Raw genomic sequence first — 230686 nt, 5'->3', positions numbered from 1 at the left:
GCCAAGCACATTGTCTCTGGGCCTTGTGGTGCTGAGCTTCATGCACGACGTGCGCATCGACCTGATGGCTTATCTGTTCGGCGATCTGCTGGCGATCAGCCCGACGGATCTGGCCTGGATTCTCGGCGGCGCGGCAGCGGTGCTGGCGTTGATCATCGCGCTGTGGCGGCCATTGCTGGCGATCACCGTGCATGAAGAGCTGGCCAAGGTCGAAGGTTTGCCCGTAGCGGCGCTGCGCATGACCTTGATGCTGCTGATCGCGGTGGTTATTGCCGTGGCGATGAAGATTGTCGGTGTATTGCTCATCACTTCGCTGCTGATCATTCCGGCGGCTGCGGCACAGCGTCACGCCCGTTCGCCGGAGCAGATGGCACTGGGCGCGAGCGTGTTGGGCGTGGCCGCGGTGTGTATTGGCCTGTCCATGTCATGGTTCAAGGACACCCCCGCCGGACCCTCGATTGTGGTGTCGGCAGCAGCGTTATTTCTGCTCAGTTTTGTTCTACCCAAGCGGGCGGTGTAGACTTGCTCGTTTTTTGCGCAATTAGAGAATCGCAGGAATGAAGCCGTTTGCATCCCGTTATCTGCTGCTTGCCGCATTTTCCATCCTGTTGGGTGCCTGTCAGAGTGCGCCCACTGTTGAGGCGCCCGCGCCCGAGACACCCCCTGACGCGTTCGCACAGCTGGAGCAAAGTATCACCAGCAGTGAATTGGCGACCGCCGAAGATCAGCTGGCTGCGCTACAAGCTGCTGCGCCCACTGATATCCGCCTGGAGCAATTTCAGCGGCGTCTGGCCGAGGCTTATTTGAGCCGCAGCCAGATCGTGCTGCAAAAGGGCGACGTCAATGCTGCCGCGACGGCACTTAGCCGCGCTCGCGCGCTAATGCCCACGGCTCCGGCGCTGACCAGTGGCGTCAACGGTGCCATTGCCCACGCCCGTAAGGCCGAGCTGGACAAGGCTGAAGCTGATTTAAAAGCAGCCGAAGCCAGGCGCATCGCCAAACTGATCGATCCCACGGCAGAAAGCACGACGATTGCATTGAAAATTGGCGATATGGTGCAACTGCGTCGCCAACTGGATGCCATCGCCGCTGATACCGTGGCATTCAATTGTGATGTGGTGCTGCAAGTGCCGCGCACTGAAGACTATCCATGGCTGGCCACGTTGTTAACCAAACGGGTGAACAAGATTAATCCGGATTTCGAGCTGGACCTGCGCCGCGTGATCGAGCGCAATGAGAAGGCCCAGATCGTGCTCAAGCCTGCTCAGTTGTAAAGAACGACAAATAAGTGGGAGCGAGCTTGCTCGCGAAGGTGTATCAGCCAGTAGGTAGCCGGCGGATGTACAGATGCCTTCGCGAGCAAGCTCGCTCCCACAATACTTACAGCCTTAAGCCGGAATCGCCTTGGCCTTAGGCTCGCGAGCCCAGACCCGATGCTGGGCAATCGCGTCGAAGAACGTCTTGAACGACGCACTATCGGCAACTTCCAGCAAGCCGGCATCCAGATCCAGATGCAGCAACTTCACCAATTCCTTGGCTTCGGCGCTGAACGAGATGGCCTTGAGGTGCTTGTAGGCTTCCAGCACATAGTGCAGCGCCACGCCGTCGCCACTCAGTGCCTTGACCGAAGCAGCACCGCCCGGAATGAACACCGCGTCGAATGCCACCGAAGGCAAGCCTTCCATTGAAGCGTCCACGGCCAGAGTTGCGCCGCCAGCAGTCTTGACCGGCGCCGAGGTCGGGCCAAGCACTTTGGAATGCGCGCCTTGTGCCTCCAGTGCGGCCTTCATCGCCGCCACGGCTTTGTCGTCCACGCCGTCAGCCACCAGAATTGCCACTTTGCGCGAAACGATGTCCCCGGAAAGCAGATTGGCCTGGCTCAGCAGCGGCGATTCTTTGATGGACGTCGATTTGGCGGGCACGGTCCCGGCTTTCGGCGCTGGCAGGCCCAGGTTCGCCGCTACTCGACTGGCCAGTTCCAGATCGATGTTGGCGAGGATTTCATTCACCTGACGCGCACGGATGTGTTCGCGATCCACTTTGCCCAGCTCGAAGCTGTACGCCGCAATGATGTGCTCTTTCTCGTGGTGGCTCATGCTGTTGAAGAACAGCGTTGCCTGAGAGAAGTGATCGCCGAACGACTCGCTACGCTCGCGTACTTTGTGGGCTTCAACACGCTCGTGATACGTCTCGAAGCCGCCGTCTACCGGGCCTGCCGGGGTTTCTTTCGGCCAGCCGCCGTCAATCGAATTCGGCTCGTAACTCGCACGGCCTTTGTCGATGGTCGTGCGGTGCTGCGCATCACGTTGACCATTATGGTTCGGCGCAACCGGGCGGTTGATCGGGATTTCGTGGAAGTTCGGCCCGCCCAGGCGGCTGATCTGCGTGTCGGTGTAGGAAAACAGGCGACCTTGCAGCAGCGGATCGTTGGAGAAGTCGATACCGGGCACGATGTGGCCAGGGCAGAACGCGACTTGCTCGGTTTCCGCAAAGAAGTTGTCCGGGTTGCGGTTGAGTACCATTTTGCCCAGCGGCGTTACCGGTACCAGCTCTTCGGGGATGATTTTGGTTGGATCGAGCAGGTCGAAGTCGAACTTGTGCTCGTCTTCTTCGGCCACGATCTGCACGCCCAGCTCCCATTCCGGGTAATCACCGGTTTCAATGGATTCCCACAGGTCGCGGCGGTGGAAGTCAGTGTCCTTGCCGGCGAGTTTCTGCGCTTCGTCCCAGACCAGCGAACAGGTGCCGAACTTCGGTTTCCAGTGGAATTTGACGAAGCTCGATTTGCCGTCGGCGTTGATCATGCGGAACGTGTGCACACCAAAGCCTTGCATGGTGCGCAGGCTTTTCGGGATGGCGCGGTCGGACATGGTCCAGAGCACCATATGCGCCGATTCCGGCACCAGCGAAACAAAATCCCAGAACGTGTCGTGAGCGGAACCGCCAGTCGGGATTTCGTTATGCGGCTCAGGCTTCACGGCGTGAACGAAGTCTGGAAACTTGATCGCGTCCTGAATGAAAAACACCGGCATGTTGTTGCCGACCAGATCGTAGTTGCCTTCGCCGGTATAAAACTTGACCGAAAAACCACGCACGTCGCGCACGGTATCGCCCGAGCCGCGCGGGCCTTGTACGGTAGAGAAGCGCGCGAACACCGGGGTTTTCTTGCCCGGATCACGCAGGAATTCAGCCTTGCTCAGCGCGGAGTGATTTTCATAGGTCTGGAAATAACCGTGAGCGCCGGTACCACGGGCGTGGACGATCCGCTCCGGGATGCGCTCGTGGTCGAAGTGGGTGATCTTCTCGCGCATGATGAAATCTTCAAGCAGCGATGGACCGCGCGCGCCCACTTTCAGCGTGTTCTGGTTATCGGAAACTTTCACGCCCTGATTGGTGCGCAGGGCCTGATTGGTGGCGTCGGAGCGAAACTGTTCTAGGCTCTCGAGCTTTTCGTTGGTATTGCCCCGGTCGAGCGTGTCGGTGCCAGCCAGGTCACTTTTGGTGCTGGGTGCAATGGGTGTCTTTTTAGTAGCCATCAGGCAAAAACTCCTCGGTTCAGAATGGCCCGTATGCTCGATTCGGCAGGGCTCAAACAAGCGGAATTCCCCCGCACGGTACAGGGGGAAGTCGCGATGCTCATTTAGTGACCGGGGAGAAAATCAGCCGTTCCGTGAATTTTTCAATCTTCGGTTGGCCGGTATCGGGTAGGTCGCGTTCCAATCCCAGCGTTTTTTACGAAACCACTGATCGCCTTATGCCAAAATCGCAGGCCGCTTATGAAATAAATGCTAAATACCTCTTGGCGGACAGGCTAAAATGCGCGCCCGGCTTATCCAGCCGTTGCGAAGCAGCCCGTGTGCGTCCTGCCACTGCGCTGATTTTTTACCGCGCCCCCACAAGGTTCGCTACGTGATCGAGTTTCATAACGTCCACAAAACCTATCGGGTGGCAGGCAAGGAAATTCCGGCCCTGCACCCCACCAGCCTGCGCGTCGAAGACGGCCAGGTGTTCGGCCTCATCGGCCATTCCGGCGCCGGCAAAAGTACCTTGCTGCGCCTGATCAATCGCCTGGAAACCCCGAGCGGCGGGCAGATCATTGTTGACGACGAAGACGTTACGGCACTGGACGCCAACGGCTTGCGGCGCTTTCGTCAGCAGGTCGGGATGATCTTCCAGCACTTCAACCTGCTGGCGTCCAAGACCGTGGCCGACAACGTTGCCATGCCGCTGACGCTGGCGGGCGACATGTCCCGCAAACAGATCGACCAGCGCGTCGCAGAATTGCTGGAGCGCGTGGGCTTGTCCGATCACGCGAAGAAGTATCCGTCGCAGTTGTCAGGCGGCCAGAAACAACGCGTCGGCATCGCCCGGGCCCTGGCCACCAAGCCGAAAATCCTGCTGTGCGACGAAGCCACCAGCGCGCTGGACCCGCAAACCACGGCGTCGGTCCTGCAATTGCTGGCCGAGATCAATCGCGAGTTGAAGCTGACCATTGTCCTGATTACCCACGAGATGGATGTGATTCGTCGCGTCTGCGATCACGTGGCGGTGATGGATGCGGGTGTGATTGTCGAGCAAGGCACCGTTGCGGACGTGTTCCTGCATCCGCAGCACGTGACCACCAAGCGCTTTGTTCAGGAACACGAGCAGATCGACGAAAGCGAACAGCGCGATGACTTCGCCCACGTTGAAGGCCGCATCGTGCGCCTGACGTTCCAGGGCCAGGCCACTTACGCACCGCTGCTGGGTACCGTCGCCCGGGAAACTGGCGTCGATTACAGCATCCTCGCCGGTCGTATCGACCGCATCAAAGACACCCCTTACGGGCAACTGACGCTGGCCATCACTGGCGGCGACATGGACGCCGCGTTCGCGCGCTTCACCGCTGCGGATGTCGACATGGAGGTGCTGCGCTGATGCAAGCTTTCATCGAACTGTTTTCCAACGTCGACTGGCAGGAAATCTGGATCGCCACCGGCGATACCCTGAACATGCTCGTGGTTTCCCTGGGCTTCACGGTGCTGTTCGGCCTGCCGCTGGGCGTGCTGCTGTTCCTGACTTCGCCGCGCCAATTGCTGGAAAACAAGCCGCTGTATTCGGTGCTATCAATCGCGGTCAACCTGCTGCGCGCCTTGCCGTTCATCATTTTGCTGATTGTGATGATGCCGCTGACGCAGATCATCACCGGAACTTCCCTGGGGATCCTCGGCACTTTGCCGCCGCTGATCGCCGGAGCCACGCCGTTCTTTGCGCGACTGGTCGAGACGGCGCTGCGTGAAGTCGACAAAGGCATCATCGAAGCGACCCAGGCCATGGGCGCCACCACGCGGCAGATCATCGTCAAGGCGCTGCTGCCGGAAGCGCGCCCCGGCATTCTTGCGGCGATTACTGTGACCGCGATTGCGCTGGTGTCGTTTACTGCAATGGCCGGTGCCGTCGGCGCTGGCGGCCTGGGTGATCTGGCGATTCGCTACGGTTACCAGCGTTTCCAGAACGATGTGATGTTCGTGACGGTCGTATTGCTGTTGGTGCTGGTGCAGATCCTGCAAACCATCGGCGACAAACTGGTCGCGCACTACACACACCGATAATTGAATTGGCTGGTGATGAACCAGCAAATGCCCGCCACACGGCGCGCACTCAAGGGAGTTGATCCATGAAAAAGCTGTTGGCCGTATTTGCCGCTGTGGCCGCGTTGTCCGCGCACGCCGATGAAACCCTGACCGTCGCTGCCAGCGCCGTGCCCCACGCCGAGATTCTCGAGTTCGTGAAACCGACGTTGGCCAAAGAAGGCGTGGACTTGCAGATCAAGGTCTTCAACGACTATGTGCAGCCGAACCTGCAGGTTGCGGAAAAGCGCATGGACGCCAACTTCTTCCAGCACCAGCCGTATCTGGATGAGTTCAACAAAGGCAAGGGCACTGATCTGGTCAGCGTCGGCAAGGTTCACGTCGAACCGTTCGGCGCGTACTCCGAAAAGTACAAGTCCTTGACTGAACTGAGCGAAGGCCCCGATGGCATCAACGTTGCCATCCCTAACGACGCCACCAATGAAGGCCGTGCGCTGCTGCTGCTGGCCAAGGCTGGCCTGATCACCCTGAAGGACCCGACCAGCATCCTGGCGACGCCTAAGGACGTGCTGCAAAACCCGAAAAACCTGAAGTTCCGCGAACTGGAAGCCGCAACCTTGCCAAGGGTGCTGACTCAGGTTGACCTGGCGTTGATCAACACCAACTTTGCGCTGGCGGCCAAGCTTGATCCGACCAAGGATGCGCTGATCATCGAAGGTGCCGAATCGCCTTACGCCAACATCCTGGTGACCCGCACCGAGAACAAGGACGCCGACGCAGTCAAAAAACTCGTCGCCGCCTTGCAGAGCCCGGAAGTGAAAGCGTTCATTCTTGAGAAATACAAAGGCGCTGTGGTTCCAGCGTTCTGATTTGAATCCAGCGAGCCCGCTCCTACGGGGGCGGGGCAGCGATTGCGTTACTGGGATGTGACCAAATTAAAAACGCAATGTGGACAGAATCAATGCCCCAAGCGGATTTTCATCGGCCATAACCAGTTTTACGGCCATGATAAAACAAACCGTAATTAACATCGGCCTGATCAAATGGGCTCCAAATCGGACAGCACATCGAGCGCCCAACTGTGCTCCGACAAAAGCGGCAGCAGCCATGGTCAAGGCAATGGGCAAGATGATTGCTCCCTTCCAGGCAAAAACGGTAAGCGCACCCAGATTGCAGGACGCATTCAAGAACTTGCTGTTCGACATGGCGCGCAGGATTCCCTGGCCCATCAGCATGACGAAAGCGACCATAAAAAAAGAGCCAACGCCGGGGCCAAAGACACCGTCATAGAATCCAATCAACGGGGCAATGATCACTGTAAAAACCAGAATTGAAACTCTGGCTTTTCGTTGCACATCGTCCAGTTTTGGAGCGAGGGCGAAGTAGGTCGCCACGATGATGAGCAATATCGGAACGATGAACTCTAGCGCCATCTTTGGAAGGTAACTGATCGAAAGCGCTCCCAAGGCACCTCCAAGGAAAGACATCACAGCCATTGGCGCGCCCCGACGCCACTCAATCAGTCCTTTTCGCGCAAAGGCGACGGTGGCGGATAACGTTGCGGACGCGGCCTGGAATTTGTTCGTCGCAATTGCCGCTACCGGATCAATGCCCGCCATGAATAGTGCCGGCAAAGTAATAAGGCCACCCCCGCCCGCAATGGCATCAAAAAAACCTGCCAGAAAAGCGACAGCCGCCAGCGATAAAAGAATCGTGATGTCTATTTCAATCAAAAGCTCACCTCTGACACTTGGGATATGTTGTATTAGCCTTGTACGATAAGTGGGTCGTCGCTCAGGATTATGGGCTCGGCAAATCTGGAGTACCCAAACAGGCGAACAAGCAGACGACGATTATCCTGGATGATTTCCCGGCAATGCAGGGCACGGGAATTGTTAATGATCAGCGCAGAGGATGGCTGCAATACAAAAGCGAAGGGTGTTGCTGACTGAATGCGAGATTTGAAATTCATGAACGCTTGCTTGACCAGCGGGGTTGCGTCGGGGAGTACAGAAAACCGGTAGTTGTTATACCTTACTGAGAACTCGCCTTGCGGATCAAATTCAAGGATCGAGACGCTACTGTCCTGCTCACCCTTACCCTTCACAAAAGAATCACTTCGGGTATATCTAAATGAGGGGGAAGTCAAAGCCAGCGCATCCCTTATGCCAATTTCATCCAGAATTCTGCCTAGAGGGATTACCTGTGTTGGTTCATCAAGTGGATTCCAAAGGGCAGTGAGAATAAGGGATGATGGCGCTGGGGAGTGCAAATCCCGGGAATGAACGGAGCAGTGATAGGGTGCTTCGGTGTGAGGTCCTAAACCTGCACCTGCGTGCGAGCTCAAATTGACGGGATGGGCGGGGCCTTCATCATCACGCGGGTTTCGACCGTCCCCTTTGAAGTTAGCGACGAAACGAACTATTTTGCCGTCGTTATCCATATCAAAGGCAAAGGGCCTTTGCTGAACGAGGCATAGCAGTAATTGATTGCGGGCCGCCAGATAATTGCCACGGGAGTCGTACTCAAGTTCAGCGAGCGAGGGCAATACATCCGGGATATCGAAATCATCCGGAACCAGCATTCCCGTGAACATCAGCACAGCCAGGTGACCGTCTGCGTAGTTATCCAGATACGTTTTTTGTTTTACGCTGAGTTTTGAAACAAACAACTCAGCGTAGTGTTTCGCAATTTTCTGAACGCCAGAAACTGAGGGGCCACCCGCATCAGCCAGATGTCGGGTAAAAACATCCAGTGTTGATGCCTGATGTTCATTCAGAATGATTTCCACGACTTCTATCAGATCATCTGAGGGTGGATGCAATTTATACATTCAGCAAAAATACTCAGGCTAATAATTTGCAGGAACAGCGATGCCCACAAAAATAAGCTATTAATCCCTGGCAAATAACATACATATTTATATGCGGGTGTACCAAATCTTTATCCGTCCACCATTTTTGTAGGAGCCAACTTGCTGGCGAGGCGTTGATCCGAATATTGCCTCGCGAACAAGTTCGCTCCTAAGGTGAACGGTTATTTGCGCTGCAACAACCCTGGCAACTGCGCCACCAGCTTTTGGTTATTCAATGGCGCACGGATGAACCCGCGTTGCGTGCCGTCCGGGCCGAGCAGGGCCAGGTTGCCGCTGTGATCCACGGTGTAGTTCGGCTTGCTGGTGTCGGCGGGTATGAACGGGATGCTCACCGCGTTGGCCAGTTTCTGGATGTCCGCAACGGACGCCGTCAGGCCGATGAACTCCTTGTCGAAATACCCCAGGTATTGCTTGAGCTGCGCCGGCGTGTCGCGGTTCGGATCGACGCTGATCAGCACCACGCGCAGGTTCGCCAGGACGTCCTTGGGCAGCTCGCTCTTGATCTGCCGCAGCTGGGCGAGGGTGGTCGGGCAAATGTCCGGGCAGAAGGTGTAACCGAAAAACAGCACCGTCCACTTGTCTTTCAATTCGTTGACTACTATCGGCTGGCCATCCTGATTGGTCATTTTCAGGTCGGGCAGGCTGCGGCTTTGCGGCAGCAGGATGACTCCGGCGTCGATCAGCGCAGTCTGGTCGCCCTGGCCCTTGCCCGAGAGCACGCGGTTGACGGTCAGGCCGAGAATCAAGGCGACGATGGCTGCGAGGATAAAAACGGTCTTCTGGGTTCGAGTCATAGGGTCAACAGTAAGTAGTGGTCTACGAGCAGGGCGATGAACAGCAGGAACAAGTAGTAGATAGAGTACTTGAAGGTATTCATCGCCGCGTGCGGCCGAGCGCCACGGTACAACACCCAGGTCCATTGCAGGAAGCGCGCGCCAAGTCCCAGGGCGCAGAGCAGATACAACGGGCCACTCATCTGGATCACATACGGCAGCAGGCTGACCGCCAGCAAGATCAGCGTATAGAACACGATATGCACTTTGGTGTAGTGCTCGCCATGGGTGACCGGCAGCATCGGGATGTCGGCCTTGGCGTATTCCTCCTTGCGATGAATCGCCAGCGCCCAGAAGTGCGGCGGCGTCCAGGCGAAGATGATCAGCATCAGCAACAGCGGTTCGGCGCTGACGTGTCCGGTGACCGCGACCCAACCCAGCAAGGGCGGCGCAGCACCCGCCAGTCCGCCGATGACAATGTTCTGCGGCGTCGCGCGCTTGAGAAAACCGGTGTAGATCACCGCGTAACCCAGCAACGAGGCCAGCGTCAGCCATGCGGTCAGTTGATTGGTGAAGGCCAGCAGCAACGCCTGGCCGCTCAGCGCCAGGATCAGGGCGAAAATCAGCGCAGCGCGTGGCGACACGCGGCCTACAGCAATCGGTCGTTTATGGGTGCGGGCCATCAGCGCGTCAATCCGCCGATCCACCACATGATTGACCACCGCTGCGCCGCCGGCACAACAGGCGATGCCCAGATTGCCGAACACCAGCACCGCCCAGGGCACGCCCGCGCGCGTCGCGAGAAACATGCCCACCAGCGAAGTGATCAGCATCAGCACCACGACCTTGGGCTTGGTCAGCTCCAGATAGTCGCGCCAGAGCGCCTGGTTGTGATGGGCGCGGGTTAGTGTGGTCATGGGAGTTATGATCCCTGTGGGAGCGAGCTTGCTCGCGAAGTGGCAGGTACATTCGGCAGACTATCCGCGCTGCAAATACAGTTTTCGCAAGCAAGCTTGCTCCCACGAACTGCGTGCTCGCTGCGCCTTGGCGCTCGAGCGGACACCCGAACCCGGAAATTAATCAGCACCATACTCAGCATTAACGCCGCGCCGCCTGCGTTATGCGCCACGGCGACCGCCAGTGGCAGATGAAAAAGCACATTGCTGATGCCCAGGCCAATCTGCACTCCCAGCGCCAGCAGTAACAGCGTCGCCATGCCCTTGAAACCGGCTTTCCTGAGCTGCCACGCCAGCGCAAGCAGGGAGAACGTCACCAGCAGCGCACCGATGCGATGGGTCAGGTGAATTGCTGTGCGGGCTTCGCTGTCGAGTTTGCCGCCCAGATAATTCGGGCCGATGTGCTGCGTCAGGTGAAAGCCATTGGCGAAATCCGCCTCCGGCCACCATTGGCCCTGACACGTGGGCAGATCGGTGCAGGCCATCGCCGCATAATTGGAACTGACCCAGCCGCCCAAGGCGATTTGCACGGTCACCAGCAAGATACCGATGGCCGCCATGCGCCGCAGTCGCACCGGCAGTTGCGGCTGGATCGGAAAAGCGCCACTCAGGCGCACCGTCAGCAGAAACAGTAGGCTCAGGGTTGCGACGCCGCCCAGTAAATGCGCGGTGACCACCTGCGGCCAGAGCTTGAGGGTTACCGTCCACATGCCGAATGCCGCCTGGGCAAACACCACGCCGAGCAACACCAGCGGCAGTTTCAGTGGTTGCCCGGCGATATGCCGTCGCTGCCAGGCCTGCGCCGCCAGCAACAGAATCAGCAGCGCCAGCCCTCCGGCGAAATAGCGATGGGTCATCTCGTTCCAGCCTTTTTCGGCATGGACCGGCGTGTCCGGGTAATGCAGTTCGGCGTGGGCCAGCTGCGCCTCGCTGGCTGGCACGCTGATGAAGCCGTAACAACCTGGCCAGTCAGGGCAACCCAGCCCGGCATGGGTCAGCCGCGTGTAGGCACCGAGTAACACCACGAACAGCGCCAGCAGCGTGGCAAGCAGAGCGAGACGAAATCCGGGCTTGGTCATGACGACCCCCTATCCGATATTCGACAGTTTCAGCAGTTGGCGCAGATCGTTGAGCAAGTCTTTACCCTTCACGTCCACGTCGTAGCGAAGCACAAGGTTGCCGTGGGGATCGACGATCCAGAGTTGTGGCGCCTCGATGCCAGGCGCGGTTTTTTGATAACGCGGCAACTCCAGCGGGTAGCGCTGCAATTGCGGGTATTCCCGGGTCAGCCTGGCGGTGTAGTCGGCGTCCAGCGGTTGGGCGACGGCCAATGCGTGACTGGCGCGAGACGCGTCGCGGCCCAGGCCGATCTGAATCTGCCGGGCCAGATACACCAGGTGCTGGCATTGGGCTTCACACACCTTGGGCGCACTGACCAACAGCTGCCAGCGCGACTCGTCGGCCTGGACCCCAAGGTCGGCGCGGCTTTGACCATTGCCGATCAATTCGCCATGAAAGCTGCGGTTCTCCGGCACCCAGAACTTGAACTTGTACATGCTGGTGGCCAGGATCATCGGGCCGATGGCCACCAGCAAGACCAGAATCAGCTGCCAGCGGCCCTTGCGGCGGCTCAGCGGCGGGCGTGGCTCAGACGTGCTGGTGGGGTTCATGACCGTTCCCATGGTTGTCCTCCTTGTTATTGTTGTTCTGTTTGTTCTGTTTGTTCTTGCTCTGCGCGGTGTGCCAGCCCAGGTACACATAAAGGCCGGTTAGTGCAGTCGCCAACGCAAACCACTGCACGGCGTAGCCCTGATGTTTTTCCGGTCCCATTGCCACCAGCGGCCAGTCCAGTCGATAGGCGCCCAGTTCCGACGCCATGCGCAACTCCTGGGGAAAACCGTCGCGGCCCAGTTCCGCCCAGAGCTTGCCCGCATCCACCGCCGTGACCAGTCGCGGCCACGGCGCGTTGGCCATGTCCGCGTGCAACTGGAATGTGGCGCCGGGGGCCACGTAAACCCAGGCTTCGACATCGAGCAGCTGAATCGGCGTCTGAAACTGTGGCGGCGTGCGGCGATCAGGCCATGGCAGCCAACCACGATTGAGCAGTATCCACAGCCCGCTGGCCTGGTCCTGAAAGGGCTGCAGCAGTTCGACGCCGACCTTGCCTTCCCGAGTGCTGTTATCGAGCAACAGACTGTGTTCAGGGTCGAAGCGCCCGCGCAACTGCACACGGCGATAAGCCGGATCGGCGCTGGTTACCAACGGTTCGATCCGCACCGGTTCTGCCGCACGGCGCTCGGCGTAGTGGGCGAGCATCACGCGCTTTTCCTCGCCGCGACCCAGCTGCCAGAAACCGAGCGCGATCAGGCACGGCAGCAGGCTGAACACCACCAGCGTCGGCAGCAGCCCGGGCGCAAAACGCTTCATCGCTGCGCCCGGCCTGACTGTGCATCCCCACCTATACTCCATTGCATCGCGTTTGCTCCTGGAGTTGCCTGATGCTCAAAGCAGCGATTGTCCTGATGCTTTTCGCCACCACGGCCAGCCTGTTCAGCGGCCTGTTCTTTCTGGTCAAGGACGACAGCCATTCGACGCGTCTGGTGAAAGCACTGACCATCCGCGTCAGCCTGGCGGCCATTACCCTGGCGCTGATTACCTGGGGCTTTTACAGCGGCCGACTGGTTTCGCATGTGACGTGGTAATGGACCTTCTGCAATGACTGTTCCGCGAGAGTGGCTTTAGCCGGGAGAGCGCTCTCCCGGCTAAAGCCGGTCCTACAGCACATACACAAATACAAACAACCCGATCCATACCACGTCCACGAAGTGCCAATACCAGCTCGCCGCCTCGAAACCGAATTGATGCTCAGCATCGAAATGCCCGCGCAGGACCCTCATCAGCATCACGAACAGGATGATGGTGCCGATGGTGACGTGTGCGCCGTGAAAGCCGGTGAGCATGAAAAACGTCGCGCCGTAGATGCCCGAACCCAGGGTCAGGCCGAGTTCTTTGTAAGCGTGCACATATTCTTCGGCTTGCAAGGTCAGGAAGCTCAAGCCGAGCAGCACGGTGATCGCCAGCCAGATTTTCAACGCGCCGCGATGACCTTTTTTCAACGCGTGGTGGGCGATGGTGATGGTCACGCTGGAGCTGACCAGCAGGATCGTATTGATCAGCGGCAAGTGCCACGGGTCGATAATGCCCTTGGGCGCCGGATACAGTTTCGGGTCCGGCGTGTTGAGCATCGGCCAGGTGTATTCGAAATTCGGCCAGAGCATGTGCGCGATGGCCTTGGAGCCTTCGCCGCCCAGCCACGGACCGGACCAATAGCGGATGTAGAACAGCGCGCCGAAAAAGGCGACAAAGAACATCACCTCGGAAAATATGAACCAGCTCATGCCCCAGCGAAACGAGCGGTCCATCTGCGCGCTGTACAGGCCCGAGCGGCTTTCCTTGATGACCGTTCCGAACCAGCCAAACATCATGTAGGCGATCAGCAATCCGCCGACGAAGAAGATCAGCGGCCCATGGGATTCCGGGCGCGCGGCCTTCATGTCGTTGAACCAGGTGCCCAGGCCATACATGGTCACCAGCAACCCGACGGTTGCGATGATCGGCCATTTGCTCTGCGCCGGAACGTAGTAATGCTCATGCACTGCCATATGCTTCTCCTTGCTAACCGCCATTGTTCGCGACACGCGCAGCAGGGGGTTGGCGAGCGGTAATGTCGAACAGCGTGTAGGCCAGCGTCAGGTGTTTCACGTCCTTGGGCAGGTCGCGATCCACAATGAAACGCACCGGCATTTCGATACGCTGGCCCGGTTGCAGCACTTGCTGGGTGAAGCAAAAACATTCGGTCTTGTGGAAATAAACCGCTGCAGTGCCCGGTGAAATACTCGGCACTGCCTGGGCGGTCATGGGCTTGTCGGTGGGGTTCTGGGCAATGAACAGCATCTCGTTGACGGCGCCGGGATAAACCTCCAGCTGCTCGGCCTTGGGATAAAAACCCCAGACCATGTCCACCGCATTGGTCGACAGAAACTGCACCCGCACCCGGCGGCTTTGATCGATGACCTGCGAGCCTTCATATGCATCGCCGGTCTTGCCATTGATGCCGAACGCCTTGCACATCACGGTGTACAGCGGCACCAGTGCGAAGCCGAAGGCAAACATCACCACTACGATCAGCAGCAGGCGGGTGACGAGGCGTTTGTTCGGGCTTGGGTTGGTCATCTGGAGCAGGCTTCGGCAAGCGTGTTCATTTCACCTCCGGCGGCGTGGTGAAGGTGTGATACGGCGCAGGCGACGGGATGCTCCACTCCAGGCCTTCAGCTCCATCCCAAGGCTTGGCGGGTGCTGGTTCGCCGCCGCGAATGGTCTTGATCACGATGAACAGGAAAAAAATCTGCGTTGCGCCAAAGGTGAACGCGCCGATGGACGACACCATATTGAAGTCGGCAAATTGCAGGTTGTAGTCCGGCACCCGGCGCGGCATGCCCGCCAGACCCACGAAGTGCATCGGGAAGAACGCCATGTTCATACCGATGAAAGACAGCCAGAAGTGCAGCTTGCCCAGGGTTTCGTCGTACATGTGGCCGGTCCACTTCGGCAGCCAGTAATAGGCCGAAGCGAAAATCCCGAAAATAGCGCCAGGCACCAGCACGTAGTGGAAGTGGGCGACGACGAAGTAAGTGTCCTGATACTGGAAATCCGCAGGCGCGATAGCCAGCATCAAGCCGGAGAACCCACCGATGCTGAACAGAATCACGAACGCCACGGCAAACAGCATCGGCGTCTCGAACGTCAGCGAGCCTTGCCACATGGTGCTGACCCAATTGAATACTTTCACCCCGGTCGGCACGGCGATGAGCATGGTGGCGTACATGAAAAACAGCTCGCCCACCAATGGAATGCCCACTACAAACATGTGGTGCGCCCAGACCAGAAACGACAGGAACGCAATGCTCGCCGTGGCGTAGACCATGGAGGTGTAGCCGAACAACGGTTTGCGCGAGAACGCCGGAATGATCGAGCTGACGGCACCAAAGGCCGGCAGGATCATGATGTACACCTCGGGATGGCCGAAGAACCAGAACACATGCTGGAACAACACCGGATCGCCACCGCCCGCCGCGCTGAAGAAACTGGTGCCGAAATGAATGTCCATCAGCATCATCGTCACGCAACCGGCCAGCACCGGCATCACGGCAATCAGCAGGAACGCGGTGATCAGCCAGGTCCAGACAAACAGCGGCATTTTCATCAGGGTCATGCCGGGGGCGCGCAGGTTAAGGATCGTCGCGACCACGTTAATGGCGCCCATGATCGAACTTATTCCCATCATATGGATGGCAAATATAAAGAAGGTCACGCTTTCGGGTGCATATGTCGTGGAGAGTGGCGCGTAGAACGTCCAGCCGAAGTTCGGGCCGCCGCCAGCTGTAAACAGCGTCGAGACCAGTAGCGTGAAGGCCGCAGGCAGCAGCCAGAAGCTGAAGTTGTTCATCCTCGGCAGCGCCATGTCCGGCGCGCCGATCATCAGCGGGATCATCCAGTTGGCCAGCCCGACGAACGCGGGCATGACCGCACCGAACACCATGATCAGGCCATGCATGGTGGTCATCTGATTGAAGAACGCCGGCTCGACGATTTGCAGTCCCGGCTGAAACAGCTCGGCGCGAATCACCATGGCAAACGAACCACCCAGCAGGAACATGGTGAAGCTGAACCACAGGTACAGCGTGCCGATGTCCTTGTGATTGGTGGTCAACACCCAACGCATCAAGCCCTTGGCGGGGCCATGTGCCTGGTCATGGCCCGCGAGGCCATGGTCGTCGATGACTGCACTCATGATCTGTCTCCTGCCAGGATCTGGCTGGTGTTTTCGTTGGAGCGTGGCTTGCCAGCGAAGGCGATATTTCTGCCTGGAAAAATGTTGGGGGTGTACCGACCTCTTCGCGGGCAAGTCGGAATCGCCGCCCGCACGTTCCAACAGATTTCACCGCCGACCGTAAACTGATTCATTTCTGCGCCTGCTTCAAAGCCAGCACATCCTTGGGCGTGACCATGTCGTTGGTGTTGTTGCCCCAGGCATGGCGCTCGTAAGTCACCACGGCGGCGATATCCACTTCCGATAGCTGTTTGCCGAACGCCGCCATCGCCGTGCCCGGTCGCCCGTTGAACACCGTTTTTAAATGTTCTTCCTTCGGTCCGGTGGCCACTTTCGAACCCTTGAGCGCCGGGAACAGCGGCGGCATGCCCTGGCCCTCCGCCTGATGGCAGGCCACGCACGTGGTGTGGTAGATCTTGTCGCCCCGGGCAACGAGTTCTTCGAGGGTCCAGTCCTTGCTGGTCAGCTCCTTGAGCTTGGCGCTTTCTTCCTTGCGGCCCGCCAGCCAGGTCTCGTAATCCGCCTTGGATTTGGCCTCGACCACAATGGGCATGAAGCCGTGGTCCTTGCCGCACAGCTCAGTACATTGGCCGCGATAGATGCCGGGCTTTTCGATGCGGGTCCAGGCTTCGTTGACGAACCCCGGTATCGCGTCGCGCTTCACCGCAAAGGCTGGCACCCACCAGGAATGGATCACGTCGGCACCGGTCACCAGGAAGCGCACTTTTTCACCCACAGGCAACACCAGCGGCTCATCGACCTCCAACAGGTAATGCTCGCCTTTGTCGTCGCGGTTGTGGATCTGATTGGTCGTGGTGGTCAGGTTGCTGAAGAATTCGACGTCCTGGCCCAGGTATTTGTAGTGCCATTTCCACTGGTAGCCGGTGATCTGGATATCGATATCCGATTCACTGGAGTCGTACATCTTGATGAGGGTTTTGGTCGCCGGAATCGCCATGACCACCAGAATCAGCAGCGGCACGATGGTCCACATGATTTCGACTTTGGTGTTTTCATGAAAGTGCGCGGCCTGCTGGCCGGTGGAACGCCGATGCACAATGATCGACCAGAACATCGCGGCAAAAACGACGATACCGATCACCACACAGATCCAGAAAATGGTCATGTGCAGATCGTAAATCGCACTGCTGGTTTCGGTCGCTCCCGGCGCCATATTCACTGTCCAGGCGGCGTGCGCCTGGCCGAATATCAACCACAACAGGAGGCCCATCCAAACTGGTGGATGACGCGTCATCACGGGTTCCCCTTTTATTCTTGTTGTCCCGCAGGTTTTCACCAGCGGTCAAGCTTCAAGGGAGCGGCTGCCACGTCAACTACACCATGACCGCGTCAGACACTTTCAGTGCTGCGGCCATCAGCCAGCTTCCTTTCAATGGCGAGTATAGCCACGCGAATCAGCTACGCAACGCACTGGTAAAAACCGCCGAGTGGGCTATGAGCATTGTTAATAAGTTTGAATAAATGCGTATTTTTGTCCGAAAAGCCCTTTTTAATAGCCATTCCACATAAATGTGAATTTGTTATGACAAATGCGTCTTAGCGAACGTCTCAAGCAGGCTACCTTAAGACTTCCCCTATCAACCCCCTGGTTTTACCGCCGTCAGGAGCCTTCATGAACACCGCCGCTTTGCGCGAGCAGATTCAAAACGCCCATCAACATGAGGCCACTACTGGCCAGTTGTTGCGTCAACTGGAAACTCAATTACCGCACTTGCATCCTGCAATCCACCTTCCTGAGGTTGATGCAAAAGGGGTGTTGAATCGTTTCGTGACAGCGTACATCGATCTGGTTCCGGACCTGCTGGATGCGGCCCATGGAGTGTCTATCGAAGCGGGTATCGAAGGGCAGATAAAACCTGTACTGAAAATCGCCGAACACTTCTTCACCACGCCGCCTGCGATCATGCAGGGCCATGAAGGGCTGGACAGCCTGCTGGACGAGGCCTATCTGGCCCATCGTCTGGTGGAAGAAGTAAATGACCTGTACATCAAGCATTTCGGCCAGCCGCTGATCCCGTCCAACACCACGGTTGCCAGCGTGATCGCTCATCAGCTGATCGGCGAGACCTTCGCCAACCAACTCGACGAAGCGGTTCACCATGCTCTGGATGAAATGCTGGACGAGGACAGCTTCGCCCTGGACTCAGTGGAAGCCTATCGCGAGCGCCTGAGCAGCCCGGACACGGAAGCCGCCTGGAAGCGCTGGCCAAGCCTGTCGCGCCAGCTCGGCGTGGGTCTTGAGCTGGAGCGCAGCAAGGCTTGATCTTCATCACAGCCATTTGAAGTTGAGCGCATCCCGTAGGACTGGCTTTAGCCGGGAGGGCGGAAGGCCTGTCGACGCAACTGCTGCGAATGTACCGGCCTCCTCCCGGCTAAAGCCGGTCCTACGGGTCCTGTTTATTGGCGCCTACGACGTTTTGCTCAACCCGCCGTCGAACCAACCCCCACCGTGGTCCGCACACGGCCTTCCAGTCGGCGCTTCAACCCACGAGGTTCGATGATCAATCGCGAACCTTGCGCTGCGTTGGCGCGGCCCCATTCTTCCAGCAGTTCCAGGCATGAATGGTCGATGTAGCTCAGGTTGTTCAGCGGCACATGCAGCGTGGTGCCGTTGGGCACGTTGCCCAGTGCCTTGGTCAACGCGGGCACCTTGAGGAACGTCGCAGCGCCGACCAGACGCAATTCCATTTCACCTTCGGCATCCAGCGGGATCAGACTGATCTTCAAGCGCGACGCCTTCAGCGCCAGTTTGACCAGTGTCAGACCAAAACCCACCAGAACGCCGGTCAGCAAATCAGTAAAGATGATCGCCGCTGCGGTGGCCGCGTAAGTGAACATCGGCATGCGGCCATAACGACCCAGACCACGAAACGCCTTGAGGTCCACCAGCTTCAAGCCGGTATACACCAGAACACCCGCCAGACTCGCGACCGGAATGCTTTGCAGCACACTGGACAGCAGCAACACGAACGCCAGCAGCCACGCGCCATGAAAGATCGCCGACAAGCGCGTGCGTGCGCCGGCTTGAACGTTGGCCGAGCTGCGCACAATCACGCCAGTCATCGGCAACGCGCCCAACAATCCGCAGAGCATGTTGCCCACACCCTGGGCGCTCAGTTCCTTGTCGAAATCCGAACGCTGGCCGTCATGCATGCGATCCACGGCGGCCGCCGACAGCAGGGTTTCCGCGCTGGCAATGAACGCCACGGCGAAGGCCGCCACCAGAATCGCCGGATCGGCCAGATTCAGCAGGTCCGCAGGGCGCAGCCAATCGATGGCTTCAGCCAGATTGTCCGGCACCTGAACACGCTTGACCTGCAACGCCAGCGCCAGACTGGCCAGCGTCGCCACGCCGACGCCCAGCAAGGCGCCCGGTACGAAACGCAGGGATTGCGGCCGCCATTTATCCCACAGCCACATGATCAAAATCGTACTCAAACCGAGGATGCCGGCCTGCATGCCGGTGCCCGGCCCGATGGCCTGAACCAGCGTCGCGGGGAAGCCGATCAGGTTATCCAGGCCGGAGGGTTTGGGCCCGCCATCGAACATCACGTGAACCTGCGACAGCACGATCAGCACGCCAATCCCGGCCAGCATGCCGTAGACCACCGCTGGCGCCGTGACCCTGAACCAGCAGCCGAGCTTGAAGCGTCCGGCCAGCACTTGCAGCAGGCCTGCCAGCAACAGGATCGGGCCCAACATGGCCATCCCGTGTTCACGCACCACCTCGAACACCAATACCGCCAGGCCCGCAGCCGGACCGCTGACCTGCAACGGCGAACCCGCCAGCCAGCCCACCACCAGACCGCCAATGATGCCGGTGATCAAGCCTTTCGCCGGCGGCATGCCCGACGCAATCGCGATCCCCATGCACAGCGGCAGCGCCACCAGGAATACCACCACGGAAGCCAACAGCTCCCGTGGTAAAACAGATTTCAGTTGAGCTACACCCATGACAAGTCTCCGGGATTCTTCAGACGTGACAATGCCGTGCGGCGCGCGATGCACGCGGGCCGCCACGAACGTGTACGAGTTTTAAAAGCGCGTCGTTAGAAACGCGGTTTCGGCGTGGCCATCGGTGTTGGATGGTCGCCGTCCAGAGGCAGGAAACAATCTTGTTCGGCGTCGTAGGCTCGGATTGCACAGGTCTCGATATCGTAGACCCAGCCGTGGATGAACAGCTGTCCACTGGCCATTTTTGACGCTACAGAAGGGTGAGTACGCAAGTGCTGCAATTGGGCGATGACGTTCTCTTCGGTGAGAACATGCATGGTTTCGGTCTCGCCAGCGCAGTGGCAGTTGTCTTCGACCACGATGCGCGCGACTTCGGCGTGGCGTAACCAGGCTTTGACCGTCGGCATTTTTTCGAGGGTTTGTGGGTTGAGCACCGCGCGCATGGCACCGCAATCGGAGTGGCCGCAAACGATGATGTGGTGCACGCCCAAAGCCAGTACCGCATATTCGATGGCCGTGGAAACGCCGCCATTCATGGGGCCATAGGGCGGAACCACGTTACCGACGTTACGTGTAACGAACAGATCGCCCGGCGAGCTTTGGGTAATCAGCTCCGGGACGATGCGTGAGTCGGCGCAGGTAATGAACATCGCCCTGGGTTGCTGGGCGTTTGCGAGTTTCTTGAACAGTTCTTCCTGCTGCGGGAAGACTTCGTGCCGGAAATGCTTGAAGCCATCAACAATGTGCTTGAGCGCAACGTCGGCGGATTCGGCTTGCGGTCGTTCGTCCGCCAATGCAGCCGAAGCCTGTTTATCCATGTCGTTCATGTCTCATCCTCTTTGACGGATTGATGTGGATGGTAGCTTTGAGGCTGTCAAAGCGGCGCGGTGCACATTCCATTGTACGAGGCCGCTGACTCATTGCGTGTTACACACTAACCGCCAAAACTTAATTGAAACTTAATGCAACGCTCTAGCTCGGCACTCATGGCGATACGACATTATTTTCGCTGCCGTGGTTCAGTCGAGTTAATGACTCTACCGCCAACCCATTACAACAACGACATCTGCCCGCCCGGCGGGCAGAACGCCTCGCTGTCCAGGTTGAAACTCTCGCGTTTGTTCAGCCCAAGACGCTTGATGGCAATACTGTAGCGCTGCGCCAGAAGATCGGCAAAAGGACCTTCACCGCGCATGCGTACGCCGAAGCGGCTGTCGTAGACCTCACCGCCGCGAACCTGCCGGACCAGACTCATCACGTGCTCGGCGCGCTGTGGATAATGTGCCTTGAGCCATTCGTCGAACAGTGGCGCAACTTCCAGTGGCAAACGCAGCATCACATAGCTGGCGCTCAACGCCCCGGCGGCCTTGGCTTCGCTGAGCAGGCTTTCGAGCTCCATGTCGTTGATCATCGGAATCATCGGCGCGCACAGCACGCCCACCGGAATGCCTGCCTCGCGCATCACCCGAATCGCCCGCAAGCGGGCCTTTGGCGCTGCGGCGCGGGGTTCGAGGATGCGTTTGAGCTCATCGTCCAGCGTGGTCAGGCTGATGAAGACCGAGAGCAGCCGCTGTTTCGCCAGTTCGGCCAGCAAATCCAGGTCACGCAGAATCAGCGAGCCTTTGGTGATGATCGTCACCGGATGCCGATAGCGCAGCAGCACCTGCAGCACAGCACGGGTGATCTTGTATTCGCGTTCGATGGGCTGATACGGATCGGTATTCGCGCCCAGAGTAATCGGCGCGCATTTGTAACCCGGCTTGGAAAGCTGTTGTTCCAGCACCGCAGCGGCGTTGGTCTTGGCGATCAGTTTGGTCTCGAAATCCAGGCCCGGCGACATGTCCCAATACGCATGGCTGGGGCGCGCATAGCAATAAATGCAGCCATGCTCGCAGCCGCGATAAGGATTGATCGAGCGATCGAAGGGAATATCCGGCGAGCTGTTGCGCGTGATGATGCTCTTGGCGGTTTCGCTGGTGACCTGCGTGCCCTGGGTCATGGGCACTTCCTGATACCAGCCGTCATCTTCGGCGACCGAGCGATTCGGCGCGAAACGGTTGTGCGGATTACTGGCGGTACCGCGACCGCGAGGCGGGAAAATCAGCGACATGGGGATTTTCTCCTTTGCTGTATATACAGACAGTACAGGAGAAACCGATTATTTCTCTACCCGGCCGATAAAAGGCACAGCAGGTGGAGAACCCGTGCAGACTGTGTGAAAACGTCACGAGCGAAGGCAAGACAAGGCAAAAACAGGCGGAAAAGCGGAGTCTAGGTGTTCTAAATGAGCATTTTCCGCCTGTTTTTAACGCAGTATTGCCGAGCGCAGTAGTTTTCACACAGTCTGCGTGGGAGCGAGCTTGCTCGCGAAAATGCCAGTACATCCAATGCATCTTCCTGGCCTGAAACATCGCCTTCGCGAGCAAGCTCGCTCCCACACAAGTCCGCTCCTACAGGGAGTTGCCTTGAATCACCCCAGATCAACCGGCTTTTTCAGCTTCGGATTCGGGAAGAACTGCACACCCTGCACCTTGGGATCAGCAGGCTTGGCCGCAGGTTTATTGACCCGCGTGCCCAATTCCTTGGGAATCGACTGACCTTGGGCGTTCAGCGTATCGCTGTAGCCGCAGCCCACGCATTCACGATGGGGAACGTCGTCCTCGTTCCACATCATGAGTTTGTCGGGTTCGCTGCACGCCGGGCAGACAGCCCCGGCGATGAAGCGCTTCTTGGTAATGACTACCGGTGTATCGGTCATGCTGCCACTTCCTCACTCAGGCCACTGTGACGCAAGAGTGCGTCAATCGACGGCTCGCGTCCGCGGAAGTCGACGAACAGCACCATCGGCGCCAGCGAACCACCACGGGCCAGAATCGCTTCGCGGAAGGCGCGACCGGTTTCGGCATTGAGTACGCCATCCTCCTCAAACTTCGAGAACGCATCGGCGGACAGCACTTCAGCCCATTTATAGCTGTAGTAACCCGCTGCGTAACCGCCAGCGAAGATGTGCGCGAAGCTGTTCGGGAAGCGATTGTAGGCAGGCGGACGCATCACCGAGACTTCGTCGCGAATGCCTTCGAGTACCTGGGCCACGCTGCGGCCATCGCCATGAGTGGCGTGCAATTCGAAGTCGAACAACGAGAATTCCAGCTGGCGAACCATCATCAGGCCAGACTGGAAATTCTTCGCCGCCAGCATCTTTTGCAGCAGGTCTTGAGGCAGCGGTTCGCCGCTCTCGTAATGACCGGAAATCAGCGCGAGGCCTTCAGGCTCCCAGCACCAGTTTTCCATGAACTGGCTCGGCAACTCGACCGCATCCCACGCCACGCCATTGATGCCCGATACGCCGGCATGTTCAACGCGAGTCAGCAAGTGATGCAGGCCGTGGCCGAATTCGTGGAACAGCGTGGTGACTTCATCGTGAGTCAGCAGCGCGGGTTTGCCAGGCGAGGCGGGCGTGAAGTTGCACACCAGATTGGCCACCGGGCTTTGCAGCTGGCCTTCGGCGGTGCGGCGACGGTCGCGAGCGCCGTCCATCCAGGCACCGCCGCGCTTGTTGGCGCGAGCGTACAGATCAAAGAAGAAACGCCCGACGTGCTGGCCGTTTTCCTTGATTTCGAACAGACGAACGTCCGGATGCCAGGTATCAAAACCCTTTTGCTCGGCGATCTCGATGCCGTACAGACGCTGCACGATAGCAAACAGCCCTCCGAGTACTTTGTCGATGGGGAAGTAGGCGCGCAGGGCTTCCTGGGAAACGCTGTAACGTTGCTCACGCAGCTTCTCGCCATAAAAACCGCTGTCCCAGCTTTGCAGATCCGGGCAGCCTTGTTCGGCGGCATACGCCTTGAGCTGTTGCAGATCCTGCGCGGCAAATGGCTTGCTGCGCTTGGCCAGATCCCGCAGGAAACTCAGCACCTGATCGCTGGATTCAGCCATCTTGGTCGCCAGACTCAGCTCGGAGAAGCTGGCGAAACCCAACAGTTTGGCCAATTCCTGCCGCAAATCGAGGATCTGCTCCATCACTGGGCCGTTGTCGTTCTGGCCAGCGTTCGGCCCTTGGTCCGACGCTCGCGTGCAATACGCGGCGTAGATTTCTTCGCGCAGGGCGCGGTCTTCGGCGTAGGTCATCACCGCGTAGTAGCTCGGGAATTCCAGCGTGATCAGGAAACCTTCCAGATCCTTGGCCTTGGCGGCGGCAGCCATCTGCTGTTTGGCCGAATCGGTCAGGCCCGCCAGCGCGGATTCATCGCTGACCAGTTTGGTCCAGGCCTGCGTTGCATCCAGCAGCTGATTGGAGAACTGGCTGCCCAGCTCGGACAACTTGCTCTGCACTTCGGCATAGCGTTTTTGCTGTGCTGGCGGCAGATCGATGCCGGACAGGCGGAAATCACGCAGCGAATGTTCCAGAATGGTTTTCTGCGCCACGTCAAAACCGGCGGCTTCCGGGCTGTTGGTCAGGGCTTCGAAGGCCTGGAACAGCGCGCGGTTCTGGCCCATTTCAGTGGAATAGGCGCTCAAGGCTGGCAGGCACGATTCGTAGGCTTCGCGCAATTGGGCGCTGTTGCACACGGCGTTCAAATGGCTGACCGGACTCCAGGCGGCGCCGAGGCGGTCGTTGAGTTCGTCCATCGCCAACACCAGCCCGGCCCATGTAGGCTGCGAGCCTTGCTTGACGAGAATGTCGGCAATCGCGGCGCGGTTGTCGGCAATGATCTGTTCAATGGCAGGTTTTACATGCTCGGCACGAATCGCCGAGAAAGGTGGCAGGTCGTAGGATTGCAGAAGAGGGTTGTTCGCGCTCACGGTTTTGCACCTTGGCTGGAAGAAACACCCACGCATCTTAATTACAATCGGCGCGGTCCGCAGCTATCAGCGCCAAAGAAGGAGCCTATCGTGGCCATCCGCAGCTTTCAGAATCACACGCCAGCCCTTGGCGAACGGGCGTTTGTCGACCATTCAGCCGTGGTACTCGGCGATGTCGAGATTGGCGCCGACAGCTCTGTCTGGCCGTTGACCGTCATTCGCGGCGACATGAACCGCATCCGCATCGGCGTGCGGACCAGCGTCCAGGACGGCAGCGTGCTGCACATCACCCACGCCGGGCCGTTCAACCCGGATGGATTTCCGTTGCTGATCGGCGACGAAGTGACCATCGGCCACAAAGTCATGCTGCATGGCTGCACCGTCGGTAATCGCATCCTGATCGGCATGGGCAGCACGATCATGGACGGCGCAGTGGTCGAAGACGAAGTGATCATTGGCGCGGGCAGCCTGGTGCCGCCGGGTAAAACCCTGGAAAGCGGCTTTCTTTATGTAGGACGTCCGGTCAAACAGATGCGGGCATTGACCGAAAAAGAGATCGCCTTCTTCCCTTACAGCGCCGCCAACTACGTAAAGCTCAAGGATCTGCACCTTGCCGAAGGCTTTGATCAGCCCTGCTAGCCCGCGATATATCGACATATCGTAGGGCCGGCTTCAGCCGGGAGCAGCCTCGCGGCTAAAGCCGCTCCTACGAGGACACACGGGTAGCCCGCCTGCAACCAGATCCCGAACACCGATCGAGAGTCCTATGCATTACCAAAATATTCTGTTCGACCTTGATGGCACGCTGACCGATCCGCGCTTGGGCATTACTCGTTCGATCCAGTTCGCGCTCGGCAAACTGGGCATCGACGAACCTGACCTCACCAACCTCGAACACTTCATCGGCCCACCGTTGTTGCAGCAATTCATGCTCGCTTACCACCTCGACGAGGCCAAAGCCTGGGAAGCCGTGGGGTTCTACCGCGAGCGCTTCAAGGTCACCGGGCTTTATGAAAATCTAGTCTTCGACGGTGTATTCGAGCTGCTGGACGAGCTGGCCGACCAAGGCCGCAACCTGTTCATCGCTACGTCCAAGCCTTGGGTCTTCGCCCACGAAATCGCCCGCCATTTCGACTTCGCACGGCATTTCAAAGTGATCTACGGCAGCGAACTGGACGGCACCCGCACCGACAAAGTCGAACTGATCGCGCACCTGCTCGCCGAAGAAAACCTCGACCCCAGACAAACCCTGATGATCGGCGACCGCAAACACGACCTCATCGGCGGCCTGCGCAACGGGCTGGATGTGGCGGCGGTAGGCTATGGTTTTGGTAGCCACGAAGAGCTGCAGGCCGAATCGCCGACGTATCACTTCGCGACGCTGGCTGAGCTGCATGCGGCGTTTTTGAAGCGATAAATTAATTCCGTGGGAGCGAGCTTGCTCGCGAAGACAATTACCTGAACGCTGAAATATGCACAGGATGTCCCGGCCCTTTCGCAAGCAAGCTTGCTCCCACGGGGGCTGCCCTCAACAAGTTGGCTCCTACAGTGGCTGTGTTGCAGCAATATTCCTGTTACACCGGTCCAAGCTCCATCGAACAACAAAACCAGGAAGGAACCGATGCCGCAGTCCTGTTCCATTGACCAAGCCGTCGCGCAGGTGATTGCGCAGTTGCCGGCTCATATCCACATGGGCATTCCCTTGGGGCTCGGCAAGCCGAATCGGTTCGTCAATGCGTTGTATGAGCGGATCAGGCAGCTGCCGGACCGGCAATTGACGATCTATACCGCGCTCAGCCTTGGGCGACCTGCGGTGGGCGAGGGGTTGAAGGAGCGGTTTCTCCAGCCTTTTCTGGAGCGGGTTTTCGATGACTATCCCGAACTCGAGTATCTGGCCGATCTGCACCGTGACAGCCTGCCGCCGAACATTCGCGTGCAGCAGTTCTTCATGCAGCCGGGCAGTCTGCTCAACAGCCCACCGGCGCAGCAGGATTACATCAGCAGCAATTACAGCCATGCCGCGCGGGACATCAATGCCAATGGCCTGAATCTGGTGGCGCAACTGGTGGCCCGTGACGAGCAGCGGCCGGGCAAACTGAGCCTGAGTTGCAATCCGGACGTCACCCTCGACCTGCTGCCGATGATCGCCAAACGCCGCGCTGCCGGGGAAACCGTGCTGTTGTTGGGCCAGGTTCACGCTGACTTGCCTTATATGCCAGGCGATTCGGAACTGGCTATCGAGGACTTCGATTTCCTGCTGGAAGACGAAGAGCGCAGCACGCTGTTTTCGACGCCGAACATGCCGGTGGGCTATCAGGATCATTTCATTGGCCTGCACGCCAGCACTCTGGTACGCGACGGTGGCACTTTACAGATCGGCATCGGCGCCATGGGCGACGCCTTGACTGCCGCGTTGCTGGCCCGTCAGGCCGACAACGAAACCTATCGCGCCTTGCTTGCCGAGTTGAATCTCAGTGACTGGCAAGTCCTGATCGACCGCGAAGGTGGCGTGCTGCCGTTCGTTTCCGGGCTATATGGTTGCAGCGAAATGTTCGTCAACGGCCTGTTGGTGTTGGTCGATGCCGGGATCATTCGGCGCAAGGTTTACGCCGATGTGATGCGCCAGCGCGAGGCCAACGATGGCACGCTGGACGAAACCGCCCACACCGACGGGGTTATCGTGCATGGCGGGTTTTTCCTCGGGCCGCAGAGTTTCTATGCCCGGTTGCGCGAGTTTTCCCTGGAGCGCCTCGGGCAGTTCAACATGACGGCCATCAGTTACATCAACGAGCTGTATGGCAATGAAGAGCTCAAGCGCCTGCAGCGCCGGGACGCGCGCTTCATCAATAGCGTGTTTACCGTGACGCTGATGGGCGCGGCGGTGGCGGATCAATTGGAAGACGGGCGGGTATTGAGCGGTGTCGGTGGCCAGTACAACTTTGTCGCTCAAGCCCACGCGCTGGAAGGCGCGCGTTCGATTCTGATCCTGCGCAGCTGGCGCGAAGCGGGCGGCGAGGTCAATTCGAACATCGTCTGGGACTACGGCCACACGACTATCCCCCGGCATTTGCGGGACATCGTGGTGACGGAATATGGCATTGCGGATTTGCGCGGCAAAACCGACTCCGCGGTCATCGAAGCCATGCTCAATATCAGCGATTCACGTTTCCAGGCGGGCTTGATCGAGAAGGCGCAGAAAATCGGCAAGCTGCCCAAGGATTTCCGCCTCGACCCGCGCTTCGCGCAGAACTCCCCCGAGCGCTTGCAGGCGATTGCCGAGCAGTATTCACAGGTGTTTACCGAATATCCGCTGGGCTGCGACTTCAGTGCTGAAGAGCGCGATTTGCTCAGGGCGTTGAACTGGCTGGAGAGCAAATTCAAGCTCACCGAAATCCTCGAACTGGGCAAGGCCACATTGGACGCCCCGGAACCTTCGGTATTCCCGGCGCAACTTGAGCGCATGCAGCTTGATCAGCCGCAGGGTTTGAAGGAAGAGCTGTATCAGCGATTGTTGCTGGCGGGGTTGCAGAGCACGGCGCAATCACAATCCGTGTAGGAGGGGGCTTGTCCCCGAAGAAGGCAACCTCAATCTGCCTGGCCTGACTCATTGCCTGACCTGACGCCTTCCCGGACAAGTCCGGTCCTACCGGGCTGCGCAAAACCGGTAGGAGGGAGCGACTACAGGAAAAATGTGATCTGTGTCGCGACCAACATCACCGCCGCACCGATTCCCACCACGGCAAACAGCTGTCGCAATCGCGGCCCGGCGAGGTAGCGGGCAATCTGCCGTCCGGCGACAAGGCCGACCACCGCGCCTGCTGCAAATGGCGCGCCGACGGCCCAGTGCATCACGCCGCTCAGCGTTGCGGTGATCACGCTGCCCAGGGAAACCAGGGCAATGACCGCCAATGAAGTGGCCACCACGCTTTTCATGTCCAGGTCGGTGTAGCGCGTTAGCGCCGGGATAATCACGAAGCCGCCGCCAACCCCCAGCAATCCGGATAACAGGCCCGCCAGCATGCCGGTCAACGTCAGCGCGCGCAGACAGGGCATGGTCCAGCGCAGACGACCTTGCAGCGGATTCAGAACACAGGGCAGAAAATCCGGGCGGGTGGCCAATGGGCCGTGGCGCAATTCGCAGCTGGCTTTGCGGAAAATCCGCACGCAGGCATACATCAAAACCGTCGAGAACAGCAGCGCCAGCGGCGTGTTCGGCAACTGATGGGCAAGCCACAAACCCAGTGGCGCGATGACGATGCCGATGCTGGCGATATAACCCGCAGCGCGATAACGCACGATGCCTTCGCGCCAACCCAGAATCGCACCGACCGCCGAGGCCAGGCCGACTGCCAGCAATCCCACGGGCGCGGCTTCGACTATCGACAGGCCAAGGCCGAACACCAGCAATGGCACGGCGAGAATGCCGCCACCGGCCCCGGTCAACGCCAATATCGCGCCGATCAACGTGCCCAGGCCTGCGCCGAGCAGTTGATGTTCGTTCATTTTCCGGCCTTGAGCGGATCAAGCTTCGGGCGAGCGAGCCATTCCCGACCGCGCAACATGCCGCGCCAGTACAGCGGCGGCAGAATGCGTTCTTTCAGCCACCAGGCCAGACGCGTGGGTTTGCGGCCGTTGACCAGCCAGTCCGGGAAGCTCGGGGCCAGTTTGCCGCCATAGGTGAATTCGGCGAGGACGATCTTGCCGCGTTCCACGGTCAGCGGGCATGAACCATAGCCGTCGTATTGCGCCTGTTGCTGCAAGCGGCCCAGGGCACGCAATACGTTGTTGGCTACCACCGGCGCCTGTTTGCGGGCGGCCGCTGCGGTTTTCGCGTTGCTGGTGTTGGTCGCGTCGCCCAGGCCGTGGATATTGGCGAAACGGCGATGTTGCAGGGTTGCCGGATCGACATCGATCCAGCCTGCGGCGTCGGCCAGCGGGCTGGCGCGGATGAAGTCCGGTGCAGTCTGCGGCGGCGCCACATGCAGCATGTCGAAGATTTGCTCGACGGTTTCGCTGCTGCCATCGGCGTCGGTGCTCACGAAAGTTGCCACTTTCCGAGGGCCGTCCACGGCGATCAGCTTGTGATTGAATTGCAAGTCGATGGCGTAGCGCTCGATGTACTTCATCAAGGCCGGCACATAGTCGGCCACGCCAAACAGCACGCCGCCAGCATTGAAGAATTGGGTGTTGATCTGCCTCAGATGGCCGGTCTTCAGCCAGTGATCGCAAGACAGATACATCGCCTTTTGCGGCGCGCCCGCGCATTTGATCGGCATGGGCGGCTGGGTGAACAGCGCGCGACCCTGCTTGAGGTTTTGCACCAGCTGCCAGGTGTAAGGTGCCAGGTCGTAGCGATAATTGGAGGTGACGCCGTTTTTACCCAGGGTTTCCTGGAGGCCGGGAATCGCCGCCCAGTCGAGTTTCAGGCCGGGGCAGACGATCAGCTGTTGATAGCCGAGTATCTGCCCGGTCTGCAGCAGGACTCGATGGTGTTGCGGCTCGAACGCCGCGACGGCTTCCTTGATCCAGCGCACGCCCTTGGGAATCAACGATTCCATGCTGCGCGCAGTGGACTCAGGTTGAAAAATGCCGGCGCCGACCAGGGTCCAGCCGGGTTGATAGTAGTGGGTGTCGGCCGGATCGATGATTGCGATATCCAGCGTCGCGTCCCGAGCCAGCAGGCTCGATGCCGTAGCGATTCCCGCCGCGCCAGCGCCAACGATGAGAATTTGGTGGCGGACGTCATGTTGTTCTTGCATCGCAACAGCTCCAGAAGTGGATGCCCGGTTCAAAGGACGTTAAGCGGGATTTTCAGGTAGCTGATGCCGTTTTCTTCCGGCTCTGGAAGGTGGCCGCAACGCATGTTGATCTGTACCGAAGGCAGGATCAGCACGGGCATGTCCAGGGTTGCATCGCGGGCTTCGCGCATCTTCACGAACGCGTCTTCATCGATGCCTTCGTGGATGTGGATATTCTCGGCGCGCTGCTCGGCAACCGTGGTCATGTATCGCAGTTCGCGGCCGTTTGGCAGGTAGTCATGGCACATGAACAGTCGTGTGCTGGCCGGCAGGCTGAGGATCTTGTGAATCGAGCGATACAGCGTCCGGGCGTCGGCGCCGGGGAAGTCGCAGCGCGCGGTGCCGTAGTCGGGCATGAATAAAGTGTCGCCAACGAACGCCACGGTTTCGCCCGCCACTTCCACCAGGTACGTCATGCACGCCGGAGTGTGGCCGGGCGTGTGCATCGCCCGCGCTTCAAGCGTGCCGATCTGGAATGACATGCCGTCGCCCAGCAGCACGTCGAACTGACTGCCATCGCGGGCAAAACTGCCCGGCGCGTTGAACAGCGCACCGAACACTTTCTGCACCTGGGTGATATGGCTGCCGATAGCGATCTGCCCGTGCAGCTGGTCTTTCAGGTACGCGGCTGCGGAAAGATGATCGGCGTGGACATGGGTTTCGAGAATCCATTGCACCGAGGCTTGCAGCTCCCGAACACGGGCGATCAAGCGGTCGGCGGACTCGGTGCCGGTGCGCCCGGACTTGGGGTCGTAATCCAGCACGCTGTCGATCAGGGCGCAGTGTTTGCTGCTCAGGTCCATGACCAGATAGCTGATGGTCGAGGTATGAGGATCGAACAGTGCTTCGATGTACAAGCGCTCGCCAATGATCATTTGGTCTCCAAAACGGTTGTTGAAGCTGGCGGGTGGTGGGTTGGGTATTCCCGATACCTGCTGGCAACAAGGATTCTGGTAGGAGGGGACTCGTCCCCGAAAACGTTAGTTCAAGCGGCGTTGATTTTCGGATATCTCGTTGTCGGGCAAATTGCGTTCGGGGACAAGTCCCCTCCTACCGAGCGAATGATTTGTTTCAATCACTCGATAAACGTAACAACCCCGCCCGCCAGGGACTTCACCCGGGCCAGCGATTCGACGCGATAGCCTTGGGCGTCCAGTTCGGCGCGGCCGCCCTGAAACGACTTCTCGATCACGATGCCCAGTCCGGCGACGGTTGCGCCAGCTTGCTTGATGATCGAAATCAGCGCCTGGGATGCCTTACCGTTGGCCAGGAAGTCATCAATGATCAGCACTTTGTCGTTGCTGTTCAGATGCCGTGGCGAAATGGCGACGGTGCTTTCGGTCTGCTTGGTGAACGAATACACCGTGGCCGACAGCAGGTTTTCCGTCAGCGTCAGGGATTGATGCTTGCGGGCGAAGATCACCGGCACGCCGAGCCGCAAGCCGGTCATGATCGCCGGAGCAATACCCGAGGCCTCGATGGTGACGATCTTGGTGATGCCCGAGTCGGCGAACAGCGTGGCGAATTCATCGCCGATCAGCTGCATCAACGCAGGGTCGATCTGATGATTGAGAAACGCATCAACCTTCAACACCTGGTCGGACAATACGATGCCTTCATCGCGAATTTTCTGGTGCAGTGCTTCCACGTCGGTTCCTCGGCTGCGCGAATGTGCGCAAAAAGTAGTCAATTCTAGCGTTTGAGCATGGCACGAATATCCGCCAATGCCGTATTGCCGCGCACGGCTTTCACTTCGGTGGGTGTGTCGTCGTTGCCTTCCCAGGCCAGATCGTCCGGGGGCAATTCGTCGAGGAAGCGGCTTGGCGAGCAATCGATGATTTCGCCGTATTGCTTGCGCTTGGCGGCGAAGGTGAATGCCAGCGTCTGGCGCGCGCGGGTGATGCCCACGTAAGCCAGGCGACGCTCTTCTTCGATGGTGTCGGCTTCGATGCTGGAGCGGTGCGGGAGGATTTCCTCTTCCATGCCCATGATGAACACGTAAGGAAATTCCAGGCCCTTGGAGGCGTGCAAGGTCATCATCTGCACGCCTTCGGCGCCGTCTTCCTCTTCCTGCTGGCGTTCGAGCATGTCGCGCAAGACCAACTTGCCGATGGCCTCCTCGATGGTCATGGTGCCTTCTTCGTCTTTTTCGAGGGTGTTCTTCAACGCCTCGATCAGGAACCAGACGTTGCCCATGCGGTAATCGGCGGCCTTGTCGCTGGAGCTGTTCTGCCGCAGCCAGTTTTCATAATCGATGTCCATGACCATGCTGCGCAACGCGCCAATCGGGTCGTCCTTGGCACATTGCTCGCGCACGCGATCCATCCAGCGCTTGAAACGCTGCAAGCGGTCGGTGTAGCGGCTGTCCAGATGCTCGCCCAGCCCGATTTCGTCGGTGGCGTTGTACATCGAGATCTTGCGCTCGGTGGCGTAGTTGCCGAGTTTTTCCAGGGTCGTCGAGCCGATTTCCCGGCGCGGCACGTTGATCACGCGCAGGAAGGCGTTGTCGTCGTCCGGATTGACCAGCAAACGGAAATAGGCCATCAGGTCTTTTACTTCCTGACGTCCGAAAAAGCTGTTGCCACCTGACAGACGATACGGCACCTGATGGTGCTGGAGTTTCAGCTCGATCAGTTTCGCCTGATAGTTGCCGCGATACAGGATCGCAAAGTCGCTGTACGGCCGATCGGTGCGCAAGTGCAGGCTGAGGATTTCCACGGCCACGCGCTCGGCTTCGGCGTCTTCGTTGCGGCAGCGGATCACGCGGATTTCATCGCCGTGACCCATCTCGCTCCACAATTGCTTTTCGAAGGCGTGGGGATTGTTGGAAATCAGCACGTTGGCACAGCGCAGGATGCGGCTGGTGGAGCGGTAGTTCTGCTCCAGCATGACCACTTTCAGCGACGGATAGTCGTCCTTGAGCAGCATCAGGTTTTCCGGCCGCGCGCCGCGCCAGGCGTAGATCGACTGATCGTCGTCGCCCACTACGGTGAACTGGTTGCGCATGCCGATCAGCAACTTCACCAGCAAATACTGGCTGGCGTTAGTGTCCTGGTATTCATCGACGAGCAAGTAACGAACCTTGTTCTGCCACTTTTCAAGAATGTCGGCGTGTTCCTGGAAGAGTTTCACCGGCAGCAAAATCAGGTCGTCGAAATCCACTGCGTTGTACGCCTTGAGCGTGCGCTGATAGTGGGTGTAGACGATGGCGGCGGTCTGTTCCTTGGGGTTGCGGGCGTTGGCCAGGGCCTCGGGCGGCAGGATCAGGTCGTTTTTCCACGAACCGATCATGTTCTTGATTTCGTCGACCCCATCGTCGCCGGAATACTCTTTCTGCATGATGTCGGTCATCAGCGCTTTGACGTCAGTTTCGTCAAAGATCGAAAAGCCTGGCTTGTAGCCCAGCCGCGTGTGCTCCTTGCGGATCACGTTGAGGCCCAGGTTGTGGAAGGTGGAAACGGTCAAGCCACGGCCTTCGCCAGCGCGCAGCAAGGTGCCAACCCGCTCTTTCATCTCCCGCGCAGCCTTGTTGGTAAAGGTCATGGCGACGATGTACTGGGCACGAATGCCGCAATTCTGGATCAGATGAGCAATCTTGCGCGTAATCACACTGGTCTTGCCGGAGCCAGCGCCGGCGAGCACCAAAAGAGGGCCGCCGACGTAGTTCACGGCTTCTTGTTGCCGGGGATTGAGTCGGGACATGTCAGGGAGAGGGTCACAAGCGAAATGGGCGGGCATTTTAACAGGCTGGGACGTTTGTGCGGTCACCGTCCGCCCCCGTACTTGCACTAAATATCGCTGCGCTATCTAATCCTGTAAGGTTTGTTACATTTGCGTACCAATGCGCTGTAAAGGCGCTGGTTTGGCCCCGCGTCTTTGGGCTTTGTTGCTCGTCCTTGACGAGCCTAGGGAGCTAGCTTGTCTACGCTTTTCCAACCCGTGCGACTGTTATTGCTGGCCCGAGAGCCGGAATGGCTAGCATTGCTTCGCGTTTGCCTGGTTTCCCTCGATGGCATTGAGTTGCTGTGTGTCGCGCACTGGAATGAAGTCAGCGAGCATATTGTCGACCAGGGTAATACGGTGCTGCTGACCACACCCGCGCTGCAACCCGCGCCGGGACGCTGCAGTTTGCCTGTCGTAATGCTGCTGGAACAGGAACCGTCTGTCGGACCAGTCGGTGCTGTTGACTGGCTGGTACGCAGCAGCCTGACGACTGACACCGTGCGCCGCTGCCTGCGGCATATCCGCGAAAAAGGCTTGCTGGAAGACACGCTGCAACGCCTGGCCGAACAGGACACGATGACCGGCATCGCCAATCGCCAGGGTTTTCAGACGTTGCTGACCGCGCGTTTGCTGGAAAACGAAGGCCGCGGGCTAGCCCTCGGGCATCTTGATCTGGACAACTTTCGCCGCGCCAACGATGCCCTCGGCCATCAGGCGGGTGATCGACTGATTCTGCAGGTTGTGGCACGCCTCAAAAGCCAGCTGGAGGTTGGCGATCAGATCGCCCGCCTTGGCAGCGACGAATTTGCCTTGTTGATCGACACGCGGCGGGCACCACGCCGCGCCGAGTGGATGGCCGAGCGCATCACCGAAGCGCTGGCCGAGCCTTATTGGGTTGATGGCGAAAGCCTGCTGATCGGTTGCAGCCTGGGCATCGCCCACTCGCGTGCTCTGGCCGGCGCCGATCCGCTGATGTGGCATGCACACATCGCCATGCAACAAGCCAAGGGTGTCCAGGGCTGCACCTTTCATGTCTTCAACGAACGCATCAATCGCAACGCGCGCAGCCTAGCCGATCTGGAAAGTGAACTGCGTCGCGCGCTACGCCGTGACGAACTGGAGCTGCACTATCAACCCAGGCTTTGCCTGACCAGCGGGCGCATCGTCGGCCTGGAAGCGCTGGTGCGCTGGCGTCATAAGGAACGTGGCCTGTTGCCGCCCAGCGAATTCGTGCCGCTGGCTGAGCAAAGTGGCTTGATCGTGCCGCTGGGCTACTGGGTGATTTCCCGGGCCCTGCGCGACATGCAGGCGCTGCGCGAACTCGGCATGCCGCCGCTGCACATGGCCATCAACCTGTCGTTCCGCCAGTTTCAGGACAACCAGCTGCTGGCGACGTTGAGCCGCTTGATCGCCGACCGTGGCGTCGATGCGCAATGGCTGGAGTTCGAGCTGACTGAAACCGCCGTCATGCGCCGCAGTGATCTGGTCAAGCACACCATGGATGCGCTGGGCAAGCTGGGCGTGCGCTTTTCTCTGGATGATTTCGGCACCGGCTTTTCGTCGTTCGTGCATCTGAATAGCCTGCCCATTGCGCTGCTCAAGATCGACCGGAGTTTCGTCGCGGAAATGGAACAGCGCGAAGAGAACCGCAAGCTGGTCCACGCCATGATCAACCTGGCGCACAACCTGAGCCTGGAAGTGGTCGCCGAAGGCGTCGAGAACGTCGAGCAACTGGCCTTGTTGCGCAGTTTTGGCTGCGATCAGGTGCAGGGCTACCTCATCAGCCGCCCGCTGGCGATGCCGGATCTGGTTGAATTCCTGACCTTCGATCAAGGCGTTTCGCGGTCGTTGAGTAGTGTTTGATCAATGCAGCCAGAATAGGTAAGTAAGAGACCGGTAGGAGATCCCCCGTCGTCCAGACGCCGCGCTGTCGCGCAGCAAACGGGGGATGCGTCTAGCGTTGAAGGTGCGCGCGGGACAGAGACCGTAGCCCGCACTGGTGTGACAGCACCCGAGTAGGAGAGTGGTCCGCACGGTATCGGCGTGGAGTCATTGTCGGCACAGCTTGCTGTGACCACGTATGAGAGAGTGAATCTTTTCGCCACCGTGTACCCCGCGCGCCCCTTAATCCTGCGAGGAATTCTCATGGCGCGCAAGAACCAGCAGAAACGTTTACGAATTGTTCACGATGACTGTGCGGGCATCGATATTGGCAGTCGTGAGCATTGGGTTGGCGTCGACCCTGATCGATGCGATAACCCGGTGCGCAGTTTTTCCACCTTTACCGACGACTTGCTCGGTTTGGCCGACTGGCTCGAATCGCTAAGTATCAGCGTGGTCGCGATGGAGGCGACCGGGGTTTACTGGATTCCCCTGTTCGAAATTCTGGATGCCCGCGGATTCGACGTCTATCTGGTCAACTCCCGGGCCACACGCCAGATATCGGGCCGTAAATCTGACGTGCTGGATTGCCAGTGGATTTGGCAGCTCATGAGCTATGGCCTTCTGCGGGGGGCCTTCCGACCTTCGGACGCCATCTGCTCCATGCGTTCGATAGTGCGCCAGCGCGCCAATAAAGTTCGCGATCAGGCTCAAACGCTCAACCGTATGCAGAAGGCGTTGAGCCAGATGAATATCCAGCTCGCCAATGTGATCAGCAATATCGCGGGTGTGACGGGAATGAAAATCCTGCGCGCCATTATCGAGGGTGAGCGTAATCCACAAAAGCTGGCCGCTTTTCGAGATCGGCGCATCAAGGCTGATCACGAAACCATTGAGCGCAGTTTACGAGGCAACTGGCGCCTGGAACACCTGCATGCCCTGGCTCAGGAAGTGGCTTGCTACGACTTTCTTGAAGGGCAGATCGCTGAGTGCGACCAAGCGATCAGACAGGTGCTTGAACAATTGCCGACACTCAACGACAAGCCTCAGCCCTCGACCAAGGCGCTGCGCAGTCCGCATCGTTCTTCATCGGAGCAAGCCGGTTTGCATCAGGCTCTCTGGAAAATCATGGGAGTTGATCTGACGGCTATTCCGACCCTCGGCGTAGATACGGCCTTGGTGCTCGCCAGTGAGATCGGCCCTGACTTGTCACGTTTTCCGACATCGGGACACTTTTGTTCCTGGCTGGGTCTTGCGCCCCCGACCCGAATATCAGGCGGTAGACAGCTGCCCGGCAGTGGTCCCAAAGTCCTGAATCGAGCAGCCCAGGCGTTGAAGCAAGCCGCCTCCAATGCGCGCAATGACAAAAGCTTCATCGGTGCCAGCCATCGTTCGCGTTTGGCAAGGATGGACACCAGCTGTGCGATCAAGGCAACCGCCCACCAACTTGCCCGCTTGATCTACGCAATGCTGACCAAAGGCCAGCCTTACGTTGAACAAGGAATGGAGGCTTACGAAGCCAAGACCCAAGACAGGCAGATGCGGGCCTTGCTGCGCAAGGCCCGCAAGTTGGGATTGGAACTGGTGAAAGCTGCGTGATTTTTCTTAGTCAAAACAGTGGGTTATTTTATGTTTGATGAGAGGGGACTTGTCCCCGAAGACAATCGGCCAGACAACGGGCAAATCCCAGGCTGAGCGGCCATTTTCGGGGACAAGTCCCCTCCTGCCGAATACCGCAGCAGTTCAAGCCACCACTGCCGCACCCGCTTCGCGCCGCAATAACCGCGAAGTCTTGCGCTCGAACGCGTAGGTCAGCGCCAGCGCCGAACACAGCAAGCCGAGCGCCAGGCCCCACCACACGCCAACTGCGCCCTGATTCATATAGAAACCCAGAATCCACGCCGCAGGTGCCGCCACCAGCCAATAGCTGGCCAGCCCGATCAGGAAGGTGGTCTTGGCATCCTTGAAGCCGCGAATGGCGCCCATGGCGATGGTTTGCGTGCCATCAAGGATTTCGAACCAGGCGGCAATCGCCAGCAGTTTTACCGCCAGATCGACAATATCGGCGAACGCCGGGTCGTTGATGTCCAGGAACAGCCCAATGATCGAATGCGGCGCCAGCCAGAACAGCACGCCGAACGCCAGCATCACGCTGCCACCGAAAACAATGCCCGCACGCCCGGCGGTCCGCGCCAGCAACAGATTGCCCGCGCCGTAATGCTGACCAATGCGCATGGTCACGGCGTAGGAAATCCCCACGGGAATCATGAACGCCATGGACACCGTTTGCAGCGCGATCTGGTGCGCTGCCATCTGCGTGCTGCCCATCGCGCCCATGCAGAACGCCGCAAAGGTGAACAACCCGACTTCCACCGCGTAGGTGCCGCCGATGGGCAGGCCCAGACGCCACAACTCTTTGAGGTGACTGCGCGACAGCTGCCAGAAACCCTGAAGAATTGGATAAGGCGCGTAAGCCGGGTGCTGGCGAATGTGCAGCGCGAGGATCAGCGCCATGGCGTTGGTCACAATCGCCGTGACCAACCCTATGCCCATCAAACCCAGATGTGGCAGCCCGAACAGGCCATGAATAAAGGCGTAGTTGAGGCCGAAGTTGGCGGCGGCGCCGCCCAGGCTGATGGCCATGACCGGACCGGCTCGACCCAGCGCACTGGTGAAGCCGCGCAGTGCCATGAAAGTCAGCAAACCCGGCAGCGCCAATGGCAAGGTGATCAGGAATTGACCGGCCATGTGGACGTTGGCTTCGGTCTGGCCGAACTGGCGAAGGATCGGCTCCAGATTCCACAGCATCAGCATCGCGATCAAGGCCATGCCCCAGGCCAGCCAGACCCCGGCTTGAACCAGTTGGGCCGCGCCTTTGTTGTCGCCCGCGCCATGCCGGATTGCCACCAGCGTGCCGACCGCCGCCATGACGCCCACGCAGAAAAACGAAATGAAGTTGTAACTGGCCGCGCCCAATCCGCCACCCGCCAGCGCTTCGGGACCGAGCTGGCCCATCATCACGGTGTCGGTGAACACCATCAACATGTGCGCCATCTGCGAAGCGATCAAAGGCCCGGCCAGGCGCAGGATGATCCAGAGTTCTTTAATGGCAGGTTGTTGCATGGCGATGGTGCTCGAATTCGAAGGTATTGATGAGCGGCACATTCTCGACAGTTAGCCGAGGATGCACAAAGGGATAAATCAGATCGGTTGCATGAGTAAAACTCATCTCTGCGGATATACGCTAAAGTTAGCGTTCCCCGCAGCAGGAAAGATCTGAATGGCTCGTAGTCTCGCTCCTCTCTATGCGCTTCGTGCATTCGAAGCGGCCGCTCGACACAGCTCGTTCACCCGCGCGGCGGAAGAGTTATCCATTACTCAAAGTGCGGTCAGCCGGCACATTCGCACCCTGGAAGAGCATTTCGCCTGCCGATTGTTTCAACGCAAGGGTCGCAACCTGCAACTCACCGAAGCGGCGCGCACTTTGCTGCCCGGCGTGCGGGACGGTTTTTCGGCGCTGGAAAGGGCGTGCAGCACGTTGTTGAGCGACGAAGGCGTGCTGCGCATGAAAGCCCCGCCGACCTTGACCATGCGCTGGCTGCTGGCGCGGCTCAGCCGTTTTCGCCATTTACAGGTTGGCAACGAAGTGCAGCTGACCAGCGCCTGGGTGGAAATCGACGTGGTGGATTTCAGCCAGGAACCCTTTGATTGCGCGGTCCTGCTCAGTCGCGGGCATTTTCCGGCGGATTGGGAAGCGATTTACCTATTCCCTGAACTGCTGATCCCGGTCGGCGCACCGAGCTTGCTCGAAGAGCTGCCGTGGGACGTCGAGCGCCTGGCCGCCGCCGAACTGCTGCACCCGACGCCGGATCGTCGCGACTGGCGCACCTGGCTGGAACGCACCGGTTTGTCGGCGCAGGTCTCACTCAAAGGCGGCCAGGTCTTCGATACGCTGGAGCTGGGCATGATCGCCGCCGCCCGCGGTTATGGGGTGTCGATGGGCGATTTGCTGATGGTCGCCGAGGACGTGGCGCACGGTCGGATGAGCCTGCCGTGGCGCACCGCAGTGCACAGCGGCGAGGATTATTATCTGGTCTGGCCGCGTACGAGGCCCGGAACAGAGCGGTTGCGGCGACTGGGCGACTTTCTGCAAAGCGAAGTCCAGGCCATGGAGTTGCCGGACGTGAAAATTCTCAGGTAAGTGGTCGGCGGATTTCAGTATCGCAATCGTTTGCTAATCCGACGGATGCGCTCAAGTATTCATCTGAGTGGCCGATGTTCAAGACATGGGACTATTCGTACCAAAAAGCGTACGAAAAGCCCTAAAAATCAAACAGATAATTTGCTGAACAGTCCGGAATCCAAAGGTCCGAACTGTTCGGTCAGGAGCCCTTATGTCAAAGCCCCGCGCTCGAATTGCCTCGCAACTCGGTATAGCTCTGGCCGTTATTCTGGCGGTCGTGATCAGCGGCAGTACCGTTTTTGCTTTGCGTTCACTGGACTCTGCCAACCTCGTCATTCGTGAAGAGCATATGGGCAGTGAAGCGCGGTTGCTGGCGGATCAGCTCGCCACCTTTCATAGCACCTTGCGTGACAGCACCCAGCGCCTGGCCGGTTTGTTTGAAAAACGCTTTGCTGCCGGCCTGACTGTTCAGGCCGACAAAACCGTCACGGTGGCCGGGGTTCAGACCCCAGGCTTGTATGAGGGCGCCAATGCCTTGAACAACGACTTCACCGAAGTCGACAGCTTCCGCCAACTGACAGCCGGGGTCGCCACGGTATTCGTGCGCAGCGGCGACGACTTCATCCGGATCAGCACGTCGCTGACCAAACAGGACGGCACACGCGCCATTGGGACGCAACTGGACCACAAGAGTCCGGCTTATGACCGCTTGATCGCCGGGCAAAACTACGTCGGCAAAACCGTGTTATTCGACCGCAATTACATGACGCAGTACTCCCCGGTGCGTGACACCAGCGGCAAAGTCATTGCGGTGCTGTTTGTCGGCTTCGATTACACCGATGCGCAAAACGCTCAGTTCGAAAACCTGAAGAATTTTCGCATCGGTACAACAGGTTCCTTGGCGCTGCTGGATGATCAAGGCCGCTGGCTGGTCCCACCGGCAGGCGTGAAAGCCCCGGAACAGGCAGGCAAAACCGTTGCTGACGTCGTCAAGCAGCCGGGCAAGGGTCAGTTCTGGAACGATACCAGCCAGGATTTCTACAGTGTTGCCCAGCCGTTCAAGGACGGCCCGTGGACAGTGCTCGCCAGCATGCCGAAAGCTGAAATCAGCGCGGTGACCTGGAGCGTCGGCACGCAGCTGGCCATTGGCAGCCTGTTGGCCATGTTTATCGCAGTAGGTGCGGCAATCTGGCTGTTGCGCAGCAAACTGCAGCCGTTGTCCGATCTGGTGCGTCAGGCTGAAGCCTTGGGTGCCGGTGATTTGAGCGTGCGCCTGAATGTGTCCAGTCACGACGAAATCGGTCAGTTGGCGGGCAGCTTCAACAAGATGGGTGAAGCCTTGTCGACAATGGTTTCCCACATCCGCACGGCCGCTCAGCAAGTCAGCAGCCGCGCTCATGAGTTGTCCGGCCTGTCGGGCGGTGCGTACGAAGGTATGGAACAGCAGTCCGGCGAAATCACCAGCATGGCTGGCGCTGTCGAAGAGTTCAGCGCTACTTCCCTGAACATCGCCGACAATATGGGCAATACCGAACGTCTGGCCAGTGACAATGCCCAGCAAACCCGTATCGGTCGCGCCTCGATGCAGGAGGCGTCCTCTTCCCTTGAGCAGATTGCTTCCTCGCTCAGCAGCACCGCCACGGTTATCGATACGTTGGGGCAGCGCTCTCAGGAAATCGGCAGCATCGTTGGCGTGATCACCTCGATTGCCGATCAGACCAACTTGCTGGCTCTCAACGCGGCCATCGAAGCGGCGCGCGCCGGTGAGCAGGGCCGTGGTTTTGCGGTGGTAGCAGATGAGGTGCGCAGCCTGGCATCCAGGACGCGCAAGGCCACCGATGAAATCTCCGGCATGATCGCCAGCATCCAGCAGGAAACCGGCAATGCCATCAGTACGATGCAGCAGGGCAATGCGTTGATGCAGGAAGGTCTGTCACTCAATGCCAAGGTCGCCGCCGCGCTGGCGCAGATCGACGAGCAAAGCCGTTCCGCCGGTGAGCAGTTTGCTGCGATCACCACAGCGACCCAGGAACAAAGCAGCACCGCGACCTTGCTCAGCAGTAACCTGCAAAGCATCGCGATGGCCAATACCGAACAGCGCGAAGTGGTCTCGCATCTGGCAGTGACCGCCGAAGAACTGAATGCGTTGGCGGCGGAATTGCGCACTGAGGTTGATCGGTTTCGTTGATCAGTTAATTCTGTGGGAGCGAGCTTGCTCGCGAATAGGTAGGTATGAAACATTGCCTTCGCGAGCAAGCTCGCTCCCACAAGGATCATGTCGCCCGCGCGCTCAATGACTCGAAGGCCGATACTGCAACGCCTCCGCCACATGACTGCGGTTGATCGCCTCGACTTGTTCCAGATCAGCCAGCGTGCGCGCCACTTTCAGCAGGCGGTGGGCGGCGCGCAGTGACAGCGTCAGTCGCTCGCATGCTGTTTCCAGCCAGGCTTCATCGGCAGCAGACAACCCACAATGCTGGCGCAGGCCGGGCAAATCGAGAAATGCATTGGCGCAACCCTGGCGCCGCTGCTGACGTTCCCTGGCTTGCGCGACCCATTTGGCGGCGCTGGCGGTGTCGTCGCCTTGCTGCGGCGCAGGATTGAGCGACGTCGCTTCCCGCGCCACGGTCAGGTGCAGATCAATCCGGTCCAGCAGCGGGCCGGATAATTTGTTGCGATAACGCTGGATCTGCTCGGTAGAACAACGACAGCGCCCGGTGGGCTCGCCCAGATAGCCGCACGGACAGGGATTCATCGCCGCGACCAGCTGAAAACGCGCCGGAAAGCGCACCCGGTCCCGCGCCCGCGAAATCACGATATGGCCCGACTCTAGCGGCTCGCGAAGCACTTCCAGAACCCGACGGTCGAATTCCGGCAGCTCATCGAGAAACAGCACGCCATGATGCGCCAAGGTGATTTCCCCCGGCTGCGGGCGACTGCCGCCGCCCACTAACGCCGGGCCGGACGCCGAGTGGTGCGGCTGACGGAACGGCCGCTGCGGCCAGCTGGTCAGCGGAATCTGGCTGGCGACCGATTGAATCGCCGCGACTTCCAGCGCCTCATGTTCGTCCAACGGTGGCAGCAAACCAGGCAGACGACTGGCGAGCAGGGTTTTGCCGGTTCCGGGCGGGCCGCTGAATAAAAGGTTATGCGCGCCGGCTGCGGCGACGATCAGCGCGCGTTTGGCGGCGGTCTGGCCCTGGACTTCACTGAGGTCCGGGTAAGGTTTGCTCTGATGCAAAAGCCCGCTGGCCTGATAGGGCGCGATGGGCACCTGCCCGTTGAAATGGGCCACCAGCTCCAGCAAATGATTGGCGGCGATGACCCGCAAACCCGACGCCAGACACGCTTCTTCGGCGTTGACCGCAGGAATGATCAGCGTGCGCTCGGCAGCGCGGGCGGCCAACGCCGCTGGCAACACCCCTTGAATCGGCCGAATTGCCCCCGACAAGGCCAACTCGCCAAGGCATTCCACGTCCTGCAACGCCGTAAGCGGCACTTGCCCATTTGCCGCCAGCAAACCCAAGGCAATCGCCAGATCAAAACGCCCGCCATCCTTGGGCAGATCCGCCGGAGCGAGATTCAGCGTGATGCGCCGATCAGGAAATTTAAGCCCGGAATTCAGAATCGCACTGCGCACACGATCCTTGCTTTCCTTCACCGCGCCTTCCGGCAAACCCACCAGCGTCAGCGTGGGCAGACCATTGGCCAAGTGCGCTTCAACCGTGACAGCAGGCGCCTCTACCCCGACCTGGGCGCGGCTATGAACGATAGCGAGAGACATGGACTCTTCCTTGAGAATGCGATTTGCGCATCCTGCGCGATTGCGAAGCGTCGTGAGGGAATGAATGGATACAGGGTGTTAACGGCAGAGGAAGCCGGCAGCGTCGGGCGATAAAACGCGCGGGCCAGAAATGAGTTGGCCCCGCAGAGCGGGGCCATATTCTTACCTGAGCTCATCACCGTTTCAGAATCCCGGGAGTGGAGTTGTCAGGGCTGCCCGGCGAATATATTCGACCTTGGCGGCATGGTCAAACCTGAATCGGCCATCAAACAGGGGATAGTCAAGGCTTGCACGACTAGATGAAATATCCGTCAAACAGTTAGGAAAAGGATGAGTTCGAGGTATCCCCTGCGGTGGGTATTATCCGTGTCCTCTTCATCTTGGGGCTAATAGACCAGCGCCCAGAGAGCTCGTACAAAAGGAACAGCAGGATCGCGGCATAACGTAAAAAGGATTTTGACCGTCGATGATATGGCAGACACTGGAATCAAAGTTATCGACTCCCAGGATGGCTCGTTACTTACGCGGGCATAGGGGGCATGAGTCGATAGCCGCACAAGCCTACGTCCACAATATGAGGATCGCTGAGGCATTGGTTTCGGTATTCCATATTCTGGAAGTTGCGCTGCGCAACGGTATCCAAAAAGAAATGGCTCTTAACTATCGCCGTGAAGACTGGTATGAGGAGTGGCGTTGCTGCGGTGACGGCGCGCTTGAAAAGCTTTACGAGAAGATACGCGATGCCAAAGCGATCTTGATTCAACGACACGTTGCCGTCTCCCCGGACAATATCGTTGCAGAACTAAGCTTCGGATTCTGGACGGCTCTATTCAACAAAGCGACGACCAGGACTTTGTCAAAACCGTTGATGAAGGTCTTTTTCCATTGTCCCAAAGCTCTGCGTCAACCTGATCTGATCCGCAAGCGCCTTAACAATGGAAGAGTACTGCGCAACAGATGCTTCCATCACGAGCCCTTGCTATGGCAACCACTGTTGGTGCTGCACCGTGATATCTCGGAAATCATCCAGTGGATTGATCCGGTCTTGTTCGGTTGGATGCAAGCGCATGATCGGTTTCCACCAATACTTGCCGACTGGAAATGCTGGAAAGGTTCTCTCGTGTTCACGCCCTAATTCGCAACGACTTAAAACAGAGGGGCATAACATCAATCACGCGGCAACGGCAGCGCCGTAGTGTATTTGAGTTGTTCCATGGAAAAGCTCGACGTGATGGTCGACAGGCCTTCGGTGCTGCTGATGAGTTTTTTGTAGAAGCGGTCGTAAGCGGCCATGTCGTGGACGACCAGGCGCAGCATGTAGTCCCATTCGCCGGCCATTCGGTAGAACTCCATGACTTCCTCGAACTGCATGACGGTCTGGGCGAAGTGTTCGAGCCACTGGCTGTCGTGGCGCTGGGTTTTGAGTTGCACGAACACTGACAAGCCGAGGCCGAGCTTTTCGGCATCCAGCAGCACCACTTTGGCTTTGATGAAGCCCGCTTCTTCGAGCTTCTTCACCCGCTTCCAGCACGGGGTGGTCGAGAGGTTGACCGCTTCGGCCAGATCCTTGAGCGGCATGGACGCATCGCGCTGGAGCAGGCTCAGGATGTGTCGGTCAAAACTGTCCATTCTTCGCTACCGATGGTTTGGAGAAATATTTTCTACAGATTAGTCACTGCGGTAGGACGAAGGAAAATTCTTTTTCCGTTATATCAGTAAAATTTGCTCATTAACCCGCATTTGAGTAGAGGCATAGCAGTGATGAGCGACTGGATCCGTACGGCCATGAAAAAGATTTCCTGCGATCAACAGCGGTCGGCCGATACACACATGCTCAAGCTGGATGTTCCCGCACTCAAAGACGTGGATATCTATATCAAGGATGAGAGCACGCACCCGAGTGGCAGTTTGAAGCACCGGCTGGCGCGTTCGCTGTTCCTGCACGCCATTTGCAGCGGCAAGGTTCGTGAAGGCACGCATGTGGTCGAGGCGTCTTCGGGCAGCACGGCGGTGTCCGAGGCCTATTTCGCCAAGCTGCTGGGGCTGAGCTTTACGGCCGTTATGCCGCGCAATACGGCGAGCAAGAAAATCGAGCAGGTGGAATTGCTCGGCGGCCGCTGTCATTTCGTCGAGCGCGCCTGCGATGTGTATGCCGAGGCCGAGCGGCTGGCCAGCGCCGGCGATGGTCATTACATGGACCAGTTCACCTACGCCGAGCGCGCCACCGACTGGCGCGGCAATAACAATATTGCCGACAGCATCTTCGAGCAGTTGAGCGGCGAAGAGCATCCGGTGCCCGCCGCGATCGTGATGAGCGCCGGAACCGGTGGCACGTCGGCGACGATTGGGCGTTTCATCCGCTACAAAGGGCATGACACGCGGCTGATCGTGGTGGATCCGGAGAATTCAGTCTTCTATGAGAGCTACCGAACGGGTGATACCAGTGTGACCAGCCAGCATGGCAGCCGCATTGAAGGTATCGGCCGACCCAAGGTCGAGGCTTCGTTTCTGCCCGGTGTGATTGACGACATGTTGCAGGTGCCTGACGCCGCGAGCATCGCGACGCTGGCTTGGCTGGAACGTCTGCTCGGTAAAAAGCCCGGCGGCTCGACCGGTACCAACGTCTGGGGCGCGCTGACGGTGGCGCTGCAGATGCAGGAGCAAGGTTTGAAAGGCTCGGTCGTGACGCTGATGTGCGATAGCGGCGAGCGTTATCTGGACACCTACTACGACCCGCAATGGGTCGCGCGCACCATCGGGGACCTCGCGCCTTATACGCGCAAGCTGGAGCGTTTGTTGGTGCCGGCCAGATAGGTCAATACCGATCCGTGGGAGCGAGGCTTGCCCGCGAAGAACGATAACGGGGTGAGTCTGGTGCACCGAGGTGCCTGGTTCGCGGGCAAGCCTCGCTTGTACGGGTTCAGTGCGTGTCAGATCCATTCTTTGGCGCGGCGTTCGCTTCCATCTCCGCAACCTTGGCTTCCAGCGCTTCCAGGCGTGCCCGGGTGCGGGCGAGGACGGCCATCTGGCTGTCGAACTCTTCACGACTGACCAGATCCAGTTTGCTGAAGCCGCTTTGCAGCAGGGCCTTGAACTGGGTTTCAAATTCATTGCGCGGGATCGGCGTCTCGCCGTTGAACAAGCGCGAGGCGTGGCCGCTCAGGGCATCGAGGAAAGCTTTGGGCGCGAGCATGGTCAGGTTCCTGAATCAGATGGACGGCAGTGTAGCACGCAGCGTCTATAGTCAATCCAGGTCGGGGGATGCACGGTTATCGCGCATCGTGGCGTGCACGCGCGCACTGTAGTTGTGCGTTCCGCTCGTCTGGAAGGGGCCGGGGCTGGGCGATAGTGGGTCAATGGCCTGTATTCAATGAAAAATCACGAGATGGCAAGCTTTCTGCTTAGACGCTTATGACCCATGCACTGAAGCAGTCGCTGTGACGAAGGCAGTGCGGCAGGCGGAGCGGGGATGTGTTTCGTCAGAAGCGGTTTCTGGGGTTGGTCGGGCCTCTATTAAGGCGACCGACGCGTTACAAAGCCAGGCACTGCGCTTAGACTTGAGTCGGGTTTGTTTTCCTGGGGCAAGTCCACCAATTCGGGAGAAAGTTTCATGAAGCTAGTCACTGCAATCATTAAGCCGTTCAAGCTGGACGACGTGCGCGAGTCGCTGTCTGAAATCGGCGTGCAGGGCATCACCGTCACTGAAGTCAAAGGCTTCGGACGTCAGAAAGGCCACACCGAGCTGTATCGCGGTGCGGAATACGTAGTCGACTTCCTTCCCAAGGTGAAGATCGATGTAGCCATTGATGACAAGGATCTGGATCGGGTTATCGAGGCGATAACCAAAGCAGCCAACACCGGCAAGATTGGTGACGGCAAGATCTTCGTGGTCAATCTGGAACAGGCTATTCGCATCCGTACGGGCGAAACCGATACCGACGCAATCTAAGCCGCCAACCCCAACGCCCCAGGAGAAAACAATATGACTCTGCGTCAATTCGCAGGGCTAGGAGCCCTGTTGTCCCTCGTAACCCCTGGCCTTGCCATGGCGGCGGACGAAGTGGCAGCCCCAGTCCTCAACTCAGGCGACACCGCCTGGATGCTGACTTCGACAGCCTTGGTGCTGTTCATGACTATTCCCGGCCTCGCGCTGTTCTACGGCGGCATGGTTCGGTCGAAAAACATTCTTTCCGTGATGATGCAGTGCTTCGCTATCACTGGTTTGATCAGCATCCTGTGGGTCGTTTACGGCTACAGCATTGCGTTCGATACCACGGGTATGGAAGCCGGCGTCGTCAACTTCAATTCCTTCTTCGGTGGCATGGGTAAAGCGTTCCTCGCTGGCATCACGCCAGCCAGCATCACTGGCCCGGCTGCGTTGTTCCCTGAAGCGGTGTTCGTCACCTTTCAGATGACATTCGCCATCATCACCCCGGCGTTGATCGTCGGCGCCTTCGCAGAGCGCATGAAGTTCTCCGCGATGCTGATCTTCATGGGCATCTGGTTCACGCTGGTCTATGCGCCAATCGCGCACATGGTCTGGGGCGGCGTCGGTGGTCTGTTGTGGGACTGGGGCGTCCTGGACTTCGCAGGCGGCACCGTGGTTCACATCAACGCGGGTGTGGCTGGTCTGGTTGCCTGTCTGGTACTGGGCAAGCGTAAAGGTTTCCCGACTACCCCGATGGCTCCGCACAACCTGGGTTACACCCTGGTCGGCGCGGCAATGCTCTGGGTAGGCTGGTTCGGCTTCAACGCCGGTTCCGCTGCTGCGGCCAACGGCACTGCCGGTATGGCGATGCTGGTTACCCAGATCGCGACAGCTGCCGCTGCGCTGGGCTGGATGTTCGCCGAGTGGCTGACCCACGGTAAGCCAAGTGCCCTGGGCATCGCTTCGGGTGTGGTTGCCGGTCTGGTTGCCGTCACTCCTGCCGCAGGTACTGTTGGCCCGATGGGCGCTCTGATCATCGGTCTGGCTGCAGGCGTGATCTGCTTCTTCTGCGCCACCAGCCTCAAGCGCAAGCTCGGCTACGACGACTCCCTGGATGCCTTCGGCGTACACGGTATCGGCGGTATCGTCGGCGCGATCCTTACCGGTGTATTCGCAGCCCCTGCTCTGGGCGGCTTCGGCACCGTGACTGACATCGCGGCACAAGTCTGGATCCAGTGCAAAGGCGTCGGCTTCACGATCATCTACACCGCGATCGTGACCTTCATCATCCTCAAGGTGCTGGACGCGGTCATGGGCCTGCGCATCACCGAGGAAGAAGAAGCTGTCGGCCTCGACCTTGCGCAGCACAACGAGCGTGGCTACAACTTGTAAGTCAGCGCAAAAAAAATGCCCGGTTTGCCGGGCATTTTTTTGTCTGGCGTTTGTCGATAGAGGGCATCGCGGATGCCTTACAGGAAAGGCGGTTTATTGCGCGCTTTGCTTTTTCTACCAGCGCGTTAGAATGCGCGCCGAACGTGCGGAGAACTGTATGTGGCAACAGACCAGGATTACCCTGCGGGCCAGGCCTCGTGGGTTCCATCTGGTGACCGACGAGATACTGGCAGGCTTGCCCGAGCTGCGCGGTTGTCGAGTGGGTCTGTTGCATTTGTGGCTGCAGCATACCTCGGCTTCGTTGACCATCAACGAGAACGCCGATCCGGCTGTGCGTCGCGACTTCGAACGCTATTTCAACCGTCTGGCACCTCAGGGCGTGGACGGCTTTGAACATGACGACGAAGGACCTGACGACCTGCCAGCGCACTTCAAGGCCAGTTTGCTAGGCTGCCAGTTGACGTTGCCGGTAACGGCAGGGCGATTGGCGCTGGGCACCTGGCAAGGTGTTTATCTTGGTGAGCATCGCGATGTTGGCGGTGCTCGCAACGTCCTCGCCACCTTGCAGGGTGAGAAGGCGTGATCGCTGAGCTCAGCGCGATGTTGAATTTTTTCCGGCCGCATTCGAAAACGGGCGCAGCTGGGCTATAACTAATCTGCTTTCGCAAGTCATGAGGTAGAACATGAGCGACGACGACAACGACGATCTGGTTGACGATCTGGAAGGTGAAGAGGACGGTGAGGAGCTTGTAGCTGCTGCCGAAGACGATGGCGCTGAAGTTGATGACAGCGTCGAAGCTTCCGTCACTCCAGCCAAGGGAAAAGCCAAGGCTGCAGTCTCGGTTGATGAGCTGCCTAGCGTAGAAGCCAAAAACAAAGAGCGTGATGCTCTGGCCCGCGCTATGGAAGAGTTCCTCGCCCGAGGCGGCAAGGTTCAGGAAGTGGAAGCCAACGTGGTCGCCGATCCTCCCAAGAAGCCCGACAACAAATACGGTAGCCGCCCGATTTAAGGTGTCGGTTGCCGCTTGAAAAAAAGCCCGCTGTCGCTGCGGGTTTTTTTTGCGCGTTTATCTTGTTGGAGGCTTGCCCGCGAAATAACGATAACGCGGTGTGCCTGCGTTACCGAGGCGTCCGATTCGCGCGCAAGCCTCGCTCCAACGGGGTCAGCTCCAACGTCGCAACACATCCGGCAATTGCGTCAGGCTGCTGATTTCGGCATCCGGGGCTTTTTCGGCTTCCCAGGGTTTGCCCTGCGGGTTGTACCAGATGGCGCGCATGCCGGCCTGCTGGGCGCCTGCAATGTCATCGCCGGGGTGATCGCCGATATGCACGGCATGCGCCGGATCAGCGTTGCCGCGCTTGAGCGCTTCCAGAAACGGTGCAGGGTCAGGCTTGCCGATGCCCAGATCTTCGGCACACAGTGCGAAGGCGAAATAATCCGCCAGCCCTAATCGACGCACATCGGCATTGCCATTGGTGATGACACCCAATGTGAAGGTCTTGGCCAGAATCTCCAGCGTTGGCTGCACTTCGGGAAAAATCTGCACTTGATGCCGGCCATGCAGGAAAACCTCGAAGCTTTTGTCCGCCAGATCCTGCGCCACGTCGTGCGCGTAGCCCGCATCTTCCAGCGCATGAAACAAAACCCGACGCCGCAAGGCGCTGATGCGGTGCTTGAGCGTTGGATCGGCGTCCAGCAGGCGGGTGCGAATCTCCCACAGATGCTCGACGGGCACCGGGCCCAGTTTTGGTGCGTTGGCCGCCAGCCAGTCACGCAAGGTGGCCTCGGCGCCGACGATGGCTGGTGCGGTGTCCCACAGCGTGTCGTCGAGATCGAAGGTGATCAGCTTAATCATGGTCAGAACCTTTGCGTTTGGCCCGTGGATGGGCGCTGTCGTACACCGTCGCCAGATGCTGGAAATCCAGGTGCGTATAGATCTGCGTGGTTTTGATGTCGGCGTGGCCGAGCAGTTCTTGTACGGCGCGCAAATCCTGAGATGACTCCAGCAGATGGCTGGCAAAGGAGTGCCGCAGCATGTGCGGGTGCAGGTTCTGTCCCAGTTCGCGCTCGCCCACCAGTTTGACCCGCTTCTGAATCGCTCGTGGCCCGAGACGGCGGCCTTGCTGGCTGATGAAGACGGCGTCGTCTTCGGGATTGGCCAGGGCGCGCAGGGCAATCCAGGCGTGCAGCGCCTCGCGGGCCTTCTTGCCCACCGGCAGGACGCGGGTCTTGCTGCCTTTGCCGAGCACCTGAACCAGGCCTTCGCTGAGGTCCAGCTGCTCCATGTTCAAGCCGGTCAACTCCGACAGGCGCAGGCCCGACGAGTAAAACAGCTCCAGAATCGCCTGATCGCGATGGGCCAGGAAGTCATCTTCGATAGCGCCGTCGAGCAATTGCAGGGCGCGGTCGGTGTCCAGCGTCTTGGGCAGGCGGCGTTCACCCTTGGGCGGCGACAGGCCATTGGCCGGGTCGTGCTCACAGATACCTTCGCGATTGAGATAGTGGTAAAGCCCGCGCACGGCCGATAACAGCCGCGAAAGACTGCGCGACGACTGGCCTTGCTGGTGCTGACGGGCGATCAGGCTGCGCAGGTGTTGAATATCCAGCGACGTCCAGCTGGTGATTTTTTCTTTGTCGCAGAAGGCGAGGACTTTATTCAGGTCCCGCCTATAGGCTTCGAGGGTGTGAGGCGAGACTTGGCGCTCACTGCGCAAGTGAGTGCAGTAAGCGTCCAGCTGCCGTTCCATTAGCGGACCGAGCGCAGCGCGTGAGTGAAGCGCGGCAGCAAACGTCCCAGCACGTCGGCGATGTAGTTGAGGAACAGGGTGCCGACCGAACTCTTGTAATGCTGCGGATCACGACTGCCGATGGCCAGCACGCCATGCAGGCCCAGGTGATTCAAAGTGACGATGGCGGTTGAGCCGACTTCCTTGCTTTGCTCGGCGCCGAACAGGAATGCCAGCTCGTGTTCGCGCAACGCGCCGCACACGGTTTTGTCGCCGATCAGACCGCCGATAGCTTTCTGCGCCTCGGCAGTGGTGACCCATCGGCCGACCGGCATGGCGTTGTCGCTGAACAGGATCAGGCTGACGAAGGGCACCTGGAATTCCTGACGCAGGCTGTCTTCCACGGCAATCACGATTTCTTCGAGGCTGGTGGCGTCCATCAAGGCGAGGTTCAGGCGGCGGGTCTTGTCGAACAGGCGGTCGTTGTCCCGGGCCACATCCATGAGCTGCGACAGGCGATGGCGCATCTCGATATTGCGCTCGCGCAGCAGCTTGAGCTGGCGTTCGACCAGCGAGACGGTATCGCCGCGTTGATGCGGGATACGCATCGACACCAGCAGTTCGTCGTGCTCGGCGAAGAAATCCGGATGATCAAGCAGGAAAGCGATGATCGCCTCTGCTTCAGTGTTTGGCGCAGCGTTATCGGCAGGCGATTGGCTGGGCGTGTCGGTTGAAGTCTGAGGCTTGTCGGTCATCGCATTTGCTCACTTATAGACGAACTTGGCCTTCATAAACCCGAACAGCGGGGCCGGTCATCATGACCGGGTGACCTGGGCCGGCCCATTCGATGGACAGGCGGCCACCCGGCAGGTCGATCAGCAGCGGCGAATCCATCCAGCCCTGGCTGATGGCTGCAACGGCTGCGGCGCAGGCTCCGGTGCCGCATGCCTGGGTTTCCCCGGCACCGCGTTCCCAGACCCGCAACTGTGCGCGCTGACGATCCACGACATACAGAAAGCCGACGTTCACGCGCGCCGGAAAGCGTGGGTGATGCTCGATTTTCGGCCCGAGTGTGTGCACCGGGGCATTGTTGATGTCGTCGACGCGCAGCACCGCGTGGGGATTGCCCATCGACACCGCAGCCAGCTCGACGGTTTGTCCGTCTACATCAAGGCTGTAGCTCAAGGCCTGTTCCACGGCCTGGAACGGAATTTCTTCCGGGATCAGGCGCGGCGGCCCCATGTCGACGCTGATCTGGCCATCGTTGCGGATGTCCAGTTCGATAATCCCGCTTTTGGTCTCGACCTTGATCTGCCGCTTGGCGGTCAGGCGTTTATCCAGCACGAAGCGGGCGAAGCAGCGCGCGCCGTTGCCGCACTGCTCGACCTCGGAACCATCGGAATTGAAGATCCGGTAACGGAAATCCACATCCGGATTGGTCGGGGTTTCCACCAGCAACAGCTGATCGAAACCCACGCCGGTATGCCGGTCGCCCCATTGCTTGGCGTGCTTGGGCAAAATATGCGCGTGCTGACTCACAAGGTCCAGAACCATGAAGTCGTTGCCCAGGCCGTGCATCTTGGTAAAACGCAGCAGCATGGGTTACTCCGGCAGCAGGCTTTCGCCGGCAAACAGCTCGGCCACGGTTTCCCGGCGGCGTACTTCGAAAGCGTGCGCGCCGTCGACCAGTACTTCAGCGGTGCGGCCACGGGTGTTGTAGTTCGAGCTCATGACAAAACCGTAGGCGCCTGCCGAATGCACGGCAAGCAGATCGCCTTCAGCCAGTGCCAGTTCGCGGCCTTTGGCCAGGAAGTCACCGGTTTCGCAGATCGGGCCGACGATATCGTAGGTGCGCGGCGCAGTATCGCGCGGGCGAACCGCCGTGACGTCCATCCAGGCTTGATACAGCGCCGGGCGGATCAGGTCGTTCATCGCCGCGTCGACGATGGCGAAATCCTTGTGCTCGGTGTGCTTGAGGTACTCGACCTGGGTCAGCAGCACGCCAGCGTTGGCGACGATGAAACGGCCGGGTTCGAAGACCAGCGACAGGTCGCGACCGTCCAGGCGTTCACGCACGGCCTTGATGTAGTCCGACGCCAGCGGCGGCTCTTCGTCGCGATAACGCACGCCGAGCCCGCCGCCCAGATCGATATGACGCAAGTGGATGCCGCAATCACCGAGGCGATCAACCAGCGCGAGCAGGCGATCCAGCGCATCGATGAAAGGCTCCAGCGTGGTCAGTTGCGAGCCGATATGGCAATCGACGCCGACCACTTCCAGATTCGGCAGCTGCGCGGCGCGGATGTACACGTCTTCGGCGTCCGCAATGGCGATGCCGAACTTGTTCTCTTTCAGGCCGGTGGAAATGTACGGATGCGTGCCCGCATCGACGTCCGGATTGACGCGCAGGGAGATCGGCGCACGAACATTCAGTTCAGCCGCAATGATCTGCAGGCGCTCAAGTTCGTCGGTGGATTCGACGTTGAAGCAATGCACGCCGACTTCCAGGGCGCGCCGCATGTCATCGCGGGTCTTGCCGACGCCGGAAAACACGATCTTGTCGGCCTGACCGCCAGCGGCCAGCACACGCTCCAGTTCGCCACGGGACACGATGTCGAAACCGGCGCCCATACGCGCCAGGACATTGAGCACGCCCAGGTTGGAGTTGGCTTTGACAGCAAAACACACCAGGTGCGGCATGGCGCTCAGCGCGTCGGCAAACGCGCGATACTGCGCTTCTATATGCGCACGGGAATAGACGTAGGTCGGCGTGCCGAAACGCTCGGCAATGGCAGACAACGCTACTCCCTCCGCGAACAGCTCACCGTCGCGGTAGTTGAAGGCGTCCATGTAATTCCCTTAAAGATGCTTATGCGATTGCGACTTGGCTTGTTCGTCTGGAGATTTGGTGTCGTCAGGCAGATAAAGCGGGCCTTTTTGACCACAGGCGGCAACAAGACAGGCGACCGCGACAAGCGCAGCAAGCGAAGAGATCAGGCGCTTCATGGCGAAATCCTTTGTAAAAGCATTAATTGCGCCCGAGTATACCGGCCACCCAGCGCCTTGCCTACGTGGCGGGCTTCCCGTCCGGCGGGGGTTTGACGCGGTTGGGCCATGTTTGGGCCTGGCGTGCGGATTATTGGCGTCTACCATGCTCGTTGAGCGGGTAAGCTTTGCATTTACGTTTAAGCGACCGTATCTTGCGTCGCTGCGCCGTCAGTAGACACTTTTCGAGGTTCACGTAATGAGTTTGACCGAAGCCCGTTTTCACGATCTGGTCGATGCCACCCAGCAATCGCTGGAAGATATTTTCGACGAGAGTGGTCTGGACGTTGATCTGGAAAACTCCGCTGGCGTGCTGACCGTCAAGTTCGAAAACGGCAGCCAACTGATTTTCAGTCGCCAGGAACCCTTGCGTCAGCTTTGGCTGGCCGCGCGTTCCGGCGGTTTTCACTTCGACTACGACGAAGAAGAAAAACGTTGGGTTTGCGACTCCAGCGATGAGCTGTTGAGCGAAATGCTGGCGCGCATCACCCTTGAGCAGGCGAGCGTCGAGCTCGACTTCGACGAGATCTGATGGTGACTGATACGGCTACAACCGCACCGGTGCGTGCGCCGAAACCCTTGTTCAGCAACATCAGCCCGGCGGTGGCTTCGCCGTGCATCAACCTGTGCCGCCTGGACGAGCAGAAAGTCTGCCTCGGATGTTTTCGCCATGTCGAAGATATCCGCGAATGGCGCTCGGCCGACGACGAGCGTCGCCGGCAAATTTGCGCAGGCGCCCAGGCGCGCCGCGCATTGTCTGACCCAAATCAAGCCGCCGAAGGCTGAGGCGGGCCTGACCCGCCCGTCAGGTTGTGTATTTGTCCGTCTGTGTTAGTGTCCAGACATGCTTCATTCATCGAAGCTCGTCCTGAAACCCCGCCGAATCCGGTGGGGTTTTGTTTTATGTCGCGCAGAAATAAGGAGTCTGCCTCCATGAGCACCCCACCTTCCATCATCCTCACCCGACTCGACGTGCAGCGCCTTGAGAAATTGATCGCCGAGCAAGGCGAAAACGCGCCGGGCGTCGAGGCGCTGCAAGCCGAGTTGGACCGCGCTGATCAAGTGGTTGGCCACGATGAAGTACCTGCAGGTGTCGTGACCATGAATTCGCGCGTGCATTGCCGCGAAGAAATCAGCCACAAGGATTACCACCTGAAACTGGTCTACCCGCAGGACTCCGGCCCCGACGGCACCGTTTCCGTGCTCGCCCCGATGGGCACCGCCTTGCTGGGCCTGCAAGTCGGCCAGCACATCGACTGGCCCGCGCCGAGCGGCAAAACCCTCAAGCTCACCTTGCTGGCAGTGGAATATCAGCCGGAAGCGGCAGGCGAGTACGACCAGTAACATCGCGCCTCAAACGTCAATTCGGTAGGAGGGGACTTGTCCCCGAAGACGTCGATTCTGGTTTCCACCTTCGGCGGGATGTACCGCCCTCATTCGCGGGCAAGCCTCGCTCCTACAGGCCGGGGCTTAATCCGCGAATCGCGAATCGATCAAACCCACCCATCATTCTTCTTGCGGCCACGGGTTAGCGCGGGAATGATGAGGCCGACCAGTAATCCGGCGCCGGCGATGCTGCCGCCGTAAACCATATAGCGCATCAGCACCTGTTTGTTTTCGTCGCCAAGCTTGGCCTGGGAACTGCGCAGTTCCGACTGGCTATCGACCAGTTGCGCGTTGAGGTCCTTGGTGCGGGCTTCGAGTTCGTCGATCAATTTCTTGCGAGTGTCCAGCGTCTCCTGCATGCCTTGCACGCGGGTCTTCCAGGTGTCGTCGATGTTTTTCAACTGGCTGGTCAGGTCCACCACTTGCTGGGACAGTTCCGGCAAGCGTTCGGTAGGGCTTGGCATGCTCTGCAAGTCGCTGCTGGGAATCCATACGGTGCCGCCGCCTTCGCTGCGGACCTGGCTGTAGTCGCCTTGAGTGTTGAGCAATTCGACTTTTTGTCCGGACTTCAGGGTGCCGACAATCCGGTAGCCATCGGTTGGACCGCTGCGGACAAAGGTGTTGAGGCTGTCGCTGACCCAGCGTTCGTTGGCTTTGGCTTCTGCGGCGTGGGTTGGGCCACACAGCGCGAGCAGGCCGCCGAGCAAGCCGGCACCAACAATGGCGCGACGCGGCTGGTTCAGCAGTTGTGGGATTCGAGAGAGGAAGGCAGAAAGGTGACGAGACATAGACATTGTTATCTTCGATGAAAGGAAAAGATAAAGGCGCCGATGCACGGGCCGGTAAAGATGGGGCAACGATTGCCAGGCATATCGCTGCTACTGCTGCGGAGTTTGGCGACGGGCTGACGCACAGCTGAAGCCCGTTTGGGTTCTACGTCCGACACGCCATCCGTTTTATCCCCAAGTCACAGACAGTGGGAATGGTTTCAGGTTCATTACTGGATGCGAGGCGTGCAGGAATTCGGACTTGCGGTAGCCCTGTTGGAGCGAACTTGTGTGGGAGCGAGCTTGCTCGCGAAGGGGCCTGAAACTCCGCCTCGCCAACAAGTTGGCTCCTCGCTCCAACGAATATCCCTGCCCGCCATTGCAGCGGGCCGGGATTTATCAGCCGAACTCAGCTGTTAGGCAGCAATCGGCAAGTGATGCTCTTGATGTAGCGCGTCTCGGCGATGGCCGGGTGGACCGGGTGATCCGGGCCTTGACTGCCGCGTTCCAGCAGCTGGATGTTGCGATCCAGATGGCGGGCGCTGGTCAGCAGGATGTTTTGCAGATCATCTTCCGGCAGGTGCATCGAGCATGAAGCGCTGATCAGGATGCCGTCCTTGCTGAGCAAACGCATGGCTTGCTCGTTCAGGCGGCGATACGCGCCTTCGCCGTTCTTCATGTCCTTCTTGCGTTTGATGAACGCCGGAGGGTCAGTGATGATCACGTCGAAACGCTCTTCGCCGGCCTTCAGCTCTTTCAGTGCTTCGAACACATCGCCTTCGATGCAGGTCATTTTTTCCGCGAAACCGTTCAGCGCGGCGTTACGCTCCACGCCGTCCAGGGCGAACGAGGACGCGTCGACGCACGTCACGTCGCTGGCGCCGAACGCGGCCGCCTGGATGCCCCAGCCGCCGATGTAGCTGTACAAGTCCAGAACGCGTTTGCCTTTGACGTACGGGGCGATGCGCGCGCGGTTCATGCGGTGGTCGTAGAACCAGCCGGTTTTCTGCCCGGCCATGACCGGCGCTTCGAATTTCACGCCGTTCTCTTCCAGCGCGACCCACTCCGGAACCAGACCAAAGACGGTTTCGACATAGCGATTCAGGCCTTCGGCGTCGCGGGCAGCCGAGTCATTCTTGAACAGGATGCCGCTTGGCTTGAGTACCTGGACCAGAGCAGCAATGACGTCGTCCTTGAGGTTTTCCATGGTGGCCGAAGCCAGCTGGACAACCAGAATGTCGCCGAAACGATCAACCACCAGACCCGGCAGCAGGTCGGAGTCACCGAAGACCAGTCGATAGAACGGCTTGTCGAACAGACGCTCACGCAGCGACAGCGCGACGTTGATGCGATGCACCAGCAGCGATTTGTCCAGCGGCAACTTGATGTCGCGCGAAACCAGGCGTGCGCAGATCAGGTTGTTGGGGCTCATGGCCACGATGCCGAGCGGTTTGCCGCCAGCGGCTTCCAACAGGGCCTGGTCGCCTGCGGCAAAGCCGTTCAGCGGGGTCGCGGCTACGTCGATTTCGTTGCTGTAGACCCACAGGTGACCGGCGCGCAGGCGACGGTCGGCGTTGGCTTTGAGGCGCAAGCTAGGCAGGGACATGACGTCGCTCCGGAAAAAAGAGCGGGATTATAGCGCGTCATGCCGTTCTGGGGCCGAGATCACGGTAATTAACCGGCTAGCGGTACTGGACCTGTCGGGAATCAAACTTTGTAACGCATGAAATTCGTTCATTGAACGCAAGCTTGCCACGTTTTTTATCATTCATTTGAATGCGCTGCGCAGGTTGGACTTGAGCGTTCGAAGTGTCGGCGCTTCGAACGTGTAAAGCTTATGAATCAGTGGTTATGGAATTGGCGGCCTCAGGGGGTAGAATCCAGGTCTGCCCCCGAGTGCGTACCTATGTCCCAAGAGCTAACCCCCGAGCAAATCCAGCAGGCGTTGCAAGGCATTAGCGTGCCGCCGCAGCCGCAAATCATGGTGGATTTGCAGATGGAGCAGTACATGCCGGACCCGGATCTGGGCGTGATCTCCCGCCTGATCTCGCAGGATCCCGGATTGTCCGGGGCGCTCCTGAAAATCGTCAATTCGTCGCATTACGGGCTCACCAACAAGATCGCCTCGATCCAGCGCGCCGTGAATCTGCTGGGCAGCCGCACCGTCATCAATTTGATCAACGCCCTGTCGATCAAGGGTGAGATGTCGGACGAAACCATCGTAACGCTGAACCGTTTCTGGGATTCGGCGCAGGACGTGGCCAATACCAGCATGACGTTGGCCAAGCGCATCGGCTCGCAAACCGCGGACGAAGCCTACGCGCTGGGTCTGTTTCATGATTGTGGTATTCCGCTGATGCTCAAGCGTTTCCCCAACTATATGGACGTGCTTGAGCAAGGCTATGCCAATGCCGGCCCGGCCATGCGCGTGGTGGACACCGAAAACGAGGCGTTGAGTACCAACCATGCCGTGGTGGGGTATTTCACCGCCAAATCCTGGCGTTTGCCGGAGCATGTCAGCAACGCGATAGCCAACCATCACAATGCGCTGGCGATTTTCCAGGATGATTCCGGGCGCAATGCGCCGCTGAAGAATCTCCTGGCGGTACTGAAAATGGCCGAGCATATCTGCGCGTCCCATCGGGTGCTGGGCAATCAGAGCGAAGACCATGAATGGAATGCTATCGGGCATTTGATTCTGGATTACGTCGGTCTGTCCGATTACGATTTCGAAAACCTTAAAGAAAGCATTCGCGAACTGGCCGCACACTGACTTTGCGCTGACGGCCTTTCACCCGCGCGCCACCGAGTTGCCCATGCCTGAATTACCTGAAGTCGAAACCACCCGCCGAGGCATTGCGCCTCATCTGGAAGGTCAGCGGGTCAGCCGCGTCATTGTGCGTGATCGTCGCCTGCGCTGGCCGATCCCGGAAGACCTCGATGTGCGCTTGTCGGGTCAGAAAATCGTGCTGGTCGAGCGCCGCGCCAAATACCTGCTGATTCAGGCCGAAGTCGGCACGTTGATCAGCCATTTGGGCATGTCGGGCAATCTGCGTCTGGTTGAGGTCGGCTTGCCCGCGCTCAAGCATGAGCACGTGGATATCGAGCTGGAATCCGGGCTGGCCCTGCGCTACACCGATCCGCGCCGTTTCGGGGCGATGCTCTGGAGCCTTGATCCCCTCAACCACGAACTGTTGATCCGTCTCGGGCCGGAGCCGTTGACCGATCTGTTTGACGGCGAGCGTCTGTTCGAACGCTCCCGTGGCAAGACGATTGCCGTGAAGCCGTTCATCATGGATAACGCCGTGGTGGTGGGTGTCGGCAATATTTACGCGACCGAAGCGTTGTTCGCTGCGGGCATCGATCCGCGCCGGGAGGCCAAGAGCATTTCCAGGGCGCGGTATCTGGTGCTTGCCATGGAAATCAAGCGCATCCTGGCCCATGCCATCGAGCGTGGCGGCACGACGTTGCGCGACTTCACCGGTGGCGACGGCAAACCGGGCTACTTCCAGCAGGAACTGTTCGCTTATGGTCGCGGCGACCAACCCTGCAAGGTCTGCGGCACAACCCTGCGGGAGATCAAGCTGGGGCAGCGGGCGAGTGTGTATTGTCCGAAATGCCAGAGATGATCAGAGCTCCTGATGGTGAACGGCATTCACGGGAGCCGTAGGACTGGCTTTAGCCGGGAGAGCGAAGAATCTGCCGCCGCAAATACTCCAGCTGTGCTGGCCTTCTCCCGGCTAAAGCCGGTCCTATGTATGGACTCGCCCACACTTTCAACCTGCTTTTGAACACTGCTACCCGGTTGCATCTATGTATAAGGCCTGTTCGAGGAAGCGTTACGGCTTCTGGCCAACATTGGGTAAGCTCGCGGTATGCCGATTACGTTAAGGCCTCAAAGGGCCAGTAGGACCGCAGGCATCTATCCGCGACGGTCTGACCTGGGGTCAATGTTCTTCAGCAGCGGTTGAGGTGACTCAGCACCCCGGTGGCAGAACTCTGTTGATTAATGATTCATCGTCGCCTCCTGGCAACCTGCAGGCTGACGACGATAGGTCTGATTGTTTTGCAGCAGCACCCAGACGATGCGCAGGTTTCTATTGGCCAACCTTACGGCTGCTCCTTTTTGACCATGCTGACTTAGCCAGCGTCTTAGCCGGCGATCATCGGGATGCTCCGAATCAGGCTTCACCTGCCTTAACACGGCGTGCGCTCCTTGAATCGACAGGCTGCGAATATAGCCATCTCCGCGTCTGCAAATTCCTCCCAATCGGATTTTTTGCCCGCTGCTGTGCTGCTCGGGCACCGTGCCGAAGTAGGCAGCAAACATTCGGGCATTGGCGAAACGCTCAGGCTCAGTCTGTTTGGCCAGCAAGGCGGTGGCGATGATTGGGCCGATGCCGCGCACTGTCATCAGACGCTTTGCTGTCTCATCTTCGCGCGCTGCTGCTTCCAGACGGCCCGTCAGTACATCGATGCGCTCACCCAGATGGCTCCATTCGCCCAGCATTTCATCAATCAGCTCGCGCAACATATCCGGCAATGGCTGGATGGCATCTTCCAATATACGTGGGACATTTCGGCTGAGGGTCACCGCCCCTTGCGCCATGGCAATGCCCTGTTCCAGCAACAGCCCGCGTATCTGATTACCCATTGCAGTGCGCCGCCTTACATACCCTTGTCGAGCACGATGCAGAGCCTGCATGGCCAGTTGTGCGGTGCTTTTGACTGGCACTGGCGCAATGTTTACATCTCGTCCTGAACGCAATATCGCCAGCACATCGTTGCGATCATTTTTGGCACCGCTACGATGTTTGGCGACATGTTGCGCCGGTAAAATTCGCGCCTGATTGCCTTGTGCTTGCAACAGCCGCGCCCAAGCCTGCGCGCCAGGGCCGGTCTCCATCAGCACCGTCACGCCTGCCGGCAGTTTTTGTAAAAAGGCCACAAAGGTTTCGCGTGACTTGATCCGCTCTTCGTAAATGACCTGACCAAGGGCATCTTCCCCGGCCACCTGGAACACATTCTTGGCAAGATCTACCGCCACTGTCGAACAAGCCGACACGTCGGCTGAAGACAAGGCGTTATTTTTGGTCGTATGCTTTTTCATGGACTCGCCCTCGCTGTCGTTGGCTTCTTAAGAATGCCACCGTGGCGCTACAGACGCCTCGGCTTGGGCGAGTCCATCCAATTACGGTATGCATTTCAAATCAACACCTGCGCCCCTTGCTTAAGCCCCATCGCTGTTTATAGTGAACGGCATCCCAATCCGCTGCGCCTGAAGGACCATGCCATGAATCCGTTTCGTATTCTTGCCGCCACTCTGACGCTGCTCTTCGGATTGCAGGCGATGCCGGCGTTGGCGCAGCCGCCAGCTCAGGGCAGCGGTGATCCGGTCTACAGCATCCAGAACCCGCCCGCCTACGCCATGATCGGCGACCTGCTGATCGCTCGGCCGTTATTGATCGTCGCGACCGTCGTGGGTGCCGGGTTATTTGTCGTCGCGCTGCCGTTCACGGCAATGGGCGGCGGTATTGGCGATGCGGGCAAGGCGTTGGTCGTTGATCCGGGCAAAGCCGCGTTCGTACGCTGCCTGGGCTGCACCGGCGACGGCTACAACAAGCGCGAATAACCTGCAAGTCAGGGCGAAACTTCCCAGACCTTCGGATCGAATTGCTGCGAAACCCCCAGCCCGCGAGGATCACTCGCGGCTTCGACCTTGCCGCTGTCCTTGTGCCAGAACAGCACCTGCTGATTGCCATAGACATGCTTGATGTCCTTGAGCGTGTAGCCGCGCGCCTGCAGATCAATCATTTCCCCGGTACTGAACGCGCCCGGTTCGTGTTCGATGACGTCTGGCAGATATTGATGGTGATAACGCGGCACTGCGGGCCAGGTCGCGATGGGTTGGCCGTCCAGGTATTGCAGCATCGACAGCAACACCATGCTCGGAATTCGGCTGCCGCCGGGGGTACCGAAGGCAGTGAATTCGGTCGGACTTTCAATGAAGCTCGGGCTCATGCTCGACAGTGGCCGCTTGCCGGCCGCAATGGAGTTGGCCTGACTGCCCGCCAGCCCATAAGCATTGCTGCCTCGCGGGTCGGCGGCAAAATCGTCCATCTCATCGTTCAAGACCACGCCTGTGCCCGGCGCCGTGAAGGCCGAACCAAACGGCAGATTCACGGACAGCGTGGCCGCTACCGCGTTACCGTCGCGGTCCAGGGTTGCGAAGTGCGTCGTGTGTTCACCCTCGCGCCATAGCGGCGATGGCCGCAGGCTGCTGCTGGGCGTGGCATCGCGCGGGGAGATGCTGCTGGCCATTTGCGTCAGGTATTCCCGATCCAGCAAATGGCTGACGGGATTGGCGACAAAATCCGGATCGCCGAGCAAACCCCGATCGCGATACGCGCGGCGCAGCACTTCCACCACGTAATGGGCACGCTGCACCTTGTCGGCGTCGCGCCACGGCAATTGTCCGAGCATCGTCAGGCTCTGCGCCAGGGCAATGCCGCCAGCCGAAGGTGGTGGGGCGCTGATCAGCTCGCGTTTCTCGTCCAGCTTGAAGCGCAGCGGTTCGCGAGTGATAACCCGGTAGCGGTCCATGTCATCCAGGCACCAGATCCCGCCAGCCGCGCGCACGCCGTTGATCAGCGATTGCGCGGTCAGCCCGTTATAGAAACCTTCGCGACCACGATCCGCCAGGCGGTTCAGCGTCGCGCCCAGTTCCGGCTGCTTGATGATTTCACCCAGCGCTGGCACTTCACCGCGGCGCAGAAACAGTCGCGCGCTCTCCGGATCGTCGCGCAGGGCGGACAGACGGGCCGTGGCGCGCTGGCGATAGATCGAGTCGACGGCGAAGCCTCGGTAAGCCAGGCGAACGGCCGGTGCCATGGAGATGCTCAGCGGAAGCTTGCCGTAACGTTCGGCCAACTCCACCAGCGCGGCGGGCAAACCGGGTATCGCGGCGGCGAGCGGGCCGTTGAGCGACAGGGAAGGCTGGATTTTGCCGTCACGGCGGTACAGGTCGTAGGTGGCCTTCAGTGGCGCTTTTTCCCGGGCATCGAGAAAAATATAGCGAGGCCGTTCACCACTCTGGCGCAGCAGGAAAAACCCGCCGCCGCCCAAACCGGACCCGTAGGGTTCAACCACCGCCAATGCCGCACTGACGGCCACGGCCGCGTCGAAGGCGTTGCCGCCCGCAACCATGATTTCCCGACCGGCGGCGGTGGCTTCAGGGTGTGGGCTGGCAATGGCGGCGTGTTGTGCAGAGGGGTTCGATTCTGCGGCAAGGACAACGTGTGCGGTAAGCAAGCACAGGGCAAATAGTGCGCTCGACAAATAGTGCTGCAACTGTTGCGTTGGAATCATGCGGGGCTCGCTTTTGGTCGACAGGCTGAACAGCCCGGTTTCGGCGAGGACTCGGATGCCGGTACTACACCTTGCTGGTTAGAATCAGGTATTTGGCCATCAGCTCATCCTTGCTCTCGACGTGGGTTTCATCCAGCGGGATGCAGTCCACGGGGCAGACTTGCTGACACTGCGGCTCGTCGTAATGGCCAACACATTCGGTACACAGGCTTGGATTGATCACGTAGATCTCTTCGCCTTGAGAAATCGCCTCGTTCGGGCACTCGGGTTCGCAAACGTCGCAATTGATGCAATCGTCAGTGATGATCAGGGACATGAAGCACTCCTGCCGCGGACAGCGCCGGGGCATATGAAATCTAATGCGGCGAATTGTGCCGCATTACAAGATTCGATGCACCCTGGCGTTGCCGATAAAGAGCTTAGCGCTTGAAACGTTCGGTAAGCGCCTGGGCGACAGCCGGATGCACAAATTTGGTGATATCCCCGCCCAAAGCCGCAATTTCACGGACCAATGTGGAAGATATGAACGAATAACGCTCTGACGGGGTGAGAAACAGGCTTTCCACGTCCGGTGCCAGTTGGCGGTTCATGTTCGCCAGTTGAAACTCGTACTCGAAGTCGGAAACTGCCCGCAGGCCGCGTAGAAAAATATTCGCGTTCTGTTCCTTGGCGAAGTGGGCGAGCAACGTTGAAAAGCCCACCACCTCGACATTCGGCAGGTGTTTGGTGACCTCGCGGGCCAGCTCCACTCGCTGTTCCAAAGGGAAAAGCGGGTTTTTCTTCGGGCTGGCGGCCACGGCAATGACCACTTGGTCGAACAGGCGCGAGGCGCGTTCGACCAGATCGCCATGGCCCTTGGTAATCGGGTCGAAGGTGCCTGGATACAACACTCGGTTCATCGCGTCGTCCTGGTCGGAGTCCTTGGGGAATCGGATGGTATCGCAGCAATCCCCATGGGCCAAGTCGGCGGTGGAGATTGTTACGCGGCAAACCGTGGGAGCGAGCTTGCTCGCGAAGGCAATATTTCACGCCCCAATGATGTGTCGGACACTCGGCGGTCTTCGCGAGCAAGCTCGCTCCCACAATGATAAAACCGGGCTCCTCACCGAATAAACAACCGATACACCAACCGTTGAATCGCCTTGCCGTAGGGCGGATAGATCAGCCGGGCGGCGTTGAATCGCTGTTTGATGAACACCCCCTTGGCCTTGCTGAAGGTCAGAAACCCTTCGCGGCCATGATAATGGCCCATGCCGGAAGGGCCGACGCCGCCGAAAGGCAAGTCGTCCTGGGCAACGTGCAGCAGCGTGTCGTTCAGACACACGCCGCCAGAATGGGTTTGTTCCAGTACGCGCTGTTGTTCGGCCTTGTTGTAGCCGAAGTAATACAAGGCCAGCGGGCGAGGGCGCTGATTGATGTAGGCAAATGCCTGGTCGATGCGGTTGTACGGCACGATCGGCAGCAATGGCCCGAAGATTTCATCCTGCATGACCAGCATGTCGTCGCTGACATTGAGCAACAGGCTGAACGGCATGCGCCGGTCCTGGCCCTGATCGTATAGCGTAATTACTCTGGCGCCCTTGCGGGTGGCGTCTTCGAGGTAGCCGGTCAGGCGCGTCAGTTGTCGCTGATTGATGATTGCCGTGTAATCCGGGTTGTCGGTCAGCGTCGGATAAAACCCGAGCACCGCGTGCCGGTAAGCTTCGACGAAACCCTCGACACGATCTTCCGGTACCAGCACGTAATCCGGCGCGACACAGGTTTGCCCGGCGTTCAAAGTCTTGCCGAAGGCTATCCGTTCGGCAGCGTCCTTGAGCGGCACGTCAACGGAAACGATAGCCGGCGACTTGCCGCCCAGTTCCAGCGTCACCGGCGTGAGATTTTCGGCGGCGGCGCGCATCACCTGCCTGCCGATACTGGTCGAGCCGGTAAACAACAAGTGGTCGAACGCCAGCCTGGAAAACTCGATGCCGACCTCGGCCTCGCCCAGCACCACCGCGACCAGATCTTCCGGGAATACCTGTGCAAATAGCCGCTTGAGCAGTTCACCGGTAGCGGGCGTCGACTCGCTGAGCTTGAGCATCACCCGATTACCAGCTGCCAGCGCGCCGATCATCGGCCCTACTGCGAGAAACAGCGGGTAATTCCACGGCACGATCACCCCAACCACGCCCAGCGGCTGATACACGACCTTCGCCGACGCCGGCTGAAAGGCGATGCCAACCTTGCGCCGTGCCGGTTTCATCCATTTCTGTAGATTCTTTCGTGCGTCATCGATGCCCATCAGGCAGGGCATCAACTCGGCGAGCAGGGTTTCATCGGCGCTGCGGTGACTGAAATCGCTGCTGATCGCCGCAATCAGCGCTTCGCGCTCGGCGCTGAGCAGGTCGCGCAGGGTGTTGAGCCATTGCCGACGCTGGCCGGCGGTCGGCATGGGGTTGGCGGCGAACGCCTTGCGCTGCAGCGCGAGCAGTTCGCTGAGCGGCTGCTGCGTTGCGGGCTTCCAGGCGGGTTCGGCGGACATACGCGGCTTCCTTTATCGACGTTGTGCTTTGGTTCTAGAGTAGATGCTCTAGAAAGTCAATTTGTACCTCGGGCAAGAAAATCACCCGCCCGGCGAGGCAGCGATCGGGCAGCACTTGCGTTAACATCCGTCTCATTCCAATAACACCCGAGCGACCGAGCTGAGCATGGCCCCACGCATCAAGACCCGTGAACGCATCGTGCAGAACAGCCTTGAGCTGTTCAATCTGCAGGGCGAGCGCAGTGTGAGCACCAATCACATCGCTGCGCACATGGAGATTTCGCCGGGCAATCTGTACTACCACTTCCCCAACAAGCAGGCGATCATCGCCGAGCTGTTCAGCGAATACGAAACCTTGGTAAACACCTTTCTGCGTCCACCTGGCGGGCGTTTGCCGACGGTCGAAGACAAGCGTTATTACCTGCTGGAAATACTCGACGGCATGTGGCGCTATCGTTTCCTGCATCGGGATCTGGAGTACTTGCTCGATACCGATCCGGAGCTTGCCGACCGCTACCGTCGTTTTTCCCAGCATTGTTTGATCCAGGCCATGGCGATCTATGGCGGTTTTGTCGAGGCTGGCATTCTGGATATGGATGAGGTGCAGATCGAGTCGCTGACCCTCAACACCTGGATCATCCTGACGTCCTGGGTGCGTTTTCTCTGCACGACCCGGGAGAACAGCAGTCATCTGAACGAAAACGCCATGCGGCGCGGGGTTTACCAGGTGTTGATGCTGGAATTCGGCTATGTCACGGCTCAGGCACGTGATGAAGTGAGCGCCCTGTGTTCAGAGTTTTATGTGCCGCTGCACGAAGCATTGGCACAAACGGTGTGATTCAAGGCTTTCCAGGTTTCGATCAAATAATGAACAATTTAAGGAGCCAGTCATGTCTATCGCGCAACTGATCAGCCCACTCCAACTGGCCGAGCGCCAGGAGAAAGACGCGCTGGTGATTCTCGATTGCCGCTTCGCCCTCGAAGATCCGGAATATGGGCAGCGCAGCTACGCCGAAGGGCACATTGCCGGCGCCTGTTTTGCCGACCTGGAGCGCGATCTCAGCGGTCCGGTCAGCAAAGGCAAAACCGGTCGCCATCCGCTGCCGAATCCTCAAACGCTGGTGCAGCGTTTGCAGGTTCTGGGCGTCAACGCGGACAGCGACGTCGTCCTTTACGACGATGGTCCGGGTGCATTCGCGGCCCGCGCCTGGTGGTTGCTGGCCTGGCTGGGCAAGCGTGATGGCGTGTTCATTCTCGATGGCGGCCTGAAAGCCTGGCATGCGGCGGGCTTGCCGTTGAGTCTTGATGCACCGGATAAAAAAATCGGTCATTTCAACGGGCAGCCGGACAAGTCGTTGCTGATCGACGCCGAGCACCTGCAGGCGAAATTGGGCAACCCGGATATGACATTGATCGATGCCCGGGCCGAGGCGCGTTTCCGGGGTGAAGTCGAACCCATCGACCCGGTTGCCGGACATATTCCCGGCGCGCAGTGTGCGGCTTTCAACGAAAACCTCGGGCCGGACGGACGCTTTTTGAGTCCCGAGCAGCTCAAGCAACGCTTCGCCGCCAAGCTGCAAGGTCGCGCACCTGAGAAGCTGGTCGCCTATTGCGGCTCGGGCGTAACCGCCTGCCATAACCTGTTCGCGCTGTGCCTGGCCGGTTATCCGCTGGGCAAGTTGTACGCCGGGTCGTGGAGCGAGTGGATTACCGATCCAAAGCACGAAGTGGCGACTGGCGCCGCCTGAAACATCGGATCTGTAGGACCGGCTTTAGCCGGGAGGGCGAGACGTCTGAGGACGCAATTGCTGCGATTGAACGGGCTTGCTCCCGGCTGAAGCCGGTCCTACGGCATGTATTGCCCGCAAATAATCCGGGGTTGATTAAAACTGCCCCAACACCCAGCGCAGCAGAAAAAACACCAGCAGCCCGCCGCCAATGGTCGCCAGCAGATTGCGGCTTAGCGCGGCGATGGCAATGGAGGCCAATCCAGCCAGCAGATACGCGTTATCCAGGCTCAGCTGCCAATGCGTGCCGTCGGGCAGCAACATGCCGGGTACGACAATCGCGGTCAGGACGGCGGTCGGCACGTAATGCAGCCCTTGGCGCACCACGGGCGGGAAACGCAGATTCGGCCAGGCGAACAGGCTGTAGCGCATCAGAAACGTGATCGCCGCCATCGCCAGAATCAGCCACCAATAACTCATGAGCGAACCTCTTTGGTCGAACTTTCTGGGCCGGCCGCTGACCGCAGCCGCTCCAGAATCACCCCCACCGCAATACCGCTGAACGCCGCAGCCATCAGCCCGAGCTTGTACGGCCAGGCGTAAGTCATCAGCGCCACCGCGCCAGCGGCAATCGCGGCGGCAATTTGCGGCTGGTTGCGCAATAGCGGCACGACAATGCCGATGAAGGTGGCGAGCATAGCGAATTCCAGCCCCCAACCGGCCATGTCCGGCACAGCCTGCCCGAACAACACGCCAATCAGCGAACTGAGCACCCAACTGGCATACAACGCGCTGGCCACACCCAGCCAATACCAATGGGCCAGCGGCGTGCGGCCGTGGACGAGGTAAAAGCGTTGCACCACGGCGAAGGTTTCATCGGTGAGCCAGAACGCCAGCAACAGCCGCCAGCGTTGCGGCAACCCGCAAACCTGCGGCTGCAAGGTGGCGCTGTACAGCACGTGGCGCAGATTGACGATGAAGGTTGTCAGCAGGATAACCACCGCGCCAGCGCTGGCGCCCATCAGGCTGATCACAATGAATTGCGCGGAACCCGCGTAGACAAACATCGACATGCCAACGGCCTGCCAGAGCGACAGCCCGGCCACGCCAGCCAGCGTGCCGAAAATGATACCGAAAGGGACAATGCCGACAATCATCGGCACGCTGTCGCGAAGGCCTTGAAGATACAGTTGAGTGCGGGACATTAGGGTCCTCCTTATGTCGCGCATCTTAGCTCAGGTGCCCTGCACAGCCATCAGATTTGGAATGCTCGTTGGAGCGAGGCTTGCCCGCGAAGGCAAACTCCTGACTCTGATGTGGTGATCTTGCCGACCTCTTCGCGGGCAAGCCTCGCTCCAACAAAAGAGTGCCGGATTAGCCGTGATGCGTGGTGGTCAGCCACAACGGAATGCGCCGCTCCAGGTAATAACCGGGATTTTTCAGCGAGCCGTCCACAAACCCCACATGTCCGCCTTTGGCCTGCAGCTCGAATTGCGTACTGGACGACAGTTCATCGGCTTCGGGCAGGCTGTGCTTGAAGACGAAAGGATCGTCCTCGGCCTGAATAATCAGCGTCGGCGTGCGAATTTCTCCAAGGAAATAGCGACTCGAAGCGCGCCGGTAGTAATCCTTGGCATCGACGAAGCCGTTCAGCGGGGCGGTGACCCGGCCGTCGAAGTCCCAGAAAGTACGCATGTTTTCCAGCGAGCCCAGCGCCGCCAGCTCGGCCAGGCCTTCGCTCATGCCTTCATGCTGGAAGTGACGCTGTTTGTCGCGGATATAGGCGAGCATTTCGCGCATGAAATGCCGCTGGTAAACCTTGGAAAAGCCCATGCCAATGCGATCCGCGCACTCATCCAGGCGGAACGGCACGGACACCGCGACGGCGCCGAGCAATTCGCTGTTATGGCCCGACTCCCCAAGATATTTGAGCAATACGTTGCCGCCCAGCGAATAACCGACGGCGTACAGCGGCGCCAATGGACGCAGGGCGCGCAAATGGGCGACCACCGAAGCGAGGTCTTCGCTGGCGCCGGAGTGATAGCTGCGCGAGAGCAGATTGGGTTCGCCGGAGCAGCCGCGCCAGTTCAGCGCCACGCTGGCCCAGCCTTCCTGCGCCAGTGCCTGTTGCAACCCGGCCACATAAGGCGAATTCGACGAACCGGTCAGGCCGTGCAGCACCAGCACCAGCGGGGCATCGACTTGATGCGGGCCGTACCAGTCCAGGTCCAGGAAATCGCCATCATCGAGCCAGACCCGCTCGCGCGGTCGCTCCATCGGCTTGACCCGACGCCACAGCGGCCCCCACAAGGTTTGCAGATGCGGATTGCCCAGGCCCGAGGCCGGGACGAAGCGGTTGGCAAACGAGGAATTTGCGAGCTGAGTGATCACGGTCGTCCTCCGGCAAGTGACGTTGCTGGATAAGCGTAAGTTGCCACAAGTGGGGTTCGATGTAAGCGGGTTATTGCTGAGTGGTAGGGGTTGGCGCCTGAACAGGTTTCAACCCTGGAACGAGCTTGTGTGGGAGCGAGCTTGCTCGCGAAGAGGTCAGTACATCCACCACAGCGTCGTGGTCTGAAATATTGGCTTCGCAAGCAAGCTTGCTCCCACAAAAGTGCGGGGCGTTTCAAGTCACCCGCGCTGCCACAACGCGTAATACACCTGGCCGGCCTTTTTCTCGCGGTGCAGGCGCCAGCTACCCGGCAGGCCGGTGGTTGAAGGCGGCGTTTCGCTTTCGGTGTAGATCCAGGCGTTTTCCGCCAGCCAGCCGTGGGATTCCAGCAGGGCGCAGGCCGAGGCCAGCAGGTTCTGATGGAACGGTGGGTCGAGGAACACCACGTCGAACGGCTCTGCGGCCTGGTTTTCCAGGTGACGCAGCGAGTCGGTGTGCGACAGCTGGCCGGTCGTGCAACCCAGCATGGTCAGGTTCTGACGCAGGCTGGCGATGGCCGCCGCGCTGTTATCCAGTGCCAAACCCTCGCTCGCGCCACGGGACAGCGCTTCGAAGAACAACGCGCCGCTGCCGGTGAACACATCCAGCACGCGGGCGCCTTCAATGTGGGTCGCCAGCCAGTTGAACAGGGTTTCGCGCACCCGGTCCGGTGTCGGACGCAGGCCTGGAGCATCAGGGAAAGTCAGCTTGCGACTGCCCCATTGCCCGCCAATGATACGTAGTTGGCCCAGGCCGTTATGGCCCTTCGGGCGTGGATTGGCCATTAATGCTCCGGGACCCCAAGAGGTCGTTCTGCAGGTTTTTCGGTGGGTGGCGGCAGTGGTTTCTGCGGGACGGTCGGCCCGGCAGTGACGATCACCATCTTGTCTGCGCTCAAGTGTTTGCTCATCGCGGCCTTGACCTGCTCGACGGTGACTTCCTGCGACTGGATCATGAAGTCTTCGAGGAAGGTCAGCGGCAGGTCATAAAAGCCGATGGCGCCCAGTTGTCCAACGATAGCCGAGTTGCTGGCGGTGGACAGCGGGAAGCTGCCGGACAGCTCGCGCTTGGCGTCGTCGAGTTCTTTCTGGGTCGGGCCGTTGGCGAGGAAGTCGCGGACGATGTCCTGCACCAGTTTCAGGGTGTTTTCGCTGAGTTCGGCGCGGGTTTGCAAACCGATCATGAACGGGCCTTGGGCCTGCATCGGGGTGAAGCCCGAGGAAATGCCGTAGGTCAGGCCGCGCTTCTCACGCACTTCGGTCATCAGTCGGCTGCCGAAGCCACCACCGCCGAGTACCGAATTGCCCAGTGAAAGCGCGGCGAAGTCCGGATCGTTACGGTCGATGCCCAGCTGCGCAAGCATCAGGTGAGTCTGCTTGGATGGAAACTCGATGTGGGTTTCCCCGGCCTTGGGCTCAACAGGCGTTGGCAGTTTTGCCAGCGCCGGGCCTTTAGGCAGCGATGCCGAGACCTGCGCGGCAATGGCTTGCGCTTCGTCGCGGGACAAGTCGCCCACCAGCGCAATCACCGCGTTGCCAGCGGCGTAAGCCTTGGCGTGGAAGGCCTTGAGCTGAGCCAGAGTGATCGGCGTGATGGTCTGCGCGGTGCCTTCGCTTGGATGGCCGTAAGGGTGATCACCGTACAGCCGCTTGAATAGCTCTTTACCCGCCAGCGCGCCGGGGTTCTGCTTCTGGTATTCGAAGCTGGCCAGCAGCTGATTCTTGATCCGTGCCAGTGAATCGGCCGGGAAGGTAGGCTTGCCGACCACTTCGGAAAACAGCTTCAGCGCAGGTTCGCGCTTATCCGCTGTGCTCAGGCTGCGGACCGAAGCCACGGCCATGTCGCGATAGGCGCCGTTGCTGAAATCCGCGCCCAGACCTTCGAAACCTTCAGCGATGGCGCTGACGTCCTTGCCTTTGACGCCTTCGTTGAGCATCGCGTTGGTCAGCACGGCAATGCCGGGCGTGGCCTGATCCTGACTGCTGCCAGCGGCGAAGGTCAGGCGCAGGTCGAACATCGGCAGCTCGCGGGCTTCGACGAACAGCACTTTCGCGCCTTCGGCGGTTTTCCAGGTCTGGATGTTCAAGGCGCGGCGTGCAGGTGCCTTGCCGTCCAGCTCTTTCAGCGATTGCAGTGCAGGTTGCGCGGGCGCGTCGGTTTTGACTGCATCCTCGGCAAGCACTGTTTGTGTGGCGAAAACACTGAGTCCGGTGCTCAACAACAGACCAAACAGCGTATTACGTGGGCCGTTGCGCTCACTCATTTTGCTTTCTCCTCAGGCAGAACGTGCGCAACGCTGAGGCGCTCACGGGTGAAATAAGTGCTCGCGGCTTTCTGGATATCGGCCGGGGTGACGCTTTGCAGCGAAGCCAGCTCTTCGTCGATCAACTTCCACGACAGGCCGACGGTTTCCAGCTCGCCGATGGTGCTGGCCTGACTGGTGATGGAATCGCGTTCGTAGACCAGCCCGGCGATAACCTGCGCGCGGACTCGTTCCAGCTCTTCAGCAGAAGGCGGCTTGGTTTTCAGCTCGTTGAGCAGTTTCCAGATGCCGGCTTCCACGTTGGCCAAGGATTTTTTCTTCTGCATGTTGGGCGTGGCGCTGATCATGAACAGACTGTCGCCACGGGCGAACGCGTCGTAGTTGGACGACGCGCCGGAGACCAGTTCTTCGCCACGCTCCAGGCGCGACGGGATGCGCGCGCTGTAGCCGCCGTCGAGCAGGGCGGCGATCAGGCGCAGGGCGTTGACCGAGCGCGGGTCTTCAGCGGTGGCCAGGCTCGGCACGTTGAAGCCGTACATCAGGCTCGGCATTTGCGTCTGTACATGCAGCGTGATCAGGCGTTCGCCCGGTTCTGCCAGTTCCAGCGGTTTTTTCGAAGGCGGCACGTCACGACGCGGGATCGGACCGAAGAAGCGCTCGGCCAGGGCTTTGACTTCCTCAGGGTTTACATCACCCACTACCACCAGCGTGGCGTTGTTCGGCACATACCAGGATTCATACCAGTGGCGCAGCTCCTCGACTTTCATGCGTTCGAGGTCGGCCATCCAGCCGATGGTCGGCGTATGGTAGCCGCTGGCCGGGTAGGCCATGGCCTTGAAGCGCTCGTAGGCCTTGGCGTTCGGCTTGTCGTCGGTGCGCAGGCGGCGCTCTTCCTTGATCACTTCGATTTCGCGGCTGAACTCGTCGGCTGGCAGCTTGAGGCTGGCCATGCGGTCGGCTTCCAGTTCGAAGGCAACGCTCAGGCGGTCGCGGGCCAGGACCTGGTAATAAGCGGTGTAGTCATCGCTGGTGAACGCGTTTTCTTCGGCGCCCAGATCCCGCAGGATCAACGAGGATTCGCCTGGACCTGTTTTGGAGCTGCCTTTGAACATCATGTGTTCCAGCGCATGGGACAAACCGGTCTGGCCGGGCGTCTCGTAGCTCGAACCGACTTTGTACCAGACCTGCGAAACCACCACTGGAGCGCGGTGGTCTTCGCGCACGACCACTTTGAGGCCGTTCTCGAGCATGAATTCATGGGTAGGTTGCGGGTCGGCGGCCAATACTGTCAGGGGCAGACAAATTGTGCTGAGCAGCAGGCCTGCGGCGCGGCGGGCTAAAGCATTCATTCGTAATTTGAACCTGTAGGACGGCCCGCTTGAACTTAGCGTCGGCGGGCGCGGGGGTGTTAGGATAGCGGTCCGTGTGCTCTGCGACCATTACAATGATTCAGCAACTGTGGTGCCGGGCTGTCACGTAGCTGACCATCCCTGTAGGAGCGGATTATGCTCGGCGGGCAGCTGAACAAGCAGTCGCAAAAGTAGTCTGTTTTGCATGTCAGAATTTTCAGAGGCGCCGCTCTGGCGCGTCGCTACCTTGAGATAGCCGTCCTCCATGTTTGGTTCCAACGACGACAAGAAGAACCCAGCCCCGGCTGGCGAGAAGAAAGGCCTGTTCGGATGGCTGCGCAAGAAGCCGCAGGAAACCGTAGTCGAACAGCCACAAGACTTACCCACAGCTGCGCCTGAGCCGATTGTCGAATCGACTCCGCTGGTCGCTGAGCCGCAGTTCGTCCCGGCGGCGACGCCTGAACCTGTGCGCGAGACCTTCCACGCTGAGCCGCAGCCGGTCAATCCGCCTGCGCAGTCCCAGCCGTGGCTGACCTTGCCGGTTGCCGAAGAGTCGGTGGCGCTGATCGACGAGCTCGAGCCGCACGTCACGCCGCCAATCGCGCCGCCAGTGATTTTCCATCCGCAGCCAGTCCCGACTCCAGCGCCGCAACCAGAGCCGCGAATTGACGTGCCAATGGTCGAGCCCGAGTCGACCATCGTGCCAGAGCCAGAGCCAGAGCCAGAGCCAGAGCCAGAGCCAGTCCTGGAACCCGTTGCCGTAGCGCCGGTGATCGTCCCGGTTGTCGTTGCCCCAGAACCAGAACCCGCACCGCCAGCCGTCGTACCCGTAACCGAAGCCGCCAAGGCCGGTTTCTTTGCCCGCCTCAAGCAAGGCCTGTCGAAAACCAGCGCCAGTCTCGGCGAAGGCATGGCCAGCCTGTTTCTCGGCAAAAAAGTCATCGACGATGATTTGCTTGAAGAAATCGAAACCCGTTTGCTCACCGCCGATGTTGGCGTCGAAGCCACCGGCGTGATCATTCAAAGCCTGACGCAGAAGGTCGCGCGCAAGCAGCTGACCGATGCCGACGCGCTGTACAAATCCTTGCAGGCCGAGCTGGCTGCGCTGCTCAAACCGGTTGAACAGCCGCTGATCATCGACAGCAGCCGCCGGCCGTTCGTGATTCTGGTGGTCGGCGTCAATGGCGCGGGCAAGACCACGACCATCGGCAAACTGGCCAAGAAGCTGCAACTGGAAGGCAAGAAAGTCATGCTGGCTGCGGGGGATACCTTCCGCGCTGCGGCCGTCGAACAGTTGCAGGTCTGGGGTGAGCGCAACAATATTCCGGTCATCGCCCAACACACTGGCGCGGATTCCGCTTCGGTGATCTTCGATGCCGTGCAGGCCGCCAAGGCCCGTGGTATCGACGTGTTGATCGCTGACACCGCCGGGCGTCTGCACACCAAAGACAACCTGATGGAAGAGCTGAAAAAGGTTCGCCGGGTCATGGGCAAGCTCGACGCCGACGCGCCGCACGAAGTGCTGTTGGTACTCGACGCGGGCACTGGCCAGAACGCTATCAATCAGGCCAAACAGTTCCATCAGACCGTGACCCTGACCGGTCTGGCCCTGACCAAGCTCGACGGCACCGCCAAGGGCGGCGTGATTTTCGCGCTGGCCAAGCAGTTCGGGCTGCCGATTCGTTACATCGGCGTGGGCGAAGGCATTGATGACCTGCGCACCTTTGAAGCCGAACCCTTTGTCCAGGCTCTGTTTGCGGAGCGGGAGCGCACATGATTCGTTTCGAACAGGTCGGTAAACGCTATCCGAACGGACACGTCGGCTTGCATGAGCTGAGCTTTCGAGTACGTCGCGGTGAATTCTTGTTCGTCACCGGTCACTCCGGTGCTGGCAAAAGCACCTTGTTGCGCCTGTTGCTGGCCATGGAGCGTCCGACCACCGGCAAACTGCTGCTGGCCGGTCAGGATCTGGGCCAGATCACTACGGCGCAGATTCCATTTCTGCGTCGGCAGATTGGCGTGGTGTTCCAGAACCACCAGTTGCTGTTTGATCGCACCGTGTTCAACAACATCGCCTTGCCGTTGCAGATTCTTGGCTTGTCCAAGGCCGAGATCAACAAGCGCGTCGATTCTGCGCTGGAGCGCGTGGCGCTGTCGGACAAGACCGATTTGTACCCCGGCGACCTGTCCACCGGTCAACAGCAACGCGTCGGCATCGCCCGCGCCATCGTTCATCGCCCGGCTTTGCTGCTGGCCGACGAACCGACCGGTAATCTCGATCCACGCCTGGCGGCGGAAATCATGGGCGTGTTTGAAGATATCAACCGGCTGGGCACCAGCGTGCTGATCGCCAGTCACGACCTGGCCCTGATCGCCCGCATGCGCCATCGCATGCTGACCTTGCAGCGCGGCCGTTTGATCGGCGACGGGGAGGCTGGGGTATGAGTGCTACACGTTCGTCCAAGGTTTCCGATCGCGTCGCGCCAAAAGCGGCCGAACCGACGCCACAGAAAAAACCCAAGAAAAACAGCCACGATGACGACGGACCGGATTTCGGCACGCTGTTCAACGCCTGGCTGGAAAGCCATCGCTCCAGTCTGGCCGACAGCTTGCGTCGTCTGGGCAAGCAGCCGATTGGCAGCTTCTTTACCTGTCTGGTCATGGCGATCGCCTTGAGCCTGCCGATGGGCTTGTCGTTGCTGTTGAACAATGTCGAGCGGCTGGGCGGTTCCTGGCAGCGCGCGGCGCAGATTTCGCTGTACCTCAAGCTCGATGCCAGCGCCAGCGAAGGCGACAAGCTGCGCGATGAAATCAAGCTGATGCCGGGGGTTGCCGACGCTGAATACATCAGCCGCGAGCAGGCCTTGACCGAGTTTCAGCAGCAATCGGGTCTGGGCGAGGCGCTCAAGGAGTTGCCGGAAAACCCGTTGCCGGGCGTCGTACTGGTTACGCCGAACGAAGTCGACAAGCCTGCGCTGGAAGCACTGCGCACACGTCTGGCGGAAATGCCGAAAGTGCAGCAGGCCCAACTGGATCTGGTCTGGGTCGAGCGTCTGGCGGCAATCCTGAAACTGGGCGACCGCTTTGTGTTTGGCCTGACCGTGTTGCTGGTTCTGGCCTTGCTGCTGGTGATCGGTAACACCATTCGTCTGCACATTGAGAACCGACGCACGGAAATCGAGGTCATTAAGCTGGTTGGCGGCACCGATAGTTATGTACGGCGTCCTTTCCTTTATATGGGCGCATTGTATGGTCTCGGGGCAGGGTTTCTGTCTTGGGGGGTTCTGGCTTTTGGTCTAGACTGGCTCAACGACGCGGTTGTCGGGCTGGCCGGACTGTATGGAAGTGACTTCGCGCTGGCCGGTGTCCCGCTCGCAGATGGCCTTTCGCTCTTGCTTGGAGCGGTGCTCTTGGGGTATATCGGTGCGTGGATTGCAGTAGCACGCCATTTGAGTGAGTTGGCACCTCGGTAAATTTTTCTTCATCTATTGACGATGTAGGACCGGCTTTAGCCGGGAGCACGTGCAAACGCGTCTCTCACGGCTCTCGCGGCTAAAGCCGCTCCTGCACACCGTATTCCCAAGAGGGAGCGCGGTTTGGTTAGGGAACTTGTCTAGCGGTTCCCGGTCAATTTCGCAGTGCTGAACTGCACGAGTCATGTGTCGGAGGTATCGTTTCGTATGACCACTTCTTTGCAACCTGTCTATGCATTAGCCCCAGGCGCAAACCTGGAAGCCTATGTGCACACCGTGAACAGCATCCCTTTGCTGACGCCGGAGCAGGAGCGTGAACTGGCTGAGAGTTTGTATTATGAGCAGGATTTGGGGGCGGCTCGGCAGATGGTCCTCGCCCACCTGCGTTTTGTCGTGCATATCGCACGCAGCTATTCGGGCTACGGTCTGGCCCAGGCTGACCTGATCCAGGAAGGCAACGTTGGCCTGATGAAAGCCGTGAAACGCTTCAACCCGGAAATGGGTGTGCGTCTGGTGTCCTTCGCCGTTCACTGGATCAAGGCGGAAATCCACGAGTTCATCCTGCGCAACTGGCGCATCGTCAAGGTCGCGACTACCAAGGCGCAGCGCAAGCTGTTCTTCAATCTGCGCAGCCAGAAGAAACGTCTGGCCTGGCTGAACAATGAAGAAGTGCATCGCGTGGCGGAAAGCCTCGGTGTTGAGCCACGTGAAGTGCGCGAGATGGAAAGCCGTCTGACCGGTCACGACATGGCGTTCGACCCGGCAACTGAAGCCGACGACGACAGCGCGTTCCAGTCGCCTTCCAATTACCTGGAAGACCATCGTTACGATCCGGCGCGTCAGCTGGAGGATTCCGACTGGACCGACAATTCCACCGCCAATCTGCATCAGGCGCTGGAAGTACTGGACGACCGCAGCCGCGACATTCTCTATCAGCGCTGGCTGGCTGAAGAGAAAGCCACGCTGCATGATCTGGCGCAGAAGTACAACGTCTCCGCCGAGCGTATTCGTCAGCTGGAAAAAAGCGCGATGAACAAGCTCAAGTTGTCGATTGCTGCGTAAGCGGTAGCCGAACAAAAAAACGCCCCGAATGGGGCGTTTTTTATTGGGAAACCCGCTCGCTCTAATGCAGCATCACGCCGACACTGGAATTGGAACGCATTTCGTAGGGCCGGCTTTAGCCGGGAGGAGGCCAGTCCATTCGCTACAGTTGCGTCGTCAGAGCTCTCGCCCTCCCGGCTGAAGCCGGTCCTACGGTTCGCCTCTTTGCGGCGCGACCGGTTAAAACGTCCGGCTATGATTCAGCCCGGTCAAATAATCATCTCCGCCCAACTGGCGCACTTGCTGACGGATCCAGCTGGCACGACGCAGCACGTAGCTGCTTGGGTGGCTTGTGCTCCATTTGCGGGGGTTGGGCAGGACGGCGGCCAGATAGCTCGCCTGTTGCGTGGACAGGGCGCTGGCGTTGACGCCGAAGTGGTGCTGTGCCGCCGCCTGGGCGCCGAACACGCCTTCATCCCATTCGACACTGTTGAGGTAGACCTCAAGAATCCGCTCCTTGGACCAGAGCATCTCGATCAGCAGGGTGAACCACGCTTCCAGGCCCTTGCGCACATAGCTGCGGCCGGACCACAGGAACAGGTTCTTCGACACCTGCTGGCTCAAGGTACTCGCGCCGCGAATCGAACCGCCAAGCTCGTTATGGCTGATGGCCGCCTGAATTGCGCCGACGTCAAAACCCCAATGCTCGGCGAATTTCTGGTCTTCACCGGCAATCACGGCAATTTTCAGGTTATTGGAGATTTTATTCCAAGGCTCCCAGTCGCGCTGCAGGTCAATAGGCTGGCCGTCGAACCAGGATTCAATCTTGCGCTCGACCATCAGGGCAGTGCCGGGAGGGGGCACGAAACGGAAGATCAAAACCAGAATGACGCTGCCCGCTGCAAACCAGAGCAGGCCTTTGATGAACCGTTGCACAATTAAACGCAGCATAGAGATGGCTTGGCCGAACCCGTTGAGCGGGCCATTATACAGACCGTGCGCCTTTGGACGATTTTTGACTGGAGTTCTCGATGCTTCGTACCTTTTTAATGCTCGCCGCCTTCTTTGGTTTCACCGGCGTGGCCCTGGGCGCATTCGCTGCCCATGGCCTGAAAAACCGCTTAAGCGCTGAATACCTGGCGATTTTCCATACCGGCGTGCTCTATCAATTGGTGCATGCGCTGGCGTTACTGGGCGTGGCGTTGCTCGCGGCGCAGATTCCCGGCCGCTTGATGACCCTGGCCGGTTACTCGTTCGCCATCGGCATCCTGCTGTTTTCCGGCAGTCTTTACCTGTTGACGCTTACCGGAGTCAGCAAACTGGGCATCATCACGCCGTTTGGCGGGCTGGCGTTTTTGATCGGCTGGGCGATTCTCGGTCTGGCCGCGTGGCGTCTGGGCGGGGTTTGATTGCCGCCGCGGCAACATGAAATCTCTGACATAAAGGCACTTCGTTCAAACATAACTCCAGTCCCGCGCTATGGTAAGGATCATGCTTGAGCCTCGCGCGGCTTGAGCCGAAGCCACGGATCCAAGGTCCGATGGCTGAGTCTCATAAAAAAATCTGGAGAAAACATGAAGACCTTGTTGGTAAAAACTGCTCTCGCGGGCCTCTTGCTGAGCGCCTCTCTTCTGGCCAACGCTGCCGACGTTCCACACACCGCGTCGCCTGAGGGCGCCGAGGTTTACATCATCTCGCCCAAGGACGGCTCCACCGTTCCGGGGACGTTCAAGGTTCAGTTCGGTCTCAAAGGAATGGGCGTTGCGCCAGCAGGCGTGGATGTTCCCGATACCGGTCACCATCATTTGCTGATTGACGTGAAAGATCAGCCTGACCTCAATGCGCCGTTGCCGGTGAGCGATAACATCCGCCACTTCGGCAAGGGCCAGACCGAAACCGAGATCACCTTGCCGCCGGGTCGCCACACGCTGCAATTGATCGTCGGCGACAAGAGCCACATCCCGCTCAGCCCGTCGGTCGAGTCGAAGGCGATTACGGTTAATGTGAAGTAATTGGCTGGGCACCAGCCAATTACCGTAGGACCGGCTTTAGCCGGGAGGGAGTCAGTACACTCGCCGCAAACACTGGGTCAGGAATGAAGCTCTCCCGGCTAAAGCCGGTCCTACGGAGCGCGCCCGCTAACCCCTTCTGGCCGGTGCCATGGCTTTGTAAGCGAAGACCTGGAACTGCGCGCCGTTGAGTGTGAATTCCCCAACCTGATTCATGCCCATCTTGCGGTGCGCCTTGATCGACGGCTGGTTGTCGCCCCGGATGAACAGCACACCTTGTCGGCCGGGTTCCAGCACCAGTAAATGCTTGAACATCGCCTGCGCGAGACCGCCACCGCGTTCGGTTTCACTGACGCAGATCGGGCCGTAGATGTAGGCGTCGTCATCCAGGTAGGCAAAGGCCTGGAGCGTTTTTTCCACAACAGGGATCGGCCGCAGGCTGTTCACTGTCTGGGACGTCGTCATAAGGAAAGCAACCACTTCATCGCCGCGACAGGCGACGATTTGCGGCATGTCCGACATCATTTCTTCTATTTGCCCAGATGTCAGTTCGGCGGCGAGTGTGCCGCCTTGAGCCAATTGATTCGCGTGCTGAAGCTTTACGATTCCGGGCAGATCCGTTTTGCGCGCTGTGCGGATCACTATTCCATTTCCGGTCATGACATTTCTCCCTGGTTCACACCAAAAAAAGGAGACCCGAAGGTCTCCTTTTTTGTTGACGCTTAAAGCTTAGAACAACACGCGGCTACGGATGGTGCCTTTGATGTGTTGCAGCTTTTCCTGCGCCAGATCGGAGTACTCGGCATCGACGTCGATGACCACGTAGCCGACTTTCTCGTTGGTCTGCAGGAACTGACCGGAGATGTTGATACCGTTTTCGGCGAAGACCTTGTTGATCTCGCTCATCACACCCGGAATGTTTTCGTGGATGTGCAGCAGACGGTGTTTGCCAGGGTGAGCCGGCAGGGCAACTTCCGGGAAGTTGACCGAGGACACCGACGTACCGTTGTCGCTGTACTTGACCAGCTTCTCTGCCACTTCCAGACCGATGTTGGCCTGGGCTTCGGCAGTGGAGCCGCCGATGTGCGGGGTCAGGATCACGTTGTCCAGGCCACGCAGCGGGCTTTCGAAGATGTCGTCGTTGGAGCGAGGCTCAACCGGGAACACGTCGATGGCCGCGCCGATCAGGTGCTTGTCCTTGATCGCGTCAGCCAGGGCGTCCAGTTCAACCACGGTGCCACGCGCCGCGTTGATCAGGATGCTGCCTTTTTTCATGGCGCGGATTTCTTTCTCGCCGATCATCCACTGGGTTTCAGCGGTTTCCGGAACGTGCAGGGTCACGATGTCCGACATGCCCAGCAGTTCGGTCAGGCTCGACACCTGAGTGGCGTTACCCAACGGCAGCTTGGTCAGCGTGTCGAAGAAGTAAACCTGCATGCCAAGGCCTTCGGCCAGTACGGAAAGCTGGGTGCCGATCGAGCCGTAGCCGACGATACCGAGCTTCTTGCCACGGATTTCGAAGGAGTTGGCCGCGCTCTTGATCCAGCCGCCACGGTGGCAGGATGCATTCTTCTCAGGGATGCCGCGCAACAGCAGGATCGCTTCGGCCAGTACCAGCTCGGCAACCGAACGGGTGTTGGAGTACGGCGCGTTGAACACGGCGATACCGCGTTCGCGGGCAGCGTTCAGGTCGACCTGGTTGGTACCGATGCAGAAGCAGCCGACCGCGACCAGTTTCTTGGCGCTGTCGAACAACTCTTCAGTCAGTTGCGTGCGGGAACGGATGCCGATGAAGTGAGCGTCGGCGATCTTTTCTTTCAGTTCGGCTTCCGGCAGAGACTTGGTGTGGTAGTCGATGCTGGTGTAACCGGCTGCCTTGAGGACGTCCACAGCGGATTGATGGACGCCTTCGAGAAGAAGGAACTTGATCTTGCTCTTGTCGAGGGAAGTCTTGCTCATCTGCTTAAACCTGTGTCCCGGAGAAAAATGGCAGGAAGTGAAGCCTTCGCTTTATCGGCCCGAAAGCTCGATTAGCGGGGGGCGTATGCTAGCATAAGCACCCCGCGAAACCCCATTCCTGGACGTGAAGCGTTCTCAGGATGACCATGAATTGTTCGAGAGTTCCGTCGATGACCCATCCTGCGCTGATAGATGAGCTGAAGACCCTGGTTGAGCCTGGCAAAGTGCTGACCGATGCCGACTCCCTTGAGGCCTACGGCAAGGACTGGACCAAGCAGTACGCGCCCGCGCCTGTTGCCATCGTCTTTCCCAAGAGCATCGAGCAAGTGCAGGCCATTGTCCTGTGGGCCAATGAACACAAGGTCGCGCTGGTGCCATCTGGCGGCCGGACCGGGCTTTCCGCTGCGGCCGTGGCAGCCAATGGCGAAGTAGTGGTCTCGTTCGATTACATGAACCAGGTGCTGGAACTGAACCTCACCGAGCGCACCGCGCGTTGCCAGCCGGGGGTGATCACCAAGCAATTGCAGAACCTCGCGGAAGAAAACGGCCTGTACTATCCGGTGGATTTTGCTTCGTCAGGTTCGAGCCAGATTGGCGGCAATATCGGCACCAATGCCGGCGGGATCAAGGTCATTCGCTACGGCATGACCCGGAACTGGGTCGCGGGCCTGAAAGTTGTTACCGGCAAAGGCGACATCCTCGAACTGAACAAAGACCTGATCAAGAACGCCACCGGCTACGATCTGCGTCAGCTGTTCATCGGCGGTGAAGGCACGTTGGGTTTTGTGGTCGAGGCCACCATGCGCCTGGATCGTGCGCCGAAAAACCTCACCGCGATGGTGCTGGGAACCACCGACTTCGATTCGATCATGCCCGTGTTGCATGCCTTCCACGGCAGACTGGATCTGACGGCCTTCGAGTTCTTTTCCGACAAGGCCTTTGCCCGTGTCATGAGCCGTGGGGACGTGCCGTCGCCATTCGATACCCCGTGCCCGTTCTATGTCCTGCTGGAATTCGAAGCGACCACCGAAGACGTGGCCAACGAAGCGCTGGCGACATTCGAGCATTGCGTCGAACAAGGCTGGGTGCAGGATGGCGTGATGAGCCAGAGCGAACAGCAGCTGCAGAACCTGTGGAAGCTGCGCGAATACATCTCGGAAACCATCTCGCACTTCACGCCTTACAAGAACGACATTTCGGTTACCGTTTCGAAAGTGCCAGCGTTCCTGAGCGAAATTGACGCGATCGTCGCCGAACACTACCCGGATTTCGAAGTGCTCTGGTACGGCCACATTGGCGATGGCAACCTGCACTTGAACATCCTCAAGCCTGAGGCTCTCGACAAGAACGAGTTCTTCGTCAAGTGCGCCAAGGTCAACAAATGGGTGTTCGAGACCGTGCAGAAGTACAACGGCTCGATCTCCGCCGAGCACGGCGTGGGCATGACCAAGCGCGATTACCTGACTTACAGCCGTTCGCCGGTCGAGATCGAGTACATGAAAGCCGTCAAAGCGGTATTCGACCCGAATGGCATCATGAACCCGGGCAAAATCTTCGCTGTTTGAAGCGGCCGCTATCGATAGTGGCAACACCCAAAACGATCAGAGCCAGGAGCAGCCATGAGCTATCAGCACAAGTATGTCGACGGGACCAGCATCCACTTTCCAATGGGCAAAGTGGTGTGCATTGGCCGTAATTACGCCGAACACGCCAAGGAACTGGACAATCCGGTGCCGACCGAGCCGTTGCTGTTCATCAAGCCGGGCAGTTGCGTGGTGCCGCTGGAAGGTGGTTTCACGATTCCGGCTGATCGCGGCTCGGTGCATTACGAAGCCGAAATCGTCGTGCTGATCGGCAAACCGCTGACCAAAAGCCCGACCCGCGAAGAAGTGCTGGATGCCATTTCCGGCTTCGCTCCGGGCCTGGACCTGACTTTGCGTGATCTGCAGTCGAAGCTGAAAGAGAAAGGCCTGCCATGGGAATTGGCTAAATCGTTCGACGGCGCAGCGGTTATCGCGCCGTTCGTCCCGGCAGAAACCTATGACGACCTGACCGATATCGGTATTCGTCTGACCATCAATGGCGAAGTTCGCCAGGACGGTAACAGCAGCTCCATGCTCAACCCCATCGTGCCGATGATTCAGCACATGGCAGCGTGCTTCTCGCTGCAAGCCGGTGACCTGATCATGACCGGCACGCCCGCCGGCGTTGGTCCGTTCCAGGCCGGGGACGATCTGGTGCTTGAGCTGACCGGCCACACCCGTTTCGAAAGCAGCGTTCGGTGATTTTCGCCTGAACCTGAAAAGCCGTCTGCGATGCTGTCGCAGGCGGCTTTTTTATGTGCGATCCGCACTGATCGGTTCAATTGGCGTTTTTTTCACACTTGATCTGGATAATCCCGCCTCGGCCCTGCTCGTGGGCATTGTGCAACCAGACGCCGTATTTGCTCAGGAATGTCCTCCATGTCCACCCGCTCCCGATTGTTGAAACCCAAAGACCGCGTGTCGCGCATGCGCTGGTATGCAGGATTGCTGCTTGTTGCGGTAATCGGCTACGGCGTGGCGGTCCTGCTGCATTGGGATGATCGCGGCGTGCTGTGGATCAAGGAAGCACTGGAAAGCCCGTCCGAACGCGCCGCCAGCTTCTGGTTGCCCGACTATAAGGTCGATATCGACGCCAAGCTGCTGCCGGGCATGGAGAAGGATGAGGCTTCTGATCTGTCCTACAGCCCAGCGAGCAAAACCCTGTTTTCGGTCATGGGCAAGAACGCTTTTCTGGTCGAGCTGACGTTGAAAGGCGATGTGCTGCGCAAGATTCCGCTGGTGGGCTGGAGCAATCCTGAAGGCGTTGCGGTGCTGGAGAATGGCTTGATTGCGATCACCGATGAGCGCCAGCACCTGCTGAGTATCGTCAAGGTAACGCCGGACACCACGACGCTGAACATCGCCGAGGCCATGAAATACGACCTCGGCCCGTCGAAAGACCAGAACAAAGGTTTCGAAGGCATCGCCTGGGATCCGCGCCGCCAGCAAATCCTGCTCGGCGAAGAGCGTCCGGCGGCGATGTTTACCTGGAAAAGTGATGGCAGCGGGTTGCTTGAGGGCGACAAACAGAAACTCGAAAGCCTCGTATTGAATATGCGCAACCTGTCGGCACTCAGCATCGAGCCGCGCACCGGCCACACCCTGGCACTGTCCGCGGATTCGCACTTGCTGCTGGAACTGGACGAGAAGGGCGAGCAGGTCAGCTTCATGACCCTGCTGGGCGGCTTCAACGGCCTGAACAAAACCATTCCTCGTGCCGAGGGCGTGGCAGTCGATGAAAGCGGCACGATGTACATGGTCAGCGAGCCGAACCTGTTTTATTCGTTCAAGAAGCGTTAAACCAAGCCGTGGGAGCGGCGCTCAATTAATTTGGTGATGGCTCAAAGCTATTAAGCTTTAATTCAGTTTGGCGTGGTATTTATGCTGCCCGCCTGATCGTCGAGCCCTCTGCATGCGTCGCTTCTTCACTGCAAAAATTGTCTACCCGGTCCTGATTCTCCTGGCGTTGCTGATGTTTTTCGTGGGCCGTGAGTATCGGTTGATGGAGCGCGCCTGGTTCAATTGGCAGGTGCTGTGGCAAGCGAAAGATCTCGCGACGGTTGGGCTTGGCGACTATCGCGTGACTATCGAGGCCCAGCCCATCGTCGGGCTCGACGATGATGTTTCCGCCCTCAGCTACGATCCGGACCGCAAAAGCCTGTTCACCGTGACCAACAAGAATGCGGAGATGGTCGAGCTGAGCCTTGAGGGCCGGATTCTGCGGCGTATCGCGCTGACCGGTTTTGGCGATGCCGAAGCGGTGGAGTACATCAGTCCTGGCATTTACGTCATCAGCGATGAATACCAGCAACGGCTGATCAAGGTGCATGTGGACGATGACACGCTGTTCCTCGACGCGGCGGACGCCGAGCAACTGACCTTGGGCATCGATGCTGGCGGCAATAGCGGTTTTGAAGGCCTGGCTTACGACACCAAAGGCCAGCGCCTGTTTGTCGCCAAAGAGCGCAAGCCGGTGCAGATCATCGAAGTGCGCGGCTTCCCCAATCTCAGCACCGATACGCCGAACGTCATCGAAGTGGCCTCCAATGCGCGGCGCGATGCGGGATTGTTCGTGCGTGACTTGTCGAGCTTGCAGTTCGATGAACGCAGCGGCCATTTGCTGGCGCTGTCGGATGAGTCGCGGCAGATTCTCGAACTCGACACCGAAGGCCGCCCGATTGGCAATGTCTCGCTGAGCAGCGGCCAGATGGGCTTGCGCAAGAATGTGCCGCAAGCCGAAGGCATCGCCATGGGCGATGACGGCACGCTGTATCTGGTCAGCGAGCCGAATCTGTTTTATGTGTTCAAGAAGCAGTGAAGCCGACTTCGATCTCAATCATTGGATTGGGATGCGTCCGTAGGACCGGATTTAGCCGGGAGCTGGGACGTCCATCCGCAGCAGCATGGTCGTCGAACTGCCCTCCCGGCTGAAGCCGGTCCTACGAGATCGGTGCAGGACTTACCGAGTCAGCGTCTTTACGCCTTCGCTGGTACCCAGCAGCAGTAAATCAGCCGGACGTGCGGCGAACAGGCCGTTGGTGACCACGCCGACGATGGCGTTGATCTGGCTTTCCAGCTCGACCGGGTTGGTGATGTTCATGTTGAACACGTCGAGAATGATGTTGCCGTTGTCGGTCAGCACGCCTTCGCGATAGACCGGGTCGCCGCCCAGCTTCACCAGTTGGCGAGCGACATGGCTGCGGGCCATAGGAATGACTTCCACCGGCAGCGGGAAAGCGCCCAGCACCGGCACCAACTTGCTGGCATCGGCAATGCAGATGAAGGTCTTGGCCACGGCCGCGACGATTTTCTCGCGGGTCAACGCCGCGCCGCCGCCCTTGATCAGGTGCAGATGCTCGTCACTTTCGTCGGCGCCATCGACATAGAATTCCAGATCGCTGACGGTATTGAGCTCGTAGACCGGAATGCCATGGCCCTTGAGACGTGCCGCAGTGGCTTCGGAACTGGCGACCGCGCCATCGAAAGCGCCCTTGTGTCTGGCCAGCGCATCGATGAAACAGTTGGCTGTGGAGCCGGTGCCGACGCCGACGACGCTCTTGTCGTCCAGTTTCGGGAGGATGAAGTCCACGGCGGCCTGGGCCACAGCTTGTTTGAGTTGATCCTGGGTCATGCGGGCTCCATGGGTGTCGCTGTAGGAGCCAACGTGTTGGCGAGACGTCTGGCCTGCTTACACAGATATGACGCTTCGCGAACAGGTTCGCTCCTACATGGCTCAAAAGGGCCAGCATTATAGCGACATGCCGCCGGGAAAACCCCGTCATTCGTGTGGTCGTCCATCAGTGTGCGCGGTAGACTTCGAGACCTTGCCCTTTTTCGCCAGTGATGTTTCCCCGATGCTTGAACAGTACGTCAAGAAAATCCTCACCTCCCGCGTCTACGACGTGGCCGTGGAAACCCCGCTGCACGGCGCTCGCCAGCTGTCCGAACGCTTGGGCAATCAGGTGCTGCTCAAGCGCGAAGACTTGCAGCCGGTGTTCTCGTTCAAGATTCGCGGCGCGTACAACAAGCTGGCGCAGTTGAGCCCGGAAGAGCTCGCGCGCGGCGTGGTCACCGCGTCGGCGGGCAATCACGCGCAGGGCCTGGCGCTGGCGGCGAAAACGCTAGGCGTCGAAGCGACCATCGTCATGCCCAAGACCACCCCGGAAATCAAGGTCGAAGGCGTGCGCTCCCGCGGCGGCAAAGTAGTGCTGCACGGCGATTCGTTCCCCGAAGCGCTGGCCTATTCGCTGAAACTGGTCGAGGAAATGGGCTTCGTCTACATCCATCCGTATGACGACCCCGACACTATCGCCGGCCAAGGCACCGTGGCGATGGAAATCCTCCGTCAGCACCCGGGCCAGCTCGACGCGATTTTTGTCCCGGTGGGCGGCGGCGGGCTGATTGCCGGCATCGCGGCCTACGTGAAATACCTGCGCCCGGAGATCAAGGTGATCGGCGTCGAGCCGGACGATTCCAACTGCCTGCAACAAGCCATGGCCTACGGCGAGCGCGTGGTGTTGCAGCAGGTCGGATTGTTCGCCGATGGCGTGGCGGTGGCGCAGATCGGCAAGCACACCTTCGACATCTGCAAGGATTACGTCGACGAAGTGATCACGGTCAGCACCGACGAAATTTGCGCGGCGATCAAGGACATCTACGACGACACCCGTTCGATCACCGAACCCGCCGGCGCGCTGGGCGTCGCCGGGATCAAGAAATACGTCGAACAGTACGGCGTCAGCGGCCAGACCCTGGTGGCCATTGATTCCGGGGCCAACGTCAATTTCGACCGTCTGCGCCATGTGGCCGAACGCGCCGAACTGGGCGAAGGCCGCGAAGCCATCATCGCCGTGACCATTCCCGAGCAGCCGGGCAGCTTCAAGGCCTTCTGCGAAGCCATCGGCAAACGGCAGATCACCGAATTCAACTACCGCTACCACACCGACCGCGAGGCGCACATCTTCGTCGGCGTGCAGACCCATCCCGACACCGATCCGCGTGCGGCGTTGGTCGCCAGCCTGACTGAACAGGGTTTTCCGGTGCTGGACCTCACCGACAACGAACTGGCCAAGCTGCACATCCGGCACATGGTCGGCGGCCACTCCGAGCGGGTCAGCGATGAAGTAGTGTTCCGCTTCGAATTCCCGGAACGGCCGGGCGCGCTGTTCAACTTCCTCAACAAGCTGGGCGGCCAGTGGAATATCTCGATGTTCCACTACCGCAACCACGGCGCGGCCGATGGCCGGGTCATGGCCGGGCTGGTGGTGCCCGAAAACGAGCGGCACCTGATCCCGGCGGCACTGGCCGAGATTGGGTATCCGTATTGGGATGAGAGCGAGAATCCGGCTTATAAGCTGTTTTTGGGGTGACTCAACCCCGTAGGACCGGCTTTAGCCGCGAGAGCGCCGGTGCATCCGCTATATTTCTTGAGTCAGGAACGATGAGCTCCCGGCTAAAGCCGGTCCTACGGGTTTCATCTATTTCACTGGAGCATTCCGAAAATGGAACATTTCACCACGATCAAAATCCTCCACGTCGTCACCACCGTGCTGTTTTTGCTCAGCGCGCTGGGACTGGCTGGATTCGTCATCAAACAACGCCGCTCAGGCGATGCGAGCGTGCAAAACCGCCTGTTGCAGCGGCCGTGGTTGTTCGTCTGGCTGCTGATGGGGCTTTGTTTGCTGATCATGCCGATCAGCGGCTGGTGGCTGGTGCATTACGCTGGCTGGTCGCTGGGGCAAACCTGGTTGCTGTCGAGCAGCGTGCTCTACACCCTCGGCACGCTGAGTTGGGCATGGCTGGTGGCGCGGCTCAATCGACTGCGCACCGCAGGTGGCGGCAAGCCAGCGGTCACCCTGGGTTTGGCCATCTTCAGCGCCGTGTGCTTTATCGCCATTGCCGGGCTGATGGGTGCCAAACCGGTTTAACGCCTACGGTTGTACCTGATTGACAGGTTGGCGTGGTCAACTCCGCAAGGTAATCACCGGCCAGCCACGGCTTTCAGCTTCGGCGCGCAGTTTAGGGTCGGGATCGACGGCTACCGGGTTGGCGACTTGCTCCAGCAGCGGCAGGTCGTTCAGCGAGTCGCTGTAGAAGTAGCTGTCATCAAGATTGAAGTGGTTCTCTTCCAGCCATTTATTGAGCCGCGTCACCTTGCCTTCACGAAAGCAGGGTATATCGGTGGTGCGGCCGCTGTAGCGTCCGTCGATGACCTCACATTCGGTCGCCAGCAGGGTATCGATACCCAGCCGCGCGACGATGGGGGCCGTGACGAAACGATTGGTTGCGGTGATCACCACGAGCTTGTCGCCAGCGTCGCGATGCATGGCGATGAGTTCCATGGCTTTTGGCAGGATGATCGGTTCGATGCAGTCGCGCATGAAGTCGCGGTGCCATTCGTCCAGTTGCGCCATATCGGTGCTGCCGAGGATTTCCAGGCTGAAGTTCAGGTAATCGGTCAGATTCAAGGTTCCGGCCAGGTAATCCTGATAAAACGCATCGTTACGCGTTTTGTAGACAACAGGGTCGAGGATGCCGCGCTCGCACAGGTAATCGCCCCATGCGTGATCGCTGTCGCCGCCCAAAAGTGTGTTGTCGAGGTCGAATAAGGCCAGACGCATGCAGTTACCCGCTGAAATTGCTGAAAAAAGAGCCCAAGAATACGAGGTTTTCACAAGTCTTCACATAACCTGCTAAGCCTCGTTGCTGCTTTGATCGCCTTTGTGGAACAATGCGGCGACATGCGTTTGCGAGGTTGTTGCCGTGATCGACCCCGATGGTTTCCGTCCAAATGTCGGGATTATTCTGACAAACGATGCTGGCCAGGTCCTATGGGCTCGGCGAATCAACCAAGATGCCTGGCAGTTTCCACAAGGCGGGATCAACCCTCAGGAAACGCCGGAAGACGCGCTTTACCGTGAATTGAATGAAGAAGTCGGGCTTGAGCGCGAAGATGTGCAAATTCTTGCCTGTACACGAGGCTGGTTGCGTTATCGTCTCCCGCAACGACTGGTCAGGACGCACAGCCAACCGCTGTGTATCGGCCAAAAGCAAAAATGGTTTCTCCTGCGCCTGGTCTCCAACGAGCAGCGGGTGCGGATGGATTTGACCGGGAAACCGGAATTCGATGGCTGGCGCTGGGTCAGTTATTGGTATCCGCTGGGTCAGGTGGTGACATTCAAGCGCGAGGTGTATCGACGCGCACTCAAAGAGCTTGCCCCGCGCCTTTTATCGCGCGACTGACACGGAGTTCGACCCCGAGCCATGCTCAATACGCTGCGCAAGATCGTCCAGGAAGTTAACTCCGCCAAGGATCTAAAGGCGGCGTTGGGCATTATTGTGTTACGCGTAAAAGAGGCGATGGGCAGCCAGGTCTGCTCGGTCTACCTGCTCGACCCGGAAGCCAATCGTTTCGTATTGATGGCGACCGAGGGCTTGAACAAGCGCTCGATCGGCAAAGTCAGCATGGCGCCGAATGAGGGCCTGGTCGGTCTGGTCGGCACTCGCGAAGAGCCGCTGAACCTCGAAAACGCTGCCGATCACCCCCGTTATCGCTACTTTGCCGAAACCGGCGAGGAGCGTTTCGCCTCATTCCTTGGGGCACCGATCATTCACCACCGCCGTGTGGTGGGCGTACTGGTCATCCAGCAAAAGGAGCGCCGCCAGTTCGACGAAGGGGAAGAAGCTTTCCTCGTGACGATGAGCGCGCAGCTCGCCGGGGTTATCGCCCACGCTGAAGCCACCGGTTCGATCCGGGGCCTTGGTCGTCAGGGCAAAGGGATTCAGGAAGCGAAATTTGTCGGCGTCGCCGGTTCGCCCGGTGCTGCCGTGGGCGTGGCCGTGGTCATGCTGCCGCCTGCCGATCTGGAAGTGGTGCCGGACAAGACCGTCACTGATATCGCTGCCGAACTGGCCTTGTTTCAGACGGCCCTGGAAGGCGTGCGCGGCGATATGCGTACCTTGTCCGCCAAGCTTGCGACCCAACTGCGGCCGGAAGAGCGCGCATTGTTCGATGTTTACCTGATGATGCTCGACGATGCTTCGCTGGGCAGCGAAGTGACCAATGTCATCAAGACCGGGCAGTGGGCGCAGGGCGCCTTGCGCTCGGTGGTCAGCGAACACGTCAAACGCTTCGAATTGATGGACGACGCTTACCTGCGTGAGCGCGCGTCCGACGTCAAGGATCTGGGCCGTCGCTTGCTGGCCTACCTGCAACAGGCCCGGCAACAGACGCTGGTTTACCCCGACAACACGATTCTGGTCAGCGAAGAACTCACGCCCGCGATGTTGGGCGAAGTGCCTGAAGGCAAGCTGGTCGGCCTGATTTCGGTGCTTGGCTCCGGCAACTCCCACGTCGCGATCCTGGCCCGCGCCATGGGTATTCCGACGGTCATGGGCGTGGTCGATCTGCCGTATTCCAAGGTCGATGGCATCGAGCTGATCGTCGACGGTTATCACGGCGAAGTCTTTACCAACCCCAGCGACATCATGCGCAAGCAGTTCGCCGAGGTGGTCGAGGAAGAGCGTCAGCTCTCCCAAGGCCTGGATTCCCTGCGTGAGCTGCCTTGCGTCACGCTGGACGGGCATCGCATGCCGTTGTGGGTCAACACCGGTCTGCTCGCTGATGTGGCCCGCGCCCAGCAGCGTGGCGCCGAAGGCGTTGGTCTGTATCGCACCGAAGTGCCGTTCATGATCAACCAGCGTTTCCCGAGTGAAAAGGAACAGCTGGCGATCTACCGCGAGCAACTGGCCGCTTTCCATCCGCTGCCGGTGACCATGCGCAGCCTGGACATCGGCGGTGACAAGGCGCTGTCCTACTTCCCGATCAAGGAGGACAACCCGTTCCTCGGCTGGCGCGGCATTCGCGTCACCCTCGATCACCCGGAAATCTTCCTGGTGCAGACCCGCGCCATGCTCAAGGCCAGTGAAGGCTTGAACAACCTGCGGATTCTGCTGCCGATGATTTCCAGCACCCACGAAGTGGAAGAGGCCTTGCACCTCATTCACCGTGCGTGGGGTGAAGTCCGCGACGAAGGTACCGACGTGCCGATGCCGCCGGTGGGCGTGATGATCGAAGTGCCTGCGGCGGTTTATCAGACCCGCGATCTGGCGCGTCAGGTGGACTTCCTGTCGGTCGGCTCCAACGACCTGACCCAATATCTGCTGGCAGTGGACCGCAACAACCCACGGGTTGCCGACCTTTACGATTACTTGCACCCGGCGGTACTGCAAGCCTTGCAGAACGTCGTGCGCGACGCTCATGCCGAAGGCAAACCGGTGAGCATCTGCGGCGAGATGGCCGGCGATCCAGCGGCTGCGGTGCTGTTGATGGCGATGGGTTTTGACAGCCTGTCGATGAACGCCACCAACCTGCCGAAAGTGAAATGGATGCTGCGTCAGATCCATCTGAGCAAGGCCAAGGAACTGCTCGCGCAATTGATGACCAATGACAACCCGCAAGTCATCAGCAGCTCGCTGCAACTGGCGCTGAAAAATCTTGGCCTGTCGCGGATGATCAATCCGGGGTCGGTCAAAGGGCATTGATTCAATAACCACCGTAGGACCGGATTTATCCGGGAGGGCGATCGTTCAGGTCGAAAATGTCTGCCAGATGGGCTACTGTCTCGCGGATGAATCCGCTCCTACGGTGTTGTCATATATCCAACCCCACCTCCCCCAATCTCCCGCCATATGGCCCGAAACTGTGTTCGACGATGCGTCGGCTGCCATCGGCATTGACGATCAGCGCTGTGCTGGCGCGGGTGCCGTAGGTCGGGCTGGCGATGAAGATGCTGGAAAGCAGGGTTTCCGTCGCCAAGCTGACGCCGGTATCCGGCAAGTCCGCGAGCGGCGCGGTCTGCGCATCTTCGAGTATGCCCAGCAGCGCCGCAGGTTGAGGATTGTCCAGCTGAGCGCTCAGTGCGGCCTTGGCCTTGACCAGCTTGGGCCAAGGCGTATCCAGTCCGGCATTCGATAAGCCGTAAATGCCCTCGCTCAATTGCTGCGGTTGCGGGTCCGAACTGTTGAGGTAATGCAGCGTCTGGCCATCGCCGACCAGCAGATTGAAGCCGCCATATTCGTCCGCCCGGCCCGCCACCTCGAACAAATAATCTTCAATTGACGCCTGGCCGGTCAAAAATTGCGCAACCAATTCGCCACGGGAACGACGGCCCAAGGGCTGGTTCGGGTCGCGAATATTGGTCAGCGCCGCAAATCGACCGTCGGCGCTGATGCCCAGCCAGGTGCCGCCCGCTTCCAGGTCGCGACCTGCATAGACGTGCGGCACATCGGCCCACTGCGCCAACGGCTCGGTAGGGCGTGCATAGAATTCGTCACGATTGGCAGCGACAATCAGCGGCTGCGCGTGGGAAGGGCGCCAGGCAAAGACGATCAGACACATGCGGTACTCCTTTTTTTCACCACTCTACGCATCCACTCGGCCGACATCCATCGTGCAGGTAGAGCGCGGGACCTTGCTCCGGTAACATGCCGTTCTCATTTCGCGCGCTCGGGCAGCATTGCTGTTCAGCGCAGGTTTAAGTTTGCTGCTTTAGTGTGTTCTGATTTTGTTGCTCGCAAGGGCGTTCGAATTTTTTGAGGAGTCGCAATGCTGCCTTACCCGCAGATTGACCCGGTGGCGGTGGCCATTGGCCCGCTGCAAATTCACTGGTACGGATTGATGTATCTGGTCGGCATCGGTGGTGCGTGGCTGCTGGCATCGCGTCGTCTGAACCGCTTCGATCCGACCTGGACCAAAGAAAAACTCTCCGACATGATTTTCTGGCTGGCCATGGGCGTTATTGTCGGCGGGCGGCTGGGTTACGTGTTGTTCTACGATCTGCCCGCGTACATCGCCAATCCGCTACTGATCTTCGAAGTCTGGAAGGGCGGTATGGCGTTCCATGGCGGGTTCGTCGGCGTGATGTTGGCGGCCTGGTTTTTCGCCCGTCGCAATGGTAAATCGTTCTTCGAACTCATGGACTTCATCGCGCCGCTGGTGCCGATTGGCCTGGGCGCCGGGCGTATCGGCAACTTCATCAATGCCGAATTGTGGGGCAAACCGACTGACCTGCCATGGGCCATGGTTTTCCCGCCGTTCAGCGATCCAGCGCAACTGCCGCGTCACCCGTCGCAGCTGTATCAGTTCGCCCTGGAAGGCGTCGCGCTGTTTCTGATTCTCTATCTGTTCTCGCGCAAACCTCGCCCGACCATGGCGATTTCCGGGATGTTCGCGTTGTTTTACGGGATTTTCCGCTTTATCGTCGAGTTCGTCCGCGTTCCGGATGCGCAGCTCGGTTACCTGGCCTGGGGTTGGGTCACCATGGGTCAGATCCTCAGCCTGCCGATGATCATCGCCGGTAGCGTGCTGATCTGGCTGGCGTACCATCGCGCTGCTGGCAAGACCGCAGCGGTTTAACACTGAAACGCCGGACGCGGCTGTCCGGCGGATTCATCGATGCAGGTGATTTATGAAGCAATATCTGGAACTCGTCGCTCACGTCATCAAGAACGGGACGCTGCAAGCCAACCGCACCGGCGTGAAGACCATCAGCTTTCCCGGCGCCATGCTGCGTTATGACCTGCAGGAAGGCTTTCCGGCGATCACTACGCGGCGCATGGCCTTCAAGTCGGCGATTGGCGAGATGGTCGGCTTCCTGCGCGGCGTGAATAACGCTGCCGAATTTCGCGAGCTGGGCTGCAAGGTTTGGGATCAGAACGCCAATGAAAACGCGCAATGGCTGGACAATCCGTTCCGCAAGGGCGAAGACGATCTGGGCGAGATCTACGGCGTGCAGTGGCGCAAATGGCCCGCTTACAAGCGCATCGACCTGAGTAATCCGGCCGCCATCGAGCTGGCGCTGAGCCAGGGCTATCAGCAGATCGCCCAGTCTGAAGAGGAAGGCCAGGCTTACGTCGTGCTGTACAAGGCCATCGACCAGATTCGCCAGTGTGTCGACACGATCATCAAGGATCCTGGCAGCCGCCGGATTCTGTTCCACGGCTGGAACTGCGCGCAACTGGACGAAATGGCTTTGCCGCCGTGCCATTTGCTGTATCAGTTCCACCCGAATCAGGAGACCAGAGAAATCTCCCTGACCCTGTACATCCGCTCCAATGATCTGGGGTTGGGTACGCCGTTCAACCTGACCGAAGGCGCGGCCTTGCTGAGCCTGATCGGTCGCCTGACGGGCTACACGCCGCGCTGGTTCACGTATTTCATCGGCGATGCCCATGTCTACGAAAACCACCTGGACATGCTCAACGAGCAGCTGACCCGCGAGCCGTTCCCGATGCCGAAACTGGTGATCGCCGAGCGCGTGCCCGAGTTTGCCAGGACCGGGGTTTATCAGCCGGAGTGGCTGGAGCAGATCGAACCGTCGGACTTCACTCTGGAAGGTTACGAGCACCATCCGGCGATGACGGCGCCGATGGCGGTTTAATGCAAAGCCCGTAGGACCGGCTTTAGCCGGGAGGCCGTTATTTCTGACCCGGGAAATGCAGCGGGTGTTCTGGCCCTCTCCCGGCTAAAGCCGGTCCTACGACATACCCGCGAGGCGTCAATGCCCATGACTCCTGCCCACATGGGAGTGCTCTGACTCCGGCGTTGCCACGCCGCCATACCCGTAGGACTGGCTTTAGCCGGGAGGCCGTTATTTCTGACTCGGGAAATGCAGCGGGTGTTCTGGCCCTCTCCGGCTAAAGCCGGTCCTACGACATGCCCGCGAGGCGTCAATGCCCATGACTCCTGCCCACATGGGAGTGCTCTGACTCCGGCGTTGCCACGCCGCCGCTGACCTCCAGCCGATCCAGAATCCCGCAATGATCCGGTGCACCTTCGCTGCAACGTTCACGCAGGTCGAGCAGTTGCGTCTGCAAGGCTTGCAGGCTGGCGATGCGGGTGTTGACGTGCAGGATATGCTCGTCGATCAACGCGTTGACGCTTTCGCACTGATCCTGCGGGCTGTCGCGTAGGTTGAGCAGGCTGCGAATCTCTTCGAGGGTCATGTCCAGGCCACGGCAATTGCGGATGAACGTCAGCCGCTCCACATGCGCCTGGGTATACAGTCGGTAATTGCCTTCACTGCGCGCCGGAGGCGGCAGCAGGCCTTCGCGCTCGTAATAACGGATGGTTTCCACCTGAGCGTCGGTCAGTTTTGCCAGTTCGCCAATCTTCATCTCGTCGATCCTGATTTTGGTGCTTGACCCTATAGTGGCTACAGGGTGTTCACTTGGCAACAAGCAAGTCAAAGGACTGGACCATGAGCCAAGCGACCCCAATCGATCCGAAACACGAACATGCCGAACACGACCATTCGGCGCACGATCATGCCCATGCAGAACACAGCCACGCCAGGCACGAACACAGCTGCTGTTCGGCGGATGCAGCACCCGCTGTTGTTACGTTCAGCGATTCGCCTGCGTCCGGCGGTCGGCTGAGCAGTTTCCGAATCGAGCAGATGGATTGTCCTACCGAACAGACCTTGATCCAGAACAAACTGGGCAAGCTGGCCGGGGTGCAGAAGCTCGAATTCAACCTGATCAATCGCATGCTCGGCGTCTGGCACGAATTGCCGTCCACTGACCCGATTCGCGAAGCAATCTCGTCACTGGGCATGCAGGCCGAGCCGATTGAAGAGGGCGCCAGCGCTGAGTCGACTTCGTTGCCGCCAGCGAAAAAGCCCTGGTGGCCGCTGGCGTTGTCGGGCGTTGCAGCGCTGGCGTCGGAGGTGATTCACTTCGCTGACCTGGCGCCGAACTGGGTTGTGGCGCTGGTCGCATTGGTCGCCATTCTCAGCGGCGGGCTGACCACCTACAAAAAAGGCTGGATCGCCCTCAAGAACTTCAACCTGAACATCAACGCGCTGATGAGCATCGCCGTAACCGGCGCGGTGCTGATCGGGCAATGGCCGGAAGCGGCCATGGTGATGTTCCTGTTTACCGTGGCCGAGTTGATCGAAGCCAAATCCCTGGACCGCGCCCGCAACGCAATCGGCGGGCTGCTGCAACTGACGCCGGAAGTGGCGACGGTGCGCCAGGCGGATGGTCAGTGGCTGGAGCTGGACGCGAAAAGCATCGATCTTGGCGCCATCGTGCGGGTAAGGCCGGGCGAACGGATTGCGCTGGACGGTGAAGTGGTTTCCGGCAATTCCACCATCGATCAGGCGCCGATTACCGGTGAAAGCTTGCCGGTGGAGAAGGCTGAAGGCGATAAAGTCTTCGCCGGCACGATCAATCAGTCGGGTTCGCTGGAATACAAGGTTACGGCCGCAGCCAACAACTCGACACTGGCGCGGATCATTCATGCGGTGGAAGCCGCACAGGGTGCGCGCGCGCCGACGCAGCGTTTCGTCGACAGTTTTTCGCGCATCTATACCCCGGCTGTCTTCTTGCTGGCCTTGGCCGTGGCGATCATTCCGCCGCTGTTCATGGGCGCAGTATGGTTCGACTGGATCTACCGCGCGCTGGTGTTGCTGGTGGTGGCGTGCCCGTGTGCGCTGGTGATTTCCACGCCAGTGACGATTGTCAGCGGTCTGGCGGCTGCGGCGCGCAAAGGCATCCTGATCAAAGGCGGCGTTTATCTGGAAATGGGCCAGAAGCTTGATTATCTGGCGCTGGACAAAACCGGGACCATTACCCACGGCAAGCCGCTGCAGACCGACTATGTGCTTCTAAAGGAATCGGCAGGTGAATTGGTTCCGGCGATTGTCGCCAGTCTGGCTGGCCGTTCCGACCACCCGGTTTCCCTGGCCCTTGCCCTGGCAGCAGAAAAGAGCCTGACCTTGCATGAGGTCACCGCATTGGAAGCGTTGGCGGGTCGTGGTGTGCGCGGCGAGATCAATGGCGAGGTGTATCACCTGGGCAACCACCGTCTGGTGGAAGAGTTGGGCTTGTGTTCGCCAGAGCTGGAAGCGCAGCTTGATGCGCTGGAAAAGCAGGGCAAAAGCGTGGTGTTGCTGCTGGATAACAGCGGTCCGCTGGCGTTGTTCGCCGTGGCCGATACCGTCAAGGACAGCAGCCGCGAAGCGATTGAACAGCTGCACAAGCTGGGCGTGAAAACCCTGATGTTGACCGGCGATAACCCGCACACCGCCAAGGCGATTGCTGCACAGGTGGGCATCGATCAGGCGCAAGGCAATCTGATGCCCGCTGACAAGTTGCAGGCAATCGAGGCGCTGTACGCGCAAGGTCATCGGGTCGGCATGGTGGGCGACGGTATCAACGACGCGCCCGCGCTGGCCCGCGCCGAAATCGGTTTCGCCATGGCGGCTGCGGGTACTGATACAGCGATTGAAACCGCCGATGTTGCCCTGATGGACGACGATCTGCGCAAGATCCCGACATTCATTCAGCTGTCGCGCCGCACCTCGGCGATCTTGAAGCAGAACATCATCCTGGCGCTGGTGATCAAGGCGATCTTTCTGGTCGTCACCTTCGCTGGCATGGCGACCATGTGGATGGCGGTGTTCGCCGATATGGGCGTGAGCTTGCTGGTGGTGTTCAACGGCTTGCGTTTGCTTAAAAAATAATCAGCGAACTGTGGGAGCGAGCTTGCTCGCGAATCAATGTGTCATTCAGAGAAGTAGTGACTGATCTGACGCAATCGCGAGCAAGCTCCCACGGATTTTGAATTCAGCGTCCGTATTGAGTCTGTCCCCACTGAATCATTCCCTCCAGCAACTTCCGCAGCACCAGCCGCGTCGGCTCCGCCAGATCAGGCCGGTAATGAAACGGCACGAACTCTTCCATGTAAGTGCTCTGGGTCAGTTCCAGTTGCACCGCATGGATATTGTTGGCCGGATCGCCGTAGTGGCGGGTGATGTGGCCGCCTTTGAAACGGCCATTGAGCACATGGCTGTAATCGGTGGCGGCGGCGCAGATGGCTTCCACGCGTTGGCCCAATTCTGCATCGCAACTGGCGCCGTTGAAGGTGCCGAGGTTGAAGTCCGGCAGGCGGCCTTCAAACAGGTGTGGGATATGTCCGCGAATCGAGTGGGCATCAAACAGCAGCGCATAGCCGAACTCGTCACGCAGCCTTGCCAGCTCTTGTTCGATAGTCTGGTGGTACGGCGTCCAGATCTGCTCCAGATAACGCGCGCGCTCCTCGGCGCTCGGTTCCAGACCCTCCTTGAACAGCGGCACGCCATCGAACAGGATCGACGGGAACAACCCGGTGGTCGCGCCGGCATACAGCGGTTTGTCGTCGGACGGGCGATTCAGGTCGATAACGAAACGCGAGTATTCAGCCGCCAGGGTGCTGGCGCCCAGTTCGGCGGCGAAGTCATAGAGTTGCGGGATGTGCCAGTCGGTGTCCGGCAGGCTCAGGGCCTCATCCACAAGACCGGCTTGGACCGCAGGCGTCAGGTGCAATCCCGCGTGGGGCATGCTGATCAGCAGCGGCACGCTGCCGCGAGAAAATTTCAGAACGTTGTCCATCGGTCTCTCCTTAAATCAGGGATTCGACGCCGTGGCGCACGATGCGTTTGTCCAGATCTCCGCCCAGCCAATAGGCCAGGTCGGCTGGGCGTTCGATGTTCCATGCGACGAAATCGGCGAACTTGCCCACTTCCAGCGAGCCATGAGTGTCGCCCATGCCCAACGCTTTGGCGGCATTGATCGTGACGCCAGCGAGGGCTTCTTCGGGTGTCATGCGAAACAACGTACACGCCATGTTCAGCATCAAGCGCAGGGACAGCGCGGGAGACGTGCCGGGATTGAGGTCGCTGGCGATGGCGATATCGACGCCATGTTTGCGCAGGGCATCCATGGGCGGCAGCTGGGTTTCGCGCAGGAAGTAATAAGCGCCGGGCAGCAACACCGCAACGGTTCCGGCCGCACCCATGGCGATGGCGTCGGCTTCGGTCATGAATTCCAGATGGTCCGCCGACAACGCATGGTAGCGCGCCGCCAGACTGGAACCCGCGAGGGACGACAATTGCTCGGCGTGCAGTTTCACCGGCAAGCCCAATTGGCCAGCCGTGATGAATACCTGCTCGACCTGCGCCGGGGAAAACGCCAGGTATTCGCAAAATGCATCCACAGCATCGACCAGCCCTTCATCGGCCAATGCGGGCAGCATTTCGCTGCAGATGTGATTGATGTAATCGTCGGCGCGGTCGGTGTATTCCGGCGGCAAGGCATGAGCGGCCAGACAGGTGCTGCGCACAGTGATCGGCAAGGTGTTGCCCAGGCGACGGATGACCCGCAGCAACTTGCGTTCGTTGGCCAGATCCAGACCGTAGCCAGACTTCATCTCGACCGTGGTCACGCCATCCTTGAGCAAATGCCGCAGGCGATTTTCCGCGCTGGCGTACAGCTCGTCTTCGCTGGCCGCGCGAGTGGCGCGCACCGTGCTGGCAATGCCGCCACCGGCTGCGGCGATCTCGGCGTAGCTCACACCTTGCAGGCGCTGCTCGAATTCGCCGCTGCGATTGCCGCCGAACACGGTGTGCGTGTGGCAGTCGATCAGCCCCGGCGTGACCCACGCGCCATTGAGATCGACAACGCTGTCAAAACCCGACTCCGCTTCAACCAGATCCGCCTGCGGCCCGATCCATTCGATACACGCTCCAGAGCTCACGATGGCGGCATTCTCGATGATCGAGTATTTGCCTTGCGCCATGCTTGCCACATGGCAGTGCTTCCAGAGCGTTTTCATTCGGGTCTCCGAGGCTATCGAGTGAGGGAAGAGTTCTTCTGATTATGGATGCCGGGTTTGATCCAGGCGTTATAAGCGACCACCAGCAATACGACCCAGACCGCACCAACGATCAACGCCGCGCGGTTGTCCGGGAAGTAGCCCAGCACGCCGAAAATGAACAGCATGAAAACGATGGCCGCTGCCGGTGCGACGGGCCAGAACGGCACCGGGAATTTCAGCTGCGCGACTTCTTCGCGACTCATGGCGCGGCGCATCGCTACCTGCGTCAACAGGATCATCAGCCAGACCCACACAGTGGCGAACGTCGCCAGCGAAGCGATCAGCAGGAACACGTTTTCCGGAATCAGGTAATTGAGCAGCACGCCGCCCAGCAACGCGATGCCCATCACCAGCACGGTCATCCATGGCACGCCCTGTTTCGACAGGCGAGAAAAGCTTTTTGGCGCCTGACCCTGCCGGGAAAGGCCATACATCATGCGACCGGCGCCGAAGATATCGCTGTTGATCGCCGAAACTGCTGCGGAAATCACCACGATATTCAGCAGTGCGGCGGCCCACGGAATGCCCAGGCTGGAGAAAATCTGCACGAACGGGCTGTTGGCCTTGGTGATCTGTGACCAGGGAAACAGCGACATCAGCACGAACAGCGTCAGTACATAGAACAGCAGAATGCGCAGCGGTACGGCGTTGATGGCGCGCGGGATCGTGTGTTGCGGATCTTGCGCTTCACCCGCCGTGATGCCGATGATTTCGATGCCACCGAACGCGAACATCACCACCGCGAAACAGGCGATCAGGCCGCCGATGCCGTTGGGCATAAAGCCGCCGTGGCTCCACAGGTTGCTGACGCTGGGCACGGTTTCTGCGCCTGCCAGAGTGACGCCGAACAGCAACAGGCCGAAACCGGCAACGATCATCGCGACAATGGCGCTGACCTTGAGCAGCGAGAGCCAGAACTCGGTTTCGCCGAAGACTTTGACGTTGCACAGGTTCAGCGCGCCGATCAGGAACACGATGCTCAACACCCAGATCCAGCGCGGTACATCCGGGAACCAGAAACCCATGTAAATGCCGAAGCCAGTCACGTCGGCCAGGCAGACGATGATCATTTCAAAGGCGTAGGTCCAGCCCAGAACAAAGCCCGCCATTGGCCCCAGATACGTGCTGGCGTATTCGCTGAACGAGCCCGCCACCGGGTTGTGCACGGCCATTTCGCCCAGCGCGCGCATGACCATGAACACTGCCGCGCCGCCGATCAGGTAGGCGAGCAGCACCGCTGGCCCGGCCATCTGAATGGCCGATGCCGAACCGTAGAACAGCCCGGTGCCAATGGCCGACCCGAGGGCCATGAAGCGAATGTGACGGGCCGACAGCCCGCGTTTCAAACCTTGTTGTGACGTCATTTCCAATCCAATTCCGTTCTTTCCAGCGAACTGCCAGTTGCTCAGGGCGGCAAGGATAACCGCTTGGCGCGTTGCTCGAATCGACGTCGTGTCGGGTGTCGCCTGGCTGACATCCTGTGTCACGGATGTCTATACGTCTTGGGTCGACTGGCCTGGCCCTGTGCAGACTGTGTGGGAGCGAGCTTGCTCGCGAAGAGGGCTGTATACCCAGAGCCTATGTGTGGGCTGGAACAACGTCTTCGCGAGCAAGCTCGGCTCCCACAGGAACCAGTTCCGCCAGCACCTTTTTCAACATGACTTCACTCCTGAGCAGTTTGGCGCTGGCGGCGATGTCCGGGGCGAGCCAGCGGTCTTCGTCGTAGGCCGGGACGTGTTCGCGCAGCAGACGCCATGCGGCGTCGGTGCCGATGCCAAAACGCTGGCCCTTGAAAAACTCGAATGCCTGGGCCGCGAGCAAATACTCGATGGCGAGAATCTGCGTGGCGTTATCCAGCACCCGGTGCAATTTCAGCGCGGCGTTGGTGCCCATGCTCAGGTGATCTTCCTGCAAGCCGGAGGTCACGTAATTGTCGGTGACCGCCGGTTGCGCCAGTTGCCGATTTTCCGCGCACAGCGAAGCGGCGACGTACTGGACGATCATCATCCCGGAGTTGACCCCCGGCTGGCTGACCAGAAAGGCTGGCAAACCGCTGACCGTCGGGTTGATCATGCGATCCAGACGGCGCTCGGCGATAGAGCCCAGTTCTGCCACGGCAATTGCCAGCAAGTCTGCCGCCATCGCCACGGATTGACCGTGCGGGTTGGCCTGGGACACCACGCGATACGCTTCGGGCGTGCCCAGCAACAGCGGATTATCGGTTGCGGAATTCAGCTCGATTTCGATCTGCCGGGTTGCATGGGTCAGCTGATCGCGAGTGGCGCCATGCACCTGCGGAATCGAACGAATGCTCAGCGCGTCCTGGGTGCGAATGCCCTGGCTGTTGGCGAGCACTTCGCTGCCGTCGAGCAGGCTGCGCAGATTGCTGGCGACGATCTGCATGCCAGGATGCGGTTTAAGCGCGATGATTTCTGCATCGAACGCCTTCAGTTGGCCGCGCAGGGCTTCGAAACTCATGGCACCGACCACATCGGCCCAATGCGTCAGGCGTTGCGCGTCGGCGATGGCCAGGCAGCTCAAACCGGTCATGCATGGCGTGCCGTTGACCAGGCACAAACCGTCCTTGGCGCCGAGGACCACCGGGCTCAGGCCTTCAGCGTCCAGCGCCTGCAACGCCGGCATGACGTGGCCGCGATAGCTGACGTTGCCGACACCCAGCAACGCAATGCCGATGTGCGCCATGTGCGTGAGGTAGCCGACCGAACCCTGGGACGGAACCTGCGGGGTAATCTGCCGATTGAGCAGCGTCAGCAAGGCTTCGACCACTTGCCGATGCAGGCCGGACTTGCCCTGGCTGTAATTGATGATCGCCGCGCAGATGATCGCTCGGGTCTGTTCGTCAGGCAGCGCGGTACCGACGCCGCAGGCATGGCTGAGCAAGGTATTGCGTGACAGCTGACTCAACTGCTCGCCATGCAGCGAGACATTGCACAACGCGCCGAGCCCGGTATTCACGCCATAAGCGCGCTCGCCGCTGGCCACGATACATTCGACGATGGCTTGAGCATTGTCGATCCGCGCCCAAGCGCTGGCCGACAGGCTCAAGTGCGCGCCGTTGCGGGCTACGGCAACCACGTCCTGCCAACGCAGCGGGCCTTCGCCGATTACGATTTTTTCAACTGGCGACATCTCGAACGTCCTTACAAAGTCACCGCACGGCGCTGCACGAAACGATCAACGTAATCATCAGCAGGGGAGTGGAGGATTTCTTTAGGGGTGCCGACCTGAATCAGGCGGCCATCCTTGAGGATCGCGATCCGGTTGCCGATGCGCACGGCTTCGTCCAGATCGTGGGTGATGAACACGATGGTTTTCTTCAGGGCGCTTTGCAGTTCCAGCAACTGGTCCTGCATCTCGGCGCGGATCAACGGATCAAGGGCGCTGAAGGCTTCGTCCATCAGAATGATGTCGGTGTCCGCCGCCAGGGCTCGGGCCAGACCCACCCGCTGGCGCATGCCGCCGGAGAGCTGATGCGGGTATTTGTTCTCGTAGCCTTTGAGGCCCACGGTGCTGATCCAGTGCAGCGCGCGCTCGACGCAATGCTCTTTGCTTTCGCCGCGCACTTTCAGGCCGTAGGCGACGTTGTCCTGCACGGTCTTGTGCGGCAGCAGGCCGAAACTCTGGAACACCATGCTGATCTTGTGCCGACGGAATTGGCGCAGGGCTTCCATGTCGTAGGTCAGAATGTTCTCGCCATCGACGAGGATTTCGCCGCTGGTGGGATCGATCAGCCGATTGAAGTGGCGCACCAAGGTCGATTTGCCAGAGCCGGAAAGGCCCATGATCACGAAGATCTCGCCGCTGCCAATGGACAGTGACAGGTCATTTACGCCGACCACGCAGCCCGTCTGCGCCAGCACCTGATCCTTGCTCTGATTCTGGCGGACCATGTTCAGCGCGTCCTGGGCTCGGCTGCCGAAAATCTTGTAGACGTTCTTGACCACGATTTTATTCGGTTCAACGCTCATCATTTGTTCGCCTCATGCCGTGGGCGGCCATAGGCCTGAGTGATGCGGTCGATCACCACCGCGAGAATCACGATGGCCAGACCGGCTTCCAGCCCGCGCCCGACGTTGAGTGTCTGAATCCCTACCAGTACGTCTTCGCCCAGTCCGCGAGCGCCGATCATTGAAGCGATAACCACCATCGACAGCGCCATCATTGTCGTCTGGTTGATCCCGGCCATGATGCTCGGCAGGGCCAGCGGCAGTTGCACGCCAAACAATTGCTGCCAGCGATTGGCACCGAACGCGTTGATCGCTTCCATCACTTCGCCATCGACCTGCCGAATACCCAGATCCGTCAGGCGAATCAGCGGCGGCGCGGCGTAGATCACGGTGGCGAAAATCGCCGGAACCTTGCCCAGGCCGAACAGCATCAGGACCGGGATCAGGTACACGAAGCTGGGCATGGTCTGCATGATGTCGAGCAGCGGCATGAGGATCGAACGCAGACGATTGCTGCGTGCCGACAGAATGCCCAGCGGAATGCCGATGACCACCGAAATCAATGTGGCAACCAGCATCAGCGCCAGGGTTTGCATGAGTTTGTCCCACAACCCGACCGCGCCTACCAGAAACAGCAGGCCGACGATCACGGCAGTGGTGGTCAATTTGCGCGTCGCGTGCCAGGCAATGCCGCCGACGATGGCGAGCAACACCCACCATGGCGCGATGCGCAGCAAACCTTCGAGGCGCACGATGGCCCACAGCAGCGTGTCGGAAATGTGCCGGAACACGTCGCCATAATTGGTGACCAGCGTGTCGACCCAGTCATTGACCCAGTTGGCGATGGAGAACGTGAAGCTTTCGGGGAACATAAAGGTGGTCTCTTACTGGCGTGAAATGTGGGGAGCGAGCCCGGGTGGGAGCGACTTTGCTCGCGAAGAGGGCGTTACATCCCCAGCCTCTCTTGAGCCTTGGATATTGTCTTCGCAAGCAAGCTTGCTCCCACCGGTGCTGCGTTTGTCATTTCATTACAACGAAGCATCAACCTTCTTGGCCGCGTCTTCGCTGACCCAGTTGTGCCAGATTTCAGGATGTTCCTTGAGGAAGATCTTCGCCAGTTTCGGCGACTCGATGCGATCCTTGGTCATGCGTGCCAGGTTCTGGTTGAGCAGGTCGATAGGAATGTTGACCTTTTCCATCACCGCCACCAGTTCCGGTGCCTGCTCGTGGAAGGCTTTGGACAGGCCGACCTTGATGTCGATGGTCTTGTTCACGCCGGCTTTCTCTTCAAGACGAACCATGTCCACCTGACCCATCAACGGCGTTGGGGACCAGTAGTACGTCAGGATCGGCTCGCCACGTTTGTAGCTGGACAGAATCGCCGCATCCAGCGCCGGGCCGGTGCCTGGGCGGAAGTTGGTGTACTTGCTTTCCAGGCCGTAGCTCTTGAGCATTTCGGAGTTTTCCAGCTCGCAGGTCCAGCCGGCCGGGCAGTTGTAGAAGCGGCCTTTGTCTGGTTCTTCGGCATCTTTGAACAAAGTCGAATACTGGGCCAGATCGCTGATCGACTTGAGGTTTGGCGCCTTCGCTTCCAGCTTGCGCTTGGTATCGCCTTCAATCACATAGCGCGGCACGTACCAGCCTTCAATCGCGCCTTTGACCGGCGAACCGACACCGACGACTTTCCCGGCTTTCTCGGCCTTGTTCCAGACTTCGCTGCGGCCTACCCATTCCTCGGCGAACACCTGAATGTCATTGGTGCTCAAGGCGTTTTCCATGGTGATGGAATTACCCGGCAGGCTGTCGACTTCACAGCCGTAACCCTTGTTCAGGACAATCTGCAGCACGTCGGTCAACAGCATCGCGCTTTCCCAGTTCAGACCGGCAAACTTTACCGGCTTGCCAGACTCGCACCAGCCAGCTGCCTGGCTTGCACCGGCGGCGGTGAGCATTCCCAGGCAAAGCGTCGTGGAAAGCAGGGCCTTGTTCATTTTCATTATTGAAGCTCCGAGTCAGGAAATGGATTGGCGGTTTCCGATCAAAAACAGGCATCCGGCCTGACGCTTGGACACTTGATGGTCCTGAGCGTTGTGTCCCTGCTGGTCCTACGGGCATCCGTTTGTATCAGCTGCCAATCATCGGCAGGTTCAAGCCCTTTTCGTTGGCGCAATCAATCGCGATCTGATAACCCGCATCGGCGTGACGCATCACACCCGTCGCCGGGTCGTTATGCAGGACGCGGGCGATGCGTTCGGCGGCTTCGTCGCTGCCGTCGCAAACGATGACCATGCCCGAATGCTGGGAGAAACCCATGCCGACGCCGCCGCCGTGGTGCAGCGAAACCCAGGTCGCGCCGCTGGCGGTATTGAGCAGGGCGTTGAGCAGCGGCCAATCGGACACTGCATCTGAGCCATCCTGCATGGATTCGGTTTCACGGTTCGGGCTGGCGACCGAGCCGGAGTCCAGATGGTCGCGGCCGATCACCACCGGCGCCGACAACTCGCCGCTGCGTACCATTTCGTTGAAAGCCAGACCGAGCATGGCGCGCTGGCCCAGGCCAACCCAGCAAATCCGCGCCGGCAGACCCTGAAATGCAATGCGCTCGCGGGCCATGTTCAGCCAATTGTGCAAGTGGGCGTCATCCGGGATCAGCTCCTTGACCTTGGCGTCGGTCTTGTAGATGTCTTCCGGGTCGCCGGACAACGCCGCCCAACGGAACGGTCCTACGCCACGGCAGAACAACGGACGAATGTAGGCGGGAACAAAACCCGGGAAGTCGAAGGCGTTTTCCACGCCTTCTTCCTTCGCCATCTGACGAATGTTGTTGCCGTAGTCGAAGGTTGGAATACCCATTTTCTGGAACGCGAGCATGGCTTCGACGTGTACCGCCATGGATTGCTTGGCGGCTTTCACCACGGCAGCCGGTTCGGTTAGCGAGCGGGCGCGGTACTCGTCCCAGCTCCAGCCTTTGGGCAGATAACCATTGAGCGGGTCGTGGGCGCTGGTCTGGTCGGTGACCATGTCCGGGCGCACGCCACGACGAACCATTTCCGGGAGGATTTCGGCGGCGTTGCCACACAGCGCGATGGAGATCGCCTTGCCTTCAGCGGTGTATTTGGCGATGCGCGCGAGAGCGTCGTCCAGGTCCACGGCTTGCTCGTCGACGTAACGGGTCTTGAGACGGAAGTCGATGCGGCTCTGCTGGCATTCGATGTTCAGCGAGCTGGCGCCGGCCATGCCTGCGGCCAGCGGTTGCGCCCCGCCCATGCCGCCCAAGCCTGCGGTCAGCACCCATTTGCCCTTGAGGCTGCCGTTGTAATGCTGGCGACCGGCCTCGACGAAGGTTTCGTAAGTGCCTTGCACGATGCCCTGGCTGCCGATGTAGATCCAGCTGCCGGCGGTCATCTGGCCATACATCGCCAGGCCCTTGGCATCCAGTTCGTTGAAGTGTTCCCAGCTGGCCCAGTGCGGCACCAGATTGGAGTTGGCGATCAGCACACGGGGCGCGTTGCTGTGGGTCTTGAATACGCCGACGGGTTTGCCGGACTGAATCAGCAGGGTTTCGTCGTCATTCAGGTGGGTCAGGCTTTCGACGATCTTGTCGTAGCATTCCCAATTGCGCGCGGCGCGACCGATGCCGCCGTAAACCACCAATTCCTTGGGGTTCTCGGCAACTTCAGGGTCGAGGTTGTTCATCAACATGCGCAGCGGTGCTTCAGTCATCCAGCTTTTGGCAGTGAGCTGGGTGCCACGGGCAGCACGCACTTCGACGTCACGGTAACGGGTCCAGTGTTGGTTATTCTCGGTCACGAACGAACTCCTCAGCGATCAATCCAGCCCCGCCATCAGACGGCGAGTGGGCAATTGGGGTAAGTGCGGCGCAGGCATCGTTTGACTGTAGCAGGGGTCATTCGACGTACTTGGCTTTACTTGTACATACAAGCATATGCAATTGGAGGACCAATTCTTGTGGCAGCCGTTAAGCGAGCCACAAAAAACCGCGTAAACGCCCGTATGTCGGGCTTGTTAACGAGTCGTTGATTTGGCGAGGAGGTACAGGGAGAGGTCGACGGGATGTTACTGAAACGACGTTTTGCCTCGTTTCGGGGCGTTAGGTAACAAAACGGGGCACACTTTTGATCAGATGACTTTTACCGCGCGGCCAATGAATTGAATCGGGCCGGTGGGTTTGCCGATGGGTGAGCCGGTGGATTTTTCCAAGGTCAGCTCGAACAGCTGGTTGGGCTGCAGGGGCGGTAATTTGTCCAGTGGCACATGCAGTGTTTCACCCGGTTTGACCAAACCGAGGGAAACCGGGCCTTGCCAGCCATCGGCCTTGGTCCAGAACTCCAGCGCCTTGTCTGCCGGCACTTCGGTAATGCTGAGCGGTATCAACTGGATTTCCTGACTGTTACTGGCCTGAATCACCCAGCCGGGTGCCTTGTCTTGCGGGGCAACGAGCACCACCAGATAAGAAGGCGCATTCAGCGAGGGCCGCATGAGCAGCGTAATGCCCAGCACCAATGACGCGGCAAGACCGGCACCGGCAAGGCCGCGCCAAAGCGACAGGCTTTGCCACCAGCGCACGAGCTCGCGGCGAGACGTATCAACAGGCGCAACCAACTCGTTGACACTGCGCTCGATGCGCTCCCAAAGCCGTGGCGGCGGAGTTACCGGTTCGGCCAGGTTCGTCAGCGGCAGCAGGCGTTCTTCCCACGCTTCGACGGCAGCGCGCAACGCCGGCTCATCAGGCAGGCGGCGCTGCACTTCCCGGCGGCGCTCGGCGGACAAGGTGCCCAAGACGTATTCGCCGGCCAATTCTTCAATCGGTTCGTGGGGATCATTGCCCGGTTTGCTGCTCATCCGATGCACTCCCGTAACGCCGTAAGGCTGCGCTTGATCCAGGCTTTGACTGTGCCCAGCGGCGCGCCGATTTTTTTGGCGATTTCCTGATGCGAATAGCCGTCGACATAGGCGTGGAACACGCAATTGCGGCGCACCGGTTCCAGTTGTTCCAGGCAGAGCTCGATGCGTCCCGGATTGACTCGCCAATCGAAGCTGTCCACGGTTGCGTTCCAGCCTTCCAGAGTCGCCTGGGCTTCAAGGGTTTGCTCATCCCCATCACCCTGAACTTCACGGGCGTTGTCGCGGATCGTGTTCAAAGCCAGGTTTCGGGTGATGCTGAACAACCAGCCACGGGCCGAGCCTTTACTGGCGTCGAAGCTTGCCGCGCGGGTCCAGATCTTGATGAATGCGTCGTGCACGATGTCCTGCGCCAGCGCGCTGTCGCGCACCAGTCGTTGCGCCACGCCCAGCAATCGGGCGCTTTCCTGGGCATAAAGCCGCTCAAGCGCCTGCCGCTCGCCGCGCGCGCAGGCATCCAGTGCAGCTTCGTAATCAAAGAGGGATTCGTGTGAAGACAAGTCGATATGCCATCCGCAGAGCACCAGTGCCCCGGCCTGTTAGCCAGAGCGCCCGCGCAGGAGCATAGCCCAGTTCCCGCGCAGCACTCACTTGGATTGTTTGGATTACTTGGCGGCCCAGAAGATGTAGTCGGCCTGATATTTCACCACTTCTTTCGCGCCTTTATTGCTCGCTGCGCAAGCCGTTGCGGGCGCTACGCCACCTTTGATGGCGACACGCTGGATGTACGCAACGCCGTGCATGGCGCCTTTGCCTTCAGCCGGATTGGCCTTCACCAATTGATACGGAATGTTGCCGGCGCCAGCGGGCGCCACAGCCAATTGCGTGCCGGTCACTTTCGAGCCGTCTTTGGCTTCCCAGGTGGCAGGCGGGCCGAAGTAGGTGCCGACCTGCTTGCCACTGCGATCATTGAGCGCGGCTTTGGGGCCGACAAACGCCCATTCCAGTTCATCGGGCATGTTGGCTTTGGCGCGGCACTCATAAGTGATCTCGCCGACGCCAGTGGTTTCCAGGCTGATTTTGTGGCCGTCCGGCACACGAACGGTTTCCGGCAGATTGCTTTGAGCGAAGGCGGCAGGTGCCAGGCAAGTGAAGGCCAGGGCGGCACCGGACAGGCAGAGCAAGCGTTTTGCGTTCATGCAGGTTTCTCCAGATTGTTTATTCGCATGGCAGTCAAAACGACTGCTTATCTGTACTACCCGCGAGAAATCAATCTGGATGCAGTGATTTGAAAATTTATTTTTTGCCCGTGCTCACGCGACTGCGCAGCAGGATCACCCCGGCAATCGCGGCCAGTCCCGAACCCATCAGCACGCCGACTTTAACTTCGTCCACCAGATGCGCGGAACCCGCAAACGCCAGATTGCCGATGAACAGGCTCATGGTGAAACCGATGCCGCACAAAATCGCTACGCCATAGAGTTGCACCCAGTTGCTGCCTTCGGGCAACACCGCAAGCCCGGCACGTATCGCCAGTACGGCCGCGAGGAACACGCCGATCTGTTTGCCGACGAACAGGCCGAGGGCGACGCCCAGCGGCACAGGATCGATCAGGTTTTGCAGGGATATCCCGGACAGCGATACGCCCGCATTGGCAAAACCGAAAATCGGCACGATGGCGAACGCGACCCAGTAATGCATTTTCTCTTCGAGAAACAGCAGCGGCGAGCGCGCTTCTTCTTCGGGTTTGCCCAGCGGAATGCACAGCGCCAGCGCAACCCCGGCGAGGGTGGCGTGAACCCCCGATTGCAGGACGAAGAACCACAACAGTGCGCCCAGCAGCAAAAACGGCAGCAGGCGCCGCACCTGCAGGCGATTCATGGCGATCAATACGCCCAGGGTCACGAACGAAGCCAGCAGCATCGGCATGTTCAGGCCGGAACTGTAGAAGAAGGCAATGATCGTCACGGCGCCGAGATCGTCGAGAATCGCCAGCGCGGCGAGGAACACTTTCAGGGAGGTTGGCACGCGCTTGCCGAGCAAGGACAGCACGCCCAGGGCGAAGGCGATATCGGTGGCCGCCGGGATCGCCCAGCCGCTCATGGTTTTCGGGTTGCCCCAGTTGATGGCGATGTAGATCAGCGCCGGCACCAGCATGCCGCCCGCCGCCGCGAAACCGGGCAGGGCACGTTGCCCCCAGGTGGCGAGTCCGCCCGCCAGCACTTCGCGTTTGATTTCCAGGCCGACCATCAGAAAGAAGATCGCCATCAGCCCGTCGTTGATCCACAACTCGACGGAAAGGCCGAGCCAGACGCTGTGCAATATCGAAAAATAGCCCGCTGACAGGCCTGAGTTGGCGACGATCAGGGCGGCCAGCGCGGCGCCCATCAGGACAATGCCGCCAGCGGACTCGGAAGCCAGGAAGCTGGCAAGAATGGCGATGGCGCGTGGGGTTTCTTTGTTATTCATCGTCGTCATTGGCGGTCGTGGTTCCCCTGAAAAGTCAGCCAAGTTATCACAGGTGATTCATGACAAAGCGCCTGGCCAGGTGAATTATCGCGTCAGAGTCATACACACTGGTAGGAGACTTGTCCCCGAAGAGGCCGGGACAAGCGCTGAAGATTTCTTCGGAACACTCGACGCTTTTCCCGGACAAGTCCGGTCCTACGCAGACTGTGTGAAAACGTCACGAGCGATGACAAGACAAGGCAAAAACAGGCGAAAAAGCGGAGTCTAGGTGTTCTAAATGAGCATTTTTCGCCTGTTTTTAACGCAGTATTGTCGAGCGCAGTAGTTTTCACACAGTCTGTACGGAATGCGCGTTGAGAATTCAGATTTTGCTTAGTTCAATCAAACAGCAGCGACTGGCCTTGGGCGCGTAGAGCACCACTTCCTGCAACGCTCCGGTTTCGTTGTCCAATTGCAGGCAATCATGCTTTTCCAGCAATTGCGGCGGATGTTCACCCAGGTTCGCGGCCATTTGCTGGGCGATGCTGAACAGCAGCAGCGTGTGCGCCGAGGTGAACAGGCGTTGCGGTTGCAGGACATCGATCCACTTCAGGCTGGCGCGGTAGCGCTGAGGAGCGTAGATCAGATTGAAGTCGCGAATCGGTCCATCAAGCAGATTGCAGCTGACCTGACTGTCGCCACTGAAGGCAAACGGATCGCCGGGGATCAGTGGCTCGGTCAGCGCGCCGTCCACATCCAGCGTCATGCCCGCGCCTTGCAGCACGGTGATGATGCGCTGATAACCGGCAAACACCGAAAACCCGCCTGACGCTTCGATATCGGCAATCGACAGCCGCCAACCGAAAGCGTCCAGACCAATACCTGCATCGCGGGTGATTTCTTCGGTACTGCCGCCGCCGTTCTTCCAGGGCATGCGGGGGTAATCGGCGGCGCGCAGAACAGTCAGTCGGGTCATTTGCTGAAACGTCCTTCCAGGCGATGGCGGGAACCGGGATGAATCAGGCGCGCCGCCGTTACGGGCTGACGGCCGGACCAGGTGCGGCGGCGAATCAGCAGGCAAGGTTCGCCCGGCTCGATTTGCAGCAGCTTGCATTCGCCGGGCTCGGCCAGAATCGCCTCGACGACGTGCTCACCTTCGGTCAGCGGTGCGACTTGCGACAGATAGGCGTAGGGCGTTTGCAGGGTGAAATCCTGCTTGAGGTAATCCGGCGCGACCAGGGCGTTGACGAAACGGTCTTCGATTTGCACCGGCAGATCGTTTTCGAAATGCACGATCAACGAATGGAATACTCGCTGGCCTTCGCGCATGTCCAGGGCCAGGGCGCGTTCCGAGCCGGCTGCTTCTTCATTGAGCAGGATGACCTTGCAGCTGTGGCGATGACCGCGCGCGGCAATTTCGTCGGCAATGTTATGGACTTCGAACAACGCCGACTGGCTCTTGGGTTCAGCGACGAATGTTCCTACACCCTGCATCCGCACCAGCAGACCTTCGGCGGTCAACTCACGCAAGGCACGATTGATGGTCATTCGGCTGAAGCCCAATTGGGTGACCAGCTCGCTTTCCGACGGCACGCGGTGATGCGGCGCCCAGGTTCCATTCTGGATCTGCTGGGCGATCATGTGCTTGACTCGGGCGTATAGCGGCGCCGGACTGTCACCCATCTGGGCGGCCAGTGGAGAAATGGCAGGCGGAGTCGGCACTGGGCAATCCTTGTTTTCAATGGTCATGTCGATGCAGGTTTCGGGGGGCGTCGACCGTTACGAAAGTGTGCTCACGCTAACCACTAACCGGTCCGGCGGCAAGCTTGTCGGAGTTTACCCAGCAGGCAAACGTCTGTATATGTATATACAAATCACTTCTTTTCGGGATGCAGAGCCATGTCCGCCTTCTTTGCCGAGCGTGCATTATTACCCCGTGGTTGGGCCAACAACGTGCGTCTTGAAGTCAGCGATGGCTTTATCACGCAGGTTACGGCTGATGCCGATGCGAATGACGCCGAGCTGCTCAACGGGCCTTTGCTGGCGGGGATGCCGAATTTGCATTCCCACGCCTTTCAGCGGGCGATGGCCGGTCTGGCCGAGGTGGCGGGCAACCCAAATGACAGCTTCTGGACCTGGCGCGACCTCATGTACCGTCTGGTTGGGCAGATCAGCCCGCAGCAACTGGGCGTCATCGCCCGTCAGCTGTACATCGAGATGCTCAAGGGCGGTTACACCTCGGTGGCTGAATTCCATTATGTGCATCAGGACACCCACGGCAAACCTTACGCCGACCCCGCCGAACTCGCGTTGCAGATCAGTCAGGCCGCCAGTTCCGCCGGTATTGGCCTGACGCTGCTGCCGGTGCTGTACAGCCATTCCGGTTTTGGCGGGCAAGCACCGAACGAAGGTCAGCGGCGGTTTATCCACAGCACAGACAGCTATCTGGATTTGCAGGCGCGCTTGCAACCGCTGCTGGCAAAACAGCCCGCGCAAGCCTTGGGGCTGTGCTTTCACTCGTTGCGCGCCGTCACGCCGCAGCAGATCAGCGATGTGTTGGGCGCCAGCGACCGGCAATGCCCGGTGCATATCCACATCGCCGAGCAACAGAAAGAAGTCGATGACTGCTTGGCGTGGAGCGGGCGGCGGCCGTTGCAATGGCTGTATGAGAACGCGCCGGTGGACGAGCGCTGGTGTCTGGTTCACGCCACTCACGCGCAGCCGGATGAGGTTGCGCTGATGGCCAAAAGTGCCGCGGTGGCGGGTTTGTGCCTGACCACGGAAGCGAACCTGGGCGATGGGATTTTCCCGGCTGTTGATTACATCGCCCAAGGCGGACGCTGGGGAATTGGCTCGGACAGCCACGTTTCGCTCAGTGTCGTCGAAGAGCTGCGCTGGCTGGAGTACGGGCAACGCTTGCGTGATCAGCGCCGTAACCGGTTGTATCGCAGCGATCAACCGATGGTTGGCCGCACGTTATACGACGCAGCATTGGTCGGTGGGGCGCAGGCGTTGGGTCAGCCAATCGGCCAATTGCAGGTCGGGCAACGTGCCGACTGGCTGGTGCTGGACGGCAATGATCCGTATATCGCCACGGCGTCGGGCGACGGGATTCTCAACCGTTGGTTGTTCGCGGGTGGTGATCGGCAGATTCGCGACGTGATGGTCAACGGCCAATGGGTCGTGCGCGAAGGGCGTCATGCCGGGGAAGAGCAGAGCAATCGGGAATTTGCCCAGGTGTTGCGGGAGATGTTGGGCTAACCAATGTAGGAGCCAACTTGTTGGCGAGGCGGTGTGTCATACGCCGCTTCGCGAGCAAGTTCGCTCCCACACAAGTTCGCTCTTATTTACCGATCTTCGAATCTTCAACCCGCCAGATCAGCTTGGTCGTGTCATAACCCTGCTGCTGGGCTTTGCTCAGCAGTTCGGCCTTGGTGGCCTCCGACACGGTGGGCGTGCGTGACAGCAGCCACAGGTATTTGCGATCCGGATTGCCCACCACGGCGGTCTTGTAACCGTCGCCGATGTACAGCACCCAGTAATCGCCCTTGGCTACGCCCGGCAGCAGTCGCGAAAACCAGTTGTCAAACACCACCCACAACTTGTCGGTCTTGCCTGGAACCTGCAGCGATGCCGTTCCCGTCGCTTCTTCCCACTTGCCTTCAGCAGTCTGGCAACGGTTGGTCACGCCCACGTTGCCGTCGTCCTTGAGCGAATAATGGGCTTCGGACTGGGCACAATTGCGCTGGAAGAACATCGACAGCCGCGCCAGCTCATACCAGGTGCCCTGATATTTCTTCAGATCGACGTTATCGACGGTCTTTGGCTCCAGCGAGTCAGCCGAATGAGCAAAACCAATAGCCAGAAAGCTCGCCATGAGCACCAGGCTAAACCGCATCAATACTTTGATCATGATTTACTTCAGACCCTGACCCGAAAACAGCACCACTTTGTCGGCAGCATATTGCACGCTGATAAAGCTGGTCTTGTCGCCCCAGGTGCAGCTGGACATACCCAGCGCGCCGGAACATTCAGTCGGGCTGCCTAACAGACTCTCAACCTGGCCCTTGCCCATGCCGGCAGAAATCTTCGAATAATTTTCCTGAGTGATCTTGCTGCAAGCGGCCAGCAAAACGCAGAACGACAACAACGCGAGAGAGCGCAGAGACATGGATGAAGCTCCTGAACGGAAGGGGGCAACGTCGCAGCATCGGCCCAATGGACAAACATGCTGGCGTAATGCCGATAGCTTAGAAGAGAAAAACCGGATCTGGTTCCCTTGGTTGATGAATCGATCGGGCTTTGAACCCCCGCGATACCGTAGGACCGGATTTATCCGGGAGGGGGGCAGTGTGCCAGTGGAGATTTCTGCATTTATCACGACCTCTCGCGAATAAATTCGCTCCTGCAGATGATCGTCATCACAACGGTTCTTTCGTTAAAACCTCGACCCACGTCCCTTCAAGAACTCGATTTCCTCATCCGTCGAAGGGCGGCCGAGGATTTCGTTGCGGTGGGGGAAGCGGCCGAAGCGGGCGATGACTTGCTGGTGGCGCTCGGCATAGTCGAGGCTTTCGTTGAAGTAGTCGCGGTCGGTGGCGGGCAGGAGCGGGAGCAGTTCGGCGAAACGGGTGACGGCCTGATTCTGCGCGTCGATGTTTTCGCTGTGTTCCAGGACCAGATAGATGAAGGTGCGCTGCAGCGGGTCGAGCAACTGGTCGCGGCCGAGTTTCAAACCATGTTCGACCAGGGCCTGGGCACGGGCATCACCGGCGAAGGCTTTCGGGGTGTCGCGATGGATCATGCGCGGCAGTTGATCGAGCAACAGCACCAGCGCCAGCCAGCCGTCCGGGTTTGCCACCCATTCGTTCAGACCGCCCGCCAATGCCTTGTCGACCAGGTCACCGAAGCGAGCAAGGGCTTCGTCGTCCTGGGCTTTTTTCTTGCCGAACCACAGCTTGCCCTTGGCCTGCACCACTTCAGTGGCGGTTTCGGCACTGCCGAACCACCACTCCAGCAAGGGCAGCCAAGGGGCAATCATGATTTATTCCTTGTGGTAGGCCGTCACGCGCGCCACTTCTTCCTTGGAGCCCAGGAACACCGCTACGCGCTGGTGCAGGCCTTCAGGCTGAATGTCGAGGATACGTTGAAGGCCGTTGGTGGACGCGCCGCCCGCTTGCTCGACCAAAAACGACATCGGGTTGGCTTCGTACATCAGGCGCAGTTTGCCCGGCTTGGACGGCTCGCGGCTGTCGCGCGGGTACATGAACACGCCGCCGCGGGTCAGGATGCGATGCACATCGCCAACCATCGCGGCAACCCAGCGCATGTTGTAGTTCTTGCTCAGCGGGCCATCTTCGCCTTCCAGCAGTTCGTTCACGTAGCGCTGGACCGGGGCTTCCCAGTAACGCTGGTTGGACATGTTGATGGCGAATTCCTGAGTGGATTCCGGGATCTTGATGTCTTCGTGGGTCAGCACGAAGCTGCCCATTTCGCGGTCCAGCGTGAAGCCTTTCACGCCATCACCCAGGGTCAGCACCAGCATGGTCTGCGGGCCGTAGATCGCGTAACCGGCGGCTACCTGCTGGGTGCCTGGCTGCAGGAAAGCCTTTTCATTCAGAGGTTCGTTCTGGGTCAGGTACTCGTTCGGGCAACGCAATACCGAGAAGATCGTTCCGACTGGCGCATTGATGTCGATGTTCGACGAACCGTCCAGTGGGTCGAAAACCAGCAGGTACGCGCCCTTCGGGTATTTGCCCGGGATCTGGTAGGCATTGTCCATTTCTTCGGACGCCATGCCGGCCAGGTGACCGCCCCATTCGTTGGCTTCGAGCAGGATTTCGTTGGAGATCACGTCGAGTTTTTTCTGAACTTCGCCTTGTACGTTTTCAGTACCCATGCTGCCGAGCACGCCGCCCAGCGCGCCTTTGGAGACGGCGTGGCTGATTTCCTTGCACGCACGCGCCACTACTTCGATCAGGAAACGCAGATCGGCAGGAGTGTTGTTGCTGCGGGTCTGCTCAATCAAATAGCGACTCAGGGTAACGCGGGACATGGAGAGCTCCGAATATGGGGGATGAAAAACCCGCGCAGTTTAACGCGAGTGGGGACGTAATACTGCCCATAAGACTGGGTTAACACCCATTGAGTTCACGTGTTTGCTGAGCGTAGCTCGAAAACGCAAATATGTGAGTCCTGCAATGCTGTAGGACCGGCTTCAGCCGGGAGGGAGTTTCTCGCGGCTAAAGCCGCTCCTATGATTCGGCGGCGACTCAGGTTTTGGGCGTCGCAGCCCGCAACGTACTCAAGGCCATCCAGCCGAGGAAGATCACGCCGAAAACCAGCACTGCCCATAGCCCGACACGTTTCCAGTCAATGCTGGCGGCGGCAGGTTCCGGCGGCGCGGCAACGATGACCGGGGCGCCGGCAGGTTCGGCTTTGCCCAGGGTGTTCATTTTTTGCACGCTGTAATCGGGGATGAGCGTCGACAATGGCAGGTTGGCTGCTTTTGCCGCCGGATTGCCGATGGCCAGAGTGAACGGACCATTGCCCCGCGCCAGGAACACGACCTGGGTGGCGCGCACGGCGAAGCGCACCTGCGGCGCTTCGTTGCCCAGGCCGCCGCCACGTTCATCGACTTCCAGTTTCAGTTGGCGAACGATCTGGCCGGACAACAACAGTTCATCCTGCACCACGTCCTGCCCGTTCTGGGTCAGGCGATACAACAAGCCGCTGCTGACCGGTTGCCACGCGTCCTGATCGCTGCGCCGTCCAAACAGCGTGCCCGGCGCCAGGCTGTTGGCCTGGGCGATGTCAAATTTCAGACGCTCGACTGGCAAACCGCTGGGCAACTGCCAGACATATTCCCCCGCTTTTTCGACTTTGCCGCTCACCGGCGACGACCAGGTCAACGGCAATTCCGGACGCTCGGTGTTGGCGCTGAGCAGCTGCGCCGAGGTCAGGTTCGGCGCTGTCTGCGGTGCGTTCCACAATAAACGCAGATAACGCGCCGTGCGGCCCGGCAAAGCGACCTCGCGCTGTTCGACCAGCTCGTCAGCGAAGGAAAGACGCGCCACTTGCCCGTCACCCCAGGCCTTCCAGTGTTGCAGGTCGTTGCTGGCTTCGATGCTGAAACGCTGGAAGCCCTCGTGCTCGGTGTCCCAGTCGATGATCAGCTGTTCCAGCGGAGCCTTGATGGCGCTGGTGTCCAGCAGCCAGCCACGCAGTACTTCTTCGCCCGCCTCGATATCACTTTGCGGCTGCACTTCGATCACCGTGCCGCTGGCCGTGCGCTGTACGCGGATGCCGGGCGCGGTTTCGGTATTGTCGGCGGCGCTGTAGAGCGCAAACCACTTCACGGCGGTGGACGGCTGGTCCGCATGCTTTGTGACCGGACTTTCAGTCAGCGCGTAGGCCTGGAGCTGGCCTTCGCTGTTGAACACCCGCAAGTCGCCGAGGCTGGTCTGCCGCGAATTGAGCTGCACCGTCAGCGGCAGGTCGACACGATACCAAGGGCCTTCGCCGGTCAGCTTCAACGGTGTCTGGCTGGCAAAGTCGCTCAGGTTTTCCTGGGCGTTGACCAGCGTCGCTGCCAACAAGGCAGCGCCGAACACGACAGTTTTGAACAGCAGCTGACGACTCACGAACGCGATCCTCATGGGTTTTCCGGCTCAGGATTGAGCGCGCCTGGTTTAGCGGTTGCCGCAGTTTTCGGCGGCAGTGGTGCGAAATATCCCACCACTAATAGCAAAACGCCAACGCCGATGAACGAGACGATGCGCGCCATGCCGCCTCGGTTACTCAGTTCGACGAAGAACAGTTTGGCGACCACCACGCCGATCAACACTGCGCCGGTGATCCAGATTTCGCGTCTTGCGCGCACATGTCCGCCGATCATCAGGGTCAGCGCCATCAGCGTCCAGACGATGGACAGCCCGGCCTGCACTTGCATGGAAGCCAGCAGTTTATCGATGTCCCATGGCACGCCAGCCCAGTGGTGAGCGGTGCGCGTGACCATGGCGCTGAACAGGATGAACAGCGAGGCGCCCGCGGCGATCAGCGCGACACGTTGGGCATGGCGTTCGCTCACGCCCAGTTGCGGCAGTTGGCTGCGGGTCCAGACAAACACGCCCATCAATGCCAGCAGCAGGCCCAGTTCCAGCGGGTTGAGCAAGGGAATGTACGGCAGCGGATTGGCTGCGCCGTCACTGAAGGAGTTAGCCAGCCAGAACCAGGTCAGCATCAGCAGCGCCAACGGGGCGGCGACCCAGACGCGATACTCTTTTGGATACGCGGCAATCGGCCATGACCAGTGGCGGGATGAGGTCATTGCCAGCAAATACAGGCTTGGCAGCAGCGCCCAGCCCAGCCAGCGCCAGGCGTTGTAATGTTCGGAAAGCTGCGCCATGGTCCAGCTCAACTCCAGCGCCAGCACGCTGATCGCCAGCCAGCAACCCAACACGTGCGCCAGACTCAGGGCTTTGCCGGGCAGCATGTCCGCCAGTCGGCGCAGAGAAATCAGGTGTGCGACGAGTACCGCGAGCCAGCCGATCCAGGCCCAATGGGCGAACGGATGAGCGTTCCATAGCCAGTTGAAAAGCATCAGCACGCCACCGATGGGCGTCAGCGCCAGCGTCAGTTTCGCCAGCTCCGGCCAACGCAGACGCAGGGCGATAAGCGTCCAGAGCCCCACGCTGGCGGCCGCGAGCAGCAGCATCCAGGTCGCCAGCAGGTCATCGGGCGAGAAACGCAGCGCCGCGACAGTCAGTGACAATATCCACCAGCCGCCACCCCAGAGAATCAGCAGCGGCGACAGATATTGAGCCTTGAGCGGGCCGGATACCGTGATGCGCTGCACCAGCAGGGCGCTAAGCAAACCCGCCAGGGCGATGATCATCGGTGTCCAGAAATCGCCGTGGGCCAGGAGCGGCGAGTACCAGGCGTTCATTTCGTTGAGGAACACCAGCCCGGCGGCAGCTTGCAGCAACAACCCGAAGATCCGCGCCAGCAGCCGTTGCTGACGCAGGCCCAACCAGAATACCGCAGCGCCTTCGATGGCCCAGGCGCACGTCGTCCATTGCGCATCGAGGCCCAGCGGGATCGCCAGGGTGGCGAACACCACGCCCAGCGCCAAACAGGTTTCCACCAACAACAAGGCGCGTCCTGGCGCACGACCGGCCAGCAGTCGCGCAATGCCCATATAAAGCAGGCCCAATGCCAGAGCGCTGAAGGCTGCACCAAATTCGATGGTCTGCATGAGCGCGTATTGCAGACCGAAGCCAGCGATGGGCGTGCCGAACAGCAAAGTGCCGTCCACGTAATCACCCTGACGCCGTGACCAGCGCAGCATGGCTGCGCGGCTGTCGTCTTCCGGGGCGCAGGGCAATTCCTGAAGCTTGTGACGGGCGAACAGCAGGCCGATGGCCAGATACATCAAGAAGAACAGCAGCAAAAACGGCTCGGTGCTCCAGAACAGTTCCGGTGTGTAACCGCGCAGGCCCCACGCCAGACCGATGCCGAAGGTGCCGAAGAAACCGATCAGGTTCAGCAGGCGCCAGGCCTTGAACCAGGCGATGGCGAAAATGCCCGCATTGAGCAAGGCGAAGTAGCTGAACAGTGTGATGTGGCTGCCTTGCCCGGTGGACGAGAGGATCGGCGCCGCGAAACCACCAAGCGCCGCCGCACAGGCCAGCGCCAGAGAATTCTGGGTGATCGCCAGCATCGCGGAAAAAGCCGTCGCCGCCACCAGCAGGACAAATCCGAGGCTGGGATCGAGCAAATCATGGACTTTCATCGCGCCGAGTACCGTCAGGTACAGCACGCCGATCCCGGTGCCCTGCATCATCAGGGCAAAAGACCTGTTGCGCTGCCGCAGCCACCAACCCAGACCCAACAAGGCCAAGGCGCTGGCGGCGACTCCGGCGTAGCGGGCTTCAATCGGCACGACCATGCCTTCGGTGGCATACCGCAACAGAAACGCCAGGCCGAGAAACAGCAACACCACACCGACGCGCAGCACGGTGTTGCCGCCCAGCAGCCAGTCCCGAGCTTTTTGAATTGCTGCATCAACGGGATTAGGGCCGGTTGGTTCTGCTTTGGACTTGGCTGCAGTGGGCTCGGCGCGCGTCAAAGGCGCTGCCGGTTGTGGCCATTGGGAATGAGCTTGCGCTTCGTCCGGCAGGTCCCAGATCAACTCCGGCCCATCGGATTGCGTTGCGACGATCACGGCATCTTCGGGCAGCGGCGCAGGGGCGAGCGCCGGTTCGGCCTTGCTGAACGGGGAGGTGGGCGGGAATTCCAGGCGGGTCAGGCGTTGTTGCAGGGATTCGATGTTTTTCTGCGCTGCGTCGAGTTGCTCGCGCTGTTCTGCCGACTGCTTGCGCAGCTTGGCCAGACGCACGCTCAGCCAGGCGGCCCAGCCAAGGGCAATCGCCACGCTGCTGTTCATCCACGGATAAAACAGATCCTCGGCCAGATACCCCACCGCACCCAGCCCCACCACCAGCAAAATCCATTGCACGCCAGGACATCCTTTTCAGTCAGTAGTCGTTCAGGGACGAACGCAGCGGCGCAGTATAGCGAGGCGCGCCGGGGAATGGCGTGATGGGGTTGGCTAAGACCTCCAGGAAAGGTCACTTTTATTTGTTGGAGCAAGGCTTGCCGTAGGACCGGCTTTAGCCGGGAGGGCATTTGGCGCCCTCGCGACTAAAGTCGCTCCTACGGTTCGGGGTTGGGCCCTTAGTCCAGCGCCTTCCAGATATCACCCGCGTATTCACGGATGGTCCGGTCGGAGGAAAACCAGCCCATGCGCGCCGTGTTGAGTACGGCCGAGCGCCACCATTCCTTGGAATCGTGCCAGTGCGCTTCGACCTTGGTCTGGGCAGCCCAATACGAGTCAAAGTCGGCACAGACCAGGAAGCGGTCGTAGGCCATCAACTGGTCGATCAGGCCGACATAGCGGTTCGGATCATCCGGCGAGAACACCCCGCCACGAATCGCTTGCAGCACGTCATTGAGCCGACCGGAAGCCGCCGCTGCGGCATAGGCGCTGAAATCGCCGGTCTGCTTGTGCGCTTCGACTTCCTGAGCAGTCATGCCAAAGATGAACATGTGTTCCTGACCGATCAGCTCGCTCATTTCCACGTTGGCACCGTCCAGCGTGCCGATGGTCAGCGCGCCGTTGAGGCCGAACTTCATGTTGCTGGTGCCCGATGCTTCCAGGCCCGCCGTGGAAATCTGCTCGGAAAGGTCGGCCGCCGGAATGATGCTTTCCGCCAGGCTGACGTTGTAGTTGGGCATGAACACCACTTTGAGCAAGCCGCGTACGGTTGGATCGTTGTTCACGGTCCGCGCGATGTCGTTGGTCAGCTTGATGATCAGCTTGGCCGAGTGATAACTGGCCGCTGCCTTGCCGGCGAAGATCTTCACCCGCGGCACCCAATCGGTGCCTGGCTCAGCGCGAATGGCCTGATACAGCGCAACGGTGTGGAGCAGGTTCAACAGTTGGCGTTTGTATTCATGAATCCGCTTGACCTGCACGTCGAACATCGCCGCCGGGTTGACCACGATCCCCATGCGTTCATGGATGATCGCCGCCAGGGCGCGTTTGCTGTGCAGGCGCTGATCGGCAAATTGCTTGCGGAACGAGCTCTTGTCAGCAAAGGGTTCCAGCTCGATCAGACGCGTCTCGGCATTGTCGAGAACCTCGTCGCCAAGGGCGTCCTTGAGCATTTCGGTCAGCTTCGGGTTGGCCTGGAACAACCAACGACGGAAGGTAATGCCGTTGGTTTTGTTGTTGATGCGTTCCGGATACAGCTTGTGCAGCTCGGCGAACACGGTCTTGCGCATCAGTTGCGTGTGCAGCGCAGACACGCCGTTGACGCTGTGGGAACCGAGGAACGCGAGGTTGCCCATTCGCACGCGGCGGCCGTTGTCTTCTTCGATCAGCGATACGGCGCGCAGTACGTCGAAATCATGAATGCCCTTGGCACGCAGGGTATCGATGTGTTGCGCGTTGATCATGTAGATGATCTGCATGTGGCGCGGCAACATCCGCTCCATCAGGCCCACCGACCAGGTTTCCAGCGCCTCGGGCAGCAAGGTGTGGTTGGTGTAGGCCAGGGTGCCGACGGTGATTTTCCAGGCGGTGTCCCACGCAATGCCGTGATTGTCGATCAACTGACGCATCAGCTCGGCCACGGCGATTGACGGGTGTGTGTCGTTCATCTGGATCGCCGCATGATCGGCCAGATCCAGCAGCGTGGCGTGCATGTTCAGGTGGCGACGCAGCAAGTCCTGCAGGGACGCGGAGACGAAAAAGTACTCTTGGCGCAGACGCAATTCCTGACCGGCTTCGGTGGCGTCGTTGGGGTACAGCACGCGGGAAATACTCTCCGCACGTACGACCTCGGCGACCGCACCAAAGTGGTCGCCGGCGTTGAAACGCTCAAGGTGCAAGTCCCCCACCGCTCGGGCGCGCCACAAGCGCAGGGTATTCACACTCTTGCCGCGCCAGCCGACCACGGGCGTGTCGTAGGCGATGGCCCGCACGGTTTCCGAAGGACGCCAGACCTGATGCGGTTCGCCCGCGTCATTGAGTACGGTTTCGACACTGCCGCTGAAGCCGATGGGGTAAACCACTTCAGGGCGTTCGAATTCCCAGGGGTTACCGAAGTCGAGCCAGTTTTCCGTTTGTTCCTGCTGCCAGCCGTCGACGATCGCCTGCCGGAACAGGCCGTGTTCATAGCGAATGCCGTAGCCGTGCCCGGCAATGCCCAGCGTCGACATGCTTTCCATGAAGCACGCGGCCAGACGACCCAGGCCGCCGTTGCCCAGCGCTGCGTCCGGTTCGAGCAGACGAATGCGCTCGATGTCCACGCCCAGTTCGGTCATGGCCTCGCGAGCGATTTCCAGCAAACCGAGGTTACTCAGGCTGTCGTACAGCAGACGCCCGATGAGAAATTCCAGAGACAGGTAATAGACGCGTTTCTGTACCTTGCGGTAAATCTGCCGAGTGTGGTCCATCCAGTGTTCAACCATGTGGTCGCGAGCGGCCAGTGCCACGGCTTCGAACCAGTCATGCTCAAAGGCATGGTCGGGATCCTTGCCCACCGCATAGGTGAGTTTGGCAAGTACAGCGGCGCGGAAAGCAGCCACCTCAGCGTCACGAACGAGTGGTTCCTGAGACATCAATGCGACCTCAAGTAGTCAGACGAATGAAGGATGGGTTCTTTTGACTGTAGGGCGTGTCTCCGATTATTTCCCGAAATATCTGAAATAACCGGGCGGACATCCCCTGCTTCGACACAAGCTTGACGGTCTGGTTCGCGAACCCACGTAATTGGCAAAACGCTTGCATTGATCGTTCCAGTCGCAAGGCGGCCGTCGTTTGACAGCATGAACATTCCTCGTTTCGGGTTTATGATGCCCAACGGCAGATAGATAGAAGCCCCCGAATCGCAATTACGGAGCACCTATGCAGACCTTGTACCCGCAGATCAAACCCTACGCCCGGCACGATCTGGCCGTGGAGCAGCCGCATGTGTTGTATGTCGACGAAAGCGGGTCGCCGGAAGGTCTGCCGGTGGTCTTTATTCATGGTGGCCCCGGTGCAGGTTGCGATGCGCAGAGCCGCCGTTATTTTGACCCTAACATGTATCGCATCATCACTTTCGATCAGCGCGGTTGCGGCCGTTCGACGCCCCACGCCAGTCTGGAAAACAATACGACCTGGCATCTGGTCGAAGATCTGGAGCGGATTCGCGAGCATCTGGGTATCGACAAATGGGTGCTGTTCGGCGGTTCCTGGGGTTCGACGCTGGCGCTGGCGTATGCCCAGACCCATCCAGAACGTGTCCATGCGATGATCCTGCGCGGCATTTTCCTGGCCCGCAAGCAAGAGATCGACTGGTTCTACCAATGTGGCGCGAGCCGCATGTTCCCGGATTACTGGCAGGACTACGTGGCGCCGATCCCGCTGGATGAGCGCGGTAACTTATTGGCCGCCTTCCATAAACGCCTGACCGGCTCCGACCAGATCGCCCAGATGCACGCGGCCAAGGCCTGGTCGACCTGGGAAGGCCGCGCCGCGACCTTGCGCCCCAATCCGCAAGTGGTTGATCGCTTCTCGGAACCGCAACGGGCGCTGTCCATTGCGCGCATCGAATGCCACTACTTCACCAACCAGTCGTTCCTTGAAGAAAACCAGCTGATTCGCGACATGCCCAAGATCGCGCATCTGCCGGGCATCATCGTGCATGGCCGCTATGACGTGATCTGCCCGTTGGACAACGCCTGGGAATTGCATCAGGCGTGGCCCAACAGCGAGCTGCAAGTGATCCGCGATGCCGGCCACGCCGCTTCTGAACCGGGTATTACCGACGCTCTGGTGCGCGCCGCCGCGCAAGTCGCCCGCCGCTTGCTGGATCTGCCGCCTGAAGAGGCGTAATCCGAAATCTATCCGTAGGAGCGAACTCGGTGGGAGCGAGCTTGCTCGCGAAGGCGAAATCCCTGCCTTGCGAGAGGGTTCGGCTGTACCGGCCTCTTCGCGAGCAAGCTCGCTCCCACGACAATCAAGGAAACCGTAATGAAAGGCTTGTTACAACGCGTGCGCGGTGCCCGTGTCGAGGTGGATGGGCAGATTGTCGGGTCCATCGATCAAGGGCTGCTGGTGCTGGTCGGGGTCGAACCTCAAGACACGCAGGCCAGTGCCGATAAGCTGTTGCACAAGCTGCTCAACTACCGGGTGTTCAGCGATGCCGAGGGCAAAATGAACCTCTCGGTGCGTGATGTAGCAGGTGGATTGCTGCTGGTTTCGCAGTTCACTCTGGTTGCTGACACCAAAAGTGGCATGCGCCCAAGCTTCTCCAGGGCCGCGCCGCCGGCACTGGGCGCCGAATTGTTCGACTATTTACTGAAGCAGGCAAAAACCTCGCATGCGCAGGTTGCAGCGGGCCAATTTGGTGCAGATATGCAGGTGCATTTGGTCAATGATGGCCCAGTGACATTTTTGCTTGAGACATAAATAGCGTTTTGGCCTGTGCGGCCCGAATTTATTAGGCGATAAAGCAATAAATACTTTGCTGCACATGATGCGTTGTAACGCGCGCTACTAGATAATCGCGCGCTACGGGTATCGGCATTTGTAGGTCCGTTCGGCAAGGTCAGTAGGCTGGTTCGACACCGTTTGGGGAATCATTACGCCCTTTCGGAGTCGGAACAATGCTCGCCAACCCGGCACTTGATAGCTGGCCGTTGGTTTTTTCATCTGTTTTCGGCGAGGGTTGCTCGTGATTGTTAGTCCCTGTAATGCAGCAAAGACACCTGGCAAACGGTTGCGTAGCGCGCTGTTGGCAAGCTCGGCCCTGATCTGTCTGTTCGGCTCCACTTCCCTGTGGGCGTTCGATCTGGATGACGTAGCCGCCAAGGCAAAGGAAATGTCCGGGAAGAAGTTCGAAGCTCCAAAGAGCAATCTGCCGGCAGAGTTCCGCGACATGAAGTTCGCGGACTATCAGAAAATTCGTTTCCGTGAAGACAAGGCGGAGTGGGCGGCAGACAAGACACCGTTCAAATTGTCTTTCTACCATCAGGGCATGCATTTCGACACCCCGGTCAAAATCAACGAAGTCACGGCTACCACCGTTGAAGAAATCAAGTACGACAGCAGTCGTTTTGATTTCGGCGACGTGAAAGTCGACCCGAAAGCCACCGAAAAACTCGGCTATGCCGGTTTCCGCGTGCTTTACCCGATCAACAAAGACGACAAGCGTGACGAGATCATGACCATGCTGGGCGCGAGTTATTTCCGCGTCATCGGCAAGGATCAGGTCTACGGCCTGTCGGCGCGTGGCATGGCAATCGATACCGCCTTGCCATCGGGCGAAGAATTCCCGCGTTTCACTGAATTCTGGATTGAAAAGCCAGGCGCTGATGACAACCATCTGGTGATCTTCGCGCTGCTGGACTCGCCACGTGCGACCGGCGCCTACAAGCTGACCCTGCGCCCTGGCACCAACACGCTGGTGGACGTCGAGTCGCGCATGTTCCTGCGTGACAAGGTCACCAAGCTGGGCGTTGCGCCATTGACCAGTATGTTCCTGTTCGGTGCCAACCAGCCTTCGCGCGTGCTCAACTATCGTCGCGAGCTGCATGACTCCAGCGGTCTGTCGATTCAGGCAGCCAATGGCGAATGGATCTGGCGTCCGCTGAACAACCCTAAACACCTGTCGGTCAGCAGCTTCTCGGTGGAAAACCCGCGTGGCTTCGGTCTGTTGCAGCGTGGCCGTGAATTCAGCAGCTACGAAGACCTCGATGACCGCTACGACAAGCGTCCAAGCGCGTGGATCGAGCCAAAAGGCGATTGGGGCAAAGGCACCGTCGATCTGGTCGAGATCCCGACTGCTGACGAAACCAACGACAATATCGTTGCGTTCTGGAAGCCGGAAACTCTGCCAGCGCCTGGCGAACCGATGAACTTCAACTACCGCATGCATTGGACCATGGATGAAAAATCCATCCATTCGCCGGATCTGGGCTGGGTCAAGCAGACCCTGCGTTCGCTCGGTGACGTGAAACAGTCCAATCTGGTTCGTCAGACCGACGGCTCTGTTGCCTTCCAGGTCGATTTCGTCGGTCCGGTTCTGGCGCGCTTGCCGGAAGACAAGACCATTCGCAGCCAGGTTATTACCGATGACAACACTGATCTGGTCGAGAACAACCTGCGCTATAACCCGGTTACCAAGGGTTATCGCCTGACGCTGCGCGTGAAGGTCAAGGACACCAACAAGCCGATCGAGATGCGCGCTTATCTGCTGCGCGAGATTCCTGCCGAACCGGGCAAGGAACCTGCGCTGCTTGTTGCTGACAAAACACATGTCGGCGACGAGAAAAAACCTGCCGCTGCGCCTGCTAAAGACGCTGCGAAAGACGCGCCTAAAGAAGCACAGACTGACCTGGCCAAGGCCGCCGCCGGTACGCCTGCAGACGCTGCCAAAGCGGATGCCGCGAAGACCGAAGCAGCCAAGGCTGACGTCGCCAAGACCGACGTTGCCAAAGACAAAGACGGCAAAGAGATCCAGCAGCCTGTAACCGAAGCTGCGCCCACCCATCCGGAACCGGCCAAGACGCTGCAAGTCATGACCGAGACCTGGAGCTACCAGTTGCCAGCCGATGAGTAATTCTCTACCGGTGCCAGAGTCGCTCAGCGAATATCTGGCACATATACCGATGAGCGACGAGCAGCGGGCCGAACTGGCTTCCTGTAAATCGTTCACGGAGTTGCATGAACGTCTTTCGGCACAGCCGATTGCCGATCCAGCCGATGCCGCCCAGGCATCGGTGGGTCGTCGCCTGACGCTGACCACCGCCGACGAGCTGCAAGAAGCCGAGATGCTTGGCGTCGATGCAAGCGGGCGGGTGTGCCTGAAAGCCACACCACCGATTCGCCGGACCAAAGTCGTTCCCGAGCCATGGCGGACCAATATTCTGGTTCGCGGCTGGCGCCGACTGACGGGCCGCACCAACCCGGTCGAGCCTGTGCCGGATCGCTTGCCCAAGGCACGCTGGCGCACGGTTGGTTCCACGCGTCGGTATATCCTGCTGATCCTGATGCTGGGTCAAACCATCGTCGCCAGCTGGTACATGAAAGGCATCATGCCGTATCAAGGCTGGTCCCTGGTTTCGCTGGACGAAATCACCCACCAGACATTCGTGCAAACGGCGATGCAAGTGCTGCCGTATGCCTTGCAGACCAGCATTCTGTTGCTGTTCGGCATTCTGTTCTGTTGGGTTTCGGCGGGTTTCTGGACCGCTCTGATGGGCTTCCTCGAGTTGCTCACCGGGCGCGATAAATACCGCATCTCCGGTGCCAGCGCTGGCAATGAGCCGATTGGAAAGGGTGCTCGCACCGCGTTGGTCATGCCGATCTGCAACGAAGATGTGCCCCGGGTTTTCGCCGGCCTGCGCGCTACGTTCGAATCGGTTGCCGCCACCGGTGACCTGGATCGCTTCGATTTCTTCGTGCTCAGCGATACCAATGATTCCGACATCGCCGTGGCCGAGCAGCAAGCCTGGCTTGAGGTGTGTCGCGAAGCCAAAGGTTTCGGCAAGATCTTCTATCGTCGTCGTCGCCGTCGCGTAAAACGCAAAAGCGGCAACCTCGATGACTTCTGCCGTCGCTGGGGCGGTGACTACAAGTACATGGTCGTCCTCGACGCTGACTCGGTAATGAGCGGCGAATGCCTGACCAGTCTGGTGCGCTTGATGGAAGCCACTCCGGACGCCGGTATCATCCAGACCGCGCCACGCGCTTCGGGCATGGACACGCTTTATGCACGCATGCAGCAATTTGCTACCCGTGTGTATGGCCCGTTGTTCACCGCCGGTCTGCACTTCTGGCAGCTGGGTGAATCCCACTATTGGGGCCACAACGCGATCATCCGCATGAAGCCGTTCATCGAGCACTGCGCCTTGGCGCCGTTGCCCGGTAAAGGCGCGTTTGCCGGTGCGATTCTGTCTCACGACTTCGTCGAAGCTGCGCTGATGCGCCGTGCCGGCTGGGGCGTGTGGATTGCCTACGATTTGCCGGGCAGTTACGAAGAGTTGCCGCCGAACCTGCTGGATGAACTCAAGCGCGACCGTCGCTGGTGTCACGGCAACCTGATGAACTTCCGGCTGTTCCTGGTCAAAGGCATGCACCCGGTTCACCGGGCGGTGTTCCTGACCGGCGTGATGTCCTACTTGTCAGCGCCGTTGTGGTTCTTCTTCCTGGTGTTGTCCACAGCCTTGCTGGCGGTGAACACGCTGATGGAGCCGACCTACTTCCTCGAACCGCGTCAGCTGTATCCGTTGTGGCCACAATGGCACCCGGAAAAAGCCGTTGCCTTGTTCTCGACGACGATTGTCCTGCTGTTCCTGCCTAAACTGCTCAGTGTGATTCTGATCTGGGCCAAGGGCGCAGTCGGTTTTGGCGGCAAGTTCAAGGTCACCGCTTCGATGCTGATGGAAATGCTCTTCTCGGTGCTGCTGGCTCCGGTACGCATGTTGTTCCATACCCGCTTCGTACTGGCGGCTTTCCTGGGCTGGGCTGCGACCTGGAACTCTCCACAGCGCGACGATGACTCCACGCCATGGCTTGAGGCGGTCAAGCGTCACGGTCCGCAAACCCTGTTGGGTGCGTGCTGGGCATTGCTGGTGGCCTGGCTGAACCCAAGCTTCCTGTGGTGGCTGGCGCCGATTGTCGGTTCGTTGATGCTGTCGATCCCGGTTTCGGTGATCTCCAGCCGCACCAACCTGGGCCTGAAAGCGCGCGACGAGAAGCTGTTCCTGATTCCTGAGGAATACGCGCCGCCGCAAGAGCTGATCTCCACTGATCTGTACACCCATGAAAACCGCTGGCATGCACTGAAGCAGGGTTTCATCCGCGCAGTGGTCGATCCGCAGCAGAATGCCTTGGCCTGTGCGTTGGCGACTTCACGTCACCGCGTTGTCGAGCCTATCGAGTTCGTACGTGCCGAACGTGTGCGTCACGCCCTCAAAGCCGGTCCCGACAAGCTCGATAACCATGAGCGGCTGATGCTGTTGAGCGACCCGGTTGCCCTGGCTCGCTTGCACGAACAGGTCTGGAACGAAAGCCATCCAGAATGGCTGGCGGCCTGGAGAGCGTCCATCGAAGCGGATCCACACGCTCCGTTGTTGCCTCTCAAGCCCGTCCAGCACGAGCCTGAACCTTCGTTGGTTCATGCTTGATAGCTGAGCGGTAGAAACAAAAACGGCGCCCCGAAAAGGCGCCGTTTTTTTGTTTGAAGAACCCTGTAGGACCGGCTTTAGCCGGGAGGACAATTGTGATGCTCTCGCGACTAAAGTCGCTCCTACGGCCGGTCTTTACGCAACCCGAAACTTTGCCACCAACCCCTGCAAATGCGTGCCCAATCTGGCCAGTTCCACGCTCGACGCTGCGGTTTCGTCGCTGGCGGCTGCGGTCTGTTCGGACACGTCGCGCACGCTCAGCACGTTGCGGTTGATTTGTTCGGCCACGGTGCTTTGCTCCTCGCTGGCAGCGGCGATCTGCAAGTTCATGTCCTGAATGTTCGACACGGTTCGGGTGATCTGCTCCAGAGCGCTGCCCGCGCGGCGGCTTAGTTGCACGCTGTTGTCGGTCAGGCTGCGGCTGCTGTCCAGCGTCGTGGCGACTTGCTGGGTGCCGTTCTGCAGCGCGGCGATCAGCTCTTCGATTTCCTCGGTGGACTCCTGCGTGCGCTGCGCCAGGCTTCTGACCTCATCGGCAACCACCGCAAAGCCACGCCCGGCCTCGCCGGCCCGCGCCGCCTCGATGGCTGCGTTCAGAGCCAGCAGATTGGTTTGCTGCGAAACCGACTTGATCACGTCGAGAACGCCGCCGATCTTGTCGCTTTCCTGCTTGAGCAGGTTCATCGCCCGGGTTGAATTGGCCACCTCCTGCGCCAGTTGCTCGATCTGGCCGATGGCCTCGCCGACCACCTGATCGCCCTCGCGCGCCTGCCGGTCGGCATGTACTGCGGCCTCGGACGCTTGCTGGGCGTTGCGTGCCACTTCCTGCACCGATGCGGCCATCTGATTCATTGCGGTGGCGACCTGATCGGTTTCGTCTTTCTGGTTATTGATGCCCACGCTGGTCTGCTCGGTCACCGCCGACAATTGCTCGGCGGCGCTGGCGATTTGCGTGACCCCGTCGCCGATTCCGCCGATCAAGTCCCGCAGGCTCAACGTCATGGCCTGGATGCTCGCCTGCAATTGGCCCATCTCGTCGCTGCGCTCGACGTTCATGTCCCGGCTCAAATCACCCTGGGCGATGCGTTCGGCGGCGTTCAGGGTCTGGTGCAGTGGCGTGATGATTTGGCGGGTGATGATCCAGGCGGCGAGCAGACCCAGCAACATCGCCAGGCTTGCGACGCCGGTCAGCGTAGTGCGCGAAGTGGCAGCTTCGGCGCTGCGCTGGGCGCTTTGCAGGCTGATCAGTTCCGCAACCGAGGCGAGCATCCTGTCGCCCAGGTCTTCCAGGCGCTCCTGGGCCGCTTCGACCTTGACCTGTGCGTTCTTGAACTCCGTCAGCTGGTTGCGATAGTGCTCCAGCGGTGCCTTGGCCGGCTGCAAACCCTTGAGATTGTCATCGGATTGATCCTCGGCGATCTGCTGAACTTCCTTGAGCGCCTCGTCGATGGCGCTGAGCGCCGCCGTTTCGTAGGCTTCCAGGCCGCTGAAGGTGTAAGCCTGGACTTGATAACGAGCGGTCTGGATCTGTTGCTTGAGCTGGGAAATATTGGTGAATTCCTCCAGCCGTTCGCCGTTGTCCTGTTCCTGGCTGACCGCCTTGAGCACTTCGTTTTCAACCTGCGCGACCGCCTGCACCGCCTGTTCGGACTGTTGCTCCAGCAGGGTGCGCGACTGTTCGCGAGCCTTGTGCTCGGCACCCAGCTCGCTGAAGGTGTTTTCCATCTTGCTGACGAGCTGATTTTGTTCGGTCAGCCACTTCATGCTGCCGTCATCGTCGGTTTGCTTGCGCAGCGTTTCCAGATGAGTCTCCAGCGCATTAAGCCGGTCGACCACGTTCCTGGCGTTTTCTGCGCTGTTATTGGTACGAAACATGATCCGCTCGGCGCGCAGATCCTTGGTCATGTTGCTCAATTGGCCGGTGGCGGTCAGCGATTCCGACCAATCGATCATCTTGTCCAGGCCGTGCCAGCCCGTCAGGGTGATTGCCAGCGTCAGCAACAGCACGAGCCCGAAGCCCAGCGCCAGTTTGAGTTTGACGCTCGTATTGCCGAGCGCATGGTTGAGCCATCGAAACATGGAGAATCTCCTGCAAGTGAGCCAGACAGGCAGGTCCGAGGCGAGCCACGGCCTGCGTTGTCAGCGCATCGGCAGGCGAATCAGAAGCGCGACCTGAATAGGTCGTAGGAGATTTCCGAGAGGAAAAGCGGAGTGATCGGCGTCACGTTTTCTGGATCGCCGACCCACGGCAGGAGCTGTTTCTGTGGGAGCGAGCTTGCTCGCGAATAGGAATTCCAGTCGGCAGATTTTTCAGCGCCTGGACTATTGACTTCGCGAGCAAGCTCGCTCCCACGGTGTTTACACAACTACACCCGAAATTTGCTTACCAGCACCTGCAGATGACTTCCCAGACGCGCCAGCTCAACGCTGGAGGCGGCGGTTTCTTCGCTGGAGGCGGCGGTTTGTTCGGAAACGTCGCGCACGTTGAGGATGCTGCGATTGATTTCCTCGGCAGTCGCGCTTTGTTCTTCGGCGGCGGCGGCGATTTGCTGGTTCATCGCCTGGATCGCCGAAACGGTGCGGGTGATGTTTTCCAGCGAGTTGCCGGCGCGGCGGGTCAGATCGACGCTGCTGACGGTCAGTTCACGGCTGTTGTCCATGATGGTCGCCACTTGCTGCGTACCGCTCTGCAAGCCGGAAATCAGTTGCTCGATTTCCTCGGTGGATTTTTGCGTGCGCTGGGCCAGGCTGCGCACTTCATCGGCCACCACTGCAAATCCGCGACCCGCTTCACCGGCACGCGCGGCCTCAATGGCGGCGTTCAAGGCCAGCAGGTTGGTTTGCTGCGCCACCGACTTGATCACATCAAGGACGCTGCCGATCTTGTCGCTCTCGCGCTTGAGTTCGCTCATGGCTTCGGTGGAGTTACCCACTTCCGCAGCTAGACGCTCGATCTGGGCAATTGCTTCGTTGACCACGCGATCACCTTCGCGCGCTTGCTGATCGGCAGCCACTGCGGCCTCGGAAGCTTCCTCGGCGTTACGGGCGACTTCCTGCACCGTGGCGGTCATTTCGTGCATGGCGGTGGCGACCTGATCGGTCTCAACCTTCTGGCTGTTGACCCCGGCGCTGGTTTGCTCGGTCACGGCGGACAGTTGCTCGGCGGCACTGGCGATTTGCGTGACACCATCGCGGATGCCGCCAATCAGCTCGCGCAGGCTGACGGTCATGCGCTGAATGCTGCCCTGCAGCTTGCCCAGCTCGTCCTTGCGGTCAATAGTCAAATTGTTGCTCAGATCACCCGACGCCACGCGCTCGACAATCTGCAAGGTATGCAGCAACGGCACGACAATTTGACGGGTGATGACCCACGCCGCGATAACCCCGAACAACAGGGCTAGCACTGTCGCCAGCGTCAGCATCGACTTGGCTTGCTGGCTTTCGGTGCCACGTTTGCTGTATTGATCGGCGTTCAGCTTATCGCTGAAATCCAGCAGATCTTGGCCTTGCGCAGTCATCTTTGCCAAGGCTTCCTTGCTGGCTTGTTGGGCGTCGCGATATTGGCCGACTGCTGCTTGATAAGCCTTGAGACCGACAATGGCGGTTTGCAACTGCCCCAGATAGACCGGCGGGATGTTGCCCGCCAGGGTATTGATGCCGATCAACGCCTGGTCAATTCCCGCGTTGGCGTTCTTTTCGAACTCGGCCTTGCCGCTGTAGGTGTAACCGCGCACCTGATAGCGCGCTTGCTGGATCAGTTTGCTGACCTCAACCGCACCGTTGAATTGCAGCATGTCGTCGCCCTGCAGCAGCGACGCTTCGATTTTGTCGATCTCGGCTACAGCCTTGTCGGCTGCATCACCCATCAAGGAGCGGCTTGCTTCGCGGGACGCCATCGCCTGGGTCATCTGCGCAAACGAGCGTCGGTACTCGACCGCTGACTGAGTCTGCTGATCCAGCCACTTCTGGCTTTCCGGACTCACGACTCGAGCACGGGCGAGTTTCACTTCGCTGTCGAGCTTATCCAGTGCGGCCGTGACCCCAGCGGCAGTCTCCGCGCTGTATTGCATCTCGTAGGCCATACGTTTGACGCGCAAGTCCAGCGTTGCCTGGCTGACCTGCCCGATGGCCGCCAGCTTGTCGCCGCGATCGATCAAAGAGGTCACGCTCAGCCAGCCGGTGAGCGTGATCAATACGGTCAATAACAACACCAGGCCGAAGCCCACTGCCAGCTTGAGACTGACGCTCATGTTTCCTAGGGCTTGGGTGAACCAGCGCGGCATGGTGCAACTCCTTGAAGCGAATAATTGTAGGCGTAGTCCTACATCGGCTGTCAGAAGGGAAACTGAAGGCGCTGGTCCCTCAAATGGGGGGGACTTAGAAAAGGCGGGCGAGGAGGGCGGTGACTGCGGTTTCGACACGCAGGATTCGTTCGCCGAGCTGCACAGGCTGTAGGCCGGACTTGTTCAGCAGGTCGATTTCATAGGGGATCCAGCCGCCTTCCGGGCCTATGGCGAGTGTTACAGGTTGTTGCACCGCTCTGGGGCATGCCGGGAATTGACCGGGATGTCCTACCAGACCGAGCGTGCCCTCGACGAGTTGCGGCAGGCGGTCTTCGACAAATGGCTTGAAGCGTTTCTCGATGATGATTTCCGGCAGCACGCTGTCCCGGGCCTGTTCCAGGCCGAGGATCAACTGCTCGCGAATGGCTGCAGGCTCCAGAAACGGGGTCTGCCAGAAGCTCTTCTCGACCCGGTAGCTGTTGAGCAGGATGACTTTCGGCACGCCCATGGTCGCGACGGTCTGAAACACGCGACGCAGCATTTTCGGCCGAGGCAGGGCCAGCAGCAGGGTCAAGGGCAGTTTGGCGGGCGGGGCGCTGTCGAGGCTGACGCGCAGTTCTGCTTCTTGATCTTCCAGGCGCAGCAACTCGGCATTGCCCATCAATCCGCCAATCCGGCCGACGCGCAGCCTGTCACCCACTACAGCGCGATGTACCTCTTGCATGTGCTTGAGGCGTCGATCGCGCAGGATGGCCCGGTCAGCCGCAATGAAATCGGCGTCTTCGAGGAGCAGCAGATTCACGGCTGCGTCGCAGGCGGCTGGTCTTGCTTGTCTTCGTCGGGCTGGTCTTCAGGATGATCGCCACGTTTGGTGATCATCGAGCTGCACAGCACGCCAATTTCGAACAGCAGCCACATCGGCACCGCGAGCAGGGTCTGGGAGAAAATGTCCGGCGGCGTCAGGATCATGCCGACCACGAAGCAACCGATGACCACGTAAGGGCGGATCTTGCGCAGGTACTTCACGTCAACGATGCCGATCCACACCAGCAGCACCACGGCCACTGGAATCTCGAACGCCACGCCAAAGGCGAAGAACAGCGTCATGACGAAGTCCAGATAACTGGCGATGTCCGTCATCATCGACACGCCTTCGGGCGTCACGCTGGCGAAGAAGTGGAAAATCAGCGGGAAAACCAGGTAATAGGCGAAGGCCATGCCCGAATAAAACAGGATGATGCTCGACACCAGCAGTGGCATGGCTACCCGTTTTTCATGCTTGTACAGGCCTGGCGCGATGAACCCCCAGATTTGGTGCAGGATCACCGGCATGGCCAGGAACAATGCGACCATCATGGTCAGCTTGAACGGCGTGATGAACGGCGAGGCCACGTCGGTGGCGATCATCGTTGCGCCTTCGGGCAGGAACACCCTAAGCGGAGCCGAGACGAAGGTGTAGATCTTCTGGGTGAAGTAAAACAGGCAGCCGAAGATTACGAAGATCGCCAGGACGCAGCGCAGCAGGCGTGAACGGAGTTCTGTGAGGTGCGAGACCAGCGGCATTTGCTGGTCGTTTTCCGGAATATCGCTCATGGGGCTCGCGGGGGCAGTGACGAATCGTTGGCGGAAGGCGCGCTGGGAATCGGCGTCGGTTCGGCGTGCGGTAATGCTTCAACAGGCGTCGCTTCGGCAGGTTTTGCAGGCTCGACCGGCACGGTTTCGGCAGGCGTAGTTCCGGCAGGTGCGGCAGGACCCAGCTCGGCAGGCGTTGGCGCGGGCGGGGTCACCGGCACCGTGGAGACAACCGGCTCGACCGGCGCACTCGTTACTTCAGCAGCGGACGCAGGTGCAGCGGCAGGCGGTTGCGGCGACATGATTTTGCGCGCTTCCTGCTCCAGCGACAGAATGTGTTCGTTATGCAGCTGCCGACGGATTTCGTCGGCGCCGATTTCGCGTTCAACTTCCTGTTTGATCGCATTGAAGCTGCGTTTCAACCGGCCTACCCAGAGTCCGGCGGTGCGCGCGGCACCCGGCAGACGCTCCGGCCCCAGCACCAGCAAGGCGACGAGACCGACGAGCAGCAGTTCAGAGAAGCTGATACCAAACATTCGATACGACCTAGTCTTTGCGGATTGGCTCTTCGACTTTGTGCGCTTGCGCGTCGATCGTGTGCGGCTGGTTCAGGGGCGAACCCTGTGGCGCGGCCTGCGGTGGCTGCTGCGGCGGCACCGGCGGCGGGGTCTGATCGGCTTTTTCTTCATCGCTCATGGCTTTGCGAAAGCCCTTGATCGACTCGCCGACATCAGTGCCCAGGCCCTTGAGTTTCTTGGTGCCGAAAATCAGTACCACGACAACCAGGATGACGATCCAGTGTTTCCAGTCAAAAATACCCATGAAGCATTCCTCGTAGAAGTTTCAAATTCGAAAATTGACAATCAGTCGGCCGGGCGCGCGGCTTTTTCCGCATGGCCCGACAGGCCGAAACGGCGGTCCAGTTCATCGAGCACCGCTTGTGGATGCTGACCCAGCGCGGCAAGCATCACCATGCTGTGAAACCACAGGTCAGCGGTCTCATAGATGACATCGCTGCAATCGCCGCTGACGGCGGCGTCCTTGGCGGCAATGATCGTCTCGACCGACTCTTCGCCGACCTTTTCCAGAATCTTGTTCAGACCCTTGTGATACAGGCTGGCGACGTAAGAGCTGTCGGCAGCAGCGCCTTTGCGCGATTCCAGCACTTCGGCCAGGCGGGACAAGGTATCGGTCATGTTTCAGTGTCCTGCGTGGTAAATGGAGTCCGGATCTTTCAGCACCGGGTCCACGGTTTTCCAGCCGGCATCGTCGTAGACGCGGTAGAAACAGCTTTCGCGACCGGTATGGCAAGCGATGCCGCCGATTTGTTCGACCATCATGATGATCACGTCGGCGTCGCAGTCCAGGCGCAGCTCATGCAGTTTCTGCACATGGCCTGATTCTTCGCCTTTGCGCCAGAGTTTGCCACGTGAACGCGACCAATAGATGGCGCGATTTTCGGCGGCGGTCAGGCTCAGCGCCTCACGGTTCATCCACGCCATCATCAACACGCGTCCGGTCTTGTGATCCTGGGCAATCGCCGGCACCAGGCCGTCGCTGTCCCATTTGATTTCGTCCAGCCAGTCTTTCATATCTACTCCGGCAGCCGGGATTGGGGCCTCGGCGGGTTGAACAGTGTGCCAGCGGCCAGCGCCGCTGGCTATCGGCGCACGACCAGATACAAACCGGCAACGAGCATGATCCACGCCGGCCAGGCAGTCGGCGCGACCAGTGCGCCACCGTCTGCGGCCAGCGTCGAGGCCATGACCGCGCCGCCAGCCAGCAACCCGGCGCCCAGCAGGCGCAAGGCCCAGCCATCACCGCGCTCGCGCCATGGTGGCGGTGGATCGTTGGCGTGGGGCTGGGACATACGCTCCAGCAGGTCGCGGGTCATGTTGGCCAGATGCGGAATTTGCTCGACCTGGGATTGCAGGTTACTGAACAGGGTTTTCGGGCTGACGCGCTCGCGCATCCAGCGTTCGAGGAACGGCTGGGCGGTGCTCCACAGGTCCAGATCCGGATATAGCTGGCGACCCAGGCCTTCGATGTTCAACAGGGTTTTCTGCAGCAGCACCAGTTGCGGCTGGACTTCCATGTTGAAGCGTCGCGCGGTCTGGAACAGTCGCATCAGCACCTGGCCAAAGGAAATATCCTTGAGCGGTTTTTCGAAGATCGGCTCGCACACGGTGCGGATCGCCGCTTCGAACTCGTTGAGCTTGGTTTCAGCCGGCACCCAGCCCGAATCAATATGCAGCTGCGCCACGCGGCGGTAGTCGCGCTTGAAGAAGGCAAACAGGTTACGCGCCAGATAGTCCTGATCTTCCGGCGTCAGGCTGCCGACAATCCCGCAGTCGATGGCAATGTATTGCGGGCTCCACGGGTTGACGGTGCTGACGAAAATATTGCCGGGGTGCATGTCTGCGTGGAAAAAACTGTCGCGAAACACCTGGGTGAAGAAAATCTCCACGCCCCGTTCGGCGAGCATTTTCATGTCGGTGCGCTGATCGGCCAAGGTCGCCAGATCGGTGACCTGAATGCCGTAGATGCGCTCCATGACCAGCACTTTCGGCCGGCACCAGTCCCAATAGACTTGCGGCACGTACAACAGCTGCGAGCCTTCAAAGTTGCGGCGCAGCTGGCTGGAGTTGGCCGCTTCGCGCAGCAGGTCCAGTTCGTCGTAGATGGTTTTTTCGTAGTCAACGACCACGTCCACCGGATGCAGCAGGCGCGCATCGGCGGACATGCGCTCGGCGGTGCGGGCCAGAATGAACAGCCACGCCAGATCCTGGCCGATGATCGGCTTGAGGCCCGGACGCACCACTTTGACCACGACTTCTTCGCCGGTCTTGAGCTTGGCGGAGTGGACTTGCGCCACCGACGCCGAGGCCAGCGGCGTTACATCAAAGCGGCTGAACACTTCGCTGATCTTCGCGCCCAGCTGCTCTTCAATCAGCTTGATCGCCAGTTGCGGATCGAACGGCGGCACGCGGTCCTGCAACAGCATCAGCTCATCGGCGATGTCTTCCGGCAACAGGTCGCGGCGCGTAGACAGCAACTGGCCGAACTTGATGAAGATCGGTCCCAGATCCTGCAACGCCATGCGCAGTCGAGCGCCGCGCGGCAGCTCCGACACCTTGCGCGGAAACCAGCGCCACGGCATGACAAACCGCAGGGCGAGCATCCACCAGGGCAGGGGCAGGGCGAACAGCAAGTCATCGAGACGGTAGCGGATCACGACACGCTGGATGCGGAACAGACGGCGGACGGCAAGCAACTTCATGCGTTATCGCTGGAATTAAGGGATTGGGCGAGGCGCTCAAAGCGCGCCTCCAGGCGTTCCAGATCGAGTTTGATCTGATCGAGTTCGGCAAAACGTGCTTCGGCTTCGTGCGTACCTACCAGTGTGCGCGATTCTTCGCTCAGGTAATCCGCAAGATTCTGACTCATGCTGGCGAAGCTTTCGCTGCTCCAGCGCGCGCGGCTGCGCAGGTGATTGCCCAACAGCGTGCTGGCGACCGGGCCAAGCCAGCGTGACAGCTCGAATTCCCAGTCCAGCTCCAGGTCCTGCAGGATGCCGAACAGTTCAAGTAGCACTGAACTGTCGCCATCCAGCTCGACATCCGGGCCGTGCAACACGGCGCTCTTGTCCTGGCTCAAGGCCAGGCGCATCAGGCTTGCGGCCGGCGCACGCAGGGTGCAATCGGCCTCGACTTCCCAGTGCGCGGCGAGCAGCAGGCCTTCGTCGCTGGGCAGGATGAACAGCTGCAATGCCGGGTTACGACAGTCAACCGCGATCACCTTGCCGCTCAGCCGCTCCAGACGCGGCAATGCCGTGCTGTCCAGACGCAGCACACGGTTCAGACCGTGCTCGACACTGGCGAGCAAGCCGCGCAGCAACATCAGGGCTTGATGCCGCGATGCAGCGCGACAACGCCGGCGGTCATGTTGTGATAGGTCACGCGGTCAAAACCGGCTTCGACCATCATCGACTTCAGGGTTTCCTGATTCGGGTGCATGCGGATCGACTCCGCCAGATAGCGGTAGCTTTCCGAATCGTTGGTGACCAGCTTGCCCATCAACGGCATGAAGGCGAACGAGTAAGCGTCGTAAGCCTTGGACATCAGCTTGTTGGTCGGCTTGGAGAACTCCAGCACCAACAGGCGACCGCCCGGCTTGAGCACGCGCAGCATGGAGCGCAGCGCGTCTTCCTTGTGCGTCACGTTGCGCAGGCCGAAAGCGATGGTCACGCAGTCGAAATGGTTGTCCGGGAACGGCAGCTTTTCAGCGTCGGCCTGGACGAACTTGACGTTGCCGGCGACACCCAGATCCAGCAGGCGGTCGCGACCGACCTTGAGCATGGAGGCGTTGATATCGGCCAGCACCACTTCGCCGGTCGGGCCGACAAGGTGCGAGAATTTCTTGGTCAGGTCGCCCGTACCGCCGGCGATGTCCAGCACACGGTTGCCCGTGCGTACGCCGGAAAGCTCGATGGCGAAGCGTTTCCAGAGGCGGTGCATGCCCCCGGACAGCAGGTCGTTCATCAAGTCGTATTTGGCCGCAACGGAGTGGAAAACCTCCGCAACTTTCTCGGCCTTCTGGCTTTCCGGCACATTTTTGTAACCGAAGTGAGTCGTGGGTTCGGCATCGCTGCCTTTGCGCGGATCGTTCATATCGCGGTCACCGGAATAAAGTGCGGCCATTCTAATCGCCGGGGCTGGCTTTGTCTTGACAAGGCTCATCGACAACAGTTTCTTCGTTCGGAGCGGCTGTTATAGTTGCGCCACGATTTACCTTGCGCTGAAGGAGTCCTTTAATGGCCCGAATCACTGTTGAACGCCCGCACGCATTGGGCAAAGAAAAGGCCCGCGAGAAGGCTGAGGTGCTGGTGGAAAAGCTGGCGGAAAAATATGGCATCGCCCATGAGTGGAACGGCGACAGCGTTGAACTCAACGGCAAGGGCGCCAAAGGCACCGTTGATGTCGAGGACGCGCTGGTGCGGGTCAACCTTGAGCTGAACTTTTTCCTGTCGGCCATGAGCGGACAGATTCAGGCTGAAGTCGAGAAGCAGCTGGATAAGGCGTTGCTGGCATAGTTCGCTTCAATCCCGTAGCAGCGGCTTCAGCCGCGAGGAACGTCCTCCCGGCTAAAGCCGGTCCTACACAGTCAACGCCACCAACCTAGGGTGAGCATTCTAATTTTTCCGCCTACTTTGTGCCTATGCCCCATTCCCACGGGGATGATCCTCCAACATTTCGATCCCGAGGTGCAGCATGGCCAAAGTAAGGTTGTTGAAGAAAAAAGCCGAAGACGAACAGGACACGGCGCTTTCCGAAGTCAGACTCTATGCGCGTAAAATCTGGCTCGCCGGCCTGGGTGCTTATTCCTGGGCCGAGCAGGAAGGCAGCGAGTACATCAAAGAGCTGATCCGTACCGGCGAAGAAACCGAGAAGAAAGCCAGGCAGGTCATCGACGAAAAAGTCGAAGCAGCGAACAGCGAAATAATGGCCTTCACCGATGATGTGGCCGAAGTCGCAGACGATGTTGAAAGCCGCCTGGACAAAATCGAAAACGCCTTTGATCGGCGTGTTGCCAGTGCCCTGAATCGCATTGGCATCCCTTCCAGACATGACGTCGAGACACTCTCTGCTAAGCTCGATGGGCTGACGGCATTGCTCGAACGTGTCGTCAATAAAAAATAAGGAGAGCGGGATGGCAGGCAAGAAAAAACTCGAGAAAGAAGGCAGCTCCTGGATCGGCGGAGTCGAAAAATACTCCCGTCAAATCTGGTTGGCTGGCCTGGGTGCTTACTCCAAAGTCAGCAATGACGGCAGTAAGCTTTTTGAAACCCTCGTCAAAGATGGCGAGAAGGCCGAGAAAGAAACCAAGGCCGACGTCAACAAGCAGGTCGATGAAGTCAAGGGCAAGGCGAAGTCGCGCGTGGGTGATGTGAAAGACCTTGCGCTGGGTAAATGGAGCGAGCTGGAAGGGGCTTTCGACAAGCGCCTGAACAGTGCCATTTCCCGTCTGGGCGTGCCGAGCCGCAATGAAGTCAAGGCACTGCACAACAAGGTTGACCTGCTGACGCGGCAGATCGAAAAGCTGACCGGCGAATCGGTACCGCCGGTTACCCGTGCGTCGGCATCCCGGCCCAAAGCCACGGCCAAGCCCTTGGTCAAGGCAGCCGCCAAGACCGTCGCGAAAACCGCTGATAAAGTCGCGAGCAAAACCGCAGCGGCCAAGCCAGCGGTAAAAGCAGCGGCGGCCAAACCGGTTGCAGCGGCCAATAAAGCGGCGACGGCCACGGCCAGCAAGGCTAGAACGGTGGCAGCCAAGGCTTCCGCGCCGAAAAAGCCGGCAGCGCCTAGAAAACCAGCTGCACCGAAGACCGCAGCCGCCAAGCCGGCCGCGGCAAAACCTGCGACCACTCCGGCCGCAAGCGCTACACCGGCTGCCAGCACTCCGGCAGCCTCCCCGGCAGCGAGTTCCAACTCGACATCCTCGACATCCTCGACACCTGCCAGCCAGTCCTGATTCAAGGCTGGATAACAAAAAACCCGACCTGTGCAAGCAGGTCGGGTTTTTTTGAATCCCGTAGGAGCGGCTTCAGCCGCGAGGAACCTCACCCGCGAGCGACGTCCTCCCGGCTAAAGCCGGTCCTACAGCGAATCGTGGGCAGCAATCACGCCTCCAGATAATGCATCGCCAACTGCTGCGCGGCATCGCGCGAGGTGGGGATCAGGTGCGGCGCGACCAGCATCATGATCTGGTAGACCACCACCTCGCTCTGACCTTCGCGGCCCAGAATGCGCTGGTAATCCAGGGAGAACAGCAAGGTCATGCTGATCTGCTCCACCAGTTGCCCCAACGCCTGGGTATCGCTGACGAGCTGCCCTTCGGCTTTCAGACGCGCCAGCAGAGAAGCCAGGGTGCGTTTGATGGCATTGAGCAGATTCCGTATACCCCGTGCCAGCTTCGGCAGGCGTCCGGAGAGGTTGGACAGGTCCTGAAACAGGAACCGGTAATACGCCAGGCGCTCGACGATCAGGTGCAGGAACAGCCAGTAATCCTCTGCCGCCAGTCGCGCGTTGTCTGGTGGGTTGAGCAGCGGTGCCAGCTCAGCATGAAAGCGTTCGAACAGCTCAAGGATCACCGGCTCCTTGCCATGAAAGTGGTAATACAAATTGCCGGGGCTGATCCCCAATTCGTTGGCGATTTCCAGCGTCGAAACGTTCGGCTCGCCCTGCTCGTTGAACAGGATCAAGGCACATTCAAGTATGCGGTCGCGGGTTTTCATCCGGTCTTCTTGTTTGATTTACAGAATTTTTGGCGACCTTGTGGGAGCAAGCTTGCTTGCGAAGGCGATGTTGCAGTCCTCGAGATTTCTTCAGATTTACTGGCCACTTCGCGAGCAAGCTCGCTCCCACGATCATCACCGCACATGCACATAAGTCCCTGGCGCCGCCTCCATGGGCGGGTAATTGGCGTTGCCCAGGGTGGTCAGGGTTTCGCGCTGTGCGCCGGACCGCGCCTGGACCCACTCCAGCCAGGTTGGCCACCAACTGCCGTCATGGCTTTTGGCGTCGTAATACCAGGCGCGCGGGTCGCTGCTGAGTTTTTCATGTTCGACAAAGGTCGACTTGGGATTGCCCGGCGGATTCAGGATGCTCTGCACATGGCCGCTGTTGGACAGCAGGAAGCGTCGTTCGCCGCCCAGCAACAAGGTCGAGCGATAGACCGCGTCCCATGGCGTGATGTGATCGTTGATGCCGGCGACGTTGAAGCTGTCGACGTTCACTTTCTGCAAATCGATAGGCGTGCCGCACACTTCAAGACCGCCCGGATGAGTCAGCGGGTTGTGCTTGAAGAAGTCCAGCAAGTCGCCATGCATGGCCGCAGGCAAACGCGTGCTGTCGTTGTTCCAGTAAAGGATGTCGAACGCCGGTGGCGATTTGCCCAGCAGGTAATTGTTGATCCAGTAAGTCCAGATCAGATCGTTGGGGCGCATCCAGGCGAAGACCTTGGCCATGTCGCGGCCGTCCAGTACGCCTTGCTGATAGGAGCGACGCTTGGCCGCTTCCAGCGTCTGTTCGTCGATAAACAGCGTGGCCGGGCTTTCCATCTGGCTGTCGAGCAGGCTGACCATATAAGTCGCGCTGGAAACGCGGCGCAGCTGACGCTTGGCCTGCAAATGGCCTTGCAACGCTGCGATGGTCAGGCCACCGGCGCAGGCGCCGACCAGATTGACCTCTCGCGCACCGGTAATCGCGCGGCAGATGTTCAGGGCTTCTTCTGCCGCCTGAACGTAGCTGGAAAGCCCCCATTCCCGATGGCGCACATCCGGGTTGCGCCAACTGATGGCAAAGGTTTGCAGGCCGTTCTTGAGGCAGTACTGCACGAAGCTGTTATTCGGGCTGAGATCGAAAATGTAGAACTTGTTGATCTGCGGCGGCACGATCAGGATCGGCCGTGCGTACTGTTTTTCGCTCATGGGTTTGTACTGAATCAGCTCCAGCACTTCATTGCGAAACACCACCGAGCCAGGCGTGGTCGCCACGGTGCGGCCCACTTCGAACGCGTCTTTGCTGGTCTGGCGCGGCAGGCCATTGTTGTGCAGCAGGTCATCGAACAGATGGCTCAAGCCTTTGACCAGGCTGGTGCCGCCGGTGTTGAACAACTCCTTGATCGCCATCGGGTTAAGCAGCGTGTTGGACGGTGATACCGCATCGTTGATCAGCGCGAAAATGAAGTGCGCGCGAGCGCGGTCGTCTTTCGAGAGATCGCTGTCGTCGATCCAGTGTTTGACCTGATGCTGCCAACTCAAATAGGCCTGCAGGCCGCGTCGGTAAAGCGGGTTGAGGCTCCACGTCGGATCATTGAAGCGCGCATCGCGCGGGCTCAGCGTGTAGGGCGTTTCGCCGAGCAGGATGACGCGACTCAGTTGGCGACCCAGCGCCAGCGTGTGGCGGGCGCTGCGCAATGGATGGCGCAAACCCTGCGCGGCCATGGTCCGCAGGGTCGAAAAAAGATCCTGGCCACGCAGGCCGGTAATCGCGCTTTGCGCGTTGATGTAAGTTGCAGTGATGTCGGTGTTTTTTACGGGTTTTTCTCGCATGGGGGCAACACTCCTTCGTCGTACCATCGAACCAATACAGCTACGCAAGCCCCTGTCCGAGCGGGCTTGCGTCGTTCTGCGCCGTGCGATACTCCGTTCTTCGCGCGCAGTCAGTAAAGCGTCTTGCCAATCTTGAATCGTGAACCTTGAGTGGTGGATTAAAGACGATGAATTCAGCGCGCGCCGGGCGCAGGGTGTGGATGCATGACGGCACGCTGCCGTTCCTGTTCCAGAAACTTCATGATGATCGGGGCCACCGCTTCAGCCCGGGTGATCAAAAACAAATGACCATCATCGATTATGTGTAGCTGGGCATTGGGTATCCGCCAGGCAAGGAGTCGCATATTGATCAGCGGGATCAGCGGGTCGTCGTCACCGGCCAGCACCAGCGTCGGCTGATGGATCTTGTGCAGCCAGTGAATGCTGGTCCAGCCCATGCCCGCGAACAGCTGCCAGTAATAACCCAGCTTGCCGGACGAGCGGACCTTGGCTGCATGGTTTGCCGCCAGATGCGGATCGCGCCGAAAAGCACCGCCGTAGATTTCCGGCGCGATGCGAATCACATGGGACGGCTGGATATAACGTCGCGGGCTGGCCATCAACCACAGTACGCGGGGTTTGCCCGGCACCATGACCGCGCCCGCCGCCGTTGCCGCCAGCACCAGCTTCTTGCAGCGCTCCGGATAATCGTAGGCGAACTGCTGAGCCAGCGCGCCGCCCCATGAAACGCCGATGACATTGACCTGACCGTAATCCAGGTAATCGAGCATTCGCGCCGCCAGCTTGGCCAGGCCGGGAAAGCGATATGGCCGGCTGGGCGTCGAAGAACCGCCAACGCCCGGCACATCGAAGGCAATTACTTCCAGATCCGGGTCCAGCGCATCGACGAACGGAAACACCAACTCCAGGTTGGCACCGATGCCGTTGAAAATCAGCAAGGGTGTCAAATGAGCTTTGCCGGGGCGCACTGCGGTGCGAATGCTGTGACCATTCAAATCAATGGTGCGAAAAATAAACGGTTGCGGCATGCGCGAAAGCCCAAGTGAATTTATGAGGAGCTTGTGGGACCGGATTTATCCGGGAAGGCGACATTTCCGACGACGACACTGCGGCGGATATACGGGCCTCTTCCCGGATAAATCCGGTCCCACAACAGCCAAGGCGTCAGCTGTCAGCGCTCATGAACATAAGTACCCGGCGACGCCTCACCCGCCGGCCAGGTTTTATTGCCCAGCTGCGCCGGGGTCTTTTTCAGCTTGCCGGAACGCTCGGTCTGCCAGGTTTGCCAGTGCAGCCACCAGGAATCGGTGTGTTTGGTGCCGTTCTCTTGTCAGACCTTGGGGTCTGCGGGCATATCGGTATTGGTCATGTAGCGCGACTTGGGATTGCCCGGCGGGTTGAGAATGCTCTGTATGTGACCGCTGCTGGACAGCACGAATTCCGTCTTGCCACCAAACAACTGCGCCGACTTGTAGCAGGACAGCCACGGCGTGATGTGATCGTTGGTGCCGGCCAGGCAGAACACGTCGCTGGTGACCTGCTTGAGGTCAATCGGCGTGCCACAGACTTCCAGGGCATTGGGCCGAATCAGCGGATTGTTCTTGAACATCTCGATCAGGTCGCCATGAAACGCCGCCGGCAGACGCGTGGTGTCGTTGTTCCAGAACAGGATGTCGAATACCGGTGGTTCGTTGCCCAGCAGGTAATTGTTGACCCAGTAATTCCAGATCAGATCGTTGGGCCGCATCCAGGCGAACACCTTGGCCATGTCGCGTCCTTCCAGCACGCCCGCCTGATAGGAATGGCGCTTGGCCGACTCCAGGGTTTGCTCGTCGACAAACAGCGCCACATCGCTGTCCAGCGTGGTATCTAGGACGCTGACCAGCAACGTCAGGGCATTGACCTTCTGCTCGCCCAACGCAGCGTAATGCCCCAGCAGCGCGGTGCAGGTAATGCCGCCGGAACAGGCGCCCAGCATGTTGACGTCTTTGCTGCCGGTGATGGCCATGACCACTTCCACCGCGTCCTTGAGGGCGTCGATATACGTTGACAGGCCCCATTCGCGCTGGGCCTTGGTCGGGTTGCGCCAGCTGACGATAAACGTCTGCACCTGACTGCGCAGGCAGAAACGCGCGAGGCTTTTTTCCGGGCTCAGATCGAATACGTAGAACTTGTTGATTTGCGGTGGCACGACCAGCAGCGGCCGCTCATACACCTGCTCGGTGATCGGCTTGTACTGGATCAGTTCCAGCACGTCATTGCGATACACCACGGCACCTTCGGTGGTGCCCAGACTCTTGCCGACTTCGAAAGCGTCCATGTTGACCTGGCTCGGCATGCCGCCGTTGTGGACCAGATCCTTGGCCAGATGCGACAAACCATCGAGCACGCTTTTGCCGCCCGTTTCGAAGAAGCGTTTGACCGCAGCGGGGTTGGCGGCGCTGTTGGTGGGCGACATGGCTTCGGTCAGCAGATTGATCACAAAGTGACCACGGCTGATGTCCTGCGGTGACAGATTGCTGGAGCCGACCCATTCGTGCAGCTCCTTGCGCCAGGCCAGGTAGGTCTGCAGATAACGGCGATAAAGGGGGTTGTGGCTCCAGGCCGGGTCGAGAAAACGTCGGTCGTCGCTGTCCGGTTGCAGGGCCGATTTGCCCAGCAATACGTTTTTGAGTTCGAGGCCAAAATGCGCGACATGCTTGGCGCTGTGCCAGGGTTGCTTCAACGCCTGACGCAACACCGTCCGCGCAGTGGTGATCAAATCCTTACGGCGCAAGCCCACCACGGGATTGAGTCCCAGGGTGTGTTCAGAAGCTTGCTTTTGCAGGTCATCGTTGCTTTTGCTACTCATCTACGACGCTCCATTGTCCTGAGACGAGCGCTGACTTCCCTGTGAAAAACAGCGCCACAGGCTAGTGCCAGCACTATTGCTCGGGTTACCGATGATGGCTAAAAACACGTGTTCCAAGGGAACCGGCATCGCCACCGTCTTGCGCGTCTGAACAGCTGCGCTCCCTGCGACGGTTTACGATGCACGCCCTTTCTACTGCATGTTTTTCAATGCAGGGAACTTGCCAGAGTCATTGGTTACGCGAGATTTCAAAAATTCGCAAGCAGCGCCAGCCATTGGCCGCTGCGCGGAACATTGAAACAAAAGGAATTAGAAAGCGCGTCCTAAAACGCCCGGTGGCCAGGAGCTGCGGGCTAGAGCGATTACAGCATCAGCTTGACGATTTGCTCGGAAGGATCGCGGGATTTGCCGGCGTTTTTCAGCTCCAGCAAATAATCGTCCCAGAGGGATTCCTGGCGTTGCGCCAGTTGGTAGAGGTATTCCCAAGTGAACAATCCGCTGTCATGACCGTCATCGAAGGTCAATTTCAGTGCGTACTGACCGGCCGGTTCGACCTTGTTCAAGCCAACACCCAACTTGCCGAATTGCAGGATCGGTTTGCCATGCCCCTGAACCTCGGCAGAAGGCGAATGCACCCGCAGGAATTCAGCCGGCAGATGATATTCCTCATCGGACCCGTACTTGAGCGTCAGGGTTTTCGAGGCTTTGTGGAGCTGGATGGCGGTGGGTAGTTTGGGCATTAGAAGGCGCTCGAATCACGTGCCCGTGGGAGCGAGCTTGCTCGCGAAGAGGCAATTACAGCCGGTCAATTTCTCCGGCTGAAAAAATGCCTTCGCAAGCAAGCTTGCTCCCACAGGTATTGCCTTAAAGAATATACCGCGACAGATCTTCGTCGTTCGCCAGTTCACCCAGGTGACTGTTGACGTAGTCGGCATCGATCCGGATCAGCTCTGCACCCGGCGCGCTGGCCAGGTCACCGGCGCTGAACGACACTTCTTCGAGCAGTCGCTCAAGCAAGGTGTGCAGACGACGGGCACCGATGTTCTCGGTCTTCTCGTTCACTTGCCAGGCAATCTCGGCGATACGCTTGATGCCGTCCGGCTGGAACTCGATGTTCAGGCCTTCGGTCTTGAGCAGCGCGCAATATTGCTCGGTCAACGACGCATGAGGCTCGCTGAGGATGCGTTCGAAGTCTTGCGGCGTCAGGGCCTTGAGCTCGACGCGAATCGGCAGACGACCTTGCAGCTCGGGCACCAGGTCGCTTGGCTTGCTCAGGTGGAACGCACCGGAAGCGATGAACAGGATGTGGTCAGTCTTGACCATGCCCAATTTGGTGTTGACCGTGCAGCCTTCGATCAGCGGCAGCAAGTCGCGTTGCACTCCTTCGCGGGAAACGTCGACGCCGCCAGAGTTACCGCGCTTGGCAACCTTGTCGATTTCGTCGATGAACACGATGCCGTGCTGCTCGACAGCTTCCAGCGCCTTGGCCTTGAGTTCTTCTTCGTTGACCAGACGACCGGCCTCTTCTTCGCGCACCAGTTTCAGCGCTTCCTTGACCTTGAGCTTGCGACTCTTCTTTTTGCCCTTGCCCATGTTGGCGAACAGGCTTTGCAGCTGATTGGTCATCTCTTCCATGCCCGGCGGTGCAGAAATATCGACACCCACGGATTCGCTGATCTCGATTTCAATTTCCTTGTCGTCCAGCTGGCCTTCGCGCAGGCGCTTGCGGAACAGCTGGCGGGTGTTGGAATCGCTGGCCGGCGCGGCGTCTTCGTTGAAGCCGGCGGAACGCGCTGGCGGCAACAGGGCATCGAGAATGCGTTCTTCGGCGGCGTCTTCGGCGCGATGGCGCACCTTGACGATTTCCTGCTCGCGCAACAGCTTGATGGCGGCGTCGGCGAGGTCGCGAATGATCGACTCCACGTCGCGGCCGACATAGCCGACTTCGGTGAACTTGGTCGCTTCGACCTTGATGAACGGCGCGTTGGCCAGCTTGGCCAGGCGACGGGCGATTTCGGTCTTGCCGACACCGGTCGGACCGATCATCAGGATGTTCTTGGGCGTTACTTCAACGCGCAGCTCTTCCGGCAACTGCATCCGGCGCCAGCGATTACGCAAGGCGATGGCGACGGCGCGCTTGGCATCGTCCTGGCCGATGATATGGCGATTGAGTTCGTGGACGATTTCGCGGGGAGTCATTGACATGGTAGTTGGCGGCCCTCCAGCTGAATCAAGGTCTGCTTGGCCGCTCACGGGAGCGGCCGAGGCAGGCTCATTCAGCGAGGTCCTGCTCCTCAATGGTGATGTTGTGGTTGGTGAACACGCAGATATCGCCAGCGATATGCAATGCGGTTTCGGCGATTTCACGGGCCGAGAGTTCAGTCTTGAGCAGCAGGGCGCGTGCCGCGGCCTGTGCATAAGGACCGCCGGAACCCATGGCGATCAAGCCATCTTCGGGCTCAACGACGTCGCCGTTACCGGTGATGATCAACGAAGCGTCTTTGTTGGCAACGGCGAGCATGGCCTCAAGACGGCTGAGGGAGCGGTCGGTACGCCATTCTTTGGCGAGTTCGACGGCGGCACGCACCAGATGACCTTGGTGCTTCTCAAGCTGCCCTTCGAAGCGTTCGAAAAGAGTGAACGCATCGGCTGTGGCCCCGGCGAAACCGGCGATCACTTCACCATGGTAAAGACGACGCACTTTCTTCGCGTTGCCTTTCATGACGGTGTTGCCCAGAGAAACCTGGCCGTCGCCAGCCATGACGACTTTGCCGTGGCGGCGCACTGAAACGATGGTGGTCAAGGGGAGAGTCTCCACGCAGCGGGGCGAAAATGCCCTGTGCAAACTCATATGGGGGTGGGGAAGGGTATTTCAACCTTGAGCAAGGTTGGGGGATGAATGGTGTTGGCCGAAATCATTCCGTTTGACCAACGCATGACTGGCTGTAATGGGACGGACTCGTATTGTAGGACCGGCTTTAGCCGGGAGGACGACGGTGCGCCCGCAGCCGCTCCGTCATAAGAAAGAACGACCGCTCTCCCGGCTAAAGCCGGTCCTACACAGTATGGACAGATTCAGTGTGCCGCGTGCCCCGGCGATTACTTACTGCGCTGCTGCAACAACAGGTTACTAAACCCGCCGCCCGCCAGTTGTTTCTGGGCAACGGTCAGCTGTTCACGGTTGCTGAACGGCCCGACCAATACGCGGTACCAGGTTTCTTCCTTGACCGTACCCGATTCAACGCCAGCGGTTTGCCCCAGCAAGATGATCTGCGCGCGCACCTTGTCCGCATCTTCCTTCTTGCGGAACGAGCCCGCTTGCAGGAAGAACTGCGTAACTGCCGCAGGTTTTGCGACCGGTGGCGGCGGTGGCGGGGTCAGGCCGCTGAGTGCTGCCTGAGCACGTGCCGTATCGATTTTCGCGGCTTGCTCCGGCGAAACCGGAACCACCGGCGCGACCACCGGCGGTGGGGTTTTTTCCGGTACGGCTTCGTTGGGCACGATGACTTCCGATTCCGGCAGCAGCGTATAGAAGTCGTACTTGGGCTTCACTGGCGCAGTCGGGCTCGGCGGTGTTTTGTTCGCTTCGGCGATCTTGGCTGCTTTAGCATCAGCCTTGACCCGCTTGACGTCTTCGCCACCGGGTTCGAGCTTCATCAAAAACACCACGAACGCACCCACGCTCAGGCCAATTACCAGCCACAACCATCCAGGAATCGGCTTCTTCGCGGGTGCCTGATAACGGCTGGCGCCGCGCTTGGGAGCCGGTTTCTTCTTCGCAACTGCCAACTTACATACGCTCCAGAGTTTCCAGGCCCAAGAGATCCAGGCCTTGCTTGAGGGTGCGGCCGGTCAGGGCAGCAAGGCGCAGACGGCTTTGTTGTTGATCCGCATTGTCGGCGCTGAGGATCGGGCAGTTCTCGTAGAAGCTGGAGAACAGACCCGCCAAATCATAGATGTACGCACAGAGTACGTGAGGCGTGCCTTTTTCGGCGACGTTATTCAGGATCTCGCCGAACTGCGCCAGACGCGCCGCCAGTTCGGTTTCCTGTGGCGCCTGCAACACGATCTGGCCCTTGCTGGCGTCGAACGGCGTGCCGAGCTTGCGGAACACACCGGCGACGCGGGTGTAGGCGTAAAGCAGATACGGCGCGGTATTGCCTTCGAAGCTGAGCATCTGCTCGAAGTTGAAGCTGTAGTCGCTGGCACGGTGCTTGGACAGGTCGGCGTATTTCACCGCGCTGATGCCCACGGCCTTGGCGATGGTGCGCAATTCGTCCTCGGCCAGCTCCGGGTTCTTCTCCTTGACCAGCGCGTAGGCGCGGTCCTTGGCTTCATCGAGCAGGTCGATCAGCTTCACGGTACCACCGTCGCGGGTCTTGAACGGGCGGCCATCGGCGCCGTTCATGGTGCCGAAACCCATGTGTTCCAGTTGCATGCCGTCGTGAACAAAACCGGCCTTGCGCGCCACTTCGAACACTTGCTGGAAGTGCAGCGCCTGACGCTGATCGACGAAGTACAACGCACGATCAGCTTTCAACACCTTGCTGCGATAGCGAATCGCCGCGAGGTCGGTGGTCGCATAGAGATAACCGCCACCGGCCTTTTGCACGATCACCGGCAGCGGCGTGCCTTCGGCGGTCTTGAATTCTTCGAGGAACACGCACTGCGCGCCATTGCTTTCCACCAGCAGGCCAGTGGCCTTGAGATCCGCAACCACATTGGCCAGATCATCGTTGTAGGCACTTTCGCCCATCACGTCGGCCGGGGTCAGCTTGACGTTCAGCAGGTCATAGACTTTCTGGCAGTGGGAAAGCGAGATGTCCTTGAATTTTGTCCACAGGCTCAGGCATTCGGCGTCGCCCGCCTGCAACTTGACCACCAGGGCACGAGCGCGCTCGGCGAATTCTTCCGACTCGTCGAAGCGTTTTTTCGCCGCGCGGTAGAAGTCTTCCAGATCGGACAACTCATCGCTGGCAGCTGGCTGTTCCTGCAGATACGCCAGCAACATGCCAAATTGCGTGCCCCAGTCGCCAACGTGGTTCTGACGAATCACGGTGTCGCCGAGAAACTCAAGGACGTTGGCCACGCCATCGCCGATGATCGTCGAGCGCAAGTGGCCGACGTGCATTTCCTTGGCCAGGTTCGGCGCGGAAAGATCGACCACGGTGCGTTGGGCTGCGCTGACCTTGTGGATCGACAGCTTCGGATCGGCCAGCGCGGCATCCAGGCGCGCCGCCAAAGCCTGGGTGTTCTGGAAGAAGTTGAGGAAGCCGGGACCGGCGATTTCAACTTTGCTGACCTGCTCGTCGGCAGGCAGCGCGGCGATGAGTTTTTCCGCCAGGTCGCGCGGTTTCATGCCGGCCGGCTTGGCCAGCATCATCGCGATATTGCTGGCGAAATCGCCGTGGGTCTTGTCCTTGGCGTTTTCCACCTGAATCGCCGGCGACAGCCCTTCTGGCAAGACGCCTTCGTTGACGAGTCGGGTCAGTGCTTGTTGGATCAGCTGGCGAATGGTGTCTTTCATGATGCTCTCTTCGACCGCAAGCGCGGCAGCGCCTGGATGCGCGGGTGGAAAAACTGGGCATTATCCGTTGCCTGAGCCACCTTGCCAACCGCGATGGATGTGCGGTCTTGGACTTGTGGGAGCGAGCTTGCTCGCGAATACGGTCTTTCAGGCTCCAGATGTATCGCAGGTGCCGGCTTTTTCGCGAGCAAGCTCGCTCCCACAGAACTGCGCGGGAAGGTCAATACAAATCCACCGGATCCACATCCAGTGACCACCTGACCTGGCGTCCGCTGGGCATTTGCTCCAGCGCCAGCAGCCAGGAACTCAGCAGGCGATGCAGCGGCGCGCGGGCGCTGGCCTGCACCAGAAGTTGCGCGCGATAACGCCCGGCGCGGCGTTCCATGGGGGCCGGGACCGGGCCCAGCAGCTCGATGCCGCCCAGCTGCATGTCGATCAACAGTTGCTCGGCTTCAGCACAGGCCTCGTCGAGGAAACCTTCCGCCTGACCCGGCTTGTGCGCTTCGGCACGCAGCAGCGCCAAATGGGAAAACGGTGGCAGACCAGCGGCGCGGCGTTCGCTCAAGGCTTGCTCGGCAAAGGCGAAATAACCTTGCTCGGTGAGCTGGATCAGCAAGGGATGCTCGGCCAGATGCGTCTGGATGATCACCCGGCCCGGCTCTTCAGCGCGCCCGGCACGCCCTGCGACCTGCACGATCAATTGCGCCATGCGTTCGCTGGCGCGGAAGTCGCCGGAGAACAAGCCGCCGTCGGCATCGAGAATCGACACCAGCGTGACCCGGGGAAAGTGGTGTCCTTTGGCAAGCATCTGCGTACCCACCAGAATGCACGGCTGGCCGCGCTGAATCGTCGCGAACAACTGATTCATGGCGTCCTTGCGCGAAGTGCTGTCGCGGTCGACGCGCAACACCGGGTAATCGGGGAACAGAATTCCCAGCCGCTCCTCGGCACGTTCGGTCCCGGCGCCCACCGGGCGCAAGTCCACTTTGCCGCACGACGGGCACTGACGCGGCACGCGCTCGACGTGTCCGCAGTGATGGCAGCGCAACTCGCCGGAACGTTGATGCACCGTCATCCGCGCATCGCAACGCGGGCAACCGGACAACCAGCCGCAGTCGTGGCACAGCAAAGTCGGCGCAAAGCCGCGTCGGTTGAGGAACACCAGCACTTGCTGCCCGGCCGCCAGCGTCTGGCCGATGGCCTGCTGCATCGGACCGGAAATGCCGCTGTCCAGCGGACGGCTTTTTACATCCAGACGCAGGAATTTTGGCTGCTGCGCGCCGCCCGCCCGCTGATTGAGGCGCAACAAGCCGTAGCGACCGGTGTAGGCGTTGTGCAGGCTTTCCAGCGACGGCGTCGCGGAGCCGAGCACGATGGGAATGTTTTCCTGCCGCGCGCGCACCAGTGCCAGGTCCCGCGCGTGGTAACGCAGACCTTCCTGCTGTTTATAGGAGCCGTCGTGCTCTTCATCGATGATGATCAGGCCGGGATTCTTCATCGGCGTGAACAGCGCTGAACGGGTGCCAATAATAATGTCGGCATCGCCGTCGCGGGCGGCGAGCCAGGCGTCCAGCCGCTCCCGGTCGTTGACCGCCGAATGCACCAGGGCGATGCGTGCGTTGAAACGCTGCTCGAAACGCGCCAGGGTTTGCGGGCCGAGGTTGATCTCGGGGATCAGCACCAGCGCCTGCTTGCCGGCTTCTAGGGTTTCGCGAATCAGTTGCAGATAGACTTCGGTCTTGCCGCTGCCCGTGACGCCGGCCAGCAGGAATGCATGGAAGCTGTCAAAACCGGCGCGAATGGCTTCATACGCGGCACGTTGTTCGGTATTGAGCGGCAATTCTGGCTGGGCCAGCCAGTGTTCATGACGTGGCGCTGGCGCGTGGCTGCGCACTTCGACTTCGACCAGTTGCTTGGCCAGCAGCAGATTCAGGCTTTCTTTATTGAGCATCAATTTGCTGAGCAACTGATGCGCAACGCCGTGGGGATGCTGGGCGAGCGTGGTCAGTGCTTCGCGTTGCTTGGGTGCGCGGGCGATGCGCGGGTCGTCGACGCTCGCGCCGGAAGCCACCTGCCAGAAGCGTTCCTGACGTGATTCGGCAAGTTCACCCTGACGCAGCAACACCGGCAACGCCCAGCTCAGCGTGTCGCCGAGGCTGTGCTGGTAATACTGGGACGTCCACAAGCACAGCTTGAACAACGCGGGCGGCAGCGGCGCATGCTGGTCGAGGATAGCGATGGCCGGCTTGAGCTTTTCGGCGGGGACTTCGCTGTGATCGGTCACTTCTATAAGGATGCCGATCATTTCCCGGCGCCCGAACGGCACCCGCACGCGCATGCCGGGCATCAACGCACTGCGCAACACTCCGGCGGGGGCGCGGTAGTCGAACAGGCGACGCAATGGCGAGGGCAGGGCGAGGCGCAAAATGGCGTCGGGCACGCGGGGGGTTCCCTGTTACGGAGTATGACGGATGCGCGATCTTAGCAGACGACCGGTTTAAACGGCTGCTTGCGCGTTGCCGATTCTCTGGTAGTATCCGCAGCCTAATTACGTGCGGTATTCGACAATAGTGTTGGATGGCGGCACGCTAGCCCGAGGAAGTACCGATGAAAGCTGATATCCATCCAGTTTACGAAGCCATTGACGCTACTTGCAGCTGCGGCAATGTCATCAAAACTCGCTCCACACTTGCCAAGCCTCTGAGCCTGGACGTGTGCAACGAATGCCACCCGTTCTACACCGGTAAGCAGAAGACTCTTGACGTCGGCGGTCGTGTTGACAAGTTCAAGTCGCGCTTCGGTGCTTTCGGCGCAACCAAAGCTCCTGCTGCTGCAGAGTAAGGTTGGCCGTTCTGGGATCTCCAATGGATTTCTCCAGGCTGCTTAAAAAGGCGTCCCTCGCGGGCGCCTTTTTTATGTCTGTGATTTGGCTGTCCAGCGCTCAGGCCTTCTGCCCCGCGCCCGCTTCGCTGCCGGTTTTCCAGGTCGAACGCGTGGTCGATGGCGACACGGTGCGCCTGACCGATGGCCGCAGCGTACGCATGATCGGCTTGAATACGCCGGAGACCGGCAAGCAAGGCCAGTCCGCCGAGCCATTCGCCGAAGTCGCAAAGCGTCGGCTGCAAGCGCTGATCGCGGAAAATGACGGCCGGATCAGCCTGCAAGTGGGCGAGCAGGATAAAGACCGATACGGCCGGACGCTGGCCAATGTCTACGGGCGCAACGGCGCCAATCTTGAAGCGCAATTACTCAGCGAAGGCCTGGGTTATCTGGTGGTGGTCGCGCCCAATGTGGCGTTGGTGGGTTGCCAGCAGACCGCCGAGCGCATTGCACGGCAGGGCCGGCTTGGCCTGTGGCGTAATTCTCCGGTGCAGGCTGTGCAGCAGATCAATAAAGGTGGCTTCGCTGTGATCGCAGGGCAAGTCGTCGATGTGCAACAAAACGGCGGCGGCCTGTGGATCGAGCTGCAAGGCGAATTGGTGTTGCGCATCGCGCCTGACCTTTTGAAACAATTCGACGTTGCGGCAGTTCGCCGCATGAAAGGCCAGCAGATCGAAGCCCGCGGCTGGATCGTCGACCGCGCAAGAGGTGGCGGCCTGTCATCAGGACAGGCGCGCTGGATGATGCCGATCACTCATCCGGCCATGCTTGGGCTGTAGAGCCGGTTCGGTCCTCATCCGTTGGAGCGAGGCTTGCCCGCGAATCGGCTTACCTGGCGACATCCCTGTTGACTGCCCTGACGCCTTCGCGAGCAAGCTCGGCTCCCACAGGATCACGCTCCAACGAATGTCCAGCCTGCAAGTTGGGGTCTATTTAAGCGTAAAGTCGTAGTCCCCGCCCCCTTGACAGTAGTGACTGGTCAGTCTTGTTAGGACTTTGCATCTTGCGTATCCTCGGCGGTCCGTCTGTCCCACAGTAAAAAAAGCGGAATGCCCACATGTCTGATTTGAAAACTGCCGCGCTCGAATATCATGCCAACCCGCGTCCAGGGAAACTGAGCGTCGAACTCACCAAGCCAACCGCAACCGCTCGTGACCTGGCCCTGGCTTACAGCCCTGGCGTCGCTGAGCCTGTGCGTGAAATCGCCCGTGATCCCGAGCTGGCTTACAAATACACCGGCAAGGGCAACCTGGTAGCAGTCATTTCCGATGGCACCGCCATTCTTGGTCTGGGTAACCTCGGCCCATTGGCTTCCAAGCCAGTGATGGAAGGCAAGGGCGTTCTGTTCAAGCGTTTCGCCGGCATTGACGTGTTCGACATCGAAGTCGACTCGGAAAGCCCGCAAGCTTTCATCGATACCGTTAAACGCATCTCCATCACTTTCGGCGGCATCAACCTTGAAGACATCAAGGCCCCAGAATGCTTTGAGATCGAGAAAGCGCTGATCGAACAATGTGACATCCCGGTGTTCCACGATGACCAGCACGGCACCGCGATTGTGACGGCGGCCGGCATGATCAACGCCCTGGAAATCGTCGGCAAGAACCTGGAAGACGCGAAAATCGTCTGCCTGGGCGCTGGCGCTGCGGCCATCTCCTGCATGAAGTTGCTGGTGAGCATGGGTGCGAAAATCGAAAACATCTTCATGGTTGACCGCACCGGTGTGATCCACGCCGAGCGCAGCGACCTGAACCAGTACAAGGCGGTGTTCGCCCACGCCACTGAAAAACGCACGCTGTCCGACGCTCTCGACGGCGCCGATGTGTTCGTCGGTCTGTCCGGCCCGAATCTGCTGAGCGCTGAAAACCTCAAGCTGATGGCCAAGGACCCAATCGTGTTCGCCTGCTCGAACCCGGACCCGGAAATCTCCCCGGAACTGGCGCACGCGACCCGTGACGACGTGATCATGGCGACCGGCCGTTCGGACTACCCGAACCAGGTCAACAACGTGCTGGGCTTCCCGTTCATCTTCCGTGGTGCCCTGGACGTTCGCGCCAAGCGCATCAACGAAGAAATGAAAATCGCTGCGGCCAACGCCTTGCGTGAACTGGCCAAGCTGCCTGTGCCACAGGAAGTGTGCGACGCCTACGGTGGTATCAAGCTGGAATTCGGTCGTGAATACATCATCCCGAAACCAATGGACACCCGCCTGCTGGGCCTGATCGCCGACGCAGTAGCCAAGGCTGCCATCGAAAGCGGCGTTGCCACCCTGCCGTATCCAAAGCACTACCCGCTGACCAGTGTTGATGACGTGTTTAACGGCTAAACGCTGATTCGGAAACACAAAAAACCCTGCAGCGATGCAGGGTTTTTTGTGGGCTCAATTCCCGTAGGACCGGCTTTAGCCGGGAGGGGATATACGTGCGCTACATCTGCTTCGGCAGGAGTGACGCCCTCCCGGCTAAAGCCGGTCCTACGGTTCTCGGTTCAGAACAAATCAATCGGCGCCGACTCATCCGCTGGCAGCGGGCTGCCCGGTGCACTGCCGCCGCCCAGTTCGTTGACGCTTGGCGGCGTGTCTTCGCTTTTGAATAGCTCGAAGAACGCATTCGGCGTGCTTGGCGAAGCCGCGCGGCCGCTGATCGGATCGACTCGCAGGCTGAGGATGCCATCCGGTTCGGCCTGAACATGCGGCGGCTTGTCTTTCAACGCGGCGCTCATGTAGGTCATCCAGATCGGCAGCGCCACGGTACCGCCAAATTCATGGCGGCCCAGGCTTTCCGGTTGGTCGAAGCCGGTCCAGACGGTGGTCACGTAATCGGCGTTATAACCGGTGAACCACGCATCCTTGGATTCGTTGGTGGTACCGGTCTTGCCCGCGATGTCCGGACGATTCATTGCCAGCGCGCGACGGCCGGTGCCGCGCTTGATCACATCCTGCAACATGCTGTTGAGGATGTACGTGGTGCGACCATCGACAATGCGTTCGGCCACAGCCGGGGCTTTCGGATCGACCGGCGGCGTGGCCGGTGGCGGGCCTTCAGTCGACGAGGTGACCAGCGCCGGGCCGTTGGCGACGGCAACCACTTTGGTGTCCGGGGCAATCTTGCTGTCGACGGCCGGCACGGTTGGCGGGTTGGCGTCGAACAGCGTGGCACCGTCGCGGCTTTCGATTTTCTGGATCAGGTACGGGCTGACTTTGTAGCCGCCGTTGGCGAACGCACTCCAGCCGCTGACGATTTCCATCGGCGTCAGCGTTGCAGTACCCAGCGCCAGGGACAGGTTGCGCGGCAAGTCGTCCTTGTTGAAGCCGAAACGGGTGATGTAGTTGATCGCGGTGTCGATGCCCAGCTGTTGCAGCAGGCGAATCGAGACCAGGTTGCGCGACTTGTACAACGCTTCGCGCAGACGGATCGGACCGAGGAACGTGCCGTTGTCATTCTTCGGACGCCAGACTTTATCCAGGTATTCGTCGACGAACACGATCGGTGCGTCGTTCACCAGGCTCGATGCGGTGTAACCGTTGTCCAGCGCTGCGCTATAGAGGAAGGGCTTGAAGCTCGACCCGGGCTGGCGCTTGGCTTGCATGGCGCGGTTGTAGTTGCTTTGCTCGAAAGCGAAACCGCCCACCAGAGCGCGAATCGCGCCGTTTTGCGGATCAAGAGACACCAGCGCGCTTTGCGCTACCGGAATCTGGCTGAATTTAAGCGAGCCATTCTCCTGGCGTTGCAGGCGAACCAGATCGCCAACATGAGCTACGTCAGCTGGTTGCTTGGGATTTGCCCCCAGACTGTTGGTGTTCAGATACGGCCGCGCCCATTTCATGGTGGCCCACTCGACGGTTTCTTCTTTCTCGCCGTTGCGGGTCAAGACGCGCAGGCCGGTCTTGTCGACCTGAGTAACGATGGCCGGCTCAAGGGTGCTGATGGTGCGTTGTTTGGTCAGTTCCTGCGCCCAGGCCTCGCGAGTCATGGCCGGGAAGCGACTTTCAGGGCCGCGATAGCCGTGGCGCTGGTCGTAATCGATCAACCCTTCCTGAACCGCATTGTTGGCGTGTTCCTGAAGATCGCTCGGCACAGTAGTGGTGACGCGGAAGCCTTCGGTATAGGCTTCGCTGCCGTAACGGCCGACCATCTCGGCGCGGGCCATCTCGGCGATGTAGGGCGCGTTAACTTCAGGCGTCGGGACGTGGTAACTGGCGTTGATCGGCTCGTTGAGTGCGGTCTGATAAGCGTTCTGGTCGATCTTGCCGAGCTTGAACATGCGGCCCAGGATCCAGTCGCGACGTTCTTTGGCGCGAACCGGGTTGGCCAGCGGGTTGAAACGCGAAGGTGCCTTGGGCAAGCCGGCGATCATTGCCATCTGCGCCAGACTTACGTCGCGGATGGATTTGCCGTAATACACCTGCGCTGCCGCCTCGATCCCGTAGGCGCGGTTGCCCAGGTAGATTTTGTTGACGTAGAGTTCGAGGATTTCATCCTTGGTAAGTTGGCGCTCAATTTGCAAGGCCAGAAGAATCTCGGTGGTTTTGCGCGAGAAACTGCGTTCACTGGTCAGGAAATAGTTTTTCGCCACCTGCATGGTGATGGTACTGCCACCTGATTGAATGTGGCCGCTCTTCACCAGTTGTGAAGCGGCACGCATCAGGCTGCCAGGGTCTACGCCGTAGTGATTGGCGAAGTTGTCATCCTCGGCGGATAGCAGGGCATTGATGAAGTTGGGTGGTATTTCGGCGAAACGAATTGGAGTACGGCGCATCTCGCCAAATTCAGCAATCAATTTGCCGTCGCTGCTGTATACACGGAGCGGGATTTGCAGTTGGATACTGCGCAGCGCGTCTACCGAGGGCAGGCTTGGGCTCAGATAAAGGAATGCACCGCTCAAACCGAGCAACAGCCCGCAGAATATAGCGACGAGAGACCACCAGAAAAACTTCAGCAGGCGTATCAAGGCTTTTGGATTTCCAGATAAAAGAATGGGTTAAGCGTAGGCCGTTACAATTGAACACGCCTTGAAGCTTGGTTAAACGAAAAAAACGCTGGGCATTATAAGCATTTTTCGTCCCCGAGCGTTATTTGCGCTACTGTCAAGACTGCCGACAGTGGCTTTGGACAAAAAAATATCCGTAAGTGACGGAAACTCATAGGAATTAGGTTGTGTTCGAACTCTTCAGTAAGAAGGCCAATACCCTTCTAGGGATCGATATAAGCTCCACCTCGGTAAAACTCCTTGAGTTGAGTCGTTCCGGCACCCGGTACAAGGTCGAGTCTTACGCGGTCGAACCGCTCCCGGCCAACGCCGTGGTCGAGAAGAATATTGCCGAGCTCGAAGGCGTCGGCAATGCGTTGTCACGCGTGCTCGTCAAGGCCAAGACCAACGTCAAAGGCGTCGCCGTTGCGGTAGCCGGATCGGCGGTGATCACCAAGACTATCGAGATGGACGCCGGTCTGTCCGACGACGACATGGAAAATCAGCTCAAGCTTGAAGCTGACCAATACATTCCTTATCCGCTTGAAGAAGTCGCCATCGATTTTGAAGTTCAGGGCTATTCGGTGCGCAATCCTGAACGTGTCGAAGTTTTGCTCGCAGCCTGCCGCAAGGAAAACGTGGAAGTTCGCGAGGCCGCGCTGGCGCTGGCCGGGCTGAATGCCAAAGTCGTCGATGTCGAAGCGTACGCCCTGGAGCGAGCCTTCGGCCTGCTGTCCGCGCAGTTGGGCAATGGTCACGATCAACTGACCGTCGCCGTCGTTGATATCGGCGCAACCATGACCACCCTGAGCGTGCTGCACAACGGCCGCATCATCTATACCCGCGAACAGCTGTTCGGCGGGCGTCAGCTCACCGAGGAAATTCAGCGTCGCTACGGTCTCTCGATGGAAGAGGCCGGATTGGCGAAGAAGCAGGGCGGCCTGCCCGACGATTACAACGCCGAGGTGTTGCAGCCGTTCAAGGATGCCGTGGTTCAACAGGTGACGCGTTCGCTGCAATTTTTCTTTGCTGCCGGGCAATACAACTCCGTCGACTACATCATGCTGGCGGGCGGCACTGCGTCGATTTCCGGCCTCGACCACCTGATCCAGCAGCGCATAGGCACCCCTACGCTGGTCGCCAACCCGTTCGCCGACATGGCCCTGAGCGCCAAGGTCAACGCGGGCGCCCTGGCCAGCGATGCACCCGCCTTGATGATCGCCTGCGGTCTGGCCTTGAGGAGTTTCGACTAATGGCCCGGATCAACCTTCTCCCCTGGCGCGAACAGCTTCGCGAAGAGCGCAAGAAACGCTTCCTGACGGCATTGGCCGGCGTGCTGGTCGCGGCGGTCGGCGCACTGCTGCTGTTCGATCAGTACGTCAGCAGCGCCGTGACTCACCAGCTGGCACGCAATGCCTTCATTCAGAAGGAAATCGTCCAGCTGGACGGGCGCATCAAGGAAATCAGCGAATTGCGCGCGCGCCGCAAACAGCTGCTGGAACGCATGAAGATCATTCAGGATTTGCAGGGCAACCGGCCGATCATCGGTCGAATCTTCGATCAGATGGCGCGCACGCTGCCCGACGGCGTGTATTTCTCTGAAGTGAAAATGACTGACAAGTTGATCAGCATCAACGGCGCGGCCGAGTCCAACAACCGTGTCTCCGACCTGATGCGCAATCTCGATGCGTCCGACTGGCTGGAAGCGCCGGTCCTCAACGAGGTCAAGGCGAACGCCGACAACGCTACGGATCGGACCAACTCCTTCCAGTTGACGGTACGCCAGACCCAGCCGGCGATTGAAGGAGCCAAGCCATGAATCTTTCGGAATCCCTGGAAGGGCTGCGGCGCATTGATATCAGCGACCTGACGCTGGAAAACCTGGGCTCGTGGCCTGCTGCGGTCAAGGCCATTTCGGGCATGTTGCTGCTGGTCCTGGTGCTGGCTTTGGGTTACTTCTTTTTCATCCAGGATCTGGAAACCCAGCTCGACAGCGCCCGCGCACAGGAAGTCACGCTCAAGGATCAGTTCACCACCAAGGCCTTCCAGGCCGCGAATCTTGGGCCTTACAAGACCCAGATGACCGAGATGGAAAACACTTTCGGCGCCTTGCTGCGTCAGTTGCCAAGCGACACCGAGGTGCCGGGGCTGCTTGAAGACATCACCCGTACCGGGCTGGGCAGCGGGCTGGAGTTCGAAGAAATCAAGTTGCTGCCCGAAGAGGCTCAGCAGTTTTATATCGAGCTGCCGATACAAATCACCGTTGTCGGCGCGTATCACGATCTGGCGACTTTCGTCAGTGGCGTGGCCAGCCTGCCGCGGATTGTCACGTTGCATGATTTCGACATCAAGCCGATGGATCCCAAGAGCCCGACCATGTTGCGCATGAGTATCCTGGCCAAGACCTACCGCTATAACGATCAAGGGTTGAAGAAATGAGGGCGCCGCGACTGTTGTCCATCGGCATCGTGCTGATGAGCCTGGCGGGTTGTGAAGGGGACAGCGCCTTTACCGACCTCAGCGCTTTCATGGACGAGGCGCGCGCGCGGCCTTCGGGCACTATCGAGCCGTTGCCGAAGTTTAGTCCCTACGAAGCCTTCACCTATAACGCGGCGAATCTGCGCAGTCCGTTTCAGCCGCCGATCAAGATCGATATGATCAACCGCCCGAAAGGCTCGCGGCTGGTCAAGCCGGATGATGCGCGCCCTCGGCAGTTTCTCGAAGGTTTCAATATCGAGTCGTTCGATATGGTCGGGACCATGGCCAACGATTCCGGAACCTTCGCCCTGCTCAAAGGTGCCGGTGGTGTCCACCGCGTAAAAGTGGGGGATTATCTGGGGCGCAACAATGGCCGGATCATTTCGATCAACGAAGCACAAGTCGATGTCATTGAAATAGTTCCTGATGGAGAGGGGGCATGGTTGGAAAGGCCGCGCAGTATTTCCCTGAAAGAACGCTCATGAAATGGGCCAAGCCAAGCACGCAACAGACCCTCGTGTCAGCAGGACGGAAATTGAACATGACTAGGATTCTCTCGATTATCGGCGTGTCGCTATGGATTGCGATAACGTCGCCGATTGTCCAGGCTGCCAACCTCAAAACGCTGGATGTCGCTGCGCTGCCGGGTGACCGGGTCGAGCTCAAGCTGACGTTCGATGCTCCCGTTCCTGCCCCGCGCGGCTACACCACCGAGCAGCCGGCGCGTATTGCCCTGGATCTGCCGGGCGTGACCAGCCAGCTGGCCACCAAGACCCATGACCTGGGCACAGGCAACGCGCGCAGCGTGGTGGTCATCGAGACCAAGGATCGCACTCGCGTCATCATCAACCTCACGGCGCTGGCTCCCTACAGTTCGCGAGTCGAAGGCAACAAGCTGTTCGTCGTCATCGGTCAGGGCGCGGCGGCTGCCCAGGCATCGCAACCTTCAACCGCTCAGGGCGCGGCGCGCGTAGCGGTCCCGCCTCCTGCACCGGCCAGGCCTTACGTGCCGGTGGGCAAGGCGGTGAAGAATGTCGATTTCCAGCGTGGCGAGTTGGGTGAAGGCAATGTGGTCATCGAACTGACCGATGCCAGCATCGCCCCGGATATCCAGGAGCAGGGCGGCAAGATTCGCGTCGATTTCCCCAAGACCCAGCTGCCGGAACGGCTCCGTGTCCGCCTGGACGTCAAAGACTTCGCGACCCCGGTGCAGTTCGTCAATGCCAGTGCTTCCGGTGACAAGGCCAGCATCAGCATCGAACCGTCCGGCGCTTTCGACTACTCGGCCTACCAGACCGAAAACAAGCTGACCATCAGCGTGCGGCCGTTGACCCACGAAGACCTGGATCGGCGCAACGCGGAAAAACCGGTCTACACCGGCGAGAAGCTGTCGCTGAACTTTCAGGACATCGACGTGCGCTCGGTGCTGCAACTGATCGCGGACTTCACCAGCCTCAATCTGGTGGCCAGCGACACGGTTCAGGGCGGGATTACCCTGCGCCTGCAAAACGTGCCATGGGATCAGGCGCTGGATCTGGTGCTGAAAACCAAAGGCCTGGATAAACGCAAGATCGGCAACGTGCTGCTGGTTGCGCCCGCTGACGAAATTGCCGCGCGGGAACGCCAGGAAATGGAATCGCTCAAGCAAATCGCCGAGCTGGCGCCGCTGCGCCGCGAACTGCTGCAAGTGAATTACGCCAAGGCCGCGGACATCGCCAAGCTGTTCCAGTCGGTGACCAGCGCCGAGGCCAAGGCCGACGAGCGCGGCTCGATCACCGTCGATGATCGCACCAACAACATCATTGCCTACCAGACTCAGGATCGTCTCGACGAACTGCGCCGTATCGTTTCGCAGCTAGACATCCCGGTGCGTCAGGTGATGATCGAAGCGCGCATCGTCGAAGCGACGGTCGGTTACGACAAGGCGCTGGGCGTGCGATGGGGCGGTTCGAGTACCAACGGCAACTTCACGGCGGGCGGCGGGACAGCCCAGCCGACCACCTTGACCGGCCAAAGCACCAGCGCACCGTACGTTGACCTCGGCGCTGCCGGTGCCACTTCCGGGATCGGCATCTCGTTCCTGACCGACAACACCTTGCTCGACCTTGAGCTGAGCGCCATGGAGAAAACCGGCAACGGCGAAATCGTCTCCCAGCCCAAAGTAGTCACGTCTGACAAGGAAACCGCGAAAATCCTCAAAGGTACGGAAATCCCGTATCAGGAATCCAGCTCCAGCGGCGCGACGTCGGTATCGTTCAAGGAGGCTTCGCTGTCCCTTGAAGTGACCCCGCAGATCACTCCGGACAACCGCATCATCATGGAGGTCAAGGTCACCAAGGATGAGCCGGACTACCTCAACACCGTGCTGGGCGTACCGCCGATCAAGAAAAACGAAGTCAACGCCAAGGTGCTGGTATCCGACGGCGAGACCATCGTGATCGGTGGCGTGTTCTCCAATACGCAAAGTAAAGTTGTCGACAAGGTGCCATTTCTCGGCGATGTGCCGTATGTTGGCCGCCTTTTCCGGCGTGATGTGGTTTCCGAAGCGAAATCCGAGCTGTTGGTGTTTCTCACTCCGCGTATCATGAACAACCAGGCGATTGCGGTGAGTCGTTGATTCTGTGCGAAATTTAATTCTTGTAGGACCGATGGGGGCTGGCAAAAGCACCATCGGTCGTTTGCTGGCCAAAGAGCTGAGACTGCCGTTCAAGGATTCCGACAAGGAAATTGAACTGCGGACGGGGGCGAATATTCCCTGGATTTTCGACAAGGAAGGCGAGCCCGGCTTTCGCGACCGCGAACAGGCGATGATTGCCGAACTCTGCGACAGCGACGGGATCGTCCTGGCCACAGGCGGCGGTGCCGTCATGCGCAGCGAAAACCGTCAGGCGCTGCATGCCGGTGGGCGTGTGGTGTATCTGCACGCGTCCGTCGAACAGCAGGTCGGACGCACGGCGCGTGATCGCAATCGTCCTTTGCTGCGCACGGGCAATCCAGCCCAGGTGCTGCGCGACCTGTTGGCGATCCGTGATCCGCTGTACCGGGAAATCGCCGATGTGGTGATTGAAACCGACGAGCGGCCGCCGCGGATGGTGGTGATTGACATCCTGGCGCGCTTGGCAGAGCTTCCTCCCCGTTAAAGCGCAGACGGAAATGCGCTATCCTCGACGACCATAAAAAGCAGGGTCGTGACATGGCATTAAGCCATTTTTTACGCGGACGCCAAGATGCGTGCGCGAACACCCATTCGGTAATCAATGTGGGGACACATGCAGACACTTAAGGTCGAGCTTGGCGATCGGAGCTACCCGATTCACATTGGCGAAGGATTGCTGGATCGCCCTGAATTGCTTGCGCCGCATATCGTCGGCAGACAGGTCGCGATTGTTTCCAATGCCACCGTCGCGCCGCTTTACCTTGAGCGACTGACGCGCACCCTGGCCGGTTATAACGTGCTGCCGGTCGTGCTTCCCGATGGCGAAGCCTTCAAGAACTGGGAAACCCTGCAAACCATTTTCGACGCGCTGCTCACTGCCCGCCATGACCGCCGTACGACGGTTATCGCGCTGGGCGGCGGTGTGATCGGCGACATGGCTGGCTTTGCTGCCGCGTGCTACCAGCGCGGGGTGAATTTCATCCAGATCCCGACGACCCTGCTGTCTCAGGTGGATTCATCGGTGGGCGGCAAGACCGGCATCAACCATCCGCTGGGCAAAAACATGGTTGGCGCGTTTTATCAGCCGGGCGTGGTCCTGATCGATACGACGACGCTCAATACCTTGCCGGAGCGCGAGCTTTCGGCGGGTCTGGCGGAAGTCATCAAGTATGGCTTGATCTGCGATGAGCCGTTTCTGACCTGGCTCGAAGAAAACGTTGATCGCCTGCGCGGGCTGGATCAGGCCGCGCTGACTATCGCCATCGAACGCTCATGTGCCGCCAAGGCCCTGGTGGTCGGCGCCGATGAGCGTGAGTCCGGTGTGCGCGCTACGCTTAATCTTGGTCACACCTTCGGCCACGCGATTGAAACCCATATGGGTTACGGCGTCTGGCTGCACGGTGAAGCGGTTGCGGCAGGCACGGTCATGGCGCTGGAAATGTCTTCGCGCCTGGGCTGGATCACCACCGAGGAGCGTGACCGTGGCATTCGGCTATTCCAGCGCGCCGGTCTGCCGGTGGTGCCGCCGCAAGACATGACCGAAGACAATTTCCTCGAACATATGGCAATCGACAAAAAGGTGATCGATGGTCGCCTGCGTCTGGTGTTGCTGAGCCGGATCGGCGAAGCGGTCATCACTGACGAATATCCGAAAGAAGTATTACAGGCCACGCTGGTTGCGGATTACCGCGCTCTCGTGGATCAGCTTAGAGGTTAACGAAAAATCCATGACTAGTTTGCACGCGGACGAGGCCTTCCTCGGCCATTACCAGTTGAGTCATGACCCCTTTGCAACGCGGGTGCCTGGCTTCAAGTTTTTCCCTGCCCAGCGCAAGCCTGTACTGGGTCAGCTCCATCATCTGGCGCGTTACAGCCAGTTGCTGCTGGCGGTTACCGGTCCTCAAGGCAGCGGCAAGACCTTGCTGCGACAGGCGTTGGTGGCGAGCACCAACAAGCAATCGGTGCAGAGCGTCGTGGTTTCGGCGCGTGGCGCCAGCGATGCGGCCGGGGTTTTGCGTCAGGTCGCGCAAGCGCTCAGCGTTGCCCAGGCCGAGATGCGCGCCATCCTTGCCCAGGTCGTGCAATTGGCGTTGACCGGCCAGGAAGTCTATTTGTTGGTGGACGATGCCGAACAACTGGGCGAATCTGCACTCGAAGCATTGCTGGGTCTGGCGGCGGGCACGCCGGAAGGTCGTCCGCATGTGTTCCTGTTCGGTGAAGCTTCGCTGATTGATCGCCTGGAACAGCTGTGTGCCGATTCCGAAGTCGAGGGTGAGCGCTTTCACGTCATCGAGCTTGAGCCTTACACCGAAGACGAAACCCGGGAATACCTGGCGCAGCGGCTGGACGGTGCAGGACAAGGCATCCAGCTGTTCACGGCCGAGCAGATTACCGACATTCACGAGCACTCCAACGGTTGGCCAGGTGCTATCAACCAGGTTGCTCGAGATTCAATGATTGAAGCGATGATCGCCAGTCGTACTGCGGTCAAGCGTCCAAGTATGGGGTTCAAAATGCCGAAGAAACACGTATTGGCTCTGGGTGCGGTAGTCGTGGTGGGAGTATTGGCAGCCGTGCTGATTCCTGGTCGCGGCAACAACACCACAGCGCCAGCCAACGCGCCTGCCAATGCCCAGGCGCAACTGCCGCTGGGGCAGGGCAAGCCTGCGACACAGCAATCGAACAATGGCGCACCGGCAATCGAATTCGCCGGCAACTCGCAGCCTGTGCCGTTACCGCTGGGCGGAAACTCGCAGCCGGTCATGCGCGGTCCTCTGGCTGAAGCGGCAGGTTCGGGTGATGGCGACGATGACGGCGTGCCGGTTTCGTCGGCCGCTCAGCCGCCGACCGTTACCACCACCGCGCCGCCTGCTGGTGTAGCGGCGGGAGCTACGCCACGTTCTTCCATCGCGCCGCCTCCGGCAGCCGCGGTTGCTGCGCCTAAACCAGCGGCTCCGGTAGCCAAGCCTGCCGCAGTGCCAACGCCGCCGCCTGCGCAGGTCGCCACGGCCAAGCCAGCAGCCAAACCTGCCGCACCAGCGCCAGCCACTGCGGCTGCAAAACCGGCTGCCGGCGGCAACTGGTACAGCGGCCAGGCTCCAGGCCATTATGTCGTGCAGATTCTGGGTACCAGCTCCGAAGCCACCGCTCAGGCGTTCGTGGCCGAGCAGGGCGGCGAGTATCGCTACTTCAAGAAAACGCTGCAGGGCAAGCCGCTGTATGTGATCACTTTCGGTAACTTTTCTGATCGTGCTGCCGCCCTGGCAGCCATCAAGGTATTGCCAGCCAAGGTTCAGGCTGGTAAACCTTGGCCTCGTACTGTCGCCAGCATCCAACAGGAGCTTGGCGCAACTCGCTGAAGTCGCAGCGGCTTTATCCAGGCCGCTCACCCAGCAACCCTGTTTTAACGCTTGAGCGTGCTGCCAGTTGGCAGCGCGCCTTGTGCTGTCTGCGTTGCAGGCGCATCGTGTTTTCAGGGTGCCTCGGTCAATCTCACAAAAAAGACTTTGACTAGCACAACATCTCGCTATAAACCTTCAGAAATGCGACACGAATTTACGCCTGTTCGTCGTTAAATTTGTGACGCCTTGTGTCGGTGTGTACAATGACCTCCCTTTTGCTCCCGCTAAGCTGGCGTACGTTCAGCGCGAGAGGTAACTGGTTGAATTGAAAAGAAATTTGCCTCGAATAGAGGCAGCCTGGTGAGAAAGTGTCTATGAAAGCAGGTCTGTACCATCCAGATGAATTCAAGGATAACTGTGGTTTCGGCCTGATCGCCCATATGCAAGGCGAGCCCAGTCATCACCTGTTGCAGACGGCTATCCAAGCCCTGACCTGCATGACCCACCGTGGTGGGATCAACGCTGACGGCAAGACCGGCGACGGCTGCGGGCTGTTGATTCAGAAGCCAGACGCATTCCTGCGCGCCATTGCCAAAGAGCACTTTGGTAACGAGCTGCCGGGTCAATATTGCGTGGGCATGGTGTTCCTCAATCAGGACGACGCCAGGGCTGATGCCGCCCGCGAAAACATGAATCGCGAAATCCTCGCTGCCGGTCTGACCTTGATCGGCTGGCGTCAGGTGCCGATCGACACCAGCGTGCTGGGTCGTCTGGCTCTGGAGCGGTTGCCGAAAATCGAGCAGGTGTTCATCGGCGGTGAAGGCCTGAGCGATCAGGAAATGGCCATCAAGCTGTTCAGCGCCCGTCGCCGTTCGTCGGTGGCCAACGCTGAAGATACCGATCACTACATCTGCAGCTTTTCCCACAAGACCATCATCTATAAAGGTCTGATGATGCCGCGCGACCTGACGGCATTTTTCCCGGACCTGAGCGACGAGCGCCTGCAAACCGCGATTTGCGTGTTTCACCAGCGTTTCTCGACCAACACCTTGCCGAAATGGCCGTTGGCGCAGCCGTTCCGCTTCCTCGCCCACAACGGCGAGATCAACACGATTACCGGTAACCGCAACTGGGCTCAGGCCCGGCGCACCAAGTTCGCCAACGAACTGATGCCGGACCTCGATGAATTGGGCCCGCTGGTCAACCGCGTCGGCTCCGATTCGTCGAGCATGGACAACATGCTCGAACTGATGGTCACCGGCGGCATCGACCTGTTCCGTGGCGTACGCATGATCATTCCGCCTGCGTGGCAGAACGTCGAGACCATGGACCCCGATCTGCGGGCGTTCTATGAGTACAACTCCATGCACATGGAGCCGTGGGACGGCCCGGCTGGCGTCGTGATGACCGAAGGTCGCCACGCGGTCTGCCTGCTCGACCGTAACGGCCTGCGCCCGGCGCGCTGGGTGACCACCAAGAATGGCTACATCACCCTGGCGTCGGAAATCGGCGTGTGGGATTACAAGCCGGAAGACGTCATCGCCAAGGGCCGTGTCGGTCCAGGTCAGATCTTTGCCGTGGACACCGAAACCGGCCAGATCCTCGACACCGATGCCATCGACAACCGCTTGAAGTCGCGTCATCCGTACAAACAATGGCTGCGCAAGAACGCTTTGCGTATCCAGGCGACCATCGAAGACAACGACCATGGTTCGGCTTTCTACAATGCCGACCAGCTCAAGCAGTACATGAAGATGTACCAGGTCACTTTCGAAGAGCGCGACCAGGTATTGCGTCCGCTGGGCGAACAAGGCCAGGAAGCAGTCGGCTCCATGGGCGATGACACGCCGATGGCCGTGCTGTCGCATCGTGTGCGTTCGCCTTACGACTATTTCCGTCAGCAGTTCGCGCAGGTCACCAACCCGCCGATCGACCCGCTGCGTGAAGCCATCGTCATGTCCCTGGAAATCTGCCTCGGTGCCGAGCGCAACATTTTCCAGGAATCGCCAGAGCACGCTTCCCGCGTGATCCTCAGCTCGCCGGTCATTTCCCCGGCCAAGTGGCGTTCGCTGATGACCCTGGAGCGTCCGGGCTTCGAGCGGCAGATCATCGACCTCAACTACGACGAACACATCGGCCTCGAAGCAGCGGTGCGCAACATCGCCGATCAGGCTGAAGAAGCCGTGCGCGCCGGTCGGACCCAGATCGTCCTGACCGACCGTCATATCGCGCCGGGCAAGTTGCCGGCTCACGCTTCGCTGGCTGTAGGCGCTGTGCATCACCGCCTGACTGAAAAAGGCCTGCGCTGCGACAGCAATATCCTGGTTGAAACCGCAACGGCCCGCGATCCGCACCATTTCGCGGTGTTGATCGGTTTCGGCGCGTCGGCCGTCTATCCGTTCCTGGCCTACGAAGTGCTGGGCGACCTGATCCGTACTGGTGAAGTGCTGGGCGACCTCTACGAGGTGTTCAAGAACTACCGCAAAGGCATCACCAAAGGTCTGCTCAAGATCCTGTCGAAGATGGGTATTTCGACCATCACGTCGTACCGTGGCGCACAACTGTTCGAAGCCATCGGTCTGTCCGAAGCGGTCTGCGACCTGAGTTTCCGTGGCGTACCAAGCCGCATCAAGGGCGCACGTTTCGTCGATCTGGAAGCCGAGCAGAAAGCCCTGGCCGCCGAAGCCTGGAGCCCGCGCAAGCCGATCCAGCAAGGCGGCCTGCTCAAGTTCGTGTTCGGCGGCGAATACCACGCCTACAACCCGGACGTGGTCAGCACCCTGCAAGCTGCCGTGCAACAAGGCGACTACAGCAAGTTCAAGGAATACACCGCGCTGGTGGATAACCGTCCGGTTTCGATGATTCGCGACCTGTTCAAGGTCAAGACCCTCGAAACACCGATGTCCATCGACGAAGTGGAACCGCTGAGCGAAATCCTCAAGCGCTTCGACTCGGCAGGTATTTCCCTGGGCGCGCTGTCGCCAGAAGCTCACGAAGCGCTGGCCGAAGCCATGAACCGCTTGGGCGCGCGCTCGAACTCCGGTGAAGGCGGCGAAGATCCAGCCCGTTACGGCACGATTCGCAGCTCCAAGATCAAACAGATCGCCACCGGCCGCTTTGGCGTTACGCCTGAGTATCTGGTCAACGCCGATGTGTTGCAGATCAAGGTTGCGCAAGGCGCCAAGCCGGGTGAAGGCGGGCAACTGCCGGGCGGTAAAGTGAACGGTCTGATCGCCAAGCTGCGTTATGCAGTGCCGGGCGTGACGCTGATTTCGCCGCCGCCGCACCACGACATCTATTCCATCGAAGACTTGTCGCAGCTGATTTTCGACCTCAAGCAGGTCAACCCCGCTGCGCTGGTTTCGGTCAAGCTGGTGGCAGAAGCCGGCGTCGGGACGATTGCTGCGGGTGTGGCCAAGGCGTATGCCGACCTGATCACCATTTCCGGTTATGACGGCGGTACCGGCGCATCGCCGCTGTCGTCGATCAAATACGCGGGCGCACCGTGGGAACTCGGCCTGGCCGAAACCCACCAGACCCTGCGCGGCAACGACCTGCGCGGCAAGGTTCGGGTCCAGACTGACGGCGGCCTGAAAACCGGCCTCGACGTGATCAAGGCGGCCATTCTCGGCGCCGAGAGCTTCGGTTTCGGTACTGCGCCAATGATCGCCCTGGGCTGCAAATACCTGCGGATCTGCCACCTAAACAACTGCGCCACCGGTGTTGCGACCCAGAACGAGAAGCTGCGCAAGGATCACTACATCGGCACCGTCGACATGGTGATCAACTTCTTCACCTACGTGGCCGAAGAAACCCGCGAATGGCTGGCCAAACTGGGCGTGCGTTCCCTGGAAGAGCTGATTGGGCGTACCGATCTGCTCGACATCCTGCCGGGCGAAACCGCCAAGCAGCAGCACCTGGACCTGACGCCGCTGTTGGGCAGCGATCACATTCCGGCTGACAAGCCGCAATTCAGCCTCGTGGAGCGCAATCCGCCGTTCGACAAAGGTCTGATGGCCGAGCGCATGGTGGAGCTGGCCAAACCGGCCATCGAAAGCATGAGCGGCGGCGAGTACGCCATGGACATCTGCAACTGCGACCGGTCCATCGGCGCGCGGATCTCCGGCGAAATCGCCAAGCTGCACGGCAACCAGGGCATGAACAAGGCACCGATCACGTTCCGCTTCAAGGGCACGGCCGGGCAGAGCTTTGGCGTGTGGAACGCAGGTGGCCTGAACATGTATCTGGAAGGCGACGCCAACGACTACGTCGGCAAAGGCATGACCGCTGGCAAACTGGTCATCGTTCCGCCCAAAGGCAGCCCGTTCAAGACTCAGGACAGCGCCATCATCGGCAACACCTGCCTCTACGGCGCTACCGGCGGCAAGCTGTTCGCGGCCGGTACGGCGGGCGAGCGCTTCGCAGTGCGTAACTCCGGCGCCCACACCATCGTGGAAGGCACCGGCGATCACTGCTGCGAATACATGACCGGGGGCTTTGTCTGCGTATTGGGCAAGACTGGCTACAACTTCGGCTCCGGCATGACCGGTGGTTTCGCCTACGTGCTGGACCTGGACAACACCTTCGTTGACCGGGTCAACCACGAACTGGTGGAAATCCAGCGCATCAGCGGCGAGTCGATGGAAGCCTATCGCAGCCACCTGGAGCGAGTTCTGGCCGAGTATGTCGAGGAAACCGACAGCGAGTGGGGCCGTAACGTCTGGGAAAACCTCGACGATTACCTGCGCCGCTTCTGGATGGTCAAGCCCAAGGCTGCGACGCTCAAATCGTTGCTCTCCAGCACCCGCGCGAACCCGCAATAAAAGCAGCCACGAGTTGCAAGCTTTCAGCGACAAGCTTGCAACTCCGTGGGGTGAACAGAATTTGATTTCTTGCAGCTTGAAGCGTGTCGCTTGAAGCTGCTGCGAAGAGGCTCCAAATGGCTGAACGTCTAAGTAACGACTTTCAATTCCTCGATGTCGGGCGCAAAGATCCGAAGAAGAAACTGTTGCGGCAGCGCAAGAAAGAGTTCGTGGAAATCTACGAACCCTTCAAACCCCAGCAGTCCGCCGATCAGGCCCACCGTTGCCTGGGTTGCGGTAACCCGTACTGCGAGTGGAAGTGCCCGGTACACAACTTCATTCCCAACTGGCTCAAGCTGGTTGCCGAAGGCAATATCCTGGCCGCCGCCGAGCTGTCGCACCAGACCAACACCTTGCCGGAAGTCTGCGGCCGGGTGTGTCCGCAGGATCGTCTGTGTGAAGGTGCCTGCACCCTGAACGACGGTTTCGGCGCGGTGACCATCGGTTCGGTGGAGAAATACATCACCGACACGGCGTTCGCCATGGGCTGGCGTCCAGACATGTCCAAAGTCGTGCGCAACGGCAAGCGCGTTGCCATTATCGGTGCCGGTCCTGCGGGCCTGGGTTGCGCCGATGTATTGGTGCGTGGCGGCGTGACGCCGGTGGTTTTCGACAAGAACCCGGAAATCGGTGGTCTGCTGACCTTCGGTATTCCCGAGTTCAAGCTGGAAAAAACCGTGCTGAGCCATCGTCGTGAAGTGTTCACCGGCATGGGTATCGAGTTCCGCCTCAATACCGAAGTCGGCAAGGACGTCACCATCGATCAGCTGCTCGAAGAATACGATGCGGTGTTCATGGGCATGGGCACTTACACCTACATGAAGGGCGGTTTTGCCGGTGAAGACCTGCCGGGTGTGCACGACGCACTCGACTTCCTCATCGCCAACGTCAATCGCAATCTGGGCTTCGAAAAGTCGCCGGAAGATTTCGTCGACATGAAGGGCAAGAAGATTGTGGTGCTCGGCGGTGGTGACACGGCCATGGACTGCAACCGGACTTCGATCCGCCAGGGCGCCAAGTCGGTGACCTGCGCTTATCGTCGCGACGAAGCCAACATGCCTGGCTCGCGCAAGGAAGTGAAGAACGCCAAGGAAGAGGGCGTGAAGTTCCTCTACAACCGCCAGCCAATCGCCATCGTCGGTGAAGACCGGGTCGAAGGCGTGAAAGTTGTCGAGACCCGTCTTGGCGAGCCTGATGCGCGCGGCCGTCGCAGCCCTGAACCAATTCCGGGTTCCGAAGAGATTATCCCGGCTGACGCCGTGGTCATCGCGTTCGGCTTCCGCCCAAGCCCGGCGCCATGGTTCGAGCAGTTCAGCATCCAGACCGACAGCCAGGGCCGCGTCATCGCCCCGGAACAGGCGCAATTCAAGCACCAGACCAGCAACCCGAAAATCTTCGCCGGTGGCGACATGGTGCGCGGCTCCGATCTGGTCGTGACCGCAATCTTCGAAGGCCGCAATGCGGCGGAAGGGATTCTGGATTATCTGGGCGTTTAACGACGCCCTGTTGGACCGGCTTTAGCCGGGAGGGCGGCATTTCTGACGCAGAAGATGCATTGGATGTACCGACCTCTTCCCGGCTAAAGCCGGTCCTACGATGCGACAAATCGCCACGATAGATAAAAGGCACGGCTCTTGCCGTGCCTTTTGCGTCTGTGTCTGAGAAAATGCCCGCACTTTTTTTGCGGATGCCGACATGACTGCCTTGAAGAACGACCGTTTCCTTCGTGCCCTGCTCAAGCAACCCGTAGATGTGACCCCTGTCTGGATGATGCGCCAGGCCGGCCGCTACTTGCCTGAATACCGCGCCAGCCGCGCCAAAGCCGGCGATTTCATGAGCTTGTGCATGAATCCGGAGTTCGCTTGCGAAGTCACGCTGCAACCGCTGGATCGCTATCCGCTGGATGCCGCGATTCTGTTTTCCGACATCCTGACCATCCCTGATGCCATGGGGTTGGGACTGTATTTCGAGACCGGCGAAGGTCCGCGCTTCAAGAAAACCGTCAATACCCTGGCTGAAATCGAAGCCTTGCCGATCCCGGACCCGCAAAAAGACCTCGGCTATGTGATGGATGCTGTCAGCACCATCCGCCGCGAGCTTAACGGTCGCGTACCTTTGATCGGTTTTTCCGGCAGCCCGTGGACGCTGGCCACGTACATGGTCGAAGGCGGCTCGTCGAAAGACCATCGCAAGTCCAAAGCCATGCTCTACGAAAATCCCCAGGCCATGCACCTGTTGCTGGACAAGCTGGCGCAGTCGGTGACTTCATACCTCAACGGCCAGATCCTTGCTGGCGCGCAGGCTGTGCAGATTTTCGACAGCTGGGGCGGCAGTCTTTCCGACGCGGCCTATCAGGAATTCTCGCTGGCTTACATGCAGAAGATCGTCAACGGTCTGATCCGCGAGAACGACGGGCGCAAAGTGCCGGTGATCCTGTTCACCAAAGGTGGCGGTCAGTGGCTGGAAAGCATGGCCGATACTGGCGCCGAAGCGCTGGGCCTGGATTGGACCACCAACATCGGTGACGCCCGCCGTCGCGTGGGTGGCAAAGTCGCGCTGCAAGGCAACATGGATCCGTCCGTGCTGTACGCCAGCCCGCAAGCGATTCGTGCCGAAGTGTCACGCATCCTCGAAAGCTACGGCAGCGGCAACGGTCACGTTTTCAATCTTGGCCACGGCATCACCCCGGAAGTCGACCCGGCCCGCGCTGGCGCGTTCATCGAAGCGGTGCATGAGCTGTCGGCGCAGTATCACGGCTGATTGTTCCAGACAGGTGGGAGCGAGCTTGCTCGCGAAGGCAATATTTCAGGCGCCGCGAATGCGCTGGAAGTAACTGCTCCTTCGCGAGCAAGCTCGCTCCCACACAGTCTGCACAGGCCATTTTTTGCCGAAGACCACCTTAAATCTGCGCTCTCACCACCAACGGCGGCAACTTGGCCAGGCGCAATGCCACGGCCAGGGCCACCAGCAGCAGCGCGCCGATGAACAGGCCGATGCCGTTCCAGCCTGCGTAATGCCAGAACACGCCCCCGCCGGTCCCGGCGACGCTCGATCCTACGTAATAACTGAACAGATACAGCGATGATGCCTGCCCCTTGGCGGTGATCGCGCGGCGGCCGATCCAGCTGCTGGCCACCGAATGCGCGCCGAAGAAGCCGAATGTGAACAGCAACACGCCGACAATTACCACCGGCAGCGGGGTGAACATGGTCAGGCTGACGCCGACCAGCATCATCACGATCACCGCCCATAACACTCGGCGACGGCCCAGCTTGTCGGCCAGTGAACCGATTTTCGCCGAGCTGTAGATCCCCGACAGGTATACCACCGAAAACAGCCCGACCACCGCCTGGCTCAGATGGTAAGGCTCGGCCAGCAGGCGATAGCCGATGTAGTTGAACATGGTCACGAAGCTGCCCATCAGCAGGAACGCCTCAATAAACAGCAGCGGCAGGCCGGCGTCGCGGAACTGCACGACGAAGCCTTCCAGCAGGCTGCGCGGATGCAGCGAGCGGGCGCGGAAATTGCGCGATTCCGGAAGGATCCTCCAGAACACCGCCGCCGCAATCAACGCCAGTCCGCCAACCACCATGATCGCTGCGTGCCAGCTGACGTAATCGATCAGCACACCGGTAATCACTCGACCGCTCATGCCGCCGATGGCGTTGCCGCCGATATACAGGCCCATCGCCAGGCCAATGTGATTGGGGTGAATCTCTTCGCTGAGGTAGGTCATGGCCACCGCTGCCAGCCCGCTCAGGGACAAACCCACCAGTGCCCGGGTAATCAGCACGTCTTCCCAGCTCGGCACCATGCCGCTGGCCAGGGTGAAGATCGCTGCGGAAAACAGCGACAACACCATCACCGGCTTGCGCCCGAGTCGGTCGGAAATCGGCCCGGTGATCAGCAGGCCAAGGGCGAGCATCGCCGTGGAAACCGAGAGAATCAGGCTGCTCTGCGCGGCATTGATGGAAAACTCGCGGGACAACACCGGCATCATCGGTTGCACGCAGTACAGCAGCGCGAAGGTCGCGAACCCGCCGGAGAATAAGGCCAACACTGTGCGCATGAACATCGGCGTGTCTTTTTCGATGTAGGTGTTGCCCAGCGGAACAGCCGCTTGGATAGGCGTGGACGCAGTGTCGGATGGGGCAACAGCAGGATTCACAATGGACCTCGGGGACGATTGGGCAGGCGATGATGAAAAAGAATATAGCCCGCTAATGATTCTTTCCAATATATTGTTCGACCTGTTTGATATCTAAAACGACCTAATGGAAGGCTCATGGAATTACGCCATTTGCGCTACTTCATCGCCGTCGCCGAAGAGCTGCACTTCGGTCGCGCCGCGCAATTGCTGGGAATCTCGCAACCGCCGTTGAGCCAGCAGATTCAAGCGCTGGAGCAGGAACTGGGCGCGCGATTGTTCGACCGCACCAACCGGCGCGTTGAACTCAGTGAAGCGGGGCGGCTGTTCCTTGATGAGGCGCGTCTAGTGCTGGCGCAGGTGGACAAGGCCGCCGACGTGGCGCGGCGTGCGCAACTGGGCGAGCTGGGTGAACTGAAGATCGGTTTTACGGCTTCGGCACCGTTCACGTCGAGCATCCCGCAGGCGATCTTTGCTTTTCGCCAGGCCTTCCCGGCGGTGCATCTGGCATTGCAGGAAATGAGCAGCAAGGAAGTGGCGGCCGGGCTTGAGGATCAGTCCATGCAGGTCGGCATCATGCGTCCGCTGCCGTTGCCCGAATCGCTGATTGCCGTCGAGCTGCTGCATGAGCCCTTGGTGGCAATCATTCGCGCCGATCATCGTTTGGCCCAGGGCAGCGAAAACGGCCTGCATCTGGCGGAGCTGGCCGCCGAACCTTTTGTGTTCTTCCCGCGTTCCTATGGCAGCGGTTTATACGCCCAACTGCTTGATCTGGCGCGCGCCGCAGGTTTCAGCCCGCTGATCACCCAGGAAGCGGGCGAAGCCATGACCATCATCGGCCTGGTTGCCGCAGGTCTGGGCGTCACTGTGCTACCGGCCTCCTACCGCCGCATGCGCATCGATGGCGTGGTCTATCGAACCCTGCTCGACCCTGCCGCCACCAGCGCGGTGTGGCTGGTGCAACGCAAAGACCAGCAATCGCCCATGGCCAAGGCGTTTGTGGAGCTGGTGACGCGCAACGCGGGGAATTCACTGTAGGAGGGACTTGCCCCCGAGGCGTCAGCTCAGGCGGCGATAACGTCTGGATTATCTCCTTACCCGGCCAATCGCCTTCGGGGACGAGTCCCCTCCTACCGATTTCGCTGTCTGAGGGATCGTGTCGAGCAGCACACATAGAGCCCACTGTAGGAGGGGACTTGTCCCCGAGACGTCAGCTCAGTCGGCGATAACGTCTGGATTATCTCTTTACCCGGCCAATCGCTTTCGGGGACGAGTCCCCTCCTACCGATTTCGCTGTCTGAGGAATCGTGTGTCGAGCAGCGTCGCGCCAACGAAAAACGCCCCGAACTGAAACCAGTCCGGGGCGTTTTTTTGCTGCCTGCTTTGCTTAACCTTCGCGGTTGCGCGTCAGCAAGGCCGGTTTTTCACCGCGTGGGCGGCTTGGCAGTTGATCGAGCTGTTCAGCGGACGGGAACCGGTCGCTTTTCGACTCTTTGTGCATGATCTTTGGTGCTGGCTGGCCATCGCGAGGGCCTGTGACTGCAGGTTCCTGGCGAGCTGGCTGATCATCACGAGCCGGACGGCGATTGCGGGGTTGCTCCTCGCGACGGGCCTGGCCGTCACGGGGTGCGCCACTGCGTGGGCCGTTGCGCTTGGCCGGCGGCGTGCCGGTGGTTGCGCCAGCGCCGGTACGCGGGCCACTTGGGCGCGGGCCACGTGCGGCAGGTGCTGCGCCGGGTGTAGTTGCAGCCGGAGCGGATGCCGGAGCACCAGGACGACGACCGCGACCCTGGTTTTTGCCCTGATACGGACTGACGTAGTCAGCACGGTTGCCGAAGTTATCCACTTCGTCGTCCAGGAACTCATCCGGAGCGCGATTGGCTGACTGCGGCTGCGCTGCGCGGGGCGTGGACGGCTGACGCTGTTCACGGGCCGGACCTGCTTCGCGAGGCTTTTGCTCACGGGCCGGACGCGCCGGACGTTCGCCGGTAGTAGCCGTTGCCGACTTTTCCTTGCCCTTGTCCTTGCCTTTATCCTTGCGACCGCCGCCACCGCCACCACCGTTCGGGCCATCACCACGCGGACCGCGCGGATTGCGTGGATTACGCACGTCCGGACGCTCGCGAACTTCAGGCTTCTCGGCTTCGACTGCAGTGATGTCAAAACCCATCAAGTCGCCATCAGCAAGCTTCTGCTTGGTCATGCGCTCGATGCTTTTCAGCAGTTTTTCTTCGTCCGGGGCGACCAGCGAAATCGCTTCGCCGCTGCGGCCCGCACGGCCAGTCCGGCCGATACGGTGCACGTAGTCTTCGTCGACGTTAGGCAGCTCGAAGTTGACCACATGCGGCAACTGGTCGATATCCAGGCCGCGCGCGGCGATATCGGTAGCAACCATGATGCGAACGTCACCAGCCTTGAAGTCGGCCAGGGCTTTGGTCCGGGCGTTCTGGCTCTTGTTACCGTGGATTGCCACAGCGCTGAGGCCGTGTTTGTCCAGGTATTCGGCCAGACGGTTGGCGCCGTGCTTGGTGCGAGTAAAGACCAGAACCTGTTCCCAGGCGCCAGCGGTAATCAAGTGCGCCAGCAGCGAACGCTTGTGGTTCGAGGCCAGACGGAACACCCGTTGCTCGATACGCTCGACCGTGGTGTTCGGCGGCGTGACTTCGATGCGCTCGGGGTTGTGCAGCAGCTTGCCGGCCAAAGCCGTGATGTCGTTGGAGAACGTTGCCGAGAACAGCAGGTTCTGACGCTTGGCAGGCAGGCGCGCGAGGACTTTCTTCACGTCGTGGACGAAGCCCATGTCGAGCATCCGGTCGGCTTCATCGAGCACCAGGATTTCAACGTGGGACAGGTCGACGCTGCCTGAACCGGCCAGATCGAGCAGACGGCCAGGGCAGGCCACCAGCACGTCAACGCCTCTGGCCATGGCCTGGATCTGTGGATTGGTGCCGACGCCGCCAAAGATGCAGGCGCTGACGAACTTCAAGTCGCGGGCGTAGACCTTGAAGCTGTCATGCACCTGGGCGGCGAGTTCGCGGGTAGGGGTCAGGACCAGTACGCGCGGTTGGCGCGGGCCGTGACGCTGGGATTTGTCCGGATGACCACCGGGAAACAGCCGCTCCAGAATCGGAAGGGCGAATCCGCCGGTTTTACCAGTACCTGTCTGAGCCGCGACCATCAGGTCACGACCTTGCAACACGGCGGGAATTGCCCGCTGTTGCACCGGAGTAGGCTCGGTGTAGCCCGCTGCCTCGATGGCGCGGACTAAAGCCTCGGAGAGACCGAGGGAAGCAAAGGACATGAGTAATCCTGTTCTGGTTAGAGCTTTAGCTCAAAGGGATGATCTTGCCTGGCGCGAATGGCGGTCCGAATTGAACAGAAGCTGTCTGGGCGCCGATCATGCGGGTTGCCTGATCGGCGCTCGGTGACGTTTCGTTCGAATCCTGGAAGACGCAATCCCGTCCGGTCCTGCTGGTCTTTAGTACATCTCGTGACATGGGCGCGGGAAAAAAGAAGTGCGCTGCTGACGTGATCGAGGTGCCTTCTGCAAGACCGAGCATCCGGGCGTAAGCCTGGCGGGAACGCGGAGTATAACAGAGCTATCGCCCCGCGCCGCGTTCCTGCTGCTCAACGGTGTCAGGGCCGCGTTTCAGCGCAGCCCCACCCAGGAATCAACCGGCTTTGCGTTGCAGTAAATGCTCGTAGATGGCCCGGCGTCGGCGCCCCAGAATCTGCCGCACTACCCAGTGATTGAGCCAGTGTTCCAGCTGATGCGGTTCAAGGGTCTGATTCAGGCGTTGCTCGGCGTTATCCTGGGCTTTTTCCCACCACACCGTTGCGCAGGCGCGGTCGAACTCATTGCTGTGCCGGCAGCAGCCATAGAGGATTTCCCGCACGAACTGCCGCTGATGGGCTGGCACACCCAGGGTTGCGCCCTTGTACAGCATGCGTTGCCAGCTCGGCGGTCGCGGCAGGCGAGTGGTGACCTGCTGGGTGTCGTCCAGCGCTTGTTCGCTTGTCGGATCGTCGCCGTGCTTGCCCAACCAGGCGCGGACCTTGGCCCGAAACAACTGCTTGCGGCTCCAGTAATGGTGGATCAGGTCGGGGCACTGATTGACGTTTTTGCTGCGATACGCCGCCACGCCGAGACAGAACTCTTCAAGGGTGTACGCACCTTTTGCCAGCGGATACAGCTCGTCCATCAGCGCAATCGACTGGTCCAGCAGATCCGCATCCTGGCGTTCCAGGCCGATGACGCCGGAGTTTATGAGCAGCATGTCGTCGTCCGCCAGCCCCCGCGCCTTGAGGATTGGCGCGAGTTTGGTGTACAGCTCGGACTCTTGATACATGCCGTAGCGCAGGTTGAACGCATTACACAGCAACGTGCCGGGTTTGACCCGCTCGAACAGCTCCAGCGGCGAACCGTGGAAGAATGTGTCGGTATCGATCAGCAAGGCGCGCTCGCATTCCTCCAGCACGGTGCGTAACGCGACGTGTTTGGTGCGGAAGTGATAGCCGTGCGGGGCGCTCCAGGCTTTACGGGTCTGTTCGTCCAGCGTACGCACGCGAACCGGCAGATGTTCGTAAGGCTCGGGGTTGTCGCTGAAGACCTGGATGTCGAGGGCTTGATCGGGCGTCTTGCGCATGCCGGCCAAAGCACTGGCGATGCTGAAGACGGCCTCCTGATGATAGGTCGGAGCTCCGAAGACCAGATAGACGAGTTGTGGGGTCGAAGTGAACGTCGTGCGTGAAGTCAAAAATCTACACCGTTATCAGGGCAATGGCAGGTCTTCGGGTGAAGAAAACCTACCGGACGAACGTTGCCCGAATGTGACAGACCCGCTTCTACAAATAAACCCCGCGTTTATCGCGGCAGCTGGAGGTTATTCCAGATGGCAAGGCTAGGATCCGCCTGGTTCAAGGTGTAGAAGTGCAATCCGGGTGCGCCGCCTTGTAACAGCTGCTCACACATCTGCGTGATGACCTGCTCGCCGAACGCCTGAATGCTCTGCACGTCGTCGCCGTAGGCTTCCAGTTGCTTGCGGATCCAGCGTGGGATTTCTGCACCGCAAGCGTCGGAAAAACGCGCCAGCTTGCTGTAGTTGGTGATCGGCATGATGCCCGGCACGATTGGAATGTTCACGCCCAGTTTGCGCACGCGCTCGACGAAGTAGAAATAGCTGTCGGCGTTGAAGAAATACTGGGTGATCGCGCTGTCAGCACCGGCCTGGGCCTTGTGCACGAAGTTCTTGATATCGTCTTCGAAGTTGCGCGCTTGCGGGTGCATTTCCGGGTAAGCGGCGACCTCGATGTGGAAGTGGCTACCGGTTTCTTCACGAATGAATGACACCAGGTCGCTGGCGTAGCGCAGCTCACCGCTGGCCATGCCCATGCCGGACGGCAGGTCACCGCGCAGGGCAACGATGCGCTTGATGCCGGCTTCCTTGTATTGGGTCAGCAGGGCGCGCAGATCGGCCTTGCTGTCGCCAACGCAGGACAAATGCGGGGCCGCAGGAATCTTTACTTCACTCTCCAGCTGCAGCACGGTGTTGATCGTGCGGTCGCGGGTCGAGCCACCGGCACCGTAGGTGCAGGAGAAAAAATCGGGGTTGTAGCTGGCTAGCTGACGAGCAACATTCAGCAGCTTTTCATGGCCAGCATCGGTCTTCGTCGGGAAGAATTCGAAGCTGTAGCGACGGTCGAGGGACATGGACGCCGATCTCATTGTAGGAGCGAACTTGTTCGCGATAAGGTCGGAACGACCTTCAGAATCTTGATCGTGAAACGCGGATATGTGACCGCTTCGCGGTCATTCGCGGGCAAGCCTCGCTCCAACAGAAGCGAGGCCGGCTCGATCAATCAGTAGCGATAAGCGTGCGGCTTGAACGGACCTTCGACGGTCACGCCGATGTAGTCGGCCTGGGTCTTGGTCAGTTGAGTCACAACGCCGCCGAAACCGCGGACCATTTCCAGGGCCACTTCTTCGTCGAGTTTCTTCGGCAGTACTTCAACGGTCAGGCGCTCGGCTTTCTGGGCTGGCGACAGATCGGCGTACTTCTGACCGAACAGGAAGATTTGCGCCAGAACCTGGTTGGCAAACGAACCGTCCATGATGCGGCTCGGGTGACCTGTGGCATTGCCCAGGTTTACCAGACGGCCTTCGGCCAGCAGGATCAGGTAGTCGTCGTTCTGTGGGTCGAACGCGCCAGTGCCGGTACGGTGAATCTTGTGCACCTGCGGCTTCACTTCTTCCCATGCCCAGTTCTTGCGCATGAAAGCCGTGTCGATTTCGTTATCGAAGTGACCGATGTTGCACACTACAGCGCGTTTTTTCAGCGCCTTGAGCATGTTCGAATCGCAAACGTTGACGTTACCGGTGGTGGTCACGATCAGGTCGATCTTGCCCAGCAGCGCTTTGTCGATGCTCGCTTCGCTGCCATCGTTGATGCCGTCGATGAAGGGTGAAACCAGTTCGAAACCGTCCATGCAGGCTTGCATGGCGCAGATCGGATCGACTTCGGAAACCTTGACGATCATGCCTTCCTGACGCAGCGACTGAGACGAACCCTTGCCCACGTCACCGTAGCCAATCACCAAAGCCTGCTTGCCGGACAGCAAGTGGTCGGTGCCGCGCTTGATGGCGTCGTTCAGGCTGTGACGGCAGCCGTATTTGTTGTCGTTCTTGCTCTTGGTCACCGAGTCATTGACGTTGATGGCCGGGATTTTCAGCTCGCCCTTGGCCAGCATGTCCAGCAGGCGGTGAACGCCGGTGGTGGTCTCTTCGGTAACGCCGTGGACGCGGTCCAGGATGGCCGGGTATTTCTTGTGCAGCAGCTCGGTCAGGTCGCCGCCGTCGTCGAGGATCATGTTGGCATCCCAAGGCGCGCCATCTTTCAGGATGGTTTGCTCAAGGCACCACTCGTATTCTTCTTCGGTTTCGCCTTTCCAGGCATAAACCGCGATACCGGCAGCAGCGATGGCCGCAGCAGCCTGGTCTTGAGTGGAGAAAATGTTGCACGACGACCAGCGAACTTCGGCACCCAGGGCAACCAGGGTTTCGATCAGCACGGCAGTCTGAATGGTCATGTGGATGCAGCCGAGGATCTTCGCGCCCTTGAGCGGTTGTTCGCCAGCGTATTTGCGGCGCAGACCCATCAGGGCAGGCATTTCGGATTCAGCGATGATGGTTTCGCGACGGCCCCAGGCAGCCAGGGACATGTCGGCTACTTTGTAGTCGGAAAAATCTGCGGGCGTATTTTCTGTAGGCGTAAGTCCAGCACTCATTGAGACTCTCCATTCGTAGTGTGCGAATGGGCGCCGTTGTGCGTTTAAGGCCCGACGGAACAATCCGGTCGAACAACGCCCCATCCGAGCCTGACAGGAAAACCTGCTGCAGCGCCCCTCGGACAGGTGGCGGGAAAACGGTATCAAGGGAAGATGACCGTTGTGAAGCGGTGGGCATTATAGCCAAGCTGACGACGTAGCCCAAGGCTTTCCATCGAATAAGTGGCGCCGGGTCAATCGATGTCATAGCCCATGGTCAATAGAGCTGAAGCCCAGGGTCTGCCATTATGGACGGCATCAATCGGCACAACGGTCAGGAGTGAGCATGAATTTCCACACCCGCAAGTGGGTTAAACCCGAAGACCTCAATCCAAACGGCACCTTGTTCGGCGGCAGCCTGCTGCGCTGGATCGATGAAGAAGCGGCGATCTACGCCATCGTGCAACTGGGTAACCAGCGTGTGGTGACCAAGTACATTTCCGAGATCAACTTCGTCAGCGCCTCGCGGCAGGGCGACATCATTGAACTGGGCATCACCGCCACCGAGTTCGGCCGTACCTCCATTACCCTGACCTGCGAAGTGCGCAACAAAATCACGCGCAAGAGCATTCTGACGGTGGAAAAGATGGTGTTCGTCAACCTGGGCGAAGACGGCTTGCCCGCACCCCATGGCCGCACCGAGATTCTGTACGTGAAGGATCAGTTCAAGGACGAAGAGGTTAACGAGTGATAAAAAACCGGATGCACGTTGTTGGAAAGAGGCTTACCCGCGAAGGCGTCAGGCCAGTCAATCGAGGTGTCGCCAGGTAAATCGATTCGCGGGCAAGCCTCCACTAGTTGGATCACGGTGAACCTGTGCAGTCTGTGTGTACCAATCGAACATTTCCACCAGCTGATGCACGCTGAGCACCTGCTGCTTGCGCAACTGGCGCAGCATCAACGCCCGGCGCTGGGCGGGAATCATGAGTGCGCCGCCGACAACGGCGGTCTCCTCTTCGCGGGGCATGGGTGCTCCTGAGCATCAATAAAACCGCCAGGGCGGGCTGGCGGTCGTGGCATCTTAGCCAATCGCAAGGGGTATGACTGCAATCGCAGAATCAGTGCCCGGCATTCTGCTCTTGCGGCTGGTCGCGGGTCACGGCCTTGACCAGTTTGCCAATCGTTAAACCCTGCAACAGGATCGACGACAGCACCACGATATACGTGATGCTCAGCAGCAGGTCGCGTTCCGGGCCCAGCGGCAGCGCCAAGGCCAGCGCCACGGAAACCCCGCCGCGCAGACCGCCCCAGGTGAGGATGCGGATCGTGCCTTTGGGCACGGTTTTCCAGCGACGCAACAACATGATCGCGGGCGCCACGGTGACGAAGCGCGACAGCAGAATCGCCACCGCCAGCAGCCCGGCCGCCAGCAAGTGCGACCACGAGAACGGCAACAGCAGCAACTCCATGCCGATCAGCGCGAACAGCAGGGCGTTGAGCATGTCATCGAGCAGTTCCCAGAAACCGTCCATGTAGCGACGGGTCATGTCGTTCATCGCCAGATTGCGGCCCAGATTGCCGATGATCAAACCGGCGACGACCATCGCGATGGGGCCCGACACATGCAGTTCGGTGGACATCGCCGAGCCGCCGATCACCAGTGCCAGGGTCAGCATGACTTCAATCTGGTACTGCTCGATGCTCTTGATCATCAAGTACACGGCGTAACCTATCAGGCCACCGAACAGCACGCCGCCCACCGCTTCGTGAACGAACAGCATGGCGGTTTCGCCGACGGTCGGGGTTTCGCCCAGTTGCGCGATGCCCAGCAATACCGTGAACACCACTACGGCGGTGCCGTCATTGAAAAGCGATTCGCCGACGATGGTGGTTTTCAGCGGCTTGGATGCGTTGGCAGTACGCAGCACGCCCAGCACTGCGATGGGATCGGTAGGAGAAATCAGCGCGCCGAACAACAGGCAATACAGGAAGCTGACGTGCCAGCCGAACCAGCCAAAGATCCAGTACGCCAGCGCACCGATCACGGTCGTGGCGATCAATACGCCAAAGGTCGCCAGCAGGCCGATGGGCCAGCGATAGTGTTTCAGGTCGCCAAGATTGACGTGCAGCGCGCCGGCAAACAGCAGGAACGACAGCATCCAGTTCATCAGCAGATCGCCAAAATCAATCTGGCCGATCAACTGTTGCACGCGGTCTTCCAGACCCGGATAGCCCATGAAACTCAGGCCTTGCAGGATCAGCGAGAACAGCAGCGCGGTGACCATGACGCCAATGGTGGGCGGCAGGCCGATAAATCGAAAATTCACATAAGTGAGCAGCGAGGTGAGGCAGATAAAACCGGCAGCGAGTTCAAGCATCGGTATTCCCGTCATTACGATTCAAAGCGTGCCCGCCTGACGTTGCACGTCAGCAGGCAAAGGTTTGATGGACCTGCGGCGGATGCAGGCACATTGCTTTCCCGGTAAAACCAGTCAGGCATTGACCCCGGCAGGGCGCGGACGTTGCAAAGGATGCCTTCAACAAAGCGATCGGCTATGATCGCCGATGCTAATGGGAATTATCCGCATATGTGATCAGATCTAACTTCAACTTTTCTGCCGCACGCTCCCACCAGTCTCTGAATCAATATGCTCAATCCAACCGCACATCCCGCTCCGCGCGTCCTCATCGTCGATGACCATCGCAAGATCCGTGATCCACTGGCGGTGTATCTGCGGCGGCACGGGTTTGATGTGCGCAAGGCCGAAGATGCGGCGAATGGATCGCTGTGCTGGCGCGCGGAATAATCGTAAGTGACCGCACCGCCCCATTGCGGCGAGACCTTGCGGGTAATCACGTTGATCACGCCGCCAATGGCATCGGAACCGTACAGCGACGACATCGGGCCGCGCACCACTTCGATACGCTCGATGGCCTCGGCTGGCGGAATGCAGCTTTGTTTATAGCCGGCATTGCCGTTCACTCGGGATTTCCGGGCGCTCTGGCGCTTGCCGTCGACCAGAATCAGCGTGTAGTCGGCGGGCATGCCGCGAATGGAAATGTCCGTCTCGTTGGCGCTGCCGTTGACCGTGACACCCTCGACGTCACGCAGCGCGTCGGTCAGGTCGCGGAATGAGCGCTTGCGCAGCTCATCGCCGGTAATGATGGTCACGGAAGCGGGGGCATCTTCCACGTTCTGCTCATAGCCGGATGCGGTGACGGTCACTTCTTCAAGCACGGTGACCGGAGCGGCTGCGCTGTCCTGAGCCTGAACGCTCGCGCTTTGGGCAATCAGGCACGCCAGCGCGAGCTTCGTCATGGCGACCGTGGGCCGCAAACGAAATAGAGAATGCATGGAACTTCCTTACGATTCGGGTTAAACGCGAATCGTAGGGATTCTTATTGGTGAAGATTGGACAAGGTGTGACAGGTTTCAAGGCTGCGCTCCCTGTCTGAAGAAAGCCTGTCGGAGCCTGCGACCTGGATGAGCTATCTTGAAGAACCTTTCTGTCCGCCCCGGCTCTTAGCTTGTGGGCGGTTCTTGCTCGGCATGCTTCTGATGAAGCTCTAACTCTAAGGATTTGTTATGACGGTTGCTTTCTGGTGTGTGTTGATCGCGATTTTCCTGCCGGTCGTGTGCGCAGGTATCGCCAAGTTTTCCAGCGGCAAGTTCAACGCCAGACACAACCACAATCCGCGCAACTTCCTGAATAACCTCGAAGGCTTGCCCGCGCGGGCGCATGCCGCGCAGCTCAACAGTTTCGAGATCCTGCCGGGTTTCATCGCTGCGGTGGTCATTGCGCACATCGCGGGCAACGCGCAGCTGGTGACCATCGACGTGGTTGCGGTGCTGTTCATCACCAGCCGCCTGCTGTACATCATTTTCTATCTGGCTGACTGGGCCGCATTGCGCTCGCTGGCCTGGATCATTGGCATGGGTCTGATTGTCGGGCTGTTCGTGGCTTCGGCGACGCCAATGCCTGCATAACCTGGCGCAGTCACTGCGGCAATACAGCGCTTGGTCTTTGCCGGATGGCCGAGGATACTGGGCGCCGTTTCTCTCGGCTTGTGTTGATCATGACTTTGAAAAGACTGTGCGTTGTAGTGCTGGCCTGCGCGACCTTGAGCGCCTGCGGTGGTGTGGACCCGAATTCACCTTTGGGTCAGCGCAAGGCGATCTTCAAGCAGATGCTCAAGACCAGTGAAGATCTGGGCGGTATGTTGCGTGGTCGCGTGGCATTTGACGAGCAGCGCTTCACCGAGGGAGCGGTCAAGCTCGATAGCTTGTCCCACGAACCCTGGAAACACTTCCCACAGGTCAAAGAAGAAGATCACACCAGTGCCAAGGATGATGTCTGGCAGAAACAGGCACGTTTTCAGGATTTGGCCCGTTCGCTGGAATCAGCCACTGGCGCATTGGTGATCGCCAGCAATGAACGGCCCTTCAAATCCAGCAACCTGACGCCTGCGATGAACAAGGTGGAGGGTGCTTGCGAAGCTTGTCATAAAGAGTTTCGCGATCATTGATAGACGCTGAACTCCGGCTTTCGTGGGAGCGAGCTTGCTCGCGAAGAGGTCAATTCGTCCACCACAGCTTTGTGCTTGAAATGTTTCTTTCGCAAGCAAGCTTGCTCCCACAAAAGCGCATCTTGTTGTGAGAAGTGAGCCGCGTTAATCCTCCGGCTGCACCGTCTCCAGCTCGGTCTGGGCATCCTGTAATTCCTTGCGGGACTCGGCGAGTTTGTCTTTGCGTTTGTTGATCTTTTCCGGATCACCCTTGGTCATCGCCTTGTTCAGGTCGGCCTGACGACGGCTGACTTCGCGCTTGGCATCCAGCACTTTCTGTTCGTGCTGCTTGACCAGTGTGGCCTCGCTGCAGTTGGCGTTCACTTCGCTCAGGGCTTTTTCCAGTCCAGCCTGCTGCTGTTTGTTGCCTTCGGCCTTGGCCTCTTCGAGCTTGGTGCTGATTTCCTGGCTCTTGGCCACACATCCAGAGGCTTGCGGCGGCAGTTCAGCGGCAAAAATCGGCGTGGCGAACAGGCCGAGCAACGCCAACAAGGCCCGAGGTGACAAAAACTTCATATGAACTCCTTCTGAAAAAAATGATGACGGCCGAGGGCGACGATGAAATCCCCGGCGCTGCAGTAATTAGTTAAATCTAAAAGCCTTCGACGCCATAAGCCCGAAGCTGTTCGCTCAGCGCCTGCACTTCTGGGTGCTGAAAAAATGCCACCAGTTGCAGCGCGCGTCCCGGACCTACGCCCGGCTCTGCTTGCCACCGCTCGGCGCTGCGCATCGCCAGCGCCTGCCAGTCAGGCCCCAATTGCGCGTTACCGGCGGGCGGCAGACCGAGAGCCGTAAGCCATGTTGCGAACGGTCGTTGCCGCGCGCTGCGCAGACTGTCGAGCAGTTTAGCGCTGCTGCGCTCGCCGAGGCCGGGAATGTTAACAAGCTGATCACGATCAAGGGCCATCCAGTCGATCAGACCGTTGATCTGACCTGCATTTATCAGTTTGTCCCAGCTGCCGGGACCAACGCCACTCAGGGCCAGGCCTTTTTTGCCGCTGAGCCACGCCAGTCGTGCCCGGAACTGGCTTTCGCAGCCTGCCGTGGGTTGAAAACAACTAAGGCCGTGAAACGCATCGGGATCGGGAATCTTCAGTTCCGCGCGCTCGAGGCTGCGCGAGACGACGCTGTCCAGGCGTGGAATAGTCAGGCCCGCCAGGCTCACCGCGATCTGATCGCCGGGACGAATATCCAGTTCCTGCCAGCGTTGCAGGGAGCCGACGCTGACGCGACTGATCTTGCGGTCATCCAGTTGCACCGGTTTCAGCTCGATCACCGGCGTGATTCGACCGCTTCGACCTATCTTGAAATTGACCTTGCGCACCTCAGCCAGCGCCTGGGCATAAGGATATTTCCAGGCCGCGATCCAATACGGCGCCTTGGCCTGCCAGCGCTGCGCCGGAGGTCGTTCACTCTGGCGGATGACCACGCCGTCGGTAGCGAACGGCAGCGGTTGGCGATACCAGTGATCGCGCCATTGTTGCGCCTGGGCAAAGTTCGCCAGCGGCTCGCTGTACTGCGCGCTGGACTCGAACCCCAACGCTTTAAGGCCTGCCATGCGCTCGGCCATGCCTGCGGGGCCATCTGGCCAGTCCCAGACGAACAGGCCAAGCGCCCCGGCTTCGTCGGCGCTGACGACATTGCGCGCCAACAGCCCGGCCACTTTGCTGCGTGCGTTCAGGCTGCCTTGCGTGGCCTGCACATGATTCTCCAGTCGCCAGTACAACTCGCCTTGCAACACCAGGGTTTCTTCCCATGGCAAATACGCGGGAATCGCCGGAATCAGTCGCCCATGAGCCGTCCAGTCCTGGCCGCGAACGCCATCGCCGCGACTGATCACCCGCGCCAGCACGCCTCGCTCATACACCAGCGTCACCGCCACGCCGTCGACCTTCGGCTGAATCCACAGATCGCTGCGCCCGTTGAGCCAGGCGCGCACGGCGTTTTCGTCCGCCAGTTTATTCAGGCCGGTATGCGGGATCGGATGGAGGATCGGACCGCTGGCGGTCTTGAGCGGGCTGGCGTCGAGTGGTGCCGGTTGCGCAAAACAAGTTCGCAAGAAGCCCAGGCGCTGGCGGGACTGGTCGTACAGCTCATCCTTGATCAGCGCAACGCCCTGGCGGTGGTAACTGTCGTCCCATCGCTCGATCTGGCCTTGCAGGTCGATGATCTGGCTTCGCGCCTTGGCGGGTGTCCAGTCGGGGCATTTGATCGCTTGGGCGTTGACGGCGAACAGGGCAAAAAACACGCAAATGGCGGCACGCAGGAAGGGCAGCATCGAAGCATCCTTGCTTGAAGAGGTGGCTGACAGGCTAGCTGCTGCACTTCAAGGCTGGTGCGTGGCGTGGTTACCGGGTTTTTCCGCCGGTACAGTTCGCCGCTTATTGCTCGGTGACTGTGTCTTGGAACCTCGACGAGAGCGATGCAAGATTGCCCTTCAATCGCTACGCGCTCAGGGGTAAATCATGGATATCTCGACCTTGGCGGTTTTCGTCCCGGCCTGCTTCGCGCTGAACATGGCGCCGGGTCCGAACAACCTGCTATCGATCAGCAACGCCACTCGCTACGGTTTTGCCAAGTCCTGCCTGGGCGGGCTGGGACGCTTGTTGGCATTCGCGATCATGATTGCGCTGGCGGCGGCGGGGCTCACCGCCGTGCTGCACACTTCTGAATGGTTGTTTCATGCGATCAAGATTGTCGGCGCGGCCTACCTTTTTTATCTCGCGTTTCAGCTATGGCGGGCCAGGGCGGACGAGGCTGGCGAATCGGGCGCGCCCGCCAAAGGCACGGGCAGCCTTGCGCGGCAGGAGTTTCTGGTGGCCATCGGCAAACCCAAGGCGATCCTGCTGTTTACCGCGTTCCTGCCGCAGTTCGTCGATCAGTCGGGGGTGGTGACCGATCAGTTCGCAGTGCTGGGCGGATTGTTCCTTGCCATGGAATGCATCGCCATCGCGCTTTACGCGTGCATGGGCATTCATGCCCGACGCCTGTTCGCCCGACCGGGTGGCAAACGGTTGTTCAACCGGATCTGCGCCGGGTTGCTGGCGAGTGCAGCTTCAGTGCTGTTGGTGGCGAGAAGGGCGTAAAGAAGCCAGGAGTATGCGTTGCTTTGGCGGGAGAGGACTTGTCCTCGAAGAGATTGGCAGGCAATGAAGTGCTGTCAGGCAGATTGAGGTCGGTCGGTCTGACTCATCGAGGACAAGTCCTCTCCCACAAAGGATGGGACACGCAAACCAAAAAAGCCCCTGGCGACCACAGTCGCCAGGGGCTTTTCTTACGCCTGAAGCTTAAGGCGTATTACAGACCAGCAGCGGCGCGCAGGGCGTCGGCGCGGTCGGTTTTTTCCCAGGTGAAGGCGGTGAAGGTGTCATCGCCAACCGTCATTTCAACCGGGGTACGACCGAAGTGGCCGTAGGCCGCGGTGGCCTGGTACATCGGGTGCAGCAGGTCGAGCATGGTGGTGATTGCGTATGGACGCAGGTCGAAGTTGTCGCGAACCAGTTTGATGATCTTGTCATCGGACAGCTTGCCGGTACCGAAGGTGTTCAACGAGATCGAAGTCGGTTGCGCGACGCCGATTGCGTAGGAAACCTGGATCTCGCAACGCTCGGCCAGGCCGGCAGCGACGATGTTCTTGGCAACGTAACGACCGGCGTAAGCCGCCGAACGGTCAACCTTGGATGGATCCTTGCCGGAGAACGCGCCGCCGCCGTGACGGGCCATGCCGCCGTAGGTGTCGACGATGATCTTGCGACCGGTCAGGCCGCAGTCGCCAACCGGGCCACCGATGATGAAGTTGCCGGTCGGGTTGATGTGGAACTGAGTGTCTTTGTGCAGCAGTTCAGCTGGCAGCACGTGCTTGACGATCAGCTCCATCACGCCTTCGCGCAGGTCTTTGTAGGAAACTTCCGGGTTGTGTTGGGTCGACAGAACGATTGCGTCGATGCCAACCACCTTGCCGTTTTCGTAACGGCAAGTGACCTGGGATTTCGCGTCCGGACGCAGCCAAGGCAGCAGGCCGGATTTACGGGCTTCAGCCTGGCGATGCACCAGTTGATGCGCGAAAGTGATCGGTGCAGGCATCAGCACGTCGGTTTCGTTGCTGGCGTAGCCGAACATCAGGCCCTGGTCGCCAGCGCCCTGATCTTCAGGCTTGCTGCGGTCAACGCCCTGGGCGATGTCCACGGACTGCTTGCCGATGATGTTCATCACGCCGCAGGTCGCGCCGTCGAAGCCGACGTCGGAGCTGTTGTAGCCGATGTCGAGAATGACTTTACGAACGATGTCTTCCAGATCGACCCAAGCCGATGTGGACACTTCGCCAGCAATGATCGCCACGCCGGTCTTGACCAGTGTTTCGCACGCTACACGAGCGAATTTGTCTTCAGCGATGATGGCGTCCAGCACCGCGTCGGAAATCTGGTCGGCGATTTTGTCTGGATGCCCTTCGGACACGGACTCGGAGGTGAAAAGGGAGTATTCGCTCATCTCTACGGGTTTCCTGAATTTTACCGATGGTGAGTGTTGCCAGCCGGTCGCTGAAAGTGGCGAACCTGGATCTGGAAACCATTACGTAAGCCTACATAGAGGCTTTCCCCGGGAACTAGCCCCGCAGCGATGGCCCAACGGGCCAGATCATCCTGTTCAAAACCCAACCAGAGATCGCCACAGGCTTCCTTTGCCCAGCTCTGGTCGTGGCTACATAACTCTGTCACCAACAGGCTACCGCCTGGTTGCACCAGGTTGGCCAGTTGTTTAAGTGCTTCGGCCGGTGCGGCGAAGTGGTGAAGCACCATGTTCAAGACCACGCAATCGGCGCACACATTGGCGGCGCTTAATGCATCGGCCAGTTTCAGCTCGACGTTAGCCAGTTGCTCGCGCGAACAGACCTGGCGGGCCAGTTCGAGCATTGCCGGGCTGTTGTCCAGCGCCGTCACATGCTTGAAGCGGCGCGCCAGCTCCGGCAGAAAACCGCCATCGCCGGGGCCGACTTCCAGTGCCGTGGCGTCGGGGCCGAAGCTCAGTTTGTCGAGCAGCGACAGCAAGCTGTCACGGTACTGCGCCAGGCCGGCGATCAAGTCCTGCTGGGCGCGAAATTTCTCGGCGGTGCGTGCGAAAAAATCCTGGCTGGCGCTGGCCCGTTGCCGATGCACCAGACCGATACGCGCCTGTACATCGTCCGGCAGCGCCAGCGAGTCCACTTCATCAAGCAACGCCGCGTGCAAGCGGCCGCCGGTCTGCCCGGTGTGGGGCAGCGCGCGACGATAGAAAATCGCATTGCCTTCGCGACGCGTCGCCACCAGATCAGCCTGGGCCAGCACTTTGAGGTGATGACTCATGCCGGATTGGCCGATGGCGAAGATCTGCGCCAGTTCCAGCACGCCGAACGAATCGTTGGCCAGCGCGCGCAAGACATTCAGCCGCAGTGGATCGCCGCCGGCCTTGCACAGGGCAGAAAGGTCGTCGCAATCGTCGTGGCGAATGGCTGGTACGCGAAGGTTCATATGGCTGGCAGTCTAGTTAGCGACCTCGGTTGTCGCAAGAGCAATATCAAAAAGTTTTGATATTGGGTGATGGGTGGCAGTTCTCAGGCGTCACGATTCCGCGATTGGCGCTAGCAGAAAGCCATAGGTGTACAAATAACGAACAGCCGGCAGGAAAAACAACCACAAGCCGTTATCTTCCATTGCCCCCAGCCAGTGCCTGAGGGAAAATGCTCGCCTTTTTCAGATCCATTCTTTTCCCAGTTCCCAGGAGATCAGCGATGCCCAGCCGTCGTGAGCGTGCCAACGCCATTCGTGCACTCAGCATGGATGCCGTGCAAAAAGCCAACAGCGGCCATCCCGGTGCCCCTATGGGCATGGCGGATATCGCCGAGGTACTTTGGCGCGACTATCTGAAACACAACCCTGCCAATCCGGCATTCGCCGACCGCGACCGCTTCATCATGTCCAACGGTCACGGCTCGATGCTGGTTTATTCGTTGTTGCACCTGACCGGTTACGACCTGTCTATCGACGACCTGAAAAACTTCCGCCAGCTGCACAGCCGCACACCGGGTCACCCGGAATACGGCTACACCCCTGGCGTCGAGACCACCACCGGTCCATTGGGCCAAGGCCTGGCCAACGCCGTTGGTTTTGCCATCGCCGAAAAAACCCTGGCCGCGCAATTCAACCGCCCGGACCATAACATCGTTGACCACCACACCTACGTTTTCCTGGGTGATGGCTGCATGATGGAAGGCATTTCCCACGAAGTCGGCTCGCTGGCCGGCACGTTGAACCTGAACAAGCTGATCGCCTTCTACGACGACAACGGCATCTCCATCGATGGCGAAGTCGAAGGCTGGTTCACCGATGACACGCCAAAGCGCTTCGAAGCCTACGGCTGGCTGGTGATTCGCAACGTCGACGGCCATGACGCCGACGAAATCAAGACCGCCATCGACACCGCTCGCAAGAGCGACCAGCCGACGCTGATCTGCTGCAAGACCACCATTGGTTTCGGTTCGCCGAACAAGCAAGGCAAGGAAGAGTCCCACGGCGCGCCACTGGGTGCCGACGAAATCGCCTTGACCCGCGCAGCCTTGAAATGGACCCACGGTCCGTTCGAAATCCCGGCTGACATCTATGCCGAGTGGGACGCGAAAGAAAAAGGCCTGGTGGTTGAGGCTGAGTGGGATCAGCGTTTCGCTGCCTATTCCGCTGCGCACCCTGAGCTGGCCAACGAGCTGATCCGTCGCATGAGCGGCGAGTTGCCCGCTGACTTCGCCGAGAAATCCGCAGCGTATGTTGCTGAAGTCAACGCCAAGGGCGAAACCATCGCCAGCCGTAAAGCCAGCCAGAACGCCTTGAGCGCTTTCGGCCCGCTGTTGCCGGAAATCCTCGGTGGTTCGGCTGACCTGGCCGGTTCCAACCTGACCATCTGGAAAGGTTGCAAGAGCATCACCGGCGAAGACGCCAGCGGCAACTACCTGCATTACGGTGTGCGTGAGTTCGGCATGGGCGCCATGATGAACGGCATCGCCCTGCACGGCGGCTTCGTGCCTTACGGCGCGACCTTCCTGATCTTCATGGAATACGCCCGTAACGCGGTGCGCATGTCCTCGTTGATGAAGAAGCGTGTGATCTACGTGTTCACCCACGACTCCATCGGTCTGGGCGAAGACGGCCCGACGCACCAGCCAATCGAGCAACTGACCAGCCTGCGCACCACGCCGAACCTTGATACCTGGCGTCCAGCGGATGCGGTGGAATCGGCGATTGCCTGGAAATACGCTCTTGAGCGTGATGACGGCCCATCGGCGCTGATCTTCTCGCGTCAGAACCTGACTCACCAGGCGCGCAACGCCATCCAGCTGGCGGATGTCGCCCGTGGCGGTTACGTGCTGCGTGATTGTGTCGGCGAGCCTGAGCTGATCCTGATCGCTACCGGTTCGGAAGTCGGTCTGGCTGTGCAGGCGTTCGACGCGCTCAGCGCGCAAGGTCGCAACGTGCGCGTGGTTTCCATGCCATGCACCAGCGTGTTCGATGCCCAGGACGCGATGTACAAGCAGACCGTCCTGCCGTTGCAGGTCAGCGCGCGTATCGCCATCGAAGCTGCTCATGCGGACTTCTGGTACAAGTACGTCGGTCTGGAAGGTCGCGTCATCGGCATGACCACTTTCGGCGAATCGGCGCCTGCGCCGGCCTTGTTCGAAGAGTTCGGCTTCACCCTGGAAAACATCCTGGGTACGGCTGAAGAGTTGCTGGAAGACTGATTGATGAAATGATTGGCCCCTGTGGGAGCGAGCTTGCTCGCGAATGATGCGACGCGGAGTGTCTGAGTTACCGTGCTGCTTTCTTCGCGAGCAAGCTCGCTCCCACAAGGTTTGCGCAATCTGATTTATCACCACGAGAACCCCATGCCCCAGCACCGTCCTTATAAAGTTGCACTCAACGGCTACGGCCGTATCGGTCGTTGCGTCGTTCGCGCGCTTTGCGAGCGGGGGGCGAAGGCCGGGTTCGAAGTGGTCGCCATCAACGATCTGGCCGACATGGCCAGTCTTGAATACCTCACGCGCTTTGACTCCACACATGGCCGGTTCCCCGGTGAAGTGCGGGTCGAAGGGCAATACCTGCACATCAATGATCACAAGATCAAAGTATTGCGCAGTGCAACCCCCGAAGGCATTGACTGGGCCGCGCTGGATATCGATCTGGTGCTGGAGTGTTCCGGGGTCTACAACAACCGCGAAGACGGTCAGCGCTTTCTCGATGCCGGCGCGCCACGTGTGCTGTTTTCCCAGCCCATGGCCAGCGAAGCCGATGTCGACGCCACCATCGTGTTCGGCATCAATCAGCAGACCCTGACCGGCAATGAGCTGCTGGTTTCGGCAGCGTCCTGCACCACCAATTGCAGCGTGCCGTTGCTGCGCCTGCTGGATCAGGCCATCGGTCTGGAATACGTGACCATCACCACGATCCACTCGGCGATGAACGACCAGCCGGTGATTGACGCCTATCATCATGAAGACCTGCGCCGCACGCGCTCGGCCTTTCAGTCGATCATTCCAGTGTCCACTGGTCTGGCGCGAGGCATCGAGCGGCTGCTTCCGGAACTTGCCGGCCGAATTCAGGCCAAAGCAGTGCGTGTGCCGACCGTCAATGTGTCGTGCCTGGATATCACGCTGCAAAGCGCGCGCGATACCGACGCCGTTGAAATCAACCGCATTCTTCGCGAGGCCGCCACAGGCGGACCGCTGAAAGGGTTGCTGGCCTATACCGAACTGCCGCACGCCAGTTGCGATTTCAACCATGACCCTCATTCGGCCATCGTCGATGCGAGTCAGACCCGCGTATCCGGCCCACGGCTGGTCAATCTGCTGGCCTGGTTCGATAACGAATGGGGTTTTGCCAATCGAATGCTTGACGTCGCTGATCATTTTTTGCGCGTCGCAGACCAACAACAGTAAAAACAGGGATTCACTCATGACCGTGTTGAAGATGACCGACCTCGACCTGCAAGGTAAGCGCGTATTGATCCGCGAAGACCTCAACGTCCCGATCAAGGACGGCGCAGTCAGCAGTGATGCACGTATTCTCGCGTCGTTGCCGACCATCAAGCTGGCACTGGAAAAGGGCGCGGCCGTGATGGTCTGCTCGCACCTTGGGCGTCCGACCGAAGGCGAGTTCTCCGCTGAAAACAGCCTCAAGCCAGTCGCCGAATACCTGAGCAAGGCCTTGGGCCGCGACGTGCCGCTGGTGGCTGATTACCTGGACGGCGTTGACGTCAAGCCCGGCGACATCGTGCTGTTCGAGAACGTGCGCTTCAACAAGGGCGAGAAGAAGAACGTTGACGAGCTGGCGCAGAAATACGCGGCCCTGTGCGACGTGTTCGTGATGGACGCTTTCGGCACTGCACACCGCGCCGAAGGTTCGACCCACGGCGTGGCCAAGTTCGCCAAGATTGCTGCGGCAGGCCCGCTGCTGGCTGCCGAGCTGGATGCCCTGGGCAAAGCCCTCGGCGCTCCGGCCCAGCCAATGGCGGCCATCGTTGCCGGCTCAAAGGTTTCCACCAAGCTCGACGTACTCAACAGCCTGAGCGCCATCTGCAATCAGCTAATCGTCGGCGGCGGCATCGCCAACACCTTCCTGGCTGCGGCCGGTTACAACGTTGGCAAGTCGCTGTACGAACCTGATCTGCTGGACACTGCCCGGGAAATCGCCGCCAAGGTCAGCGTGCCTTTGCCGGTGGACGTCGTGGTTGCCAAGCAATTTGCCGAAAGCGCCGCCGCGACCGTCAAACTGGTCGGCGACGTTGCCGATGACGACATGATTCTCGACATCGGCCCGCAAACTGCAGCGCACTTCGCCGAACTACTGAAATCTTCCAAGACTATTCTGTGGAACGGTCCGGTAGGCGTGTTCGAGTTCGACCAGTTTGGTGAAGGCACCAAGACCCTGGCCAAGGCCATCGCGGATAGCTCGGCGTTCTCCATCGCGGGCGGCGGCGACACCCTGGCGGCAATCGACAAATATGGCATAGCCGATCAAATCTCCTACATTTCAACCGGTGGCGGTGCGTTTCTGGAGTTTGTCGAAGGCAAAGTCCTGCCAGCCGTGGAAATACTGGAACAACGCGCCAAGGCCTGAGAACCGGCTTTGGATAAAGGGAATTCACATGCTTAAGCCGTTACCGCTGTTGATTGTCGCGGGTTTGCTCAGCGGATGTGCCAGCGAGCCGGAAGCCGGCGAGGTGGACCGTGCGCCTGATGTGCTGCAAGTCAGCTGCTATCAGGCTCACTGGCAGGCTGAAACCGTGCCGATCCTCTACAAGAGGGGCGGCGAAACGGCGCTGGATAAATACGAATTCATGCCGACCGTCGGGCCAGTGGGCTGTCGCTAAAAGCCCTTCCGGCAATTGATTTGGCAACAACCGGGTACAAAAGTGGTCATTAACAGGTGGATAACTTTTCTGAATAAGGAACTTCACCATGAAAATCTCCGCTCTGGCCCTGGTCAGTTGTGTGCTATTGGCCGGTTGCAGCGGGTCTGGAGCGCACTCCAAGGCCTGTGAAGTATTTACTCCGGCGGCCGTGAATGTGCCGACGACCCAGAACGAACAACGGGTCGAAGCGCAGGCAACGGGTGAGCCGGCCGATGATCGGAATCAGGAACAGAACTGCCCCTGATAGAACGAAGCAACTGGCATCTGCCGTGCTTCACGGGGCAGGCCAGGAGAAGTAATGAAAGGCGTGATTGCTCTTGCGACACTTGCAGTGCTTGGTGGTTGCGCCAGCATGAAGGCACCGGAACAAGGCGACACCTGGACGCATTGGGTGTGCGACAGCAAAGCCCAGGTTCACTGGCGTTTTGTCGGTCAGGCCAAGGCCGAGGTTGATGTCCGGCTCAATGAGAGCGATCAGGTTTTCAGGCTCAAGGCCGAGCCGGGTACGCCGTCGTTGTATAGCAACGGCGTGCTGGCGTTCAACGACAAGGGTGACGAAGGCCTGGTTTACTGGGAAGCCACCAATGATTTGATCGGTCGCGGCTGCAAGGCCCGATAAACACCGGATTACACCTGCGCCGATGATCGAGCGCACGGCCCTCTGGCCGATGCTCAGAACTTGAACAGCAGCCGCCGCTACGGCAGGTTTGCACGATTAACGACCCTACCGGGAGAGACACATACAATGGCACTTATCAGCATGCGCCAGATGTTGGACCACGCAGCCGAATTCGGTTACGGCGTTCCAGCTTTCAACGTCAACAACCTGGAACAAATGCGCGCCATTATGGAAGCGGCCGACAAGACCGATTCCCCGGTGATCGTTCAGGCTTCGGCCGGCGCTCGCAAATATGCCGGCGCCCCGTTCCTGCGTCACCTGATTCTCGCTGCTGTCGAAGAATTTCCGCACATCCCGGTGGTCATGCACCAGGACCACGGCACCAGCCCTGACATCTGCCAGCGCTCGATCCAGCTGGGCTTCAGCTCGGTGATGATGGACGGTTCGCTGGGTGTGGACGGCAAGACGCCAACCACTTACGAATACAACGTTGAAGTGACGCGCCGGGTTGTTGCCTTCGCTCACGCTTGCGGTGTTTCGGTCGAGGGTGAGCTGGGTGTTCTGGGCTCGCTGGAAACCGGCATGGCTGGCGAAGAAGACGGCGTTGGCGCTGAAGGCATGCTGGATCACAGCCAGATGCTGACCGATCCGGAAGAAGCCGCCGACTTCGTGAAGAAAACCCAGGTCGATGCCCTGGCCATCGCCATCGGCACCAGCCACGGCGCGTACAAGTTCACCAAGCCGCCTACCGGTGACATCCTGGCGATTGATCGCATCAAGGAAATCCACAAGCGCATTCCGAACACGCACCTGGTCATGCACGGTTCGTCTTCGGTGCCGCAAGAGTGGCTGAAAATCATCAACGAGTTCGGCGGTGACATCAAAGAAACCTACGGCGTACCGGTTGAAGAAATCGTCGAAGGCATCAAGCACGGCGTGCGCAAGATCAACATCGACACCGACTTGCGTCTGGCCTCCACTGGCGCAATCCGCGAGTTCATGGCGAAAAACCCAAGCGAATTCGATCCGCGTAAATACCTGGCCAAGACCGTAACGGCCATGCGTGACGTGTGTATCGCTCGCTACGAAGCATTCGGCACCGCCGGCAATGCCTCGAAGATCAAGCCAGTTTCCCTGGACGTGATGTTCGAGCGTTACGCCCGAGGCGAGCTGGATGCCAAGATCAACTGAGCCCGGTTGATCCAGCAATGAAAAAGCCCGCAGCGATGCGGGTTTTTTTATGGGTGGAAGATCACAGCATTCCCCGTAGGACCGGCTTTAGCCGGGGGAGCGTTTTTCTGGCGACATAAATGCAGTGGCTATACGAGACTCCTCCCGGCTAAAGCCGGTCCTACGGTTCTCGAATGCCAATCACCCGCCCGACATACCTCGGCGCAGGCAAGTCCTTCTGGTCTTCCACGATCCCCAGCAACGCATTCAACACGGCCTCATCGAACGGCGCGGAGCGTGGCCCGGCGGCCAGATCCACATGCAGCAGCATTTGCTCACTGGCCGCCAATGGCTCGTCGATATCGACCTTGTGCAGGCTGTGGTAGAGATGCACGCGCTTGTGATCATGGGCGACGATTTGCGTGCGAACCTCGACCAGCTCGCGCAGTTTCACCTCGTTCAGGTAATTGATATGCGCTTCCAGGGTGAACAGCGAATGGCCGCTGGCGTCGCGGTTGTCGCAGGTCAGGCCGATGCGGTCCATGAAGGCGTCCGTGGCGTAGCTGAAAATCAGCAGGTAAAAGGCATCGCGCAGATGCCCGTTGTAGTCGACCCAATCGGCGAGGATCGGGGTTTTGTAGGTGATGAGGTTGGGCATACGGACTTTCCTTGAAATGCTTGGCATGCATCGCATCTGTGGGGGCCGAGCTTGCTCGCGAAAGCAGCCGCAACGTTAAATCTGGCACACCGCGTTATCGTTCTTCGCGAGCAAGCTCGCTCCCACAAAGCCTTGGTCTTGATGCTGGTTCTGATTTGGCGCTAGTCGTTGAACGCTATGCCATGCTTGGCCTTGGTCACGCGCACTGCTTCCAGCACCGCCAGCAGGCAATCATCGCGATACCGTTCCAGGGCGGCGATGCTGTGGTTGCCCAGCTGATCGCTGGTGCCATCGACCACATCGTCGATCAGCTTGTCGGTGAGTTCCGGCGCAGGCAAGTAAGTCCACGGCAGTTTCAGCGCCGGGCCGAACTGGTTCATGAAATGCCGCATTCCGGCGTCGCCGCCCGCCAATGTGTAGGTCAGGAACGTGCCCATGAACGACCAGCGCAGACCGGCGCCAAAGCGAATCGCATCGTCGATCTCGCCGGTGGTTGCCACGCCGTCGTTGACCAGATGCAATGCCTCGCGCCACAGCGCTTCCAGCAAGCGGTCGGCAATGAAACCGGGGACTTCCTTGCGCACATGCAGCGGACGCATGCCCAGCGACTCATACACCTTGATCGCCGCCTGCACCGCTTCCGGCGCGGTATTGCGGCCGCCGACCACTTCCACCAGCGGCAGCAGGTAAACCGGGTTGAACGGATGACCGACCACGCAGCGTTCCGGATGCGTCGCGCCTTCGTAGAACTCGCTGGGCAACAGGCCTGAGGTGCTGGAGCCGATCAGCGCATTGGGCTTGGCCGCCGCGCTGATCTTGCCGTGCAATTCGAGTTTCAGATCAAGCCGTTCCGGGGCGCTCTCCTGAATGAAATCGGCATCGCGCACGCATTCCTCGATGGTCGCGACAAAGCGCAGGCGATCCTGCGATGCGCCGGACGCCAGGCCTTTCTGTTCAAGCGCGGGCCAGGCATTGGCAACACGCTGGCGCAAGGCGGCTTCCGCGCCCGGCGCCGGATCCCAGGCGATAACGTCCAGGCCGTGGGCCAGCGCGCGCGCCACCCAGCCGCTGCCAATGACGCCGCTGCCCAGGGCCGCGAAGGTTTTGATGTCGGTGATGAAGGTCATGGGTATTCCTGCGAATTCTGTTCAGCACTATCTATTGTGGGAGCGAGCTTGCTCGCGAAGGCGCCGTTGCAGCCGGTGGATCTGCGCTGTTCGATCGCCTCATTCGCGAGCAAGCTCGCTCCCACACGTACGTATTCCATACTGGAATCGAGCTCAACCGCGCTTGGTCAAACCCATCTTCACGCGGCCTTCCGCCGGAGTCATGACGCGGGCGCCGAGGCGGCTGAGGATTTCGCTGGCGCGTTCCACCAGTGCGCCATTGCTGGCCAGCACACCACGGTCGAGCCAGATATTGTCTTCCAGCCCGACGCGCACGTTGCCGCCCAGCAGCACCGCTTGCGCCGCCATGGGCATTTGCATGCGGCCGATGCCGAAACCGGCCCACACCGCATCGGCGGGCAAATTGTCGACCATGGCTTTCATGGTGGTGGTGTCTGCCGGCGCGCCCCACGGAATGCCCAGGCACAGCTGGAACAGCGGGTTGTCGAGCAGGCCTTCCTTGATCATCTGTTTGGCGAACCACAGGTGACCGGTGTCGAAGATTTCCAGCTCGGCCTTCACGCCCAGCTCCTGAATACGCTTGGCGCCCGCGCGCAGTTGGGCGGGCGTCGACACATAAATGGTGTCGCCATCGCCGAAGTTGAGCGTGCCGCAATCCAGAGTGCAGATTTCCGGCAGCAGCTCCTCGACATGCGCCAGGCGGGTCAGCGGGCCGACCAGATCGGTGTTCGGGCCGAACTCCAGCGGGCGCTCGCCGGGGCCGATTTCCAGATCGCCGCCCATGCCAGCGGTGAGGTTGACGATGATGTCGATGTCCGCCTCGCGAATACGCTCCATCACCTCGCGATACAGCGCCACGTCGCGGCTGAACTTGCCGGTTTGCGGGTCACGAACGTGGCAGTGGACAACCGTCGCGCCGGCTTTGGCGGCTTCAACCGCTGCCGCTGCGATCTGTTTGGGCGTAACCGGGACAAGATGGCTTCTTCCGGTGGTGTCGCCAGCACCGGTGAGTGCGCAGGTGATGATGACGTCATGGTTCATTGATCAGGTTCCTTGCAGGCTTGGCGTGATTTGTTTTGATGGTGCAAAACTACGCAGCCGACGCCCCGCAAAAGCGCACAGCGGCGACCAGCTCTTGCACAGCAGCGACCTGTGCTATTGCTGTCTTCAGGTAACCGGCGTATTCCATCTCGCACAGACTCTGTGGGAGTGAGCTTGCTCGCGATCCGATTTGTCAGGCGCCTTATGCATTGAATGACCCGACGCCATCGCGAGCAAGCTCGGCTCCCACAAAAAAATCAGGTACTCAACGGAAACCGCTAATGCCCCAGGATTTCTACTTTCTGCTCATGCCCGGTTTTTCCGTGATGGGTTTTGTGTCGGCGGTGGAGCCGTTGCGGGTCGCCAATCGGTTTGGTGGCGAGCTGTACCGCTGGCATGTGTTGAGCGTGGATGGCGGCGCGGTGATCGCCAGCAATGGCATGTCGGTGAATGCCGATGCGGCGCTGGAGCCGCTGAAAAAAGGCGCGACGGTGTGGGTCGTGGCCGGGTTCGAGCCGTTGAAGTTCTGCACGCCGGCACTTGAACACTGGCTGCGCCGCCTGGACAACGAAGGCGTGACCCTGGGTGCAATCGATTCGGGGAGTTTTGTGCTGGCCCAGGCCGGGCTGCTGGATAACCATCGGCTGACCATGCATTGGGAAGCCATCGATGCCTTCAAGGAATCGTGGCCGAAACTGCAGGTTACCCAGGAATTGTTCGAGATCGACCGGCGGCGCATCACCTGTGCGGGCGGCACCGCGTCCATCGACATGATGCTCGACCTGATCGGCCAGGCCCACGGCCCGGAGCTGGCGATCAAAGTGTCGGAGCAATTCGTGCTCGGGCGCATTCGCCCGCGCAAGGACCACCAACGCATGCAGATCGCCACGCGTTATGGCATCAGCAGTAAAAAACTGGTGCAGGTGATCGGCGAAATGGAGCAACACACCGAACCGCCCTTAAGCACGCTGCAACTGGCCGAGGGCATACAGGTCACCCGACGCCAGCTGGAGCGCCTGTTTCGGCTGCACCTCAACGACACGCCGAGCAATTTCTATCTCGGCCTGCGCCTGGAGAAAGCCCGGCAGTTGCTGCGTCAGAGCGATATGAGCGTGCTGGAAGTCAGCATCGCCTGCGGCTTCGAGTCACCGTCGTATTTCACCCGCAGTTACCGGGCGCGATTCGCCCGGTGCCCGAGGGAAGATCGGCGCGCAATCAAACTCTCGTAATTGGAGCGAATTTATTCGCGACCAGACCAGCACATCCACTACATTTTTCGCGGCTGAAATCCCGCTCCGGGATGAATCCGGTCCTACGATTACCGCTTCATCAACCCCGAACACGCCGCCTTGTAAGCCTCATGCTGATATTTGTTCAGCGAAGCGGGCAGGGCGAAATCGTGTTTCTTGTTTTGCGCATTGATGGTCTGCGGCGACATCAGCGTCACCTCGCAATCGGACAACAGCTGAAAAATCGTTTCGATCTTGAAGGTGGTCGGGCCGCCAGCGAACTCGCCTTTCTTGCTGCGCTTCTTGATCACGATATGGCTGACGCCATTCTCACGCACAAAGCTGGCGATCTGCGTCGCGAAGGCTTTGACGTTGGCTGACTCGTCGTCGTCTTCCAGGGCGATCTTCTTGATCGCCAGCGGCAAATGTTCGATGCCGCCATGCTGCAGGGTCGCGAGGGCGAAAATAGCCTCGCTGCCTTTGATTTCCACGCCGCAAATAATCATGAGAAAGCCTTAACTACAAAGTCCGAAATTTATAAGGCCGACACGATAGCCCAGCGAAAAACGTCATTCCTGGGCAATCGACTCCAGGTATTCCGACCGCTCATCGCTCATGCGCGCCAGGCAGTCATTCTCGGCGATGGTGAACGCCTTGCTGCCAGCGGCGGCCGGGAAGACTTCCACGGCGCAGTCAGCGTCGCGCAGTTTTTGCCAGGCTTGCTGGGCGGTCTTGAGCTTGCCGGTGAAATAGTCGAATTGCGCCTTGTTGGCACCGAATTGGGTCTGCACCCGCTGCAACAGGTTCTGAAAATTCTCGTTGAGCAGCTGCTCGGCGGTTTCGCGGCTGTATTTCGAGCACTCGAGGGTCTGTTTGTCCTCGTCTACGCCGTCGCAAGGTGTTGCGTCGGGGTTTTGTGCAGCGTGAGCGCCAGTAATGCCGGTCGCCAGAAGAGCCAAAGTCAGGAAAACCGTTTTCATTGAGTCGCTCCGATCCATTGATGCGTTGAATTCTGGCCCATGCGCGAGGCAAAGAACAGGTTTGCGACACAGACGGCAGCGGCGTCCTGTCGCCCTTTGTCGTTTCTTGACGCTTTCGGCAAACCCCCTGTCGTTTTTGCACCCGGCTCGCCTGACCCTCCGGCATATGCTGGCCCCAATAGCGCCGACACACGTTTCGGCGCGCAAGCACCTAATAAGGGGACAGCCTGATGAGCCCAGCCGAACTGCACGCCGACAGCATCGTTATTGACGGGCTGATCATTGCCAAGTGGAACCGTGAGCTGTTTGAAGACATGCGCAAGGGCGGCCTGACCATGGCCAACTGCACAGTCTCGGTATGGGAAGGTTTCCAGGCCACCATCAACAGCATCTGCACCAGCCAGAAACTGATGCGCGAAAACAGCGACCTGGTCATGCCGGTGCGCACCACCGCCGACATCCGCAAGGCCAAGGAGCAGGGCAAGACCGGCATCCTCTTCGGTTTCCAGAATGCTCATGCGTATGAAGACCAGATCGGCTACGTCGAGGTCTTCAAGCAGCTGGGCGTCGGTATTGTGCAGATGTGCTACAACACCCAGAACCTGGTCGGCACCGGTTGCTACGAGCGTGATGGCGGACTGTCCGGCTTCGGTCGCGAAATCGTCGCCGAAATGAACCGCGTCGGCGTCATGTGCGACCTGTCCCACGTGGGTTCCAAGACCTCCGAAGAAGTCATCCTCGAATCGAAAAAACCGGTCTGCTATTCGCACTGCCTGCCGTCCGGCCTGAAAGAACACCCGCGCAACAAGTCTGACGAAGAGCTGAAGTTCATCGCCGATCACGGCGGGTTCGTCGGCGTGACCATGTTTGCGCCGTTCCTCGCCAAAGGCATCGACTCCACCATCGACGATTACGCCGAAGCCATCGAATACGTGATGAACATCGTCGGCGAAGACTCCATCGGCATCGGCACCGACTTCACCCAGGGTCACGGCCAGGACTTCTTCGAATACCTGACCCACGACAAAGGTTACGCGCGCCGCCTGACCAGCTTCGGCAAGATCATCAACCCGCTGGGCATCCGCACCGTGGGCGAGTTCCCGAACCTGACCGAAACCCTGCTCAAACGCGGCCATCCCGAGCGCGTAGTGCGCAAGATCATGGGCGAAAACTGGGTGAACGTGCTTTCCGACGTCTGGGGCGAATAAGCCGCCGACGCAAGACCGCAACCCTCAATGAATTGAATATCCCACTGCCATTTTCGCAGTGGGCGACCCCCGAATTTCTGGAGTTTGACCCCATGGCTAAAATCGCCCCGCAACTGCCTATCGAAGTCGACAGCGAAACCGGTGTCTGGACCTCCGACGCATTGCCGATGCTGTATGTGCCGCGCCACTTTTTCGTCAACAACCACATGGGCATCGAAGAAGTACTGGGCGCTGATGCCTACGCCGAAATTCTCTACAAGGCCGGCTACAAATCCGCCTGGCACTGGTGTGAAAAAGAAGCCGAATGCCACGGCCTGGAAGGCGTTGCGGTGTTCGAGCACTACATGAAGCGTCTGTCGCAGCGCGGCTGGGGCCTGTTCAAGATTCAGGACATCGACCTGGAAAAAGGCACCGCCAGCATCAAGCTGGAGCACTCGTGCTTCGTGTACGTCTACGGCAAGGTCGGTCGCAAGGTCGATTACATGTTCACCGGCTGGTTCGCCGGTGCCATGGACCAGATTCTCGCCGCCAAGGGCAGTTCGATCCGCACCGTGGCCGAGCAGGTTTACGGCGGTTCCGAAGAGGGTCACGACGACGGCCTGTTTATCGTCAAGCCGTTGTAAGTCGAGGTACGCAAAATGGCTTTCGAAGCGATGTTCCAGCCGATTCAAATCGGTAAATTGACTATCCGCAACCGCGTATTGAGCACGGCCCACGCCGAGGTCTACGCGACCGACGGCGGCATGACCACTGACCGCTACGTGAAGTACTACGAAGAGAAAGCCAAGGGCGGCATCGGCCTGGCGATCTGCGGCGGCTCGTCAAGCGTCGCTATCGATAGCCCGCAAGGCTGGTGGAAATCGGTCAATCTGGCGACCGACAACATCATCCCGCACTTCCAGAATCTCGCTGACGCCATGCACAAGCACGGCGCCAAGATCATGATCCAGATTACCCACATGGGGCGTCGTTCCCGTTGGGATGGCGATCACTGGCCGACCTTGCTGTCGCCGTCGGGCATCCGCGAGCCGGTACACCGCGCGACCTGCAAAACCATCGAGCCGGAAGAAATCTGGCGCGTGATCGGCAACTATGCCAGCGCCGCTGGGCGTGCCAAGGCCGGTGGCCTGGATGGTGTTGAGTTGTCCGCCGTGCACCAGCACATGATCGACCAGTTCTGGAGCCCGCGCGTCAACAAGCGTACCGACGAATGGGGCGGCAGCTTCGAGAACCGCATGCGTTTTGGTATGGAAGTGATCAAGGCTGTGCGCAAGGAAGTCGGCCCCGATTTCTGCGTCGGCCTGCGTCTGTGCGGCGATGAGTTCCATCCCGATGGCTTGAGCCACGAAGACATGAAGGAAATCGCCAAGTACTACGACGATACCGGCATGATCGACTTCATTGGCGTCGTGGGTTCGGGTTGCGACACCCACAACACCCTGGCCAACGTCATCCCGAACATGAGTTATCCACCGGAGCCGTTCCTGCATCTGGCTGCGGGCATTAAAGAAGTGGTCAAGTCCCCGGTGCTGCACGCGCAGAACATCAAGGACCCGAATCAGGCGACGCGGATTCTCGAAGGCGGCTACGTCGACATGGTCGGCATGACCCGCGCGCACATCGCCGACCCGCACCTGATCGCCAAGATCAAGATGGGCCAGATCGACCAGATCAAACAATGCGTCGGCGCCAACTACTGCATCGACCGGCAGTATCAAGGCCTGGACGTGCTGTGCATCCAGAACGCTGCAACGTCCCGTGAGTATATGGGCGTGCCGCACATCATCGAGAAATCCACCGGCGTCAAACGTAAGGTCGTGGTGGTCGGTGCTGGCCCTGCGGGCATGGAAGCGGCGCGGGTTTCGGCCGAGCGCGGCCATGACGTGACGCTGTTCGAGAAGAAGGAATTCATCGGCGGGCAAATCACCACGGCCTCGAAAGCGCCGCAGCGTGACCAGATCGCTGGCATCACCCGCTGGTTCCAGTTGGAACTGGCACGCCTGAAAGTCGATTTGCGTCTGGGCACGGCCGCCGACGCGGCGACCATCCTCGATCTGCGCCCGGATATCGTGGTGCTGGCGGTGGGCGGTCATCCTTTTCTGGAGCAGAACGAACACTGGGGCGCGGCCGAAGGCCTGGTGGTCAGCAGCTGGGACATCCTCGACGGCAAGGTAGCGCCGGGCAAGAACGTGCTGGTCTACGACACCATTTGCGAGTTCACCGGGATGTCCACTGCCGACTTCCTGGCGGACAAGGGTTGCCAGGTCGAGATCGTCACCGACGACATCAAGCCGGGCGTTGCCGTCGGCGGCACGTCGTTCCCGACGTACTACCGCAGCATGTACCCCAAGGAAGTGATCATGACCGGCGACATGATGCTGGAAAAGGTCTACCGCGAAGGCGACAAGCTGGTGGCGGTGCTGGAGAACGAATACACCGGTGCCAAAGAGGAGCGGGTGGTGGATCAGGTGGTCGTCGAAAACGGCGTGCGACCTGATGAAGAAATCTACTATGCCCTCAAGGAAGCCTCGCGCAACAAAGGCCAGATCGACATCGAAGCCTTGTTCGCCATCCAGCCGCAACCATGCTTGAGCGAGCCGGGTGATGGGTATTTGCTGTTTCGCATCGGTGATTGCGTGGCACAGCGTAATACCCATGCCGCGATCTATGACGGCTTGCGTCTCTGCAAGGATTTCTGAGTCCGGCCTCCGCGCCGTCGGACTTATCGCGGGGTCTGGTTTGACGCCTTCGCGAGCAAGCTCGCTCCCACGGGATTGTGGGAGCGAGCTTGCTCGCGAATGAGGCACCTCGATTTCGTTGAGGCTATTGAATTCAGGATCCACCCGGTTTTGATGGGAGCTCCACATGTTAAACACTCTTCTCCCCATCCTGCTGTTCGCCGCCCTGGGCCTTGCTGTCCTCGGCGCGGTGCGGCGGGTAAGAATGTGGCGCAACGGCCGAGCCTCGGCAGTCGATCTGCTCGGCGGTCTGCTGGCCATGCCCAAACGCTACATGGTCGATCTGCACCATGTGGTGGCTCGCGATAAATACATCGCCAACACTCACGTCGCCACGGCTGGCGGCGCGGTGGCGTCCATTGCGCTGGCGATTCTGGTGCACGGTTTCGGCCTGCATAACCGCATTCTCGGCTTCGCGCTGTTGATTGCTTCGGCGGCGATGTTCGGCGGCGCGATCTTCATGTATCTGCGTCGGATCAACCCGCCAGCCCGCCTGTCCAAAGGCCCGTGGATGCGCTTGCCGAAAAGCCTGCTGGCGTTCTCGGCGAGTTTCTTCCTGTTGACCTTGCCGGTGGCGGGCATCCTTCCGGAAAACTTCGGAGGTTGGGTATTGGCGGCGATTCTGGGCGTCGGCGTGCTGTGGGGCGTCTGCGAATTATTCCTCGGCATGACTTGGGGCGGGCCGATGAAGCACGCCTTCGCGGGCGCTTTGCACCTGGCCTGGCACCGTCGCGCCGAGCGTTTCGGCGGTGGTCGTTCCACCGGCCTCAAGCCGCTGGACCTGAACGACAAGACCGCACCGCTGGGCGTGGAAAAACCCAAGGATTTCACCTGGAACCAACTGCTCGGTTTTGACGCCTGCGTGCAGTGCGGCAAGTGCGAAGCCGCCTGCCCGGCGTTCGCCGCCGGTCAGCCGCTGAACCCGAAAAAGCTTATTCAAGACATGGTCGTCGGCCTGGCGGGCGGCACCGACGCGCACTTCGCTGGCAGTGCCTATCCGGGGAAAAAAATTGGTGAGCACAGCGGCAATCCCCATCAACCCATCGTCAACGGTCTGGTGGATGCCGAGACCTTGTGGTCGTGCACCACCTGCCGCGCGTGCGTCGAAGAATGCCCGATGATGATCGAGCATGTGGACGCCATCGTCGACATGCGCCGCCATCTGACCCTGGAAAAAGGCGCGACCCCGAACAAGGGCGCCGAAGTCCTGGAAAACCTGATCGCCACCGACAACCCCGGCGGTTTTGCGCCGGGCGGGCGGATGAACTGGGCGGCGGATTTGAACCTGAATCTGCTCAGCGACAAGCAATCCGTCGACGTGCTGTTCTGGGTCGGCGACGGCGCGTTCGACATGCGCAATCAGCGTACCTTGCGCGCGTTCGTCAAAGTCCTCAAAGCGGCGAAAGTGGACTTTGCCGTGCTTGGCCTGGAAGAGCGCGACAGCGGCGATGTGGCTCGTCGTCTGGGTGATGAAGCGACCTTCCAGATGCTCGCCAAACGCAACATCCAGACCCTGGCCAAATACAGCTTCAAGCGCATCGTCACCTGCGATCCGCACAGCTTTCATGTGCTGAAAAACGAGTACGGTGCGTTCGGCGGCAACTACCTCGTGCAGCACCACAGCACGTATATGGCCGAACTGATCCAGGCCGGCGCGCTGAATCTGGGCCAGCACAAAGGCAGCAGCGTGACCTATCACGATCCGTGTTATCTGGGCCGCTACAACGGCGAGTACGAAGCGCCGCGTGATGTGCTGCGTGCGCTGGGCATCGAGATCAAGGAAATGCAGCGTTCCGGTTTCCGCTCGCGCTGCTGCGGCGGTGGCGGCGGTGCGCCGATCACGGACATTCCCGGCAAGCAGCGGATTCCCGACATGCGTATGGAAGACATCCGCGAAACCGGCGCCGAACTGGTGGCCGTGGGTTGTCCGCAATGCACGGCGATGCTCGAAGGCGTGGTCGAACCGCGTCCGCTGATCAAGGACATTGCCGAACTGGTCGCCGACGCGCTGTTGGAAGAAGTTATCCCCAGCAAGCCCGCACCGATCAAACGTGAACCTGCGGAGGTGCATTGATGAGCGACATTATCCGCCGCGACCCTCGGGCTGAATGGATCGCCCGCAACCGCTTGCATCCATTGCACGCGGCCATGCAGCCGACCCAAAGCAGCTGGATGGGACCCAACGGCCTGATGCGCAAGAATGTGCACGGCATTGGCTTCATCGGACCCAACGGCATCAAGCGAATCGATCGCAGCGGCGCGCAGCAGGGCGGCGTGGTCAAACGCTCCGCCGCTGCCGAAGTCCAGCTGCCGCTGCATCAAGTCCTCGAACCAGCCTTCTATATAAGCGTGGTGCCGGACATGGTCGGCGGACGCCTGAGTGCCCATGACCGCGATCTGCTCGGTCTGGCCCATCAACTGGCCGGCCAGACTGGCGCGGTACTCGCCGTGGTATTCGGCGAACACAAGGAAACCACCTTCGCCTCGGCGGGCGTTGATCGTCTGCTGGTGCTGGATGGCGCTGAGTTCAGCGGTTATTCCCCGGAACAACGAGTGCAAGGCCTGCGGGCTGTGGATAACCAGTTCAGCCCACGGCATTGGTTGCTGCCGGACAGTCGCAGCGGCGGCGGTGAGTTGGGACGTCGATTCGCGGCCAGCTTGGGCGAGCGTCCGGCGACGCGGGTCTGGCAAGTGACCGATAACCAGTGCATCGGCCGCGCTGGTGCGGGTCGCGAGGATCTGGCGAGACCCTTGGCGCGGCTGATTTTGGCCGGTGTCGAATGCGCCGAGCCGGTCAGTGAAACCCGTCATGAAGCCTTGCCGGTGGAGTTATCCACAGCCGTGGCGCGCAGCCTGTCGCGTATTGAAGATCTGGGTGCGGTCGCGGTTGATCCGGCGGTCATTCCCATGGCCGAGGCGGAGTTCATCTTCTCCGGTGGCAACGGCGTCAAGGACTGGAACCTGTTCCACCAGACGGCTGCGGCCCTCGGCGCGACCGAAGGGGCTTCGCGGGTCGCGGTGGACGACGGCTTCATGGCCCGTGATCGGCAGGTCGGCGCGAGCGGTACCTGGGTGACTGCGCGGGTCTACGTGGCGGTTGGTATTTCCGGCGCGATCCAGCATCTGCAAGGGATCGGCGCGTGCGACAAAGTCGTGGCGATCAATCTCGATCCGGGTTGTGACATGATCAAACGCGCAGATTTGTCGGTGATTGGCGAAAGCGCGGAGATTCTCAAAGCGCTGATCGAAGCGGTCGAAATCTGGCGCAATGGAGCAAAACGAGATGCGGCCTGAGCCTATTGCTGCAACCAACAACAGCCTGCCTGTGGATAAAACCAGTTTGCACGTGATCAGCCTGGTGTCCATCGGCGCGCATCCGACTTCCGGTCGCGCCCGCCGCGCCGAACAGGACGCCCGGGCCGTCGAGCTGGGTTTGCAACTGGCCGGCGCTAACCTGCACGTGCTGCATGCCGGCAACGCTGAAGAACCCGCTTTACGTGCTTATCTGGGTATGGGCCTGGATGAACTGCATGTGCTGGAACAACCGGAAAATGCCGACGCGCTGCCCGCGCTGACGGATTACATCCGCGAGTCCGGCGTACAAATGGTACTCACCGGCAGCCAGGCGGAAACCGGCGAAGGCTCGGGCATGCTGCCGTTCCTGCTGGCGGAAAACCTCGGTTGGCCGTTGGTGGTCGGCATGGCGGAAGTGGAATCCATCAGCAATGGCGTCGCGCAAGTGCTGCAAGCCTTGCCTCGCGGTCAACGTCGGCGCTTGAAAGTGCGCCTGCCATTCCTGGCAACCGTGGATAACGCCGCGCCCAAGCCCCGACAAAGCGCCTATGGCCCGGCGCAACGCGGCGCCCTGGACGTTGAGCATGTCGAGATCGTCACGGATGAGCTGCGCACCGGCTCATCCCTGCAACCGGCCAAACCGCGCCCCAAACGCCTGAAAGTGATCAAGGCCAAAAGCGGTGCGGATCGCATGAAAGCCGCGACGGCCAAGGCCAGTGGCGGCGGCGGGCAAGTGCTCAAAGGCGTCACCCCCCAGGAAGGCGCCGAGGCGATTCTCAAGTTGTTGGTTGGAGAGGGTGTGGTCAGGTAATTGGTAAGGACACTGTAGGACCGGCTTTAGCCGGGAGGAGGCCAGTTGAGTCGCAGCAGCTCGGTCGCTATAACGATTGCCCTCCCGGCTAAAGCCGGTCCTACGGATCCAACCGACAAGCGCTAATTGCCAGCATTCCCTGGCTCTGACACAATCGCGAATAATTCTCGTTAGTTAATGCAATTCTTCGGGGTCGTTCGTGTCATCAGCCCAAAGCACTCAAAGTGAGATCGTTGGCGCATTGTATCGCGACCACCGTGGCTGGCTGTTGGCCTGGCTGCGGCGCAACGTTGCCTGCCCGCAACGCGCGGAGGATCTGAGTCAGGACACCTTTGTCCGGCTGCTGGGTCGCGACGAGCTGAGAACGCCCAATGAGCCTCGCGCTTTTCTGGTGGCGGTCGCCAAGGGCCTGCTGTTCGACTACTTCCGGCGCGCTGCGCTTGAACAGGCCTATCTCAACGAGCTGATGCTGATCCCCGAAGCCGAGCAGCCGTCGCTGGAAGAACAACACCTGATCCTCGAAGACCTCAAGGCCATCGACCGTTTGCTCGGCAAGCTGTCGAGCAAGGCGCGGGCGGCGTTTCTGTATAACCGTCTGGACGGCCTGACCCACGGCGAGATTGCCGAGCGACTGGGGGTTTCCGTGCCACGGGTTCGGCAATATCTGGCTCAAGGCATTCGCCAATGTTACGTGGCGTTGTACGGCCAGCCGACATGAGCAGTTTCAATTCCCGCCCGGTTGCTTCCCATGTTCTGGATGCCGCCATCGCCTGGCAGTTGTGTCTGGATCGCGGCAACGGCAGCGAGGCTGAGCGCAAAGAGTTCGCCAGATGGATGGCGGCACACGAAGAACACGCCCGCGCCTGGATGCAGCTGGGTCTGCTCGATCAGCACTTCACTGTCCAGAACGGTCCTGCAAGTAACGCCTTGCTGCAATCCCACGGCACCGCGCGTCGCCAGTTGCGCAAGCTGGGTGGCGGATTGGCCAGTGTGCTGATGGCCTGCGGCCTGGCATTCTTCGTCGGTGATCGTTATCTGCCACTGGATTACTGGCTTGCCGACCAACGCACTGCCACCGGCGAACAGCGCAGTGTGCGTCTGGCCGACAACACCTTGATCCGCCTGAATACCCACAGCGCCATCGACGTGCGTTTCGACGCCAAACAGCGCCGAGTGATCCTGCAGGACGGCGAAATATTCGTCGAAACCGGCAGCCATGACGACCCGCGCCCGTTCATCGTGGAAACCCGCGATGGTCAGATGCGCGCGCTGGGCACGCAGTTTCTGGTGCGGCGGGAAAGCGACGGCACGCTGCTGAGCGTGTTGCAATCAGCGGTCGCCGCTCAGGCTCCGCATGACCCGCGCGAGCAAATACTGCGCGAAGGTCAGCAAATGTTCATGAGCCGCGACGGCCTTGGCCCGATGCTGGCCCTCAAACCCGGCGCGGATGCCTGGACGCGGGGCATGCTGGTGGTGGAAAACGCGCGTCTGGCTGATCTGGTGACGGAACTGGGCCGTTATCGTGCTGGGCATCTGGGCGTCGCGCCCGAGGTCGCCGATCTGCGCATCACCGGCAGTTTCCCCCTCGCCAATACCGATCTGGCGCTCAAGGCACTGACGCCAGCCTTGCCGGTGCAGATCGAGCAGCACACCCATTGGTGGGTCACCGTCACAGGCAAAGACCCGAAAAGCGACCTGGCGGTACCTGCAAAACTTTGAAACACTAATCTTAATCAAAATTATTTTCGATTAGCTCTATCACTTTCCCAGCTTCGTTCGGCACATAGACATTGAGAACCGTTTCCATCCAGGAGCCGAATATGTCCCGTACGCTTGAAACCCTTCTACGACCCAGCCTGTTGGCTGTGGCGATTGCCTTGACCACTCCGCTGGCCAGCACCCATTTGATCGCTGCAGAACAGGCCTCGAGCGTGCGCGCTTACAACCTGCCGGCCGGGCCGCTGTCGACCACGCTGAATCAGATCGCCAGTCAGGCTGGTCTGGCATTGGCGGTGGATCCTTCGCTGGCTTCCGGTCGCAGATCGGCACCGGTTCAGGGCCAGTTCGATGCTTCTGGCGCGCTGCGTCAGGCGTTGCGCGGCACTGGTTTGCAACTGGTGCAAAGCACTGTCGGCAGCTACAGCCTGATGGCCGCGCCGGAAGGCACCGTGGCCTTGCCGGAAACTACCATTCAAGGCCAGGGCGTCGCCAGCGAATCGGCCTGGGGCCCGGTGGAAGGTTACGCCGCGACCCGCACGGCGTCGGGCACCAAGACCGATACGCCGATTCTCGAAGCGCCGCGTTCGATCTCCGTGGCGACCCGCGAGCAAATGGCTGATCGCGCCGTGCAGAACCTCGACGACGCCGTGCGCTACATGCCCGGTGTGACGGCCAGCAGCTACGGCAGCGACAGCCGCGCCGAGTGGCTGAAGATTCGTGGCTTCGAACCGACCCAAGTACTCGACGGCCTGCCATTGCCGAAAGGCGTGTACGTCATGCCCAAGCTGGAAACCTGGGATCTGGAACGCGTCTCTGTTCTGCGCGGACCGGCCTCTTCGGTCTATGGCCAGACCCCGCCCGGCGGCATGCTGGATATGGTCAGCCGCCGCCCGGAAGCCACCGCCAGTCACGAGATTCAAGCGCAGGTCGGCAGCTACAATCGCAAACAGATCAGTTTCGACAGCACCGGTCCGATTGATGACGCGGGCGTGTTCGAATATCGGGTCAGCGGCGTGGTGCGTGACAGCGGCACGTCAGTCGAGCACATCGACGACAAGCGCTACAACCTGGCGCCGAGCCTGACCTGGAATATCGATCCGGACACCAAGCTGACCTTCCTCAGCCAGTTCAACCGCGACGATACCGGCATCACCAGCCAGTTCCTGCCGCTGGAAGGCACCAAGCTGTCGACCCCGGCCGGTGAAGTGAAATACCACAAGAACCTCGGCGATCCGCAGTGGGAGTTCTACGACAAGACCTATTACGCGCTGGGTTACGCCTTCGAACATCGGCTCAATGACGTATGGCAGTTCAAGCAGAACCTGCGTTACACCAAGAGCGATCTGGCGTTCCAGGGCATCACGGCCGGTGGTTTCTACGGTTCGGTTGCCGCCGATGGCACCTTGTCGCGTGGCGCCAACGTGGTCAACGAAGACATCAGCCAGTTCGCCGTGGACAACAACTTCCAGGCCGACTTCGATACCGGCGTGCTCAAGCACACGCTGTTGATCGGCCTCGATCACCAGCGCATCAACCACAACTACAAATGGTTGTATGGCAGCGCGCCGACCAGCAACATCATCAATCCGGTCTACGGTCAGGACTTCAGCAACGTCGCTTATAGCGCTTTTCAGAACTACAGCCAGAAAACCCGCGACACCGGCCTGTATCTGCAAGACCAGATCGCTCTGGATAACTGGCGTCTGACCCTGGGCGGTCGTCAGGACTGGCTGGATACCGACACAGATTTCCATGAGACCGGTATCAAGGACACCCGCAGCGATAACGCCTTCAGCGGCAACGCAGCGTTGAGCTATGTGTTCGATTCCGGTTTCGCGCCATATATTTCCTACGCCGAGTCGTTCCAGGCCGAGCAGGGCGGCAACACCGCCACCAGCGAAGCCTACGAACCGAGCACCGGCAAGCAATACGAACTGGGCATCAAGTACCAACCGCCGGGCAGCAGCATGTTGTTCACTGCGGCGTTGTACGACCTGACCCGCAAGAACATCGTGCTCAGCGATACGTTCGGCGTCAGCCGTCCATTGGGTGAAGCCCAGGTTCGCGGCGTCGAGCTGGAAGCAGTGGGCAACGTCAACGAAAACCTCAAGCTGACCGCGTCCTACACCTACGCCAACAGCAAGATGACCAAGGTCGGCGATCCGCTGGACAAGAACCGTCCATTGCCGCTGACCCCGGAAAACCAGGCGTCGATCTGGGCTGATTACACCTGGCACACTGGCGTTCTCGATGGTTTCGGCCTGGGCTTCGGCGTGCGCTATATCGGCGAAACCGACAACGTCGCGCTGGGCAGTCTGGCGTATGTGCGCGACAAGTCCGACGGCCATACCGATTCCTATACCGTGTACGATGCCGCCGTGCATTACGACCTGGGTCGCCTGAACAATTCGCTCAAAGGCGTCAGCGTCGCAGTCAACGCCAACAACGTGTTCGACAAGGAATACCTGTCGACCTGTGACGGCTTCTACTGCTACTACGGCGACCGTCGCAACGTGCTGGCCAGCGTCAATTACAAATGGTGATTTAACGGATTCGCCAGTGAAGACAAGGGCCTCCGCACACGCGGCGGCCTTTTGCATTTGGAATGAAACACATGAAAAGCCAAACCGTGCGTCGCTGGTCGTTCATCCATACCTGGACCAGCCTGATCTGCACCCTGTTCCTGCTGATGCTGGCGGTGACCGGGTTGCCGTTGATTTTTCACCATGAAATCGATCACCTGCTGGGCAACGAGCCGGAATTCAAGGAGATGCCGGCCGACACGCCGCACCTGAACCTGGAAAAACTGGTGGAAGCCGCTGAAGCGTATCGGCCAGGCGACGTCATGCAGTATTTCGGCTGGGACGAGGATAACGCCAACGGCGTCTGGGCGATCATGGCCAAGACGGCGGGCACCGAGCCCAATTCTTCCCACTCGTTCATGATGGATTCGCGCACCGGCCAGGCCTACGAAATACCGTCGGCCAACGGCGGTTTCATGATGGTCATGCTGCGCCTGCACGTGGACATGTACGCCGGGCTGACCGGCAAATTGCTGCTGGCGTTCATGGGTTTCCTGTTCGTGCTGGCGATTATTTCCGGGACGGTGCTGTATGCGCCGTTCATGCGCAAACTCAAGTTCGCCACCGTGCGCGCGGACAAATCCACGCGCATGCGCTGGCTCGACCTGCATAACCTGATCGGCGTCGTGACCCTGACCTGGGCCTTGGTAGTGGGCGTCACCGGCGTGATCAGCGCCTGCGCCGACCTGTTGATTTCGTCATGGCGCAACGACAGTCTGGCGGCGATGATCGCCCCTTATAAGGATGCGCCCGCGTTGACCCAGCGCGCCCCGGCGACCAACCTGCTGAGCATCGCCGAAGCTGCCGCGCCGGGCATGGAAGCGGATTTCATTGCGTTCCCCGGCACACGCTTTTCCAGCGAGCACCATTACGCGGTGTTCCTCAAGGGCAATACGCATTTGACCAAGCACCTGGCGACGCCGGTGTTGATCGACGCGAAAACCCTGGACGTCACCGCCGTGGTCGAGCGGCCCTGGTACATGGACGCGCTGGGCATGTCGCAGCCGTTGCACTTCGGTGATTACGGCGGCATGCCGATGAAGATCCTCTGGGCGGCGCTGGATGTGCTGACCATTATCGTCCTCGGCAGCGGTGTTTATTTGTGGTGGGTGCGGCGCAAGGCCGCGCGGCCGGTCAGCGTCCCGCAAGCGGAAACCGTGCAATGAAGCGTTCGACCATGCGCCACGTGTTTGCCATGCCGCTGCTGATCGGCATATTGATCGCGTTCGGCCTGTTCGCCGCCTTGCTCGGCGATGGCTGGTGGGACACGCTGGCCTGGCTGGGAATGGGCATTGCGGCAATCTTGAGCTTTCGCGGTTTGCTGGTGCGCAGGACCTGAAACCAGCCATTGCAGACCGGCAGGGCGCTGGCTAGTCTAGACAGCCGTCTCATTTGAGGAACACCCATGTCCGCACCGACCATGACGTTGTACACCAACGCTGCTTCGCCCTTTGCCCGCAAGGTTATGGTCCTGCTGCATGAAACCGGCCAGCTGGACCGAGTGGCACTGCTGCCGACGGCCTTGACGCCGGTTAATCCGGTTGCCGAACTCAACCTCGACAACCCGGCTGGCAAGATCCCGGCCTTGCGTCTGGCCGATGGCAACGTGATCTACGACAGCCGGGTGATTCTCGATTACCTGGACCACCAGCACGTCGGCAATCCACTGATCCCTCGCGAAGGCTCCGCGCGCTGGCGGCGGCTGACCCTGGCATCCCTGGCCGATGCGCTGCTGGATGCCGCACTGCTGATCCGCTATGAAACCGCCTTGCGCCCAGTGGAGAAACATTGGGATCTGTGGCTCGATAACCAGCAGCAAAAAATCGCCCGCAGTCTCAGTTATTTCGAGCAGGACGCCATCACCGAACTCAGTTCAGCCTTCGACGTGGCGTCCATCAGCGTCGCGGCGGCCTTGGGTTATCTCGACTTCCGCCAGCCTGACCTCGGCTGGCGCAGCAGCTATCCGCGCCTGGCCAACTGGTACGCCGAAGTCAGTCAACGGCCTTCGATGTTGGCGACTCAGCCCAGCGTCTAATTGAGCGGCCGCCTCCAGGTCGCTGAACACCCGTTGCAGGAGGCGGCGCAGGAAACAGGCTGGCAATTCTGAGCACCAGGTTTCTCGCCTGGGCCTGATCTTCGCGTAATCCGAGCCAGTTACTCATGGGCGGCCTCGATGTCGAACTCCAGGGGTTTGGCGGGTTTGTCTGGCGTGAGGCCGTACCAGTCGAGTTTGCGGGTCAACACCATGAACACGCCGAGCAGGCCGAACAGCAGCAGCGAACCCATCAGCAGCGCGTAGTCTTCGGCACTCAACAGGCCGTAAAGCAAGCCGTAAAGCGCCGCCAACGCCAAGGCGAAACCCAGTCCGTGGCGCACACTGCGCAACACGTGACACACATAAAAGCCAATCAACAACACGCAAGCGCTGGCCGAGAGTAAATATGCCAAGGCAAAGCCCAGGTGTTCGGACAGCGACAGCAGCATCAGATAAAACAACGCCAGCGCCGCGCCGACCAACGCATACTGGATCGGATGCACCGCCAGGCTCTTGAGTACTTCGAAGAGGAAAAAACCGGCGAACGTCAGCGCGATGAACAACAGCGCATATTTGATCGCGCGGTCGCTCTTCAGGTATTGATCCACCGGATCGATGAAGCTCACGCCCAGGGTGCGCTGGTTGAAGTCGTTGCACTGCAACGTTTGCAGGCAACGACTCAGCGCTTCTTCAAGGTTGGTGGAGAAGAACGAAGCCTGCCAGCTGGCGTTGAAACCTTCAGCGGAAATCTCCCGTCGGGTCGGCAGATAGTTGCCAATAAAACTCGGGTGCGGCCAGTCGGCGGACAACTGCACCGTGCTGGATTTGCCCACCGGCAGCACCCGCAACGATTCGGTGCCTTGCAGCTTCAAGTCGAAGGCGAAGTTGAGTTGTTTCGCGTGTTTGCCATCCAGAATGGGCAAGCTGGCGCTGACGCCTTCGCCGAGCCATTGCAGGCGCGAACCGGGAACAAAGTCCAGTTGCTGATCGTCGAGCTGCAACTTCAGGGCATTTTCGATGCCGCGAATATCGCTGATCCCGACTGACAGAAACGGCGCGTCAAACTGGTAGTCGGCGAAGTCCTCGGTAATCCCGAAAAATTCCGGCACTTGGAAATGGCCGCTGACCCGGTTATCCGCGTGGAACAGCCGCGCTTCGTAAATCCCCCGGGAGCGCAGTTCGGTCTGCACCTTGCCGTCGAGCTCAAAGAGGTCCGGCAAAAAATGCAGATCGCCGCGTTCCTGGGCGGTTTCCTGAACGCGTTCGTTGGTCTTGGGGTCAGTCTTCCATGTGCGCACGGTCTTGCGAAACGGCACCACCAGAATCGGCCCGGCCAACTGCTGGCTGAAGCTGGAACTGCGCGCGATATCCCGCAACACCCCATCACGCTGCGCCTGCCGGTCACCAATCAGTCCGCCGATCATCAACAACGGAATCAGCAGCAGAACGATCAACAGCGCAATCATTCCCAGTTTTACAGCCAGACTTCGATTCATGGGTCTCTCCCTGTTTTGATGGGGAGAGTCTGCGAGCCGTGTGTGGAGGGTTGATGTGGGGTTTGTGGGGATTGTGTGGAGATCGAGCTCGCCGGGACCTGTGGGAGCGAGCTCGCTCGCGAAGACCTTCTAAATAAAATAAAAAATCCGTCGGGTGTAGGGGCCTCTTCGCAAGCTTGCTCCCACAAGCAGGATTCAGCGCAACAGCAGCGTCACCAGAACCCCACCCTCAACGTTGCCGATGTGCATCTCGCCGGCGTGCAGCTGCATCACCTCTTCGACGAAGTTAAGCCCCAATCCGGTGCTTTTGCGGCCGCTGGTGGGGCGGGGCAGGGAGTAGAAACGTTCGCTCAGGCGCGGCAGGGCGTAGTCGGGGATCGGTGCGGCGCTGTTGAACAGGCTGAATTGAATCCCGCCGGCACTTCGCTCGGCGCCAAAGCGCAAAAGCCCGCCGTGGGGCGTGAAGTCCAGAGCGTTTTCCAGCAGATTGGCCAGCGCCTGGCGTAACAGGAAGCGCTCGCCGATCAGTTGCAGGTCGTGGGCGATGTCTTTTTCAATCCGCAGCTGCAGCCGTTCGATACGCACGCTTTGAGCGTTGAGCAGTTCATCGATCAGTTCGTCCAGCGGCACGGCGACCCGTTCTTCCAGCCCTTGACGCTGCTCGACCATCGCCAGATTCAGCAGGCGTTCGATCAACTGCTGCATGCGCGCGCTTTCACCTTCGATGTTGCCGATAAAGCGCTGGCGCTGGTCGGCGGGCATGTCGTCCTGCAACAGCTCGGCCGCGCCGCGAATCGCCGCCAGCGGGCTTTTCAATTCATGGGTCAGGGTATGCACATAGCGCTCGACGTAGGCCTTGCCCTCCAGCTGTGTACGCATGTGTTCCACGGCTGTGGATAACTGCTCGAACTCGCCGCCACGGTAATGCGGCAACTCGGCGCGCCGCCCTTCGCTGACCGCCTGGGCGTAATCGGTCAGGCGTCGCAACGCCGAGCTGAGCCACCAGGAAAACAGCGCGCCCAGCAGCAGCCCCAACGCCATCAAGCCGCCGCCGTACCACAGCAAGCGCCGCTCGGCGCGGTCGACATACGGCTGCAGCGAGCTGTTGGGTTTGGCCACGGTGACCACGCCGATGATCGTGCCGTTATCGCGAATCGGCGCGCCGACATGCATCACCGACGAGTTCGGATCGTTGGCATCGCTGCGAGTCGAGCGCGCGCCGTATTCGCCGCGCAACGTCAGCAGCACATCGTTCCAGCGCGAGTAATCCTCGCCGACCGCTTCACCACTGGAATCGAGCAGCACGATGCCTTTGGCGTCGGTCACGTAGATGCGGTTATTGACCTGATTCTTCGGCAAACCCCAGATGGTCGCGGCGGGCTGGCGCAAACCATAGGCCTGGAGCGCGTCGGGGAAGCGACTCTGGCTCAAGGTGCCCGACTTGACGTCGTCGTGCAGGATTTCCGCCAGCAGGTTGGCCGTATCCACCAGGGTTTCTTCGGTGGACTGGCGCACGCCGGGGCGCACTTCCTTCATGACGGTGCTGAGTACGAAGTAACCGGTCAGGCCGATGAACACCGCGTACACCAGAAAAATCCGCAGGCTGAGGGACATCAGCTGTGTCCAGGGCTGAAGCTGTAGCCGAGGCCGCGATGGGTCTGGATCGGCTCGGCGTCGGCGGCAATCAGGCGCAGCTTGGCGCGCAGGCTCTTGATGTGGCTGTCGATGCTGCGCTCATAACCGGCGTCAGCGGCCACGCCCACGGCATCCAGCAATTGCTCGCGGCTGAACACCCGTTCGGGCTGTTCCAGCAAGCAGTGCAGCAAACGAAACTCATGGCGGGTCAGGCTTACCGGCTGGCCGCGATAGCTGATCTGCACCCGTTCGGAGTCGATCTGAAACACTTCGCTCGGCGCGACGGCAATCGGGCGCGGCAGCATGCGCTTGAGAATCGCCCGAACCCGCGCCGTCACTTCACGCGGGCTGAACGGCTTGACCACGTAATCGTCGGCGCCGATCTCCAGCCCGACCACCCGGTCGATCTCGCCATTGCGTGCGCTGAGGAACATCACCGGTACTTCGCTGAAACGCCGCAGTTGCTTGCAGGCCTCGAAGCCGGTGATATCCGGCAAGCCGATGTCGAGGATGATCAGGTCCGCCGGCGTGCGCCGTTGATGCTCCACCGCCGCCTGACCGAGGCCCAGCCAGGACGTGGTGAAACCGTCACTTTGCAGGGCATAGATCAGGGTGTCGGCAATCGCCGCTTCGTCTTCGACAATCAAAATATGCGGCATGGCATCCGAGCACTTGAGGTGAGGACGAAACGGTGCCGGGATCAGCGGCGAACGTCAATCAGCAATCGGGTTTGTCAGCGGTATAGCGTCGGGCCGGATTGACTGCCGCGCCGAACTCGCGCAGGGCCTTGGCGCCGATCAACAGGGGATAGTTGAAGTGGCTGCGGTCGACCAGGTTGACCTCGACGGTTTGTTTTTTATCACCCAGGCACAGCTCCAGATCGACTACCGGGCGCTTGGTCGGATCAACCGCTTCGTCGTCGTCCTCGCCATCGGAGCGACCTTTGATCTTGCTGATGCGCGAGACCTTGTGTTCGTACACCTTGTTGCTCGCGTCCTTGGTGGCCAGACGGAAGCGCACCCAGTCATCGCCGTCGCGCTGGAACAGTTCGATGTCCTTGGCCGACAACGACGCGGTCAGCGCGCCAGTGTCCATCTTGGCTTTGAACGTCTCGCCGAATTCCGCGACCTTGATGTATTCGTAACGACCATACAACGTCGGCTCGGCGGCCATGACCGGCAGGGCCAACAGAGACAATAGCGCCAGGATTGATTTCACGTGGGAGGTACCTCTTGTCAGACAGACTGAGTTGGAACGCCATTATCTGTGGGAGCGAGCTTTGGTGGGAGCGAGTAAGCTCGCGAAGAGACCAGCACCCCCGAAACATCTGCGGAAGCTGAACCAGGGTCTTCGCGAGCAAGCTCGCTCCCACAATAGTTGCGGTTTTAGACATCAGGACTCAACTTCGTTCGCTGCTTACAGCCTAATCGTAACCTGGTGAAACATTTGTCGACGACCAATGGATTTGGCGTTGATGCCCGGTCTCTTTATGATGGCGGCC

General features: G+C 59.7%; 205 protein-coding genes, 5 pseudogenes and 1 riboswitch (1 of these 211 running past the window's edge). Of the genes and pseudogenes, 94 read left to right on the top strand and 116 right to left on the bottom strand.

The annotated features are described in order from the left end of the window. Both znuB and AABC73_RS27925 read left to right on the top strand, forming a co-directional pair. A protein-coding gene (gene znuB, locus AABC73_RS27930) for a zinc ABC transporter permease subunit ZnuB (protein ID WP_341521772.1) crosses the window boundary here: on the top strand, window positions 1–520 show its 3' portion. The gene continues 269 nt to the left of window position 1, outside the view; 520 of the gene's 789 nt are visible here — the last part of the coding sequence; its start codon lies beyond the left edge, outside the window; the stop codon is at window positions 518–520. A 37-nt stretch (window positions 521–557) separates the two neighbouring features. Next, window positions 558–1274, top strand: a complete 717-nt coding sequence (locus AABC73_RS27925; RefSeq protein WP_341521771.1) for a PA5502 family lipoprotein — start codon at window positions 558–560, stop codon at window positions 1272–1274. A 114-nt stretch (window positions 1275–1388) separates the two neighbouring features. Here the strand turns inward: AABC73_RS27925 and katE are convergent, their stop codons facing one another. Beyond that, the gene (gene katE / locus AABC73_RS27920; RefSeq protein ID WP_341521770.1) at window positions 1389–3536 is read right to left on the bottom strand and encodes a catalase HPII; all 2148 of its coding nucleotides are present in this window, start codon (window positions 3534–3536) and stop codon (window positions 1389–1391) included. Between the two features lie 373 nt (window positions 3537–3909). On the opposite strand from katE, the gene AABC73_RS27915 reads away from it, so the two are divergent. The 3 genes from AABC73_RS27915 (at window position 3910) to AABC73_RS27905 (ending at window position 6439) form a co-directional block, all read left to right on the top strand. Beyond that, a complete protein-coding gene (locus AABC73_RS27915; RefSeq protein WP_341521769.1) occupies window positions 3910–4917 on the top strand; it encodes a methionine ABC transporter ATP-binding protein in 1008 nt (335 codons plus the stop codon). Then, window positions 4917–5591 carry a methionine ABC transporter permease gene (locus tag AABC73_RS27910; protein ID WP_341521768.1) on the top strand — a complete coding sequence of 225 codons (675 nt, stop codon included), beginning with the start codon at window positions 4917–4919 and terminating at the stop codon, window positions 5589–5591. The genes AABC73_RS27915 and AABC73_RS27910 overlap by 1 nt, the downstream gene beginning before the upstream one ends. 65 nt (window positions 5592–5656) lie before the next feature. After that, complete coding sequence (locus tag AABC73_RS27905) at window positions 5657–6439, top strand: MetQ/NlpA family ABC transporter substrate-binding protein (RefSeq protein WP_341521767.1); 783 nt, start codon at window positions 5657–5659, stop codon at window positions 6437–6439. Window positions 6440–6505: 66 nt separating this feature from the next. Here the strand turns inward: AABC73_RS27905 and AABC73_RS27900 are convergent, their stop codons facing one another. From AABC73_RS27900 to AABC73_RS27870, 7 genes are all read right to left on the bottom strand, one after another. Continuing rightward, window positions 6506–7303, bottom strand: a complete 798-nt coding sequence (locus tag AABC73_RS27900; protein WP_341521766.1) for a TSUP family transporter — start codon at window positions 7301–7303, stop codon at window positions 6506–6508. Between the two features lie 32 nt (window positions 7304–7335). Next, window positions 7336–8361: a hypothetical protein gene (locus AABC73_RS27895; RefSeq protein WP_341521765.1), complete on the bottom strand. Its 1026-nt coding sequence runs from the start codon at window positions 8359–8361 to the stop codon at window positions 7336–7338. Between the two features lie 245 nt (window positions 8362–8606). Next, a complete protein-coding gene (locus AABC73_RS27890) occupies window positions 8607–9239 on the bottom strand; it encodes an SCO family protein (RefSeq protein ID WP_341521764.1) in 633 nt (210 codons plus the stop codon). After that, window positions 9236–10135, bottom strand: a complete 900-nt coding sequence (cyoE, locus tag AABC73_RS27885) for a heme o synthase (RefSeq protein WP_341521763.1) — start codon at window positions 10133–10135, stop codon at window positions 9236–9238. Before cyoE ends, AABC73_RS27890 begins: the two co-directional genes overlap by 4 nt. Window positions 10136–10140: 5 nt before the next feature. Next, window positions 10141–11253 (bottom strand): COX15/CtaA family protein, encoded by a 1113-nt coding sequence (locus AABC73_RS27880; protein WP_341521762.1) that lies wholly within the window; start codon window positions 11251–11253, stop codon window positions 10141–10143. Window positions 11254–11262: 9 nt separating this feature from the next. Continuing rightward, entirely contained in the window at window positions 11263–11856 is a 594-nt protein-coding gene (locus tag AABC73_RS27875; RefSeq protein WP_341521761.1) for a hypothetical protein, read from the bottom strand. Beyond that, window positions 11822–12601, bottom strand: coding sequence for an SURF1 family protein (locus tag AABC73_RS27870; RefSeq protein ID WP_341521760.1), 780 nt, complete (start codon window positions 12599–12601; stop codon window positions 11822–11824). Before AABC73_RS27870 ends, AABC73_RS27875 begins: the two co-directional genes overlap by 35 nt. 71 nt (window positions 12602–12672) lie before the next feature. On the opposite strand from AABC73_RS27870, the gene AABC73_RS27865 reads away from it, so the two are divergent. Next, window positions 12673–12876, top strand: a complete 204-nt coding sequence (locus AABC73_RS27865; protein ID WP_020293377.1) for a twin transmembrane helix small protein — start codon at window positions 12673–12675, stop codon at window positions 12874–12876. Between the two features lie 72 nt (window positions 12877–12948). Here AABC73_RS27865 and AABC73_RS27860 read toward each other — a convergent pair whose 3' ends face one another. From AABC73_RS27860 to coxB, 4 genes are all read right to left on the bottom strand, one after another. Further along, window positions 12949–13836 carry a cytochrome c oxidase subunit 3 gene (locus AABC73_RS27860; protein WP_341521759.1) on the bottom strand — a complete coding sequence of 296 codons (888 nt, stop codon included), beginning with the start codon at window positions 13834–13836 and terminating at the stop codon, window positions 12949–12951. 13 nt (window positions 13837–13849) lie between these two features. After that, on the bottom strand, window positions 13850–14407 hold the full coding sequence (locus tag AABC73_RS27855; RefSeq protein WP_341521758.1) for a cytochrome c oxidase assembly protein: 558 nt from the start codon (window positions 14405–14407) through the stop codon (window positions 13850–13852). 25 nt (window positions 14408–14432) lie between these two features. After that, window positions 14433–16025 (bottom strand): cytochrome c oxidase subunit I, encoded by a 1593-nt coding sequence (gene ctaD / locus AABC73_RS27850; RefSeq protein WP_341521757.1) that lies wholly within the window; start codon window positions 16023–16025, stop codon window positions 14433–14435. A 169-nt stretch (window positions 16026–16194) separates the two neighbouring features. Next, window positions 16195–17319, bottom strand: coding sequence for a cytochrome c oxidase subunit II (gene coxB, locus AABC73_RS27845; protein WP_341521756.1), 1125 nt, complete (start codon window positions 17317–17319; stop codon window positions 16195–16197). Window positions 17320–17697: 378 nt separating this feature from the next. Between coxB and AABC73_RS27840 the strand changes: the two genes are divergently transcribed. Beyond that, window positions 17698–18348 (top strand): hypothetical protein, encoded by a 651-nt coding sequence (locus tag AABC73_RS27840; RefSeq protein ID WP_341521755.1) that lies wholly within the window; start codon window positions 17698–17700, stop codon window positions 18346–18348. Window positions 18349–18506: 158 nt separating this feature from the next. Here AABC73_RS27840 and AABC73_RS27835 read toward each other — a convergent pair whose 3' ends face one another. The 5 genes from AABC73_RS27835 to prlC form a co-directional block, all read right to left on the bottom strand. Continuing rightward, on the bottom strand, window positions 18507–20039 hold the full coding sequence (locus AABC73_RS27835) for a SulP family inorganic anion transporter (RefSeq protein ID WP_341521754.1): 1533 nt from the start codon (window positions 20037–20039) through the stop codon (window positions 18507–18509). A 95-nt stretch (window positions 20040–20134) separates the two neighbouring features. Next, window positions 20135–20866, bottom strand: a complete 732-nt coding sequence (locus AABC73_RS27830) for a carbonic anhydrase (RefSeq protein WP_331149918.1) — start codon at window positions 20864–20866, stop codon at window positions 20135–20137. Between the two features lie 224 nt (window positions 20867–21090). Next, on the bottom strand, window positions 21091–22149 hold the full coding sequence (locus AABC73_RS27825; protein WP_341521753.1) for a PA0069 family radical SAM protein: 1059 nt from the start codon (window positions 22147–22149) through the stop codon (window positions 21091–21093). Between the two features lie 360 nt (window positions 22150–22509). After that, window positions 22510–22797: a YheV family putative zinc ribbon protein gene (locus AABC73_RS27820; protein ID WP_331149921.1), complete on the bottom strand. Its 288-nt coding sequence runs from the start codon at window positions 22795–22797 to the stop codon at window positions 22510–22512. Next, on the bottom strand, window positions 22794–24881 hold the full coding sequence (gene prlC, locus AABC73_RS27815; protein ID WP_341521752.1) for an oligopeptidase A: 2088 nt from the start codon (window positions 24879–24881) through the stop codon (window positions 22794–22796). The genes AABC73_RS27820 and prlC overlap by 4 nt, the downstream gene beginning before the upstream one ends. A gap of 54 nt (window positions 24882–24935) precedes the next feature. On the opposite strand from prlC, the gene AABC73_RS27810 reads away from it, so the two are divergent. From AABC73_RS27810 to AABC73_RS27800, 3 genes are all read left to right on the top strand, one after another. Continuing rightward, window positions 24936–25484, top strand: a complete 549-nt coding sequence (locus AABC73_RS27810; protein ID WP_020293388.1) for a gamma carbonic anhydrase family protein — start codon at window positions 24936–24938, stop codon at window positions 25482–25484. 127 nt (window positions 25485–25611) lie between these two features. Continuing rightward, window positions 25612–26262: an HAD hydrolase-like protein gene (locus tag AABC73_RS27805; protein ID WP_341521751.1), complete on the top strand. Its 651-nt coding sequence runs from the start codon at window positions 25612–25614 to the stop codon at window positions 26260–26262. Window positions 26263–26466: 204 nt separating this feature from the next. Beyond that, window positions 26467–28401: an acetyl-CoA hydrolase/transferase C-terminal domain-containing protein gene (locus AABC73_RS27800; protein WP_341521750.1), complete on the top strand. Its 1935-nt coding sequence runs from the start codon at window positions 26467–26469 to the stop codon at window positions 28399–28401. 122 nt (window positions 28402–28523) lie between these two features. Here AABC73_RS27800 and AABC73_RS27795 read toward each other — a convergent pair whose 3' ends face one another. The 5 genes from AABC73_RS27795 to rep all read right to left on the bottom strand — a co-directional run bounded on the left by AABC73_RS27795 (window position 28524) and on the right by rep (window position 34345). Next, window positions 28524–29348, bottom strand: a complete 825-nt coding sequence (locus AABC73_RS27795) for a sulfite exporter TauE/SafE family protein (RefSeq protein WP_341521749.1) — start codon at window positions 29346–29348, stop codon at window positions 28524–28526. Continuing rightward, window positions 29345–30604 (bottom strand): FAD/NAD(P)-binding oxidoreductase, encoded by a 1260-nt coding sequence (locus AABC73_RS27790; RefSeq protein WP_341521748.1) that lies wholly within the window; start codon window positions 30602–30604, stop codon window positions 29345–29347. Before AABC73_RS27790 ends, AABC73_RS27795 begins: the two co-directional genes overlap by 4 nt. 29 nt (window positions 30605–30633) lie before the next feature. Further along, entirely contained in the window at window positions 30634–31518 is an 885-nt protein-coding gene (locus tag AABC73_RS27785) for an MBL fold metallo-hydrolase (RefSeq protein WP_341521747.1), read from the bottom strand. Between the two features lie 200 nt (window positions 31519–31718). Beyond that, the gene (locus AABC73_RS27780; RefSeq protein ID WP_341521746.1) at window positions 31719–32291 is read right to left on the bottom strand and encodes a xanthine phosphoribosyltransferase; all 573 of its coding nucleotides are present in this window, start codon (window positions 32289–32291) and stop codon (window positions 31719–31721) included. 44 nt (window positions 32292–32335) lie between these two features. Then, window positions 32336–34345: a DNA helicase Rep gene (gene rep / locus AABC73_RS27775; protein WP_331149929.1), complete on the bottom strand. Its 2010-nt coding sequence runs from the start codon at window positions 34343–34345 to the stop codon at window positions 32336–32338. 216 nt (window positions 34346–34561) lie between these two features. Here rep and AABC73_RS27770 point away from each other — a divergent pair, with 216 nt between their 5' ends. Together AABC73_RS27770 and AABC73_RS27765 are read left to right on the top strand one after the other, a co-directional pair. Then, complete coding sequence (locus tag AABC73_RS27770) at window positions 34562–36229, top strand: bifunctional diguanylate cyclase/phosphodiesterase (RefSeq protein ID WP_341521745.1); 1668 nt, start codon at window positions 34562–34564, stop codon at window positions 36227–36229. Window positions 36230–36511: 282 nt separating this feature from the next. Further along, window positions 36512–37846 (top strand): IS110 family transposase, encoded by a 1335-nt coding sequence (locus AABC73_RS27765; RefSeq protein ID WP_341520479.1) that lies wholly within the window; start codon window positions 36512–36514, stop codon window positions 37844–37846. A 144-nt stretch (window positions 37847–37990) separates the two neighbouring features. Here AABC73_RS27765 and AABC73_RS27760 read toward each other — a convergent pair whose 3' ends face one another. Beyond that, window positions 37991–39370: a NorM family multidrug efflux MATE transporter gene (locus AABC73_RS27760; protein ID WP_341521744.1), complete on the bottom strand. Its 1380-nt coding sequence runs from the start codon at window positions 39368–39370 to the stop codon at window positions 37991–37993. Between the two features lie 157 nt (window positions 39371–39527). On the opposite strand from AABC73_RS27760, the gene AABC73_RS27755 reads away from it, so the two are divergent. Continuing rightward, window positions 39528–40448: a LysR substrate-binding domain-containing protein gene (locus AABC73_RS27755; RefSeq protein ID WP_341521743.1), complete on the top strand. Its 921-nt coding sequence runs from the start codon at window positions 39528–39530 to the stop codon at window positions 40446–40448. A gap of 193 nt (window positions 40449–40641) precedes the next feature. Continuing rightward, entirely contained in the window at window positions 40642–42618 is a 1977-nt protein-coding gene (locus tag AABC73_RS27750) for a methyl-accepting chemotaxis protein (protein ID WP_341521742.1), read from the top strand. 102 nt (window positions 42619–42720) lie between these two features. Here AABC73_RS27750 and AABC73_RS27745 read toward each other — a convergent pair whose 3' ends face one another. Beyond that, window positions 42721–44214, bottom strand: coding sequence for a YifB family Mg chelatase-like AAA ATPase (locus AABC73_RS27745; RefSeq protein ID WP_341521741.1), 1494 nt, complete (start codon window positions 44212–44214; stop codon window positions 42721–42723). A gap of 508 nt (window positions 44215–44722) precedes the next feature. On the opposite strand from AABC73_RS27745, the gene AABC73_RS27740 reads away from it, so the two are divergent. Then, window positions 44723–45349, top strand: coding sequence for an Abi family protein (locus AABC73_RS27740; RefSeq protein ID WP_341521740.1), 627 nt, complete (start codon window positions 44723–44725; stop codon window positions 45347–45349). Window positions 45350–45381: 32 nt separating this feature from the next. Here the strand turns inward: AABC73_RS27740 and AABC73_RS27735 are convergent, their stop codons facing one another. Then, window positions 45382–45843 carry an Lrp/AsnC family transcriptional regulator gene (locus AABC73_RS27735; protein ID WP_341521739.1) on the bottom strand — a complete coding sequence of 154 codons (462 nt, stop codon included), beginning with the start codon at window positions 45841–45843 and terminating at the stop codon, window positions 45382–45384. A 132-nt stretch (window positions 45844–45975) separates the two neighbouring features. Between AABC73_RS27735 and AABC73_RS27730 the strand changes: the two genes are divergently transcribed. Beyond that, window positions 45976–47028: a PLP-dependent cysteine synthase family protein gene (locus AABC73_RS27730; protein WP_341521738.1), complete on the top strand. Its 1053-nt coding sequence runs from the start codon at window positions 45976–45978 to the stop codon at window positions 47026–47028. A 106-nt stretch (window positions 47029–47134) separates the two neighbouring features. Here AABC73_RS27730 and AABC73_RS27725 read toward each other — a convergent pair whose 3' ends face one another. Beyond that, window positions 47135–47407, bottom strand: a complete 273-nt coding sequence (locus tag AABC73_RS27725) for an accessory factor UbiK family protein (RefSeq protein ID WP_341521737.1) — start codon at window positions 47405–47407, stop codon at window positions 47135–47137. A 417-nt stretch (window positions 47408–47824) separates the two neighbouring features. Here AABC73_RS27725 and glnK point away from each other — a divergent pair, with 417 nt between their 5' ends. The 4 genes from glnK (at window position 47825) to sutA (ending at window position 50544) form a co-directional block, all read left to right on the top strand. Next, window positions 47825–48163: a P-II family nitrogen regulator gene (glnK, locus tag AABC73_RS27720; RefSeq protein ID WP_002555808.1), complete on the top strand. Its 339-nt coding sequence runs from the start codon at window positions 47825–47827 to the stop codon at window positions 48161–48163. A gap of 33 nt (window positions 48164–48196) precedes the next feature. After that, a complete protein-coding gene (locus tag AABC73_RS27715; protein ID WP_020293430.1) occupies window positions 48197–49534 on the top strand; it encodes an ammonium transporter in 1338 nt (445 codons plus the stop codon). A gap of 157 nt (window positions 49535–49691) precedes the next feature. Continuing rightward, complete coding sequence (locus tag AABC73_RS27710) at window positions 49692–50117, top strand: secondary thiamine-phosphate synthase enzyme YjbQ (protein WP_020293431.1); 426 nt, start codon at window positions 49692–49694, stop codon at window positions 50115–50117. A 100-nt stretch (window positions 50118–50217) separates the two neighbouring features. Continuing rightward, a complete protein-coding gene (gene sutA, locus AABC73_RS27705; RefSeq protein WP_341521736.1) occupies window positions 50218–50544 on the top strand; it encodes a transcriptional regulator SutA in 327 nt (108 codons plus the stop codon). 153 nt (window positions 50545–50697) lie between these two features. Here sutA and AABC73_RS27700 read toward each other — a convergent pair whose 3' ends face one another. Genes AABC73_RS27700 through AABC73_RS27675 form a run of 6 tightly spaced genes read right to left on the bottom strand, consistent with a single transcriptional unit; the run spans window position 50698 to window position 55267 of the window. Beyond that, entirely contained in the window at window positions 50698–51390 is a 693-nt protein-coding gene (locus AABC73_RS27700; protein ID WP_341521735.1) for an HAD family hydrolase, read from the bottom strand. Continuing rightward, entirely contained in the window at window positions 51383–52282 is a 900-nt protein-coding gene (gene xerC / locus AABC73_RS27695) for a tyrosine recombinase XerC (RefSeq protein WP_341521734.1), read from the bottom strand. The genes AABC73_RS27700 and xerC overlap by 8 nt, the downstream gene beginning before the upstream one ends. Next, window positions 52282–53016 (bottom strand): DUF484 family protein, encoded by a 735-nt coding sequence (locus tag AABC73_RS27690; RefSeq protein WP_341521733.1) that lies wholly within the window; start codon window positions 53014–53016, stop codon window positions 52282–52284. Before AABC73_RS27690 ends, xerC begins: the two co-directional genes overlap by 1 nt. Window positions 53017–53029: 13 nt before the next feature. Then, a complete protein-coding gene (gene dapF, locus AABC73_RS27685) occupies window positions 53030–53860 on the bottom strand; it encodes a diaminopimelate epimerase (protein ID WP_065832535.1) in 831 nt (276 codons plus the stop codon). 3 nt (window positions 53861–53863) lie between these two features. After that, complete coding sequence (gene lysA / locus AABC73_RS27680; protein WP_341521732.1) at window positions 53864–55111, bottom strand: diaminopimelate decarboxylase; 1248 nt, start codon at window positions 55109–55111, stop codon at window positions 53864–53866. A gap of 9 nt (window positions 55112–55120) precedes the next feature. Next, window positions 55121–55267 (bottom strand): lipoprotein, encoded by a 147-nt coding sequence (locus AABC73_RS27675; RefSeq protein ID WP_020293438.1) that lies wholly within the window; start codon window positions 55265–55267, stop codon window positions 55121–55123. 238 nt (window positions 55268–55505) lie between these two features. Here AABC73_RS27675 and cyaY point away from each other — a divergent pair, with 238 nt between their 5' ends. The 3 genes from cyaY to rnk all read left to right on the top strand — a co-directional run bounded on the left by cyaY (window position 55506) and on the right by rnk (window position 56650). Continuing rightward, the gene (gene cyaY / locus AABC73_RS27670; RefSeq protein ID WP_341521731.1) at window positions 55506–55838 is read left to right on the top strand and encodes an iron donor protein CyaY; all 333 of its coding nucleotides are present in this window, start codon (window positions 55506–55508) and stop codon (window positions 55836–55838) included. Continuing rightward, complete coding sequence (locus AABC73_RS27665; RefSeq protein WP_341521730.1) at window positions 55838–56092, top strand: DUF1289 domain-containing protein; 255 nt, start codon at window positions 55838–55840, stop codon at window positions 56090–56092. The genes cyaY and AABC73_RS27665 overlap by 1 nt, the downstream gene beginning before the upstream one ends. A gap of 147 nt (window positions 56093–56239) precedes the next feature. Then, entirely contained in the window at window positions 56240–56650 is a 411-nt protein-coding gene (gene rnk, locus AABC73_RS27660) for a nucleoside diphosphate kinase regulator (protein ID WP_341521729.1), read from the top strand. A gap of 149 nt (window positions 56651–56799) precedes the next feature. On the opposite strand, the gene AABC73_RS27655 is transcribed toward rnk, so the two are convergent. Both AABC73_RS27655 and AABC73_RS27650 read right to left on the bottom strand, forming a co-directional pair. Beyond that, entirely contained in the window at window positions 56800–57480 is a 681-nt protein-coding gene (locus tag AABC73_RS27655; RefSeq protein ID WP_341524346.1) for a TIGR04211 family SH3 domain-containing protein, read from the bottom strand. Window positions 57481–57868: 388 nt separating this feature from the next. After that, window positions 57869–59065: a class I SAM-dependent rRNA methyltransferase gene (locus AABC73_RS27650; RefSeq protein ID WP_341521728.1), complete on the bottom strand. Its 1197-nt coding sequence runs from the start codon at window positions 59063–59065 to the stop codon at window positions 57869–57871. A gap of 354 nt (window positions 59066–59419) precedes the next feature. Here AABC73_RS27650 and AABC73_RS27645 point away from each other — a divergent pair, with 354 nt between their 5' ends. Next, window positions 59420–60232, top strand: a complete 813-nt coding sequence (locus tag AABC73_RS27645) for an HDOD domain-containing protein (protein WP_341524345.1) — start codon at window positions 59420–59422, stop codon at window positions 60230–60232. A gap of 43 nt (window positions 60233–60275) precedes the next feature. Beyond that, window positions 60276–61088 (top strand): bifunctional DNA-formamidopyrimidine glycosylase/DNA-(apurinic or apyrimidinic site) lyase, encoded by an 813-nt coding sequence (mutM, locus tag AABC73_RS27640; protein ID WP_341521727.1) that lies wholly within the window; start codon window positions 60276–60278, stop codon window positions 61086–61088. A gap of 377 nt (window positions 61089–61465) precedes the next feature. Here the strand turns inward: mutM and AABC73_RS27635 are convergent, their stop codons facing one another. Then, window positions 61466–62524 carry an IS110 family transposase gene (locus tag AABC73_RS27635; protein ID WP_341524163.1) on the bottom strand — a complete coding sequence of 353 codons (1059 nt, stop codon included), beginning with the start codon at window positions 62522–62524 and terminating at the stop codon, window positions 61466–61468. A gap of 228 nt (window positions 62525–62752) precedes the next feature. Here AABC73_RS27635 and AABC73_RS27630 point away from each other — a divergent pair, with 228 nt between their 5' ends. Further along, window positions 62753–63091, top strand: coding sequence for a multidrug transporter (locus AABC73_RS27630; RefSeq protein ID WP_341521726.1), 339 nt, complete (start codon window positions 62753–62755; stop codon window positions 63089–63091). 8 nt (window positions 63092–63099) lie between these two features. Here AABC73_RS27630 and ggt read toward each other — a convergent pair whose 3' ends face one another. The 4 genes from ggt to AABC73_RS27610 form a co-directional block, all read right to left on the bottom strand. Beyond that, window positions 63100–64827, bottom strand: coding sequence for a gamma-glutamyltransferase (ggt, locus tag AABC73_RS27625; protein WP_341521725.1), 1728 nt, complete (start codon window positions 64825–64827; stop codon window positions 63100–63102). 64 nt (window positions 64828–64891) lie between these two features. Next, entirely contained in the window at window positions 64892–65143 is a 252-nt protein-coding gene (locus AABC73_RS27620; RefSeq protein ID WP_020293448.1) for a YfhL family 4Fe-4S dicluster ferredoxin, read from the bottom strand. A gap of 103 nt (window positions 65144–65246) precedes the next feature. After that, window positions 65247–65726: a pantetheine-phosphate adenylyltransferase gene (gene coaD, locus AABC73_RS27615; protein ID WP_065832524.1), complete on the bottom strand. Its 480-nt coding sequence runs from the start codon at window positions 65724–65726 to the stop codon at window positions 65247–65249. 203 nt (window positions 65727–65929) lie between these two features. Then, window positions 65930–67351, bottom strand: coding sequence for a coniferyl aldehyde dehydrogenase (locus AABC73_RS27610; protein ID WP_341521724.1), 1422 nt, complete (start codon window positions 67349–67351; stop codon window positions 65930–65932). A 166-nt stretch (window positions 67352–67517) separates the two neighbouring features. Between AABC73_RS27610 and AABC73_RS27605 the strand changes: the two genes are divergently transcribed. Together AABC73_RS27605 and AABC73_RS27600 are read left to right on the top strand one after the other, a co-directional pair. Beyond that, window positions 67518–68189, top strand: coding sequence for a TetR/AcrR family transcriptional regulator (locus AABC73_RS27605; RefSeq protein WP_341521723.1), 672 nt, complete (start codon window positions 67518–67520; stop codon window positions 68187–68189). A gap of 52 nt (window positions 68190–68241) precedes the next feature. Next, window positions 68242–69099 (top strand): sulfurtransferase, encoded by an 858-nt coding sequence (locus tag AABC73_RS27600; protein ID WP_341521722.1) that lies wholly within the window; start codon window positions 68242–68244, stop codon window positions 69097–69099. A 135-nt stretch (window positions 69100–69234) separates the two neighbouring features. Here AABC73_RS27600 and AABC73_RS27595 read toward each other — a convergent pair whose 3' ends face one another. The 6 genes from AABC73_RS27595 to AABC73_RS27570 all read right to left on the bottom strand — a co-directional run bounded on the left by AABC73_RS27595 (window position 69235) and on the right by AABC73_RS27570 (window position 75121). Then, on the bottom strand, window positions 69235–69558 hold the full coding sequence (locus AABC73_RS27595) for an AzlD domain-containing protein (protein WP_341521721.1): 324 nt from the start codon (window positions 69556–69558) through the stop codon (window positions 69235–69237). Next, the gene (locus AABC73_RS27590; RefSeq protein WP_341521720.1) at window positions 69555–70283 is read right to left on the bottom strand and encodes an AzlC family ABC transporter permease; all 729 of its coding nucleotides are present in this window, start codon (window positions 70281–70283) and stop codon (window positions 69555–69557) included. The genes AABC73_RS27595 and AABC73_RS27590 overlap by 4 nt, the downstream gene beginning before the upstream one ends. A gap of 169 nt (window positions 70284–70452) precedes the next feature. Then, a complete protein-coding gene (locus tag AABC73_RS27585) occupies window positions 70453–71469 on the bottom strand; it encodes a hydrolase (RefSeq protein WP_341521719.1) in 1017 nt (338 codons plus the stop codon). A 240-nt stretch (window positions 71470–71709) separates the two neighbouring features. After that, window positions 71710–72294: a 16S rRNA (guanine(966)-N(2))-methyltransferase RsmD gene (gene rsmD, locus AABC73_RS27580; RefSeq protein ID WP_341521718.1), complete on the bottom strand. Its 585-nt coding sequence runs from the start codon at window positions 72292–72294 to the stop codon at window positions 71710–71712. Next, entirely contained in the window at window positions 72294–73772 is a 1479-nt protein-coding gene (locus AABC73_RS27575) for a pitrilysin family protein (RefSeq protein ID WP_341521717.1), read from the bottom strand. The genes rsmD and AABC73_RS27575 overlap by 1 nt, the downstream gene beginning before the upstream one ends. Continuing rightward, window positions 73769–75121: a pitrilysin family protein gene (locus AABC73_RS27570; RefSeq protein WP_341521716.1), complete on the bottom strand. Its 1353-nt coding sequence runs from the start codon at window positions 75119–75121 to the stop codon at window positions 73769–73771. The genes AABC73_RS27575 and AABC73_RS27570 overlap by 4 nt, the downstream gene beginning before the upstream one ends. 265 nt (window positions 75122–75386) lie before the next feature. Between AABC73_RS27570 and ftsY the strand changes: the two genes are divergently transcribed. The 4 genes from ftsY (at window position 75387) to rpoH (ending at window position 79656) form a co-directional block, all read left to right on the top strand. Then, entirely contained in the window at window positions 75387–76898 is a 1512-nt protein-coding gene (ftsY, locus tag AABC73_RS27565; protein WP_341521715.1) for a signal recognition particle-docking protein FtsY, read from the top strand. After that, entirely contained in the window at window positions 76895–77566 is a 672-nt protein-coding gene (gene ftsE / locus AABC73_RS27560) for a cell division ATP-binding protein FtsE (protein WP_020293460.1), read from the top strand. Before ftsY ends, ftsE begins: the two co-directional genes overlap by 4 nt. Then, on the top strand, window positions 77563–78594 hold the full coding sequence (gene ftsX, locus AABC73_RS27555; RefSeq protein WP_065832514.1) for a permease-like cell division protein FtsX: 1032 nt from the start codon (window positions 77563–77565) through the stop codon (window positions 78592–78594). The genes ftsE and ftsX overlap by 4 nt, the downstream gene beginning before the upstream one ends. A 207-nt stretch (window positions 78595–78801) precedes the next feature. Next, window positions 78802–79656 carry an RNA polymerase sigma factor RpoH gene (gene rpoH, locus AABC73_RS27550; protein ID WP_020293462.1) on the top strand — a complete coding sequence of 285 codons (855 nt, stop codon included), beginning with the start codon at window positions 78802–78804 and terminating at the stop codon, window positions 79654–79656. A 219-nt stretch (window positions 79657–79875) separates the two neighbouring features. On the opposite strand, the gene mtgA is transcribed toward rpoH, so the two are convergent. After that, window positions 79876–80586 (bottom strand): monofunctional biosynthetic peptidoglycan transglycosylase, encoded by a 711-nt coding sequence (mtgA, locus tag AABC73_RS27545; protein ID WP_341521714.1) that lies wholly within the window; start codon window positions 80584–80586, stop codon window positions 79876–79878. Window positions 80587–80666: 80 nt separating this feature from the next. Between mtgA and AABC73_RS27540 the strand changes: the two genes are divergently transcribed. Further along, window positions 80667–81044 (top strand): DUF423 domain-containing protein, encoded by a 378-nt coding sequence (locus AABC73_RS27540; RefSeq protein ID WP_065832511.1) that lies wholly within the window; start codon window positions 80667–80669, stop codon window positions 81042–81044. 165 nt (window positions 81045–81209) lie between these two features. Next, window positions 81210–81647: a DUF4399 domain-containing protein gene (locus tag AABC73_RS27535; RefSeq protein ID WP_341521713.1), complete on the top strand. Its 438-nt coding sequence runs from the start codon at window positions 81210–81212 to the stop codon at window positions 81645–81647. A 126-nt stretch (window positions 81648–81773) separates the two neighbouring features. Here AABC73_RS27535 and AABC73_RS27530 read toward each other — a convergent pair whose 3' ends face one another. Beyond that, window positions 81774–82304 carry a GNAT family N-acetyltransferase gene (locus AABC73_RS27530; RefSeq protein WP_341521712.1) on the bottom strand — a complete coding sequence of 177 codons (531 nt, stop codon included), beginning with the start codon at window positions 82302–82304 and terminating at the stop codon, window positions 81774–81776. A 69-nt stretch (window positions 82305–82373) separates the two neighbouring features. Beyond that, the gene (gene serA, locus AABC73_RS27525; protein WP_341521711.1) at window positions 82374–83603 is read right to left on the bottom strand and encodes a phosphoglycerate dehydrogenase; all 1230 of its coding nucleotides are present in this window, start codon (window positions 83601–83603) and stop codon (window positions 82374–82376) included. Window positions 83604–83773: 170 nt separating this feature from the next. Here serA and AABC73_RS27520 point away from each other — a divergent pair, with 170 nt between their 5' ends. The 4 genes from AABC73_RS27520 to AABC73_RS27505 all read left to right on the top strand — a co-directional run bounded on the left by AABC73_RS27520 (window position 83774) and on the right by AABC73_RS27505 (window position 88004). Further along, the gene (locus AABC73_RS27520; protein WP_341524344.1) at window positions 83774–85168 is read left to right on the top strand and encodes an FAD-binding oxidoreductase; all 1395 of its coding nucleotides are present in this window, start codon (window positions 83774–83776) and stop codon (window positions 85166–85168) included. Window positions 85169–85222: 54 nt separating this feature from the next. After that, window positions 85223–85888: a fumarylacetoacetate hydrolase family protein gene (locus tag AABC73_RS27515; RefSeq protein ID WP_341521710.1), complete on the top strand. Its 666-nt coding sequence runs from the start codon at window positions 85223–85225 to the stop codon at window positions 85886–85888. Between the two features lie 177 nt (window positions 85889–86065). Further along, complete coding sequence (locus AABC73_RS27510; RefSeq protein WP_341521709.1) at window positions 86066–86986, top strand: SdiA-regulated domain-containing protein; 921 nt, start codon at window positions 86066–86068, stop codon at window positions 86984–86986. Window positions 86987–87158: 172 nt separating this feature from the next. Next, window positions 87159–88004 carry an SdiA-regulated domain-containing protein gene (locus AABC73_RS27505; RefSeq protein WP_341524343.1) on the top strand — a complete coding sequence of 282 codons (846 nt, stop codon included), beginning with the start codon at window positions 87159–87161 and terminating at the stop codon, window positions 88002–88004. A gap of 141 nt (window positions 88005–88145) precedes the next feature. Here AABC73_RS27505 and rpiA read toward each other — a convergent pair whose 3' ends face one another. Then, window positions 88146–88817, bottom strand: coding sequence for a ribose-5-phosphate isomerase RpiA (rpiA, locus tag AABC73_RS27500; protein ID WP_341521708.1), 672 nt, complete (start codon window positions 88815–88817; stop codon window positions 88146–88148). A 223-nt stretch (window positions 88818–89040) separates the two neighbouring features. Here rpiA and ilvA point away from each other — a divergent pair, with 223 nt between their 5' ends. Further along, on the top strand, window positions 89041–90555 hold the full coding sequence (gene ilvA / locus AABC73_RS27495) for a threonine ammonia-lyase, biosynthetic (protein WP_341521707.1): 1515 nt from the start codon (window positions 89041–89043) through the stop codon (window positions 90553–90555). A 132-nt stretch (window positions 90556–90687) separates the two neighbouring features. Next, window positions 90688–91113: a DUF2269 domain-containing protein gene (locus tag AABC73_RS27490; protein WP_341521706.1), complete on the top strand. Its 426-nt coding sequence runs from the start codon at window positions 90688–90690 to the stop codon at window positions 91111–91113. Window positions 91114–91149: 36 nt separating this feature from the next. On the opposite strand, the gene AABC73_RS27485 is transcribed toward AABC73_RS27490, so the two are convergent. After that, complete coding sequence (locus tag AABC73_RS27485; protein ID WP_341521705.1) at window positions 91150–91806, bottom strand: HAD family hydrolase; 657 nt, start codon at window positions 91804–91806, stop codon at window positions 91150–91152. 142 nt (window positions 91807–91948) lie between these two features. On the opposite strand from AABC73_RS27485, the gene AABC73_RS27480 reads away from it, so the two are divergent. Both AABC73_RS27480 and ptsP read left to right on the top strand, forming a co-directional pair. Beyond that, a complete protein-coding gene (locus AABC73_RS27480) occupies window positions 91949–92428 on the top strand; it encodes an RNA pyrophosphohydrolase (protein ID WP_020293475.1) in 480 nt (159 codons plus the stop codon). Window positions 92429–92449: 21 nt separating this feature from the next. Continuing rightward, entirely contained in the window at window positions 92450–94729 is a 2280-nt protein-coding gene (ptsP, locus tag AABC73_RS27475; protein WP_065831657.1) for a phosphoenolpyruvate--protein phosphotransferase, read from the top strand. A gap of 109 nt (window positions 94730–94838) precedes the next feature. Here the strand turns inward: ptsP and AABC73_RS27470 are convergent, their stop codons facing one another. Continuing rightward, window positions 94839–95585 carry an NRDE family protein gene (locus AABC73_RS27470; protein ID WP_341521704.1) on the bottom strand — a complete coding sequence of 249 codons (747 nt, stop codon included), beginning with the start codon at window positions 95583–95585 and terminating at the stop codon, window positions 94839–94841. A gap of 207 nt (window positions 95586–95792) precedes the next feature. Here AABC73_RS27470 and lgt point away from each other — a divergent pair, with 207 nt between their 5' ends. Together lgt and AABC73_RS27460 are read left to right on the top strand one after the other, a co-directional pair. Beyond that, the gene (gene lgt / locus AABC73_RS27465; RefSeq protein WP_341521703.1) at window positions 95793–96602 is read left to right on the top strand and encodes a prolipoprotein diacylglyceryl transferase; all 810 of its coding nucleotides are present in this window, start codon (window positions 95793–95795) and stop codon (window positions 96600–96602) included. Window positions 96603–96654: 52 nt separating this feature from the next. Continuing rightward, on the top strand, window positions 96655–97626 hold the full coding sequence (locus AABC73_RS27460; RefSeq protein WP_341521702.1) for a thymidylate synthase: 972 nt from the start codon (window positions 96655–96657) through the stop codon (window positions 97624–97626). Between the two features lie 289 nt (window positions 97627–97915). On the opposite strand, the gene cadR is transcribed toward AABC73_RS27460, so the two are convergent. Beyond that, window positions 97916–98362 carry a Cd(II)/Pb(II)-responsive transcriptional regulator gene (cadR, locus tag AABC73_RS27455; RefSeq protein ID WP_341521701.1) on the bottom strand — a complete coding sequence of 149 codons (447 nt, stop codon included), beginning with the start codon at window positions 98360–98362 and terminating at the stop codon, window positions 97916–97918. 83 nt (window positions 98363–98445) lie between these two features. On the opposite strand from cadR, the gene AABC73_RS27450 reads away from it, so the two are divergent. Next, a complete protein-coding gene (locus tag AABC73_RS27450; protein ID WP_341521700.1) occupies window positions 98446–100713 on the top strand; it encodes a heavy metal translocating P-type ATPase in 2268 nt (755 codons plus the stop codon). A gap of 103 nt (window positions 100714–100816) precedes the next feature. Here AABC73_RS27450 and hutG read toward each other — a convergent pair whose 3' ends face one another. From hutG to hutC, 14 genes are all read right to left on the bottom strand, one after another. After that, window positions 100817–101620 carry an N-formylglutamate deformylase gene (hutG, locus tag AABC73_RS27445; RefSeq protein WP_341521699.1) on the bottom strand — a complete coding sequence of 268 codons (804 nt, stop codon included), beginning with the start codon at window positions 101618–101620 and terminating at the stop codon, window positions 100817–100819. Between the two features lie 10 nt (window positions 101621–101630). Next, window positions 101631–102842, bottom strand: a complete 1212-nt coding sequence (gene hutI, locus AABC73_RS27440; RefSeq protein WP_341521698.1) for an imidazolonepropionase — start codon at window positions 102840–102842, stop codon at window positions 101631–101633. Window positions 102843–102856: 14 nt separating this feature from the next. Further along, window positions 102857–104248: an amino acid permease gene (locus tag AABC73_RS27435; RefSeq protein ID WP_341521697.1), complete on the bottom strand. Its 1392-nt coding sequence runs from the start codon at window positions 104246–104248 to the stop codon at window positions 102857–102859. Window positions 104249–104462: 214 nt separating this feature from the next. Further along, window positions 104463–106034 (bottom strand): histidine ammonia-lyase, encoded by a 1572-nt coding sequence (hutH, locus tag AABC73_RS27430; protein WP_341521696.1) that lies wholly within the window; start codon window positions 106032–106034, stop codon window positions 104463–104465. Window positions 106035–106045: 11 nt separating this feature from the next. After that, window positions 106046–106876, bottom strand: a complete 831-nt coding sequence (locus tag AABC73_RS27425) for a glycine betaine/L-proline ABC transporter ATP-binding protein (RefSeq protein WP_065831648.1) — start codon at window positions 106874–106876, stop codon at window positions 106046–106048. Next, window positions 106873–107724 (bottom strand): proline/glycine betaine ABC transporter permease, encoded by an 852-nt coding sequence (locus AABC73_RS27420; RefSeq protein WP_065831647.1) that lies wholly within the window; start codon window positions 107722–107724, stop codon window positions 106873–106875. Before AABC73_RS27420 ends, AABC73_RS27425 begins: the two co-directional genes overlap by 4 nt. Window positions 107725–107880: 156 nt before the next feature. Further along, a complete protein-coding gene (locus tag AABC73_RS27415) occupies window positions 107881–108849 on the bottom strand; it encodes an ABC transporter substrate-binding protein (protein ID WP_341521695.1) in 969 nt (322 codons plus the stop codon). A gap of 127 nt (window positions 108850–108976) precedes the next feature. Further along, entirely contained in the window at window positions 108977–110662 is a 1686-nt protein-coding gene (gene hutU / locus AABC73_RS27410) for a urocanate hydratase (RefSeq protein ID WP_331149132.1), read from the bottom strand. Between the two features lie 330 nt (window positions 110663–110992). After that, window positions 110993–111715, bottom strand: a complete 723-nt coding sequence (locus tag AABC73_RS27405) for an anti-sigma factor (RefSeq protein WP_341521694.1) — start codon at window positions 111713–111715, stop codon at window positions 110993–110995. Further along, a complete protein-coding gene (locus tag AABC73_RS27400; RefSeq protein ID WP_341521693.1) occupies window positions 111712–112275 on the bottom strand; it encodes a sigma-70 family RNA polymerase sigma factor in 564 nt (187 codons plus the stop codon). Before AABC73_RS27400 ends, AABC73_RS27405 begins: the two co-directional genes overlap by 4 nt. Before the next feature lie 105 nt (window positions 112276–112380). Continuing rightward, window positions 112381–112914 carry a DUF3455 domain-containing protein gene (locus tag AABC73_RS27395; protein ID WP_341521692.1) on the bottom strand — a complete coding sequence of 178 codons (534 nt, stop codon included), beginning with the start codon at window positions 112912–112914 and terminating at the stop codon, window positions 112381–112383. A gap of 97 nt (window positions 112915–113011) precedes the next feature. Continuing rightward, a complete protein-coding gene (gene nhaA / locus AABC73_RS27390; protein WP_341521691.1) occupies window positions 113012–114193 on the bottom strand; it encodes a Na+/H+ antiporter NhaA in 1182 nt (393 codons plus the stop codon). Window positions 114194–114545: 352 nt separating this feature from the next. Beyond that, window positions 114546–115139, bottom strand: coding sequence for a HutD family protein (locus AABC73_RS27385; RefSeq protein WP_341521690.1), 594 nt, complete (start codon window positions 115137–115139; stop codon window positions 114546–114548). Next, complete coding sequence (hutC, locus tag AABC73_RS27380; protein ID WP_170826275.1) at window positions 115136–115912, bottom strand: histidine utilization repressor; 777 nt, start codon at window positions 115910–115912, stop codon at window positions 115136–115138. Before hutC ends, AABC73_RS27385 begins: the two co-directional genes overlap by 4 nt. A 150-nt stretch (window positions 115913–116062) precedes the next feature. On the opposite strand from hutC, the gene AABC73_RS27375 reads away from it, so the two are divergent. Continuing rightward, on the top strand, window positions 116063–117424 hold the full coding sequence (locus AABC73_RS27375; RefSeq protein WP_341521689.1) for a formimidoylglutamate deiminase: 1362 nt from the start codon (window positions 116063–116065) through the stop codon (window positions 117422–117424). Between the two features lie 82 nt (window positions 117425–117506). Here the strand turns inward: AABC73_RS27375 and AABC73_RS27370 are convergent, their stop codons facing one another. The 7 genes from AABC73_RS27370 to AABC73_RS27340 all read right to left on the bottom strand — a co-directional run bounded on the left by AABC73_RS27370 (window position 117507) and on the right by AABC73_RS27340 (window position 127351). Then, window positions 117507–118076, bottom strand: coding sequence for a lipocalin family protein (locus AABC73_RS27370; protein ID WP_341521688.1), 570 nt, complete (start codon window positions 118074–118076; stop codon window positions 117507–117509). 3 nt (window positions 118077–118079) lie between these two features. Beyond that, window positions 118080–118334: a hypothetical protein gene (locus AABC73_RS27365; protein ID WP_341521687.1), complete on the bottom strand. Its 255-nt coding sequence runs from the start codon at window positions 118332–118334 to the stop codon at window positions 118080–118082. A 267-nt stretch (window positions 118335–118601) separates the two neighbouring features. Beyond that, the gene (locus AABC73_RS27360; RefSeq protein ID WP_341521686.1) at window positions 118602–119204 is read right to left on the bottom strand and encodes a DUF924 family protein; all 603 of its coding nucleotides are present in this window, start codon (window positions 119202–119204) and stop codon (window positions 118602–118604) included. Between the two features lie 3 nt (window positions 119205–119207). After that, window positions 119208–120218, bottom strand: a complete 1011-nt coding sequence (locus tag AABC73_RS27355) for a class 1 fructose-bisphosphatase (protein WP_341521685.1) — start codon at window positions 120216–120218, stop codon at window positions 119208–119210. 217 nt (window positions 120219–120435) lie between these two features. Continuing rightward, window positions 120436–121821, bottom strand: coding sequence for a DUF3999 domain-containing protein (locus tag AABC73_RS27350; RefSeq protein WP_341521684.1), 1386 nt, complete (start codon window positions 121819–121821; stop codon window positions 120436–120438). Next, window positions 121818–124682 (bottom strand): DUF2339 domain-containing protein, encoded by a 2865-nt coding sequence (locus AABC73_RS27345; protein WP_341521683.1) that lies wholly within the window; start codon window positions 124680–124682, stop codon window positions 121818–121820. The genes AABC73_RS27350 and AABC73_RS27345 overlap by 4 nt, the downstream gene beginning before the upstream one ends. Before the next feature lie 218 nt (window positions 124683–124900). Beyond that, window positions 124901–127351, bottom strand: coding sequence for a glycogen/starch/alpha-glucan phosphorylase (locus AABC73_RS27340; protein ID WP_341521682.1), 2451 nt, complete (start codon window positions 127349–127351; stop codon window positions 124901–124903). Window positions 127352–127637: 286 nt separating this feature from the next. Between AABC73_RS27340 and pip the strand changes: the two genes are divergently transcribed. From pip to mdoH, 4 genes are all read left to right on the top strand, one after another. Then, window positions 127638–128609, top strand: a complete 972-nt coding sequence (gene pip, locus AABC73_RS27335) for a prolyl aminopeptidase (RefSeq protein WP_341521681.1) — start codon at window positions 127638–127640, stop codon at window positions 128607–128609. 138 nt (window positions 128610–128747) lie between these two features. Next, window positions 128748–129185: a D-aminoacyl-tRNA deacylase gene (dtd, locus tag AABC73_RS27330; RefSeq protein ID WP_341521680.1), complete on the top strand. Its 438-nt coding sequence runs from the start codon at window positions 128748–128750 to the stop codon at window positions 129183–129185. A 259-nt stretch (window positions 129186–129444) separates the two neighbouring features. Beyond that, complete coding sequence (locus tag AABC73_RS27325) at window positions 129445–131337, top strand: glucan biosynthesis protein G (RefSeq protein WP_341521679.1); 1893 nt, start codon at window positions 129445–129447, stop codon at window positions 131335–131337. Beyond that, window positions 131330–133906 carry a glucans biosynthesis glucosyltransferase MdoH gene (gene mdoH / locus AABC73_RS27320; RefSeq protein WP_341521678.1) on the top strand — a complete coding sequence of 859 codons (2577 nt, stop codon included), beginning with the start codon at window positions 131330–131332 and terminating at the stop codon, window positions 133904–133906. Before AABC73_RS27325 ends, mdoH begins: the two co-directional genes overlap by 8 nt. A 135-nt stretch (window positions 133907–134041) precedes the next feature. Here the strand turns inward: mdoH and AABC73_RS27315 are convergent, their stop codons facing one another. From AABC73_RS27315 to ubiE, 11 genes are all read right to left on the bottom strand, one after another. Beyond that, window positions 134042–135985 carry a methyl-accepting chemotaxis protein gene (locus AABC73_RS27315; RefSeq protein ID WP_341521677.1) on the bottom strand — a complete coding sequence of 648 codons (1944 nt, stop codon included), beginning with the start codon at window positions 135983–135985 and terminating at the stop codon, window positions 134042–134044. Window positions 135986–136272: 287 nt separating this feature from the next. Then, window positions 136273–138189, bottom strand: a complete 1917-nt coding sequence (locus AABC73_RS27310) for a methyl-accepting chemotaxis protein (protein ID WP_341521676.1) — start codon at window positions 138187–138189, stop codon at window positions 136273–136275. A 94-nt stretch (window positions 138190–138283) separates the two neighbouring features. After that, window positions 138284–138991: a 16S rRNA (uracil(1498)-N(3))-methyltransferase gene (locus tag AABC73_RS27305; RefSeq protein ID WP_341521675.1), complete on the bottom strand. Its 708-nt coding sequence runs from the start codon at window positions 138989–138991 to the stop codon at window positions 138284–138286. Continuing rightward, a complete protein-coding gene (gene tatC, locus AABC73_RS27300) occupies window positions 138988–139782 on the bottom strand; it encodes a twin-arginine translocase subunit TatC (RefSeq protein WP_341521674.1) in 795 nt (264 codons plus the stop codon). The genes AABC73_RS27305 and tatC overlap by 4 nt, the downstream gene beginning before the upstream one ends. Further along, window positions 139779–140297, bottom strand: coding sequence for a Sec-independent protein translocase protein TatB (gene tatB, locus AABC73_RS27295; protein ID WP_341521673.1), 519 nt, complete (start codon window positions 140295–140297; stop codon window positions 139779–139781). Before tatB ends, tatC begins: the two co-directional genes overlap by 4 nt. 10 nt (window positions 140298–140307) lie before the next feature. Continuing rightward, a complete protein-coding gene (locus AABC73_RS27290; protein WP_341521672.1) occupies window positions 140308–140583 on the bottom strand; it encodes a twin-arginine translocase TatA/TatE family subunit in 276 nt (91 codons plus the stop codon). Window positions 140584–140624: 41 nt separating this feature from the next. Continuing rightward, window positions 140625–140957, bottom strand: a complete 333-nt coding sequence (locus AABC73_RS27285) for a phosphoribosyl-ATP diphosphatase (protein WP_020293515.1) — start codon at window positions 140955–140957, stop codon at window positions 140625–140627. Window positions 140958–140960: 3 nt separating this feature from the next. Next, window positions 140961–141353: a phosphoribosyl-AMP cyclohydrolase gene (gene hisI / locus AABC73_RS27280; RefSeq protein WP_331149402.1), complete on the bottom strand. Its 393-nt coding sequence runs from the start codon at window positions 141351–141353 to the stop codon at window positions 140961–140963. 68 nt (window positions 141354–141421) lie between these two features. Then, window positions 141422–143041, bottom strand: coding sequence for a ubiquinone biosynthesis regulatory protein kinase UbiB (ubiB, locus tag AABC73_RS27275; RefSeq protein ID WP_341521671.1), 1620 nt, complete (start codon window positions 143039–143041; stop codon window positions 141422–141424). Next, window positions 143038–143661 carry an SCP2 sterol-binding domain-containing protein gene (locus AABC73_RS27270; RefSeq protein WP_341521670.1) on the bottom strand — a complete coding sequence of 208 codons (624 nt, stop codon included), beginning with the start codon at window positions 143659–143661 and terminating at the stop codon, window positions 143038–143040. Before AABC73_RS27270 ends, ubiB begins: the two co-directional genes overlap by 4 nt. Then, on the bottom strand, window positions 143661–144431 hold the full coding sequence (gene ubiE / locus AABC73_RS27265) for a bifunctional demethylmenaquinone methyltransferase/2-methoxy-6-polyprenyl-1,4-benzoquinol methylase UbiE (protein ID WP_020293519.1): 771 nt from the start codon (window positions 144429–144431) through the stop codon (window positions 143661–143663). Before ubiE ends, AABC73_RS27270 begins: the two co-directional genes overlap by 1 nt. Window positions 144432–144574: 143 nt before the next feature. On the opposite strand from ubiE, the gene AABC73_RS27260 reads away from it, so the two are divergent. The 3 genes from AABC73_RS27260 (at window position 144575) to AABC73_RS27250 (ending at window position 146292) form a co-directional block, all read left to right on the top strand. Beyond that, a complete protein-coding gene (locus tag AABC73_RS27260; RefSeq protein ID WP_020293520.1) occupies window positions 144575–144853 on the top strand; it encodes a polyhydroxyalkanoic acid system family protein in 279 nt (92 codons plus the stop codon). A 178-nt stretch (window positions 144854–145031) separates the two neighbouring features. Then, on the top strand, window positions 145032–145460 hold the full coding sequence (locus tag AABC73_RS27255) for a phasin family protein (protein ID WP_341521669.1): 429 nt from the start codon (window positions 145032–145034) through the stop codon (window positions 145458–145460). Window positions 145461–145470: 10 nt separating this feature from the next. Further along, on the top strand, window positions 145471–146292 hold the full coding sequence (locus AABC73_RS27250; protein WP_341521668.1) for a phasin family protein: 822 nt from the start codon (window positions 145471–145473) through the stop codon (window positions 146290–146292). Window positions 146293–146440: 148 nt separating this feature from the next. Here AABC73_RS27250 and AABC73_RS27245 read toward each other — a convergent pair whose 3' ends face one another. From AABC73_RS27245 to AABC73_RS27200, 10 genes and pseudogenes are all read right to left on the bottom strand, one after another. After that, window positions 146441–147055 (bottom strand): TetR/AcrR family transcriptional regulator, encoded by a 615-nt coding sequence (locus AABC73_RS27245; RefSeq protein ID WP_341521667.1) that lies wholly within the window; start codon window positions 147053–147055, stop codon window positions 146441–146443. A 135-nt stretch (window positions 147056–147190) separates the two neighbouring features. Continuing rightward, the gene (gene phaC / locus AABC73_RS27240; protein WP_341521666.1) at window positions 147191–148873 is read right to left on the bottom strand and encodes a class II poly(R)-hydroxyalkanoic acid synthase; all 1683 of its coding nucleotides are present in this window, start codon (window positions 148871–148873) and stop codon (window positions 147191–147193) included. A 173-nt stretch (window positions 148874–149046) separates the two neighbouring features. Then, a complete protein-coding gene (phaZ, locus tag AABC73_RS27235) occupies window positions 149047–149901 on the bottom strand; it encodes a poly(3-hydroxyalkanoate) depolymerase (RefSeq protein WP_341521665.1) in 855 nt (284 codons plus the stop codon). 143 nt (window positions 149902–150044) lie between these two features. Continuing rightward, a pseudogene (gene phaC, locus AABC73_RS27230) lies at window positions 150045–151724 on the bottom strand (class II poly(R)-hydroxyalkanoic acid synthase). Between the two features lie 362 nt (window positions 151725–152086). Continuing rightward, entirely contained in the window at window positions 152087–152464 is a 378-nt protein-coding gene (locus tag AABC73_RS27225) for a DUF971 domain-containing protein (protein ID WP_341521664.1), read from the bottom strand. Between the two features lie 124 nt (window positions 152465–152588). Further along, the gene (gene hslU, locus AABC73_RS27220) at window positions 152589–153929 is read right to left on the bottom strand and encodes an ATP-dependent protease ATPase subunit HslU (protein WP_341521663.1); all 1341 of its coding nucleotides are present in this window, start codon (window positions 153927–153929) and stop codon (window positions 152589–152591) included. Between the two features lie 67 nt (window positions 153930–153996). Then, window positions 153997–154527 carry an ATP-dependent protease subunit HslV gene (gene hslV, locus AABC73_RS27215; RefSeq protein ID WP_020293529.1) on the bottom strand — a complete coding sequence of 177 codons (531 nt, stop codon included), beginning with the start codon at window positions 154525–154527 and terminating at the stop codon, window positions 153997–153999. A 296-nt stretch (window positions 154528–154823) separates the two neighbouring features. Next, window positions 154824–155513, bottom strand: a complete 690-nt coding sequence (locus AABC73_RS27210; RefSeq protein ID WP_341521662.1) for an SPOR domain-containing protein — start codon at window positions 155511–155513, stop codon at window positions 154824–154826. A gap of 1 nt (window position 155514) precedes the next feature. After that, window positions 155515–157251 (bottom strand): arginine--tRNA ligase, encoded by a 1737-nt coding sequence (gene argS, locus AABC73_RS27205; protein ID WP_341521661.1) that lies wholly within the window; start codon window positions 157249–157251, stop codon window positions 155515–155517. A 220-nt stretch (window positions 157252–157471) separates the two neighbouring features. Further along, on the bottom strand, window positions 157472–159691 hold the full coding sequence (locus AABC73_RS27200) for a primosomal protein N' (RefSeq protein ID WP_341521660.1): 2220 nt from the start codon (window positions 159689–159691) through the stop codon (window positions 157472–157474). A gap of 167 nt (window positions 159692–159858) precedes the next feature. Here AABC73_RS27200 and rpmE point away from each other — a divergent pair, with 167 nt between their 5' ends. The 3 genes from rpmE (at window position 159859) to AABC73_RS27185 (ending at window position 162457) form a co-directional block, all read left to right on the top strand. Further along, window positions 159859–160092 (top strand): 50S ribosomal protein L31, encoded by a 234-nt coding sequence (gene rpmE, locus AABC73_RS27195; RefSeq protein ID WP_020293533.1) that lies wholly within the window; start codon window positions 159859–159861, stop codon window positions 160090–160092. Between the two features lie 23 nt (window positions 160093–160115). After that, complete coding sequence (locus tag AABC73_RS27190; RefSeq protein ID WP_341521659.1) at window positions 160116–160910, top strand: thermonuclease family protein; 795 nt, start codon at window positions 160116–160118, stop codon at window positions 160908–160910. Window positions 160911–161188: 278 nt separating this feature from the next. Continuing rightward, entirely contained in the window at window positions 161189–162457 is a 1269-nt protein-coding gene (locus AABC73_RS27185; protein ID WP_341521658.1) for a malic enzyme-like NAD(P)-binding protein, read from the top strand. A 161-nt stretch (window positions 162458–162618) separates the two neighbouring features. Here the strand turns inward: AABC73_RS27185 and AABC73_RS27180 are convergent, their stop codons facing one another. Then, a complete protein-coding gene (locus AABC73_RS27180; RefSeq protein ID WP_341521657.1) occupies window positions 162619–165081 on the bottom strand; it encodes a penicillin-binding protein 1A in 2463 nt (820 codons plus the stop codon). Between the two features lie 206 nt (window positions 165082–165287). Between AABC73_RS27180 and AABC73_RS27175 the strand changes: the two genes are divergently transcribed. The 11 genes from AABC73_RS27175 to hemE all read left to right on the top strand — a co-directional run bounded on the left by AABC73_RS27175 (window position 165288) and on the right by hemE (window position 181196). Further along, entirely contained in the window at window positions 165288–166352 is a 1065-nt protein-coding gene (locus AABC73_RS27175; RefSeq protein ID WP_341521656.1) for a pilus assembly protein PilM, read from the top strand. Further along, on the top strand, window positions 166352–166918 hold the full coding sequence (locus tag AABC73_RS27170) for a PilN domain-containing protein (RefSeq protein ID WP_341521655.1): 567 nt from the start codon (window positions 166352–166354) through the stop codon (window positions 166916–166918). The genes AABC73_RS27175 and AABC73_RS27170 overlap by 1 nt, the downstream gene beginning before the upstream one ends. Further along, window positions 166915–167538, top strand: a complete 624-nt coding sequence (gene pilO, locus AABC73_RS27165; protein WP_341521654.1) for a type 4a pilus biogenesis protein PilO — start codon at window positions 166915–166917, stop codon at window positions 167536–167538. Before AABC73_RS27170 ends, pilO begins: the two co-directional genes overlap by 4 nt. Beyond that, window positions 167535–168062 (top strand): pilus assembly protein PilP, encoded by a 528-nt coding sequence (locus AABC73_RS27160; RefSeq protein ID WP_341521653.1) that lies wholly within the window; start codon window positions 167535–167537, stop codon window positions 168060–168062. Before pilO ends, AABC73_RS27160 begins: the two co-directional genes overlap by 4 nt. Before the next feature lie 56 nt (window positions 168063–168118). After that, the gene (gene pilQ, locus AABC73_RS27155) at window positions 168119–170194 is read left to right on the top strand and encodes a type IV pilus secretin PilQ (RefSeq protein ID WP_341521652.1); all 2076 of its coding nucleotides are present in this window, start codon (window positions 168119–168121) and stop codon (window positions 170192–170194) included. A 4-nt stretch (window positions 170195–170198) separates the two neighbouring features. Beyond that, window positions 170199–170717 carry a shikimate kinase AroK gene (aroK, locus tag AABC73_RS27150; RefSeq protein WP_044901649.1) on the top strand — a complete coding sequence of 173 codons (519 nt, stop codon included), beginning with the start codon at window positions 170199–170201 and terminating at the stop codon, window positions 170715–170717. Window positions 170718–170846: 129 nt separating this feature from the next. Further along, window positions 170847–171950, top strand: a complete 1104-nt coding sequence (aroB, locus tag AABC73_RS27145; protein ID WP_341521651.1) for a 3-dehydroquinate synthase — start codon at window positions 170847–170849, stop codon at window positions 171948–171950. Between the two features lie 10 nt (window positions 171951–171960). Next, window positions 171961–173592 carry an AAA family ATPase gene (locus AABC73_RS27140; protein WP_341521650.1) on the top strand — a complete coding sequence of 544 codons (1632 nt, stop codon included), beginning with the start codon at window positions 171961–171963 and terminating at the stop codon, window positions 173590–173592. A gap of 356 nt (window positions 173593–173948) precedes the next feature. Next, window positions 173949–178397: a glutamate synthase large subunit gene (gene gltB, locus AABC73_RS27135; RefSeq protein ID WP_341521649.1), complete on the top strand. Its 4449-nt coding sequence runs from the start codon at window positions 173949–173951 to the stop codon at window positions 178395–178397. 116 nt (window positions 178398–178513) lie between these two features. Beyond that, a complete protein-coding gene (locus AABC73_RS27130) occupies window positions 178514–179932 on the top strand; it encodes an FAD-dependent oxidoreductase (protein WP_065831595.1) in 1419 nt (472 codons plus the stop codon). 199 nt (window positions 179933–180131) lie between these two features. After that, on the top strand, window positions 180132–181196 hold the full coding sequence (gene hemE, locus AABC73_RS27125; protein ID WP_341521648.1) for a uroporphyrinogen decarboxylase: 1065 nt from the start codon (window positions 180132–180134) through the stop codon (window positions 181194–181196). Window positions 181197–181335: 139 nt separating this feature from the next. On the opposite strand, the gene AABC73_RS27120 is transcribed toward hemE, so the two are convergent. Continuing rightward, window positions 181336–182604, bottom strand: coding sequence for an MFS transporter (locus AABC73_RS27120; RefSeq protein ID WP_341521647.1), 1269 nt, complete (start codon window positions 182602–182604; stop codon window positions 181336–181338). 117 nt (window positions 182605–182721) lie between these two features. Between AABC73_RS27120 and AABC73_RS27115 the strand changes: the two genes are divergently transcribed. Further along, window positions 182722–183621 carry a LysR substrate-binding domain-containing protein gene (locus AABC73_RS27115; RefSeq protein ID WP_341521646.1) on the top strand — a complete coding sequence of 300 codons (900 nt, stop codon included), beginning with the start codon at window positions 182722–182724 and terminating at the stop codon, window positions 183619–183621. A gap of 349 nt (window positions 183622–183970) precedes the next feature. Here the strand turns inward: AABC73_RS27115 and AABC73_RS27110 are convergent, their stop codons facing one another. The 4 genes from AABC73_RS27110 to ahcY form a co-directional block, all read right to left on the bottom strand. Further along, the gene (locus AABC73_RS27110; protein ID WP_331149209.1) at window positions 183971–185884 is read right to left on the bottom strand and encodes a DEAD/DEAH box helicase; all 1914 of its coding nucleotides are present in this window, start codon (window positions 185882–185884) and stop codon (window positions 183971–183973) included. A 370-nt stretch (window positions 185885–186254) separates the two neighbouring features. Continuing rightward, on the bottom strand, window positions 186255–187340 hold the full coding sequence (locus AABC73_RS27105) for a hypothetical protein (RefSeq protein ID WP_341521645.1): 1086 nt from the start codon (window positions 187338–187340) through the stop codon (window positions 186255–186257). Window positions 187341–187447: 107 nt separating this feature from the next. Next, window positions 187448–188293 carry a methylenetetrahydrofolate reductase [NAD(P)H] gene (metF, locus tag AABC73_RS27100; RefSeq protein WP_341521644.1) on the bottom strand — a complete coding sequence of 282 codons (846 nt, stop codon included), beginning with the start codon at window positions 188291–188293 and terminating at the stop codon, window positions 187448–187450. Between the two features lie 149 nt (window positions 188294–188442). Next, window positions 188443–189867 (bottom strand): adenosylhomocysteinase, encoded by a 1425-nt coding sequence (ahcY, locus tag AABC73_RS27095; RefSeq protein WP_341521643.1) that lies wholly within the window; start codon window positions 189865–189867, stop codon window positions 188443–188445. Window positions 189868–189888: 21 nt separating this feature from the next. Further along, window positions 189889–189993, bottom strand: a riboswitch (S-adenosyl-L-homocysteine riboswitch). Between the two features lie 199 nt (window positions 189994–190192). Here ahcY and AABC73_RS27090 point away from each other — a divergent pair. Then, window positions 190193–190597 carry a hotdog domain-containing protein gene (locus AABC73_RS27090; protein WP_341521642.1) on the top strand — a complete coding sequence of 135 codons (405 nt, stop codon included), beginning with the start codon at window positions 190193–190195 and terminating at the stop codon, window positions 190595–190597. Between the two features lie 144 nt (window positions 190598–190741). On the opposite strand, the pseudogene AABC73_RS27085 reads toward AABC73_RS27090, so the two are convergent. Next, a pseudogene (locus AABC73_RS27085) lies at window positions 190742–190873 on the bottom strand (DeoR/GlpR transcriptional regulator); the annotation flags it as partial. Between the two features lie 91 nt (window positions 190874–190964). Continuing rightward, on the bottom strand, window positions 190965–192224 hold the full coding sequence (locus tag AABC73_RS27080; protein ID WP_341521641.1) for a sodium:proton antiporter: 1260 nt from the start codon (window positions 192222–192224) through the stop codon (window positions 190965–190967). 270 nt (window positions 192225–192494) lie between these two features. Between AABC73_RS27080 and AABC73_RS27075 the strand changes: the two are divergent. Continuing rightward, window positions 192495–192623, top strand: a pseudogene (locus AABC73_RS27075) (response regulator); the annotation flags it as partial. A gap of 5 nt (window positions 192624–192628) precedes the next feature. Here the strand turns inward: AABC73_RS27075 and AABC73_RS27070 are convergent. After that, a pseudogene (locus AABC73_RS27070) lies at window positions 192629–193201 on the bottom strand (TonB-dependent receptor plug domain-containing protein); the annotation flags it as partial. A gap of 129 nt (window positions 193202–193330) precedes the next feature. On the opposite strand from AABC73_RS27070, the pseudogene AABC73_RS27065 reads away from it, so the two are divergent. The 3 genes and pseudogenes from AABC73_RS27065 to AABC73_RS27055 all read left to right on the top strand — a co-directional run. Next, window positions 193331–193417, top strand: a pseudogene (locus AABC73_RS27065) (EamA family transporter); the annotation flags it as partial. 15 nt (window positions 193418–193432) lie between these two features. Then, window positions 193433–193834 (top strand): MAPEG family protein, encoded by a 402-nt coding sequence (locus AABC73_RS27060; protein ID WP_341521640.1) that lies wholly within the window; start codon window positions 193433–193435, stop codon window positions 193832–193834. A gap of 89 nt (window positions 193835–193923) precedes the next feature. Next, window positions 193924–194373, top strand: a complete 450-nt coding sequence (locus AABC73_RS27055) for a cytochrome c (protein ID WP_341521639.1) — start codon at window positions 193924–193926, stop codon at window positions 194371–194373. A 144-nt stretch (window positions 194374–194517) separates the two neighbouring features. On the opposite strand, the gene AABC73_RS27050 is transcribed toward AABC73_RS27055, so the two are convergent. Both AABC73_RS27050 and ligB read right to left on the bottom strand, forming a co-directional pair. After that, window positions 194518–194928 (bottom strand): DUF1090 domain-containing protein, encoded by a 411-nt coding sequence (locus AABC73_RS27050; protein ID WP_331149192.1) that lies wholly within the window; start codon window positions 194926–194928, stop codon window positions 194518–194520. Window positions 194929–195004: 76 nt separating this feature from the next. Further along, entirely contained in the window at window positions 195005–196690 is a 1686-nt protein-coding gene (ligB, locus tag AABC73_RS27045) for an NAD-dependent DNA ligase LigB (protein WP_341521638.1), read from the bottom strand. Window positions 196691–196877: 187 nt separating this feature from the next. Here ligB and AABC73_RS27040 point away from each other — a divergent pair, with 187 nt between their 5' ends. Then, window positions 196878–197498, top strand: coding sequence for a LysE family translocator (locus tag AABC73_RS27040; RefSeq protein ID WP_341521637.1), 621 nt, complete (start codon window positions 196878–196880; stop codon window positions 197496–197498). A gap of 211 nt (window positions 197499–197709) precedes the next feature. Here AABC73_RS27040 and metK read toward each other — a convergent pair whose 3' ends face one another. Together metK and AABC73_RS27030 are read right to left on the bottom strand one after the other, a co-directional pair. Next, on the bottom strand, window positions 197710–198900 hold the full coding sequence (gene metK / locus AABC73_RS27035) for a methionine adenosyltransferase (RefSeq protein WP_020293568.1): 1191 nt from the start codon (window positions 198898–198900) through the stop codon (window positions 197710–197712). Between the two features lie 20 nt (window positions 198901–198920). Next, window positions 198921–199916 carry a metalloregulator ArsR/SmtB family transcription factor gene (locus AABC73_RS27030; RefSeq protein ID WP_341521636.1) on the bottom strand — a complete coding sequence of 332 codons (996 nt, stop codon included), beginning with the start codon at window positions 199914–199916 and terminating at the stop codon, window positions 198921–198923. Window positions 199917–200176: 260 nt separating this feature from the next. Here AABC73_RS27030 and tkt point away from each other — a divergent pair, with 260 nt between their 5' ends. From tkt to fba, 7 genes are all read left to right on the top strand, one after another. Beyond that, the gene (tkt, locus tag AABC73_RS27025) at window positions 200177–202174 is read left to right on the top strand and encodes a transketolase (RefSeq protein WP_341521635.1); all 1998 of its coding nucleotides are present in this window, start codon (window positions 200177–200179) and stop codon (window positions 202172–202174) included. Between the two features lie 144 nt (window positions 202175–202318). Continuing rightward, complete coding sequence (gene epd, locus AABC73_RS27020; RefSeq protein ID WP_341521634.1) at window positions 202319–203368, top strand: erythrose-4-phosphate dehydrogenase; 1050 nt, start codon at window positions 202319–202321, stop codon at window positions 203366–203368. A gap of 16 nt (window positions 203369–203384) precedes the next feature. Then, window positions 203385–204548, top strand: coding sequence for a phosphoglycerate kinase (locus AABC73_RS27015; protein ID WP_341521633.1), 1164 nt, complete (start codon window positions 203385–203387; stop codon window positions 204546–204548). Window positions 204549–204576: 28 nt separating this feature from the next. Continuing rightward, a complete protein-coding gene (locus AABC73_RS27010) occupies window positions 204577–204801 on the top strand; it encodes a hypothetical protein (protein ID WP_331148985.1) in 225 nt (74 codons plus the stop codon). An 88-nt stretch (window positions 204802–204889) separates the two neighbouring features. Then, the gene (locus tag AABC73_RS27005; protein WP_341521632.1) at window positions 204890–205087 is read left to right on the top strand and encodes a hypothetical protein; all 198 of its coding nucleotides are present in this window, start codon (window positions 204890–204892) and stop codon (window positions 205085–205087) included. Window positions 205088–205141: 54 nt separating this feature from the next. Next, window positions 205142–205462, top strand: coding sequence for an MliC family protein (locus AABC73_RS27000; protein WP_065831572.1), 321 nt, complete (start codon window positions 205142–205144; stop codon window positions 205460–205462). A 126-nt stretch (window positions 205463–205588) separates the two neighbouring features. Further along, window positions 205589–206653 carry a class II fructose-bisphosphate aldolase gene (gene fba, locus AABC73_RS26995; protein WP_020293577.1) on the top strand — a complete coding sequence of 355 codons (1065 nt, stop codon included), beginning with the start codon at window positions 205589–205591 and terminating at the stop codon, window positions 206651–206653. Between the two features lie 160 nt (window positions 206654–206813). Here the strand turns inward: fba and AABC73_RS26990 are convergent, their stop codons facing one another. The 3 genes from AABC73_RS26990 to AABC73_RS26980 all read right to left on the bottom strand — a co-directional run bounded on the left by AABC73_RS26990 (window position 206814) and on the right by AABC73_RS26980 (window position 209458). Further along, complete coding sequence (locus tag AABC73_RS26990; protein WP_341521631.1) at window positions 206814–207290, bottom strand: thioesterase family protein; 477 nt, start codon at window positions 207288–207290, stop codon at window positions 206814–206816. Between the two features lie 161 nt (window positions 207291–207451). Next, window positions 207452–208417, bottom strand: a complete 966-nt coding sequence (locus AABC73_RS26985) for an L-carnitine dehydrogenase (protein ID WP_341521630.1) — start codon at window positions 208415–208417, stop codon at window positions 207452–207454. A gap of 153 nt (window positions 208418–208570) precedes the next feature. Continuing rightward, window positions 208571–209458: a 3-keto-5-aminohexanoate cleavage protein gene (locus AABC73_RS26980; RefSeq protein ID WP_020293580.1), complete on the bottom strand. Its 888-nt coding sequence runs from the start codon at window positions 209456–209458 to the stop codon at window positions 208571–208573. Window positions 209459–209739: 281 nt separating this feature from the next. Here AABC73_RS26980 and AABC73_RS26975 point away from each other — a divergent pair, with 281 nt between their 5' ends. Beyond that, complete coding sequence (locus AABC73_RS26975; protein ID WP_341521629.1) at window positions 209740–210687, top strand: GlxA family transcriptional regulator; 948 nt, start codon at window positions 209740–209742, stop codon at window positions 210685–210687. A gap of 89 nt (window positions 210688–210776) precedes the next feature. Here the strand turns inward: AABC73_RS26975 and AABC73_RS26970 are convergent, their stop codons facing one another. Both AABC73_RS26970 and AABC73_RS26965 read right to left on the bottom strand, forming a co-directional pair. Next, complete coding sequence (locus AABC73_RS26970) at window positions 210777–211193, bottom strand: DUF3010 family protein (protein WP_341521628.1); 417 nt, start codon at window positions 211191–211193, stop codon at window positions 210777–210779. Window positions 211194–211256: 63 nt separating this feature from the next. Continuing rightward, window positions 211257–211667, bottom strand: a complete 411-nt coding sequence (locus AABC73_RS26965; protein WP_065831567.1) for a lysozyme inhibitor LprI family protein — start codon at window positions 211665–211667, stop codon at window positions 211257–211259. A 230-nt stretch (window positions 211668–211897) separates the two neighbouring features. On the opposite strand from AABC73_RS26965, the gene AABC73_RS26960 reads away from it, so the two are divergent. From AABC73_RS26960 to AABC73_RS26905, 12 genes are all read left to right on the top strand, one after another. Then, window positions 211898–212875, top strand: a complete 978-nt coding sequence (locus AABC73_RS26960) for a dipeptidase (protein ID WP_341521627.1) — start codon at window positions 211898–211900, stop codon at window positions 212873–212875. A 92-nt stretch (window positions 212876–212967) separates the two neighbouring features. Next, window positions 212968–213498 carry a DUF5943 domain-containing protein gene (locus AABC73_RS26955; protein WP_065831565.1) on the top strand — a complete coding sequence of 177 codons (531 nt, stop codon included), beginning with the start codon at window positions 212968–212970 and terminating at the stop codon, window positions 213496–213498. Window positions 213499–213513: 15 nt separating this feature from the next. After that, on the top strand, window positions 213514–215574 hold the full coding sequence (gene dgcA / locus AABC73_RS26950; RefSeq protein WP_341521626.1) for a dimethylglycine demethylation protein DgcA: 2061 nt from the start codon (window positions 213514–213516) through the stop codon (window positions 215572–215574). A 166-nt stretch (window positions 215575–215740) separates the two neighbouring features. Then, window positions 215741–217687, top strand: a complete 1947-nt coding sequence (gene dgcB, locus AABC73_RS26945; protein WP_341521625.1) for a dimethylglycine demethylation protein DgcB — start codon at window positions 215741–215743, stop codon at window positions 217685–217687. After that, window positions 217687–218907, top strand: a complete 1221-nt coding sequence (locus AABC73_RS26940) for an electron transfer flavoprotein subunit alpha/FixB family protein (RefSeq protein ID WP_341521624.1) — start codon at window positions 217687–217689, stop codon at window positions 218905–218907. Before dgcB ends, AABC73_RS26940 begins: the two co-directional genes overlap by 1 nt. Continuing rightward, complete coding sequence (locus AABC73_RS26935; RefSeq protein WP_341521623.1) at window positions 218897–219718, top strand: electron transfer flavoprotein subunit beta; 822 nt, start codon at window positions 218897–218899, stop codon at window positions 219716–219718. The genes AABC73_RS26940 and AABC73_RS26935 overlap by 11 nt, the downstream gene beginning before the upstream one ends. A gap of 199 nt (window positions 219719–219917) precedes the next feature. After that, on the top strand, window positions 219918–220436 hold the full coding sequence (locus AABC73_RS26930; RefSeq protein WP_331150729.1) for an RNA polymerase sigma factor: 519 nt from the start codon (window positions 219918–219920) through the stop codon (window positions 220434–220436). Next, window positions 220433–221437, top strand: a complete 1005-nt coding sequence (locus AABC73_RS26925) for a FecR family protein (RefSeq protein WP_341521622.1) — start codon at window positions 220433–220435, stop codon at window positions 221435–221437. The genes AABC73_RS26930 and AABC73_RS26925 overlap by 4 nt, the downstream gene beginning before the upstream one ends. Window positions 221438–221538: 101 nt before the next feature. Beyond that, window positions 221539–223980 carry a TonB-dependent siderophore receptor gene (locus tag AABC73_RS26920; protein ID WP_341521621.1) on the top strand — a complete coding sequence of 814 codons (2442 nt, stop codon included), beginning with the start codon at window positions 221539–221541 and terminating at the stop codon, window positions 223978–223980. Window positions 223981–224051: 71 nt separating this feature from the next. Further along, the gene (locus AABC73_RS26915) at window positions 224052–225185 is read left to right on the top strand and encodes a PepSY-associated TM helix domain-containing protein (protein ID WP_065831558.1); all 1134 of its coding nucleotides are present in this window, start codon (window positions 224052–224054) and stop codon (window positions 225183–225185) included. Continuing rightward, complete coding sequence (locus AABC73_RS26910) at window positions 225182–225358, top strand: hypothetical protein (protein ID WP_331150732.1); 177 nt, start codon at window positions 225182–225184, stop codon at window positions 225356–225358. Before AABC73_RS26915 ends, AABC73_RS26910 begins: the two co-directional genes overlap by 4 nt. Before the next feature lie 66 nt (window positions 225359–225424). Then, complete coding sequence (locus AABC73_RS26905; protein ID WP_331150733.1) at window positions 225425–226054, top strand: glutathione S-transferase family protein; 630 nt, start codon at window positions 225425–225427, stop codon at window positions 226052–226054. A 119-nt stretch (window positions 226055–226173) separates the two neighbouring features. Here AABC73_RS26905 and creD read toward each other — a convergent pair whose 3' ends face one another. From creD to AABC73_RS26885, 4 genes are all read right to left on the bottom strand, one after another. Further along, window positions 226174–227550, bottom strand: a complete 1377-nt coding sequence (gene creD / locus AABC73_RS26900) for a cell envelope integrity protein CreD (protein ID WP_341521620.1) — start codon at window positions 227548–227550, stop codon at window positions 226174–226176. Between the two features lie 195 nt (window positions 227551–227745). Then, window positions 227746–229164, bottom strand: a complete 1419-nt coding sequence (creC, locus tag AABC73_RS26895; protein WP_341521619.1) for a two-component system sensor histidine kinase CreC — start codon at window positions 229162–229164, stop codon at window positions 227746–227748. Next, a complete protein-coding gene (creB, locus tag AABC73_RS26890) occupies window positions 229164–229844 on the bottom strand; it encodes a two-component system response regulator CreB (protein ID WP_341521618.1) in 681 nt (226 codons plus the stop codon). Before creB ends, creC begins: the two co-directional genes overlap by 1 nt. Window positions 229845–229902: 58 nt before the next feature. After that, the gene (locus AABC73_RS26885; RefSeq protein ID WP_341521617.1) at window positions 229903–230403 is read right to left on the bottom strand and encodes an ATP-dependent zinc protease; all 501 of its coding nucleotides are present in this window, start codon (window positions 230401–230403) and stop codon (window positions 229903–229905) included. Between the last annotated feature and the right edge of the window lie 283 nt (window positions 230404–230686).

Origin of the sequence: Pseudomonas sp. G.S.17 (assembly GCF_038096165.1) — a bacterium.
Taxonomy (GTDB): domain Bacteria; phylum Pseudomonadota; class Gammaproteobacteria; order Pseudomonadales; family Pseudomonadaceae; genus Aquipseudomonas.
This window is presented reverse-complemented; position numbering and strand designations above follow the sequence as displayed.

Bases quoted from the DNA above. Each gene is read 5' to 3' on its own strand.
- AABC73_RS27665 (WP_341521730.1), top strand. From the start codon at position 55,838: ATGGTGACTGATACGGCTACAACCGCACCGGTGCGTGCGCCGAAACCC.
- AABC73_RS27460 (WP_341521702.1), top strand. From the start codon at position 96,655: ATGAAGCAATATCTGGAACTCGTCGCTCACGTCATCAAGAACGGGACG.
- rpoH (WP_020293462.1), top strand. From the start codon at position 78,802: ATGACCACTTCTTTGCAACCTGTCTATGCATTAGCCCCAGGCGCAAAC.
- AABC73_RS27435 (WP_341521697.1), bottom strand. From the start codon at position 104,248: ATGACGTCACAACAAGGTTTGAAACGCGGGCTGTCGGCCCGTCACATT.
- AABC73_RS27385 (WP_341521690.1), bottom strand. From the start codon at position 115,139: ATGACCCGACTGACTGTTCTGCGCGCCGCCGATTACCCCCGCATGCCC.
- AABC73_RS26915 (WP_065831558.1), top strand. From the start codon at position 224,052: ATGAAAAGCCAAACCGTGCGTCGCTGGTCGTTCATCCATACCTGGACC.
- AABC73_RS27735 (WP_341521739.1), bottom strand. From the start codon at position 45,843: ATGGACAGTTTTGACCGACACATCCTGAGCCTGCTCCAGCGCGATGCG.
- AABC73_RS27765 (WP_341520479.1), top strand. From the start codon at position 36,512: ATGGCGCGCAAGAACCAGCAGAAACGTTTACGAATTGTTCACGATGAC.
- AABC73_RS27675 (WP_020293438.1), bottom strand. From the start codon at position 55,267: ATGAAGCGCCTGATCTCTTCGCTTGCTGCGCTTGTCGCGGTCGCCTGT.
- hutH (WP_341521696.1), bottom strand. From the start codon at position 106,034: ATGTCGCCAGTTGAAAAAATCGTAATCGGCGAAGGCCCGCTGCGTTGG.
- AABC73_RS27835 (WP_341521754.1), bottom strand. From the start codon at position 20,039: ATGGGTGTAGCTCAACTGAAATCTGTTTTACCACGGGAGCTGTTGGCT.
- serA (WP_341521711.1), bottom strand. From the start codon at position 83,603: ATGAGCAAGACTTCCCTCGACAAGAGCAAGATCAAGTTCCTTCTTCTC.
- metK (WP_020293568.1), bottom strand. From the start codon at position 198,900: ATGAGCGAATACTCCCTTTTCACCTCCGAGTCCGTGTCCGAAGGGCAT.
- phaC (WP_341521666.1), bottom strand. From the start codon at position 148,873: ATGCGAGAAAAACCCGTAAAAAACACCGACATCACTGCAACTTACATC.
- AABC73_RS27855 (WP_341521758.1), bottom strand. From the start codon at position 14,407: ATGACCAACCCAAGCCCGAACAAACGCCTCGTCACCCGCCTGCTGCTG.
- AABC73_RS27745 (WP_341521741.1), bottom strand. From the start codon at position 44,214: ATGTCTCTCGCTATCGTTCATAGCCGCGCCCAGGTCGGGGTAGAGGCG.
- ubiB (WP_341521671.1), bottom strand. From the start codon at position 143,041: ATGAAGTTGCTTGCCGTCCGCCGTCTGTTCCGCATCCAGCGTGTCGTG.
- AABC73_RS27090 (WP_341521642.1), top strand. From the start codon at position 190,193: ATGAATTTCCACACCCGCAAGTGGGTTAAACCCGAAGACCTCAATCCA.
- AABC73_RS26955 (WP_065831565.1), top strand. From the start codon at position 212,968: ATGGCTAAAATCGCCCCGCAACTGCCTATCGAAGTCGACAGCGAAACC.
- AABC73_RS27110 (WP_331149209.1), bottom strand. From the start codon at position 185,884: ATGTCCTTTGCTTCCCTCGGTCTCTCCGAGGCTTTAGTCCGCGCCATC.
- AABC73_RS27010 (WP_331148985.1), top strand. From the start codon at position 204,577: ATGCTTAAGCCGTTACCGCTGTTGATTGTCGCGGGTTTGCTCAGCGGA.
- hemE (WP_341521648.1), top strand. From the start codon at position 180,132: ATGACTGCCTTGAAGAACGACCGTTTCCTTCGTGCCCTGCTCAAGCAA.
- AABC73_RS27490 (WP_341521706.1), top strand. From the start codon at position 90,688: ATGGAACATTTCACCACGATCAAAATCCTCCACGTCGTCACCACCGTG.
- AABC73_RS27795 (WP_341521749.1), bottom strand. From the start codon at position 29,348: ATGAACGAACATCAACTGCTCGGCGCAGGCCTGGGCACGTTGATCGGC.
- cadR (WP_341521701.1), bottom strand. From the start codon at position 98,362: ATGAAGATTGGCGAACTGGCAAAACTGACCGACGCTCAGGTGGAAACC.
- AABC73_RS27225 (WP_341521664.1), bottom strand. From the start codon at position 152,464: ATGCCCAAACTACCCACCGCCATCCAGCTCCACAAAGCCTCGAAAACC.
- AABC73_RS27510 (WP_341521709.1), top strand. From the start codon at position 86,066: ATGTCCACCCGCTCCCGATTGTTGAAACCCAAAGACCGCGTGTCGCGC.
- AABC73_RS27245 (WP_341521667.1), bottom strand. From the start codon at position 147,055: ATGAAAACCCGCGACCGCATACTTGAATGTGCCTTGATCCTGTTCAAC.
- ggt (WP_341521725.1), bottom strand. From the start codon at position 64,827: ATGATTCCAACGCAACAGTTGCAGCACTATTTGTCGAGCGCACTATTT.
- AABC73_RS27575 (WP_341521717.1), bottom strand. From the start codon at position 73,772: ATGAGTGAGCGCAACGGCCCACGTAATACGCTGTTTGGTCTGTTGTTG.
- AABC73_RS27415 (WP_341521695.1), bottom strand. From the start codon at position 108,849: ATGAAAATGAACAAGGCCCTGCTTTCCACGACGCTTTGCCTGGGAATG.
- AABC73_RS27450 (WP_341521700.1), top strand. From the start codon at position 98,446: ATGAGCCAAGCGACCCCAATCGATCCGAAACACGAACATGCCGAACAC.
- AABC73_RS27040 (WP_341521637.1), top strand. From the start codon at position 196,878: ATGGATATCTCGACCTTGGCGGTTTTCGTCCCGGCCTGCTTCGCGCTG.
- AABC73_RS27870 (WP_341521760.1), bottom strand. From the start codon at position 12,601: ATGAAGCGTTTTGCGCCCGGGCTGCTGCCGACGCTGGTGGTGTTCAGC.
- pilQ (WP_341521652.1), top strand. From the start codon at position 168,119: ATGACTAGGATTCTCTCGATTATCGGCGTGTCGCTATGGATTGCGATA.
- AABC73_RS26980 (WP_020293580.1), bottom strand. From the start codon at position 209,458: ATGAACCATGACGTCATCATCACCTGCGCACTCACCGGTGCTGGCGAC.
- ftsE (WP_020293460.1), top strand. From the start codon at position 76,895: ATGATTCGTTTCGAACAGGTCGGTAAACGCTATCCGAACGGACACGTC.
- hslU (WP_341521663.1), bottom strand. From the start codon at position 153,929: ATGTCAATGACTCCCCGCGAAATCGTCCACGAACTCAATCGCCATATC.
- dtd (WP_341521680.1), top strand. From the start codon at position 128,748: ATGAAAGGCTTGTTACAACGCGTGCGCGGTGCCCGTGTCGAGGTGGAT.
- AABC73_RS27690 (WP_341521733.1), bottom strand. From the start codon at position 53,016: ATGACCGACAAGCCTCAGACTTCAACCGACACGCCCAGCCAATCGCCT.
- AABC73_RS27255 (WP_341521669.1), top strand. From the start codon at position 145,032: ATGGCCAAAGTAAGGTTGTTGAAGAAAAAAGCCGAAGACGAACAGGAC.
- AABC73_RS27140 (WP_341521650.1), top strand. From the start codon at position 171,961: ATGACTAGTTTGCACGCGGACGAGGCCTTCCTCGGCCATTACCAGTTG.
- AABC73_RS27190 (WP_341521659.1), top strand. From the start codon at position 160,116: ATGGATTTCTCCAGGCTGCTTAAAAAGGCGTCCCTCGCGGGCGCCTTT.
- AABC73_RS27600 (WP_341521722.1), top strand. From the start codon at position 68,242: ATGTCTATCGCGCAACTGATCAGCCCACTCCAACTGGCCGAGCGCCAG.
- AABC73_RS27080 (WP_341521641.1), bottom strand. From the start codon at position 192,224: ATGCTTGAACTCGCTGCCGGTTTTATCTGCCTCACCTCGCTGCTCACT.
- AABC73_RS27130 (WP_065831595.1), top strand. From the start codon at position 178,514: ATGGCTGAACGTCTAAGTAACGACTTTCAATTCCTCGATGTCGGGCGC.
- AABC73_RS27925 (WP_341521771.1), top strand. From the start codon at position 558: ATGAAGCCGTTTGCATCCCGTTATCTGCTGCTTGCCGCATTTTCCATC.
- AABC73_RS27365 (WP_341521687.1), bottom strand. From the start codon at position 118,334: ATGTCTCTGCGCTCTCTCGCGTTGTTGTCGTTCTGCGTTTTGCTGGCC.
- AABC73_RS27030 (WP_341521636.1), bottom strand. From the start codon at position 199,916: ATGAACCTTCGCGTACCAGCCATTCGCCACGACGATTGCGACGACCTT.
- AABC73_RS27005 (WP_341521632.1), top strand. From the start codon at position 204,890: ATGAAAATCTCCGCTCTGGCCCTGGTCAGTTGTGTGCTATTGGCCGGT.
- AABC73_RS26970 (WP_341521628.1), bottom strand. From the start codon at position 211,193: ATGATTATTTGCGGCGTGGAAATCAAAGGCAGCGAGGCTATTTTCGCC.
- xerC (WP_341521734.1), bottom strand. From the start codon at position 52,282: ATGGAACGGCAGCTGGACGCTTACTGCACTCACTTGCGCAGTGAGCGC.
- tatB (WP_341521673.1), bottom strand. From the start codon at position 140,297: ATGTTTGGTATCAGCTTCTCTGAACTGCTGCTCGTCGGTCTCGTCGCC.
- AABC73_RS27590 (WP_341521720.1), bottom strand. From the start codon at position 70,283: ATGTCCCGCACTCAACTGTATCTTCAAGGCCTTCGCGACAGCGTGCCG.
- gltB (WP_341521649.1), top strand. From the start codon at position 173,949: ATGAAAGCAGGTCTGTACCATCCAGATGAATTCAAGGATAACTGTGGT.
- AABC73_RS27595 (WP_341521721.1), bottom strand. From the start codon at position 69,558: ATGAGTTATTGGTGGCTGATTCTGGCGATGGCGGCGATCACGTTTCTG.
- ftsY (WP_341521715.1), top strand. From the start codon at position 75,387: ATGTTTGGTTCCAACGACGACAAGAAGAACCCAGCCCCGGCTGGCGAG.
- AABC73_RS27425 (WP_065831648.1), bottom strand. From the start codon at position 106,876: ATGATGAGCGTTGAACCGAATAAAATCGTGGTCAAGAACGTCTACAAG.
- pilO (WP_341521654.1), top strand. From the start codon at position 166,915: ATGAATCTTTCGGAATCCCTGGAAGGGCTGCGGCGCATTGATATCAGC.
- coxB (WP_341521756.1), bottom strand. From the start codon at position 17,319: ATGACGCGTCATCCACCAGTTTGGATGGGCCTCCTGTTGTGGTTGATA.
- hutC (WP_170826275.1), bottom strand. From the start codon at position 115,912: ATGACCATTGAAAACAAGGATTGCCCAGTGCCGACTCCGCCTGCCATT.
- AABC73_RS27630 (WP_341521726.1), top strand. From the start codon at position 62,753: ATGAATCCGTTTCGTATTCTTGCCGCCACTCTGACGCTGCTCTTCGGA.
- AABC73_RS27485 (WP_341521705.1), bottom strand. From the start codon at position 91,806: ATGCGTCTGGCCTTATTCGACCTCGACAACACACTTTTGGGCGGCGAC.
- cyaY (WP_341521731.1), top strand. From the start codon at position 55,506: ATGAGTTTGACCGAAGCCCGTTTTCACGATCTGGTCGATGCCACCCAG.
- AABC73_RS27750 (WP_341521742.1), top strand. From the start codon at position 40,642: ATGTCAAAGCCCCGCGCTCGAATTGCCTCGCAACTCGGTATAGCTCTG.
- AABC73_RS27805 (WP_341521751.1), top strand. From the start codon at position 25,612: ATGCATTACCAAAATATTCTGTTCGACCTTGATGGCACGCTGACCGAT.
- pip (WP_341521681.1), top strand. From the start codon at position 127,638: ATGCAGACCTTGTACCCGCAGATCAAACCCTACGCCCGGCACGATCTG.
- argS (WP_341521661.1), bottom strand. From the start codon at position 157,251: ATGAAAGACACCATTCGCCAGCTGATCCAACAAGCACTGACCCGACTC.
- AABC73_RS27610 (WP_341521724.1), bottom strand. From the start codon at position 67,351: ATGTCCGCCGAACCCGCCTGGAAGCCCGCAACGCAGCAGCCGCTCAGC.
- AABC73_RS27830 (WP_331149918.1), bottom strand. From the start codon at position 20,866: ATGAACGACATGGATAAACAGGCTTCGGCTGCATTGGCGGACGAACGA.
- phaZ (WP_341521665.1), bottom strand. From the start codon at position 149,901: ATGCCGCAACCGTTTATTTTTCGCACCATTGATTTGAATGGTCACAGC.
- AABC73_RS26940 (WP_341521624.1), top strand. From the start codon at position 217,687: ATGAGCGACATTATCCGCCGCGACCCTCGGGCTGAATGGATCGCCCGC.
- nhaA (WP_341521691.1), bottom strand. From the start codon at position 114,193: ATGACGACGATGAATAACAAAGAAACCCCACGCGCCATCGCCATTCTT.
- AABC73_RS26965 (WP_065831567.1), bottom strand. From the start codon at position 211,667: ATGAAAACGGTTTTCCTGACTTTGGCTCTTCTGGCGACCGGCATTACT.
- AABC73_RS27540 (WP_065832511.1), top strand. From the start codon at position 80,667: ATGCTTCGTACCTTTTTAATGCTCGCCGCCTTCTTTGGTTTCACCGGC.
- AABC73_RS26935 (WP_341521623.1), top strand. From the start codon at position 218,897: ATGCGGCCTGAGCCTATTGCTGCAACCAACAACAGCCTGCCTGTGGAT.
- coaD (WP_065832524.1), bottom strand. From the start codon at position 65,726: ATGAACCGAGTGTTGTATCCAGGCACCTTCGACCCGATTACCAAGGGC.
- dgcB (WP_341521625.1), top strand. From the start codon at position 215,741: ATGTTAAACACTCTTCTCCCCATCCTGCTGTTCGCCGCCCTGGGCCTT.
- AABC73_RS27340 (WP_341521682.1), bottom strand. From the start codon at position 127,351: ATGTCTCAGGAACCACTCGTTCGTGACGCTGAGGTGGCTGCTTTCCGC.
- AABC73_RS27790 (WP_341521748.1), bottom strand. From the start codon at position 30,604: ATGCAAGAACAACATGACGTCCGCCACCAAATTCTCATCGTTGGCGCT.
- AABC73_RS27880 (WP_341521762.1), bottom strand. From the start codon at position 11,253: ATGACCAAGCCCGGATTTCGTCTCGCTCTGCTTGCCACGCTGCTGGCG.
- AABC73_RS27170 (WP_341521655.1), top strand. From the start codon at position 166,352: ATGGCCCGGATCAACCTTCTCCCCTGGCGCGAACAGCTTCGCGAAGAG.
- ilvA (WP_341521707.1), top strand. From the start codon at position 89,041: ATGCTTGAACAGTACGTCAAGAAAATCCTCACCTCCCGCGTCTACGAC.
- AABC73_RS26920 (WP_341521621.1), top strand. From the start codon at position 221,539: ATGTCCCGTACGCTTGAAACCCTTCTACGACCCAGCCTGTTGGCTGTG.
- AABC73_RS27710 (WP_020293431.1), top strand. From the start codon at position 49,692: ATGTGGCAACAGACCAGGATTACCCTGCGGGCCAGGCCTCGTGGGTTC.
- hisI (WP_331149402.1), bottom strand. From the start codon at position 141,353: ATGAAAGACTGGCTGGACGAAATCAAATGGGACAGCGACGGCCTGGTG.
- AABC73_RS26905 (WP_331150733.1), top strand. From the start codon at position 225,425: ATGTCCGCACCGACCATGACGTTGTACACCAACGCTGCTTCGCCCTTT.
- AABC73_RS27800 (WP_341521750.1), top strand. From the start codon at position 26,467: ATGCCGCAGTCCTGTTCCATTGACCAAGCCGTCGCGCAGGTGATTGCG.
- glnK (WP_002555808.1), top strand. From the start codon at position 47,825: ATGAAGCTAGTCACTGCAATCATTAAGCCGTTCAAGCTGGACGACGTG.
- fba (WP_020293577.1), top strand. From the start codon at position 205,589: ATGGCACTTATCAGCATGCGCCAGATGTTGGACCACGCAGCCGAATTC.
- mtgA (WP_341521714.1), bottom strand. From the start codon at position 80,586: ATGCTGCGTTTAATTGTGCAACGGTTCATCAAAGGCCTGCTCTGGTTT.
- mdoH (WP_341521678.1), top strand. From the start codon at position 131,330: ATGAGTAATTCTCTACCGGTGCCAGAGTCGCTCAGCGAATATCTGGCA.
- AABC73_RS27535 (WP_341521713.1), top strand. From the start codon at position 81,210: ATGAAGACCTTGTTGGTAAAAACTGCTCTCGCGGGCCTCTTGCTGAGC.
- AABC73_RS27250 (WP_341521668.1), top strand. From the start codon at position 145,471: ATGGCAGGCAAGAAAAAACTCGAGAAAGAAGGCAGCTCCTGGATCGGC.
- AABC73_RS27825 (WP_341521753.1), bottom strand. From the start codon at position 22,149: ATGTCGCTGATTTTCCCGCCTCGCGGTCGCGGTACCGCCAGTAATCCG.
- AABC73_RS26925 (WP_341521622.1), top strand. From the start codon at position 220,433: ATGAGCAGTTTCAATTCCCGCCCGGTTGCTTCCCATGTTCTGGATGCC.
- AABC73_RS27700 (WP_341521735.1), bottom strand. From the start codon at position 51,390: ATGATTAAGCTGATCACCTTCGATCTCGACGACACGCTGTGGGACACC.
- rsmD (WP_341521718.1), bottom strand. From the start codon at position 72,294: ATGGCCAATCCACGCCCGAAGGGCCATAACGGCCTGGGCCAACTACGT.
- AABC73_RS27315 (WP_341521677.1), bottom strand. From the start codon at position 135,985: ATGTTTCGATGGCTCAACCATGCGCTCGGCAATACGAGCGTCAAACTC.
- AABC73_RS27730 (WP_341521738.1), top strand. From the start codon at position 45,976: ATGAGCGACTGGATCCGTACGGCCATGAAAAAGATTTCCTGCGATCAA.
- AABC73_RS27890 (WP_341521764.1), bottom strand. From the start codon at position 9,239: ATGACTCGAACCCAGAAGACCGTTTTTATCCTCGCAGCCATCGTCGCC.
- AABC73_RS27715 (WP_020293430.1), top strand. From the start codon at position 48,197: ATGACTCTGCGTCAATTCGCAGGGCTAGGAGCCCTGTTGTCCCTCGTA.
- AABC73_RS27405 (WP_341521694.1), bottom strand. From the start codon at position 111,715: ATGAGCAGCAAACCGGGCAATGATCCCCACGAACCGATTGAAGAATTG.
- AABC73_RS27060 (WP_341521640.1), top strand. From the start codon at position 193,433: ATGACGGTTGCTTTCTGGTGTGTGTTGATCGCGATTTTCCTGCCGGTC.
- AABC73_RS27520 (WP_341524344.1), top strand. From the start codon at position 83,774: ATGACCCATCCTGCGCTGATAGATGAGCTGAAGACCCTGGTTGAGCCT.
- katE (WP_341521770.1), bottom strand. From the start codon at position 3,536: ATGGCTACTAAAAAGACACCCATTGCACCCAGCACCAAAAGTGACCTG.
- dgcA (WP_341521626.1), top strand. From the start codon at position 213,514: ATGGCTTTCGAAGCGATGTTCCAGCCGATTCAAATCGGTAAATTGACT.
- rep (WP_331149929.1), bottom strand. From the start codon at position 34,345: ATGTCCCGACTCAATCCCCGGCAACAAGAAGCCGTGAACTACGTCGGC.
- AABC73_RS27875 (WP_341521761.1), bottom strand. From the start codon at position 11,856: ATGGGAACGGTCATGAACCCCACCAGCACGTCTGAGCCACGCCCGCCG.
- AABC73_RS27570 (WP_341521716.1), bottom strand. From the start codon at position 75,121: ATGAATGCTTTAGCCCGCCGCGCCGCAGGCCTGCTGCTCAGCACAATT.
- AABC73_RS27270 (WP_341521670.1), bottom strand. From the start codon at position 143,661: ATGTTGCTGCGCGGCTTGCTCGCCAGTGTCGAGCACGGTCTGAACCGT.
- creB (WP_341521618.1), bottom strand. From the start codon at position 229,844: ATGCCGCATATTTTGATTGTCGAAGACGAAGCGGCGATTGCCGACACC.
- AABC73_RS27785 (WP_341521747.1), bottom strand. From the start codon at position 31,518: ATGATCATTGGCGAGCGCTTGTACATCGAAGCACTGTTCGATCCTCAT.
- rnk (WP_341521729.1), top strand. From the start codon at position 56,240: ATGAGCACCCCACCTTCCATCATCCTCACCCGACTCGACGTGCAGCGC.
- AABC73_RS26960 (WP_341521627.1), top strand. From the start codon at position 211,898: ATGAGCCCAGCCGAACTGCACGCCGACAGCATCGTTATTGACGGGCTG.
- AABC73_RS27310 (WP_341521676.1), bottom strand. From the start codon at position 138,189: ATGCCGCGCTGGTTCACCCAAGCCCTAGGAAACATGAGCGTCAGTCTC.
- AABC73_RS27840 (WP_341521755.1), top strand. From the start codon at position 17,698: ATGAACACCGCCGCTTTGCGCGAGCAGATTCAAAACGCCCATCAACAT.
- ftsX (WP_065832514.1), top strand. From the start codon at position 77,563: ATGAGTGCTACACGTTCGTCCAAGGTTTCCGATCGCGTCGCGCCAAAA.
- ctaD (WP_341521757.1), bottom strand. From the start codon at position 16,025: ATGAGTGCAGTCATCGACGACCATGGCCTCGCGGGCCATGACCAGGCA.
- ligB (WP_341521638.1), bottom strand. From the start codon at position 196,690: ATGCTGCCCTTCCTGCGTGCCGCCATTTGCGTGTTTTTTGCCCTGTTC.
- AABC73_RS26910 (WP_331150732.1), top strand. From the start codon at position 225,182: ATGAAGCGTTCGACCATGCGCCACGTGTTTGCCATGCCGCTGCTGATC.
- AABC73_RS26975 (WP_341521629.1), top strand. From the start codon at position 209,740: ATGCCCCAGGATTTCTACTTTCTGCTCATGCCCGGTTTTTCCGTGATG.
- AABC73_RS27740 (WP_341521740.1), top strand. From the start codon at position 44,723: ATGGCTCGTTACTTACGCGGGCATAGGGGGCATGAGTCGATAGCCGCA.
- cyoE (WP_341521763.1), bottom strand. From the start codon at position 10,135: ATGACCACACTAACCCGCGCCCATCACAACCAGGCGCTCTGGCGCGAC.
- AABC73_RS27605 (WP_341521723.1), top strand. From the start codon at position 67,518: ATGGCCCCACGCATCAAGACCCGTGAACGCATCGTGCAGAACAGCCTT.
- ptsP (WP_065831657.1), top strand. From the start codon at position 92,450: ATGCTCAATACGCTGCGCAAGATCGTCCAGGAAGTTAACTCCGCCAAG.
- AABC73_RS27000 (WP_065831572.1), top strand. From the start codon at position 205,142: ATGAAAGGCGTGATTGCTCTTGCGACACTTGCAGTGCTTGGTGGTTGC.
- AABC73_RS27760 (WP_341521744.1), bottom strand. From the start codon at position 39,370: ATGCAACAACCTGCCATTAAAGAACTCTGGATCATCCTGCGCCTGGCC.
- prlC (WP_341521752.1), bottom strand. From the start codon at position 24,881: ATGCGTGGGTGTTTCTTCCAGCCAAGGTGCAAAACCGTGAGCGCGAAC.
- ubiE (WP_020293519.1), bottom strand. From the start codon at position 144,431: ATGAACGATCCGCGCAAAGGCAGCGATGCCGAACCCACGACTCACTTC.
- sutA (WP_341521736.1), top strand. From the start codon at position 50,218: ATGAGCGACGACGACAACGACGATCTGGTTGACGATCTGGAAGGTGAA.
- AABC73_RS27820 (WP_331149921.1), bottom strand. From the start codon at position 22,797: ATGACCGATACACCGGTAGTCATTACCAAGAAGCGCTTCATCGCCGGG.
- lysA (WP_341521732.1), bottom strand. From the start codon at position 55,111: ATGGACGCCTTCAACTACCGCGACGGTGAGCTGTTCGCGGAGGGAGTA.
- AABC73_RS27470 (WP_341521704.1), bottom strand. From the start codon at position 95,585: ATGTGTCTGATCGTCTTTGCCTGGCGCCCTTCCCACGCGCAGCCGCTG.
- AABC73_RS27865 (WP_020293377.1), top strand. From the start codon at position 12,673: ATGCTCAAAGCAGCGATTGTCCTGATGCTTTTCGCCACCACGGCCAGC.
- AABC73_RS27290 (WP_341521672.1), bottom strand. From the start codon at position 140,583: ATGGGTATTTTTGACTGGAAACACTGGATCGTCATCCTGGTTGTCGTG.
- AABC73_RS27620 (WP_020293448.1), bottom strand. From the start codon at position 65,143: ATGTCCCTGATCATCACTGACGATTGCATCAATTGCGACGTTTGCGAA.
- creC (WP_341521619.1), bottom strand. From the start codon at position 229,164: ATGTCCCTCAGCCTGCGGATTTTTCTGGTGTACGCGGTGTTCATCGGC.
- tkt (WP_341521635.1), top strand. From the start codon at position 200,177: ATGCCCAGCCGTCGTGAGCGTGCCAACGCCATTCGTGCACTCAGCATG.
- AABC73_RS27505 (WP_341524343.1), top strand. From the start codon at position 87,159: ATGTTTTTCGTGGGCCGTGAGTATCGGTTGATGGAGCGCGCCTGGTTC.
- AABC73_RS26990 (WP_341521631.1), bottom strand. From the start codon at position 207,290: ATGCCCAACCTCATCACCTACAAAACCCCGATCCTCGCCGATTGGGTC.
- AABC73_RS27370 (WP_341521688.1), bottom strand. From the start codon at position 118,076: ATGATCAAAGTATTGATGCGGTTTAGCCTGGTGCTCATGGCGAGCTTT.
- AABC73_RS27015 (WP_341521633.1), top strand. From the start codon at position 203,385: ATGACCGTGTTGAAGATGACCGACCTCGACCTGCAAGGTAAGCGCGTA.
- dapF (WP_065832535.1), bottom strand. From the start codon at position 53,860: ATGCTGCTGCGTTTTACCAAGATGCACGGCCTGGGCAACGACTTCATG.
- AABC73_RS27905 (WP_341521767.1), top strand. From the start codon at position 5,657: ATGAAAAAGCTGTTGGCCGTATTTGCCGCTGTGGCCGCGTTGTCCGCG.
- AABC73_RS27375 (WP_341521689.1), top strand. From the start codon at position 116,063: ATGTCCGCCTTCTTTGCCGAGCGTGCATTATTACCCCGTGGTTGGGCC.
- AABC73_RS27350 (WP_341521684.1), bottom strand. From the start codon at position 121,821: ATGAGGATCGCGTTCGTGAGTCGTCAGCTGCTGTTCAAAACTGTCGTG.
- epd (WP_341521634.1), top strand. From the start codon at position 202,319: ATGCCCCAGCACCGTCCTTATAAAGTTGCACTCAACGGCTACGGCCGT.
- rpmE (WP_020293533.1), top strand. From the start codon at position 159,859: ATGAAAGCTGATATCCATCCAGTTTACGAAGCCATTGACGCTACTTGC.
- AABC73_RS27755 (WP_341521743.1), top strand. From the start codon at position 39,528: ATGGCTCGTAGTCTCGCTCCTCTCTATGCGCTTCGTGCATTCGAAGCG.
- AABC73_RS27860 (WP_341521759.1), bottom strand. From the start codon at position 13,836: ATGGCAGTGCATGAGCATTACTACGTTCCGGCGCAGAGCAAATGGCCG.
- AABC73_RS27395 (WP_341521692.1), bottom strand. From the start codon at position 112,914: ATGAACGCAAAACGCTTGCTCTGCCTGTCCGGTGCCGCCCTGGCCTTC.
- AABC73_RS27355 (WP_341521685.1), bottom strand. From the start codon at position 120,218: ATGTCCCGCGTTACCCTGAGTCGCTATTTGATTGAGCAGACCCGCAGC.
- tatC (WP_341521674.1), bottom strand. From the start codon at position 139,782: ATGAGCGATATTCCGGAAAACGACCAGCAAATGCCGCTGGTCTCGCAC.
- AABC73_RS27530 (WP_341521712.1), bottom strand. From the start codon at position 82,304: ATGACCGGAAATGGAATAGTGATCCGCACAGCGCGCAAAACGGATCTG.
- AABC73_RS27285 (WP_020293515.1), bottom strand. From the start codon at position 140,957: ATGACCGATACCTTGTCCCGCCTGGCCGAAGTGCTGGAATCGCGCAAA.
- AABC73_RS27360 (WP_341521686.1), bottom strand. From the start codon at position 119,204: ATGATTGCCCCTTGGCTGCCCTTGCTGGAGTGGTGGTTCGGCAGTGCC.
- hutI (WP_341521698.1), bottom strand. From the start codon at position 102,842: ATGAAAACGCTCTGGAAGCACTGCCATGTGGCAAGCATGGCGCAAGGC.
- rpiA (WP_341521708.1), bottom strand. From the start codon at position 88,817: ATGACCCAGGATCAACTCAAACAAGCTGTGGCCCAGGCCGCCGTGGAC.
- AABC73_RS27515 (WP_341521710.1), top strand. From the start codon at position 85,223: ATGAGCTATCAGCACAAGTATGTCGACGGGACCAGCATCCACTTTCCA.
- mutM (WP_341521727.1), top strand. From the start codon at position 60,276: ATGCCTGAATTACCTGAAGTCGAAACCACCCGCCGAGGCATTGCGCCT.
- AABC73_RS27055 (WP_341521639.1), top strand. From the start codon at position 193,924: ATGACTTTGAAAAGACTGTGCGTTGTAGTGCTGGCCTGCGCGACCTTG.
- AABC73_RS26985 (WP_341521630.1), bottom strand. From the start codon at position 208,417: ATGACCTTCATCACCGACATCAAAACCTTCGCGGCCCTGGGCAGCGGC.
- metF (WP_341521644.1), bottom strand. From the start codon at position 188,293: ATGTCCCTCGACCGTCGCTACAGCTTCGAATTCTTCCCGACGAAGACC.
- AABC73_RS27260 (WP_020293520.1), top strand. From the start codon at position 144,575: ATGGCCCGAATCACTGTTGAACGCCCGCACGCATTGGGCAAAGAAAAG.
- AABC73_RS27185 (WP_341521658.1), top strand. From the start codon at position 161,189: ATGTCTGATTTGAAAACTGCCGCGCTCGAATATCATGCCAACCCGCGT.
- AABC73_RS27650 (WP_341521728.1), bottom strand. From the start codon at position 59,065: ATGTCCCTGCCTAGCTTGCGCCTCAAAGCCAACGCCGACCGTCGCCTG.
- ahcY (WP_341521643.1), bottom strand. From the start codon at position 189,867: ATGAGTGCTGGACTTACGCCTACAGAAAATACGCCCGCAGATTTTTCC.
- AABC73_RS27050 (WP_331149192.1), bottom strand. From the start codon at position 194,928: ATGAAGTTTTTGTCACCTCGGGCCTTGTTGGCGTTGCTCGGCCTGTTC.
- AABC73_RS27420 (WP_065831647.1), bottom strand. From the start codon at position 107,724: ATGTTCCCCGAAAGCTTCACGTTCTCCATCGCCAACTGGGTCAATGAC.
- AABC73_RS27910 (WP_341521768.1), top strand. From the start codon at position 4,917: ATGCAAGCTTTCATCGAACTGTTTTCCAACGTCGACTGGCAGGAAATC.
- AABC73_RS27115 (WP_341521646.1), top strand. From the start codon at position 182,722: ATGGAATTACGCCATTTGCGCTACTTCATCGCCGTCGCCGAAGAGCTG.
- AABC73_RS27725 (WP_341521737.1), bottom strand. From the start codon at position 47,407: ATGCTCGCGCCCAAAGCTTTCCTCGATGCCCTGAGCGGCCACGCCTCG.
- hutG (WP_341521699.1), bottom strand. From the start codon at position 101,620: ATGGACAACGTTCTGAAATTTTCTCGCGGCAGCGTGCCGCTGCTGATC.
- AABC73_RS27160 (WP_341521653.1), top strand. From the start codon at position 167,535: ATGAGGGCGCCGCGACTGTTGTCCATCGGCATCGTGCTGATGAGCCTG.
- aroB (WP_341521651.1), top strand. From the start codon at position 170,847: ATGCAGACACTTAAGGTCGAGCTTGGCGATCGGAGCTACCCGATTCAC.
- AABC73_RS27655 (WP_341524346.1), bottom strand. From the start codon at position 57,480: ATGTCTCGTCACCTTTCTGCCTTCCTCTCTCGAATCCCACAACTGCTG.
- creD (WP_341521620.1), bottom strand. From the start codon at position 227,550: ATGAATCGAAGTCTGGCTGTAAAACTGGGAATGATTGCGCTGTTGATC.
- lgt (WP_341521703.1), top strand. From the start codon at position 95,793: ATGCTGCCTTACCCGCAGATTGACCCGGTGGCGGTGGCCATTGGCCCG.